Source organism: Janthinobacterium salmonicoloratum, from assembly GCF_051380845.1.
GTDB lineage: Bacteria > Pseudomonadota > Gammaproteobacteria > Burkholderiales > Burkholderiaceae_D > Janthinobacterium > Janthinobacterium lividum_F.
Window position 1 is genome coordinate 55751 of sequence record NZ_JBNYXV010000005.1, and the last position, 227259, is coordinate 283009.

The 227259-nt window shown below is 63.8% G+C and carries 205 protein-coding genes, 2 tRNA genes and 2 pseudogenes (1 of these 209 running past the window's edge); 84 read left to right on the top strand and 125 right to left on the bottom strand.

Translation table 11 applies throughout. The features are described from left to right. On the top strand, positions 1-89 hold the end of the coding sequence (locus ACQ4WY_RS21710) for a class II glutamine amidotransferase (protein ID WP_436505859.1). Its footprint begins 724 nt before the window's first position; 89 of the gene's 813 nt are visible here — the last part of the coding sequence; its start codon lies beyond the left edge, outside the window; its stop codon occupies positions 87-89. A gap of 66 nt (positions 90-155) precedes the next feature. Here the strand turns inward: ACQ4WY_RS21710 and ACQ4WY_RS21715 are convergent, their stop codons facing one another. Next, complete coding sequence (locus tag ACQ4WY_RS21715) at positions 156-686, bottom strand: GNAT family N-acetyltransferase (protein ID WP_436505860.1); 531 nt, start codon at positions 684-686, stop codon at positions 156-158. Between the two features lie 300 nt (positions 687-986). On the opposite strand from ACQ4WY_RS21715, the gene ACQ4WY_RS21720 reads away from it, so the two are divergent. Next, on the top strand, positions 987-2042 hold the full coding sequence (locus tag ACQ4WY_RS21720) for a sulfate ABC transporter substrate-binding protein (RefSeq protein WP_436505861.1): 1056 nt from the start codon (positions 987-989) through the stop codon (positions 2040-2042). Between the two features lie 43 nt (positions 2043-2085). On the opposite strand, the gene ACQ4WY_RS21725 is transcribed toward ACQ4WY_RS21720, so the two are convergent. Next, positions 2086-3231 (bottom strand): helix-turn-helix transcriptional regulator, encoded by a 1146-nt coding sequence (locus ACQ4WY_RS21725; RefSeq protein ID WP_436505862.1) that lies wholly within the window; start codon positions 3229-3231, stop codon positions 2086-2088. A gap of 162 nt (positions 3232-3393) precedes the next feature. Between ACQ4WY_RS21725 and ACQ4WY_RS21730 the strand changes: the two genes are divergently transcribed. Together ACQ4WY_RS21730 and ACQ4WY_RS21735 are read left to right on the top strand one after the other, a co-directional pair. Next, on the top strand, positions 3394-4614 hold the full coding sequence (locus ACQ4WY_RS21730) for a hypothetical protein (RefSeq protein WP_436505863.1): 1221 nt from the start codon (positions 3394-3396) through the stop codon (positions 4612-4614). A 213-nt stretch (positions 4615-4827) separates the two neighbouring features. Then, positions 4828-5046: a TOBE domain-containing protein gene (locus ACQ4WY_RS21735; protein ID WP_034757699.1), complete on the top strand. Its 219-nt coding sequence runs from the start codon at positions 4828-4830 to the stop codon at positions 5044-5046. A gap of 69 nt (positions 5047-5115) precedes the next feature. On the opposite strand, the gene ACQ4WY_RS21740 is transcribed toward ACQ4WY_RS21735, so the two are convergent. Genes ACQ4WY_RS21740 through ACQ4WY_RS21750 form a run of 3 tightly spaced genes read right to left on the bottom strand, consistent with a single transcriptional unit; the run spans position 5116 to position 7593 of the window. After that, positions 5116-5544: a DsrE family protein gene (locus tag ACQ4WY_RS21740; protein WP_436505864.1), complete on the bottom strand. Its 429-nt coding sequence runs from the start codon at positions 5542-5544 to the stop codon at positions 5116-5118. Between the two features lie 43 nt (positions 5545-5587). Then, positions 5588-6337 (bottom strand): LytR/AlgR family response regulator transcription factor, encoded by a 750-nt coding sequence (locus tag ACQ4WY_RS21745; protein ID WP_436505865.1) that lies wholly within the window; start codon positions 6335-6337, stop codon positions 5588-5590. Continuing rightward, positions 6334-7593, bottom strand: coding sequence for a sensor histidine kinase (locus ACQ4WY_RS21750; RefSeq protein ID WP_436505867.1), 1260 nt, complete (start codon positions 7591-7593; stop codon positions 6334-6336). The genes ACQ4WY_RS21745 and ACQ4WY_RS21750 overlap by 4 nt, the downstream gene beginning before the upstream one ends. 415 nt (positions 7594-8008) lie before the next feature. On the opposite strand from ACQ4WY_RS21750, the gene ACQ4WY_RS21755 reads away from it, so the two are divergent. Then, the gene (locus ACQ4WY_RS21755) at positions 8009-8887 is read left to right on the top strand and encodes a serine hydrolase (protein ID WP_035826880.1); all 879 of its coding nucleotides are present in this window, start codon (positions 8009-8011) and stop codon (positions 8885-8887) included. On the opposite strand, the gene ACQ4WY_RS21760 is transcribed toward ACQ4WY_RS21755, so the two are convergent. Next, a complete protein-coding gene (locus ACQ4WY_RS21760) occupies positions 8888-9820 on the bottom strand; it encodes a DMT family transporter (RefSeq protein ID WP_436505868.1) in 933 nt (310 codons plus the stop codon). A gap of 120 nt (positions 9821-9940) precedes the next feature. On the opposite strand from ACQ4WY_RS21760, the gene ACQ4WY_RS21765 reads away from it, so the two are divergent. Beyond that, positions 9941-10840, top strand: a complete 900-nt coding sequence (locus ACQ4WY_RS21765; protein ID WP_436505869.1) for a LysR family transcriptional regulator — start codon at positions 9941-9943, stop codon at positions 10838-10840. 7 nt (positions 10841-10847) lie between these two features. On the opposite strand, the gene ACQ4WY_RS21770 is transcribed toward ACQ4WY_RS21765, so the two are convergent. The 6 genes from ACQ4WY_RS21770 to ACQ4WY_RS21795 form a co-directional block, all read right to left on the bottom strand. Continuing rightward, positions 10848-12788, bottom strand: a complete 1941-nt coding sequence (locus ACQ4WY_RS21770; protein ID WP_436505870.1) for a methyl-accepting chemotaxis protein — start codon at positions 12786-12788, stop codon at positions 10848-10850. 168 nt (positions 12789-12956) lie between these two features. Continuing rightward, the gene (gene recD / locus ACQ4WY_RS21775) at positions 12957-14930 is read right to left on the bottom strand and encodes an exodeoxyribonuclease V subunit alpha (protein WP_436505871.1); all 1974 of its coding nucleotides are present in this window, start codon (positions 14928-14930) and stop codon (positions 12957-12959) included. Then, entirely contained in the window at positions 14920-18591 is a 3672-nt protein-coding gene (gene recB / locus ACQ4WY_RS21780) for an exodeoxyribonuclease V subunit beta (protein ID WP_436505872.1), read from the bottom strand. Before recB ends, recD begins: the two co-directional genes overlap by 11 nt. Beyond that, on the bottom strand, positions 18588-22013 hold the full coding sequence (recC, locus tag ACQ4WY_RS21785) for an exodeoxyribonuclease V subunit gamma (protein ID WP_436505873.1): 3426 nt from the start codon (positions 22011-22013) through the stop codon (positions 18588-18590). The genes recB and recC overlap by 4 nt, the downstream gene beginning before the upstream one ends. A 75-nt stretch (positions 22014-22088) precedes the next feature. After that, on the bottom strand, positions 22089-25127 hold the full coding sequence (locus ACQ4WY_RS21790) for a CHASE domain-containing protein (RefSeq protein WP_436505874.1): 3039 nt from the start codon (positions 25125-25127) through the stop codon (positions 22089-22091). 141 nt (positions 25128-25268) lie between these two features. Then, positions 25269-26159 carry a LysR family transcriptional regulator gene (locus tag ACQ4WY_RS21795; RefSeq protein WP_436505875.1) on the bottom strand — a complete coding sequence of 297 codons (891 nt, stop codon included), beginning with the start codon at positions 26157-26159 and terminating at the stop codon, positions 25269-25271. A gap of 108 nt (positions 26160-26267) precedes the next feature. Between ACQ4WY_RS21795 and ACQ4WY_RS21800 the strand changes: the two genes are divergently transcribed. Continuing rightward, positions 26268-27269 (top strand): cyclase family protein, encoded by a 1002-nt coding sequence (locus ACQ4WY_RS21800; protein WP_436505876.1) that lies wholly within the window; start codon positions 26268-26270, stop codon positions 27267-27269. Between the two features lies 1 nt (position 27270). Here ACQ4WY_RS21800 and cobA read toward each other — a convergent pair whose 3' ends face one another. From cobA to ACQ4WY_RS21855, 11 genes are all read right to left on the bottom strand, one after another. Then, a complete protein-coding gene (cobA, locus tag ACQ4WY_RS21805) occupies positions 27271-28041 on the bottom strand; it encodes a uroporphyrinogen-III C-methyltransferase (RefSeq protein WP_436505877.1) in 771 nt (256 codons plus the stop codon). A 14-nt stretch (positions 28042-28055) separates the two neighbouring features. Then, complete coding sequence (locus tag ACQ4WY_RS21810; RefSeq protein WP_436505878.1) at positions 28056-29246, bottom strand: CmpA/NrtA family ABC transporter substrate-binding protein; 1191 nt, start codon at positions 29244-29246, stop codon at positions 28056-28058. 157 nt (positions 29247-29403) lie between these two features. Next, positions 29404-30042: an ANTAR domain-containing response regulator gene (locus ACQ4WY_RS21815; protein WP_034757677.1), complete on the bottom strand. Its 639-nt coding sequence runs from the start codon at positions 30040-30042 to the stop codon at positions 29404-29406. A gap of 77 nt (positions 30043-30119) precedes the next feature. Continuing rightward, entirely contained in the window at positions 30120-31619 is a 1500-nt protein-coding gene (locus ACQ4WY_RS21820; RefSeq protein ID WP_436505879.1) for a CoA-acylating methylmalonate-semialdehyde dehydrogenase, read from the bottom strand. A 9-nt stretch (positions 31620-31628) separates the two neighbouring features. Next, entirely contained in the window at positions 31629-32426 is a 798-nt protein-coding gene (gene iolB, locus ACQ4WY_RS21825) for a 5-deoxy-glucuronate isomerase (protein WP_436505880.1), read from the bottom strand. Next, entirely contained in the window at positions 32423-33343 is a 921-nt protein-coding gene (gene iolE / locus ACQ4WY_RS21830) for a myo-inosose-2 dehydratase (protein ID WP_436505881.1), read from the bottom strand. The genes iolB and iolE overlap by 4 nt, the downstream gene beginning before the upstream one ends. Further along, positions 33340-35169, bottom strand: coding sequence for a 3D-(3,5/4)-trihydroxycyclohexane-1,2-dione acylhydrolase (decyclizing) (gene iolD, locus ACQ4WY_RS21835; RefSeq protein WP_436505882.1), 1830 nt, complete (start codon positions 35167-35169; stop codon positions 33340-33342). Before iolD ends, iolE begins: the two co-directional genes overlap by 4 nt. After that, positions 35166-37112, bottom strand: coding sequence for a bifunctional 5-dehydro-2-deoxygluconokinase/5-dehydro-2-deoxyphosphogluconate aldolase (locus ACQ4WY_RS21840; protein WP_436505883.1), 1947 nt, complete (start codon positions 37110-37112; stop codon positions 35166-35168). Before ACQ4WY_RS21840 ends, iolD begins: the two co-directional genes overlap by 4 nt. Before the next feature lie 8 nt (positions 37113-37120). Continuing rightward, complete coding sequence (locus ACQ4WY_RS21845; protein WP_436505884.1) at positions 37121-37906, bottom strand: ATP-binding cassette domain-containing protein; 786 nt, start codon at positions 37904-37906, stop codon at positions 37121-37123. A gap of 3 nt (positions 37907-37909) precedes the next feature. After that, entirely contained in the window at positions 37910-39031 is a 1122-nt protein-coding gene (locus tag ACQ4WY_RS21850; RefSeq protein ID WP_436506094.1) for an ABC transporter permease, read from the bottom strand. Between the two features lie 171 nt (positions 39032-39202). Continuing rightward, positions 39203-40207, bottom strand: coding sequence for a sugar ABC transporter substrate-binding protein (locus ACQ4WY_RS21855; protein ID WP_092802645.1), 1005 nt, complete (start codon positions 40205-40207; stop codon positions 39203-39205). A gap of 289 nt (positions 40208-40496) precedes the next feature. Between ACQ4WY_RS21855 and ACQ4WY_RS21860 the strand changes: the two genes are divergently transcribed. From ACQ4WY_RS21860 to ACQ4WY_RS21870, 3 genes are read left to right on the top strand one after another with little or no spacing between them, the layout of a single operon-like run. Continuing rightward, entirely contained in the window at positions 40497-41363 is an 867-nt protein-coding gene (locus ACQ4WY_RS21860; protein WP_353657677.1) for a MurR/RpiR family transcriptional regulator, read from the top strand. Then, positions 41356-42342, top strand: a complete 987-nt coding sequence (gene iolG, locus ACQ4WY_RS21865) for an inositol 2-dehydrogenase (protein WP_436506095.1) — start codon at positions 41356-41358, stop codon at positions 42340-42342. Before ACQ4WY_RS21860 ends, iolG begins: the two co-directional genes overlap by 8 nt. 28 nt (positions 42343-42370) lie before the next feature. Then, positions 42371-43393: a Gfo/Idh/MocA family oxidoreductase gene (locus ACQ4WY_RS21870; protein ID WP_436505885.1), complete on the top strand. Its 1023-nt coding sequence runs from the start codon at positions 42371-42373 to the stop codon at positions 43391-43393. 15 nt (positions 43394-43408) lie between these two features. Here ACQ4WY_RS21870 and ACQ4WY_RS21875 read toward each other — a convergent pair whose 3' ends face one another. Beyond that, complete coding sequence (locus ACQ4WY_RS21875) at positions 43409-43759, bottom strand: helix-turn-helix domain-containing transcriptional regulator (RefSeq protein ID WP_436505886.1); 351 nt, start codon at positions 43757-43759, stop codon at positions 43409-43411. A gap of 201 nt (positions 43760-43960) precedes the next feature. On the opposite strand from ACQ4WY_RS21875, the gene ACQ4WY_RS21880 reads away from it, so the two are divergent. Both ACQ4WY_RS21880 and ACQ4WY_RS21885 read left to right on the top strand, forming a co-directional pair. Next, positions 43961-45178 carry a hypothetical protein gene (locus ACQ4WY_RS21880; RefSeq protein WP_436505887.1) on the top strand — a complete coding sequence of 406 codons (1218 nt, stop codon included), beginning with the start codon at positions 43961-43963 and terminating at the stop codon, positions 45176-45178. Positions 45179-45203: 25 nt separating this feature from the next. Beyond that, on the top strand, positions 45204-46232 hold the full coding sequence (locus ACQ4WY_RS21885; protein ID WP_436505888.1) for a ParB/Srx family N-terminal domain-containing protein: 1029 nt from the start codon (positions 45204-45206) through the stop codon (positions 46230-46232). Positions 46233-46300: 68 nt separating this feature from the next. Here ACQ4WY_RS21885 and ACQ4WY_RS21890 read toward each other — a convergent pair whose 3' ends face one another. From ACQ4WY_RS21890 to ACQ4WY_RS21910, 5 genes are all read right to left on the bottom strand, one after another. After that, positions 46301-47410, bottom strand: a complete 1110-nt coding sequence (locus tag ACQ4WY_RS21890; protein WP_436505889.1) for an ABC transporter ATP-binding protein — start codon at positions 47408-47410, stop codon at positions 46301-46303. Positions 47411-47419: 9 nt separating this feature from the next. After that, a complete protein-coding gene (locus tag ACQ4WY_RS21895) occupies positions 47420-48295 on the bottom strand; it encodes a carbohydrate ABC transporter permease (RefSeq protein WP_034757607.1) in 876 nt (291 codons plus the stop codon). Continuing rightward, the gene (locus tag ACQ4WY_RS21900) at positions 48292-49176 is read right to left on the bottom strand and encodes a carbohydrate ABC transporter permease (protein WP_086140640.1); all 885 of its coding nucleotides are present in this window, start codon (positions 49174-49176) and stop codon (positions 48292-48294) included. Before ACQ4WY_RS21900 ends, ACQ4WY_RS21895 begins: the two co-directional genes overlap by 4 nt. Positions 49177-49289: 113 nt before the next feature. Beyond that, positions 49290-50543: an ABC transporter substrate-binding protein gene (locus tag ACQ4WY_RS21905; protein WP_086143001.1), complete on the bottom strand. Its 1254-nt coding sequence runs from the start codon at positions 50541-50543 to the stop codon at positions 49290-49292. A 245-nt stretch (positions 50544-50788) separates the two neighbouring features. Beyond that, positions 50789-52108 (bottom strand): maltoporin, encoded by a 1320-nt coding sequence (locus ACQ4WY_RS21910; protein ID WP_436505890.1) that lies wholly within the window; start codon positions 52106-52108, stop codon positions 50789-50791. Positions 52109-52454: 346 nt separating this feature from the next. On the opposite strand from ACQ4WY_RS21910, the gene ACQ4WY_RS21915 reads away from it, so the two are divergent. Beyond that, complete coding sequence (locus ACQ4WY_RS21915; protein ID WP_436505891.1) at positions 52455-54368, top strand: glucokinase; 1914 nt, start codon at positions 52455-52457, stop codon at positions 54366-54368. Continuing rightward, complete coding sequence (locus ACQ4WY_RS21920; RefSeq protein ID WP_436505892.1) at positions 54352-55410, top strand: LacI family DNA-binding transcriptional regulator; 1059 nt, start codon at positions 54352-54354, stop codon at positions 55408-55410. Before ACQ4WY_RS21915 ends, ACQ4WY_RS21920 begins: the two co-directional genes overlap by 17 nt. A 54-nt stretch (positions 55411-55464) precedes the next feature. On the opposite strand, the gene ACQ4WY_RS21925 is transcribed toward ACQ4WY_RS21920, so the two are convergent. The 6 genes from ACQ4WY_RS21925 to ACQ4WY_RS21950 all read right to left on the bottom strand — a co-directional run bounded on the left by ACQ4WY_RS21925 (position 55465) and on the right by ACQ4WY_RS21950 (position 60849). Next, positions 55465-55917: a hemerythrin domain-containing protein gene (locus tag ACQ4WY_RS21925; RefSeq protein ID WP_436506096.1), complete on the bottom strand. Its 453-nt coding sequence runs from the start codon at positions 55915-55917 to the stop codon at positions 55465-55467. A 134-nt stretch (positions 55918-56051) separates the two neighbouring features. Further along, positions 56052-56534, bottom strand: a complete 483-nt coding sequence (locus ACQ4WY_RS21930) for a KGG domain-containing protein (RefSeq protein WP_436505893.1) — start codon at positions 56532-56534, stop codon at positions 56052-56054. A 262-nt stretch (positions 56535-56796) separates the two neighbouring features. Beyond that, entirely contained in the window at positions 56797-57729 is a 933-nt protein-coding gene (locus ACQ4WY_RS21935) for a carbohydrate kinase family protein (protein ID WP_436505894.1), read from the bottom strand. Beyond that, positions 57726-58940: an AGE family epimerase/isomerase gene (locus tag ACQ4WY_RS21940; protein WP_436505895.1), complete on the bottom strand. Its 1215-nt coding sequence runs from the start codon at positions 58938-58940 to the stop codon at positions 57726-57728. The genes ACQ4WY_RS21935 and ACQ4WY_RS21940 overlap by 4 nt, the downstream gene beginning before the upstream one ends. Positions 58941-59008: 68 nt before the next feature. Next, entirely contained in the window at positions 59009-60010 is a 1002-nt protein-coding gene (locus ACQ4WY_RS21945; RefSeq protein WP_436505896.1) for a tetratricopeptide repeat protein, read from the bottom strand. Continuing rightward, positions 60007-60849 carry a tetratricopeptide repeat protein gene (locus ACQ4WY_RS21950; RefSeq protein WP_436505897.1) on the bottom strand — a complete coding sequence of 281 codons (843 nt, stop codon included), beginning with the start codon at positions 60847-60849 and terminating at the stop codon, positions 60007-60009. Before ACQ4WY_RS21950 ends, ACQ4WY_RS21945 begins: the two co-directional genes overlap by 4 nt. Before the next feature lie 136 nt (positions 60850-60985). Between ACQ4WY_RS21950 and ACQ4WY_RS21955 the strand changes: the two genes are divergently transcribed. After that, the gene (locus ACQ4WY_RS21955) at positions 60986-61384 is read left to right on the top strand and encodes a DUF1090 family protein (RefSeq protein ID WP_436505899.1); all 399 of its coding nucleotides are present in this window, start codon (positions 60986-60988) and stop codon (positions 61382-61384) included. On the opposite strand, the gene mmsB is transcribed toward ACQ4WY_RS21955, so the two are convergent. The 3 genes from mmsB to ACQ4WY_RS21970 are packed head-to-tail and all read right to left on the bottom strand — an operon-like array spanning position 61381 to position 65034. Continuing rightward, positions 61381-62274, bottom strand: coding sequence for a 3-hydroxyisobutyrate dehydrogenase (gene mmsB, locus ACQ4WY_RS21960; RefSeq protein WP_436505900.1), 894 nt, complete (start codon positions 62272-62274; stop codon positions 61381-61383). The genes ACQ4WY_RS21955 and mmsB overlap by 4 nt on opposite strands. 10 nt (positions 62275-62284) lie before the next feature. Continuing rightward, positions 62285-63799 carry a CoA-acylating methylmalonate-semialdehyde dehydrogenase gene (locus tag ACQ4WY_RS21965; RefSeq protein WP_436505901.1) on the bottom strand — a complete coding sequence of 505 codons (1515 nt, stop codon included), beginning with the start codon at positions 63797-63799 and terminating at the stop codon, positions 62285-62287. A 17-nt stretch (positions 63800-63816) separates the two neighbouring features. Next, on the bottom strand, positions 63817-65034 hold the full coding sequence (locus ACQ4WY_RS21970; RefSeq protein WP_099664452.1) for an ABC transporter substrate-binding protein: 1218 nt from the start codon (positions 65032-65034) through the stop codon (positions 63817-63819). Between the two features lie 121 nt (positions 65035-65155). Here ACQ4WY_RS21970 and ACQ4WY_RS21975 point away from each other — a divergent pair, with 121 nt between their 5' ends. Together ACQ4WY_RS21975 and ACQ4WY_RS21980 are read left to right on the top strand one after the other, a co-directional pair. Then, positions 65156-66073, top strand: a complete 918-nt coding sequence (locus tag ACQ4WY_RS21975; protein ID WP_436505902.1) for a LysR family transcriptional regulator — start codon at positions 65156-65158, stop codon at positions 66071-66073. 41 nt (positions 66074-66114) lie between these two features. Continuing rightward, entirely contained in the window at positions 66115-66645 is a 531-nt protein-coding gene (locus ACQ4WY_RS21980) for an isochorismatase family protein (protein WP_436505903.1), read from the top strand. Between the two features lie 23 nt (positions 66646-66668). On the opposite strand, the gene ACQ4WY_RS21985 is transcribed toward ACQ4WY_RS21980, so the two are convergent. From ACQ4WY_RS21985 to ACQ4WY_RS21995, 3 genes are read right to left on the bottom strand one after another with little or no spacing between them, the layout of a single operon-like run. Next, the gene (locus ACQ4WY_RS21985; protein ID WP_436505904.1) at positions 66669-67832 is read right to left on the bottom strand and encodes an acetyltransferase domain-containing protein; all 1164 of its coding nucleotides are present in this window, start codon (positions 67830-67832) and stop codon (positions 66669-66671) included. Between the two features lie 3 nt (positions 67833-67835). Continuing rightward, the gene (locus ACQ4WY_RS21990) at positions 67836-69938 is read right to left on the bottom strand and encodes a TonB-dependent siderophore receptor (protein WP_436505905.1); all 2103 of its coding nucleotides are present in this window, start codon (positions 69936-69938) and stop codon (positions 67836-67838) included. A gap of 54 nt (positions 69939-69992) precedes the next feature. Beyond that, positions 69993-70904: a LysR family transcriptional regulator gene (locus ACQ4WY_RS21995; protein WP_436505906.1), complete on the bottom strand. Its 912-nt coding sequence runs from the start codon at positions 70902-70904 to the stop codon at positions 69993-69995. 128 nt (positions 70905-71032) lie between these two features. Here ACQ4WY_RS21995 and ACQ4WY_RS22000 point away from each other — a divergent pair, with 128 nt between their 5' ends. Together ACQ4WY_RS22000 and ACQ4WY_RS22005 are read left to right on the top strand one after the other, a co-directional pair. After that, the gene (locus ACQ4WY_RS22000; RefSeq protein WP_436505907.1) at positions 71033-72019 is read left to right on the top strand and encodes a zinc-dependent alcohol dehydrogenase family protein; all 987 of its coding nucleotides are present in this window, start codon (positions 71033-71035) and stop codon (positions 72017-72019) included. A gap of 73 nt (positions 72020-72092) precedes the next feature. Further along, the gene (locus ACQ4WY_RS22005; RefSeq protein ID WP_436505908.1) at positions 72093-72416 is read left to right on the top strand and encodes a tetratricopeptide repeat protein; all 324 of its coding nucleotides are present in this window, start codon (positions 72093-72095) and stop codon (positions 72414-72416) included. A 6-nt stretch (positions 72417-72422) separates the two neighbouring features. Here the strand turns inward: ACQ4WY_RS22005 and bla (ACQ4WY_RS22010) are convergent, their stop codons facing one another. The 12 genes from bla (ACQ4WY_RS22010) to ACQ4WY_RS22065 all read right to left on the bottom strand — a co-directional run bounded on the left by bla (ACQ4WY_RS22010) (position 72423) and on the right by ACQ4WY_RS22065 (position 83675). Then, positions 72423-73385 carry a subclass B3 metallo-beta-lactamase gene (gene bla, locus ACQ4WY_RS22010; RefSeq protein ID WP_436505909.1) on the bottom strand — a complete coding sequence of 321 codons (963 nt, stop codon included), beginning with the start codon at positions 73383-73385 and terminating at the stop codon, positions 72423-72425. 60 nt (positions 73386-73445) lie between these two features. Then, positions 73446-75203 (bottom strand): M56 family metallopeptidase, encoded by a 1758-nt coding sequence (locus tag ACQ4WY_RS22015; RefSeq protein WP_436505910.1) that lies wholly within the window; start codon positions 75201-75203, stop codon positions 73446-73448. Then, positions 75200-75592 carry a BlaI/MecI/CopY family transcriptional regulator gene (locus ACQ4WY_RS22020; RefSeq protein ID WP_436505911.1) on the bottom strand — a complete coding sequence of 131 codons (393 nt, stop codon included), beginning with the start codon at positions 75590-75592 and terminating at the stop codon, positions 75200-75202. Before ACQ4WY_RS22020 ends, ACQ4WY_RS22015 begins: the two co-directional genes overlap by 4 nt. A 64-nt stretch (positions 75593-75656) precedes the next feature. Further along, complete coding sequence (locus ACQ4WY_RS22025) at positions 75657-77177, bottom strand: hypothetical protein (protein WP_436505912.1); 1521 nt, start codon at positions 77175-77177, stop codon at positions 75657-75659. 74 nt (positions 77178-77251) lie between these two features. Continuing rightward, complete coding sequence (locus ACQ4WY_RS22030; RefSeq protein ID WP_436505913.1) at positions 77252-78598, bottom strand: DUF3422 family protein; 1347 nt, start codon at positions 78596-78598, stop codon at positions 77252-77254. 122 nt (positions 78599-78720) lie between these two features. Further along, positions 78721-79929, bottom strand: a complete 1209-nt coding sequence (locus ACQ4WY_RS22035; RefSeq protein ID WP_436505914.1) for a multidrug effflux MFS transporter — start codon at positions 79927-79929, stop codon at positions 78721-78723. Next, the gene (locus tag ACQ4WY_RS22040) at positions 79926-80588 is read right to left on the bottom strand and encodes a CerR family C-terminal domain-containing protein (protein ID WP_436505915.1); all 663 of its coding nucleotides are present in this window, start codon (positions 80586-80588) and stop codon (positions 79926-79928) included. The genes ACQ4WY_RS22035 and ACQ4WY_RS22040 overlap by 4 nt, the downstream gene beginning before the upstream one ends. 123 nt (positions 80589-80711) lie before the next feature. Beyond that, a complete protein-coding gene (locus tag ACQ4WY_RS22045; RefSeq protein ID WP_436505916.1) occupies positions 80712-81182 on the bottom strand; it encodes a copper chaperone PCu(A)C in 471 nt (156 codons plus the stop codon). Between the two features lie 18 nt (positions 81183-81200). Continuing rightward, a complete protein-coding gene (locus ACQ4WY_RS22050; RefSeq protein ID WP_223279117.1) occupies positions 81201-81797 on the bottom strand; it encodes an SCO family protein in 597 nt (198 codons plus the stop codon). Positions 81798-81880: 83 nt separating this feature from the next. Continuing rightward, a complete protein-coding gene (locus ACQ4WY_RS22055; RefSeq protein WP_436505917.1) occupies positions 81881-82267 on the bottom strand; it encodes a DUF2946 domain-containing protein in 387 nt (128 codons plus the stop codon). A 20-nt stretch (positions 82268-82287) separates the two neighbouring features. Further along, positions 82288-82911 (bottom strand): helix-turn-helix transcriptional regulator, encoded by a 624-nt coding sequence (locus ACQ4WY_RS22060; RefSeq protein ID WP_436505918.1) that lies wholly within the window; start codon positions 82909-82911, stop codon positions 82288-82290. 62 nt (positions 82912-82973) lie between these two features. Beyond that, positions 82974-83675 (bottom strand): Crp/Fnr family transcriptional regulator, encoded by a 702-nt coding sequence (locus ACQ4WY_RS22065; RefSeq protein WP_436505919.1) that lies wholly within the window; start codon positions 83673-83675, stop codon positions 82974-82976. 125 nt (positions 83676-83800) lie between these two features. On the opposite strand from ACQ4WY_RS22065, the gene ACQ4WY_RS22070 reads away from it, so the two are divergent. Next, positions 83801-85435, top strand: a complete 1635-nt coding sequence (locus tag ACQ4WY_RS22070; RefSeq protein ID WP_436505920.1) for an acyl-CoA synthetase — start codon at positions 83801-83803, stop codon at positions 85433-85435. A gap of 10 nt (positions 85436-85445) precedes the next feature. On the opposite strand, the gene ACQ4WY_RS22075 is transcribed toward ACQ4WY_RS22070, so the two are convergent. From ACQ4WY_RS22075 to ACQ4WY_RS22110, 8 genes are all read right to left on the bottom strand, one after another. Continuing rightward, entirely contained in the window at positions 85446-86858 is a 1413-nt protein-coding gene (locus ACQ4WY_RS22075) for an MFS transporter (protein WP_436505921.1), read from the bottom strand. Between the two features lie 3 nt (positions 86859-86861). Continuing rightward, positions 86862-87578, bottom strand: coding sequence for a ribonuclease T2 family protein (locus ACQ4WY_RS22080; RefSeq protein WP_436505922.1), 717 nt, complete (start codon positions 87576-87578; stop codon positions 86862-86864). A gap of 69 nt (positions 87579-87647) precedes the next feature. Further along, positions 87648-88748 (bottom strand): branched-chain amino acid aminotransferase, encoded by a 1101-nt coding sequence (locus tag ACQ4WY_RS22085; protein WP_436505923.1) that lies wholly within the window; start codon positions 88746-88748, stop codon positions 87648-87650. 124 nt (positions 88749-88872) lie between these two features. Then, entirely contained in the window at positions 88873-89370 is a 498-nt protein-coding gene (locus tag ACQ4WY_RS22090) for a Fur family transcriptional regulator (RefSeq protein ID WP_436505925.1), read from the bottom strand. 130 nt (positions 89371-89500) lie between these two features. Further along, positions 89501-91849, bottom strand: coding sequence for a TonB-dependent receptor (locus ACQ4WY_RS22095; RefSeq protein ID WP_436505926.1), 2349 nt, complete (start codon positions 91847-91849; stop codon positions 89501-89503). Between the two features lie 103 nt (positions 91850-91952). Beyond that, the gene (locus ACQ4WY_RS22100; RefSeq protein WP_436505927.1) at positions 91953-94370 is read right to left on the bottom strand and encodes a TonB-dependent siderophore receptor; all 2418 of its coding nucleotides are present in this window, start codon (positions 94368-94370) and stop codon (positions 91953-91955) included. Positions 94371-94457: 87 nt separating this feature from the next. Beyond that, on the bottom strand, positions 94458-95474 hold the full coding sequence (locus ACQ4WY_RS22105; protein WP_436505928.1) for a FecR domain-containing protein: 1017 nt from the start codon (positions 95472-95474) through the stop codon (positions 94458-94460). Further along, the gene (locus ACQ4WY_RS22110; protein WP_436505929.1) at positions 95464-96060 is read right to left on the bottom strand and encodes a sigma-70 family RNA polymerase sigma factor; all 597 of its coding nucleotides are present in this window, start codon (positions 96058-96060) and stop codon (positions 95464-95466) included. The genes ACQ4WY_RS22105 and ACQ4WY_RS22110 overlap by 11 nt, the downstream gene beginning before the upstream one ends. Positions 96061-96243: 183 nt before the next feature. Between ACQ4WY_RS22110 and ACQ4WY_RS22115 the strand changes: the two genes are divergently transcribed. The 4 genes from ACQ4WY_RS22115 (at position 96244) to ACQ4WY_RS22130 (ending at position 100119) form a co-directional block, all read left to right on the top strand. After that, a complete protein-coding gene (locus ACQ4WY_RS22115; protein ID WP_436505930.1) occupies positions 96244-98787 on the top strand; it encodes a PepSY domain-containing protein in 2544 nt (847 codons plus the stop codon). Positions 98788-98914: 127 nt separating this feature from the next. Continuing rightward, positions 98915-99100 (top strand): hypothetical protein, encoded by a 186-nt coding sequence (locus tag ACQ4WY_RS22120; RefSeq protein WP_070222074.1) that lies wholly within the window; start codon positions 98915-98917, stop codon positions 99098-99100. A gap of 164 nt (positions 99101-99264) precedes the next feature. Then, complete coding sequence (locus ACQ4WY_RS22125) at positions 99265-99420, top strand: hypothetical protein (RefSeq protein ID WP_353657726.1); 156 nt, start codon at positions 99265-99267, stop codon at positions 99418-99420. Between the two features lie 300 nt (positions 99421-99720). Beyond that, on the top strand, positions 99721-100119 hold the full coding sequence (locus ACQ4WY_RS22130; RefSeq protein WP_353657727.1) for a bacteriohemerythrin: 399 nt from the start codon (positions 99721-99723) through the stop codon (positions 100117-100119). 3 nt (positions 100120-100122) lie between these two features. Here the strand turns inward: ACQ4WY_RS22130 and ACQ4WY_RS22135 are convergent, their stop codons facing one another. Beyond that, complete coding sequence (locus tag ACQ4WY_RS22135) at positions 100123-100992, bottom strand: hypothetical protein (RefSeq protein WP_436505931.1); 870 nt, start codon at positions 100990-100992, stop codon at positions 100123-100125. 324 nt (positions 100993-101316) lie between these two features. Here ACQ4WY_RS22135 and ACQ4WY_RS22140 point away from each other — a divergent pair, with 324 nt between their 5' ends. Then, positions 101317-103551 carry a TonB-dependent siderophore receptor gene (locus tag ACQ4WY_RS22140; RefSeq protein ID WP_436505932.1) on the top strand — a complete coding sequence of 745 codons (2235 nt, stop codon included), beginning with the start codon at positions 101317-101319 and terminating at the stop codon, positions 103549-103551. On the opposite strand, the gene ACQ4WY_RS22145 is transcribed toward ACQ4WY_RS22140, so the two are convergent. Continuing rightward, entirely contained in the window at positions 103548-104297 is a 750-nt protein-coding gene (locus ACQ4WY_RS22145) for a nucleotidyltransferase domain-containing protein (RefSeq protein ID WP_436505933.1), read from the bottom strand. The two genes, ACQ4WY_RS22140 and ACQ4WY_RS22145, sit on opposite strands and share 4 nt — an antisense overlap. A 105-nt stretch (positions 104298-104402) precedes the next feature. Here ACQ4WY_RS22145 and ACQ4WY_RS22150 point away from each other — a divergent pair, with 105 nt between their 5' ends. The 3 genes from ACQ4WY_RS22150 (at position 104403) to ACQ4WY_RS22160 (ending at position 105917) form a co-directional block, all read left to right on the top strand. After that, complete coding sequence (locus tag ACQ4WY_RS22150) at positions 104403-104969, top strand: methylated-DNA--[protein]-cysteine S-methyltransferase (protein ID WP_436505935.1); 567 nt, start codon at positions 104403-104405, stop codon at positions 104967-104969. A 59-nt stretch (positions 104970-105028) separates the two neighbouring features. Next, entirely contained in the window at positions 105029-105403 is a 375-nt protein-coding gene (locus tag ACQ4WY_RS22155; protein WP_332858919.1) for a DUF1294 domain-containing protein, read from the top strand. A 124-nt stretch (positions 105404-105527) separates the two neighbouring features. After that, positions 105528-105917 (top strand): hypothetical protein, encoded by a 390-nt coding sequence (locus ACQ4WY_RS22160; RefSeq protein WP_436505937.1) that lies wholly within the window; start codon positions 105528-105530, stop codon positions 105915-105917. A gap of 90 nt (positions 105918-106007) precedes the next feature. Here ACQ4WY_RS22160 and ACQ4WY_RS22165 read toward each other — a convergent pair whose 3' ends face one another. Continuing rightward, positions 106008-106727, bottom strand: coding sequence for a hypothetical protein (locus ACQ4WY_RS22165; protein ID WP_436505938.1), 720 nt, complete (start codon positions 106725-106727; stop codon positions 106008-106010). A 165-nt stretch (positions 106728-106892) separates the two neighbouring features. Between ACQ4WY_RS22165 and ACQ4WY_RS22170 the strand changes: the two genes are divergently transcribed. Further along, entirely contained in the window at positions 106893-107072 is a 180-nt protein-coding gene (locus ACQ4WY_RS22170; RefSeq protein WP_436505939.1) for a hypothetical protein, read from the top strand. A 179-nt stretch (positions 107073-107251) separates the two neighbouring features. Here the strand turns inward: ACQ4WY_RS22170 and cydX are convergent, their stop codons facing one another. The 5 genes from cydX to cydD form a co-directional block, all read right to left on the bottom strand. After that, a complete protein-coding gene (cydX, locus tag ACQ4WY_RS22175; protein ID WP_076570210.1) occupies positions 107252-107377 on the bottom strand; it encodes a cytochrome bd-I oxidase subunit CydX in 126 nt (41 codons plus the stop codon). Between the two features lie 22 nt (positions 107378-107399). After that, positions 107400-108554 (bottom strand): cytochrome d ubiquinol oxidase subunit II, encoded by a 1155-nt coding sequence (gene cydB, locus ACQ4WY_RS22180; RefSeq protein WP_436505940.1) that lies wholly within the window; start codon positions 108552-108554, stop codon positions 107400-107402. 13 nt (positions 108555-108567) lie between these two features. Then, positions 108568-110145 carry a cytochrome ubiquinol oxidase subunit I gene (locus tag ACQ4WY_RS22185; RefSeq protein WP_436505941.1) on the bottom strand — a complete coding sequence of 526 codons (1578 nt, stop codon included), beginning with the start codon at positions 110143-110145 and terminating at the stop codon, positions 108568-108570. 105 nt (positions 110146-110250) lie between these two features. Then, positions 110251-111933, bottom strand: a complete 1683-nt coding sequence (locus ACQ4WY_RS22190) for an amino acid ABC transporter ATP-binding/permease protein (RefSeq protein WP_436505942.1) — start codon at positions 111931-111933, stop codon at positions 110251-110253. Next, positions 111930-113618, bottom strand: coding sequence for a thiol reductant ABC exporter subunit CydD (gene cydD, locus ACQ4WY_RS22195; protein WP_436505943.1), 1689 nt, complete (start codon positions 113616-113618; stop codon positions 111930-111932). Before cydD ends, ACQ4WY_RS22190 begins: the two co-directional genes overlap by 4 nt. Before the next feature lie 139 nt (positions 113619-113757). On the opposite strand from cydD, the gene ACQ4WY_RS22200 reads away from it, so the two are divergent. The 3 genes from ACQ4WY_RS22200 (at position 113758) to ACQ4WY_RS22210 (ending at position 115793) form a co-directional block, all read left to right on the top strand. Next, on the top strand, positions 113758-114309 hold the full coding sequence (locus tag ACQ4WY_RS22200; RefSeq protein ID WP_287771302.1) for a GbsR/MarR family transcriptional regulator: 552 nt from the start codon (positions 113758-113760) through the stop codon (positions 114307-114309). 156 nt (positions 114310-114465) lie between these two features. After that, on the top strand, positions 114466-115452 hold the full coding sequence (locus tag ACQ4WY_RS22205; RefSeq protein WP_436505944.1) for a hypothetical protein: 987 nt from the start codon (positions 114466-114468) through the stop codon (positions 115450-115452). 161 nt (positions 115453-115613) lie between these two features. Further along, positions 115614-115793, top strand: coding sequence for a hypothetical protein (locus tag ACQ4WY_RS22210; protein ID WP_436505945.1), 180 nt, complete (start codon positions 115614-115616; stop codon positions 115791-115793). 70 nt (positions 115794-115863) lie between these two features. Here ACQ4WY_RS22210 and ACQ4WY_RS22215 read toward each other — a convergent pair. The 6 genes from ACQ4WY_RS22215 to ACQ4WY_RS22240 form a co-directional block, all read right to left on the bottom strand. Then, positions 115864-115938, bottom strand: a tRNA-Arg gene (locus tag ACQ4WY_RS22215). A gap of 94 nt (positions 115939-116032) precedes the next feature. Continuing rightward, positions 116033-116109: transfer RNA gene (locus tag ACQ4WY_RS22220), tRNA-Pro, on the bottom strand. Between the two features lie 80 nt (positions 116110-116189). Beyond that, the gene (gene glmM / locus ACQ4WY_RS22225) at positions 116190-117527 is read right to left on the bottom strand and encodes a phosphoglucosamine mutase (protein WP_436505946.1); all 1338 of its coding nucleotides are present in this window, start codon (positions 117525-117527) and stop codon (positions 116190-116192) included. A gap of 40 nt (positions 117528-117567) precedes the next feature. Next, entirely contained in the window at positions 117568-118401 is an 834-nt protein-coding gene (folP, locus tag ACQ4WY_RS22230; protein ID WP_436505947.1) for a dihydropteroate synthase, read from the bottom strand. Between the two features lie 103 nt (positions 118402-118504). Further along, complete coding sequence (gene ftsH / locus ACQ4WY_RS22235) at positions 118505-120385, bottom strand: ATP-dependent zinc metalloprotease FtsH (protein WP_353657743.1); 1881 nt, start codon at positions 120383-120385, stop codon at positions 118505-118507. A 202-nt stretch (positions 120386-120587) separates the two neighbouring features. After that, positions 120588-121271, bottom strand: coding sequence for an RlmE family RNA methyltransferase (locus tag ACQ4WY_RS22240; RefSeq protein ID WP_034757436.1), 684 nt, complete (start codon positions 121269-121271; stop codon positions 120588-120590). 42 nt (positions 121272-121313) lie between these two features. Here ACQ4WY_RS22240 and ACQ4WY_RS22245 point away from each other — a divergent pair, with 42 nt between their 5' ends. Then, complete coding sequence (locus ACQ4WY_RS22245; RefSeq protein ID WP_010397237.1) at positions 121314-121784, top strand: YhbY family RNA-binding protein; 471 nt, start codon at positions 121314-121316, stop codon at positions 121782-121784. 98 nt (positions 121785-121882) lie between these two features. Here the strand turns inward: ACQ4WY_RS22245 and ACQ4WY_RS22250 are convergent, their stop codons facing one another. From ACQ4WY_RS22250 to ACQ4WY_RS22275, 6 genes are all read right to left on the bottom strand, one after another. Then, a complete protein-coding gene (locus ACQ4WY_RS22250) occupies positions 121883-122326 on the bottom strand; it encodes a DUF4149 domain-containing protein (RefSeq protein WP_436505948.1) in 444 nt (147 codons plus the stop codon). Then, positions 122326-122802: a transcription elongation factor GreA gene (greA, locus tag ACQ4WY_RS22255; RefSeq protein WP_010397233.1), complete on the bottom strand. Its 477-nt coding sequence runs from the start codon at positions 122800-122802 to the stop codon at positions 122326-122328. Before greA ends, ACQ4WY_RS22250 begins: the two co-directional genes overlap by 1 nt. A 163-nt stretch (positions 122803-122965) precedes the next feature. Continuing rightward, a complete protein-coding gene (gene carB / locus ACQ4WY_RS22260) occupies positions 122966-126196 on the bottom strand; it encodes a carbamoyl-phosphate synthase large subunit (protein ID WP_077402818.1) in 3231 nt (1076 codons plus the stop codon). Further along, positions 126189-127367 (bottom strand): glutamine-hydrolyzing carbamoyl-phosphate synthase small subunit, encoded by a 1179-nt coding sequence (gene carA / locus ACQ4WY_RS22265; RefSeq protein ID WP_436505949.1) that lies wholly within the window; start codon positions 127365-127367, stop codon positions 126189-126191. Before carA ends, carB begins: the two co-directional genes overlap by 8 nt. Before the next feature lie 295 nt (positions 127368-127662). Next, a complete protein-coding gene (locus tag ACQ4WY_RS22270) occupies positions 127663-128070 on the bottom strand; it encodes a GlcG/HbpS family heme-binding protein (RefSeq protein ID WP_034786036.1) in 408 nt (135 codons plus the stop codon). 59 nt (positions 128071-128129) lie between these two features. Then, complete coding sequence (locus ACQ4WY_RS22275) at positions 128130-129041, bottom strand: patatin-like phospholipase family protein (RefSeq protein WP_436505950.1); 912 nt, start codon at positions 129039-129041, stop codon at positions 128130-128132. A 170-nt stretch (positions 129042-129211) separates the two neighbouring features. Between ACQ4WY_RS22275 and ACQ4WY_RS22280 the strand changes: the two genes are divergently transcribed. The 4 genes from ACQ4WY_RS22280 to ACQ4WY_RS22295 all read left to right on the top strand — a co-directional run bounded on the left by ACQ4WY_RS22280 (position 129212) and on the right by ACQ4WY_RS22295 (position 133991). Then, the gene (locus tag ACQ4WY_RS22280) at positions 129212-129874 is read left to right on the top strand and encodes a hypothetical protein (protein ID WP_436505951.1); all 663 of its coding nucleotides are present in this window, start codon (positions 129212-129214) and stop codon (positions 129872-129874) included. Continuing rightward, positions 129871-130158 carry a barstar family protein gene (locus ACQ4WY_RS22285; RefSeq protein ID WP_436505952.1) on the top strand — a complete coding sequence of 96 codons (288 nt, stop codon included), beginning with the start codon at positions 129871-129873 and terminating at the stop codon, positions 130156-130158. The genes ACQ4WY_RS22280 and ACQ4WY_RS22285 overlap by 4 nt, the downstream gene beginning before the upstream one ends. A 352-nt stretch (positions 130159-130510) precedes the next feature. Continuing rightward, a complete protein-coding gene (gene leuA, locus ACQ4WY_RS22290; protein ID WP_353657749.1) occupies positions 130511-132217 on the top strand; it encodes a 2-isopropylmalate synthase in 1707 nt (568 codons plus the stop codon). Between the two features lie 169 nt (positions 132218-132386). Beyond that, the gene (locus ACQ4WY_RS22295; RefSeq protein WP_436505953.1) at positions 132387-133991 is read left to right on the top strand and encodes a methyl-accepting chemotaxis protein; all 1605 of its coding nucleotides are present in this window, start codon (positions 132387-132389) and stop codon (positions 133989-133991) included. Position 133992: 1 nt separating this feature from the next. Here ACQ4WY_RS22295 and egtB read toward each other — a convergent pair whose 3' ends face one another. Both egtB and egtD read right to left on the bottom strand, forming a co-directional pair. Further along, the gene (gene egtB / locus ACQ4WY_RS22300; protein WP_436505954.1) at positions 133993-135237 is read right to left on the bottom strand and encodes an ergothioneine biosynthesis protein EgtB; all 1245 of its coding nucleotides are present in this window, start codon (positions 135235-135237) and stop codon (positions 133993-133995) included. Between the two features lie 9 nt (positions 135238-135246). After that, on the bottom strand, positions 135247-136239 hold the full coding sequence (gene egtD, locus ACQ4WY_RS22305) for an L-histidine N(alpha)-methyltransferase (RefSeq protein ID WP_436505955.1): 993 nt from the start codon (positions 136237-136239) through the stop codon (positions 135247-135249). Between the two features lie 322 nt (positions 136240-136561). Between egtD and ACQ4WY_RS22310 the strand changes: the two genes are divergently transcribed. From ACQ4WY_RS22310 to ACQ4WY_RS22320, 3 genes are all read left to right on the top strand, one after another. Then, positions 136562-137254 (top strand): ABC transporter ATP-binding protein, encoded by a 693-nt coding sequence (locus ACQ4WY_RS22310; protein WP_034757401.1) that lies wholly within the window; start codon positions 136562-136564, stop codon positions 137252-137254. Positions 137255-137432: 178 nt separating this feature from the next. After that, entirely contained in the window at positions 137433-137720 is a 288-nt protein-coding gene (locus ACQ4WY_RS22315) for a hypothetical protein (protein ID WP_151094451.1), read from the top strand. A 291-nt stretch (positions 137721-138011) separates the two neighbouring features. After that, positions 138012-143474: a DUF7379 domain-containing protein gene (locus ACQ4WY_RS22320; protein WP_436505956.1), complete on the top strand. Its 5463-nt coding sequence runs from the start codon at positions 138012-138014 to the stop codon at positions 143472-143474. Here ACQ4WY_RS22320 and ACQ4WY_RS22325 read toward each other — a convergent pair. Beyond that, positions 143407-144168: a GNAT family N-acetyltransferase gene (locus ACQ4WY_RS22325; RefSeq protein ID WP_034786047.1), complete on the bottom strand. Its 762-nt coding sequence runs from the start codon at positions 144166-144168 to the stop codon at positions 143407-143409. The genes ACQ4WY_RS22320 and ACQ4WY_RS22325 overlap by 68 nt on opposite strands. A 144-nt stretch (positions 144169-144312) precedes the next feature. Here ACQ4WY_RS22325 and ACQ4WY_RS22330 point away from each other — a divergent pair, with 144 nt between their 5' ends. Beyond that, entirely contained in the window at positions 144313-146616 is a 2304-nt protein-coding gene (locus tag ACQ4WY_RS22330) for an FdhF/YdeP family oxidoreductase (protein WP_436506097.1), read from the top strand. On the opposite strand, the gene fdhD is transcribed toward ACQ4WY_RS22330, so the two are convergent. The 4 genes from fdhD to ACQ4WY_RS22350 all read right to left on the bottom strand — a co-directional run bounded on the left by fdhD (position 146613) and on the right by ACQ4WY_RS22350 (position 150983). Further along, entirely contained in the window at positions 146613-147440 is an 828-nt protein-coding gene (fdhD, locus tag ACQ4WY_RS22335; protein WP_436505957.1) for a formate dehydrogenase accessory sulfurtransferase FdhD, read from the bottom strand. The genes ACQ4WY_RS22330 and fdhD overlap by 4 nt on opposite strands. 67 nt (positions 147441-147507) lie before the next feature. After that, positions 147508-148185: a hypothetical protein gene (locus ACQ4WY_RS22340; RefSeq protein WP_436505958.1), complete on the bottom strand. Its 678-nt coding sequence runs from the start codon at positions 148183-148185 to the stop codon at positions 147508-147510. Positions 148186-148278: 93 nt separating this feature from the next. Next, the gene (locus ACQ4WY_RS22345; RefSeq protein WP_436506098.1) at positions 148279-149736 is read right to left on the bottom strand and encodes a Ppx/GppA phosphatase family protein; all 1458 of its coding nucleotides are present in this window, start codon (positions 149734-149736) and stop codon (positions 148279-148281) included. Positions 149737-149900: 164 nt separating this feature from the next. Beyond that, entirely contained in the window at positions 149901-150983 is a 1083-nt protein-coding gene (locus tag ACQ4WY_RS22350; RefSeq protein WP_353657758.1) for a calcium:cation antiporter, read from the bottom strand. A gap of 283 nt (positions 150984-151266) precedes the next feature. Between ACQ4WY_RS22350 and ACQ4WY_RS22355 the strand changes: the two genes are divergently transcribed. Beyond that, positions 151267-151605: a hypothetical protein gene (locus ACQ4WY_RS22355; RefSeq protein ID WP_353657759.1), complete on the top strand. Its 339-nt coding sequence runs from the start codon at positions 151267-151269 to the stop codon at positions 151603-151605. Between the two features lie 19 nt (positions 151606-151624). Here ACQ4WY_RS22355 and ACQ4WY_RS22360 read toward each other — a convergent pair whose 3' ends face one another. Then, entirely contained in the window at positions 151625-152776 is a 1152-nt protein-coding gene (locus ACQ4WY_RS22360; protein ID WP_436505959.1) for a GGDEF domain-containing protein, read from the bottom strand. Positions 152777-152813: 37 nt separating this feature from the next. Then, a complete protein-coding gene (locus ACQ4WY_RS22365) occupies positions 152814-153089 on the bottom strand; it encodes a hypothetical protein (RefSeq protein WP_353657761.1) in 276 nt (91 codons plus the stop codon). Between the two features lie 153 nt (positions 153090-153242). Between ACQ4WY_RS22365 and ACQ4WY_RS22370 the strand changes: the two genes are divergently transcribed. Both ACQ4WY_RS22370 and ACQ4WY_RS22375 read left to right on the top strand, forming a co-directional pair. Beyond that, positions 153243-154019: a spermine/spermidine synthase domain-containing protein gene (locus ACQ4WY_RS22370; protein WP_436505961.1), complete on the top strand. Its 777-nt coding sequence runs from the start codon at positions 153243-153245 to the stop codon at positions 154017-154019. 154 nt (positions 154020-154173) lie between these two features. Further along, positions 154174-157053 carry a bifunctional diguanylate cyclase/phosphodiesterase gene (locus ACQ4WY_RS22375; protein WP_436505962.1) on the top strand — a complete coding sequence of 960 codons (2880 nt, stop codon included), beginning with the start codon at positions 154174-154176 and terminating at the stop codon, positions 157051-157053. A gap of 75 nt (positions 157054-157128) precedes the next feature. On the opposite strand, the gene ACQ4WY_RS22380 is transcribed toward ACQ4WY_RS22375, so the two are convergent. The 3 genes from ACQ4WY_RS22380 to ACQ4WY_RS22390 all read right to left on the bottom strand — a co-directional run bounded on the left by ACQ4WY_RS22380 (position 157129) and on the right by ACQ4WY_RS22390 (position 160294). Next, on the bottom strand, positions 157129-158010 hold the full coding sequence (locus ACQ4WY_RS22380; protein WP_436505963.1) for a LysR substrate-binding domain-containing protein: 882 nt from the start codon (positions 158008-158010) through the stop codon (positions 157129-157131). Positions 158011-158091: 81 nt separating this feature from the next. After that, positions 158092-158709 carry a PAQR family membrane homeostasis protein TrhA gene (gene trhA, locus ACQ4WY_RS22385; RefSeq protein ID WP_436505964.1) on the bottom strand — a complete coding sequence of 206 codons (618 nt, stop codon included), beginning with the start codon at positions 158707-158709 and terminating at the stop codon, positions 158092-158094. A gap of 85 nt (positions 158710-158794) precedes the next feature. Then, positions 158795-160294, bottom strand: a complete 1500-nt coding sequence (locus ACQ4WY_RS22390; protein WP_436505965.1) for an NYN domain-containing protein — start codon at positions 160292-160294, stop codon at positions 158795-158797. A gap of 308 nt (positions 160295-160602) precedes the next feature. Between ACQ4WY_RS22390 and ACQ4WY_RS22395 the strand changes: the two genes are divergently transcribed. Further along, positions 160603-160974, top strand: coding sequence for a flagellar basal body protein (locus ACQ4WY_RS22395; RefSeq protein WP_034782850.1), 372 nt, complete (start codon positions 160603-160605; stop codon positions 160972-160974). 14 nt (positions 160975-160988) lie between these two features. Here the strand turns inward: ACQ4WY_RS22395 and ACQ4WY_RS22400 are convergent, their stop codons facing one another. Continuing rightward, entirely contained in the window at positions 160989-161585 is a 597-nt protein-coding gene (locus ACQ4WY_RS22400; RefSeq protein WP_436505966.1) for a TetR/AcrR family transcriptional regulator, read from the bottom strand. 139 nt (positions 161586-161724) lie between these two features. On the opposite strand from ACQ4WY_RS22400, the gene ACQ4WY_RS22405 reads away from it, so the two are divergent. From ACQ4WY_RS22405 to ACQ4WY_RS22415, 3 genes are read left to right on the top strand one after another with little or no spacing between them, the layout of a single operon-like run. Beyond that, positions 161725-162786 (top strand): sugar phosphate isomerase/epimerase family protein, encoded by a 1062-nt coding sequence (locus ACQ4WY_RS22405; protein WP_436505967.1) that lies wholly within the window; start codon positions 161725-161727, stop codon positions 162784-162786. Positions 162787-162799: 13 nt separating this feature from the next. Beyond that, complete coding sequence (locus ACQ4WY_RS22410) at positions 162800-163666, top strand: alpha/beta fold hydrolase (protein WP_436505969.1); 867 nt, start codon at positions 162800-162802, stop codon at positions 163664-163666. Continuing rightward, on the top strand, positions 163663-164592 hold the full coding sequence (locus ACQ4WY_RS22415; protein ID WP_436505970.1) for an alpha/beta hydrolase: 930 nt from the start codon (positions 163663-163665) through the stop codon (positions 164590-164592). Before ACQ4WY_RS22410 ends, ACQ4WY_RS22415 begins: the two co-directional genes overlap by 4 nt. Before the next feature lie 52 nt (positions 164593-164644). Here the strand turns inward: ACQ4WY_RS22415 and ACQ4WY_RS22420 are convergent, their stop codons facing one another. Beyond that, positions 164645-165181 (bottom strand): molybdopterin-dependent oxidoreductase, encoded by a 537-nt coding sequence (locus tag ACQ4WY_RS22420; protein ID WP_436505971.1) that lies wholly within the window; start codon positions 165179-165181, stop codon positions 164645-164647. A gap of 27 nt (positions 165182-165208) precedes the next feature. Continuing rightward, positions 165209-167188, bottom strand: coding sequence for a TonB-dependent receptor plug domain-containing protein (locus ACQ4WY_RS22425; RefSeq protein WP_436505972.1), 1980 nt, complete (start codon positions 167186-167188; stop codon positions 165209-165211). 265 nt (positions 167189-167453) lie between these two features. On the opposite strand from ACQ4WY_RS22425, the gene ACQ4WY_RS22430 reads away from it, so the two are divergent. From ACQ4WY_RS22430 to ACQ4WY_RS22465, 8 genes are all read left to right on the top strand, one after another. Further along, positions 167454-168278, top strand: a complete 825-nt coding sequence (locus ACQ4WY_RS22430; protein ID WP_353657775.1) for an IclR family transcriptional regulator — start codon at positions 167454-167456, stop codon at positions 168276-168278. 51 nt (positions 168279-168329) lie between these two features. Continuing rightward, complete coding sequence (locus ACQ4WY_RS22435) at positions 168330-169484, top strand: acyl-CoA dehydrogenase family protein (protein WP_436505973.1); 1155 nt, start codon at positions 168330-168332, stop codon at positions 169482-169484. A gap of 11 nt (positions 169485-169495) precedes the next feature. After that, entirely contained in the window at positions 169496-171031 is a 1536-nt protein-coding gene (locus tag ACQ4WY_RS22440; RefSeq protein ID WP_436505974.1) for a class I adenylate-forming enzyme family protein, read from the top strand. 63 nt (positions 171032-171094) lie between these two features. Further along, positions 171095-172261, top strand: a complete 1167-nt coding sequence (locus ACQ4WY_RS22445; protein ID WP_436505975.1) for an ABC transporter substrate-binding protein — start codon at positions 171095-171097, stop codon at positions 172259-172261. Positions 172262-172357: 96 nt separating this feature from the next. After that, positions 172358-173230, top strand: coding sequence for a branched-chain amino acid ABC transporter permease (locus ACQ4WY_RS22450; protein ID WP_436505976.1), 873 nt, complete (start codon positions 172358-172360; stop codon positions 173228-173230). Then, complete coding sequence (locus ACQ4WY_RS22455; RefSeq protein WP_353657778.1) at positions 173227-174198, top strand: branched-chain amino acid ABC transporter permease; 972 nt, start codon at positions 173227-173229, stop codon at positions 174196-174198. The genes ACQ4WY_RS22450 and ACQ4WY_RS22455 overlap by 4 nt, the downstream gene beginning before the upstream one ends. Then, a complete protein-coding gene (locus ACQ4WY_RS22460; RefSeq protein WP_436505978.1) occupies positions 174191-174904 on the top strand; it encodes an ABC transporter ATP-binding protein in 714 nt (237 codons plus the stop codon). The genes ACQ4WY_RS22455 and ACQ4WY_RS22460 overlap by 8 nt, the downstream gene beginning before the upstream one ends. Next, the gene (locus tag ACQ4WY_RS22465; protein WP_436505979.1) at positions 174897-175598 is read left to right on the top strand and encodes an ABC transporter ATP-binding protein; all 702 of its coding nucleotides are present in this window, start codon (positions 174897-174899) and stop codon (positions 175596-175598) included. Before ACQ4WY_RS22460 ends, ACQ4WY_RS22465 begins: the two co-directional genes overlap by 8 nt. Positions 175599-175624: 26 nt before the next feature. Here ACQ4WY_RS22465 and ACQ4WY_RS22470 read toward each other — a convergent pair whose 3' ends face one another. Continuing rightward, positions 175625-176626, bottom strand: a complete 1002-nt coding sequence (locus tag ACQ4WY_RS22470; protein ID WP_353657781.1) for an HDOD domain-containing protein — start codon at positions 176624-176626, stop codon at positions 175625-175627. A gap of 160 nt (positions 176627-176786) precedes the next feature. On the opposite strand from ACQ4WY_RS22470, the gene ACQ4WY_RS22475 reads away from it, so the two are divergent. Then, the gene (locus ACQ4WY_RS22475; protein ID WP_436505980.1) at positions 176787-177371 is read left to right on the top strand and encodes a DinB family protein; all 585 of its coding nucleotides are present in this window, start codon (positions 176787-176789) and stop codon (positions 177369-177371) included. A 13-nt stretch (positions 177372-177384) separates the two neighbouring features. On the opposite strand, the gene ACQ4WY_RS22480 is transcribed toward ACQ4WY_RS22475, so the two are convergent. Then, on the bottom strand, positions 177385-177777 hold the full coding sequence (locus ACQ4WY_RS22480; RefSeq protein WP_436505981.1) for a VOC family protein: 393 nt from the start codon (positions 177775-177777) through the stop codon (positions 177385-177387). Between the two features lie 257 nt (positions 177778-178034). On the opposite strand from ACQ4WY_RS22480, the gene ACQ4WY_RS22485 reads away from it, so the two are divergent. The 4 genes from ACQ4WY_RS22485 to fghA all read left to right on the top strand — a co-directional run bounded on the left by ACQ4WY_RS22485 (position 178035) and on the right by fghA (position 182277). After that, positions 178035-179609 (top strand): oleate hydratase, encoded by a 1575-nt coding sequence (locus ACQ4WY_RS22485; protein ID WP_436505982.1) that lies wholly within the window; start codon positions 178035-178037, stop codon positions 179607-179609. 158 nt (positions 179610-179767) lie between these two features. Further along, positions 179768-180439: a signal peptidase I gene (gene lepB, locus ACQ4WY_RS22490; RefSeq protein ID WP_436505983.1), complete on the top strand. Its 672-nt coding sequence runs from the start codon at positions 179768-179770 to the stop codon at positions 180437-180439. Between the two features lie 48 nt (positions 180440-180487). After that, positions 180488-181351 (top strand): NAD-dependent protein deacetylase, encoded by an 864-nt coding sequence (locus tag ACQ4WY_RS22495; protein WP_436505984.1) that lies wholly within the window; start codon positions 180488-180490, stop codon positions 181349-181351. A 56-nt stretch (positions 181352-181407) separates the two neighbouring features. Beyond that, positions 181408-182277, top strand: coding sequence for an S-formylglutathione hydrolase (gene fghA / locus ACQ4WY_RS22500; RefSeq protein ID WP_436505985.1), 870 nt, complete (start codon positions 181408-181410; stop codon positions 182275-182277). 18 nt (positions 182278-182295) lie between these two features. On the opposite strand, the gene ACQ4WY_RS22505 is transcribed toward fghA, so the two are convergent. The 5 genes and pseudogenes from ACQ4WY_RS22505 to ACQ4WY_RS22525 form a co-directional block, all read right to left on the bottom strand. Beyond that, positions 182296-182961, bottom strand: coding sequence for a dienelactone hydrolase family protein (locus tag ACQ4WY_RS22505; RefSeq protein ID WP_436505986.1), 666 nt, complete (start codon positions 182959-182961; stop codon positions 182296-182298). Between the two features lie 171 nt (positions 182962-183132). Then, entirely contained in the window at positions 183133-185451 is a 2319-nt protein-coding gene (locus ACQ4WY_RS22510) for a xanthine dehydrogenase family protein molybdopterin-binding subunit (protein WP_436505987.1), read from the bottom strand. After that, positions 185444-185911, bottom strand: a complete 468-nt coding sequence (locus ACQ4WY_RS22515; protein ID WP_436505988.1) for a (2Fe-2S)-binding protein — start codon at positions 185909-185911, stop codon at positions 185444-185446. Before ACQ4WY_RS22515 ends, ACQ4WY_RS22510 begins: the two co-directional genes overlap by 8 nt. A 29-nt stretch (positions 185912-185940) precedes the next feature. Beyond that, positions 185941-186270, bottom strand: coding sequence for a c-type cytochrome (locus ACQ4WY_RS22520; RefSeq protein ID WP_436506099.1), 330 nt, complete (start codon positions 186268-186270; stop codon positions 185941-185943). A 540-nt stretch (positions 186271-186810) separates the two neighbouring features. After that, positions 186811-187188, bottom strand: a pseudogene (locus ACQ4WY_RS22525) (c-type cytochrome); the annotation flags it as partial. Positions 187189-187456: 268 nt separating this feature from the next. Here ACQ4WY_RS22525 and ACQ4WY_RS22530 point away from each other — a divergent pair. From ACQ4WY_RS22530 to ACQ4WY_RS22560, 7 genes are all read left to right on the top strand, one after another. Then, the gene (locus ACQ4WY_RS22530) at positions 187457-189109 is read left to right on the top strand and encodes a Na+/H+ antiporter (protein ID WP_436505989.1); all 1653 of its coding nucleotides are present in this window, start codon (positions 187457-187459) and stop codon (positions 189107-189109) included. A 194-nt stretch (positions 189110-189303) separates the two neighbouring features. Further along, a complete protein-coding gene (gene yfiR, locus ACQ4WY_RS22535) occupies positions 189304-189885 on the top strand; it encodes a regulatory sequestration protein YfiR (protein WP_353657792.1) in 582 nt (193 codons plus the stop codon). After that, positions 189882-191153, top strand: coding sequence for a diguanylate cyclase DgcN/YfiN (dgcN, locus tag ACQ4WY_RS22540; protein ID WP_436505990.1), 1272 nt, complete (start codon positions 189882-189884; stop codon positions 191151-191153). The genes yfiR and dgcN overlap by 4 nt, the downstream gene beginning before the upstream one ends. A gap of 16 nt (positions 191154-191169) precedes the next feature. Continuing rightward, on the top strand, positions 191170-191673 hold the full coding sequence (gene yfiB / locus ACQ4WY_RS22545; RefSeq protein ID WP_436505991.1) for an outer membrane lipoprotein YfiB: 504 nt from the start codon (positions 191170-191172) through the stop codon (positions 191671-191673). Positions 191674-191705: 32 nt separating this feature from the next. Continuing rightward, the gene (locus ACQ4WY_RS22550; RefSeq protein ID WP_436506100.1) at positions 191706-192176 is read left to right on the top strand and encodes a gluconokinase; all 471 of its coding nucleotides are present in this window, start codon (positions 191706-191708) and stop codon (positions 192174-192176) included. A 67-nt stretch (positions 192177-192243) separates the two neighbouring features. Next, the gene (locus tag ACQ4WY_RS22555; protein ID WP_353657795.1) at positions 192244-192561 is read left to right on the top strand and encodes a DUF3144 domain-containing protein; all 318 of its coding nucleotides are present in this window, start codon (positions 192244-192246) and stop codon (positions 192559-192561) included. Next, positions 192561-193502, top strand: coding sequence for an acyl-CoA desaturase (locus tag ACQ4WY_RS22560; RefSeq protein WP_436505992.1), 942 nt, complete (start codon positions 192561-192563; stop codon positions 193500-193502). The genes ACQ4WY_RS22555 and ACQ4WY_RS22560 overlap by 1 nt, the downstream gene beginning before the upstream one ends. Here the strand turns inward: ACQ4WY_RS22560 and ACQ4WY_RS22565 are convergent. From ACQ4WY_RS22565 to ACQ4WY_RS22585, 5 genes and pseudogenes are all read right to left on the bottom strand, one after another. Continuing rightward, the gene (locus ACQ4WY_RS22565; protein ID WP_353657798.1) at positions 193475-194017 is read right to left on the bottom strand and encodes a gamma carbonic anhydrase family protein; all 543 of its coding nucleotides are present in this window, start codon (positions 194015-194017) and stop codon (positions 193475-193477) included. The genes ACQ4WY_RS22560 and ACQ4WY_RS22565 overlap by 28 nt on opposite strands. Before the next feature lie 43 nt (positions 194018-194060). Next, the gene (locus ACQ4WY_RS22570; protein ID WP_436505994.1) at positions 194061-194804 is read right to left on the bottom strand and encodes a CPBP family intramembrane glutamic endopeptidase; all 744 of its coding nucleotides are present in this window, start codon (positions 194802-194804) and stop codon (positions 194061-194063) included. 92 nt (positions 194805-194896) lie between these two features. Then, on the bottom strand, positions 194897-196033 hold the full coding sequence (locus ACQ4WY_RS22575; RefSeq protein WP_436506101.1) for a benzoate/H(+) symporter BenE family transporter: 1137 nt from the start codon (positions 196031-196033) through the stop codon (positions 194897-194899). A gap of 177 nt (positions 196034-196210) precedes the next feature. After that, positions 196211-197683: pseudogene (gene pdxR, locus ACQ4WY_RS22580) on the bottom strand (MocR-like pyridoxine biosynthesis transcription factor PdxR). After that, positions 197680-198648: a hypothetical protein gene (locus tag ACQ4WY_RS22585; RefSeq protein WP_436505995.1), complete on the bottom strand. Its 969-nt coding sequence runs from the start codon at positions 198646-198648 to the stop codon at positions 197680-197682. Before ACQ4WY_RS22585 ends, pdxR (ACQ4WY_RS22580) begins: the two are co-directional and overlap by 4 nt. A 151-nt stretch (positions 198649-198799) precedes the next feature. On the opposite strand from ACQ4WY_RS22585, the gene ACQ4WY_RS22590 reads away from it, so the two are divergent. Both ACQ4WY_RS22590 and ACQ4WY_RS22595 read left to right on the top strand, forming a co-directional pair. Continuing rightward, a complete protein-coding gene (locus ACQ4WY_RS22590) occupies positions 198800-199255 on the top strand; it encodes an META domain-containing protein (protein WP_436505996.1) in 456 nt (151 codons plus the stop codon). Between the two features lie 55 nt (positions 199256-199310). Next, the gene (locus tag ACQ4WY_RS22595; protein ID WP_436505997.1) at positions 199311-200021 is read left to right on the top strand and encodes an HAD-IA family hydrolase; all 711 of its coding nucleotides are present in this window, start codon (positions 199311-199313) and stop codon (positions 200019-200021) included. Here ACQ4WY_RS22595 and ACQ4WY_RS22600 read toward each other — a convergent pair. The 5 genes from ACQ4WY_RS22600 to ssuE are packed head-to-tail and all read right to left on the bottom strand — an operon-like array spanning position 199978 to position 204488. Next, positions 199978-200808, bottom strand: coding sequence for an ATP-binding cassette domain-containing protein (locus tag ACQ4WY_RS22600; RefSeq protein ID WP_436505998.1), 831 nt, complete (start codon positions 200806-200808; stop codon positions 199978-199980). The two genes, ACQ4WY_RS22595 and ACQ4WY_RS22600, sit on opposite strands and share 44 nt — an antisense overlap. A gap of 23 nt (positions 200809-200831) precedes the next feature. Then, positions 200832-201632 (bottom strand): aliphatic sulfonate ABC transporter permease SsuC, encoded by an 801-nt coding sequence (ssuC, locus tag ACQ4WY_RS22605; RefSeq protein ID WP_436505999.1) that lies wholly within the window; start codon positions 201630-201632, stop codon positions 200832-200834. A gap of 1 nt (position 201633) precedes the next feature. Then, entirely contained in the window at positions 201634-202794 is a 1161-nt protein-coding gene (gene ssuD / locus ACQ4WY_RS22610) for an FMNH2-dependent alkanesulfonate monooxygenase (protein WP_436506000.1), read from the bottom strand. Between the two features lie 44 nt (positions 202795-202838). Next, a complete protein-coding gene (locus ACQ4WY_RS22615; RefSeq protein WP_436506001.1) occupies positions 202839-203843 on the bottom strand; it encodes a sulfonate ABC transporter substrate-binding protein in 1005 nt (334 codons plus the stop codon). 24 nt (positions 203844-203867) lie between these two features. Next, a complete protein-coding gene (ssuE, locus tag ACQ4WY_RS22620; RefSeq protein WP_436506002.1) occupies positions 203868-204488 on the bottom strand; it encodes an NADPH-dependent FMN reductase in 621 nt (206 codons plus the stop codon). Positions 204489-204741: 253 nt separating this feature from the next. Between ssuE and ACQ4WY_RS22625 the strand changes: the two genes are divergently transcribed. The 9 genes from ACQ4WY_RS22625 (at position 204742) to ACQ4WY_RS22665 (ending at position 213179) form a co-directional block, all read left to right on the top strand. Then, entirely contained in the window at positions 204742-205956 is a 1215-nt protein-coding gene (locus ACQ4WY_RS22625; protein WP_436506003.1) for an acyl-CoA dehydrogenase family protein, read from the top strand. Positions 205957-205977: 21 nt separating this feature from the next. After that, positions 205978-206805, top strand: a complete 828-nt coding sequence (locus tag ACQ4WY_RS22630; protein WP_436506004.1) for a MetQ/NlpA family ABC transporter substrate-binding protein — start codon at positions 205978-205980, stop codon at positions 206803-206805. A gap of 3 nt (positions 206806-206808) precedes the next feature. After that, complete coding sequence (locus tag ACQ4WY_RS22635) at positions 206809-208200, top strand: LLM class flavin-dependent oxidoreductase (RefSeq protein ID WP_436506005.1); 1392 nt, start codon at positions 206809-206811, stop codon at positions 208198-208200. 40 nt (positions 208201-208240) lie between these two features. After that, entirely contained in the window at positions 208241-209230 is a 990-nt protein-coding gene (locus ACQ4WY_RS22640) for an aliphatic sulfonate ABC transporter substrate-binding protein (RefSeq protein ID WP_436506006.1), read from the top strand. A 6-nt stretch (positions 209231-209236) separates the two neighbouring features. Beyond that, entirely contained in the window at positions 209237-210067 is an 831-nt protein-coding gene (locus tag ACQ4WY_RS22645; protein ID WP_436506007.1) for an ABC transporter permease, read from the top strand. A gap of 15 nt (positions 210068-210082) precedes the next feature. After that, complete coding sequence (locus ACQ4WY_RS22650; RefSeq protein ID WP_436506008.1) at positions 210083-210817, top strand: ABC transporter ATP-binding protein; 735 nt, start codon at positions 210083-210085, stop codon at positions 210815-210817. Between the two features lie 76 nt (positions 210818-210893). Further along, entirely contained in the window at positions 210894-211676 is a 783-nt protein-coding gene (locus tag ACQ4WY_RS22655) for a hypothetical protein (RefSeq protein ID WP_436506009.1), read from the top strand. A gap of 65 nt (positions 211677-211741) precedes the next feature. Continuing rightward, on the top strand, positions 211742-212626 hold the full coding sequence (gene bla / locus ACQ4WY_RS22660) for a subclass B3 metallo-beta-lactamase (RefSeq protein ID WP_436506010.1): 885 nt from the start codon (positions 211742-211744) through the stop codon (positions 212624-212626). A gap of 73 nt (positions 212627-212699) precedes the next feature. Continuing rightward, the gene (locus ACQ4WY_RS22665) at positions 212700-213179 is read left to right on the top strand and encodes an META domain-containing protein (RefSeq protein WP_436506011.1); all 480 of its coding nucleotides are present in this window, start codon (positions 212700-212702) and stop codon (positions 213177-213179) included. Between the two features lie 123 nt (positions 213180-213302). On the opposite strand, the gene epsC is transcribed toward ACQ4WY_RS22665, so the two are convergent. Beyond that, the gene (gene epsC / locus ACQ4WY_RS22670; protein ID WP_436506012.1) at positions 213303-214241 is read right to left on the bottom strand and encodes a serine O-acetyltransferase EpsC; all 939 of its coding nucleotides are present in this window, start codon (positions 214239-214241) and stop codon (positions 213303-213305) included. A 190-nt stretch (positions 214242-214431) separates the two neighbouring features. On the opposite strand from epsC, the gene ACQ4WY_RS22675 reads away from it, so the two are divergent. Further along, complete coding sequence (locus ACQ4WY_RS22675; RefSeq protein WP_436506013.1) at positions 214432-215619, top strand: multidrug effflux MFS transporter; 1188 nt, start codon at positions 214432-214434, stop codon at positions 215617-215619. A gap of 64 nt (positions 215620-215683) precedes the next feature. Here the strand turns inward: ACQ4WY_RS22675 and ACQ4WY_RS22680 are convergent, their stop codons facing one another. Continuing rightward, positions 215684-215992 (bottom strand): hypothetical protein, encoded by a 309-nt coding sequence (locus ACQ4WY_RS22680; RefSeq protein ID WP_436506015.1) that lies wholly within the window; start codon positions 215990-215992, stop codon positions 215684-215686. An 80-nt stretch (positions 215993-216072) separates the two neighbouring features. Further along, the gene (locus ACQ4WY_RS22685; protein ID WP_353657817.1) at positions 216073-216513 is read right to left on the bottom strand and encodes a carboxymuconolactone decarboxylase family protein; all 441 of its coding nucleotides are present in this window, start codon (positions 216511-216513) and stop codon (positions 216073-216075) included. Positions 216514-216616: 103 nt separating this feature from the next. On the opposite strand from ACQ4WY_RS22685, the gene pdxR (ACQ4WY_RS22690) reads away from it, so the two are divergent. Beyond that, entirely contained in the window at positions 216617-218089 is a 1473-nt protein-coding gene (pdxR, locus tag ACQ4WY_RS22690) for a MocR-like pyridoxine biosynthesis transcription factor PdxR (protein ID WP_436506016.1), read from the top strand. Here the strand turns inward: pdxR (ACQ4WY_RS22690) and ACQ4WY_RS22695 are convergent. The 5 genes from ACQ4WY_RS22695 to trxC all read right to left on the bottom strand — a co-directional run bounded on the left by ACQ4WY_RS22695 (position 218058) and on the right by trxC (position 221007). Beyond that, a complete protein-coding gene (locus ACQ4WY_RS22695) occupies positions 218058-218651 on the bottom strand; it encodes a DUF1287 domain-containing protein (RefSeq protein ID WP_436506017.1) in 594 nt (197 codons plus the stop codon). The genes pdxR (ACQ4WY_RS22690) and ACQ4WY_RS22695 overlap by 32 nt on opposite strands. A gap of 189 nt (positions 218652-218840) precedes the next feature. Next, positions 218841-219206, bottom strand: coding sequence for a DUF6616 family protein (locus tag ACQ4WY_RS22700; protein ID WP_436506018.1), 366 nt, complete (start codon positions 219204-219206; stop codon positions 218841-218843). Between the two features lie 25 nt (positions 219207-219231). Beyond that, the gene (locus ACQ4WY_RS22705; RefSeq protein ID WP_436506019.1) at positions 219232-219978 is read right to left on the bottom strand and encodes a HEAT repeat domain-containing protein; all 747 of its coding nucleotides are present in this window, start codon (positions 219976-219978) and stop codon (positions 219232-219234) included. Continuing rightward, positions 219975-220484 (bottom strand): MarR family winged helix-turn-helix transcriptional regulator, encoded by a 510-nt coding sequence (locus ACQ4WY_RS22710; RefSeq protein ID WP_436506102.1) that lies wholly within the window; start codon positions 220482-220484, stop codon positions 219975-219977. Before ACQ4WY_RS22710 ends, ACQ4WY_RS22705 begins: the two co-directional genes overlap by 4 nt. 70 nt (positions 220485-220554) lie before the next feature. Then, on the bottom strand, positions 220555-221007 hold the full coding sequence (gene trxC, locus ACQ4WY_RS22715; protein ID WP_353657823.1) for a thioredoxin TrxC: 453 nt from the start codon (positions 221005-221007) through the stop codon (positions 220555-220557). Between the two features lie 147 nt (positions 221008-221154). Here trxC and ACQ4WY_RS22720 point away from each other — a divergent pair, with 147 nt between their 5' ends. Then, positions 221155-222597: a coniferyl aldehyde dehydrogenase gene (locus tag ACQ4WY_RS22720; protein ID WP_436506020.1), complete on the top strand. Its 1443-nt coding sequence runs from the start codon at positions 221155-221157 to the stop codon at positions 222595-222597. On the opposite strand, the gene ACQ4WY_RS22725 is transcribed toward ACQ4WY_RS22720, so the two are convergent. Beyond that, on the bottom strand, positions 222598-223203 hold the full coding sequence (locus ACQ4WY_RS22725; protein WP_152252473.1) for a LysE/ArgO family amino acid transporter: 606 nt from the start codon (positions 223201-223203) through the stop codon (positions 222598-222600). 204 nt (positions 223204-223407) lie between these two features. Here ACQ4WY_RS22725 and ACQ4WY_RS22730 point away from each other — a divergent pair, with 204 nt between their 5' ends. After that, positions 223408-224298, top strand: a complete 891-nt coding sequence (locus ACQ4WY_RS22730) for a LysR family transcriptional regulator ArgP (protein ID WP_436506021.1) — start codon at positions 223408-223410, stop codon at positions 224296-224298. Positions 224299-224404: 106 nt separating this feature from the next. Then, entirely contained in the window at positions 224405-225403 is a 999-nt protein-coding gene (locus tag ACQ4WY_RS22735) for an alpha/beta hydrolase (RefSeq protein WP_436506022.1), read from the top strand. A 104-nt stretch (positions 225404-225507) separates the two neighbouring features. Here the strand turns inward: ACQ4WY_RS22735 and ACQ4WY_RS22740 are convergent, their stop codons facing one another. The 3 genes from ACQ4WY_RS22740 to ACQ4WY_RS22750 form a co-directional block, all read right to left on the bottom strand. Continuing rightward, the gene (locus tag ACQ4WY_RS22740; RefSeq protein WP_436506023.1) at positions 225508-226146 is read right to left on the bottom strand and encodes a phasin family protein; all 639 of its coding nucleotides are present in this window, start codon (positions 226144-226146) and stop codon (positions 225508-225510) included. 279 nt (positions 226147-226425) lie between these two features. Beyond that, a complete protein-coding gene (locus ACQ4WY_RS22745) occupies positions 226426-226761 on the bottom strand; it encodes a hypothetical protein (protein ID WP_353657829.1) in 336 nt (111 codons plus the stop codon). A 27-nt stretch (positions 226762-226788) separates the two neighbouring features. Next, positions 226789-227160: a VOC family protein gene (locus ACQ4WY_RS22750; RefSeq protein ID WP_436506024.1), complete on the bottom strand. Its 372-nt coding sequence runs from the start codon at positions 227158-227160 to the stop codon at positions 226789-226791. Positions 227161-227259: the final 99 nt, after the last annotated feature.

The window sequence follows — 227259 nt, forward strand, 5'->3', positions numbered from 1 at the left end:
CCGGCGAACTGAAACTGTTCGCCGGCGGCACCTTGCTGCCAGCAAACGATAGCGCGCAACAAGGCGTGTATATCCAGATCAGTTACTGAAGGGAAATATCCAAAGAGGGGGAAAGGCCCGCCGCCGGATGGGCGGGCTGAGGTGCCGGAGGGCCGTCAGGCCGAATTGCAGTTGCAAAAGCGCTTGCGCTTGGGGTCGCCGCTAGCGATACCTGTGGGGTCAATCTGTTTCCAGCAAAAAATCGTTTCCACGCCATACGGAGAACGCACATTGCCCGCCTCGACATACCCCTGCTTGACGAAAAAGGCCTGGCTGCTGGCCGTGCTGTGCAGTTGCAGGGCCTTGATGCCCCACTCGCGCGCCTGCGCTTCCAATTGTTCCACCAGCGCCTTGCCGGCGCCGCGGCCTTGCGCCTCGGGCAGCAGGTAGCACAGGGCCAGCTTGCCGGCGCGCGTCAGCAAGCCGACGCCGACGACGGCGCCCGCCTCGATGGCGACCAGCGAAAAATTAGTCGGCGACGCGAACCAGCACGCCACCATCTGCGGTGTTTTATTGCCCAGCCAGGCTTCCAGGATGGCTGGATCGTCCCGATGATCGAGGCTGCAGCATTCGACGATGGAGCGTCGTAATACGTTGCACGCCTCGAAAGCGTCGGTCGATGTTGCAATACGAATTTCAAGACTCATGTACGCTCACAAAATATTCCAGTTGCCGATGCAGGCGCTTTCGCCCTGTATCGTGCGATTCGACTATACACCAAGCGGCGCAATCGGGTTTTTTGCCGCACGCCACGGCCCGGTTTTTCCTATGGCGCAATGCCTGCAGACTAAGTGCTGATGCGCATCTTGCCCACGAATGTTTCCAGAAATCGATATATGTTTTTTAGCGCAAACGGAAATCAAGTCTAAGCATATTACGAAAAATTCGTTTCTTTTCCGGCCGGAATTTTAGACTATGTCTATCTATTCTCACAATAAGAGTTCAACATGACCCATTCCAACGCCGTATCGACTGCCGCAGCAACGCTCACCCAACGCTCGCGCCGCTGGTTCCTGGCCAGCGCCCTGGCCGCTCCCGCTGCCGCCATGAGCCTGCCGATGGCCGCCAGCGCCGCCGAACCGGTGGTCTTGCTGAACGCGTCCTACGACGTGATGCGCGAACTGTTCAAGGATGTGAATCCTGCATTTATTGCAGATTGGAAAGCCAAAACGGGCGAAACCATTACCATCAAGCAATCGCACGGCGGCTCCAGCAAGCAGGCTCGCTCCGTCGCCGATGGCCTGGAAGCGTCCGTCGTGACCATGAACCAGGCCAATGACATCGATATCCTCGTCGACCGCGGCCTGGTGGTGGCCGACTGGGCCAAGAAGTTCCCGAACAATGCGGCGCCGTTTTACTCGACCATGGTGTATCTGGTGCGCAAAGGCAACCCGAAGCACATCAAGGATTGGGACGACCTGGCCAAGCCCGGCATCAAGGTTATCGTGCCAAACCCGAAAACCTCGGGCAATGGCCGCTACACCTACCTGGCGGCGTGGGGCTATGCCGTGAAAAAGGGCGGCAGCGAAGCGCAGGCGCGCGAGCTGGTGACCAAGCTGTTCAAGAACGTGCCCGTGCTGGACGGCGGCGGCCGCGGCGCCACCACTACGTTTACCCAGCGTGAAATCGGCGATGTGCTGGTGACGTTTGAAAATGAGGTGCAACTGGTGCGCGCCGAATTCGGCGACAACTTCGAAGTGGTGTATCCAAGCATCTCCATCCTGGCCGAGTCGCCGGTAGCCGTCGTCGACAAGGTCGTCGACCGCCGCGGCATCCGCAAGGAAGCCACGGCCTACCTGCAATACCTGTACTCGGAACCAGGCCAGGAACTGGTCGCCAAACACTATCTGCGTCCCCGTTCGGCAGCCGTCGCGAAGAAATACGCAGCCAGCTTCAAGCCGATCACCCTGTTCACCATCGACGATGTGTTTGGCGGCTGGAAACAGGCACAAAAGAAACACTTTGACGATGGTGGTGAATTTGACAAGATTTATCAGAAGTAATCTCCGCCGTATCAGTAAAAAACCGGGACATGTCCCGGTTTTTTTATGGCTGCGCACCAGCTTGCCACTCGAGCGCGCTGAACAGGCTGGCGATCTCGCTGCTGCGGTGCGTGCCTGTCTTGGCCAGGATCGACTGGATCTGGCTGCGCACGGTACTGATGCGCACGCCCTTGCGCTGCGCGTACTCTGCAGCGTCCATGCCGTCGGCCAGGGCCAGCGCCAGCGCCCACTCCGCGCCCGTCAAGCCGCACGGCCGCTCGGCCGTACTGGGCCAATGCCGCCGCCCTGCCCTGAACAGCGGCCGCAAGGCCAGCATGGCCAGGCTGGCGCCATCCCCGCCAGCCTGGCCGATGCGCACGGGCAACGGCAGGATGCCAATTTCCAGTGCCGGGCGGCCGTCCTCATCGCTGGCATACAAGGGAGCGGGACAGTGGCACGCCAGTCCGACGCAGACCTGCCGCACGCGCTGGCCCAGTTGCTGTTGCAGCTGACTCACACGCACAGCTACCTTACCGCCATGCATGGTGATCACGGAGGCGAACGGCGACGTGGCGGCCAGCAGCCGCTGCGCCGCCAGGTTCATGAAAACCAGCCGCAGGCAGGCGTCGACCAGCAAGATGGCGCGCGGCAAGGCATCGAGCGCTTCCCAGGCCAGCGCGCCATGGGCCTGGGCTTGCTGCGCCGTATCGCGCAGGCGGAACACATTCGGCAGATGATCGAGCACGCGCTGCAGCTGCCTGCGCGTGTTCCGATCATAGGCGCCCTGGCCGGCGGCGCGGTGCGCGGACAGAATGGTGAGCGCACCGTTGTCGCGCACGACGCCGCTGCATGAATAGCGCACGCCTGCGCGCAAATAGAAGTCCTGGAAATACTCGCTGCGCGCCACGGCCTGCTCGCTGAAATAATCTTGCATCAGATGCATGCGCCCGGGTGGCGCGCGCGTGAGAACCGCATAACCGGGATCGAGCGTGTGATAGTAGCGGCGGTAACCATGCTCCCACGCTTGTTCGTCCAGGCCCGTGACACAGGCGCGCGATGGCGCCATCCCCGCTTCCGCTTTCAGGAAACAGCAGGCAACGTCGCCGCCGGCAAGCCGCGCGAATGCGCGCAGGGCAGCGTCCCACTGCGCCGGCTCCAGTGCCGCCCGGTAAAAGGCGGCAATGACGGGATCGGCGTCCTCCTTGTCCATCGTTCCCCCTGCCTGAAAAAAAATCGGCAAACCGGTGCCGCGTCCTTCACTTGAAGGATGCGCGGCAGCGGCCCGGCACGCACCATGGCATCGATGGCGCCTGCCATGCGCACCGCCATCGCCCGTGCTTTTCCAACTTCGCCCTCACCAAGGAGTAACATCATGCTTACAATCGATACCGGTCGCCGCATCCTCCCCCTGGTTCGCCCCTTGCGCATGGCAGCCGGCGCCTCCGCCCTGCTGGCGCTGTCCGCATGCGCCAACCTGAACACCATCCACCGCACGACTGACTTGCCGGACGACGGCAAGGCCATCCACCTCGATGCGGCCCAACGCGTGATCCATGTCACGAAAGACGGCAAGGCCTGCGCCGAACCCACGCCGGATGCCCTGCAATCGTACGCTTCCGCATTCGGCGGCACGCTCAGCGCCGGTCCCGATGGCGCCTCCATCTCGAATGCCCTGCGCGCCAATGCCGCCAGCGTGGGACTGCACTCCCAAAGCATTACCCTGATGCGTCAGCAACTGTTCAACATCTGCGAATACGCACAAAACAAATGGCTTAATGACGCGGACGTCATGCTGCTCATGGAGCGTTCGCAAGACCTCACGCTGGGTATCCTGGCCATCGAGCAACTGACCGGCGCCGTGGTAGCGCGCCAGCCTGTGCTGTCGGACCATGCCGACGTGGCCGCAGTGGCGAAACAGCGCCTGCAGGCATCCCAGGACGCCCTGGCAACGCAAGCCAAACTCGATCTCGCGATCAAGAAAGAACAAGCCATGCAAACCAATGCCGATGCGCAAGCCATGTCAGCGACCCCGGCCACAAGCAAGCTGGCTGCACCGGCAAGCCAGGAAGTCCGCATGCTTAAGACAACGCAGGATGGCGCAAGTTCTGCCAGCGCCAGCACGGCGTTGGCGCAGGCACGTGCCGAGCGGGCTGAGCTCGAAGAACTGTTGGCAGACCAGCTGGCGCAAAGCCAGGGCGGCGCAAACGCTGGCAACGGCATGCCGGCGCCGCTGTATGCCAGCACCATCAATGCCAGCACGGCAGCGCACCTGGCCAAGGCCAGCACCGATATCGTCAGCATGATTTTGAAGAAGGGGCACTTGACCGATATGTGCATCACCTTCATCAATCATCCGAAGAAGTCCGTGGAGATGTGGGAGCACTACAAGGAAGTGATGAACCAATGCAAGGCGGTGCTGAAGGCGGACTTACTCCCCGGCACTACTCAGCCATATAGCGTCACCATGCGCATGCCCACGGACGACATGACACCCTTGCCTGATGCGGAAAACTGGACGCCCGTTCTTACTCCAAAGAAACGCAAGCCAGGCGCCGGTACGGCACTGTCCGAAAGCGGCCAGGCGAAAGACTAGGCGCGACTGGCGGCACAAGGCGGACCCGCTTGCCTCGTCGGCAACAGCTTGTACTTCCGGCTGCCACGCATAGGCGAATAATATGCTTGCATCAGCACTTTTGCACACTTTCCGCATATCGATATGCGCATCGATTCGTGGTCAAAATCGCGCGCGCGCCGTACTCTGGCCTTGTCGCGCCGCACGGCGTATTACGGGCACAAAGGAAATATCATGGCTATCTCGGAAGTGAATGTACGCAACCAGTTTCGCGGCAAGATCAAGGAAATCATCTTTGGCCCCGTGGTGTCGGAAGTGGATGTGGAAACGCCGCACGGCATCGTCACGTCGGTGATCACCTCGCGCTCGATCAAGGACCTGGACCTGAAAGTAGGCAGCGAAGTCATCGCACTCGTGAAATCGACGGAAGTATCGATCGCCAAGATCCAGTAAGCTTCCTCTTCCCATGCGCCGCGCCCTTGCCATCCGGCAGCGGCGCGGCGATTGCGTCAGGGCTTGATGTCAGGGCTTAATATATACATACCCTTCCTGCCACTGCAAGCGGCTCAGCTCGGCCACGCCCGAGGGCACGATGATGGCTTCGGGCAGCACCCGCTGGAGGTCGATATTGCGTCCTTGCAAGGTGTTATTACAGACACGAAAGCTCACGCCGCGCTTGGCCAGCTCGCGCACCACCACGTCATACGGTGAACCATTCTTGTCGATGGCGCCGTCGAGCAGGAAGTCGATGCCGAGGCCATGCGCGACGAGCACGATGGTGGCTTGGGGGCTGGCGTCCAGGTGATTGCGGATATTCTTCAGCGCAGCCGCCGCATTGCTGGCGTCATTGACGTGGTACACCACCTTTTCCTCCTTCTGCGCTGCCGCGACGGCGCTGCAAGCGAGCACGGAAAGAAGGATGGTGGTGAACCAGCGGCGCAAGATTGTCATGAGATGTCCATTTCAGTGGTAGATTAAAAACATTGCCATCATATCAATCCCTGAACAAATAGGTAAATGTGCGGCTGACGGGCAGCTTTTCCGTGCTGCCGCGCAGCAGCACCTGCATGCGCTCGGCGTCGATGCGCTCGGCCGCCTCGATGGCTTTCACATTGACCATGGTGCCGCGGTGGATTTGCCAGAACTGTTCCGGATCGAGGCCGCCCAATAAATCCTTCAGCGGCGTGCGCACCAGCGCTTCCGAGCCGGCCAGCACGACGCGCGTGTACTTGGTGTCGGCCTGGAAGAACAGCACGTCGTCGATGTCGATCAGGCGGATCTGCTTGCCCACGCTGGCCTTGATCCATTTCAGTTTTTCGCGCGGCGGCGCCGGCAACGCCGCGCGCAGCGACTGCAGCAGGTGCGCCATGTCCGCCGGCTGCGCGCCCAGCTTGTCGTGCAGGCGGGCCAGCGCCCGCTGCAAGCGTTCGGCCTGCACGGGTTTCAACAGATAATCGACGGCGCCCGCGTCGAACGCATCGACGGCATACTGGTCATACGCGGTGACAAACACCACGTGCGCCCGGGTGCCGATGCGCTCGGCCACTTCCAGGCCCGACAGGCCCGGCATGCGGATGTCGAGAAAGACCACGTCCGGCTCATGCTCGAGGAAACCGTCCCAGGCGTCGTTGCCGTTTTCCGCCACCAGCACGATGCGCGCTTCGGGCCAGGCCAGCGCCAGCATCATTTGCAGGCGCTCGCGCATCAGGGGCTCGTCTTCGGCGATCAGGATGGTGGGGTTCATGCGGCAGGTTCTTTCAAGCTGGTTTCAATTTTGATGGGTAGCAATATTTCAGCGATCACGCCGCCCTCTTCGCCGTCGCGCAGGCTCAGGCTGGCGGACGGATCGGACAGCAACAGCCGGCTGCGCACGTTTTCCAGACCCAGGCCGCCGCCCTGTGCGCTGTCAGCGCCGCCTGACGGCAAACCCATGCCGGTATCCTGCACGCGCAAGCGCAATATGCCGTCCACCCGCAGCGCCGACAGGCTGATCTCGCCACCGCGCAACGATGGTTCAATACCGTGCTTGATGGCATTTTCCACCAAGGTCAGCAAGATCATGCTGGGAATCATCGCGTGCGCAAACTCGGGCGGCAAGTCCAGCGCATAGCGCAGGCGGGAGCCCATGCGCGCCTGCATCACGCGCAAATACGCAGCCGCCATGTCGAACTCGCTTTGCAAGGGCACTTGTTCGCTGCGCATTTCCGCCAGGCTGGCGCGCAAGAAGGCGATCAGGTCAGCCGTCAATGCCGCGGCCTTGCCTGCGCCTTGCGCCCCCTGCTCTGCCAGCTGCTGCACGGCGCCCAGGGTATTGAACAGAAAATGCGGTTCGATCTGCGCACGCAGCAAGCGCAGCTGCGATTCGCTCAGCTCGCGAGCCAGCCGGTCGCGCTCGGCATCCTGATGCAGCTGCCGGGTCAGCGCTTCGTACTGGCGGTTGCGCCAGCTGGTCACGATGGCCAGCGGCACCATGTAAATCACGACGGCCACCTGCAAGGCGATGCCGCCGACGCGCAGCAGGCGCTCGAACGCCATGCCCATGGAACCGGTATCGCTCAGGCCCGCCAGCAGCACGCCTGTCGCCACCCCGGCCGCGCAGGTCGAGATGACCAGCAGCAGTTTCTTGAGCTTGTTACGCACGGAACTGCGGTAATTGAACCAGACGCCAACCACGCCCCAGGCCAGCGCAAAACCGAGGCCGTTGCTGAAGGCCAGGGCCTTGAGCAGGTCGAACTTGACCGGCAACAGCAGGTGCAGCGCGACGCCGATGGCGCTGAACAACAGCATCAGCTTGAAGGCGGCGATATAAAAGCCGGCGCCACGGTACTTGAGCAGGAAATCATGCAATTGCTGGCGCTCGATCGGCGTCAGCTTGACCAGCTTCATGGCGACGTAGCGACGTACCCGTCCCTGGACCTGCGCCGCCATCTCGGGGTGTTTCAATACCAGCAGCGATTCCTCGTCGATGCTGCGGTACCAGTCCGTATATTTTTTTAACACGATGCGTTCTCCGTGGGCTGTGATTCAGGCATGAACGCAGTCTACGGCGCCCTTGTTGCAGGGCATAGCGTGGGGCGACGAAGCACGAAGCGGCAGGCACCAACGACGAAGCGCGCGGCGCCTGCAAGGCCATGGCTGCCAATATTGCTGAAATAATACGAAGTTTCCAAGGCGAAATCAATAATTGCGTAACAATTTTCACTACGGCAAGATTAGCCTCATTTATTTGCTAAATCGGCCGCAAGACCGCCTGTCGCCGGCCTGTACCGTAGACATCGCTTGATCTTTAATGGTATTGTTTAAGCTTGGCAAATATTGCCTCCGAGATACACGCCGCGTCCCCGCGCGGCCCGCTTCCGGATTTGCGCGCAGCGCCCACGATGGCGCCCCAAAACTGCTTTCCCATTACAATCCCATGCTCAAAAAAATGTTCGCCGCGGTGCTGATGACGCTTTCGACAGCGGCCATCGCCGTGCCCTTCGGTTCCCAGTCGATACTGGTGGTTGAAGATGGCACAGGCAAAGTCTTGCTTGAAAAGAATTCCAATGTGGTGGTGCCCATCGCCTCGCTGACCAAACTCATGACGGCCATGGTCGTGCTCGACTCCAAGGCGAACATGCAGGAAGAGATCAGCATCGACCGCGAGGATGTCGACACCTTGAAACACAGCACCTCGCGCGTGCCCGTGGGCGCCACCCTGAGCCGCCACGACGTGCTGCAACTGGCGCTGATGTCATCCGACAACCGCGCCGCCGCCTCGCTGGCGCGCACCTTCCCCGGCGGCCCGACTGCGTTTGCCGTGGCCGTCAACGCCAAGATCAAGGCCCTGGGCATGCGCCAGACCGTGATCGAAGAACCGACGGGCTTGTCGCCGAATAACCAGTCGACGGCAGCGGATCTCGTCAAGATGGCCGTGGCCGCCTCGCGCTACCCGGAAATCAGCCGCATCACCACCGATTCGAAGGACGTGATCCAGATCAAGGGGCGCGATGTGGAATACCACAACACGAACCGCCTGGTGGGCGCCAAGGGCTGGGACATCGGCCTGTCGAAGACGGGCTACACGAATGAAGCGGGCCGTTGCCTGATCATGCGCATCAAGTCGGCCGGCAAGTTCGCCACCATGATTTTGCTCAACGCGCGCGCCAATTCCGTACGTGCCATGGATGCCGTCAACATCCGTCGCATGCTGGCGGCCGAGAACGGCATCGAAGAGCCGAAAGTGATGCGCGCTTCCGTCAGCCGGCACAAGAAGGCGCCGGCCAAGCCCAGCAAGCGCCGCCGCGCAAAATAATTATTTCGCTTGCCGGTTGGTCATCACCACGCCGGCTATCGTCACCGCGCCGCCCACCAGCATCGAGACCAGCACCGGCTCGCCCAAGAGCGCCGCTGCCAGCACGATGCCGAACACGGGCACGAGGTTGTTGAACACGGCCGTGCGCGACGGGCCCAGCGCTTTCACGCCTTCGTAATACCAGACAAAGCCGATCACCGTGCCGAACACGCCCAGGTAGCCGATGGCGGCCCACACTTGCCAGCCAAAGCTGTGCCATGGCACGGTGGGGAATTCCACCACCGCCCCCACCAGCAAAAAGGCCAGGCCCCACATCGATGCATACGTGGTGGCCGCAATCGGGCTCAAGCCCTTCAGCGCGACCCGGCCGATCAGGGTGTAGGCGGCCCAGCTGGAAATGCCGCAGAACATGAACACTTCACCCATGCCGATGCCGCCGCCCGTGCCGTGCAGCACGCCAGCGAGATCGCCGCGCGTGATGACGATGGCCGTGCCGCAAAACGCCAGCATGATGCCCAGCCACTTGAAGGAACCGAGCCGTTCGCGGAACAGCATGGCCGAGGCCAGCGCCGTGACAATGGGATTCAAGGCCACGAACAGGGCCGTGCGCCCCGCCGGCATGCGCGACAGGGCCGCCAGGAAGCACAGGTTATATAAAAAGATGCCCGTCAGGCCGAGCGCCGCCGTCGTCATCAATTGCTTGCGGTCCAGGCGCGGCAAGCCCCCTTCGAGTTTCCAGGCCAGCACGACCAGCAGCAGTACGGCCACGCCGAAGCGTCCGCTGGCAGCCGTCATGGGCGGCATCTGCTGCGCCAGCACGCGCCCCGCGATAAAGGTGCCGCCCCAGAACAGGGCAACGAAAATCAATTTGAGGTAGACGAGCGGCGATTGCACTGAAGGCAAGGCGGCTGAAGGTATGGCGGAAGAAGACATGGAATATCCTGTGTGGCCGCTGGTGCGGCGGGTGGTGTGCATGCGTTACACTTATATATTAATACTAATATCAACTCATGAAATAATGAGTAAATACTCATACATCAAAGAAACCACACTATGACCTTCACGCAACTGGAAATTTTTACCCTGGTGGCCGAACTGCACGGCTTTTCCGCGGCCGCCGCGCAGCTGGGCATCAGCCAGTCGGCCGTCTCGCATGCCTTGAAAGCGCTGGAAAAGGAGATGGGCGTGGACCTCATCGTGCGCCACCAGGCGTCGGCCGAGCTGACGGACGTGGGCCGCCAGCTGCTCGTGCGCGCACGCGAAATTCTCGGCTTGTCGGAAGCCATGCGGCAGGAGGCGGCCGACGTGCTGGGCCAGCGCCAGGGTACCCTGCGCATCGGCTCCTTCGGTCCCACCTCGTCCTTGAATCTGCTGCCGGCCATCACGGCGCAATTTCGCCTGCGCTATCCGGGCATCGACCTGCGCATCGACGAAGGCGCCGACCATGAGGTGGTGCAATGGATACGCGAACGCCGCGTGGATGTCGGCTTCGTCGTGCTGCCCGACGAGCGTTTTGATACGGCGCCACTGGTGGAGGACCAGATGATGGCGCTGGTGCCGCGCAGCCATGCCTTGTCCAGCGAAACCGCCATCACCCTGGCCCAATTGTGCGAAGGGCCGTTCATCATGTCCGAGGCGGGCTGCGCCTGCCTGATCGAACCGCTGTTCGCCAATGCGGGCTTGCAGCCGCAGGTGCCCTACCGCATCAGCCAGGTGATCACCATCCTCGACATGGTCAGCCGTGGCGACGGCCTGTCCATCGTCGCCGAACTGGCCCTGCCGCAGCGCCTGCGCGAGCAGTATCCGGAGCTGGTGGCCCTGCCGTTAAACCCGCCCGTCAGCCGCAAAGTGGGCCTGGCCGTGCGCGACCGGCGCCAGAACACGCCCGCCACCAACGCTTTTTTCGATGTGGCGAAACAGATGGCGCCGACCCTGGCGCCCCGTCGCACGTGAACGCCATCTAGAAAGTTTCCCACTCCTCGCTGCGTTCCGCCGTCTTGTGGCCGGCCGCTTGAGTGACCGGGCGGCTGGCGATGCGCGGTGCGATGGCCGCGCGCACCACAGGCCTGGCCGGCTGATGCTGCTGCTGCGGCGGCGCCTGCCCCTCATCGAGCTTGAACACGCCCACCACCTGCGCCAGGGTGCTGGCCTGGTCTTGCAGGCTTTCCGCCGCAGCGGCAGCCTCCTCCACCAGGGCCGCATTCTGCTGCGTCACCTGGTCCATTTGCGCGATGGCCTGGTTCACCTGTTCGATGCCCGAGCTTTGCTCGACGCTGGCGGCCGTGATCTCGCCCATGATGTCGGTCACGCGGCGCACGCTGTCGACGATTTCCTGCATCGTCGCGCCAGCCTCGTCGACGAGGCGCGCGCCCGAATCGACCTTGCCCACTGAATCATCGATCAGCAGCTTGATTTCCTTGGCCGCCTGGCTTGACCTCTGCGCCAGGCTGCGCACTTCCGTCGCCACCACGGCAAAGCCGCGCCCCTGCTCGCCCGCGCGCGCCGCTTCCACGGCCGCATTCAAGGCCAGGATATTCGTCTGGAAGGCGATGCCGTCGATGACGCTGATGATGTCGACGATCTTCTTCGACGAATCGTTGATCGACGCCATGGTATCGACCACCTGCGCCACCACTTGCCCGCCCTTGCTGGCCACACCGGACGCCGATTGCGCCATCTGGTTGGCCTGGCGTGCATTGTCGGCATTCTGTTTCACCGTGCTGGTCAGCTCTTCCATCGAGGCGGCCGTCTCTTCCAGCGAGCTCGCTTGCTGTTCCGTGCGCGACGACAGGTCCTGGTTGCCGGCGGCGATTTCCATTGAGGAAACCTTGACCGATTCGCTGGCTGTGCGGATTTTCACCAGCACGACGGCGATCTTGTCGATAAAGCGGTTGAAGGCGCCGGCGATCTGCGCCAGTTCATCCACGCCGGATGCGTCGAGGCGGCGCGTCAGGTCGCCTTCGCCCGAGGCGATGTCGTCGAGCGCGTCGCGCACCAGTTCCAAACGCTTGAGCATTTTGAAGACCAGCAGCGACAGGAGCAGCGCCGCCAGCCCGGTCAGCAGCGCGGCCGTGACGGTGGCCGTCGTCAGCATCGTCTGCAAGGCTTGCATGGCTTCCTGCTGGTCCAGCACCACGGCCAGCAGCCAGCTTGTCCCCGCCACGCGCGTGACGTACAGCATGCCGTCTCGGTCATTCAGGCGCACGGCCTCGCTCGTGCGCGTGCTTTCCAGCCGGTTGACCTGCGCGGCCGACAGCGCCGCATCGAGTTTCGCCACCGGCTGCAGGCTCAGGTCCTTGTTGGCATGGGCGATGATGGTGCCGCTCTGGTCGACCAGGAAGGCAAAGCTGTGCGGCGTCGGCTTGATCGCCACCACGTTGGCGATCACCGTATCGAGCAGCACGTCCGCGCCCGCCACGCCCACCGGCGCCTCTTTCGGGCCGACGGGCGCCGTAAACGACACCACCAGCTTGTGGCTGGCCGCGTCCACATACGGCGGCGTGAGCATCGGCACGCCGGCCTTGAAGGTGTCCGTGTACCAGGCGCGCGCGGTAGGATCGAAATCGGCCGGGCGCCCCGGATGGGTAAATACGGAGCGCTTGTCCGAGTAGCCGATGAAGACCTCCGTAAAATCGCCAGCCTTTTCCGCGATCTGAAAAGCGCGCAGCGGATCGGGCGTCTCGGCCGACATCACGACGGATGCCATGACCTTCTTCTTGCCATCGACCCATTGCGCCAGCACGGCCGACTGGCTGTGCAGCAGTTGCTGCATCTGCTGGTCGGCCGACGCCAGCATGCTGCTCCGCGTGGTAACGTAATTGGCGACCGACAAGGCCAGCATGGACAGCACGACGATGGAAACGCAAATGAGCACCAGCCGCGTGCGAAGGGAAGACAACATGATGGACTCCTCGTTTCAATTTTAATGGCGTGAAACAGTGCTTTTGCACTACTTTCTCTACGAAAGCATTTTCACACAAAAATCAGAACAATTTCCATCAATATTCGGAATAAAACACATATATTTCCACGTGGAAACCCATCAAACCCATCAAACCCAGTCCAGCCATCAGCCGATCAGCCCCCTCAAGCCGCTGGCCCGCTGCGTGCGCCGCAAGATCGCGTCGAACAACACGGCTTGCGTGGGCGAGACGAGGGTAAAAAAGTCGCGCGCGCGCGTGATGCCCGTGTAGACCAGTTCGCGCGCCAGCATGGCGCCGCCTTCCTGCGGCAGCACCAGCACCGTATGGCGAAACTCCGAGCCTTGCGATTTATGTACCGTCATGGCGAACGCCGTCTCCACATGGCGCAAACGCGTGGCCAGCACGCTGCGCACGTTCTCGCCTTCCAGGAAATACACACGCAGGGAGCCGGGCCGCGCAGGGTCGCGCAAGGTCAGTCCGATGTCGCCGTTGAACACGCCCGTACCGTAATCGTTGCGCGTGACCATCACGGGGCGTCCCACATACCACTCGCTGCGGCGTATCAGCCCTTCCTTTTCCAGCCGCAGTTCGATGGCCGTGTTCAAGCCCGCCACGCCCCACTCGCCTTCGCGCACGGCGCACAGGATGCGGAACGACTCGAACGCGTGCAGCACGGCGCGCACCCAGTCGTCATGCTGCGCGTAGCCTTCGCCGCCGGCATTCACCAGCGCCAGGTAAGGCTGATAACCGCCCGGCGCATCCGGACGTCCGCGCAAGGCCAGGCGCAGCACGTCCTCCTGCTGCGCCGGCACCGTCCACGCCAGCTGGCCGCCGCTGTCGCTGGCAAAGCAGGCCTTGGCCAGATCGGGCCTGCCGCCATTCACGGCCAGCGCCAGCTCGCCAATCGGACCGCTGAAGCGGTGGCTGTGGCGCAGCATCACCGTCTGCTGCGCCAGCGCACCGGCCGCTCCCGCGAAGGCGGGCGGAATGGTCACGCCGCTGGCCGCCTGCGCATACGCGATGGTAGCCGGCGTGTAAGCGCCCGCCTGCGCATCGTGGCACAAGTCGCCCAGCACGGCGCCCGCCTCCACCGACGCCAACTGGTCCTTGTCACCCAGCAGTATCAAGATCGCCGTCGGCGGCAAGGCGTCGAGCACCGAGGCCATCATTTCCAGGTGCACCATCGATGCTTCATCGATGATCAGCACATCGACATCGAGCGGATTGCCCGCGTGATGGGCAAAGGCGCGCGTATCGGGCCGCGCACCCAGCAAACTATGCAGGGTGCGGGCCGCGCCCATGCGCCGCGCCAGTTCCAGCAGGGGCAGCGCCTCGCCCGCCTTCGCCGCCAGACCCTCCAAGGCCTTGTCGATCGACTGTTTCAGGCGCGCGGCCGCCTTGCCCGTCGGCGCGGCCAGCGCGATGCGCAACTGCTCCGGCTGGGGCGAGACGGCAAACAGCAAGGTCAAAAGGCTCGCCACCGTGTACGTCTTGCCCGTCCCCGGGCCGCCCGTGATGATGGCCACCTTGCCGCGCAGGGCGATGGCGCACGCCACCTTTTGCCAGTCCGGGCCACCATCCTGCGTGGGCTGGTCGAACAGGATGTCGAGCCATTGCCGCACCTGCGCCAGCGGGGGATTAGTCAAACCCTGCGCGCGGACGGCGATTTTCTCGCCCACCAGGCTTTCGTCGCGCCAGTAGCGGCGCAAATACAGACGGTCGCCATCGAGTACCAGCGGCTGGCGCACGTCGGCCGCGCCTACCTGCCACACCTGCGGCGCACCGGCCAGCAGCGCGCGCCAGCCATCGACGCTGTCCGGCAGCGGACCGGAAACGGCCAGCACGGCATGCCACAGCTCCTCGCTCCAGCCCAGCAGTTGCGACGGTTCGCTGGCCAGCTCAAACAGCATCAGACAGCTGTGCCCCCGCCCTTCCAGCTCGGCCAGCACCACGCAGGCCACGGCCACGGCGGGCGCATTCGGCGCCTCCTCGTCCAGGCTGGTGATGAAGCGGGCAAAGGCGGCGCTCAGGCGGCGCAGATGGCCCGCTTCGGCCACGCCGTCAAAGTGAGTAAACAAGGCATCCATCTGCAAGGCATCCATCTGCTCATTATGCTGCATGGTGTTCCGTTTCTTCTAACAGTTGATCGAGGCCGTCCAGCAGTTCCAGCTGCGGCGCCAGCCAGTAGCAGCCATGCGTATCCACATTCGCGATACCGCGCAGGAACAGGAAGATGGCGCCGCCCAGGTGCTCGGCCGGGTCATACGCATCACCGAGGCGACTTTTCAGCAGCCGGTGCAGGGCCAGCATGTAGATGGCGCCCTGGATATCATAGCGGTGCTGCGCCATGCCGGCCGCCAGCGCGGCGGTGTGGTAAGCCGCGTCGTTGGCGCCCAGCGCGTTCGACTTGTAGTCGAGCACCCAGTAGCGGCCATCCTGTTCGATGACCAGGTCAGCAAAGCCTTTCAACATGCCGTGCAGCTGGCGCCGCGGCAGCACGGGGCGTGGCGCGCCATCGAGCAGCAAGCGCGTGCACAGCTGATCGAGCGCTCCCGTGGACAAATGCTCGCTGGGGAACCAGAATTCCATCTCGGACAGCGTGCTATCGAGGTGCGACAACGACGCATCGAGCAGCGGCAACGGCGTGAGGGCGATTTCCCTGAGCCAGGCGATGGCGTCTTCCTGGCGATGGCCCCAGCCCGCCCGTTCGCAGCGCGCGGCCAGACGGGTATTGAAGTGCTCGTCGTGGACGCTGTCAAAACCTTCGCTGCCCATCCACTCGAGCTGCTCGTGCAAGAAATTGCCGGGCACGGAGCCACGCGGGAAGCGGTGCCATGGCGCGTCGCCCATTTGCATCGGCGAGGTCACGGCGACAGCCGTGCCATCTTCCAGCAGGGTTTCCTCCAGCGCCCGCTGCGGCACGTGCGCGGCCGCCACGGCGCCGATCTGGCGCGTCAGCGACGTAAAGCTGCCCACCGACCAGTCGCGCTCGAATTCGCCCACGAACACGGGCGCGGGGCGCAGCTCGGGGCGCCGCTCGACCCGGTCCAGCACCGTGCAGGCATCGGGCTGCGCCAAAGAGCCCACGTAGATGGCGTCGCAACTGCCCGCCACCTGCTGCCAGCGCAGCAGCAGCTGGTCAAACGGCAGCTTGTCGCCGCCCGTCAGCAGGTAACCGAGCGCCGATTCGTGCAAGGTGTTCTCGCCCGCCTTGCGCGCCGCCTGGGCGGCCACGCCCAGCCACAGGAAGTGGCGCGCGCGCGTCAGGGCCACGTACAGCAGGCGCAAGTCTTCCTCGATGCGCGCCTCTTCGACCGCCGCCATGGCCTCGTCGGACAGCGACAGGTCGAGGCGGCGTTCACCATCCTCGCCCGCATACTCGAAGAAGCTGCGGTTGCGTTTATCCACCTTGCGCGCCGTGACGGCAAACGGCAGATACACGAGCGGGTATTCGAGGCCCTTGGATTTGTGCACGGTGATGACCTTGACCAGTTCCGCATCGCTTTCCAGGCGCAGCACGCGCTCGTCGCCGCCCTCGCCTTCGCCGGCGATCTGCTCGGCCAGCCAGCGTATCAGCGCCTGCTCGCCATCGAGCTGGCGGCTGGCCGATTGCAGCAGTTCGGCCAGGTGCAGCAGATTCGTCAGCCGCCGCTCGCCACCCGTCTGCTGCAGCAGCATGGCCGGCAGTTGCAATTCGTGGATGAAGCGGCGTAGCATGGCCAGCACGCCCTGGCGCTGCCAGATCAGGTGCAGGGTCTTCAGTTGCTCGACGCGGCGTTCCCATTCCAGTTCATCGCTCGACAGGCGCGCCAGCTCGCCCAGTGACAGGCCGATGGTGCGCGTGGCAAACGCGGCGCGCGCCAGTCCCCCGTCAAGCGGGTTGGCCAGCGCCGCCAGCCAGCGCAGCACGTCTTGCGCTTCCTCGCTGTCGACGACGGAATCCTTGTCGGACAGGTAGACGCTGGCGACCCGGCGGCGCGCCAGCGCGCGGCGGATGGCCGCCGCTTCCTTGCGGTCGCGCACGAGGATGGCGACATCGGCCGGCTGCAGGCGCACAAATCCGTCAGGTCCAGCGAAACCGGCTTGCGCATCGCCCAGCATGGCGACGACGTGCTCGGCGCAATGCTGCGCGAAATACTCGCGATAGCTGTCGCCGCGCAGTCCTTCATCGCTGGCGCAGGCGGCCAGCAGGGCCGGCAGCGGACCGCCGGCGTTCACAAGATGCTCGGCGCGGCCCTGGGCGTCGACGGCCTCGAACGGCAACGGATTCTCGCCCCCTTTACGGTAGCGGAAGGCGCCCGCTGGCACCTCGTCGCGTTCGGCGTGCAGGAACAGCTGGTTGACAGCCGCCACCAGCGGCGCCGTCGAACGGTAGTTGGTGCCCAGCTGGTAATGGCGTCCCGTTGTCGCGCGCCGCGCCGCCAGATAGCTCTGGATGTCGGCGCCGCGAAAGCCGTAGATCGACTGTTTCGGGTCGCCGATCAAAAACAGGCCCAGCGCCGGGTCGTTGTCGGCAATGCGGTACAGCAGGTTGAATATCTGATACTGGGCGGGCGCCGTATCCTGGAATTCATCGACCATGGCCAGCGGATACTGGTCGATGATGCGCTGGCGCAGGGCCGCGCCATTCTCGCCGGCCAGCGCGTCGTGCAAGCGCTGCAGCATGTCGGCAAAGCCGAACTGGCGCGACTGGCGCTTCAATTGATCCATGCGCCGCGCGATGGCCGCCGCCGCATGCAAGTGCAGCTTGTGCGCCAGCGGCGTGAGGGCCGCCAGGGCGATCCCCAGCGCCTCGGTATGTTCGAAGCACTCGGGCACCTGCGCCGTGAAGCTCTTGGCAAACGCATCCTCGATGCCGAACGGCGTCAAGCGTTCCCATGCCTTGGCCGTGATGGCTGGCTGCAGCAAGAGCGGATCCTGCGCCCAGCGGCGCAAGCCGTCGAACCACTTCGCCAGGTTCTCCGGCTTCATCTTGACGCCGTTAAAACACTTGGGATTGGCGGCGCGGTGATCATTGATCCAGGCGGCCATCCGGTCCACGCGCTCGACCCAGCCCGCCTTCAGGGTGGCCAGCTGCGCGGCCAGCGCCCGCTGTTCGCGCACGATCAGCGCGGACAACGGTTCCTCGTCCGCCATGCGCATGATGTCCGCGCGGCGCGCCAGCTCGCGCGCGCCTTTCTTCAGCGCGTCGACGTCGGGCCAGCATGCCAGCAGCACGTCGAGCGCCTGCGGCGGCAAGGGATAGACTTGCTGGCGCCAGTAATCGTGGGCCGCATCCTCGAACAGGGCTTGCTCGTCGCTGACCAGTTCCTCGTCGAACAGGCTGCCGCTGTCGAAGGCGTGCTCGCGCAGCATGCGCTGGCACCAGGCGTCGATGGTGAAGATGGCCGCTTCATCCATCGTCTCGGCGGCCAGCATCAAGCGGTGCGCGGCCTTTTGCCGCTCGCTCTCGTCCGGATAGGATTCCAGCAAGGCGTCGAGAAAGGGGTCGCTGCCGCAGGATTCAATGCGGAACTCATTGCGAAAATAAGCGGCGGCCTCGATCAGGCGTTCGCGCACGCGGTTCGACAATTCGCGCGTGGCGGCGCGGGTAAACGTCATCACGAGGATATCGGCCGGCAGCAGCGGACGCGCGAAACGGCTGTCGTCGTCGCCATGCCCCAGCACGAGGCGCACGTACAGCGCGGCGATGGTCCAGGTCTTGCCCGTGCCGGCAGACGCTTCGATCAGGCGCGAGCCATGCAGCGGGAACACCAGGGGCTTGAGCAAATGGCTCGTCATTGTTCTTCTCCCGCGCCATCGAAGGGCGCGCTAATCGGGTCGATCGTGATGTGCTGTTGCAGCCAGTCGGCCAGCGGGCCATACAGCTCGCGCGTGCAGTCTTCCCATGCTTCCTCGGCGGCCAACGCGGAAAACTCGGGCCACAGGCGCGCCAGGCAAAGTTCTTCGCGCTCGCCTGACATGTCAAAGCCGCCATCGTAGACGGCGCGCGGGTCGCCCTGCTGCACCAGCGCCAGGCCCGTCTTGCAGGCAGTCGGCAACGGATGGTTCATGCCTTCGCGCCACAGCGCCAGCAAGGTGGCCAGCGCTGCGCGCGAAGTGGCCGGATCGAGCGGCGCCATGCTGACGATGGCGTCGCGCGCCACCAGGTAGCCGGTGACGGGAAAACCGAGGGCGGCGGCGGCCAGCTGGCGCAGCCACATCAGCATCAGCTTGTCGCCGCGCGCCAGGCCGCCCTTGTCCGTCACTTTCGAGGAAATCTGCATCAGCCAGGCCGTCTCCTGCCCATTGCTGCACAATTTGTCGAGCCAGTCGTCGATCTGCACTTCGCCGAAGGGCAAATTGATTGCGCGCTTGTCGGCCGCCAGCGGGAACGAAGCGCGCAAGGACAGCCACGCACTGCGCACGGGCACCAGCGCCTCGACCAGCTGCGCCTGCACCTGCTGGCCGATCAGGCCGATGGGCAGTACGCCTTCGCGCGCCAGCTTCCCTGCGCGCGCTTCCAGGCTGGCGCGCACGTCTTCGAGCGCCTCGACGGCGCCGCCGTCGTCCAGCATGGTGTCTTCCAGCAGATAGCGCTCGAGCGCATTCAGGCCAAACGGTTCTTCATCCTCGCCCAGCATGGCCGCGTCGGCAAAATACACGCTCAAGCGGCGGCGGAAAAAGTATTTGACGGGCTGGCGCAGGAAGCTGGCCAGCTCGCCCAGCTTCAAACGCGTGCCGGGATCGAGCTCGTAGGGACCCAGCGGCAGCACGGCGGCCTGCGCCTCCGCATCGGCATCGGTATGGGCCACGCGCCATTCACGCGCATACGTGAGCAAACCATCGGCCTCGAAATAGCGGCGGCTGAATGGCTGCAGCGCATGCTCGGTGGTGAGCGACGCCAGGTGCCGGTCCAGCGACCAGCCGGTGGCCAGGTAATCGCGCAGCTGCGACACCAGCACGGACGGCGGCTGCTCGGAATTGTCGCGCACATTGCGCCCCACCCAGCTCACATACAGTTTGTCGCGCGCGGCCAGCAAGGCTTCGAGCATCAGGTAGCGGTCATCGTCGCGGCGCGAGCGGTCGCCCGGGCGCGCCATGCCGGGCAGCGCCAGCAAGTCGAAATCGGCCTTCTGCGCGCGGCGCGGAAAATCGCCATCGTTCATGCCCAGCAGGCACACGACGCGGAACGGCACGGCGCGCATCGGCATCAGGGTACAGAAGGTCACGCCACCGGAGACAAACTGGTGGTTCAGGGTCGGCTCGTCCAGCGCGCCCAGCCACGCCACGCGCAGCACGGACAACGGCACCTGCTCGACAAAGCCCGCATGCTCGCAGGTTTCCAGCCAGCCCTGCAAGGCGCCTTCCAGCTGCGCCAGGGTCAGGCGGTCGCCCTCGTCGTCGGCGTCAAAAAAAGCGGACAGCAACGCGCGCGCCTGCACGCCCCACTCGGCTGGCGTGCAGGCGCCGGCCAGTACGGTGCGCCAGTGCAGCAGCGCCTCGACCAGCTGCGCCAGGGATCCCGCCAGCGCCGCATCGAGGCCGCCCACTTCCGCATACGGCTCGATGCCGCCAAAGCTGGCGCCACTGCCGCTGGCATAACCGAGCAGCATGCGCCGCACGCCGAAGATCCACGCATTCTGTTCGCCCGCCGCGCCCAGTCCCAGGCCGGCGCGGTGCGCCTGGTCCAGGCCCCAGCGCACGCCCGCCCCTTCGATCCAGGCGCCCAGGGTGGCCAGGTCGTCCGGCTGCAGGCCAAAGCGGGCCGCCAGCGCCGGTACGTCGAGCAGGTCGCGCACTTCGCTCTGGCGGCAACGCTGCTGCGGCAGTTGCAGCAGCCACTCGAGCGCGACGAGCAGCGGGTTGACGCTGCGGTCCTTCACGTCGCCGATCTCGAACGGAATGAAACGTTCGTCATTGCGCCGGTACTGGCCGAAGACGGCGTGGATGGCGGCCGTAAAGGTGTCGATATCGGGCACCATCACCACCACGTCGCGCGGACGCAAGCCCGTCTCGGCGCTGTGCGCGAACATGGCCAGCAGCTGGTCGTGCAGCACTTCCACTTCGCGCTGCACGCTGTGCGCCACGTGAAATTCGATCGAGCGGTCGCCGGCGTCTGGCGGCACCTGCTCATGCTCGGCCAGCGGGCGCAGTTCGCGGATGGCCACCTGCACCTGCTGCAGCAGGGTCTCGCCCGTTTCCTCGCCAAACAGGTCGATACGCAGGCTGTCGTCGCGCCCTTCGGCTTGCGCGTGTTCGTCGAATTCGTCGAGCATGCGGATGAAATCGCGCCCTTGCCTGCCCCAGCTGGCCAGCAGCGGATGGCTGTGCGCATGCAGCGCTTCGAGCGGAATTTGCGCCAGGTCGGTGCCGTTGCGCTGCCGCTGGCGCTTGTTTTCCGCGCGCAGCAAGTCGCGCCCGTCGATGATATCGCCCCAGTAAAACTGGCATGGATTGGGCACGGCCAGCACCACCTGCGTGTGGCGCGCCAGCGCGGCCAGCGCCTGCAAGGTCTGGTACGGCAAGGCCGACACGCCAAACAGCACCACCCGGCGCGGCAGCTTGCCGGCAGGCGGCTCGCCGGCGGCGATCGCCGCCAGGAAAGCGTCGTGGATGTCGGCGCGGCCCGTGTCGCGCTCGAAAGCCTCGACATCCAGGCCCACGGCGCGCCACAACTGCGCCTGCCAGCGCTGGTCTTCCTTCAAGGCGATGGATACACCGCGCGCCGTGCGCAACTGGTCGCGCCCGGCCGCCCAATCGGCCAGCCAGTCGGCGCGGTAGACCTGGTACTGGTCGAACAAGTCGGCCAGGCGCTCGGCCAGTTGCAGCCGGCGTTCGCAATCGCCATCGGCAAGGAAGTAGCGCAGCGGCGCGAATACCGGGTCGGCCAGCAAAGAGGGTAAAAGACGCATCAGGCGCCAGGTCAGCGGAGATTTATCGAACGGCGACACGCGCGGGACGCGCTCGCGCCCCAGCATGCCCCGGTAGCTTTCCCACAGCAGGCGCGCCGGCAGCGCGATGCGCGTGGCGGCGCACACGCCCATCTCCTCGGCCAGGGCGATCTTCAGCCATTCAGCCACGCCGTTCGACTGCACCAGGAAGATATCCGTTTCCAGGGGTGCCAGCGGATGCTGGCCCAGCCACTGGAAGACGGCGGCGCGCAGCTGTTCCAGCTGGTTGCCATGCAGGATGAGGAGGCCGGGCGTGACGGGAGTATGCATGCTGATCCGATGGGTTGCCGCGTCTCTGGCCGGGTGGCCGGAGACGTCAAAGGCATATTATCGCCGCTGCTTGCGTCAGGGGGCGTCGCTGGCGGAAAATTCCATTGAAATTTGTTCCGCCACCTGCACCAGCGCCGGCCCCAGGGCCGTCAGCAAGGCACGCGCCTGCGCCAGGTCGCCGCCCAGGCGCAAGCCTTCGATCGACGCGCACAGGTCGGCAAAGGCATGGGCGCCCACGGCCAGCGCCGACGATTTGCTGCGGTGTCCCAGGTCGGCCAGGCGCCCCAGGTCTTCCAGCGCCATGGCCTGCTCCATTTCGGCGATGCCGTCGCGCGCAGTGTCGAGAAACAGCTGGGTATATTTGCGCATTTTCAAGGCGTCATTGCTGAACGTGAGCGCCAGGGTGGCCAGGTCGAGGATGGCCGTGTCGCGCAAGTCCCGCGTAGCGCCCGATGGCGGCGCTTTCGGCACCGCCGCCAAGCTGTCGCCCGCGCGCGCATGGCCGATGCTGCCGATACCGCCTCGCAGGCGGAACCATTTCGCCAGCAGGTGAAACAGCAGATTCGGGGCGATCGGCTTGGTCACGAATTCATCCATGCCCGCCGCCAGACAGCGGGCGCGGTCTTCGCTGCCCGCATTGGCCGTCATGGCGATCACCAGCAGGCCGGCAAGCTGAGGGTCGGCGCGGATGCGGCGCGTCGCCTCGAAGCCGTCCATCTCCGGCATCTGCACGTCCATCAGCACGCAGTCATAGCGCTGCCGGGCCAGCAATGCCAGCGCCTCGCGGCCGTTGCCGGCGACGCAGACGGTGGCGCCGGCGTCTTCCAGCAATTCGCAGCCCACCTGCTGGCTGAAGACGTTATCTTCCACCAGCAGGATGGACGCGCCGCGTATCACCCCCAGCACTTCCGGCTCCACTTCGGCGATGCGCTCGTCGCCCGCCTGCGCGCTTTTCTCCAGGCGCGCCGTGAACCAGAAGGTGCTGCCCAGACCCGGCTGGCTGTACACGCCCACCTTGCCGCCCATGAGCTCCACCAGTTGCTTGCTGATCACCAGCCCCAGCCCGCTGCCGCCATACTTGCGCGTGGTCGACGGGTCGGCCTGGTGGAAGGAGCGAAACAGCTGCGCCACCTCTTCCTGCGTCATGCCGATGCCCCGGTCCTGCACTTCGAAGCGCAGCATGCTGTGGCTGCCGCGCTCCTCGGACTGGCGCACGCGCACGAAGATGCTGCCATTGTCGGAAAACTTGATGGCGTTGCTGGTCAGGTTCAGCAAGACCTGCTCCAGGCGCAGCGGGTCGCCACGCCAGCGCTGCGGCAGCTCCGGCGCGATATCGAACTGCAGCGCCAGGCCCTTGACGGCCGCTGCGTCGCCGAGCTGGCTGGCGATGTTGGCCAGCAGGGTGTCGAGCCGGAAGTCCAGCACTTCCAGTTCCAGCTTGCCCGCCTCGATCTTGGAAAAATCGAGGATGTCGTTGATCAGGCCCAGCAAATGCTGGCCCGAATGGAAGATTTTTTGCAGATAGTCACGCTGGCGCGCATCGGCCACCGATTTCAGCGCCAGGTGCGCCATGCCGATGATGCTGTTCATCGGCGTGCGGATTTCATGGCTCATGTTCGACAGGAAGTCGCTCTTGGCCTGACTGGCCGCGTCGGCCTGTTCCTTCAGGCGGTGCAGTTCCGTCACGTCGGTGGACAGGCCGATCAGGCCCGTGACGGGACCGGGCAAGCCCAGCGGCACTTTCACGCTCCACAGGTGATGCACCTGGCCCTGCGCATCGACGAAGCGCTCTTCGCCGACGAACTTGACGCCGCTGTCGAACACCTGGCGCTCCGTGCGCTGCGCGGACGCCGCCTTATCGCCGAGCATCAACTCGCCATCCTGGCGGCCGATCAGCTGCTCCGCCGAACGGCCCAGTATCTTCGCCGTGCGCGCATTCACGTAGCGGTAGCGCAGGTCGGCATCCTTCATGTAGACGTAGGCGTCGACGCTGTCGAGCACCGTATCGAGCAGGGTGCGCTGCGCCACCGCGTTGCGGCGCGAACGGTACAAGGTAAAGATATAGCCATAAATGAGCAGGGTGCCGGCCACGCCGACGGCCAGCGCCAGCCACGGGAAATAGCGGTCGAAGGGGCTGTACAGCTCTGCCTTGCGCACGCGGAAATGGGCTTTCCACAGGCCGCCCTGGTAAGCCACCGGCAGCACCTGGTCGAAATAGTCGGCATCGCTGCCCGGTTGCGGCGGCGCCACCGCCAGGTCGCCATCGTCGTTGAACAGCAGGCGGTCCTGCGGCAGGATGAGCAGAACCCCGTCGGCCGGCAACGGATCGGCCGCGCTGTACAGGGTCAGGTGCAGCGGTTCCAGGGCGCTGCGTTCGAGCGCGCTGTGCACCAGTTGCGCCACGCCAAAACCGATGCCGACGGAACCCTGATAGGCGGCGCGACGCTCGGCCACGCTGCCCTGCGGCATGCCATTGCGGTACACGGGAAGACGCATGCCCAGGCCCACGTGCGCGGGCGGTCCCTTGATCATGATCACCTGGCCCGACGCGCTGACCTCGCCGCTGTCGCGCGCCTGCGCCAGGGACTGCGCCACCAGCGGGTTGGCGCCGATATCGACGCCCATGCGTTCGGCCAGCAGGGAGTCGGGCTCCAGGTAAGTGAGCACCGTGTATTCCGGCCGCTCGCCGGGCGGACGGATGGTGAATGCGGGATAGCCGCGCGGCGCCAGGCTGGTGTCTTTGCGCACGGCCTCGATGAAGGCGGCGCGCTGCGCCGACGGGAAGGCCACCGCGTAGTTGACCGATTCGATGGCGGGGAACTGGCGCGCGATATCGAGGCCGGCCACGTAATCGTGGAACTGGCGGCGCGTCAGATGCTCGCTGGTGCGGAACAGGGCTTCGAGCCCGCGCAGCAGGTCGGAATAGCTTTTCACGCGCGTGACGAGGCTATGCTGGGCACCATGCGTGAGATTGTCGAAACGCTGTTCGGCATCGTCGTTGACCGTGCGCGCCGCGCCCGCGTACAGGGCGCCGCCCACCGCCGATGCCAGCAGCAAGCCACCTGCCCATATCCTGATGCCTGATCCCGCCCCGCCCTTGCTCAAAGTGTGCATTGTCAATCGCTTATTCCGGTTTCCTCGAATGTGCGGCGCAGTCCGCCCAGCAGGTACGAGGATACTATCAAAGCCCCCGCCCGACGCGTCCGTACATGAAAAAAAGCCCGCGCTGTGGTTGCACTGGAAAACACCGCGCGCCTAGGCCGCCTGCAGAGCCCCTGCCAGGAAGTCGCAAAAGGCGCGCACCTTTTCCTGCACATGGCGTCCGTCGGGCGTCAAGGCATACACGCCACGCCTGGCCATGCCGTGCGACGGCAGCACGCGCACCAGGGCGCCGCTGGCAAGCAGCGGTGCGGCGACGAACGACGGCAGCGCGCCCACGCCGATGCCCGCCACCAGCATATCGGCCAGCAGCAGGCTGCTGTCGGCGGAAAAGCGCACGGGCAGGACGATGCTGCTCGCCCCTTCCGGGCCGGCCAGCTGCCAGATGCCGGGGCTGTCGGCCAGCCGATAGGCCAGGCAATCGTGACCGTGCAAGTCCTGCGCCTGCCGGGGTGTACCGCGCCGCGCCAGATAGGCGGGCGATGCGCAAATCATCTGTTCCACATCGCCCAGGCGGCGCGCCACCAGGGTCGAATCGGCCAGCGCGGCGCGGATGCGCAGCGACACGTCATAGCCCTCGCCCACCACGTCGCGCAGGCGGTCGTCCAGGGTCATTTCGATTTTGACTTCCGGATAGCGGGCCATGAAGTCCGGCAGCAGCGGCGAAAGCACTTTCAAGCCAAACGACAGTGGCGCATTCACGCGCAGCCGCCCCGCCACCTTGCCGGCGCAGCCGCGCGTGGCCAGTTCCAGTGCGTCGATTTCATCGAGCAGGCGGCAGCATTCAAGATAATAGGCACGCCCGCCGTCCGACAAACTCATGCGTCGTGTCGTGCGCACCAGCAGCACCGTTGCCAGATGCGCTTCCAACTGGCGCACCTGCTTGCTGATGGCCGCCGCCGACTGGTTCAGGTCCAGCGCCGCCTTGCTGAAGCTGTCGCGCTCGACCACCTTGCGAAACACGCGCATATGCGCCAGGACATCCATGATTCTTTCCATTTGGTTGAATATCTTATTATTTTATCGCTGATTATCATTGAATTGAAAAACAATATGATGGTGGCTTCTTCATTCATCTCACGCAAGGAGCACTCCATGTTCACACCATCTGCCACCCTGACTACCCTGCTGCTGGCGCTGCTGGCTGGAACCACCCAGGCCGCAGCGCCCGCCCCTGCCGCAGCCATGCCGGAAGTGGCTATCAGCCCCTGGGGCCCGAAAGACGAGATCGGCCGCCTGAACCTGATGACGCCAGCCTCGCGCGCCGCCATCCTGGCGCGCATCGACGGCGGCAAGAGCTATGACCTGGCCGTCGATTTCTATGTCGGTATGCCCAGCTGGCAGGCAGCCGGCGATCCGCCCTACCAGATGTGGATGACGCACACGCCGAAGGGCAATGTGGTGGCCGACTCGATGCGAGTGGGCGAACAGATGAACCGCCACGTCAGTTACACGGGCTCGGCCGTCTCCATGTATGCGCACATGGGCACGCATATCGACGCCCTCAACCACTTCGGCTTGAACGGCAAGATCTGGAACGGTTTTACGGAAGAACAGTATCTGGGTGACCGGGGCTGGACTGTGACGGGCGCGGAAAAACTGCCGCCCATCGTCGCGCGCGGCGTGCTGATCGACGTGGCCGTGGCCAAGGGATTGTCGCAACTGCCCGACAATTACCGGGTCACACGGCAAGACTTGCGCACCGCGCTGGCCAAGCAGCACATCACGCTGGAAAAGGGCGACGTGGTGCTGATACGCACGGGCCGCATGCAGCACTATGAGCAGGCGCAAGCCTACATGGCCAATCCCCCCGGCCTGTCGCTCGATGCGGCGAAATTCCTCGTGGAAGATGGCGGCGCGATGGTGGTGGGCGCGGACAACCTCAGTTTCGAGGCGTTTCCGTCCGAAGTGGCGGGCAACTACCTGCCCGTGCACACCTATTTACTGGCGCAACAGGGGACACCCATCCTGGAACTGGTCGACTTGGAAGCGCTGTCGCGCGACAAGGTCTACCAGTTCGCCTTCATCGGCGCCTCCTTGAAGTTCCGGGGCGGCGACGCGGCGCCCATCCGTCCCGTGGCCCTGCCGATCCGCTAAGTCACACGGTCGCGGCCAGCAAAGCGCCGGCGCCATGGTCATCCCAGGCATCGGCGCAGCGCACCACGTCGCCTACGACGATGATGCTGGGACTGCCCAGGCCGCTGGCCTGCAAGTCGCCGGGCAAGCAGTGCAAGGTGCTGAGCAACTGGCGCTGCGTTGCCAGGCTGGCCGATTGCACCACGGCCACGGGCGTGCCGGGCGCCATGCCGCCGGCCAGCAAGCCGACCTGGATGGCCGCCACCCTGGCCACGCCCATATAGATGACCAGGGTCAGGCCGCTTTGCGCCAATGCCGTCCAGTTCGGCTCCGAGGCGCTATCCTTGCCATGGCCCGTGACGAAAATCGCGCCCTGGCTCCAGCTGCGGTGCGTCAGCGGCACGCCGATGCTAGACGGTGCGGCCAGGCCGCTGCTGATGCCAGGGATCACTTCGACGGCCACGCCGTGGCTGCGCAGGTAGGCGCGCTCTTCGCCGCCGCGCCCGAACAGGTAGGGGTCGCCCCCTTTCAGGCGCACCACGTGCAGGCCGGCGCGGGCTTCGGCCAGCATCAGGCGCTCGATGAAGGCTTGCGGCGTGGAAGCGCAGCCGCCCCGCTTGCCCACCTCGACCACGCGCACGCCGGGCGCCGCATGCGCGAGAATGGCCGGGTTGACGAGGTCGTCGATCAGCACCACGTCGGCCCGTGCGATGGCCTTTACTGCCTTGATGGTCAGCAGGTCCGGGTCGCCGGGACCGGCGCCAACCAAGGTCACGCTTCCTTGTTGTGCCATGATGAAATCTCCCATTAAAAAAAGTGAGTGATGGCAAACGATGCCGCGTAGGCTTCCGGCGCGCTGCCATCCCACACGACGCCGTCGCACAGGGTCGAGCGGCGCATCGGTGACGCGGGCAAAGGCGTGGCCGTCATTTCCGCCGCCTGGCGGTACAGGTCGAGGCGATTGACTTGCCTTGCCACCGCCAGGTAATCGGGTTCGTCGCGCAACAAGCCCCAGCGCCGGTGCTGGGTCATGAACCACATGCCGTCGGACAGGTAGGGGAAATTCACGGCGCCATCCCGGTAGAACTTCACACCGTGCGCCTCGTCCCAGGTCTTGCCCAGCCCATCCTGGTAGTGGCCGAGGATGCGCGGCGCCAGCATTTCCTGCGGCGTATTCAAATAAGCAGGCTCGGCCAAGGTGGCCGCCATGGCCAGCCGGTTGGCATCGCTGGCGTCGATCCAGCGCCCCGCCTCGAGCACGGCGGCGATCAGGGCGCGGCAGCTATTCGGATGCGCCTGCGCAAATGCGGCGCTGGTGCCCAGCACCTTGCCCGGATGGTCGGGCCAGATGGCGCCGCTGGTCGTGGCCGTCACGCCCACGCCATCGACGATGGCCTTGTAGCCCCACGGTTCGCCGGCGCAAAAGCCGTCCATCTGGCCCGCGCGCAAGGCGGCCACCATCTGCGACGGCGGAACCGTCATCACGCGCGCATCGCGCAGCGGATCGATGCCCTGCGCGGCCAGCCAGTATTGCAGCAGCATCGCGTGGTTGCCGGTCGGGAAAGTATGTGCAAACGCAAAAGGCCGCATCGCAGCGCGCATGTGCCGCGCCAGGGAGGGACCATCGTGGGCGCCTTCCCGCGCCAGCGCCGCCGACAGGGTGACGGCCTGGCCGCTGTGATTCAGATTCATCAATACGGCCATGTCATGTTGCTGCCCGCCGATGCCCATCTGCACGCCATACACGAGACCGTACAACACGTGGGCAGCGTCGAGTTCGCCGTTATTCAATTTGTCGCGCACGCCGGCCCACGACATCTCGCGGCTCAGTTCGATCTTGATGCCGTATTTTTCATCCAGGCCCAGCTTCGACGCCATCACCAGCGAGGCGCAATCGGTCAGCGGCAAGTAGCCGACGCGTATCGTTGTTTTTTCCGGCTGCAGGGAGCGCATCACCTGGCCGCCATGTCCTGCCTGTTTGCCCGCTTGCTCTGTCATACTATTCCTTGCTGATAAGTACTGTTTTTCCGCGCCACCATGGGCAAGGCTCTCCCCGCCCAGCAGCAAGGACCGTGCCTATGCACGTCCTGCTCAAGGAGCCAGAAAATGCACCGGAATGGTGCGCTGCACCAGCATGTATCAGGAAATGGACGATTCATCCCAGCAAGTCCTCCACGTCGAGGATGCGCTGGGCGATTTCCGCCAGCTTCAATTTCTTGTTCATGGCCATGCTGCGCAAGCGCTGGTAAGCCTGGTCTTCCGTCAAGCCGTGATGCGTCATCAACAAGCCCTTGGCCCGTTCGATCACCTTGCGTTCGAGCAGCTTGTGCCGCGTGTCGAGCAATTCGGCGCGCAATTTTTCTTCCTGGCGAAAGCGCGCCAACGCCACGTTCAGCACGGGCAAGATGCGCTCGGCATGCAAGCCGGCCACGATATAGGCGGACACGCCGGCCGCCATGGCCGCGTCGATGCTGGCTGTGGCGCCGTCTTCCGTAAACAGGACGATGGGACGGCGCTCGTCGCGCGTGGCGATGACGATGTGCTCGAGCACGTCGCGCGCATCCGATTCGGCATCGATGATGATGAGATCGGGCTGCAGCTGCGCGATGCGCTCAGGAAGGTAGAGGTCGGCTGGCAGCGAGGCGACGATGTCAAAGCCTGATTCCAGCAAGCCGATGCGCAAGGCATTGCCGCGCTGCACTTGGGCAGCCAAGGCGGCATTCTCGTGCACGCCGTGCTCGACAATGGTATTGACGACAACGATGCGCAAAGGCTGGGTACGGCTGGACGTCATGGGAGCGATCTGCAATGGCTAAACAATTAGCCATTGCAGTAAGCAAGAAGCGAACCAGACGGTTGAGTGCGTTTATTTTACTTCAGGGTCGGCATGGCAAACTCCGCGCCGGCAGCCGTCGATGCCGGCCAGCGCTGCGTCACGGCCTTCTGCTTGGTGTAGAAGCGCACGGATTCCGGGCCATGCGCATGGTGGTCGCCGAACAGGCTGCGTTTCCAGCCGCCGAAGCTGTGGAAAGCCATCGGCACGGGAATCGGTACGTTGACCCCCACCATCCCCACCTGCACGCGGTGCGTGTATTCGCGCGCGGTATTCCCATCGCGCGTGTAGATGGCCGTGCCGTTGCCGTACTCATGCGCGTTGACGAGGTCCAGCGCCGTGGCGAAATCGGGCACGCGCACGATGCACAGGACGGGGCCGAAGATTTCCTCCTTGTAGATCGTCATCTCGGGCGTGACGTGGTCGAACAGGCTGCCGCCAAGGAAAAATCCTTGCTCGTGACCGGGCAAGACGAAACCGCGCCCGTCGGCCACCAGCTTGGCGCCCTCTTCCACACCCTTGGCGATGTAGCCGGCGATCTTCTCCTTGTGTACTTGCGTGACGACCGGCCCCATCTCGGCCGACAAATCCATACCCTGGGTAATCTTCAAGGCCGCGATACGCGGCACCAGCGCCTCGACCAGCTGGTCCGCGACATTGCCGACCGCCACCACCACGGAAATGGCCATGCAGCGCTCGCCGGCCGAACCGAAGGCGGCACCCATCAGGGCGTCCACCGTCTGGGGAATATCCGCGTCCGGCATGACGACCATGTGGTTTTTCGCGCCGCCCAGCGCTTGCACGCGCTTGCCCTGCGCGCAGCCGGTGGCATAGATGTACTCGGCGATCGGCGTGGAACCGACAAAGCTGACGGCGCGCACATCCGGGTGATGCAGCAAGGCATCGACGGCTTCCTTATCTCCCTGCACCACATTGAAGACGCCGTCAGGCAAGCCCGCGTCCGTCAACAACTGCGCCAGCAACAGGCTGGCCGACGGGTCGCGTTCCGACGGTTTTAATACGAACGTATTGCCGCAGGCAATCGCCATCGGGAACATCCACATCGGCACCATGACAGGGAAGTTGAAGGGCGTGATGCCGACGCAGACACCGAGCGCCTGGCGGATCGACCAGGCATCGATGCCGCCAGCTACCTGTTCCGAATATTCTCCCTTCATCATTTGCGGGATACCGCAGGCAAACTCCACCACTTCGATGCCGCGCGTCACTTCCCCTTTTGCATCCGTAAATACTTTGCCGTGCTCTGCCGTGATCAGGGCGGCCAATTGATCCGAGTGTGCTTCCAGCAATTCCTTGAACTTGAACATCACGCGGGCGCGGCGCAGGGGCGATGTTTGCGACCAGGCGGGAAACGCCGCGTGGGCAGCGGCCACGGCCGCGTTCAGCTCGCTCGGCGTGGCCAGCGACACCTTGGCCGTGACGGCGCCCGTGGCGGGATTGAAGACGTCGCTCGTGCGCTCGGAGCGCGAAGCCATGGGGTTGCCACCGATAAAGTGGCCGATCTGTTGCGTTGTCATTGGAGTTCCTTATTTGGTATTCATCAGCCATTCATGGGCCGGGTCGTTTTTAAAATGCCACACGCGTTGCGGGCCGGCCATCACGTTCAGGTAATAGCTGTCGTAGCCATACGGCACGGTGACGGGGTGGTAGCCCCTGGGCACCATCACCACGTCGTGGTTTTCCACGGCCATGGCCTCGTCAATGGACCGGTCATCCGTGTAGACCCGTTGGAAGGCAAAGCCCTGTTCGGGATTGAGGCGGTGGTAATAGGTTTCCTCGAGCGAACTTTCCAGCGGCACATTGTCGCTGTCGTGCTTGTGCGGCGGATAACTGGACGAATGGCCGGACGGCGTGACCACCTCGACTACCAGCAAGCCATCGGCCTCGGCCGTCTGCGGCAGAATGTCGCACACGTAGCGCGTATTGGCGCCCTTGCCGCGCACGGAGCGCGTCATGGAAGACGGTGCGATCAGGCGCGCCGGGCGATGCGTCGTGGCCGGCGCGCTGCACAGGGCCACTTCCGCAGCGCTCACGGCCGTGATGCTGACCTGTGTTTCCAGTGGAACATACACGGCATACGGCGAACGCTCCTCGAAGACGCTCTGGCGATTACCGATGGCTTCCCAGGCTTGATCGCCCGCCTGGACGGTGACCGTGCCCGTCAGTACGACAATGCACAGCTCGCGCTTGCCCGTCTCCAGATGCAACGGTTCCCCGGCAGCCAGGCGATGCGCAGCAAAGCCCACATGCGTCCAGCCGGCCGACTCGGGCGTCACCTCGACGATGGTGGAACCAGGCCGGGCCTTGACCAGTAGCGGGCTCATGCCGCCTCCCGGCCTAGACGGGGAATGGCCTCGACGAGGTGAGCCAGGTAATCGTGGCCCATCTTCGCGTATTCGTAGCTGGGCGCGACGGCCGGGTCTTGCTCGGCCTCTACGACCAGCCAGCCTTCGTAACCGTGCAGATACAAACGCGTCAGGATGGCCGGAAAGTCGATGCTGCCGTCGCCTGGCACGCTGAAAGCGCCATTGATGACGGCCTGCAAGAAACTCCAGTGGCCATTGCGGGCCAGTTTCACCACGTTAGCGCGCACATCCTTGCAATGCACGTGGCAGATGCGATCGATATGCTTGTTCAAGACGGCTAGCGCGTCGCCGCCGGCAAAGGTGATGTGCCCCGTGTCGAACAACAAGCCCACTTCCGGCCCCGTCAAGGCCATCAATTGATCCACGTCCGCCGGCGTTTCCACGTAGGCGCCCATGTGGTGGTGGTAAGCCAGACGCACGCCGTTGTCGAGCAGGTGCTTGGCAAACGCCGTCAATTTGTCGGCGTAGTCCTGCCATTGCTGTGCGGACTGGAAACGCGGGCGTTTATACAGGGGGCGGGCTTCGCCCTGGATGGCGTCGGCCACCTCGCCGTACACCATGACGCTGGCGCCGCTGTCGGCCAGCAGCCTCAAATGCGGACCGACGGCGGCGATCTCGTCTTCGACCGAGCGGTGCGCCAGGCGGCCCGAATACCAGCCGGAGACACACGCCAGGCCATACTTGCCCAGCACGGCATTCAAGGCTGGGGCGTCCTTGGGAAACTTGTTGCCCAGTTCAAAACCCACATAGCCGATCTCGGCGCCCTCCTTGAGGGCCGTTTCTAAAGGCGTCTCGCCGCCCAGGCTCGGCAAATCGTCGTTCATCCACGAGATCGGGTTGATGCCGATCTTCACATTCCAGGTTGGTGCGTTCATTTTATTTGTCCTTGGCGGTCAAGTTCATAACGGATGCGGGCAGCTTGCACGTCGGCTTGCGTGGAGACCTCAGGCACGGCCACTTCCCACCAGCAACCACCCTCTTCGGTCGTGCGCGTATCGTCCGTATCGATGCAGATCAGATAGGTGCGCGAGGCAGCGCGCGCGCGCAGCATGGATTGCTCCAGCTCGGCGATATTGGCCACGTGTTCGGAGAGCGCCCCCAGCGACTGCGCATGCAGGGCGAAGTCGATCCGTGGGGCGCTATCGGGCAACATATTGTTGAACGAGGCATTGCCGCAGGCCTGCTGCAGGCGGTTGATGCAGCCATAGCCACGGTTGTCGAGCACGACAATAATGAGTTTTTTGTCCAGCATGACGGAGGTGGCGATTTCCGAATTCATCATCAAATAGCTGCCATCGCCCAGCATGACGATCACTTCGCGTTCGGGTTTGGCCATCTTGACACCGAGGCCGCCGGCGATTTCATAGCCCATGCACGAGTAGCCGTATTCCATGTGGTAGCCGCCGGCCGTAGCAGTGCGCCACAGTTTATGCAGTTCGGCCGGCAAAGTCCCTGCCGCGCAGACGACGATATCGTTGCTGGTCGAGTCGCCGGACGAACGCTGCACGGCGCCGATGACTTCGCCGTCGTATGGCAAGCCGGCCACCTCGCGTTTCCCCGTAATGCTTTTGACTGTCTCGCGCCAGGCATTGCCCGCCTGTTGCGCGCGGTCCAGCCACTGGCCCGCGCTGTTCCAGCTGCCCAGCAGCCGCGACAGTCCCTGCAAGCCCAGCGTCGCGTCCGCCTGCAAGCCCAGGCCACGGCGTTTCAGCGCGTCAAAACTGTTGACGTTCATGCTGATCAGTTGCGCCTGCGCAAACAGGGAATTCGAGCCGGTCGTAAAATCCTGCAGGCGCGTGCCGATGGCCAGCACTACGTCCGCTTCCGCCGCCAGCGCGTTGGCGGCGGGCGAGCCCGTCACGCCGATGGCGCCCAGCTGCAAAGGATGGTCCCATGGCACGGCGCTCTTGCCGGCCTGGGTTTCCGCCACGGGAATGCCATGGCGCTCGGCAAACGCCTGCAGGGCGGCGCTGGCCTGGCCGTACAACACGCCGCCACCGGCCACGATCAGCGGCTGTTTCGCGTTTTTCAATAACAGCGCCGCTTCTTCCAGTTCCTGCTCGACGGGCGGCACGGCGCGGAAGCGCACGATGCGCGGTGCAAAGAAATCGGCCGGATAGTCATACGCCATGGTTTGCACGTCTTGCGGCAAGGACAAGGTCACGGGACCGCAGGCGGCCGGGTCCGTCAAGGCGGCAATCGCCCGTGGCAAGGCCGTGAGCAATTGCTCCGGATACACGATGCGGTCAAAGTAGCGCGACAGCGGCTTGAACGCATCGTTGACGGAAACGCTGCCGTCGCTGGCGTCTTCCAGTTGCTGCAACACGGGATCCGGCGCGCGCGAGACGAACACGTCGCCCGGCAAGAGCAAGACCGGCAAGCGGTTGACGTGCGCCAGCGCGGCGGCCGTCAGCAAGTTGGTGGCGCCCGGGCCGATGGAACTGGTGACCGCCATCATGCGCCGGCGCATGTGCGCTTTCGCATAGGCAATGGCCGCATGCGCCATCGCCTGTTCGTTGTGGGCGCGGTAGGTGGGAAAGCTGTCGCGGTACTGGTACAGCGCCTCGCCCAGGCCTGCCACGTTGCCGTGGCCAAAGATGGCGAAGGCGCCGCCGAACAGGGGTTCGTCATCCTCGGTACGCAATACCGACAGATAGCGTACCAGCGCCTGCGCCATGGTCAAGCGGACAGTGGCGCTCATGCTGCACGCTCCAGGCGGTTACGCGTACGCTGCCACAGGACAATGAGCTGCTCGAAGTTGGCGCGCACGGCGGCGATCAGGGCCGCATCGTCAAGTTCTCCGGCCAGCCAGCGGCGGCTCGGTTCCTGGAAGATGGTGCGGCCGACCATGAAGCCGCGGCACGTGGTGCTGGCACTGGCCTGTTCAAAACTGGCGGCCAGGGCGGTAATCGGCGCATTCAAGCCCAGCAGGACGACGCCACGGCAATACGGATCGCGCTCGTGCACGAGGGCATCGATGGCTTGCCATTGCTTGGCCGACATGCTTTCCAGTTTCCACCATTCCGGGTAAATGCCGAGGTTGTAAAGGCGCTTGACGGCGCGCAAGACGGTATCGTCATTTTGCGGCAATGCATCCGACGGTATGACTTCCAGCAACAGTTCGTGACCGCTCACTTGCGCCGCGTCATACAGGGCCTTGATCTGCGCTTCCTGTTCCAGCCGGTTTTCCACGGCGTCGTCCGGATGCAGCTGCACCAGGCACTTGATCACGTGTTCCTTCGGCCAGCTGAGCAGGTGCGAACCGATGGAACGGCCCCAGTCGAATTGCAGCGGGTTCGAGCCCGGCAATTCCACGGGACGGCCGATCCACCAGCCGCGCCCGGTCGCATCGTTGAGCGCATCGACGCCATAACGGCCATCGATCAGCACGCCCGTCCTGCCGGCCAGCTGCAAGGCCGTTTCCGTTTGCGCCACGGCTTGCACCATCAATTGTTTCAGGGCCGCAATGGCAGACTCGGGCGCGCCCGTCTGTTGCGCCAGCTCAAAAAATTGCGTGCGATGGTCGAAGGCGAACACGCACAGCTCATTCCACTCCTTGCGCGCTACAGTCGTGCGGTGCAAGCGGGACAAGGTGGCGTCCTGGTCCGGCTGCGTCAGCTTGGCGGCGTTGGCGAGGAAGTAGTCGAGCTCGATGGGCGACGGCATGGCCGGCGCACAGCCGTGGCGCGACACGACCAGGGCGCCGCAGCCATTCGCATAGCGGCAGCACGCCTCGTAATCCTCGCCGCGCAACCAGCCTTTCAGGAATCCGGAAAGAAACGCGTCGCCCGCGCCCAGCACGTTCAGCACTTCCACGCGCACGCCACGGTAGTTATACGCGTCATCCAGGCTGTGCGGCACCACATTGTCGATGACGGCGCTGCCCAGCGGGCCCCGCTTGACGACCAGGGTGGCCAGGGTGACGGCCCGCACGGCGCGCAAGCTGGCCATGATGTCGGCGCCACCGCCGGCGATCATGAATTCCTCTTCCGTGCCGACGATCAGGTCGAACTGCGGCAGGATCGCCTGCAAGTGGCGGGTCACGCCTTCGCTGGAGACGAAGCGCGTTTCGCCATCTGCCTTGCAGGAGAGTCCCCACAGCACGGGCCGGTAATCGATGTCGAGCACGGTACGCACGTTGTTGGCACGCGCCAGCTTGAGCGCCTGCGTGCTGACGGCGTGCATGGCGGACGTGGAAAAATGCGTGCCGGTGATTAAGAGTGCCTTGCTCGAGGCAATGAAGGCCGCATCCACCGACGCCAGGTCGATGGCCATGTCGGCGCAATTTTCCCTGTAGAAGACCAGGGGGAAGGTGTTTTTATCCTTGATGCCCAGCATCACCAGCGCCGTCAGGCGGTCGCGGTCGATGCCGACATGGCTGACGTCGCAACCTTCCTTCGACAAGGTGTCGGTGAGGAAACGGCCCATGTGGTCGTCGCCCACCTTTGACAACATGGCCGATTTCAAGCCCAACCGGGCCGTGCCGAAGGCGATATTCGCCGACGAGCCGCCCAGGTACTTGGCAAAACTGGTCGCGTCTTCCAGGGTGCTGCCGATCTGCTGCGCGTACAGGTCCACCGCCAGGCGGCCCAGGCAAATGACGTCGAGCGCGCGGCCCTGGGCAAATTGTGTCGGGTTATTCATGGTTATCCTTAAATCGTGACACCGTCGAGTTCAGCCATCAGCGTTTGCATTTCCGCACCGCCCGCCATCATGTCGAGTACTTCGTCCTTGGAAACGGTGTCCTTGGTGTAGGTACCCAGCGACTTGCCGCGGTTCAAGAGCGTGAACGAGTCGCCCACGGGATAGGCATGGTGCACATTGTGGGTAATAAAGATTACGGACAAGCCCCGTTCGCGCGCCTTGTAGATCAGTTTCAGCACATTGAACGACTGCTTCACGCCCAGCGCGGCTGTCGGCTCGTCGAGGATCAGCACTCGCGCGCCGAAGTGGATGGCGCGGGCAATGGCCAGGCATTGCCGCTCGCCGCCCGACATGGTGCCCACGGCCTGATGCGGGTCGCGCACCATGATGCCCATTTCGGCCAGCTTGTCGCGCGCCGTAGTGGCGGCGTACTCCATGTCCATCACGGGCAGCACGCCGAACATTTTCCTGATCGGCTCGCGGCCCATGAAGAAATTGCGCGCCACCGACAGCAAGGGCACCAGCGCCAGGTCCTGGTAGACGGTGGCCACGCCCAGGTCGAGCGCCTCTTTCGGCGAATTGAAGCTGACGGGCTTGCCGTCGACCAGGTAGTCGCCGCTGGTGGGCCGGTGCACGCCGGCCAGGGTCTTGATCAGCGTCGACTTGCCGGCGCCGTTGTCGCCCAGCAGGCAATGCACTTCGCCCGGTTTCAAGCGCAGGGTGACGTTTTGCAGGGCGATGACGGAGCCGAAACGTTTGCTGATGTTTTCCAGCGCAAGGATGTATTCGCTCATGGCTTATCTCGCTTCCGTGACACGGGCACGGACAAAGTTATTGAACAGCACCGCGATCAGCAGCATGACGCCGAGGAAGACGCGGAACCAGTCCGAATTGATATTCGTATAAGTAATGCCGATCTGCACCACGCCGAAGATCAGCGCGCCGAAGCAGGCGCCGACGACGGAACCGTAGCCGCCCGTCAGCAAAGCGCCGCCGATGACGGCCGCGATGATGGCTTCGAACTCCTTTTGCATGCCGCGGTCGGCGGCGGCCGAACCCACGTCAAATACTTGCAGCGTGGCAAACAGGCAGGCGCAAAAGGCCGTGAAGACGAACAACGATACCTTGATGGTTTTCACGGGCACGCCCACGTTCTTGGCCGCGTTGGCGTCACCGCCGACGGCGAAAATCCAGTTGCCGATGCGGGTGCGGGCCAGGACGAAGCCGGACACCAGCGCCAGGCCGCCCCACCAGACGATGACCTTGGGTATGCCCTTGACCAGCGGCGCGCCATTGTCGAGCGCCGTGATCCAGCCCGCCTTGGCCATCCAGGCGAACAGCGAGGTGCCCACTTCGCCATGGAACAGGGTCACGGCCAGCCAGTCTTCGGCGGCCAGCGCGCCGATGCCACTGACGATGGTGCGGTTGGCAAACATGATGGACAGGGCCAGAGTCAGGCCGCGCAGGATGAACAAAAAGGCCAGGGTGACGATAAACGAAGGCAGGCGCGTCTTGATGACCAGGTAGCCGTTGAGCCAGCCCAGCGCCATCGAACCGGCAAAGGCGAACAGGATGGCAGCCCACACGGGCCAGTGGAAGTAGACGGAAGGGATGGCGATCATCATGCCGGCAAAGCCGATCATGGAGCCGATCGACAGGTCGAATTCACCGGCGATCATCAATACGCACGCGCCGATGGCGATGATGCCCAGGTAGGCGGCCACCTGCGCCCAGTTGATCACGCCATCGAGGTTGAACATGCCAGAGTCACCGGCCGTCAGGATAAAGAAGGTGAACACCAGGATGGCGCCCGAGATCGAGGCGAATTCCGGACGGCTGAACAGCCGCTTGAGCCAGCTGACCTGCCCGACGCGCTCATCGGCGCCCTGCTTTTGCGGCGGCGTGCCCGAGGCGGCCATGCCACCCTGTTCCACGCTTAGTTTCACGGTACTCATGCTATGTCTCCCTTGTTTTATAGCAACCTGCCAGCCTCGACAACAATTCCAGGGCGGCAGGACCCGCGCGCCGGCAAGCATGGCCTGCGCGCGGGGACAACGACTAAGGTCTTGATTGAATTGAAAAGCGGGTGCTTAACGGAACTGGCCGGCGTATTTCTCTACCTTGCCGATATTGTCCTTGGTGACATAGCCAGGACCGGAACCGATATGGCGCGGGCCATACGATGGCGCCAGGCCATACTCGGCCAGGCGCGCCTTGAACTTGGCGTTATTGATCAGCTTTTCGCGGACCTTGGCCAGGTCCGTGGTCTTGTCCTGCTTCATGATGGCCAGCACGGCAACGGGGATATAGCCTTGCAGGTAGGGTTGCTGATCGATGGCGAACTGGATGCTGCCATCCTTGATGCCTTTCGATATCTCATCGGACAGGTCGAACGTGGCGAACCACATCTTGCCCTTCAAACCCATTTTCTCCAGGGCCTTCAACGAAGCGTGGGCCGAGGTGGGGCCCAGCGCCAGCACGGCCTGGGTTTTCGGGTTGTTGCGCAGGTAGGCGCTCAGCTTGCTTTCGATGGTGGTCGGATCTTCGCCCGCGTCCAGGGTGGCAGCCTTGAAATCGACGCCGATGGCTTCGGCAAAGCCGCGGCAGCGCTCGAACGACGACGGGTTCGTCGCGTAGTGGTTGACGCAGACGAATGACTTGATGCCGGCCGCCTTGGCTTTTTCGCCGGCGCCCTTGCCTGCTTCATATTCAGGCTGGCCCACGTGCATCACGGCGCCCAGCTGCTCGCTTTGCGCCAGGGTGCCGGAATTGATCGTGACAAACGGAATCTTCTTGGCAGCGACAAGGCCCAGCGGTTTTTGCAGCACGCTGAAGTCAGCGATGCTGACGATCACGCCGTCGTAATTGCGGGCGGCCGATTGCTCGACCAGGCGCGCCATGTCGGCCAGGTCGCCATTCGGCGGATTGCGGTAGTCGACGGTGACATTGAAGTCTTCACCTGCTTGCTTGACGGAATTTTTGATCGTATTCCACCAGGAATCGGAATCAGGCGCATGGCTGATCAGCACGAATTTCTCGCCCGCCGCGTGGCTGGCGCTCATGCCCAGACCCAGTCCCAGGCCGAGGCCCAGCATGGCCAGGCTTTTCAGAAATCCCTTACGCTTATTGCTTTGCATGAATGTCTCCTTGAAGGATTAATTTTTATAGTTGCCAGCTTTTGTCGCGTGTCAGCGGGGAACCGGAAAACCGGCAAGACCCGATGCACTGCGCACAGCTTAGGCCACAAAAAAGACAAATGCAATAAAATTTTCAAAATAAATTTAAATAGAAATTCGTTTCTATTTTCTGGATTCACTCCTATAATTCTCGCCAGAACCTGCCGCAGCAATGACGCGGCCCAGCAAGCACACAGAGGAAAAAACCATGGCAGCCACCGCCCCCATCGAACAGCTGATGCAACATATTGCCGCCGAGTACGACAATCTGTCGCGCCAGTTGAAAGTCATCGCGCAATACATTGAAAAGCACCGGGCCAGCCTGATGCTTGAGCGCATCAGCGACATCGCTGCCGCCTGCGACGTGCAGCCGTCCGCCATCGTGCGCTTCGCGCAGCGCTTCGGCTATACGGGCTTTTCCGAAATGCAGGATGTGTTCCGCCAGGCGTACACGGACCAGGCCGGCGCCACGCCCGACTACCAGCAGCGCATCCGCAAGCTTATTTCCACGCGCGACGCCGCGCTCAGCGCAGGCGATCTGACGCGCGAATTCGTCGGCGCCAGCCGCGCCGGCCTCGACGACCTGGCGGCCGGTCTCGACGACGCGCAGCTGGAAGCGGCCGTCAACCTGCTGTTGAAAGCAGACAATATCTATGTGATCGGCGTGCGCCGGTCCTTTCCGATCGCCTCCTACATCGCCTACGCGCTGGAACACACGGACAAACGCGTGCACCTGATTAGCGGACTGGGCGGCATGCACCGCGAACAGATGCGCAGCGTGCGCGAACGCGATGTGGCGATCGCCATCAGTTTCTCGCCTTACGGCAAGGAAACCCAGCAGTGCATCAAGGCGGCGCAAGACAAGGGCGCCAAGGTTCTGGTGATTACCGACAGCAAGCTGGCGCCGCTCGCGCGAGCCGCCGACGCGCTGCTCACCGTCACCGAGGGCAGCGCCTTCGCCTTCCGCTCGCTGACCAGCACCATCTGCCTGTGCCAGGCGCTGTTCATCGCGCTGGCATACAAATTAGAGCTCGACATCGAAGAAATCCACACCCCAGGAGAACATGATGATTGAAGTAGCGTTGTTCGGCGCCGGACGCATCGGCAAAATCCACGCGGCCAACCTGGCTGCCCAACCCGGCGTGCAGTTCAAGTACGTCGTCGATGTCAACCAGGAAGCGGCCGCCGCGCTGGTCGGCCTGCATGGCGGCAGCAGCGCCTCCGTGGAAGCGGCGCTGGCCGACCCGGCCATCAAGGCCGTCGTCATCGCTTCCAGCACGGACACGCACGCGGACTTGATCCTGCGCTCGGCCGCCGCCGGCAAGGCCATCTTTTGTGAAAAGCCCGTCGACCTGACCCTCGACCGTGCGCGCGCCTGCGCCGCCGCCGTCAAGGAAGCCAAGGTCCTGTGCATGCTGGGTTTCCAGCGCCGCTACGATCCCACCTTCAACGCCGTCAGGACACGCATCGAAGCGGGCGAGATCGGCACGCCGGAGTTGCTCATTGTCACCAGCCGTGACCCGGGCCCGCCACCGGTCAGCTACATCAAGGTGTCGGGCGGTATCTTCAAGGATATGCTGATCCACGATTTCGACATCTTCCGCTGGATACTCGATGATGAAGCCGTCAGCGTGCACGCCACGGGCAGCTGCCTGGTCGACCCGGCCATCGGCGAGGCGGGCGATCTGGACACGGCCGTCGTCACCATCCGCACGGCGAAGGGACGCTTGTGCCAGATCAATGCCTCGCGCCGCGCCGCCTACGGCTACGACCAGCGCTTCGAAGTGCTGGGCAGCGCCGGCATGCTGCAGGCGGGCAACCACAAGCCGACGGAAGTGACGGCCTATGGTGCTGTGAACGTCAGCGTGGACAAGCCGGAAGATTTTTTCCTGGAACGTTATCGCGTCGCCTACGCACAGGAAATGGCGCATTTCTTTGACGCCCTCACCCATGGCACGCCGCTGCGCACCACCGTCCACGATGGCTTGAAGGCACTGGAACTGGCGGAAGCGGCCACGCTGTCGTGGCGCGAACAACGCGTGGTCACTTTATAAACCAATAACAAAAACACCTGGAGACACCATGTCATCCCAAACATTAAAAGTCGGCATCGTCGGCCTGGGCCGGCTGGGCCAGCGCCATGCCATCAACCTGGCGCAGCGCGTGCCGAATGCCGAAGTCGTGGCCGCCTGCAGCCCCGTGCCAGCCGAACTGGACTGGGCCGCCAGCCAGCTGGGCATCACCACCGGCTATGCCGATTACGACGCCCTGCTGGCCCATCCGGGCCTGGACGCCGTTTTCCTCGTCACGCCCACCTCGCTACATGCGGACCAGATCATCGCCGCGCTGCGCGCCGGCAAGCACGTGTTTTGCGAAAAGCCGCTGTCGCTGGACCTGGCCGACTGCCTGAAGGTGGAAGCGGAAGCGGCGCGCCACCCGCAGCTGACCATCATGATCGGCTTCGTGCGCCGTTTCGACGCCAGCTACCATGACGCGCAGCAAAAGATCGCCCAAGGTTGTATCGGCAAACCGTATCTGGTGCGTTCGCAAACCTGCGACCAGAACGACCCCAGCGGCGCCTTCATGCGCTTCGCCCCCACCAGCGGCGGCATCTTCCTCGATTGCAGCGTGCACGATATCGACCTGGCGCGCTGGCTGCTGGGCAACCCCGTCCCCAGGCGCGTGTATGCGAGCGGCACCAATGCCATCCACACGGGCTTGCAGGCATTCGGCGACGTCGACAATGGCCTGGCCACGGTGGAATTCCTCGATGGCAGCATGGCCAGCTTCATGGCGTCGCGCACCATGGCGCATGGCCATGAAACCCTGACGGAAGTGTTCGGCACGGGCGGCCGCCTGGCCGTGGGTAGCAATCCGCGCCTGAACAGGGTGGAAATTTCGGATGCGCATGGCGTGCGCAATGAATGCACGCCGGACTTCTATGCCCGCTTCGCCGACGCCTTTCTGATCGAGGCGCAGGAATTTACGGATGCGGCACTGGGCCGGCGCACCTTGTCCTTGACCTTGCACGACGCGACGGAAGCGACGCGCATCGGCCTGGCCATGACGCAAGCGATGCGCGAGGCGCGGCCCGTGGAATTCTAGGCGTTTGCAAACAGCTCAGGCAGCCGGCGCAGGAAACGGCTGCCTGGGTTCCACGGCCAGCCGCAAGCCCATGGCATCGAGGATGGCCGTCAAGGTGCTCAAGGAAGGATTGCCATCGGGCGACAGGGTGCGGTACAGCTGGGTGGGATTGAGCTTGGCCGCCTGCGCCACGGCAGGCACGCCGCCAAAGGCGCGCGTCAGCTGGCGCAGCACGCTCAAGAGTTCTCCATGGTCACCATCGACGAGGATATTGTTGATCAATTCAAGGGCGAAAGCGGGATCGTCGCGGTACAGTTCGGCCATCGCCTCGTCATGCGAGCGGTCTCTTGCTGGTTTTTGCATGCCCTCTTTCATGTCCTCTTTCATAGCCTCTCTCCTTCCAGTCGCCATCTTGCTACCAAACCCGCACGCGCAGGCTGCGAATGCAGAAGTCACTGATGTACATCAAGATACGTTTTTCTAATTATTATAGGGAAATGATGCCGCCCATCCGTGCCTCACCCCGTGCCTCACATCCGCCTATTACGCTATACAATAAGCGCCTGTCCAAGCTAAAACCAGGCCGCCATGACGAACAACGACAGCAACTCCCCTTCCCTCGCCGGCGTGGCCGAACGGTACGTCAAGTTGGTCCTGGCCATGGGCCAGTACGATGCCTCGTATGTCGACGCGTATTACGGCCCGCCCGCATGGCAGCAAGAAGCGCTGGAACAGCAACAGGGTTTGAGCGATATCAAGGATGGCGCAAACGAGGCGCTGGCCCTGCTGGCCGACGCCGCCTGCCTGCGCGCCCTGAACCTGCGCAAGCAGCTGCAAGCCCTGCTGGCGCGCGCGGAGATGCTGCAAGGCACACGTCTCGATTTCGATACTGAAAGCGAGCGCCTGTACGATGCCGTTTCGCCCCACCACAGCCGCGCATACTATGAAGAACTGGTGACGCAGATCGACGCCCTGCTGCCAGGCGAAGGCACCGTCAGCGAGCGCGTGAACGCCTTGCGCGCGCAACTTGTCATTCCCGCCGACAAGCTACATGCCGTCATGGACGCAGCCATCCGCGCGGGCCGCGAACGCACCTTGCAGTACATCGCCCTGCCCGAAGGCGAAGATTTTGTACTGGAATTCGTCACCGACAAGCCGTGGAGCGGCTACAACTGGTACAAGGGCAACTACCAGAGCGTGATCCAGATCAATACGGACTTGCCCGTGTATATAGACCGCGCCGTCGACCTCGGCTGCCATGAAGCCTATCCGGGCCACCACGTGTACAACGTGCTGCTAGAGCGCGACCTGGTGCGCGGCAAGGGCTGGATGGAGTACTGCATCTATCCGCTGTATTCGCCGCAATCGCTGATCGCCGAAGGCACGGCCAATTACGGCATCGAACTGAGTTTCACGGATGAAGAACGGCTGGCTTTCGAACAGCAGGTGCTCTACCCGCTGGCCGGCCTGGACCCTGCGCTGGCGCCCCGCTATGCGCAACTGAACGCGCTGCTGGCCAAACTCGCCTATGCCGACAACGACATCGCGCGCCAGTACCTCGAAGGCGGCCTGAGCAGCGAAGAAGCGCTGGAATGGCTGGTCAACGTGCGCCTGTATCCGGCCGAGAAATCGGCGCAGCGCCTGCAGTTCTACGATGCCATGGGCGCCTATGTCATCAACTACAACCTGGGCCAGGACATGGCGAAAGTCTATGTCGAGCGCCAGGGTGCCACGCGGGCCGAGCACTGGGCAGCGTTCCGCGACCTGATGTCCTCGCCGCGCGTGCCAAGCGCGCTGCTGGAATGAGGCGCAAACGATAAAGGAGAGTCGCATGCACACCACGCACACTGCCAGCGCCCTGCTGCTGGTCCTGTCCTTCAGCCATGCGGTGTGGGCCAAAGATGCCGCCGTCACAGCGGCACCGGCGCTCAGCGCGCGCCAGCAGGTGCTGATGGCGACAGTTGTCGGCAGTGCCGCCCATCCGCGCATCCTGCAGGTGCGCCTCGATGAACTGCATCCGACCCAGCCAGACATCGGCTACGACCAGGTGTATTACAAGCTGGGACGCTATGCGGCCGAAGAAAAACGCCTCGCCGACATCGCCAAGCCGAAGAAATTCGCCGATCTGTGCGAGGCCAATGGCCAGGTCGACGTCTTGCCCGGCACGGCCAATGTGGCCAGCGCCACCCTGGCCGCGCCACCGGCCAGCTACCGCTGCAAGGCGGCCGTGGGCAGCCGTCCGGACGACATGAAAAGCGTCGTCATCGGCCCGCGCGGCAGCGTGTACCTGACCGATGGCCACCATACGTTTTCCACCTTTTGGGATGCCGATGGCGGGCGCAATCACCAATTGAAGGTCTGGGTCAAGGTCAGCGACAATTTCAGCGCCTTGAGCGTAGCGGCCTTCTGGGCCCGCATGCGCGAAGAAAACAAGGTATGGCTGAAAAATGGCCGGAACCAGGCCATCACGCCGCAGCAACTGCCGTCCGCCATCGGCCTGAAATCGCTGGGTGACGACCCGTACCGCTCGCTCGTCTACTTTACGCGCGAGATTGGCTACGAGCCGCCCGACCAGGCCACGGAATTCCTTGAATTCTACTGGGCCGGCTGGCTGCGCCAGCAGGCCGGCATCGACCTGACAAGGACCGACAGGGGCGATGTCGCCAGCTACCTGGCCACCATCAAGACCGCATCGGCCGCGATGGCGAGCCTGAAAGCCACGGACATTGTCAGCGGCGGCAGGACGGCGCAAGCGCTGGGCTGGACCGGCGTCTTCCGCCAGGGGGCGCTGGACGACCTGGTCACGCCGACGGGCAAGCTCAGTTACGCCATCGCGTACAAGAAAGCACTGGCAAAATAATCACGGCGCAAACAACAACGGCCCGCCTGTCATTCGACAAGCGGGCTGTTTTCTATGGCAAGTGCCGCTTACGCGATGCGTTCGCCATTCTGCGGATCAAACATGGCCGCTTTCGACAGGTTGAACGACAGTTGCATGGTCTGCCCCGGCAGCACCGCTTCGCGCGGATGCGTGCGGCAGGTGACGGCGGCGCCGTTCAGGCGCGTCGTCAGCAGGGTGTCCGGGCCGGTCGGCTCGACCAGGTCGATCAGACAGCCCAGTTCCTGGCCCACGTCGCCGTGCGCACTGCTCATGTCCGTGATCTGCTCCGGGCGCACACCCAGGACCACGTCGCGGCCCGCATAGCTGCGCAGCTTGTCGGCGGCGAACGGCAAGGCCAAACGCAAGCTCTTGCCCGCGTTCTCGATGGCGACAAACACCTCGTTGCCTTCGATGACAGGCTTGACGGTGACGAAGTTCATCGATGGCGAGCCGATGAAGCCGGCGACAAACAGATTCGCCGGATTGTCATAGATTTCCTGCGGCGTGCCCAGTTGCTGCACCACCCCATCTTTCATGACGGCGATCAGGTCGCCCATGGTCATCGCCTCGATCTGATCATGCGTGACGTAGACGATGGTGGCTTTCAGGCGCTGGTGCAGCAGCTTGATTTCGGCGCGCATTTCCACGCGCAGCTTGGCGTCCAGGTTCGACAGCGGTTCGTCGAACAGGAACAGCGACGGCTTGCGCGAGATGGCGCGGCCCATGGCGACCCTCTGGCGCTGGCCGCCCGACAGCTGCGCCGGACGGCGGTCCAGCAAATGCGTGATCTGCAGGGTTTCTGCCACGCGGGCAACGATTTCTTCCTGCTCCGCCTTCGGTACCTTTTTCACGTTCAGGCCAAACGCGATATTCTCGCGTACCGTCATCGACGGGTACAGCGCGTAGGACTGGAACACCATGGCGATGTCGCGGTCCTTCGGCGGCAGGTCGTTGACCACCTTGCCGTCGATGAGGATTTCGCCCGAGGTGACGCTTTCCAGGCCGGCCACCATATTGAGCAAGGTCGATTTGCCGGAGCCGGAGCCGCCGACGAGAATCAGGAACTGGCCATCCTTGATCTCGATGTCGATGCCCTTGAGGACTTCGACGCCATTCGTGTATACCTTGCGGATGCTGCGTATCGATAAACTGGACATATTCTTTCCTTAACCTTTGACTGCGCCTGCGGTCAGACCGCGCACAAAATAACGGCCTGCGACCAGATAGACCAGCAGGGTCGGCAGCGCGGCAATCACCGCGGCAGCCATGTTGACGTTGTATTCCTTCACGCCCGTGGACGTGTTGACCAGGTTGTTCAAGCCCACCGTGATCGGCTGCGAATCGCCGCTGGCGAAGACGATGCCGAACAGGAAGTCGTTCCATATCTGCGTGAATTGCCAGATGATGCAAACGACAAAAATCGGACCCGAAATCGGCAGCACGATCTTGCGGAAGATCAGGAAGAAGCCGGCGCCGTCGATGCGCGCCGCCTTGATCAGTTCTTCCGGCACGCCGATGTAGTAGTTACGGAAGAACAGGGTCGTGAAGGCCGTGCCATACACCACGTGGACAAAGACCAGGCCCGTCGTCGTATTGGCCAGGCCGAATTCGCCCAGCAAACGCGCCATCGGCAGGATCACGACCTGGAACGGAATGAAGCAGCCCACCAGCAAGGCGGCAAACAGGATTTCCGAACCGCGGAAGCGCCAGTGCGCGAACACATAGCCATTGAAGGCGCCCAGGAAGGTCGAGATCAGCACGGCGGGAATCACCATCTTGATCGAGTTCCAGAAGAACGGCTGCATGCCGTCACAGGTAACGCCAGTGCAGGCCGAAGACCAGGCCTTGGACCAGGAATCGAATTGCCACACGTGCGGCAAGGCCAGCAGGTTGCCGCTGCGGATCTCGTCGAGCGACTTGAACGACGTCGACAGGGTCACGTACAGGGGCACGATGTAGTAGACCGCGAACAGAATCAGCAGCAGGTATAGCACCACCCGTCCCAGGGTGAGTTTGTTGTTACGTGTAGGAGTGTGTGTCATCTCATCGCCTTTGCGCTGCGCGTTTCCAGGTACATCAGCGGCACGAGCACGGCCACGATGGTGGCCAGCATCATCATTGCCGATGCCGAGCCCAGGCCCAGCTGGCCGCGGGTGAAGGAAAACTGATACATGAAGATGGCCGGCACGGACGAGGAATTACCAGGTCCGCCAGCCGTCAATGCGATGACCAGGTCGAAGCTCTTGATGGCGATATGCGCGAGGATCAGCAGCACGCTGAAGAACACGGGGCGCATGGCGGGAATCACGATGCGCCAATAGATCGTCGGCAGCGACGCGCCATCGACTTGTGCCGCCTTGATGATTTCATCATCGATGCCGCGCAAGCCGGCCAGGAACAGGGCCATGACAAAGCCCGACGATTGCCATACGCCGGCGATCACCACCGTGTAGATGGCCATGTCGGAATTGACCAGCCAGTCGAAGGTAAACGAAGTCCAACCCCAGTCGTGCATGACCTTTTCCAGGCCAAGGCTGGGATTGAGCATCCATTTCCAGGCCGTGCCGGTGACGATGAAGGACAGCGCCATCGGATACAGGTAGATGGCGCGCAGCGCGCCTTCGGCGCGGATTTTCTGGTCCAGCAGGATGGCCAGGAACAGGCCGATGGCGATGCTGCAACCGATGAACAGGACACCAAAGATGCCGAGGTTCTTGAGCGAGGTCCACCAGCGCTCGTTGTCGAACAGCTCGATATATTGCACCAGGCCGGCGAACTCGTAGTTCGGCATCAGCCGCGATTCGGTCAGCGACAGCCAACCGGTCAAAAAGATAAAACCATAGACGAATACCAGGCTGGCGATGAGCGTGGGGCCCAACACCATCTGCGGTATCCATCGGTCGAATTGCTTGCGTATGGACATAGGAGAGCCGTAGAGAGAACTGCGTGTGGCGCCGGCCTGGTCGAACGCCAGGGCGGGCGCCTGCGATGCATGCGATGCAGCGGGCGCCGGCGGGACTGCCGGCGCCGTCGTGCTTACTTCACTTTTGCCGCTTTGGCCAGGGCGGCAACCGCGTCTTTCGAGCTCATGTTGGTATTCATGAACTTGGCGATGACGTCGGTCACGGCGCCTTGCGTGGCCGATGGCAGCGCCATGCCGTGGGCGAACGATGGCACCAGGCCGCCGTTCTTGTTGGTGGCGTCCATGTCTTCCATCGATTTCAGGGCGCAAGCGTCAAACTTGTCCTTGGAAACGCCGGAACGCACAGGGATGGAACCCTTGTTCAGGTTGAAGATCGACTGGAACTTCGGATTCATGATGGCGTTGGCCAGGGCGATCTGCCCTTTCTTCGCATTCGCATCCTTTTGCGTGAACATGGCAAACGAATCGATGTTGAAGGTGTAGGCCTTGTCCGTGCCAGGAGCCGCCACGCACAGGTAGTCCTTGCCCGGCACCTTGCCGGCAGCCGTGAATTCGCCCTTGGCCCAGTCGCCCATGAACTGGAAGCCGGCCTTGTTGTTGATGACCATGGCGGTGGCCAGATTCCAGTCGCGGCCGGCCGCATCCTTGTCGATGTAGGTCTTCACCTTGCCCAGGGTGTCGAACACCTTGAGCATGGTCGGGCCGGTCAATTCCTTCTGGTCCAGCTTGAGGATGGCCTTCTTGTAGAATTCCGTGCCGCCCACGCCCAGCGCGACGGATTCAAACACGGTGGCGTCCTGCCAAGGCTGGCCGCCGTGGGCGATCGCGATGCCGCCCGATTTCTTGATTTTCTCGGCCGCGTCGAAGAACGCGTCCCAGGTGGTCGGGGTGGTGGCCACGCCGGCTTTTTTCAGCACTTCCGGATTGACCCACATCCAGTTGACGCGGTGGACGTTGACGGGAGCGGCAACGTAGTGGCCCTTGTATTTCATGATGTCGGCGACGACTTTCGGCAGCACGGCATCCCATTTGCCTGGAATGGCGGCATCATCGATATTGGCCAGCACGCCTTCCGCGCCCCACTCCTGGATCGACGGGCCCTTGATCTGGGCGGCCGTTGGCGGGTTGCCGGAAATGACGCGGGTTTTCAGCGCGGTCGCGGCGTTTTCGCCAGCACCGCCAGCCACGGCGAAGTCTTTCCAGCCAAAGCCGCTTTCCTTCACGATTTGCTGCAACTGGCCCACGGACTTCGCTTCGCCGCCGGAGGTCCAGTAGTGCAACACTTCCACGTCGGTCGCAAAGGCGCTGCCAGCGAATGCCAGGGTGGTCAATGCGGCCAGTTGGGTAATCTTGAATTTCAGTTTCATCTCCACATTCCTTTTTTGATCAAGCTTTTAGGGGGCTTCGGCATACGGGGGCCGAAAAAGGTGAAATCTGCGCCTGTACCGGCGCTCTTGTGCTCAGACCCGCTTGCAAACGGGCATCATCTTCAGTGAAAAGACGGCGCCGTGATCCATGACATGCCTACATTGTATTTATATCACGGGACGGCGCCAAAAACGCATCCGCGAAGGATGCGCCAGGTTGATCTAGACTGACAACGCCTGCATACTTAGAACCAAGTTTCCACTTGGAAACCATAGGACGTGCCGCTAGTATTGTTGTTATAGATCGGGCCGCCGTTGTTCGACGCGTTGACCGAGGCGGTAGCCGCATCGTTCCATTTGCCGTACGTCACGAAAGCGCGCAGTTCAGGACGCGACCACAGGCCAGGGCCGGCGGAGATCGTCGGTGCGATGGTCAGCTTGGTCAAACGCTTGGCTGGCTGGCCACCCGCTTGCGTCACGCGGTCCGTACCCAGTTCACCCACCAGCTTGAAGTTGTCGGTGAACGCGTACACAGGACGCACGCCGACCGAGGTCCAGGTCGACGAACCGTTGGCGTTCGACTCGTCTTTTTGCCACAGAGCGACGAATTCCATGCCGAAGTTGGCCATCGGCTGAATCGCCATGTCATTGAAGACGCGCGTGCGTTTGCGGTCCGAACCAAAGCCGGTGTCGCCCGAGGCGCCGAACTGGCCGTTGCCAGCACCACCGACACCAGGACCGACGCCGTACTGCACGCCGAAGGTGTTGCCGCCGCCAAACACTTTACCTTGCCGGTGGAAGGCCGACAGCTGCCAGCCGTTATTGCGCTTGCCCAGGATGGCGTCATCCTTGCCTTCGCCGATGATGTAGGTCGCGGCCAGGTCCAGGGTGCCGTTTTCATTGACGGGAATTTCACCGTAGATGAAGTTCTGGCGCACGGCCGATTTGGTGCCCAGGTAAGCACCCGGTACGCCGCTGCGCGTGCCTTTGTCGTCATCGCGCTCGGCGATGTCGTGGTCCTTGAAGAAGGCATACGAGAATTTACCAGGGCCGGCAGGAATGCGGTCCAGGCCGGCGCCCGTGCCGTTCATGTTGATGTATTGCAGATCCAGCATGTGGATGTCAGGACGGTAGTAGAAGCGTTTACCGACCCAGGCCGTGCCGCCGTTCAGGAAGTCGAGTCCCTGCGCTTCGACATAGGCTTTGACGATGCCCAGCTTGTTGTCGCCGAAATCCGAATTCGGCGCGTAGGCGTTGACCCAGATGGTGGCCAGGTAGTTCACGCCGCCGGACTTGGCAACGGACTTGGTGTAGCCGAATTCCGTGTAGGCGTCGCACTCATTGCCCAGACGGTATTTCATGGTATTGCCACCCAGGCCGAAGCAGCCTTGGGAACCGCCACCACCCGAGGTATTGCTGCCGGCGCCAGCGCGCAGGTAGCCGTGGAAGCCTTCGGCATCACCTGGGTACATGGGGTCGGCGGCAGCGGAACCGCTGGCGATGGCTAAGACGATGGCAGCTGGCAGCGTTTTCAACACGGCCTTCAACATGGTGCGATGCAGCATGGTAAGTCTCCTCAGTAATTTATTTTTTATCTAGTCATTCGTGGCCGAATGTACTGGCCAGAATTCTTTCCAGCAGGGACATAGTAACTATACTACGAACAAATATCAACATATTATGTTGTAATCCTACGACGACTCTGCGACACTTTATTTGCGTACTAAAAGGCGAGTTGACTGCCCTGTTTTTTCAGCTGGCGCCACCTGTTTCTGGCGCTGCGGGCAAGCATTTGCGCGGGTGCCCCGCTTTTTTCGGCACGCGACACGTATACGAATTAAAATCCTTGGTTTTTGCCATAACGACAGTGCGCCGCCATGACAGCGCACGCATACGAGACTAGGCACCGCCATGAAAATTGATGAGAAAATGGAAGTAGCAGGCAGCGATCCGGCGGAGCGTTTCAGTGAAGGGCCACGCCTGCTGGCCGACATCGGTGGCACCAACGCCCGCTTCGTGCTCGAAACGCGCCAGGGTCACCTGGAAGCGGTAGCCGTGCTGCCCTGCGACGACTACGCTTCGCTGCTCGACGCCATCACCGCGTACATGGATAGCAGCGAGGCGCGCGCCGCCGGTTCGGCGCGCGTGCGCCATGCGGCGATCGCCATCGCCAATCCCATCGACGACGACAATATCCGCATGATGAACCACCACTGGTTCTTCTCGATCGAGGCGATGCGCGCCGCGCTGGGCCTAGACACCCTGCTGGTGGTGAATGACTTCACGGCGCTGGCCATGGCCCTGCCCTATCTGCGGCCCGACCAGCGCCTGCAGATCGGTGGCGGCATGGCGCGCGCCGACAGCGTCATCGGCCTGCTCGGCTCGGGCACGGGCCTGGGCGTGTCGGGCATGATACCCGCAGAAGACCGCTGGATCGCGCTGGGCAGCGAAGGAGGCCACGTCAGCTTCGCGCCCTGCGACCAGCGCGAAATGGACGTGCTGTCCTTCGCCTGGCGCGAACTGTCGCACGTCTCGGCCGAACGCCTCGCCTCCGGGCGCGGCCTGGAACTGATCTACCGCGCCTTGTCCGAACGCGCCGGCAAGCCCGACGCGCTGCCGCTGCTGGCGGCCGACATCACCTGCCGCGCCCTGAGCAATGAATGCGAAGTGTGCCTCGAAGCCGTGGACTGCTTCTGCGCCATCCTCGGCTCCATCGCCGGCAACGTGGCCATGACCCTGGGCGCGCTGGGCGGCATCTATATAGGCGGGGGCATCGTGCCGCGCCTGGGCCCCCTGTTCGAACAGTCGCAGTTCCGTGCCCGCTTCGAGCAAAAGGGCCGCCTGAACGAATACCTGGCGCAGATTCCCACCTTTCTGATCACGGCCGAATTGCCCACTTTCCTGGGCATCGCCGCCATCCTGGCGCAAAAACTCAAGCGCGCCCATTCCGGCGCGCCCGTGCTCGAATCCGTGCGCCAGGCGCGCGGGCGCATGAGCCCCTCGGAATGCAAGGTGGCCGACTGGGTGCTCAAGGAACCAAACGCCATGCTGACCCTGCCGATCGCCGAAATCGCTCAGAGGGTCGGCGTCAGCCAGCCGACCGTCATGCGCTTTTGCCGCTCGATCGGCGTGCAGGGCCTGGCCGACTTCAAATTGAAGCTCGCTTCCGGCCTGACGGGCGGCGCCATCACGGTGGCGCACTGCCATGTGGAGATCTCAGATTCCGACGCCGAACTGGCGCGCAAGGTGCTGGGCAATAACGCCTCGGCCGCGCTGGCCCTGCGCGACATGCTCGACGTGAAAGCACTGACGGCCGCCATCGAACTGCTGCGCGGCGCGCAGCGCGTGGAACTGCTGGCCGTGGGCAGCGCCCGCGTGGTGGCCGACGACATGCAGCACAAGCTGCTCAACCTGGGCATCGTCAGCAGCTTCTTTGCCGATCCGCAGGCGCAGGAAATGAGCGCCGCCATGCTGAAACCGGGCGACGTCGCGCTCGTCATTTCCCGCTCGGGCGCCCTGCCCGAGCTACTGCGCACGGTCAAGGTGGCGCAGGGCTGCGGCGCGCGCGTGCTGGCGATTACGGCCAGCGGCTCGCCGCTGGCCAAGCTGGCCGACGTGCTGCTGACCTTGAACCACCCGGAGGGCAACCTTAATTTCGTGCCCATGATCGTGCGCTTGCTGCAGCTGATGATGCTCGATATCCTGTCGGTGGGACTGGCGCGGCGCGACACGGCGCAGCGCACCAGCGCCGCCGAACTGGAAGAAGGTCAATTGCACGGCATGCGCATCAGCGGCAAGCTGAAATTCGGTGGCCACCTCGAATAAGGCGGCGCACGCCGCCCCCGACACAGCCAGCGGCGCCACCGTGCATGACGTGGCGCGCGTGGCCGGCGTATCGGCCATGACGGTGTCGCGCGTGATCAACGGGCGCGCCAGCGTCAGCACGGCCACGCGCGACAAGGTCGAGGCGGCGATCGCCAGCCTGCACTATCAGCCCAACCTGGCGGCCAGGGCGGCCCGCACGGGCACCCTGCGCATCGGCCTGCTGTACAGCAACCCCAGCGCGGCCTTCCTCAGCGAATTCCTCGTCGGCGCCATGGATCAATGCCGCCAGGGCGGCGGCCAGTTGCTGCTCGAACGCTGCGAAGACCTGGAAAGCCAGCGCGCCGGCATCGCCTGCCTGGTGGCGGCCGGCGTGGATGGCATCCTGGTGCCGCCACCGCTGTGCGATTCGCCGGAAGTGCTGGCGCAGCTGAATCAGATGGGCATCCCCGCCATCGCCGTGGCCACGGCCCGCCCCTCGCCCGGCGTCTCGGCCGTGCGCATCGACGACTACGAAGGCGCGCTGGCCATGACGCGCCATCTGCTCGCGCTGGGCCACCGCGACATCGGCTTCATCGAAGGCGATCCGGCGCACACGCCCGCCCTGCTGCGCCGCCAGGCCTTCGAGGACGCCATGCGGGAAGCGGGCTTGCAGGTGCAGCCGCACAGGGTGGCGCAAGGCTACTTTACGTATCGTTCGGGGCTCGACGCGGCGCGCCAGCTGCTGGCGCAAAAACCGCACCCGAGCGCCATCTTCGCCAGCAACGATGACATGGCCGCCGCCACCCTGGCCGTGGCGCACGGCATGGGCTTGCAGGTGCCGGCGGAATTGAGCGTGTGCGGCTTCGACGATACGCCCGTCGCCAGCACCGTCTGGCCCGAGCTGACCACTATCCATCAGCCCATCGCCGACATGGCGCGCGCCGCCGTCAATCTCGTCATCGACGAGATACGCCAGCGCCGCGCGGGAGAAACCGTGCCGGCCACGCATCATTTGATGGAATTTACCCTGGTAGAGCGGGCATCGTCGGGGCTGGCACGCTAAGCTGTGCACCGACGGCAGGGCCAACACCCGCTCTTCCACACTGGTGCAAGTTGCTCAGTCCTGCATCTCGGGCAATGCTATTTCCGCTTTGCGCGCCGCAATCTCGCCACCTAAGGCAAGCAGGTCAAGCTGTGCTTCACGCGCTTTCGGAAACATTTCCTCTTCCTCCTCCTTCACATGATGCTCGATCTGTTCAGACAGTACCTTGACTTTCGCATCATACAAATCTTCGCCGGGAGCCATGGCGACAATTTGCGCGATCAGCTCCTTGGCTGAGGCGTGTTCGACGACTGCCTCGTCGACCAGTTCCTTATTTTCCCGGCTAGCCTGAAGCACGGCCGGATAAAAAATTTCTTCTTCTGCCGTCGCATGCTTGGTCAATTCCAGGCAGATTTTTAGCGCCAGCTTGCGCTTGCTGACGAGCGATCTGTCGCTTAACGCTTCATACTGTTCAAACAGTTCCTTGACGGCTTGATGGTCTTGCGTGAGCATTTCGATCGCGTCCATATCGGGCATGCCTGCGTTTTTTTGGGAAACGGGAGCTGCCTGAGATGATTGGGTGGCCATGGTGGTTTCTCCAGAGAAAAGCAGCGCATGGGGAATGCGCTGCGATAAATCGAACGATGGAATGTCAGCGCGACTTAACGCGAACCCTTACCCGACTGCCCGCCCGAACCGCCCTTGCCGCTCTGCTTGTTGTCGTCATTTTTGTGAGTCTGACGACCACCTTCGGCATCCTGTTCGGGCGTGCCGCCACGCGAACTGCCTGACGAAGCGGATTTGCCGGAACCGCCCTCTTTGTCATCGCTCTGGCGGCTGCCATCGTTTTTGTGGCTTTGCGCACCAGCGGCGCGCGCTTCTTCCGAGGTGAACTCATGCGCATTGCCAGACGCATGGGCCGCACGGCCGCCTTCTGCTGCGATTTCACGCTGCTGTTTCGGGTCCATGGACGCGAAGCCGCGGTTGCCGGTATCGCCACTTTGGCTGTTCGATCCGCTGGAGGATTGTTTGCCTGAACCACCGGAGGAACCGCGTGCCGAATCACTGCCCGAGTCCGACCCACGCTCTTTTCCACCTTGATTCTTACCCTGGTTGCCGTCTTGATTTCCTTGATTGTTAGCCATGGTATATCTCCTGTTGAGTTTAAAGTGACAGTGCCATGATCAACAAAAATCACGGAACCGAGACTCAAATGTTAGGCTAGACAAAAGAACATGCATGTAGGACATTCACCCCTTGCAGGGTAGGAAAATAGAAGGGAATTTTATCGATTGCCACGGAAAATAGTCTCGCCAAGAATGCTCTCTTGCAGCGAGACATAAAAGCTTGAATAAACAGCTTCCGCCCCACCAGCCTTTCACCGGCGGCGGGGGGCAAAGGCCTGGATCAGGCCAGTTCGGTGCGCGCCATCAGCGACTCCACCAGTTCCACCGACGGCGGCGCGCCGCCGGCGGCCAGGCAGGCGCCCGCGCCCGCCGCGACGGCAAAGCGCAAATGCTCGCCGCCGTCGGCATCGGGCCGATACATCAGGCTGTACAGCAAGCCGCCGATGCTGGCGTCGCCCGCCCCTACCGAGTCGACCACCTCGATGACGGGTGGCGCCGCCTGCCATGTTTGCTCACCCCGGTACAGCGCCGCGCCCTGCGCGCCACGCGTATACAAATACGTGGCTTGCGGATTCCAGCTGCGCAGGATGGCAAACGCGCCATCGATGTCGTCATTGCGGAACAGGCCCGCCAGGTCTTCATCCGACACCTTGATCACGTCAGCCAGCTGCGTCATGCGGCGCAGTGTGGCGTCGTAGCGTTCATCCATCATGATGCGGAAGTTGGGGTCGTAGCTGATTTTCACGCCAGCCGCCTTGAGTTCCTGCGCCAGCGCCACCAGCTTGCCCGCCAGCGGTTCGCGCGCCAGGCTGATGCCGCCGAAATGCACCCATTGCGCCCCTTGCATCCAGCCGGCCGGCAAGAGCGACGCGTCGAAATGCAGGTCGGCGCTGTCGTCGCCGATGAAGTAGTAGGTGGGCGGATGCAGTTCGTGCACGATGGCCAGCAGCGGCGACTTCGCATGGCGCTGCAAAAAGCGCATGTCCAGGCCCGCCACGTCGGTCGCTTGCGCGAGAGCGTCGCCGAAGACGTCGAGGCTGACGCCGCCCGCAAAGGCGCTGGGCACGCCCAGGCGCGCCATCACGCGCGCCACGTTCCAGGTCGAGCCGCCCACCTGGCTGCTCCAGGAGTCCGCGCCCGTGCGCAGCATGTCCGTCAGCGCTTCGCCGGCCGACACAAAAGCAGGGAAAGAGGGAAAAGCGGTGGCGCTCATGCTGCACCGCCCATCACGTTCAGCACTTCATAGCAGGCGCCCATGGTGTGGTAATCAACCTTGCCGGCCGGGCTTTTCTCGTTGCTGATCTTGGCGTTCTCCGGCGTCAAAATGCGGTACCAGGCGCCGTGTTCATGGTCGACGAAGTGCGTCCAGCTGTAATCCCATATCTTGTCGTAGCTTTGCCAGTAGGCTTCGTCTCCGGTGCGCGCGGCCAGCACGGCGGCGGCGGCGAAGCTTTCCGCCTGCACCCAGAAGTATTTGTCGTCATCGCAGATCTCGTCCTGCGGGCCGAAGCCGTAGTGGATGCCGCCATGCGCGCCATCCCAGGCCTTGGCCAGCGCCGTGTCGTACAGCGCGCGCGCGCGTGGCAGCAGCCAGTCGGACGGACCGGCCATGAACTTGGCGTGGCGCTCCATGATCAGCAGCAGCTTGGCCCACTCCGTGAAGTGGCCGGGCTGGTAGCCCCACGGACGGAAGATATTGCTCTTGTCGTGCAGGTTGTAGTCCCAGTCGATCGACCAGTCGGGCCTGTAGTGTTCCCAGATCATGCCGTTCGCCAGGCCCGCCTGGCGCACGGTGATGTTGTGCGCCAGGGTTTCGGCGCGGTGCAGGTAGCGCGCTTCGCCCGTCGCTTCAAAAGCGGCCAGCATGGCTTCGCAGGCATGCATGTTGGCGTTCTGGCCCCGGTAGCCATCCAGGGTAGCCCAGTCGGCGCTGGCCACGTCCGCATACAGGCCGTGTTCGGGCAGCCAGAAACGCTGCTCCATCAATTCGAAAGTCTCGTCCAGATACGCGCGTGCTTCCGTCATGCCGGCGTGCAGCGCGTGGGCATAGGCCAGCAGCACGAAGGCCAGGCCGTAGCAGTGGTTGGCGCCGTCTTCCACCGTCTTGACGCCGTCCTTCCACGACAGTTGCCAGGCGTAGCCGCCCGTGGCCGGGTCGCGGTGCACGTCGCGCAAGAAGGCCACGCCGTGGCGCAGGGCCGCCTGGTAATCGTCGTCGCCGAAATGGCGGTAAGCCATGGCGTAATTGAAGATAAAGCGCGTGCTGCTGACCAGATGGCGCGTGCTGGCGTCGTACACCGTGCCGTCATCGAGGAAGAAGTGATAAAAGCCGCCACTCGCATCGATGGCGCGCGGGTGATAAAAGTTCATCGTGTGCAGGATATGCTTTTCGAGCATTTCCCTGGAGCGGAAATCGGGATTCATGGGTCTCTCATGATATTGTTATCGATAACAATGATGATAGCATGCCGTCTCCACTCCGTCATGCCCAGTCAGGGAGTCTTGGCCAGTCTGAGCTTTTCGCGCCACAGTGCGGCTTGCGCCGGGTCGGCTGCCTGTTCCAGCTCGCCCTCATCGTACACCTTGACCAACCGTTCCATGGCTTCCGCGTCGCCCTGCTTCGCCGCCAGCAGGTACAGCGCGAAGGGCTTGGGCGCCGGTCCTTGCCGGGTTGGGCCGCCACGCCCCTGCTCCAGCAGCCGCGCGAAACCCGTCTGCCCCGGCGGGCTTTTCGCGATGGCCGCCATTTCATACCAGCCCAGGGCCGCCTCGTCGCTCTGCGGCACGCCCTGCCCCACTTCATACGAGTACGCGACATTGTTCAAGCCGGGCGGGTCGAGCACCTTGGCCGCCTGCATGTACCAGGTGAACGCTTCCTTGCGCTGCGCCTCGTCCCTGGCAGTCATCATCAGGCGGTAGCCGATTTCATTGTAGGCGTAAATAAAGCCGTTTTCGGCATAGTATTTCAGCCAGTGCAGCGCATGCGCCTGTTCTTCCGGGCTGCTGTGGATATTTTCGAAGTGCATGGCCACCGTGAAGTTGGCCAGTTCCACACCTTGCGCGGCGCCCTTGCGCGACCAGTATTCGCCCAGCTTGCGGTCGATTGCCATGCCCTGGCCCAGCGTGTAGGCCACGCCCAGGAAAGCCTGCGCCGGGCCATAGCCGCCTTCGGCCGATTTTTTCAACCACGCCAGGCCGGCGTCGACGTCGCGCGGCGTGCCTTCGCCGCCGTGCAGCATCTGCGCCAGGTCCAGCTGGGCGACCGTATCGCCCCCTTCGGCAGCCAGGCGCGCCTTCTCGAAGGCGGCGACCTTGTCTGGCGACAGATCGGCCGGGCGTTTGATCACGGCCTGCACCCTTGCGCGCACGTCGTCGAGGCCGGACATATCGAATTCGACCAGGGCCGGATGCTGGCGCGGTTCCTTGGCGGGCGCTGGCTGCGCCAGCACGGGCTGCGCCAGCGCCAGGCTGAATACAAACAGGATGGTTTTCATTTGTTTTCCTTCCCGGCCAGTTTGCCGCGCCACTCAGCCGCGTCTTCGGCGTTCGCCTGTTGTCCCAGTTCGCCTTTGACATACACGTCAAGCATGCGCCGCATGGCCGGCAGGTCGCCGCTCCATCCGGCCCGCTCGTACCAGATCAGGGCCCACTTGTCCGACTGTTTCACGCCCAGGCCCAGCTCATAGGCATGGGCGAGGTTGCGCATACCGGCCGGCTCCTTTTCACGCGCCGATCTTTGATACCAGGCAATGGCCTCGCCACGTTGCTGCTCATCGGTGGCTGCGCGCATCAGGTGCTCGCCCAGCGCGTTATAGGCAGTCACAAAGTGCTGTTCGAGTGCCGCCGCCTTCAACCACGTCAAGGCCAAGGCCTGTTCTTCAGGACTGCTGTCGCCGTTGATGAATTCCAGCGCCAGGATGGTTTGCGCCAGTTCGTCGCCTTGCGCCACGCCCTTGCGCAGCCAATATTCGCCCTGCACGCGGTCGATGGGCACCTTGCCGCCCACGGCATAAGCCAGCCCCAAAGCCGATTGCGCCGGCGCATAGCCGCCTTCGGCCGACTTGCGTATCCAGGCCATCGACTGCGCCGTGTCTTGCGGCGTGCCGACGCCCAACTGCAGCATGCGGGCCAGTTCCAGCTGCGCCTCCACATCGCCCGCTTGCGCGGCACGCTGCGCCTCGGCAAACTCGGCGATGCTTTCCGGGCTATGGCTAGCCACATCAGCCCTGGCCTCGATGGCGATCAGCTGCAGATCGAGCAAGGTGGGCGAGGTTTGCGCCAGGACAGGCAGCGGCAGGAGAAAAGGGATCAGCAATAGTAATTTCTTGGGCATGCGACGGTGTCGGGAAAAAGAAAACACGCATGGTAGCCGATGCTCCGCACGGGAGGCGCGCACTGCACGGGAAGTTTGACAGGGCACGCCAGCGGGCTTACATTGCATCAACTAGACCAACCTGCCCAGGAGCGCCATGAATCACCTATCGAAAACCGCCTTGACCTTGCTCGTCGCTTTCGCCGCCAGCGCCAACACCACTGCCAGCGCCGCCGAGACCCAGCTGGCCGGCTGCGCCGCCAAACGCGAAAGCATCCGCAGCGAATTGCACCAGGCGCAGGAACAGGGCCTGTCCGACAAGGTCGCGGGCCTCACGCGCGCGCTCGACGAAGTCAACGCCCACTGCCGCGACAACGTGCTGGTCGAACGCCATAACAAGAAGGTGCTGAAGGCGCAGGCGAAGGTGAACCAGACGGAGCGTTCGCTGCGCCTGGCCCAGGAAGCCAACAAGGAACCGAAGAAAATCGCCAAGCTGGAAGGAAAACTGGAAAAAGCCAAGGCGGAACTGGCCGCCCTGCAGGCCCAACAGCCTTAAGCTTTATCTCCCAGCATCTGGTAGATGCTGGAAAAATCCAGCGCCCCCGCCCCCGCCTTGCTGTGCAAACTATATAAATTGCGCGACAGGGCGCCCAGCGGCACCGAAGCGCCGCTGGCCAGCGCGCTTTCCACGGCCAGGCCCAGGTCTTTCAGCATCAGGTCGACGCCAAAGCCGCCCGTATAGCCGCGCGACGCGGGCACGTTCTCGGCCACACCCGGGCACGGGTTGTACACCTCCAGGGTCCAGTTGCGGCCCGAGCTTTTCGCCATCACGTCCGACACCACCTTCGGGTCAAGCCCGTTGGCCACGCCAAGGCGTATCGCTTCGCTGGTGCCGATCATGAGTATCCCCAGCAGCATGTTGTTGCAGATCTTGACCGTCTGGCCGCAACCCGAACCGCCTGCGTGGAAGATGGCCTTGCCCATGACGTCCAGGTAAGGCCGCGCCGTCGCCAGCGCGGACTCTTCGCCGCCCACCATGAAGGTCAGGGTGCCATTGGTGGCGCCCGCCGTGCCGCCCGACACAGGCGCATCCAGCATGGGCATGCCCTGCTCCTGCGCCGCGCGGCCCACCTGGCGCGCCGCCTCGGTGGAAATCGTCGAACAGTCGATCAGCAGGGTACCGGGCCGCGCCTGCGCCAGGATGCCCGCTTCGCCAAGGTAGGCGCCGAGAACGTGGCGGCTGGCCGGCAGCATGGTGATGACGATGTCGGCCGCGCCTATCGCCGCAGCCTGGTCATCGGAGACCAGGCCGCCGCCATCGGCAAACTGCCGCACGCTGGCCGGCAGCAAGTCGAAGCCCGTCACGGCATGGCCGGCGCGCACCAGGTTTTGCGCCATGGGCAGCCCCATGTTACCGAGGCCGATGAAAACGATATTGCTGCTCATCGCCTCCTCCTTATTTCATCGAAATGGTGGTATTGACGCCGCTGCCGCCGTCGTCCGGGGCGAACCAGCGCGCCGTGACGGTCTTGGTCTGCGTCCAGAAGTACAAGGCCTGCTTGCCGTTCGGGCCCAGGTCGCCCAGTTTCGAGGCGCGCGATCCCGTGAAGCTGAAATAGGCGACGGGCACGGGAATGGCCACGTTGATGCCCACCTGCCCCACGTCGATCTCGTTCTGGAACTTGCGCCCCGCCCAGCCGGACGAGGTGAAGATCGAGGTGCCGTTGCCATTCGGGTTGGCGTTGATGAAGGCGATGGCCTGGTCCAGGGTATCCGTCTCGACGACGCACATGGCGGGGCCAAAGATTTCCTGCGTGTAGACGGAATTCGACGCGGCCACCTTCGAGAAAATCGTCGGCCCCATGAAGTTGCCGCCCTCGTAGCCCGCCACCTTGTGGCCACGGCCATCAAGCAGCAGCTGCGCGCCTTCGTCCACGCCCGCCTGTATCAGTTTTTCTGCGCGCTGCATGGCCGCTTTCGAGACCATCGGCCCCAGGTCGGCCTCGCGGTCGCTGCCCGGCCCCACTTTCAGCGCTTGCGAGCGGGCGACGATTTCCGGCAGCCAGGAGCGGGCCTCGCCCACCAGCACCACGACGGAATTGGCCATGCAGCGCTGGCCTGCCGCGCCGAAAGCGGCGCCGATCAGGTTATTGATCGCCTGTTCCTTGTTGGCGTCAGCCAGCACCACGCAATGGTTTTTCGCGCCCATCATCGATTGCGCGCGCTTGCCCGATTCACTGGCGCGGCGGTACACATGCGTGCCCACGTGGGTGGAGCCGATGAAGGACACGGCCTTGATATCGGGATGGTCGCACAGCATGTTGACGACGTCGGCGCCGCCATGCACGACGTTCAATACGCCGGCAGGCAAGCCCGCCTGGTACATCAGTTCGACCAGGTACATGGTCGATGACGGATCCTGCTCAGACGGTTTCAGGACAAAGGTATTGCCGCAGGCGATAGCGATGGGGAACATGAAGCACGGCAGCATGACGGGGAAATTGAACGCCGTGATGCCGGCGCCCACGCCCAGCGGCTGGTAAATGTTGTAGACATCGACGCCCGTGGCCGCGTTTTCCGCAATTTCGCCCAGCTGCAGGGTGGCGATCGAGCACGCATGTTCCACCACTTCCAGGCCCCGCATCACCTCCCCTTCCGCGTCGGGCAAGGTCTTGCCGTGTTCGCGCGTGATCAATTCGGCCAATGCGCCGATATTTTCGCGGATCAGGTGCTGGTACTTGAGCATGATGCGCATGCGCGCGGCCAGCGGGGTATTGCGCCAGGTCTTGAAGGCTTCCTTGGCCGTGGCGACAGCCAGATTGACTTCATCGGGCGTGGAAAACGGCACCTTGGCGACGATTTCCTGCGTGGCCGGGTTGACGACATCGCGCCACTCGGTGCTGATTGATGCGTGGTGTTTGCCGCCGATGTGCAGGGGGATGGCGGTGACCGGTGTGAGTGCTTGGTTCATGGTTTGAGACTCCGTGGTTATTTTTTAACGAGGTTGCACGCGGCCGCATCCATCGGCTTGAAGGCCTGGTCGGCGGGGATGGTGGACAGCACTTTCAGGTAGTCCCACGCGCCTTTCGATTCGGCCGGGGTTTTCACCTGCACCAAATACATGTCGTGAATCACGCGGCCGTCGGGACGGATCGAGGCGTTGTTCATGACGGCGTCCTTGATGGGCAGCTCGCGCATCTTCTGGGCGACGATCTTCGAGTCGTCGCTTTTCGCGGCCGCCACCGATTTCAGGTAGTGATACACGCTGGAATACACGCCCGCCTGCACCATGGTCGGCTTGGCGCCCTTGTTGAGCGCTTCGAAGCGTTTCGCGAAGGCGCGGCTGCGGTCATCGTAATCCCAGTAAAAACCATCCGCATAGACCAGGCCCTGCGCCGTTTCCAGTCCCAGCGCGTGCACGTCAGAGAGGAATACCAGCAAGGCGGCCAGTCGCTGGTCCTTGCCGCTGCCGATACGGAATTCGCGCGCCTGCTTGATGGCGGACACCGTGTCGGCGCCGCCGTTGGCCAGGCCGATCACCTGCGCCTTCGAGCCTTGCGCCTGCACCAGGAAGGACGAGAAATCCGAGGCGTTCAGCGGATGGCGCACGGCGCCCAGCACGGTGCCGCCATTGCGCTTGACGACTTCACTGGCATCCTTTTCCAGCGAGTGGCCAAACGCATAATCGACGGTGACAAAGTACCACGATTTCTGTCCCAGTTTCGTCAGCGCCGCCGCCGTGCCGGCTGCCTGCGAATAGGTGTCGAACATCCAGTGGAAGCCATTCGGCGAGCAATCTTCGTTCGTCAATCGTCCCGTGGCCGGGCCGCTGAACATGGCGATGCCGCCCTTCTCTTTCATGAGCTTTTGCACGGACAGCGCCACCGAGGAATTGGTGAGATCGGCGATGGCGTCGACCTTGTCGCGGTCTATCCATTCGCGCGCCTTGGAGGCGGCGATGTCGGCCTTGTTCAAGTGATCGGCCGAGAGAATCTCGATCTTCATGCCCTTGCATTCGGCCTTCAGGCAATCCTCGACGGCCATCTGGCTGGCGACGACGGAGCCGCGCCCGCCCATGGCCGAATATGGGCCGGACATGTCGGTCAGGATGCCGACCTTGACGACGCCGTCGGAAATCTGCGCGTGTGCGCCGGTGAAAGACAGGGAAAGCGCCAGCGCGCCCATGGCCAGAACGGTTTTTTTCATGCGTGTCTCCAGGTGAATGGGTTTTCTTATATGTTTAGATGCATTCTGCATGTGTAAAAATATGCACTCAAGTGAAATTAATGCATAATTCCTTTGCAAAAATGCACAGAGAGGGGTTGCCATGCTCGATTGGGACAATGTACGGGTCTTCCTGGAACTGACGCGCAGCGCCGGCCTCGTCGATGCGGCGAAAAAGCTGGGCATCGACCATTCCACCGTGTCGCGGCGCATGCGCAAGTTCGAGGAGCAGGTGGGCACGCAGCTGTTCGACCGCAACTACGTGGGCTACCAGCTGACGCCCGAAGGCCACCGCCTGATGGAATACGCGGAAACCATGGAAAGCACGGTGTTTGCCGCCACCGAGGAACTGGGCGAACACAACCGGCTGCTGTCGGGCCAGGTGCGCCTGGGCGCTACCGAGGGCTTCGGCGCCATCGTGCTGGCGCCCCACCTGGCGCAGTTTTGCGGGAGATACCCGCACATCAGCGTGGACCTGATCGCCGTACCCCGCTTTGTCAGCCTGTCCAAGCGCGAGGCGGACGTGGCCATTTCCATCGAGCGGCCCCTGTCCGGCCCGTATGTCGTGACGAAGCTGTCCGATTACCGCCTGAAACTGTACGCCACACCAGGCTACCTGGCGCGCCACGCACCGATCACCAGCGTGGCGCAACTGGCGCAGCACCCGATCATCGGCTACGTGGACGACCTGGTCTTCAGCGCCGAGCTGCGCTACATGGACAATGTGGCGCCCGATTCCCTGCGCGCGTTTCGCAGCACCAGCGTGATCGCCCAGTACCACGCGGCGCGCGCGGGCCAGGCGCTGGCGATCCTGCCCTGCTTCGTTGCCCAGCAGTCGAACGAACTGGTGCCCGTGCTCGACGGCGACATCGACCTGCTGCGCGCCTTCTGGATGATCTCGCCCAGCGAGCGGCGCAACATCGCGCGGGTCAGCGCCCTGTGGAATTACCTGCGCACCGCCATCGACCTGAATCATGCCTACCTGATGGGCGAGACGGCCACGCCCAGCTGGCCGGCCTGAGCAAGCTACACTGTCGCCATTACTGATTAAAGGAGAATGCCATGCTGATGGATGCAAGCCAGGCCGTACTGGTCATCGTCGACCTGCAAGGCCGTTTGATGCCGGCCATCCACGATGCCGGCCTGGTGCTGGCACAGAACCTGCGCCTGGCAAAGATCGCCCGCCTGCTCGACGTGCCCGTGCTGGGCACGGAACAGAACCGCCAGGGGCTGGGGCCGAAAGTGGAAGAGATCGCCGCCCTGTGCGAACGGACCTTGCACAAGACGCATTTCGGCGCCTGTGCCGATGGCTTGCAAGCCATCCTGCCCGCAGGGCGCAGGCAGATCGTCGTCACGGGTTGCGAAGCCCATGTGTGCATGCTGCAGACGGCCATCGGCCTGCTGGAGCTGGGGTACGAGGTCATCATCGCCATCGACGCCGTCGGCTCACGCCAGGCCTCCAGCCGCGATGCGGCGCTGGCCCGCCTGGGCAAGCTCGGTGCGCATCTGGTGACGGTGGAGATGCTGGCCTTTGAATGGCTACGCGACTGCAAGCACCCGCGTTTCCGCGAGGTGCTGGCGCTGATCAAATAGCCATTCTCACGCAATAGACCAGCCTAGAAATAACGCACCCACGCCTGCTGCGACGTGCGCTTGTAATTGGCAAACGCGCGGCAGGGAAAGTACAGCATGGGCATCAGGGCCAGCGCGATCAGCCACACTTGCCAGATATGTTCGACGCCATAGCGGGTACCGTGGTTGGCACCCAGCACAGCCGTCAAGGTGATGCCTATCGCCAGCAGCAAGTACAGGTGCAGCAAGTAGTAAAACATGGGCGCGCCGCCAAAGGTGGCGCAAGCCCGTGTGAACCAGTTATCGACGCTTTCCAGCCAGGCCAGACCCAACAGGCCCAGGCCCAGGGTGAACAACAAAAAATCCAGCGACGGCGGATACTTGGTGAAATTCAGCACGCTCATGGCCGTGCGCAGGGCCGTGTCGCCCGCCACCCACGGCAGGGTTTCGCCATACAGATTAAAGCCACGCAGCACGGCCAGCAGCAGCAAGCTGCCCGCGCCCAGCGCCAGCAACAGGCGGCGCCGCCCTTCGGCAGACAACCCGCGCGCATACAGCGGGCCGGCCGCATAGCCGAGCACGATGACGCCTATCCACGGCAGCAGTGGATAGCTGACCTTGATTTTCATGGCGCCATCGGCCACCAGATAACCGCGTTGCAGCAGTACCGTCAGAGCGTAATAGGCAAAGCTGCCCTCTTCCGCGCGCAGGCCAGTGAGTAAATGCTGGCCTGCGATAATCGCCACGCCGAGCAGCGCCAGCACTTTCAATGGCAGCTTGTGCAGCACGGCCAGCGCCATCATGGCCAGGCCGATGACCCAGATCACCTGCAAATACAGCACGGCCGGCGGAAACGCGCCGCTCCAGGCGAAGTTGACGAACACCAGTTCCAGCACGACCAGCAGCAAGCCCCGCTTGAACAGGAAGCCGGCCGCGCTGCGGGGGCCGGCGGCCGGATGTGCGTACAGCCAGGCCGACAAGCCCGTCAGAAAAACGAACATGGGCGCGCACACGTGGGCCGCCAGGCGCGTGAAGAACAGGGCCGGATCGACGTGGGCCGCATCCATCGGGTCGCTGACCTGGTGGTGTAAAAAGACGGTTTCACGCACATGGTCGAACAGCATGATCAGCATGACGAGGCCGCGCAGTACATCGATGACGGCGATGCGCGTGCGCAGGGTGGCGGGAGTAGTCAATGTCATGGTCATCCCTTAAAAACGGTAATGGGCATGCAGGGTCACCGTGCGCTCCGCCCCCGGCGCCACCCACAGCTGGCTGTAGGAACTCGCATAGTAGCTGCGGTTGAACAGGTTTTCCACGTTCAACGCCAGGCGCAGTTTGGCGTTCGGCGAATAGGAAGCAAGCAGCCTGGCCGTCGTGTAGGCCGGCAGGGTAAATTTGCTGCTGACGGCGACGTCGCCCAGGCGCTCGCCCACGTATTGCACCCCGCCGCCCACGCTGGCCGTGCCCGTGGCCAGCGCGAATTGCTGCGTAGCCAGCAGGTTGGCGCTGTGGCGCGGCACGTTGGCGAAGCGGCTGCCCGTGACGATGGTGTTGTCCCCGCGCGTGACGGTGGCGTCGGTGTACGCATAGGCGCCCGAGACACGCAGGCCGCGCGCCATTTCGCCCGACACATCCAGTTCCAGGCCCCGGCTGCCCACCTCGCCCGCCGCGATGGCGAAGTCCGTGTTGGCGGGATTCGTCGTCAGCACATTGCTCTTGCGGATGTCGTATACAGCCACGGTGCCCGTCAGCTTGCCCGTTTCCAGCTTGGCGCCCAGTTCATATGAGCGGCTGCGCTCCGCCGGAAACGCCTGGTTGGCGATGCTGATGCCGCTGTTGGGCCGGAAACCCTTGGCCGCGCTCGCATACAGCGACCACATTTTCGACGGCTGGTAGACGAGGCCCGCGCGGGGGCTGGTGGCCGACAGCGACTGGCGGTTGCTCACGTTCAGGCGCTTGTTCATCACATCCTGCGTGTACGTGTCGTGGCGCACGCCGATCAGCGCCTTCCATTGCGCGCCCAGGTCGACCTGGTCTTGCGCATACAGGCCGCGTGCCTGTTGTCCTTCCTGCGTATCGATGGAGAGGGCCAGCGGAGCGGCCTGGCCGCCGTACACGGGATTGACAATGTCGATGGCATAGGCGTTCGCGGCGGAAGGGTTGCGGCGCAGCTGCACCCGGCGGTCATCGAAGTGATAGGCGTCGACACCGGCCAGCACCTCGTGCGCCAGCGCGCCCGTCCTGAACTTGCCCAGCACCTCGACGCGCGCGGAGACATCGGTGGCGGAGAAATCGCGGTGGCGGCGCTGGCGGTTCAGGGTGCGTCCATCGGCCAGCAGCTTGTTCGCCTCGGTCGAATAGCCTTTCAATTCGCTGTCGCGGTAGGAAGCGCCCGCCTGCACCGTCCAGTCGTCGGACAGCGCATGGTGGATAAATAACTGCTGCCCCAGCGACTTGACCGTCATGGGACCGTCGCCAGGTTCGCCCAGAAAGCGTGACACGGGCACAGCCCCCAGCTTGCCATTCACGGCCACCACGCCCCGGTCGAACGGCGCGCGCTGCTGCACCGCTTCGATTTCGTAGGACACGGTCGTGTGCTCGCCCGCCAGCCAGAGGAAGGAGGGAGAAAACAGGCTGCGCTCGACTTTCAAGGTATCGCGGAAGCTGTGTCCTTCTTCATGGGCCGCGTTCAGGCGGTAGGCGATGGTCTCGCTCAACGGCCCCGTCAAGTCCAGCGCGGCGCGGCGCGTCTGGAAACTGCCCAAAGAAACATCGGCGCTGTATTCGGGCGCGAACTTCGGCTTTTTCGTGGTGATGTTCACCGTGCCGCCCGGCTCGCCCCGGCCGTACAGGGCCGATGCGGGGCCTTTCAGCACTTCCACATTCTGCGTGTTGCCGGCGTCGCGCATGCCGTTGTAACCGCGGCTGGAACTGAAACCGTTGACCATGTAGTCGGAACCGAAATTCGGATCGCCCGTGAAGCCGCGCATGGCGTAACTGTCCCACAGGCCGCCCAGCGGGCTTTGCTTCGCGATGCCGCTGGCCAGGTCCAGCGCGCCAGCCAGGGTCGTCACGCCCGCGTCGCGTAGCAGGTCGCTGGTCAGCACGCGCACGCTTTGCGGCAAATCCATCAGCAAGGCATCCGTCTTGGTGGCGCCCGTGGCGGACAGGCTGCGGTAATGCTGGCGCTCGGCCTTGACGGTGACGACGTCCTGCACATCGGGCTGCTCGGCGGCAGGATCGAAGGCGAGCGCCAGGGGGCTGGCGGCGGCAAGCAAAAGCGCCACGGGGCGGCGGTAAAACACGGACATGGGATTCCTGACAATGGACAATTCAATGCAATAGGCTTGCATTATAATTGATAATCAATTCTCATTAAAGCCCTCGTGAAAAATCTGCACCAGAAAATCCACGAACACTTGCACCTTGGCCGCGCGCAGCTGGCGCGGATGGAACAGCGCCCACAAGTCCGGCCCACGCGTGCGGAACGGTTGCAGCACGGGCACCAGACTGCCTTCACGCAAGGGCTGCAACACGGAAACGGACAGCGCCTGGACGATGCCGCATCCCGCCTGGGCGGCGGCGATCATCGATTCGATATGGTCGAAGGCCAGCGCAGCGGGCGGCGTGTGCGCATAGGCTACGCCGCTAGCCGCGTCCTGAAACAGCCAGGGCCGCACCAGGCGCGATTTCGGGTACAGGAAATGCAGGCAGGAAAATTGTTCCAGTTCCTGCGGGGTCTGCGGCATGCCATGCCGGGCGACAAAGGCGGGCGAGGCGCAGCACAGGTAATCCATGCCCAGCAGGCTGCGCGCCACCAGCGATGAATCCTGCGGTTCGCCGATGCGCAGCATCACGTCGATGCCCTCTTCCACCATGTCGACCAGGCGGTCGCTGACGGTCAGGCGCAGGGAAATGTCGGGATAGGCGGCGATGAAGCGGGGCAAGGCGGGCGCCACCAGATTGCGGCTGATGCTGCTGGGCATATCCACGCGCAAGCTGCCCGATGGCCGCGCGGCCGCCTGCAGCAGACTAGCCTCCAGCGCCGCCATATCGGCCAGCACCTGGCGCGCCTGCGCATGGCACTGCTGGCCCTCAGCCGTGAGCGACATGCTGCGCGTGGTGCGCTGCAAGAGGCGCACGCCGAAATGCTTTTCCAGCGCCGCCACCTGGGTCGTCACGGACGAGGTCGAGATGCCCAGGCGCTGCGCCGCCTTGCTGAAACCGCCCGCCTCGACCACGGCGCAAAACACCTTCATTGCTTCCAGCCTGTCCATGCCTGTTTCCTTGTTGACTACTTGATGCAGGCGATTATCCACGATACTGAAATAGTGCATCGGGCCGCGCCCCGTTTTTCTTTGTGTCGTCACCGCATAAACTGGGGCATCAAACACAGGAGAATCCCATGCAAGCCCTCGTCCTCACCAGCTTTGCCGCCCCCATGACCATGGCAAACCTGCCCTTGCCGCAGCCCGGCCCCGGCCAAGTCCTCGTGCGCATCGCCGCCAGCGGCGTCAATCCGCTGGACACGAAAATCGCCGCCGGCGCCGCCCCGCACGCCCGGCCCCGCCTGCCGGCCATCCTCGGCATCGACGTGGCAGGTACGGTGGCGGCCGTCGGCGAGGGCTTGACGACTTTTCACATCGGCGCAACAGTCTATGGCATGGCGGGCGGCATCGGCGGCATCCAGGGCTCGCTGGCCGAATACGGCGTCTTCGACGCTGCCCTGCTGGCGCCCGTGCCGCCAGCGCTGAGCATGCGCGAAGCGGCCGCCCTGCCCCTCGTCTTCATCACCGCCTGGGAAGGTTTAGTGGATCGCGCCCACGTGAAGGCGGGCGACACCGTGCTCGTGCATGGCGGCGCGGGCGGCGTGGGGCACATGGCCGTGCAGCTTGCAGCAAGCTTGGGCGCGACCGTCTTCGCCACGGGCAGCGCCGCCAGCCGCGCCGCCATCGAGGCGCTGGGCGCGTGCTTCATCGATTACCGCACCAGCACGGTGGATGATTACGTGGCCGAACACACGGGCGGCGCCGGCTTCGACATCGTCTACGATACGGTGGGCGGCGCCATCCTGGACGCCAGCTTCCAGGCGGCAAAGATCTATGGCGGTCATGTCGTCAGCTGCCTGGGCTGGGGCACATTCGCCCTGAGCCCGCTGACGGCGCGCGCGGCCAGCTATTCGGGCGTGTTCACCCTGCTGCCCCTGTTGAGCGGCCAGGACCACGCGCGCCATGGCGCCATCTTGCGCGAAGCCAACAAGCTGATCGAGGCTGGCAAGCTGCACGTACGGCTCGATGCGCGCCGCTTTAGCTTGCGCACGGCACACGACGCGCATGCGGCGCAAATCGATGGCAGCGCGCGCGGCAAGCTGGTGGTGGATGTGGCCGGTTGAACGCCGGCTTGTTACTTGCAGGCGGAAGCGCTAATATGCAAGAATAAACTTGCATATTAGAATGAGGTCGGGCATGCGTGAAAGACTGGAAAAACTGCTGGCGCAGGGACGCGACAGCGCCCTGCTGCGCTTTGGACTGGGAGATGCCTGCCTGAAAGACAATGACGCCGAGCAAGCCGTCCTGCACCTGACGCAGGCGACGCGACAGCAAGCGAGCTATTCCGCCGCCCGGAAACTGCTAGGCAAGGCCTTGCATCAGTTGGGCCGGCTGGACGAAGCGCAGGCCGCCTGGACGACGGGCGTGACTGTGGCCCAGCAGCAAGGCGACCTGCAAGCCGTCAAGGAAATGACGGTGTTCCTGAAACGCCTGCAAAAACAGCAGCAGGCGGCAGAGTAAAACGGCTTAATGCGCGTGCGCGGCGCCTTTGGCTTCGGCTGGTAACGCAACGCCCCGTTCTTTCGCCAGGCGCTTGGCCAGCATGCCACCCGCTTCGGCCGCATAGGCGCGGCAGGCGTTGGCGTCGATCAGGGGATTGTCCGTGCCGCTGCGCTTGGCCGCCTTGCCCAGCACGTCCGCCGTGCCCGGATGCACGGGGATGATGATGTCGCATGGCAAGGCCGCCACCTTGGCGATGCTCGCTTCGAACGAGGCCGAAATATCGGGCGTCTTGCCCTTGCCCGCGCCTTTGCCCGTGTAGGTAAAATCGCCGCTGGCATATGGGTTCAGGCTATCCGCGTACACGACGTCCAGGCAGCGCTGGCCTTCGCATGAGGTCCACGTCCACGTCGTGCCGCCGGGTGTGTGGCCCGGTGTCATGTGGGCCGTCAAGGTCACAGGGCCCACCTTGACGGTATCACCCTCGCCCACCACCTTGACCTTGGCGACTTTCGCGACATGCACGACGGGGTCGGCCTGGTACTGCGGATCGTCCTTGCCATTGGTGCCGCTTTGCAGCCCCAGGGCGCCCGAGGCGCTGGCCATCACGGTGGCGCCGCTGGCCCGCTGCAGCGCGGCGATGCCGCCCGCATGGTCCCAATGCGCATGGGAATTGAGGATGTATTTCACATCCTCGATGCGAAAGCCCAGCGCCTTGATGCTGGCGATGATCAGGGGCGCCGATTGCGGCAGCGCGCCATCGAGCAGGATATGGCCCTGCGGACTCGTCACCAGCACGGCGGACAGGCCCGCCGTGCCCACATACCAGGTATTGCCATACACATTGAACGGCTTGACGGGCGCATTCCATTCCTTGCAACTGTCGCAATCGACAGGTTTATCCTGCATCGGTGCCGGCGTTTTTGCCTGCACCGTGCCTGCCGCCATGGTCGCAACCGTAGCCAGCATCAACTTCGCCAATAGTGTCATCTTCATCTCCAGAGTGTAAAAAGAAGGGCGCCCGCACTGGCGCGCCCGGGGGGGGGGGTATCAATGCATGCGGCCTGGGCTCCCGGCCAGGGTGTCGCGGATGTGTCCGGCGTCGAGCGAGCGCCGCTGCGCGCCATCGGCGTCCAGCAGCACCACGGTGACGTGCTTGCCGCCGCTGCGCATGCGCATGGTCAGACAGCTGCCCGCCTCGTTGCTGCTGCCCGTCTTGGACAGCAGAATGTCCCAGCCCTTGCCGCCCACCAGCGGGTTGGTGTTGTGCAAGGTGCGCGTCTTGCCATTGACGGCCACGCTGGCCTGCGGGTGGCTGGTGATGCGGGCAATGTCCGGATAGCGCGCGGCCGCCGCGACGATCTTCGCCACCTCGTTTGCCGTGGACGTATTCGCCGGCGAACTGCCGACGGGCTCCGTCAGGGTGGTGCGCACCAGGCCTAGCTGACGGATCTTCGCCTGCAGCGCTTGCGCAAAGGCCGCGTTGCCGCCAGGATAGGTGCGCGCCAGCGCGGCGGCGGCGCGGTTTTCGGACGGCAGCAGCGCCAGTTGCAACAGCGCGCTTCGCGACACGGCCACGCCATCGGCCAGCAGGCTGTGGCGCTGCAGCGACGAATCGCCATCGGCGCGCTCAATGCGCAGCTGTTCATCGGGGGCTAGCCCTGCGTCCAGCACCACCATCGCCGTCATCAGCTTGGTGATCGAGGCGATCGGCACGACGGCGTCGGCATCCTTCGCCATCAGCACCTGGCCCGTGCTGTCGTCAAATACCAGCATGTGTTTCGCGCTGACGGGCAAGGCCAGCATGCCGGCAGCGGCCTCGGCCAGGGTCGTCCCGTTGACCACAGGCTTGCCCTGCGTCTGCAGCAACAGGGTGGCGCAGGCCAGCAGCAAGGCGGGCACGGCCAGTTTCCAGCCGGCCGTATCAAGGCCAGGCGCCATCAGGCGTTCTATGCGTGTCAGCAACGCCCCGCCCCGTGCCGACATCAGCAAGCCGGAATGTTGCGGCGCGGCCGTGTGCAGGGACAGCGCATGCAGCGCCGTAGCCAGCTGCTGCGGATCGTGCAGCGCCTGTGCAGCCAGGGCATCGGCCACCTGTTCGCGCTCGGCCCGCATGCGCGCCGACAGCCACCAGACGACGGGATGGAAGAACAGCAGCGCCTCGGCCACGCTTTGCAGCAGATTGACCAGGTAATCCCAGCGCCGCACGTGCGCCAGTTCATGCGCCAGCAGCGCTTCGAGCAGGGCGACCGGCATGCCACTGAGCAAGGCAGCCGGCAACAGGATGACGGGGCGCCAGAAGCCCACGGTGACGGGGCTGGCCAGTCCCGCATGCAGCTTCAGCGGCGGCTGCCGGCGCATGCCCATGCGCAGCGCCAGCGCATCGAGGCGCGCCTGCCAGATGGCCGGCGCGGCCACGGCCTGGCGGCGCAGCTTGCCGACCCAGGCCAGGCCCAGGCACAGGCGCAAGCTCATCAAGCCAACGCCCGCGCTCCAGGCCAGCACCAGAGCCGGCATCCACGCTTGCAGCGCGGCGCGCCAGGCGGGCGGCGCGGCCATCGGCAGCTGGGCCGGCGATATGCCCGACAGAAGAGAAAGCAGGTGGAGCGAGGGAATACACAGGCACAGCAGCAGTGCCAGCGCGCAAACGGCATAGCGCCAGCGCGCGCTGGCGTGGCGCAGCAGCCACAGCAGGACAGCGGAGACGGCGCCGACGATCAAGCCCTGCCAGACAAAATACAGCAGGACCCAGCCCAGCGCCGGGACAACGTTGCCCAACTCTATGCCCAAGCGCATGTCCAGGTTCATGGTGCGTTGCCGTCCTTGCTGCGCAGGATTTTTTCAATTTCCAGGCGTTCCGCATCGCTCACGTGCTCGCGCAACGCCGTCAGCACCAGCGCCTTGCCGGAACCGGAAAACACCTTGCCGATCAAGTCCTTGAGCAAACTTGTTTGCAGCTTTTCCTGCGCTTCAACGGCGGCATACAATTGCGGCCGCTGGCTTTCATCGCGGCTCAGCAAACCCTTGCCATGCATCAGTTGCAACTGGCGCAGCACGGTCGCGTAGCTGGCGTCGGCACGCTCTGCGGCCAGGGCATCATACACGGCGCGGGCGTCGGACGGACCGCGCTGCCACAGGATGCGCAGCAGGTCCAGTTCGGCGGCCGTGGGATGGGGAGTGGAGGTATTTTTTAACATGCCGCTAGAATACCCATTCTAGAACCCCATGTCTAGAACTTTTTTTCTAGATTGCCAGGCAAGACTAGAATTCGCGCAAGCGGTCGAACAAGTCCAGCAAGGCCACCTCATCAACGAGCGCGGCGCCTTGCCCGTCCAGCTGCCCACGCAACTGTGTCAGCAGGTCCGCCAGCACCGTGTAGATTTCCTCGCGCTCGACCGTCTCGATGATGCTCGCACGCCGCTCGATCTTGTTGAATTCATCCACATAGGCGGTGACCATCGCCTCCAGCGTGGCGGCGGCCGCCGTCGCCACGCTGGAGGCATCGATGCTGCGCGTCACGGCCAGCATCTTCTTGTAGGCCAGCGCCGCCTTTTTCGCATACGCGGGGGAAATATGCTCGCGGCCGTCCCAGTCGCGGAACGGGTTGAGCAGGTTTTCAGCCAGCCATTCCGGCTTGCGCGCCTTGGTTACCGACAAGTCCAGTCCCTGCGCCGCCGCTTTCTTGTAGCCGGCCTTGATGGCCTTGGCGGCATCGGCGGGCAAGCTGGTCAGCCACAAGGCCGACAGCTTCGGCAATTGCGTGGCCGATGGAAACTCCTCCGCCGTGAAACCGAACAGATCATAGGCGCTGAACATCCGCAGCTGGCTCAGCTGCGCAAGGCGGGCCATATGCGACGCCAGCCCCGGCTTGCCCCAGATGCGCAAGGCCGTCAGGTGGGGAAAGCGCCCGGCCACTTGCGCCAGATCGACTTCTTTCATGCTGACCAGCGACAGGCTGCCCAGCCGGTCGAGACCGTCTAACGGCGGCAGCGTGTGCGTACACTGGAGTGTCAGATGGCAGCCGTCCGCGCCATCCTCGATACGCAGCGCCGGCGATGGCGCGCTGCGCAGCGCGAGAAGGCTCAAGCCTTCGTTCAAGACCAGGCTGCTGACGCCATCGGGCTGCAGGATCAGGCGGCTCAGGCCGCTGCCGCTGAAATCGAGCGCATGCACGGTCGATGACTGCCAGTGCAGCTCATTGATGAAGGGATTGCCCTGAATAAACTCCATCAATCCCTGCGTGCCGTGGCTGGTCTCGATGGACATCAAACAAGGCAGTTGCTCCAGCTCGGACAGATCACCCAGCGCCTGCAAGACGCTGTCATTGATTTTCGTCGCATCCTGCTGGAATACCTGGCCGCCGAGCGTCACTTCACGCTCGTCCGACGCGGCCTTGAACTGCTGGCGCCGCACCGGATCGATGCGCTCCCAGTTCCGCTGGCGCAGCACGCTATCGCCCACGTTCCAGCCGCTGCGGTAGCTGTTGACTTCCACATCCACCAGCGGCGCGATATTGCCAACCAGGGTATGTCCAGGTGGCACATTTGCCGTGGCATAGCAGTGATCGTGGCGCATGTTCCAGAAGAAATAATCGCACAGCAGCGGCCGCATTGCTTGCACGGCCGCCGCATCGGGCAAGGCGTCACCGGTCCAGTCCAGCTCCAGCACGGCAGCTACCGGCCTGGACGATGGAACATCCTTGATGCGGGTGATCTGGCAAGCTACATACTGCTGCAGCTCGGACGAAAACACGCTGTAAACATCGCCAACATTCGGTAGCACGCAACTTCCTTTTCAGAACACCTGACGGTCGAATGTTGAAAGATAGCAAAAATGACAGCGCAGTGTCGTCCTGTTCAGTCCACGTGCAGCTTGTGATGCATGCGGCGCAGGCCCAGCCAGACGCCGGCCGCCACGAAGGGCACCAGCGCGCCGACGAGAATTTCCGGATTCACGGGCAGCCCCATCACCTTGGCCGCCTTGCCCGTGTAGCTGAACAGGCCGATCACGTAATACGAGATGGCCGCCACCGACAAGCCCTCCACCGCTTGCTGCAGCCGCAGCTGCTGCGCCGCGCGGGCGTTCATCGATTGCAGGATTTGCCGGTTCTGCAATTCCTGCACGATGCCCACGCGCGTGCGCAGCAAGTCATTCGTGTTGGCGATGCGCTGCGCCATCGCTTCCTGGCGGCTGGCCATCGCTTCGCACGTGTTCATGGCGGGCGTCAAACGGCGATCCATGAATTCCTCGACCGTGGGTATGCCTTCGATGCGCACTTCGCGCAACTCGTCGATGCGCGCCTTGACCAGGCCCATGTAGGCTTTCGAGGCGGAAAAACGGTAGCTATTGTCGAGTGACAGCTTTTCAATGCGGGCCGCCAGGCGCGTGATGCGGTCGAGCAAGGCTTGCTCGGCAACGCCCTCGTCGGCCTTGGCCAGGCCCGGCGCGTCGTCCGTGTCGACCATGGCGGCGGCCAGGGTCGCCAGTTCGTTCTCGATGGCATTCAAGGATGGCGCCGCCTGCATGGCGTAGGGCAAGCCCAACAACGCCATCATGCGGTAAGTTTCGATTTCCAGCACGCGCTGCACCAGGCGGCCCGACTGCTGCGAGCGCATGCCCGCATCGCGGATGACGAAACGGCTGAAGCCGTCCGACTGGATCGTGAAATCCGTCCACAATTCGCCGCCCTGCAACACCTTGCTGCCGGCCAAAGTATTGCCCTCGAACACGCGCGACAAGCCCTGCATGAAGATCTCGGCTGGCTCAGTCGCCTGTTCCAGCACCACGTGCGCGGCCACCATCAGCTTGCCCTTCAAGCCCACCAGCCATTGCTGCGGCAACTGCTCCAGGGGCATGCGCTCGAACGCCTGTTCCAGGGGCAAGGCCTGGCCCGGATGTTCGGCGAAGGTAAACGTGGCAAATTCCGTGTGGCATTCCCATTTCAGGCGGAAGCGGCCGAAGTCGTAATAAAAATACTTGGCTTCGGCAGCGGGCGGCGTAACGCCGAAATGCGTGCACAGGGCCGCCAAAGTGGCGTGCTGGGCTGCCATATTCGACGCGCCCGGCGCCGCGCTGTCATCTTTATACACGGCCAGATGGGTGATCAGCTCGGGGGCGTCGAGTTGCAAAAACGGCCGCGAGTGGATTTCCGCAGCCAGCGGCACGCGCAAGGCGTGGTTCAAACTGGAGTTAATCAAGTGCATGATAGCCAAAGGTAAAGTTGCAAAACTGCTTAGACCCCCGTGCGTGCTGCTGTGCCCGCAGCGGGGGTCTGATTGTCACAGTGTAACAAAGCAGGAAGCATGCCACTCTTTTCCAAGGCCCATCATATTGTTTTGATAATTGCAGATGCGCCCTGCCCAGCCACCTGGCGGCCGCCCAACCACCAGAACACGGCGGCCAGCGCCACGGCCGAAGCCTGTCCCAGCGCCAGCTTGAAAGCGCTGTCGAACAACAACGGTGCGACAAAACCGGACACCAGCGCAAACACCAGCATTTGCACGAAGTTTTGCAAGGAGGCGGCCAGACCCCGCATCTGCGGGAAAATGTCGAGCGTGGACATGGTCATGCCCGGCAAGGCCAGCGACATGCCAAACGCATACAACATCACGGGCACAACGGCGAACGGGATGCTGGCAGCGAACCAGTGGTTGTAGGCAATGTTGAGCGCGCCCGTGGCCGCCATGGCCAGCAAGCCCCAGCGCACCAGCACGGTGCTTTTCACCGCATGGGCCAGCTTGCCCGACAGCGCCGAGCCCAGCACCAGACCGGCCACCATGGGGATGAACATCCAGCCGAAGGCCGTTTCCGGCAGACGCAGCAATTCCAAAATGAAATGCGGGGCCGACGCGATGTACAGGGCAAAGCCGCCAAAGGCAAAGGCCACGGCCAGCGAACGCAAGAGGAAAGCCCGGTGGCGCAGCGCCAGCCAGTAATTGCGCGCGATGCTGGCCGGGTGGAAAGGCTGGCGTTGCTCGACGGCTAAACTTTCCGGCAAGCCTTTCAGGCAGGCCAGCAACAGCAGCACGGTGACGGAAAACGTGAACACGAACGTCGATTGCCAGCCGTAGGCCACATGCAGCCAGCCGCCGATGATGGGGGCGATGGCGGGCGCGATGCCGAACACCATCATGATATTGGCCAGCATCTTTTGCGCGGCCGCGCCCGACAAGCTGTCGCGCACGATGGCCTGGCCGATCACCCTGCCCGCTCCCGCCGAGGCGCCCTGCATGCCACGGAAGAACAGCAGCCAGCCAAAGCTGGGCGCAAACGCGGCGCCGATGGAGCCGACGGCGAAGATCAGCAGCGAGGCGAGAATCACGGGGCGGCGGCCGAAGGAGTCCGACAAGGTGCCGTAGAACAAGGTCATGAAGGCGTAGGCGGCCAGGTAGACGCTCAGGGTCTGCTGCACCAGCACGCTGCTGACGTCGAAATGCGTGCCGATCGCGAGAAACGATGGCAAAAAGGTATCCGTGGCGAACGGGCCCAGCATGGCCAGCCCGGCCAGCACCAAGGTCAGGTTGCGCGCTTTCATGCACTCACCTGCGCGGCATATTGGCGGCGCAAGCCATCGAGGGCCGCCAGCGAGAACGCGGCGACATGCTGCGCAATGCTGGCGGTACCCGCCTCGTCATAGGTGATTTCCGGCGCCACCATTTCATGCACGATGCGCGAACGGGCATAGAACACGGCCTGGCCGATCACGCTGAACACGCATTTCTGCACCACCTCGTCCGGCATGGCCGCACCTACCACGCCACGGATCAAGCCCGTAAATAGCGCATGGTGGGCGCGCACATCGCGTTCGGCCAGCAGGTGGATGGCGGCCGTCGGTTCGATCAATTCGCGCGCCACCAGGCGGCTGAACAGGGAAGACGGCCCCGGGCGCAACATGTCGAATACCATCGCTTGTATCGCCAGGCGCAACTGTTCCACGGGCGCCACGGCCGCCACAGGGCCGGCATCTGGCGCGGCGGCGGCCGAGGCACGCGCCAGCGCGCGCGCATGGTCGAAGGCGGCCAGGTACAGCTCTTCCTTGCCATGAAAATAATAATTGACCATCGCCACGTTGACGTGGGCCGCCTCGCATATCCTGCGCACGGACGCGAGCTTGTAGCCCTCGTCGGCAAACAGCTGGACCGCCGCCTGCAGGATGCGCACGCGCGCCGGTTCGTTTTCTTTCTCTTCGGTCATACCATTCCCGTCATTTAAACAGCCGTTTAATATTCTTCAGCATTGTATCAAACAGCTGTTTAACTTTCAAATAAATACAAAAAAGCCCGGCGAACCGGGCTTTTCACGGGTGTAACGGCAGGCTTAGTGCTTCATCGCCGGCATCGGGACCGAGGCGGCGCCCAGCGGACGGGCCACGGCATTGACTTCGATCGTTTCGCGGCGCTTGTCCTCGCCTTCGACGACGAGGGTCAGCGGAATCTTGTCGCCCGCCTTCACCTGCCCTTTGAGTTCCAGTAGCATCACGTGGTAGCCGCCCGGCTTCAGTTCGACAGCTTTGCCGGCTGGCAAGGCGATTTCCTTGACCTGGCGCATGCGCATCATATTGTCCGTCATGCTCATTTCATGGATTTCCGCCACGCCGGCCACGGGCGAGCGCACTTCCAGCAGGCGCATGGCTTTTGGCGCCGTGATCTGCATGAAGGCGCCCGTGGCTTTTTGCTGCGGCACGGTGGCGCGCACCCACGGGTCGGTAATTTGCACGGAAGTCTGGGCAACAGCGGAGAAGGACAGCACGGTCAGGGCAGTGGCCAGCAGGGTTTTCAGATGGGTCATGATCATTCCTCGGTATGGTTATAAGGTGTATTTCGATTTCATCAGGGTCTTGATGTCCTGCACGCACTCGTCGCCCGTCAACTGGTGTTTCAAGCCCAGGCGCATGCGTCCCTCGGTATCGAGCACATAGCTGATGGCCGTGTGATCCATCGTATAGGAACTGCCGCTCGGCACGCGGCGGTAAAAGACCTTGTAATTGAAGGCCGTCTGCGCCGTCGCCTGCGGATCCGTGCGCAAGCCCAGGAAGCTGGGGTCGAAGGCGCGCATGTACTCGCCCAGCAACTCGGGTGTATCGCGCTCGGGGTCGATGCTGATGAAGATCACTTGCAGTTTATCGGCGTCAGGCCCCAGTTTCTGGCGGATTTCCAGCGCGCGCGACAGGGCTGTCGGGCACACGTCCGGGCATTGTGTGAAGCCAAAGAAGACCATCACATACTTGCCCTTGAAGTCGGCCAGGGTATACACCTTGCCGTCGGGGCCGCTCAATTTGAAGTCGGGCTTGTAATCGCCCCCCGTTAAGTCGAGACCGTTGTAATGGGGTTTCGGTGCTTGTTCGCAAGCGGCAAGCGTAAGCAATCCCGCCGTGCCGGCGAGAAGGAAAAGACGACGTTTCATGGTAATTCCGGCCCAAAGGGCGTAGTGGAGACAAGTTAGGACGTAGATGCCCTGCCGCAGTACGGCAGGCAGAACAGAGGTGCTCAGGCCGACGCAGGCGGACCGCGCGGGCTGGCGCCCAGCCACGCGAACGGCGCGCGCGGCGCCTGGTAAAACAATGGCGGATAGTGGTCGTGGCCCGTGATGACGGCCAGCGGCGAGGATGATGAAGGCGGCAAGCCCACGCTGCCCGCATGGCTCATGCAAAACGGGCAATGCTCGATGTGGTGCAGCACGGAATCGGTGGTGGATTTGACGGCCGGCGCCAGATCCGCTTGCGTGTAGACGGCGCCGCTGGCCGAGCAAATGTCGACGGCGGCATTGTTCGCGTTCGCGTGCAGCGAGGCAAATGCATAGGATAGTGACGGCGACAGCGCATTGAGCAGTATCGCCAGGCAGGCGAACCACAGATGCCACTGTTTGCGCTTCAATAAATATCCCATGCCGGCGATTATAGCGGAGTATGGCTATCGCGTTGCACAGCCGCACCCGCCTGCCCGCGCAGGAACAGGCTGGGGCGCACGCCGGCCACATCCACGCAGGCGTCGCAAAACGCGGGGATCGAGGCAAAGCCGGAGCCGGCCGCCACTTGCGCCAGGTCGCGCTCGCCGTGCACGCCGTCGGCGTCCGCTTGCGCCGCCGTGTGCAGCGCGTGCGCCAGACGCTGCTCGCGCACCAGGCTGAGCAATGCCTCGCCCTCGGAAAACAGGCGCGCCCTGGCCTTGTGCGGCGTCACTTGCCACAGGGCCGCCAGGCGCGCCGCCGTCCATTTGCCTTGCGGCGTATCAAAGATGTGCTGCGCCAGCGCCTGGCTCCAACGCTTGCCGCCGCCGTGACCAGCATCCGTTTCCTCGCCTTCCAGCGCCAGCGTGAACACGGCCGGCTTGCCCCGCCCCGGCATCACGTCGCAGGCGAAGCGTAAAAAGGCGGGCACGACGAAACTGTCGCCGCTGGCCAGCTTCTTGGTCGCGATTTCATTATGCAAAGTCACAAAACCCTGGCGCACGGTGACACGCAGCCTGAGCGGAAAGCGCAAGCCCAGCAGGTGCAAGGGATGATCGGAAACGAGGGCCATGCGTCAGGTCAATGTGGTGAACGAGCCGCCAGCATGCCACACATCGCGCAAGCAGTCTGTCATCACAGCGACGCCACGCCATAGCGGAGCAAGCCATCGAGGTCAACCACGCGGATGGACTGGTAGGCAATGCTGATCAGCTGTAGTTCGGCCAGATGGCCCAGCGCCTGGTTCACCCGCTGGCGCGAAATGCCGGTCAGCAAGCCGATTTCTTCCTGCGACAGCTCAAGCACGCTGGAGGTGCGCGGATATAACATGGGGTGGAATAGCTGCGCGATGGCTTGCGCCACTTGCGCGTCGACGGCCAGCAGGCGCTGGTTCTGGATGGTGGCGATGAATTGCCCCATGCGCTCATTCAACTGGCGGATGACGAAGGCGTTAAAGGAAAGGCTCTCGGCCAGCAGCAGATGAAACAAGTCCGCCGGCACCAGGATGATGCTTGATGCGCGCACGGCCACCACGTCGTAGCGGCGCAGTTCGCGCTTGAGCACGCTGCCCTCGCCGCACCAGCCGCCCGCCGGCACGCCGGAAAACGTGGCGCCGCGCCCATCGACGTTGTAGATGGCCAGCTTGATCAAACCCGTGTGCACGCCGATCCAGTGCGCCGACGGTTCGCCGCGCCGCGTGATGAAGGCGCCCGCCTCGTAATGCCGGAGCACGCTGCCAGCGCGCAACAAGCTCTGATGCCGGCTATCGAGGGCCGTGAACCAGTCGTGGCTATCGAGTTCGGGCACGGCACGGTCTACACTATCGTTGCTATCCATTCCATCCTTCAGTTGTCACTAAGATGACAGTGATTTTCCAGCACCGGTGCTATGCTAAACCCTATCAATCCCGAAACAGGGAGCTACAGAATTCCAGTACCAATATTATTTACCAGGAGACAAGCATGACAGCTGATTTCAACACCGGCCTCGGCAAAAACAGCGCCAACTACGCCGCCCTCACTCCGCTCGACTATATCGCCAGGGCTGCCGCAGTATATGGCAATCGCCTGGCAATTGCACATGGCGCCGTGCGCCAGACCTGGGGCGTAACGTATGCGCGCACGCGCCGCCTGGCTTCCGGCCTCATCAAACTGGGCGTGGGCACGGGCGACACGGTGGCCGTGATGTTGCCCAACACGCCCGCCATGGTGGAAGCGAGCTTTGGCGTCCCCATGGCCGGCGCCGTCCTCAATGCGCTGAATATCCGCCTCGACCTGGCCTCGCTGACCTTCATGCTGCGTCATGGCCAGGCGAAAGTCTTGCTGGCCGACACGGAATTTGCCGAGCTGGCGCGCCAAATGGCGGCGCAGATTCCCGGCCTGCGCGTGATCCAGGTCAATGACGTGCTGGGCCCGGAAGTGGACGCTTTTTCCGACCTCGACTATGAAAGCTTGCTGGCCAGCGGCGACCCCGATTATGACTGGCAGCCGCCGGCCGACGAATGGGATGCCATCGCCCTCAACTACACATCCGGCACCACGGGCGACCCGAAAGGCGTCGTCTACCACCACCGGGGCGCGGCCCTCAACGCCCTGTCGAACATCCTGGAATGGGACATGCCCAAGCATGCCGTCTACCTGTGGACCTTGCCGATGTTCCACTGCAATGGCTGGTGCTTCCCGTGGAGCATCGCCGCGCGTGCCGGCGTCAACGTGTGCCTGCGCAAATTCGAGCCCAAGCTCGTGTTCGACCTGATGCGCGAATTGCGCATCACCCACTATTGCGCAGCCCCCATCGTGCACGCGGCCCTGGCCAACGCGCCCGCCAACTGGCGCGACGGCATCGACTGGACCGTGCGCGGCATGGTGGCTGGCGCACCGCCGCCTGCCGCCATGGTGGCGAAAATCGAAGCCATGGGTTTCGATCTGATCCACTCATATGGCTTGACGGAAGTGTACGGCCCGGCCGCCATCTGCGCCGAGCAGGATGAGTGGGCGGCCTTGAGTCAGGAAGAGCGGGCCGTGTTGAAATCGCGCCAGGGCGTGCGCTACCACCTGCAAAGCGCCGTCGCCGTGCTGGACCCGGAAACTATGCAGCCGGTAGCGGCCGACGGCGAACAGATCGGTGAGATCATGTTCCGTGGCAACATCTGCATGAAGGGCTATTTGAAGAATGAAAGGGCGACGCAGGAAGCGTTTGCCGGTGGCTGGTTCCACACGGGCGACCTCGGCGTCATGTATCCGGACGGCTACATCAAGTTGAAGGACCGCAGCAAGGACATCATCATTTCCGGTGGCGAGAACATTTCCAGCGTAGAAGTCGAGGACGCCTTGTACCACCACCCGCAAGTGCTGGCCGCCGCCGTCATTGCCCAGCCGGACGAGAAATGGGGCGAGACGCCATGCGCCTTCGTCGAACTGCGCGAAGGCGGCACGGTGACGGAAGCGGAATTGATCGCCTTCTGCAAGAACAACCTGGCCGGATTCAAGGTGCCGAAAGCCATTTATTTCGGCCCCCTGCCCCGCACGTCGACGGGCAAGATCCAGAAGTTCGAATTGCGCAAGCGCATGCAGTCGGACAAGGCTATCGACGTCTGACCAGAACCTGTCAGTCGCGCTTGCCTTGCAGCCACGCCGGCTGCGCCACCACCAGGCGCGAAAAGCTGGCGATGCTGGCCACGGCGGCAAATCCTGCCGCCAGGCACAGCGCATACGTCGTGCCCCGGCTGGCCGAAACCGTGAAGCAATACGCGACCAGCGCCGCGCCCGTCGCTTGTCCGATCAGGCGCGAGGTGGCCACCACGCCGCTGGCGCCGCCGGCCCGCTCGGGCGGTGCGCTGCCCATGATGGCTTTCAAATTGGGCGCCTGGAAAAAGCCGAAACCGATGCCGCACACAGCCATGCGCCAGCCGATATCAAACACGCTGGGGTGGGCCGGTATCCACACCAAGGTCAGCAAGCCACCGGCCAGCGCCGCCAGGCCGATGCCGCCCAGCACGCCCGGTGAATAACGGTCGCTCAGGCGTCCGGCCACAGGCGCCATCACGGCCACCAGCACGGCCCACGGCGTCATCAAAAAACCCGTTTCCACGGGAGAGCGGCCCAGGGTGACTTCAAAATAGAATGGCAGCGAGACGAACGCCAGCCCCTGCGCGGCAAACGTGCAGATGGCCGTCAGCGACGACAGCAAAAAAAGGGGGCGGCGGAACAGGTCGGTCGGCAGCATCGGTGCAGCATGGCCCGCCTGGCGGCGCAGCAGCAAGACAAAGAACACGGCCACGGCCACCAGTTCCGGCAGCAAGGTCGACAGGGCCGCGTGATGGGCCGCGTCGCCGAACAGCAAAATGAGCAAGCCGAAGGCGCCCACGTTGTACAGCGCCGTGCGCGCATCGAGCGTGTGCCCGGACAGTTTTGTCGCCGGCAGCATGCGGCTGGCCAGGAAAAAGCCGGCCACGCCCAGCGGCACATTGATGGCGAACAGCCACGGCCACGAGGCCGTCGCCAGGATCAGCGACGCGGCCGTGGGCCCAATGGCGAACGCGACAGCCACCACCAGCGCATTGTTGCCAAACGCGCGTCCCAGCAAATGCTTGGGATACAGGGCGCGCAGCAGCGCCGTGTTGACGCTCATCATGGCGCTGGCGCCGACGCCTTGAAACAGCCTTGCCACCACCAGCGAGGGCAAGGACCAGGCCAGTGCGCAGGCGAGCGAGGCCAAAGTAAACAGGAACATGCCGGAGATAAACACGCGCCGGTAGCCGGCGATTTCGCCGAGGGCGGAAAACGGCAGCAAGGTCGCCACCATGGCCAGCTGATAGACGTTGACGATCCAGACGGAAGCAGCCGGCGTCGTGTGCAGCTCGCTGGCGATGGCCGGCAAGGCCGTGTTGGCAATCGCCGTATCGAGCGAGGCCATGCCCACGCCGATGGCCAGCGCCAGCATGGCCCATAAACGGGCGCCGGGCGGCAAACCGTCCTCGCCCACGAGGAAGGGCTGCGCCCTATTCTTCTGCTTCATCATCCATCACTTCTGGCAGTCGATGACCTTGAAATCTTTCGAATAACAGATGCGCAACTCGCCCGTATGCTTTTCATAGCCGAGCCAGCGGCCCTTCAGTTGCGGGTTGTGCTGCTTCATCCACTGGAACAGTGCGTTTTTCGGCATGGTGTTGTCCGGCAATTTCAAGGCCTGGAACAGTTCGCGCTCTTTCTCGAAATACTGCTTGGCCGTATCGAAATCGCAAGCGCCATGCTTTTCCCATTCACCCTGCAACAAGACTTCGCCCGGCTGCATGCACATATAGGGCAGGATCTCGGACGGCGCCAGCTTCGGCAAATTGCCTTTGCAGTAGCGTGGGTGCATCTCCGTCTTGCGCGGTGGCGTCACGGAAATGTCTTCGCACGTGGCGGGATTGTTCGACTGCGCCCACAGGCCGTGCACGATCCAGCCGAAGTGATTGCTCTCGGCGCATTGGAAGGCAGCCTTTTTCGACACTGCGCCACGGCGCTGCTGGCTGTCGCAAAAGCCTGGCGACCACGACAGCGCCAGCATGAAGTAATCGGTGGGCACGTTGGTGCTTTGCTTGTAGCACGTGTTTTTCTCGTCCGACGGCTTGACGTCGTAATCGTAGTAACTGACGTTGCGGGGAATGGCGCAGCTGGCGTCGGCCGCATGCGCGGCGCCAGCGGACAGGCTGAAGAAAACGGCGGCCAGCGCCGGCAAGACAGTTCTCAATTGCATCGGGTTTCCCTTTCAGAATATAAAACGCCGGCAACTGAGTGCCGGCGCGGTATCAATCAAACATGTGCATCAGCAAACTGTATGCATCCAGCCATGCGTATCCGGCGCCGTGCCATGCTGCAAGCCCAGCAGCGCTTCGCGCAGGGCCAGGGTGACGGCGCCGTTTTCATTATTGTTGATGGTCATTTCAAAGCCATTGGCCTTGGCCACACCCACCGGCGTGATGACGGCGGCCGTGCCGCAGGCGAACACTTCGGTCATGCGGCCCGAGGCGATATCGTCGCGCCATTGCTGGACGGACAATTTACGCTCTTCCGTCGCATAGCCGAGGTCTTTCGCCATTTCCAGCAGGCTGCGACGCGTGATGCCTGGCAGCAAGGTGCCCGTCAATTCCGGCGTCACCACGGTGACTTTCTCGCCATCCTTGTAGACGAAGAACAAGTTCATGCCGCCCATTTCCTCGATGAATTCTCGGTGCACGGCGTCCAGCCAGACGACCTGGTCGCAGCCCTTCTCTTGCGCTTGCGACTGGGCCATCAGGCTGGCCGCGTAGTTGCCCGCGCATTTGGCTTCGCCCGTGCCGCCCGGCGCAGCGCGCACGAAGTCTTCGCTGATCCATACGGTGACGGGTTTCACGCCTTTCGGGAAATAGGCGCCCGCCGGCGAGGCGAACAGCACGAACAGGTATTCTTCCGAAGGACGCACGCCCAGGTAGGGGTCGGTGGCGATCATCAGCGGACGCATGTACAGGCTTTCGCCCGTGTTCTTCGGCACCCAGTTGCGGTCTTGCGAGATGAGCGCGTCGCCCGCTTCCAGGAACAGCTCGACGGGAATGGCCGGCATGGCCAGGCGCGCGGCGCTGCGGTTGAAGCGCGCGGCATTTTGTTCTGGACGGAAAGTCTTGATGCTGCCATCGGGCTGGGCAAACGCTTTATAACCTTCGAAGATGGCCTGGCCGTAGTGCAGCGACGATGCGGACGGGTCCAGCATCAGCGGGCCGTAAGCCTTCAATTCGCCCTGCTGCCACTTGCCGTCGCGGTAAGGAATCACCACCATGTGGTCGGTGAAGATGCGGCCAAAGGCGGGATTGACCATGCGCGCGGCGCGCTCGGCGTCGGACAAGGGGTGGGCGGATGGGGTGACGACGAGATTCGATGTGGAAGTGGTCATGGCAGCAGAAGACGAGTAAGAGAGAATAAAGAGATTCCCTATTGTAGCGCCTAATGCGCGCGGCGAGGAGCAGGATGGGCGAGCCGCCCTTGTTGCGCCGCATCAATCAAACGGCTATCCGGTGTCAGCAGGCCCGCGCCGGCCTGCCCAGCCCTGCCTGCGTTTCCCCGGCGCACTGGCTGCAGCGCATTTGCACGGACAGCACGTTGGCGCCGATTTCCATGCCGTGCAGGGCTGCCGCCTGGCGTAATTGCTCCAGCAGCGGCGCATCCTGCACCAGCACGCTGCGTTCGCAGACGCGGCACACCAGGTAGCAGCTGTCCGCCGCCACCCGCTCTGGTTTGATCAGGTAGCGCGCCTTGTTGCCGCTGGCACTCGCTTCGCGCTCGCGCAGCAGCAAGCCCGCCTGCTGCATTTCCTTGAGCACGCGGTAAATCGTGCCCAGGCTGACGGCAATGCCGATGTGCAGCAGTTGCTGATAAATGCCTTCCGCATTCATGGCTTGCCGCTGGGTAGCCGCCAGCACTTGCAGGATGCAGATGCGTGCGCTGGTCGGGCGCAGGCGAACGGCGCGCAGGCTATCGAACACGCGGCCATCGCCCTGGATGTGAATGTCTTGCATGGAATTCTCCGCTTCTGCGTTCAGCTCTTCCTACCTTGCCAAGCGAGAACACAAAAAGGGAACCAGCAATGAAAAAAGCGCCGTTCCAGCATCTGGAACGGCGCCTTGCGCTACATCAAACGGGAGAACATCAGAACTTCATGTTGGCCGTCAGGGTTGCCGAGCGGCCCGGGGCCACGCCGGCGTAGTGCGGCGACGAAACCTTGTCGAAGTACAGCTTGTTCGTCAGGTTCTGGATGTTCAGCTGCAGGGTCACGTTGCGGCTGACGACATAGCTGGCCATGGCGTCGAAGCGCGTGTAGGCCGGGGCAACCTTGTTGTTGGCCACGTTCGCGTAGACTTTATCGACGTAGTTCACGCCGCCGCCCACGGTAATGGCGGGCGTGACCAGGTACGAGGTCCACAGCGAAGCGCTGTTTTTCGGCGTCGTCGGGAACTGGTTGCCATTGTATGGCGACGGCGCGTATTGCGTCACACCATTGATGACGCCATTCGCCACGTAGCCATTGTTTTCCACGATGGCGTTCAAATGCGTGTAGCCGCCGAAGACCGACCATTCCTTCGTGATATTGCCGCTCACGCCCAGTTCGATACCCTTGACTTGCTTGTCGCCCACGTTTTGCGTGCTGCCGTCCGGCGCCGTCACGCGCGCATTGCTCATGTCGCTCTGGAAGTAGGCGCCGCTCAGGGACAAACGACCGCCAGGCAGCACTTCCCATTTCGTGCCCAGTTCGAAGCTCTTGCTCTCTTGCGGCTTCAGGTTCTGGATCGCCGCCGACAGGCCATCGATGCCGTCGCCGCCATCATTGCCCGGTGGCGTGGACGAGGTGCCGTAGGAAACATACACGCTGCTGTTGGTCGAAGGCTTGTACACCAGGCCTGCCTGGTAGCTGGCGAACGTGGCGTGCACTTTGGCGCTGCTGGCGGCAGTGGTCTTGCCATCGAGCGTGTATTGCGGCACGTTCAGCGAACTCTTGTAGTCATCCCAGCGGATGCCCACGTTCAGCAGCCATTGCGGCGTGAACTCGATGGTGTCGAAACCGTACACGGAACGCGTGTTGGTGACGATGTTCGTGCGGGCCGGCGACACCGAGCGCGTGTAGACCCACGGGTCGTTGGCGTTCGGGTTGAGCAACGGTGCACAGTTGTAGCCGGTGGCGACGCCCGAGGTCTTGCACACCGTGCTGTTGTCGATCAGGTTATTCGTGCCCGGTTTGAAGATGTACGAGCTGCGGTCCGTTTCTTCACGGCTGATTTCCAGGCCTAGCGTGTACGTGTGCTTCACGCTGCCGGCCAGGAATTCACCGCCCAGGCTGGTCGCATTGGCCAGCGCATCCGTATCGGTCGTGCGCGTGTTGGCGCGGCGCCAGACAGTACCGTACAGCATGGTGTTGCCCTTGGAATCGTCGGGCTGGGTCCAGACATAGTCGTTGCTGGTCTTGCCGTAACGGGTGACGTTGCGCAAAATCAACTTGTTGCCGAAGTCATGGCGCACGTCGATGGTGCCGATATCGCTCTGCGTGTCGCGGAAATCGCGGTTGACCAGGCCGTAAAAGGTATCGCGCGGCACGTTGACGGGCGTGCCGTTGCCGTTTTTCGCCACGTTGGCGCCCGACGAGAACGGGTTGTTGAACGGCAAGCCTGTATCCGGCAATTCGCTTGACTGCATGTGGTAGTAGCTGAGGGTCGCCTGCGTGGCTGATTTCAGGCCGAACGTGACGGAGGGCGCGATGCCCCAGCGGTCGCCGTTGATGTAGTCGCGGCCGGCAACGTGGGCGTCATGCGCCATCACATTCAGACGCACGGCCACGTCGTCGCTGATGACGCGGTTGACGTCCGCCGTGGCGCGGCGGTACTTGGCGCTGCCCAGGCCCACGGTGGCGTTGGTAAAGTTGTCGACTTTCGGCGTCTTGCTGATCAGGTTGACGCCGCCGCCTGCGGACGAGCGACCACCATAGGCCGAGTTCGGGCCCTTGACGACTTCGATTTGTTCCAGCGCAAAGATTTCCCGCGATTGCGAACCCGTGTCGCGGATGCCGTCAATATACGTATCCGTTTGCGCGTTGTAGCCGCGGATGAACAGATTGTCGCCCACGGGGTTGCCGCCCTCGCCCGCGCCGATGGTGATGCCCGGAACGGTGCGCAGCGCATCCGTCAACGAGACGGCGCCCGTTTGCGAAATGATTTCGGCGGGAATCACCGTCACGGATTTTGGCGTGTCCAGCAGCGGCGCCGTCAGCTTGTCGTTGGCCGATTTGACCGGTGCCTGGATCAGGCGGTCCGCCGTGCCCACGACCTTGACTTCCTGCAACTGCTGTGGCTTCTCCACCGTTTGCGCATGCAGCGCCAGCGGCATGGCCAGGGTGGCGAACGCGGCCAGGGCCGTGCCATGCATGCGTGGCGCGGCGGCGGTGTGGTGCTTGCGGCTGCGGATGATGGCGGCCGGCTTGGCGGCGCCCGCTGTGTCTTTCAATGTCATTGCTATCTTTCAATCTATCGGATGGAATCAATCTGGCTGGCTACTACGCTGTGGCGCCTGGCTGGCTCGGTGCTTACTTGGGAACTACGTGGGGACGACAACACTAGAATCGCCACAGCGCCGTCATGCGCAGCGCCCGGGGCGAACCGGGCGCGATGTTGTCGTTGCTATGGGCGGAGGCGTAATATTTCTTGTTCAACAGGTTTTCCACATTCAGCTGCCATTGAAAATGGGGTTGCGGCTTGAAATACAGGGCCCCATCGACACGGGTAAAACCGGGCAGCGCCACCGTGTTCGACACGGAGGCAAATACGGCGCTGCGGGCAATGATGCCCAGCGCGGCCCCCCAGACTGGCGTGAAATCGTAGCGGTTCCACAGCGACAGGCTATGCCGGGGTACATGCGCCACGCGCGCTCCTTCCAGGGCCGTGGCCGATTGCGTGGCCGTCAGCACGGCGCGCTGCCAGGCATAGCCGCCAGCGATGCGCCAGCCGGCTTGGACCTTGCCATTGACTTCCAGCTCCAGTCCCTCGCTGCGCTGGCCATCGACCAGCATGGCGCGCGTCGTGTCGTTCGGGTCAGTGACGGCGACATTGCTGCGCTCAAGCCGGTACAGGGCTGCACTGGCCGACAGGTCCGGCGTCACGTCCCACTTGGCGCCCAGCTCCACATTGCGAAAGCGCTCCGGCTCGAACACGGCGTTGCTGGGCGTCAATGACGCCAGCTGTTCGCCCGCGCGCGGCAGGAACGATTGGCTGACGCTGGCATACAGCGACAGCACGGGTAGCGGTTGATAAATGAGGGCCGCACGCGGCGACCACGGCGCATCCGTACGGGCAATGCGCACGCCATTGCGGCGATTCAGAAAATTGACGGCGAAGCGCTCGTAGCGCAAGCCGGCAATCGCCTGCCAATGCGGGCTGAAGCGGACCTGGTCCTGCAGATACAGGGCGGCGGTCTCGGCCACGCCATGGTTGTCGGCATCCGTGGCGCTGGGACGGAAAGTGACAGGCAAGTCCGTCACGGGGTGCGATGTAGGCAGGCTGATGTGCGTGACGTTGTCGCCCAGGGTGGTGAAATAGCCCGTGTTGCGCAGATTGTCCGTCGTCTGGCGGCCCAGCTCCCCGCCCGCCGTCAAGCGATGCTGCACGGTGCCAGCCATCACCACCCACTCCACGTCCGTCTGGTTGAACAGGTTGCGCCGCGTGGTGGCGCTGTTATAGGCCAGCACCGTCACGCTGGCCCCGTCCGCGCTGACGGGGCCGGGAAAGGCATTCTGGTACAGCTTGTCATAATCGGCCAGGCGCGTGCGGTTGCGCATGGTCGCGCCGCCGCTGAGCTCGTGTTCGACCGTCAGGCCCAGCGCGTCGATGTAGGCCCACGACGGGCTGCTGCCGGCGATGCCGAAGAACGTGGACGGGTCCGTCTCGATGGGCCGCCCCCGGTACGATGGCAAGCCCCGGTCCGTCACCCTGTCATCGCGGAAATGTTCATAGCTGGCCACGACGCTGGTGCGCGGACCCAGGCGCCAGGCGGCGACGGGATTGACGGCGCTGCGGCGCACGTTGACGCCCTGGCGAAAGGAATCGCTGTTTTCCGCCATGGCATTGATCCGCACGGCCACATCCGCGCCAAGGACTTGTTGCAGATCAAGTGCGGTGCGCCGGTTGCGCCAGGCGCCCAGGCTCAGCGTTGCTTCCTTGTCGTTCGTCCACTGTGGCTGCTTGCTTGCCCGGTTGATCACGCCACCGCCGCCGCCATGGCCGAAGACCAGGGCATTCGGTCCCTTGATGGCTTCGACCCGCTCGATATTGTAGAAATCGCGGTAGTACTGCACGTCGTCGCGCATACCGTCCAGGTAGAAATCCGACGTGGAACTATTGCCGCGCATCACCGCCGTATCGCGGTTGCCCTCGCCCGCAGCCGTGCCCACGCCGGGCATGTAGCGCATGGCGTCGGCCATGGTGCGCATGTCCTGGTCGCGTATCAATTTACTGCTCACCACGCTGACGGCTTGCGGCGTGTCCCGCAAGGCCGTCTCGCTGCGGCTGGCGGCGGAAGAACTGGCGCGGCGGTAGCCGTCGTCGTCGCCAGCCAGCACGGTCACGGGCGCCAGCACCTGCAAGCCCGCGCCCTCCCCGTCCAGGTCGGCGCGCAGGGGCGCTGGCGCCAGGCGCACAACGTAGGTGCCAACAGCGCTACCATCCGGCAATTGCACGGCCACCAGGCCCGTGCCCGCCAGCAATTGCTGCAAGCCCTGGGAAATGGGCAAGCTGGCATGCAAGCCGGCGCTGCGTTTGCCCTGCGTCAAACTGCCCTCGGCCGACAGCAAGATTCCCGCCTGGCCCGCGAACTGGCGCAAGGCTTGGCCCAGGGGCGCGGCAGCGATGCGGAAGCTGCGCGGCGCGTCCTCGGCCGCCGCTGCCATGGCATACATGGCAGGCGCAGCCAGCAGCGCTGCAGCCAGGGACAATGGCAGCAGGCGGCGGGCGAACGGCAAGCAAGGCGGGAACAGCGGCACGGATTTCCTTTATGGTGTTGAGCAAGTACTTCTACCTTGCCAAACAACTTTTCAAAAAGGGAACCCGTTCTTGAGAAATATTCTTATTTACTGTTTTGACTGCGGCAGCTGAGCTTCCACCGTGACCCACCAGTCATACAGCCGATGTATTTTCACGGGCAAGGTCGCTTCCAGCGCCGCCAGGATGCGGTCCGTATCGGCCAGCGGGTAGCTGCCCACCAGGCGCAAGTGGGCCACTTCGGGCGCGCAGCCCAGGTGGCCGCGCCGGTAACGCGACAATTGCACGAGGAAATCGTCGAGCCGCATCTGCTCGGGCTGCAAGCGGTACTCGATCCAGGCGGCCCCGTTCGGGTCGGCGGGAAACGGTTCGCCGATGAAACCATCGCCAAAGCGCACTTGCTGGCCAGCCGGCACGATGCGCGCCATGCCGCCATCGCGCGGCGCCACTTCCACGCTGCCCTCGTAGACGGCCAGCAAGGTGGCGTCGCCCTGCGGCTGCACACTGAAACGCGTGCCCAGCGCGCGCAGGCGGCCGTGCACGGTGTCGACCACCAGCGGCCGCGCCGGCTGCTGGCTGTCACGGGCCGAGGCGATGTAAATTTCACCGCCATGCAGGGCGATGCGGCGCAGGCCGGGGCTGAAATCGATGTCGAGGGCGGTGGCCGTGTTCAGCCACAGCTGCGAGCCGTCGGCCAGCGCCAGTTGGCGGATGGCGCCGACCGCTGTTTTTTCGCCCGCATTCAGGCTGGCGACCCAGCTGCGCGTATCGCGGCGCAACAGCGTAGCGCCACCCAGTCCGCTCGCCAGGCACAGCGCCAGCAAGCCCTTGACCATGCTGCGGCGCGTGGCATCGCTCTGGCGTGGGCCCGCAGCGTCGAGTGCCTGACGCGCAGCTTCTCCGGGCACGGCATGAAATTCGGCGCTGACGGCTTCCACCCTGCGCCAGGCGGCGCGGTGGCCGGCAGACAAGTCATGCCAGCGCTCCCAGGCTTGCTGGTCGGCAGGATCGGCATCGTCTGCGCGCAAGACGGCGAACCATTCGGCCGCTTCCTGCAGGATGGCATAGTCGGCTGGCGGCATGGCGGGACCCGGCTTAGGCGGCATCGTCCATGCACAGCATGCATTGCAGCATGGCTTGCGCCATGTATTTTTTTACCATGCGTTCAGACACCTCCAGCTGACCGGCGATCTGCGCATACGTCAGGCCGTCGAGCTGCGCCAGCAGGAAGGCCTGGCGCGCACGCGGCGACAGCGTATCGAGCATGGCATCGATGCGGTACAGCGCTTCGACCACGAGGGCCCGCTCCTCGGGCGACGGCGCCGTCAGCTCGGGCCGGCTGGCCAGGGCGGCAAGAAAAGTGCGTTCCAGGGTCAAACGGCGCCAGTGGTTGACCAGCAAGCCGTTGGCCACCGTGCTCAGGTAGGCGCGTGGTTCACGCAAGCTGTCCGCCGATTGCGTGGCCAGCATGCGCACGAAGGTGTCATGCGCCAGGTCAGCCGCACCATCGCGGCAGCCCAGCTTGCGCCACAACCAGTTATACAGCCAGCCATGGTGGCTGGTGTAGAGGTCGCTAAAGATATCGTGAGAGGGAGAAATGGTGGACACGGGCAAACAAACAAAGAGGCTGCCAAACTTGCCGGTCAAGTGGGTCAGCACTGCATCATGATCACGAATGAGAATGATTTTCATTTTCACACAATTTCACGACGATGTAAATTATCAAAGCCATCATCTCAGCCTGGTGTGGAGATTTTTCACAACAATGCCCTCGCGCCATCATTTGCGAATGATTCTCGTTTGCGTTAATATGTCAGCCTCTCTTCTTCCCTGCCATGCCTGACACCCTGCATGGCAGCGCTATTGAAAGCCGCCATGACGACCTCCTCCCTTCCACACCCCCTGCCGCGCGCCAGCGCCGACGAGGCGCCGAAGACCAGCCAGCAGCGCCAGCTTGCCGCCATCCCGCAAGCGCGACGCTGGCACTGGAACTGGAAGCAGGTGTGGTTTCAACTGCACTGGTTTATCGGCATCACGGCCGGCACGGTATTGGTGATCATCGGCCTGAGCGGCGCCACCCTGGCCTTCAAGGAGGAATTGCTAGATGTCATGAACCCCGGCGTGCGCCACGTTCCCGTGGAAACGCGCGCGCCGCTCGCACCAGGGCAGCTGAGCAACATCGCCGCAACGGAACACGGCCAGCGCGTCGCCTCGGTCACCATGTATGCAGAAGCGGGCGCGGCGCCCCGTTTATTCTTCGCGCCGAAGAACGGCCAGCGGCGCGGCGAGTCCATTTATGTCCATCCGTACACGGGTGCGACCCAGCCCGCGTTGATGGGCGCGGGCTTTTTCGAGTGGACGGAGTCATTGCACCGCTGGCTGCTGCTGCCCCGCGATCCGGGCCGGCAAGTGGCGGGCGCACTGGCCCTGTGCCTGCTGGGCCTGGCATTCTCGGGCCTGTATCTGCGCTGGCCCCGCCGTCCGCTGGACTGGCGCACCTGGCTGACCTTCGACCCGGCCCTGAAGGGCCGCTCCTTCCTGTGGAATTTGCATGCCGTGGCAGGCACCTGGTGCCTGGTGGTCTATGTGGCGCTGACCCTGACGGGCCTTTACTGGAGCTATGACGTGGTGCGCGACAATATCGACGCCTGGGCCGGCAAGCCGCCACGCACGGCGCAAGCGCCCGCGAAAAAGGGCGCAAGCAAGGAGAAGAAGGAGGCGCCCGCCGTCGACATCAGCCTGGCCTGGAGCAGCTTCCAGCAGCACGCCCCCGGCTGGACCCTGGCCAGCGTGCGCCTGCCCGTGCGCCCCGGCGATGCCGTACAATTCACGTGGCTGGCCAGCGATGCGCCGCACGAGCGGGCGCGCAGCCGCATGAGCATTCTGCCCGCCGATGGCACGGTCACGGAAAACGAACCGTATAGCCAGCAAGCACTGGGGGCGCGCCTCGTCAACATCATTTATCCGCTGCACATGGGCACATATTTTGGCTTGCCCGGCCGCATCATCGTCACCGTGGCCAGCCTGGGCCTGCCCCTGTTCGCCATCACGGGCTGGATGCTGTACCTGGGCCGCCGCAAGGCGAAACGGGCTGTGCAGGCGCAGCGGGCCCTGCTGGGCGCCGGCGCACCGGGCAAGACGAACACGGGCTTGCCGACCCTGCTAGCCTACGCCAGCCAGTCAGGCCAGGCCGAGCGCCTGGCCCTGGAAAGTGCGCACGCCCTGCAGCAGGCAGGTGTGGCCGTCGACGTGCAGTCGCTGGACCGCTTTGATCCCGCGCAATTGCGCCAGTATGAACGGGCCCTGATCGTCGCCAGCACCTTTGGCGAAGGCGAGGCGCCGGATGGCACGCGCCGCTTTGCGCGCCTGTTACAGGCAAGCTCGGGCATGCCGCTGGCGAGCCTGGAATTCGGCATGCTGGCCCTGGGCGACCGCCATTACAGCGCCTTCTGCGGCTTTGGCCATGTGCTGGCGCAACAATTACAAACACTGGGCGCCACGCCTTTGTTCCCGCTAATCGAAGTGGACAAGCACGACCCCGCCGCCCTGGCCGACTGGTCCAAAGCGCTGGCCCGCTGCAGCGGCAGCGCCATCGACGCCATCGGCGTGCAGGAAGAAGCGTCGTATGCCGAGTGGCGCCTGGCGCGCCGCGTGCTGCTCAATCCGGGCAGCCTGGGCGGCGAACTGCATGAAATCACCTTGACGGGCCCGGCCGGCGCCACCTGGGAAGCGGGCGCGCTGGCCGAAATCATCGGGCGCAACGCGGATGGCAGCGATGGCGACGCGCATCATGCGCAGCACGCGCCGCGCAGCTATTCGCTCGCTTCGCTGCCGTCCGATGGCGAACTGCAATTGCTGGTGCGCCAGGAACGCCATGCAGGCGACGAGAACCAGGGCCATGGCATCTGTTCCGGCTGGCTCACGCGCTTCGCCCCGCTGGGCGCCAGCATCCGTTTGCGCCTGCAAGCCAATCCCGCCTTCGCGCCCGCCCTGGTGGACGTGCCCTGCATTTATATCGGCAACGGTTCCGGCCTGGCCGGCCTGCGTGCGCACCTGCGCGCGCGCCAGCGGGCGGGACTGGCCCGCAACTGGCTGCTGTTCGGCGAGCGCCAGCAAGCTTTTGACAGCGTCTGCGGTGAAGAGTTGCAAGGCTGGCTCGATGCTGGCCACCTGGCGCGCCTGGACCGCGTCTTTTCGCGCGATGGTGACGAGGTCGGCAAACGGCAGTACGTGCAAGACCGCCTGCGCGCCAGCGCCGGCGAGCTGCGCGACTGGCTGGCGCAAGGCGCCATCGTCTACGTGTGCGGCAGCCTGCAAGGCATGGCGGCAGGAATCGATGCTGTACTGCAAGAAGTGCTGGGCCAGGAGGATCTCGACGCCCTGCTGGCGGCCGGACGCTACCGCCGCGACGTGTATTGAAACACATCAAGCGGCCCCCGGCACCACCCGGCTATGTGGGCAAGCGCACAGTCAGCGCCAGCCATCGGATTAGAGTGGGGACATCGCGGCACAAGCGCCGCCCCACTCACTGTCTGCGAGGCTAACCATGAAAAACCCCTGGATGAGCATGTACCTGAGCGCCGCCAACCGCATCGCCAACACGGCGCGCGGCCACGCCACGGCCGCCGTCAAGCGCGAAGCGGCAAAGAATACGCGGCAATTGACGCAAGTGTGGTTCGATTCTTTCCTGCCCGCGGCAGGCAAGCCACGGCGCAGCCGCAAGGCGAAATAAGAGCAGTCACGAGCGGTAACTGGTGCGGTGCATCACAGCAATAAGTTGAAGTTAGCACCAGGTGAGCTAAACTGCAAGCATGGTAGTAAAGATATGCGTACGCGATTGAAGTGACCGGCAGGCGCCGCATCCCCGCGCCGCCACCGGCTCATCAGGAGACGACCATGTTGACGCTTAAAGTGCTGGCCTGCCTTGCCTTGTCGGCCCTGATGCTCATCCCACTCGTGTTGAGGGATACGATGCAGTTGTCGGCCGGGCAGCAATTGCAGGTGCCGAATGTCGATGCGCAGGGTATGTGGGCCCACTGGCCTAAGCAATAAGACGCGCGGCTGAGAAAACGCCGCTGGCTGCGTTGCTTTGACTTGCCGTACTAGCTTACTGTCTGCGTCAAAGACGCCTTGCCAGCGACGTTTTTCAGCGGCGCTCGGTAACAAAACGCGGCGTTAAAAACCTCTTTCTGGCGGTAGGAGAATTTGTTCCTCCATCGATTCATTTTCTCCTTATTTCCTTTGCCCTCTCTTCACCATACTTTTGATCCAGGTCATGGATTTGAAGTGTCGCTGCGTCCACACTGGAACAGTCCGCTTCGCACCGTGACGGACTTAACCTGGAGCATCAACATGGGTAAATCGCATTGGAAGGATGAAATGGCGCTGGGCGTTCCCGTCATCGACGAGGCGCATGAGGCGCTGTTTCAGGAGCTGGCGCGGCTGGGACAGTTGAGCGACCAGCATTTTAGTGTGGCGTTTCGCGAGCTGATTGCGGCCGTCGAACGCGATTTCCGCGAGGAAGAGGATTTGATGGAACAAATCGCCTTTCCCTCGCTGGCCAACCATCGCGAACAGCATGCGCGCGTACTCAGCGGCTTGCACCATGCCTGGGCCGCCGTCGATGAAGGCGACCTGGAACAGGGGCGCCATGCACTGTCGCTCTTGCCGCAATGGCTGATCTTCCACCAGGCCACCATGGACCTGGCCCTGGCGGCGGCGCTGGAGCTGGTGCAGCGCCAACCCAGCTAATCGCTACAGCAGCAGCACCGTGGCCTGCTCGGGCAAGACGACGCGATAGTGTCCCGGGTATTTGTCTTCGCCGTCGAAAATCTTGCAAAACACGGGCTGGTTGATATCGTTGACGGCCGACTCGTGCATGGGCAAGGTGGCGATCAGCTGCTCGCCATCCATCAACTGCAAGGCGCTGCCCCGCTCGGCCGCGCAAAACGCCAGCGACTGCACATCGTTGGCGAACGGCCGCTTGTACCACGGCGTGATGGCCCGCACGGCGCGCCGCGCGTCGCGCAGGACTTGCCCCACGCGCGTGACGTTCCAGGCATCGCGCGCCACGGACGGCTGGAGGACGATATTCGCCGTCAGCTCGCCCCTGCCCTTGTTCACCAGGAAAGTGCCATCCTGCGCGGCGATGTCCTCGTTGAGCGGCACGACAAACACGCCGCCGTCGGATACCTTGATCGGCACAGGAGCGCCATTGCCTTGCAAGGCCACGCGCACGTCATCGATCGTGGCGCTCAACTTGGCCGGAATCAGGCGCAAGGCCATGACCACGCTGCCGCTCGACACTTGCCACACTTTCCTGGCCGTCAGATAACTTTCGCGGTAGGCCGTGAAGCGCACGCGCGGCGCCTTGGCGTCGCTGCTGGCGGTGACCGTCACCGTTTGCGATGGCAAGGCGTCCTCTGCGCTCGCCGGTGCCACTGGTGCCGCGGGGGTGGCCGGCGCAAGCGGCGGCGGCACAAGGGGGGGCGGCACGATGGCGGCGGCGGGCGGCACGCTAGCGCTCTGCAGCGGCGCGGGAACAGCCGACGGCGGCGCGTGCTCCTGGGCCTGGCCCAGCGACACGACACACAACCATCCGGCACAAGCGATCCATGTACGCATGCATTTCTTTCAATGAGGAAAATATTTTATCAGCGCCTGCATTATCGCAGAAGGCCAGCCCATGCGCCGCCTTGACCTGCCCGCACTCTTTTGGTGCGCATGCTTGATTATTTGGCAAATACCGTCTATATTGATAATGATTCTTATTCACGAAAGTGAGGAAGAATCGCGCGCCCTTCTTTTCCACTGCCCGACCGCGCCGGGCCTTGCGGTGGAACTGCTATCCAAGCCAGACCACGGGCCAGCGTCATGCCATCCCCCAGCTACTGCGCACCTCGCCAGACGAGATAGGAAAAAACACGACTAAAATATTCCAGGAAAATGATGCAATCGACTACCGTCTTCTCTTCTTCGCGCCAGCCCGCCTTGCGCCCCCTCCCCCGTTTATTACACGTCAGCCTGCTCAGTCTTGCCGCCGGCGTGGTCTTGCCTGCTCAGGCGGCCGACGCCGCTGCTGCCGACGTCACCATGCCGGCCGTGACCGTGCTGGGCCAGTCGATGGCCACCACGGAAGGCACGCAGTCGTACACGGCAGGCGAAACGCGCAGCGCCACGCGCATGGACCTGTCCCTGCGCGAAACGCCGCAATCGGTCAGCGTGATCACGCGCCAGTTGCTCGACGACTTGGGCGCCGTGCGCCTGGACCAGGCGCTGGCGCAGACGACGGGCATCCAGGTGAACCAGAACGACACGGAGCGCACGACGTTTAGTGCGCGCGGCTTCGGCATCAACAATATCCAGATCGACGGCATGGCGCGCGGCGGCAATGCGCCATTGCAAGACACCATCCTGTACGACCGCATCGAGGTCGTGCGCGGCGCCACCGGCCTGATGGGCGGCAAGGGCGACCCGTCGGCCACCATCAACATGATACGCAAGCGTCCTACGAAAACCTTCCAGGCCAGCGCCGGCCTCATCATGGGCCGCTGGGACGACCAGCGCTTCGAGGCCGACCTTTCCACGCCGCTGAACGCGGAGGGCAGCGTGCGCGCACGCACGGCCCTGGCGTGGCAAAAACGCGATTCCTACCTGGACATGTATCACGAACGCAAGACGGTAGGCATGCTCATCGTCGAGGCGGACTTGCGCCCCGGCACCCTGCTGACGGCCGGCGTCGACTTCCAGGACAACCAGCCCACGGGCGCCACCTGGGGCGCCGTGCCCTACTGGAATGCGGATGGCAGCCTGGCCAACTTGCCGCGCAACACCAGCTGGACGACGCCATGGAGCACCTGGGCCAACAAGCAGCACACGGTATTCACATCGCTCGACCAGCGCCTGCCCGGCAACTGGAATATGCACCTCGGCTATGCGCGCACGGAAAGCACGAACCGCACCACTGCTCTCTATGCGGGCAAAGGTTATCCCGATCCCGCCACGGGCACAGGCATGGAACTGTGGACGGGCGCCTGGGGCGCGGGCAAAAAATATAGCGACAATTTCGACGTCTACGCCAGCGGGCCATTTACCTTGCTGGGACGCAAGCACACGGCCATCATCGGCTGGAATGGCAATAACGCCCAGGACAATTCGATAGGCGGCAAGGCAAAAATCAATTACTCGAAATTCCTCCCCGACTACCGCAGCTGGACGGGCAACATCCCCCGCCCCGTGTTCACTCCGGACGGCTCGCACACGGAAACCGTCACGCGCCTGGCGGGCGGCTATGTCGCCACGCGTTTGAGCCTGGCCGACCCGCTGCACGTGATCATCGGCGCGCGCAGCAGCACTTACCGCACGGATACGCGCAACTACAACACGCAAGGTGTGTACACGGGCAGCGGCGACTTCGTGGAAACGCGCAATGAAGTCACGCCGTACGTGGGCGCCGTGTTCGACATCAACAAGCAATATTCGGCCTACGCCAGCTTCACCCAGTTGTTCAACCCGCAAACGAGCAAGGACCGCAACAACCAGTTCCTGGCGCCGGAAACGGGCGACAATACGGAACTGGGCATCAAGGGCGAATTCTATGAAGGCAAGCTGAACGCCTCGGCCGCCCTGTTCCACACGAAGAAAAAGAACCTGGCGGAACTCGACCGCACCGTGCCGCCCGGCTTTTTGCTGCCCGACGGCGGCCAGGCTATGGTGGCCAACGGCGCCGGCGTGACGGCCAAGGGCGTGGAATTCGACGTTTCCGGCCAGTTATCGCCCGCCTGGGAAGCGAGCGGCGGCTACACCTATCTGCACGCGGCCGAGGCTGATGGCCGCCGCGCCGCCACCACGCAGCCGCGCCATTTGCTGCGCCTGGCCACCAGCTACCGTTTCGACGGCAGGCTGGCTGGCTTGAAAGCGGGCGCCAGCATGACGGCGCAAAGCGCCACCTACAGCGAATCGTGGTACGGCCGTCCGCCGTCAAGCGAGATGACGAACATCCCGCAAGCCGGTTATGCACTGGTCAACGCCATGGCCAGCTATGCCATCAACCGCCATGCCAGCGTGCAGCTGAACGTGAATAACTTGCTCGACAAAAAGTACTACCGCAACGTGGGCTTCTTCGACGGCGTGTTCTGGGGCGAACCGCGCAACATCAGCCTGGCCGTGCGCACGGCGTTTTAAGCGCGCCAGTGCGCGGGCGCAAGCAGGGTAAAACCATCGAGCAAGGGACCGCCCACAGGCGCCAGCACGGCGGCGGCGACCTGCTCGAACGCCTGCTGGCCGGCCGGCAAGTCGCCGGCGGCCAGGCGCAGCGCGCCGTCCAGCTGCGCGGCGATGGCGGCATCGAACGCCTGCAGGCGGCGGAACAGATGCTTGCCGCCACCGCTCCACTGGCCCGCCGCGCGCAAATGCAGGTCGGCCAGCGCTGGATATAGCTGGCAAGCCACGGCCAGCGCCTCGCCCGGGTGGCGGCTGTCGACCAGGTCTTCCAGCGCGGTGGTGATGGCATAGCGGCGCCGCTGCAAGTTGTCCGTGTCGAGCACGGGTGGCCCGGCTGCGGCGATGGCTTGCGCCAGCGCAAGCAATTGCGCGTAATGTTCGCCGGAGGCGGCGATATTTTCCCCTTCCAGCACAATCCTCGCCAGCGGCACCGTGCCGCCTGGCGCATCGATTTCCTTGCAAAAATACGTGAACGTGGCCACGTCGTGCGCGAACAGTTCCACCGTGCGCCCTTCGGCCACGATGGTCGAGCGCCAGGCGCAATCGACGTGGTCGAACAGCAGCAGCAAGTCGATATCGGAACTGGGCGTCTGCCGGCCCGTGGCGAACGAACCGCCGATGATGGCCGCCACGGCCGTGGGGTAGCGTTCGCGCACCAGCCGCACGGCAATGGCGCGGATATCGTCGTAGGTGGAAATGTTTGTCACAGCCAGCGCTCCATGCAGAAAAACACTATCCTACACGGGATCCTGCACCCGACATGCACGCTGCCGCCATCCTGCTAAACTGCGCTATCTGATCAAGGACCAAACATGGAATACGATTGCATCGTGGTGCCCTCGCCCGTGGGCGAGCTGACCCTGGTGGCGCGCGGCGCGGCCCTGGCCGCCATCCTGTGGGAAAACGACAAGCCCAACCGCGTGCGCCTGGGCGCGATGCGCGTCGATGACGGTTGCGCCGTGCTGCAGGAAACGGCGCGCCAGCTAGGGGAATATTTCGCCGGCACGCGCCAGCAATTCAACGTGCCGCTCGATTTTGCCGGCACGCCATTCCAGCAGGAAGTGTGGCGCGCGCTGCTGACGATACCGTATGGCCAGACGCGCAGCTATGGCGAGATCGCGCGCCAAATCGGCCGTCCCGCCGCCGTGCGTGCCGTGGGCGCCGCCAACGGCAAGAATCCCATCTCCATCATCGCCCCCTGCCACCGCGTCATCGGCGCCACGGGCGAGTTGACAGGCTTTGCGGGCGGCCTGCATGCAAAGGAAACCCTACTGGCCCTGGAAGGCATCGCCCTGTCCAGCGACCGCGAAGCGCTGAAGACGGGCCACGCCCGCCGCCGCGCCGTGCACATCGATACGGCGCAAGGCTGTTTGTTTTAGGCTGCGGCATCGCTCTCCTTGTGGGATACTCACGCCCTCCGCTCAAGCCCACACATCATATGCCCTACCTTGTCATCCTGTTCTTTGTCGTTCTCTATTTACTGGCCACGTTCTTTTTCCATATCCCCGCCCTGGTCGCCCTCGTGTATGGCGTGCTGAGCCTGAGCTGCTTCGTGGCCTATGCGATCGACAAGTCCGCCGCAAAACAGGGCCGCTGGCGCACGTCGGAACGCACCTTGTTGCTGTTGGGGTTGCTGTGCGGCTGGCCTGGCGCCGTGCTGGCCCAGCAATGGCTGCGCCACAAGTCCAGCAAGCGCTCGTTCCGCATCCTGTTCTGGATCACGGTCGCCCTCAATATCGGCGCTTTCGTGTATTTCAGCATGCATTACGCGGCACCCGATATCGGCACTGAGGTGGCGCCGATCGAACTGTAAAACTGCCTCCCGCCAAGATGTAACAATTATTGCAGCGCGTTGTTCTTGAAATGATCGCCTGTCAGAATATCAATATTTACGATATTCAAGCCAATTCATCTACACGGGAAAGCCCTTTTCGACCATGCGTACCTTGCAACTCCACAATTCCTTCTTGTTCCGCCTTGCCGCTGCGATTTGTTTCGCAATCACGTTGGCGGGCTGTACAAGCTATCGCTTTATTCCCCCGGACTCCGATGCGGGGCGTCAATGCGTGACGAGCTGCGGGACCAATCAACAAATATGCATTGCCGGCAAGGAGCAGGTTGCTGCAGCCCAAGCCCAAGCTTGTGAGATGCGCAACGTCAGTACCGTTTCCATCTGCCTGGCAGTGGCGAAAACAGATGCGGACCGGGAACTGTGTTCGAAGAAACGCCAATATTGTTCCTCCAGCGCATCTGGAACGTGGCAATGCGAGGCAGATTACAGAGCCTGCTATACGCAATGCGGCGGCAGGATCGAGGAAAGCGAATAATCGATCGCAAGGCTGATGCCGTCGAACAAGATGCCGGCGCGACTGGCGCAAAGCGCGACGTGCGACGCGCGGCAGGCTTGATTGATCTTGTTACTCGCCCAGCAGGCGCAGCGATTCCAGCCAGTCCGCCTTCCAATCGCGCAGCAAGGGCTGCGTGGCGAACGCCTTCTTCAGGTGCGCCATCGGCACGCGGTGCACATCGTGCAAGCCGAACGCCAAAGTCACCGGATGCCACAAATGGCTGTTCTTGCCGCCCCGCGAATTCTTGCGCACGCGGGCGCCATCATCGCCAAAGATGCCCACGCCACTGGCCATGCCTTGGTCCAGGTCGACCTTGCCCACGCCGGCAAAGGCAATCAAAATCTGCTCGCGCCCCAGGCCCTTCAGGGCGCTGGGCAAGACCACCGGCGCCTTGTCCGACGTCTCCTCGTCCGGCTGCGGATGCTGCAACTCCTTGAGCAAACGCAACAGATCGCGCTCCTGGAAGTGCAAGCCATCGACCGGCACGCGCAATCCCGGCGCCTTCAGTTCGATGGCGATGTTGCCCGAGTCGCGCGTAAAACGCAGCCACACGTCGCCCGCGCCGGAGGCCAGGTGCTCCTTGTCGCCGATGAACACGACGGGCGCCGCATAGCGCGTCACGCCGTCATGGAACAGCTCGGCCCATTCTTCGCTGTAATCAACCCAGACGTACGGCAAGCCGCCCTGCTCCAGCAAACGCGCCAGGGTCCATGGCGTGCCCGTCTGTTGCGCCAGCCAGGCACAGGCTTCAAAGGCGGTGGCACGGTATGGCAGGGAAATGGTCGTCATGGCGGTTCCGTCGATAAAAGTGGAGCGCAGTGTAGCAGACACCGCCATCATCCCCGTCCGCAGTCGCAGCGGGCGCGCCATTCCTGCGCGATGTGCTAGGCTGGAAGCATCAGTACGCGCCATAGCCATTCCGGCCGCCTGGCGCACCACCGCGAGGGGATCATCATGCATTCCAGCACCAACGCCGCCACCGCACCCGCACCGCCACCAGAGCGCGACTCGCCCACGCCGGCCAGCGAAAGCCATGCCGAGGAAGCGCTCGATGAAGCGCTGAAGGAAAGCTTTCCGGCCAGCGACCCGATTGCCATTGCCACCCCCAAACCGGTCAGCAAGGCGCCCGCCTGAGGGCGCATCCCACCAGCCATCCTTGCGGTGGCTTTTTTATTTTGCCAACGCTGAATCCAGGCGCCCCGCCCGCGCGGCATGAAGCTGCGCAACTGCGGCGAATTCATTTTGCTTTGATCAAAGTAAAAGCCCCGCCCGATGCATGCGCACGGGGCGGGGCCAGTCAAGCCGACACGCGCTTACTTGGGCGTGTCGCGGTACTGCTCGGGCGTCGTGTCGCCATCGGCAACTTCATACCACATCGCGTTGAGCACGGCGAAGGTCGCCGCCAGCGGAAGACCCAGTATCCAGGCGAAATACCACATAATTATTTCCTTTCCTTAATTCTTAGTAAGCGTGACCGCTGTCGTCTTCGATGGCTTTTCCATCTACCTTACCCCACAGCACTTTATACACCCACGTCGTGTACGCCACGATGAGGGGGATGAAGACGGCCGTGACGACCAGCATGATGAACAAGGTCATGTGGCTGGACGAGGAATCCCACACCGTCAGGCTGGCGCGCGGGTCGATCGACGAAGGCAGGATGAACGGGAACATGGCCGCGCCCACGCCGAGGATGATGCCGGCGACGCCAGCCGCGCTGGCCAGCAAGGCCGGCACTTCACGGCGCGCGCGCTGGAAGGCGAACGCCAGCAGAGGGCAAAGCAGACCCAGCGCTGGAGCGATCCAGGTCCAGGGATGGGCGGCAAAGTTGAGGAACCAGGCGCCCACGTGCACTTCCGCCGTTTTCAGCATCGGATTCGACGGGCCATCGACCACCACCGTGCTGCTGATGCGGTAGCCATCGACCCACAGCCACAGGGCCACGCCGGCCAGTGCGTACAGCACGACTGTCGCAATCGCCGCCACGCTGCCGTAGCGGCGCGCCCGTTCGGCCACGGCACCGTCCGTTTTCAGTTGCAGCCAGGTGGCGCCGTGCATCATCAGCATGGCCACCGAGACCAGGCCGCACAGCAGCGCGAACGGGTTGAGCAGCGCGAAGAAGCTGCCGTCATAGAAAATGTGCATGTCTGAGGAGAAACGGAACGGCACGCCTTGCAGCACGTTGCCGATCGCCACGCCGCAGATCAGGGCCGGCACGAAGCCGCCCACGAACAGGGCCGCGTCCCAGCGCGCGCGCCAGCGCGGGTCTTCGCGCTTGCTGCGGAATTTGAAGGCCACGGGACGCACGATCAGCGCCACGAGGATGACGAACATGGCCAGGTAAAAGCCCGAGAACGAGACGGCGTACAGTTGCGGCCAGGCGGCAAAGATGGCGCCGCCGCCGAGGATCAGCCACACCTGGTTGCCTTCCCACACGGGACCGATACTGTTGATGACGATGCGGCGTTCCAGGTCCGTCTTGCCGACGAAGGGCAGCAGGATGCCCGTGCCCAGGTCGAAGCCGTCGGTGATGGCAAAGCCCACCAGCAAGATGCCGATCAGCAGCCACCAGATCAGGCGCAGTGTTTCGTAAGAAATCATTTCATGCAAAATCATGGTCTGGCCCTCCTTAGGCGCGTTGAGTTTGAATGGCTGCGGCCGCTGGCACGGGGGCCGGCGCCTTCTCTTCCGGCCCCTTGCGGATGGCCTTGAGCATGAGCTTCATTTCAATAATCAACAGCACGGTGTAGATGGCGGCAAAGCCGGCAATCGTGATCAAGAGGGTCGAAGCGCCCAGGTTAGAGACGGCCACGGCCGTTGGCAGCACGCCTTCGATCACCCACGGCTGGCGGCCCACTTCGGCCACGATCCAGCCCGCTTCAATCGCCACCCACGGCAGCGGGATGGCGAACACGGCCAGCTTCAGCAGCCAGCGGTGTTTATCCAGCGTGCGGCGCGTCGACAAGATGAAGAACGTGCCGGTGAGCAAGATAAAGAACATGCCCAGGCCCACCATCACGCGGAAGGACCAGAACAATGGTGCCACGGGCGGCACGGTGTCGAGCGCCGCCTTGCGGATCTGTTCGGGCGTGGCCTGGCGCGGATCGTCGACATAGCGCTTCAGCAGCAAGGCGTAACCCATGGACTGGCCTTTCGACTCGAAGATGTCCTTCGCGTCCTGCGGCACTGGGCTGCCTGGCGCCACGCTGCGGATGGTTTGCAGCGCGTCATAGGCCTTGATGCCATCCTGTATCAGCAGCTCGCCGCGGTCGACCAGTTGCTCGATGCCGGGGATTTCCGTCGTCAGCGAACGCGTGCCGATCAAGCCCATCACCATCGGGATGTGCACGGCGTAATGCGTCTCGCGCGCCTTCGCGTCAGGAAAGCCGAAGGCCGTGAAGGCGGCCGGGGCCGGCTCCGTCGTCCACATGGCTTCGATGGCGGCCAGCTTCATCTTCTGGTGTTCGGACGACAGGTAACCGCTTTCGTCACCGAGCACCACCACCGACAGCGAGGCGGCCAGGCCGAACGAGGCAGCCACCGTCATCGAGCGCTTGGCCAGCTGCACATGGCGGCCCTTCAGCAGATACCAGGCAGAAATACCCAGCACGAAGATGGCAGCCGCCGTATAGCCGGCCGACACCGTGTGCACGAATTTCGCCTGTGCCACGGGATTCGTCAGCACGGCGCCGAAATCCGTCACTTCCATGCGCATGGTTTGCGGATTGAAGGCCGCGCCGACGGGATTTTGCATCCAGCCGTTGGCGATCAGGATCCACAAGGCCGAGAAGTTCGAGCCGATGGCCACCAGCCAGGTCGTGACCAGGTGGCCCCGCTTGGACAGCTTGTCCCAGCCGAAGAAGAACAGGCCGACGAAGGTCGCTTCCAGGAAGAAAGCCATCAAGCCTTCGATGGCCAGAGGCGCACCGAAAATGTCGCCCACATAATGGCTGTAATAGCTCCAGTTCATGCCGAACTGGAATTCCATGACGATGCCCGTTGCCACACCCATGGCGAAGTTGATGCCGAACAAGACACCCCAGAACTTGGTCATGTCGCGCCAGATGGGGCGGTTCGTCATCACGTAAACCGTCTCCATGATGGCGAGGATCACTGACAGACCTATCGTCAGCGGAACGAATATAAAGTGGTACAGAGCTGTCAGCGCGAACTGCAGTCTGGATAAAGCGACAATATCGAAGTCCATATGATTTCCTTGGTGTTTCCCTAAAGTAATTGTAAACCTGATATCTACATGCGGCTGTTCGATAGCTTCTGCTGCTGTAAGCTATCGGGCTGTGCCGCCCGCCCATCAATCTCCGCGCAAGCCGGCCAGCGCCGCCTCGAAGGCGGGTGTGCCACGGCGCGCGTCGCCCACGATGCGGCCATCGCGCAGACTGAGCAGCCGGTCCGCCAGCGCCGCTTCGCGCCGCAAGTGGGTGGCGATCAGCAAAGTGCGTCCTTCGCTGCGCGCGCGCAGGCGCTGCAGGACATCGATTGCCGTCTGTGCATTCAGCGCCTCGGTGGCTTCGTCCAGCAGCCACAGGGTCGATTCGTGCAGGAACAGCCGCGCCAGCGCCAATCGCCGCGCCTGCCCGCCCGACAAGCCCAGGCCGCCCTCGCCCAGCAGCGTATCGAGGCCGCCCGCGAAGGCACGCACCTCGTCATCCAGGCCGGCCGCCTGCAGCGCCGCCCACAGCTGCGCATCACTGGCGGACGGGTCGGCCAGGCGCAGGTTGTCGCGCAAGCTGTCCTGGAACAATTCCGTCTTCTGGGTGAACAAACAGGCGCGCGGCGCGCTCACCTTGCCCGACAGCGGTGCCAGCTCGCGCGCGGCAAGGGCCAGCAAGGTTGACTTGCCCGCGCCGCTGGGGCCGATCAAGGCCACGCGCTCGCCATCCGCAAGATGCAGCGATACGTCATGCAAGATGGCCACACGGCTGCCCGCATGCGCGGCGCTGACGTGCTCCAGGCGCAAGCCCTGCGCGGCATCCGCGGACGGCGCCACGACGTCTGGTCCATCGAAGCGCGGCGCCAGCCGGCGCATGGCCAGCAGCATGCGGCCCGCCTCCAGCGCGCCACGGCGCAATCCCGCAAACGGCTCCACGGCCGTCAGCGCAATCAACAAAGCCAGGGCCGCCAGCGGCACGTTCAGCGTTTGCTGCTGCACCAGCGCGGCCACGGCCAGCAGCACGCCGGCCAAGGTCGCGCTGCCGGCCACGCCATACGCGGCGCCGGCCGCCGTCTCCAGGCGCAGCAGGGCAAAATCGGCTTGCGCCAGCGAGCGGTCGATCTGTCCCAGCGCGGCGCATTGGGCGTCGATGCGGCCCGCCATCACCAGGTCCGTCTGGCCGGCCACCAGGTCGATGGTGCCGGAGCGCAATTTTTCGATGGCGCGCGAGCGCACGATGGCCGGACGGCGGGCACGGTGCGCCACGACCCAGCTGATGCCACCGCCGGTGGACAGCAGCCACGCGGCCAGGCCCAGGCCCAGCTGCCACTGCATCACGCCCAGCGCCACACCAGCCAGCAAGGCCGCGCACAGGGCCGTGAAGGCAGGCACCAGCAGGCGCAAATACAGTGATTCGAGCGCGTCGATATCGGCCGTCAGGCGGAACAGCAGCTTGGCGGGCTGGCGCAGCAGGCGGCTGGCCGCTTCCGGGCGCGACCAGCCGCGAAACAGTCGCACGCGGATGCTTGCCAGCGCCGCAAACGTGGCATCGTGCGTGACGAGGCGCTCCGCATAGCGCGATCCCGTGCGGCCGATGGCCAGCAGGCGGATGCCGGCCGACGGGCCGAACACATCGAACAGGATCGCGGTGGACGCATGCAGGCCGGCAATCGACGTGGCGGTAATAAACCAGCCGGACAAGCCCAGCAAGGCCATGCCAGCCACCGCCGTCAGGGCCGCCAGCATGGCGCCCCCGATCAGCTTGCCTGGCTGGGCCAGCAGCAATTGCCGCAGGACGGGGTGCAATCTAAGCGAATTTTTCATGCGCGCAGTTCCTGTACTTGCGCCTGCGCATCGACCTGCACCATGCGCTGCAGCCGGCCAGCCAGCACGGGATCGTGCGTGGCGACAATCATCGTCTTGCCTTTCGCCAGTTCCAGCAAGGCGTCCGTCACGCGCGCCGCCGTTTCGCTGTCCAGGTGGGCCGTCGGTTCATCGACCAGCAACAGATCCGCGTGCGGATGCAGGGCCACGCGGGCCAGGGCCAGGCGCACGGCTTCGCCGCCGGACAAGCCTTGCCCGCCATCGCTGAGCATGACGGCCGGCTGCGCCTGCGCCACAGCGGCCAGGTCGGCCAGGTGCAGCGCCTGCGTCACTTGCGCGGCATGCGCGCCCACGCGGCCCAGGGTCACATTCTGGCTGACGGAGGCGGCAAACACGTGCGGGCGCTGGCCCATCCAGGCCATGCGCTGGCGCAAGGTATTTACCGTGCTGTCATTCAGGCGCACACCGCCGATGCGGATATCTCCGCCGCTGGCGGGCAGCAGGCCGGCCAGCAGGGACAGCAAGGTGGTCTTGCCGGCGCCGCTGGCACCCAGCAGGGCCACGTGTTCACCGGCACGCACCTTCAGGTCGAAGCGGTTGAACACGGGCGCCTCGCCGCGATGGGCAAAGCTTAATTGCTGTAGTTCCACGGTGGGCGGCGCTGCCACCGCCATGGCGGCGGCAGAAACGGCAGCCACTTCCACGCCGGCACCTGGCAGGGGCACGCCCTCCCCCGCCATGTCATGCAAACCGGCCAGGCCCGCTTCGCCAGCCGCCTTGTCGTGCCAGACGGCGGCCAGTTCGCGCAAGGGTTCGAAAAACGCGGGTGCCAGCAGCAGGATGAACAAGCCCTGCCCCAGGCTCAGTTCCCGGCCCCAGGTGCCGAAACTGATGCTGCCCAGCAAGGAGAAACCGATAAACGCCGCCACCATGGCCACCCCCAGCGCGGAAAACAGTTCCAGCACGGCGGACGACAAAAAGGCGATGCGCAGCACCAGCATCGTGCGCCGGCGCACGGATTGCGACGAGGCGTCCAGCCGTTCAGCCGTGGCGTCGACGGCGTCGAGCGCGCGCAGGGTGGCCAGGCCGCGCAGGCGATCCAATAGAAAGGCGTTCATGCTGCCCATTTCCACCATCTGCGCCCGGCTGGCCGCTTGCGCGCCCATGCCCACCAGGGCCATGAAGACGGGAATCAGGGGCGCGGCGATGAGCAGTATCAATGCGGCGATCCACGACAGCGGCGTCACCACGGCGAGGATCACGAGGGGTACGGTGAGCACCTTCCAGCGCGCGGGCTTGTAACGCACCAGATACGGCACGATGGCTTCGGCCTGCTCGGCGATGACGCTGGCCGCCTGGCCCGACTGGGCGCGCTGGCGGTCCAGCGGCGAACGGTGCGCCAGCGCTTGCGCCACCTGGGCGCGCAAGGTGGACAGGTGCTCGCGCGCCGCCGCATACATGCGCCGCGCGCCCCACGCTTCGCAGCCGGCGCGCAGCACGCCCAGCAGCAGCACGCCAGCGGCTGGCAGCAAGGCCGCGCGCCAGGGCGCACCGTCGAGCATGGCTTGCACGGCCCAGGCCAGCAAGGCCGCTTGCGGCAGCCACAGCAAGGCGGCGCCGCCTTGCGCCAGGCTGGCGGCACGGGGGAGAATAAAGCGGGGCAAGGACAAGGGCGTGGTCGGCATCTTCTATATTTCTTGAGTTTTCAGAATTTTCTGTAAATTCGATTTTTTGTATAATACTGCGAAACATGACATATATCAATTGACCCTGCGGGTGTGGCGTGAAAAAATTCAGATAATTATGAAAACTCAACATATCCAAATGACGCCGCTGATCCTGACCTTTGTCAGCCATTTCGGCGAGATGGGCAGCCGCTGGGGCTTTAACCGCACGGTGGGGCAAGTGTACGCCTTGTTGTTTGTCGCGGAGCATCCTTTACACGCGGATGAAATCGCGGAACACCTGAGTTTTTCGCGCTCGAACGTGAGCATCGGCTTGAAGGAGTTGCAGGGCTGGGGCTTGATACGCCAGTCGCGCATCCCCGGCGACCGGCGCGAGTATTTTTCCTCGCTGGGCGATGTGTGGCAAATCTTCCGCGTGGTGGCCGCCGAGCGCCGCCGCCGCGAAGTGGCGCCCACCCTGACGGTGCTGCGCGAATCGCTGCTGGCGCCGGCCACGGAACCCGTGGACCAGTATGCGCAGGAGCGCATGCGCGAAATGTATGAACTGGTCGACCTGGCCAACACCTGGTTCGACGACTTGCAGCGCCTGTCGCCCGAATCGATGGCGCAACTGATGAAAATGGGCGCCAAGGTGCAAAAGCTGCTCAATGCCAAGGATCGCCTGTTTGGCAAGAGTCCCGAGGAAAACTAGGCCCAGCCTCGCCTGCCACCGGCACGTCCGTGCAGCGAGCGCCCCCCCTTCCGGCCGGCCTTGCCCTTGTGAGATTTAGTGAGATTTCCACAAATTAATTTTCATATAATGCGGCCGCGAATCGACACGTCTCTGTCGCCCTCACTTGCCAAATTCATGAAAAAATCTCTCGCAGTTAGCAGTATCGTCTTGCTCCTCAACGGTTGCGGAGGCGGCGGAAGCGGCGGCAACGATGCCCCTATCGGCCCGCCAACGGGACCGGTGACACCGGTGACACCTGTCCTCGCCAGCATCAACGCGGCCGATGCATTCAGCAAGTTCATCAACACCAATCAAAACGGCGTGGACCTGCCCTCGAATGACGGTTTCCTGGGCACGGCAAACCTGATCATCCGCACGGAAGAGTCCTACCCCTTCGTCACCGACGGCGTGGCGCAGGAAACCAAGACGTCGCAAGTGATCCAGTTCCAGCGCCGCGGCGCCGATGGCCGCCTGCAACGGCAAAACATCTGGAAAATTCATTTTGATGCACAGATGAAACCCATCGGCATCGCCGTCGGCAAGGAATACGGCACCTATACCGATTGCCTGGCAGTGAAAAGCAGCACGGCTTTGCCTACCTCGACGAATGGTTCCGGTGCGCTCCTGTCGGGTCTGCAGTCGAGCACCTACGTGGAAGGGTTCAAGAGTGGAAAATATGCCCACTATTGCAGCCCGAGCACGCAAACGAGCGGCAGCGTGGAATGGTCCGTCGTTGAAGGCGCGCCCAATCCCTATTTCTGCCTGACCATGCCTGAAGGCATGACTGCCGCGAAAACCCGCATCTGCACGCCCGTGGACAAGTCCGGCACGTTAAACCAGTCAGCCTGGGTACGCGTCTACAATAGCGATGGCACATCGCAAGTGGACTACAAGAATACGAGCCTGAACAAACCGGTGGAAACCTTCAGCACCATCATCAATGCCAAGGATTACTGGTACGGCGTCGTATGGCGTCCGCAGGATGGCTATGTGTACAAGACTTACCCGGACAGCCGCTACTCCTCGGAACTGGCCTGCCGCGAACAGACCAACATCAACTGGAAAGAAAACTGGAGCGCAAACAATATCGGCTGGGCCTGCATCCACACCATCTCGAACTAAATCCCCCCCTCCCCCTGCGGCCCGCGCCGCAGGCGAGGCAGTAAGCGGCCGTCAGCCCGCATTTTTAGGCGGCGTTGACGGCCAGTCCCCACCTTTTTACACCGTCTTTATGCCCCTCTCGCTATGCTGGCTGGCACCACCATCCTTGCGAAGGAGCTTCCATGCATGAATCCCCATTCCAGCCACGCACGCGCAGCATGCTGCGCCAGCACTTGCCCGTGCGCGAACGGCTGCGCCTGGCGCGCTTGGCGAGCAAGAAAGTGCTGTCGGTATTGTCTGCGCTGCTGTGCGCGGCGCCACTGCTGTATTTGCTGAGTGTGGTGCTGTTTGCGCAGCCTTAGGGCCGCGTGCTGATAGACAGGAAAGAGAGAAGAAGCGGCTGCATGGCGCAAGCCGTGACCAGTATGAAACTGGTCCGCCCAGAGGGAATCGAACCCCCATTCACGGTTTAGAAGACCGTTGTCCTATCCGTTGAACGATGGGCGGAGAGGTGCAGTATTTTAATCCATGCGCGCTAGCAATGAAATGCCTGCGCGGAATAGAAAACGGGCTGTCATTTCTGACAGCCCGCTTATGACTTTGGTCGGAGTACAAGGATTCGAACCTTGGACCCCCTGGTCCCAAACCAGGTGCGCTACCGGGCTGCGCCACACTCCGAAGACAAGATAATAACGCCCCCACCCAATTTCGTCAATTGCCATAGACGAATTAGATGGAAATAACTATCGATCCCTGCCTTAAACAGCGACCTTGTCGGCGATGCGGCGCGCCATCGACTCGGCCTTGTCCTTGTCCTTGGCTTCCACCATCACGCGTATCAGCGGTTCGGTGCCCGACGCGCGGATCAGCACGCGGCCCGTGTCGCCTAGCTCGGCCTCGACCAGTTCTTTCTCGGCCACCATGGCGGCATTTTTCTGCCAGTCAAAACCAGGCGCCACGCGCAGGTTGATCAGGGTTTGCGGGAATAGCACCAGTTCGGCCAGGCATTGCTGCAGGCTCTGGCCGCTACGCTTGAGCGCGGACAATACTTGCAGTGCGGAGACGATGCCGTCGCCGGTCGTGTGCTTGTCCAGGCACAGCAAATGGCCCGAGCCCTCGCCGCCCAGTATCCAGCCCTTTTCCTTCATCACTTCCAGCACATAGCGGTCGCCCACCTTGGCGCGCGCAAAGCCGATGCCCTGCTGCTTGAACAGCACTTCCAGCGCCATATTGGTCATCAGAGTACCCACGGCGCCAGCTACGGAGCCCGTCGCAAGGCGGTCCTTGACCATGACGTACAACAACTCGTCGCCGTTATACATGCGGCCGGTGGCGTCGCACATGATCAGGCGGTCGGCGTCGCCATCGAGGGCGATACCGAGATCGGCGCCGTGCTCGACGACGGCTTCGGCCATGGCCTTGGTCGCAGTGGCGCCGTAGCCCGCATTGATGTTGAAACCGTCGGGCTTGTTGCCGATGGCGATGACTTCCGCGCCCAGCTCATGAAACACGTGTGGGGCGATATGGTAGGCGGCGCCGTGCGCGCAATCGACGACGATCTTCAGGCCGCGCAAGTCCAGTTCGTTCGGGAAAGTGCCCTTGCAAAATTCGATGTAGCGGCCCTGGGCATCGTCCAGGCGCTTGGCGCGGCCCAGCTTGTCCGAGGGCACGCAGGCCATGGGCTCGTCGAGCGCCGCTTCGATTTCCAGTTCCACGCTGTCAGGCAGCTTGGTGCCCTGGCCGGAAAAGAACTTGATGCCATTGTCATGATAGGGATTGTGCGAAGCGGAAATGACGACGCCGGCCGACAGGCGCAGCGCCCGCGTCAGGTAAGCGATTGCCGGGGTCGGCATGGGGCCGGCCAGCATCACGTCCACGCCCGCGGCCGACAGGCCCGCTTCCAGCGCCGCTTCCAGCATATAGCCGGAAATGCGCGTGTCCTTGCCGATCAGCACCGTCGGGCGCACCTTGCCGCCTTGCGACTTGGCCAGCACCTTGCCGGCAGCATAACCGAGGCGCATGACAAAATCGGGGGTGATCGGAGCCGTGCCCACCAGGCCGCGGATGCCATCGGTGCCAAAATATTTACGCGTCATAGTATTTCTCTTTTTGTTGTTTATGATAAATCTTACAGGCTCAGTGCGCCATGCGCCAGACCTTCAGTGCATCGACGGTTTCTGCTACATCATGCACACGGATAATTTCCGCACCTTGCGCTACCGCAGCAAGCGCACCGGCAACGCTGCCGGCCAGGCGCTGCTCGACGGGACGTCCCGTGACGGCGCCGATCATCGACTTGCGCGACAGGCCGACCAGCACAGGCAGGTCCAGCTCGCTGCGCAACTGGCGCGTGGCGCGCAGCAAGGCATAGTTCTGCTCCACCGTCTTGCCAAAACCAAAGCCGGGATCGACGCACAGGCGCTCGCGGGCAATGCCGGCCGCCGTCATCGTCGCTATGCGCTCGCGCAGGAAGTCGATGACTTCGCGCACCACGTCCTCGTACTGCGGCTGGTCCTGCATGGTTTGCGGCACGCTTTGCATGTGCATGATGCACAGCGCGCAATCGCTGTCCCGCACGGCATCGATGGCACCCGGCGCGCGGAAACCGTTGATATCGTTGATCATGTCTGCGCCCGCCAGGATGGCTTCGCGCATCACTTCGGGTTTGTACGTATCGACGGACAGGGGCTTGCCGCAGTCGCGCAAGGCGTACAGTACGGGCATGACGCGCTGCAATTCATCTTGCAGCGGCAACGGCGGCGCGCCGGGGCGGCTCGATTCGCCGCCGATGTCGATGATGTCGACGCCATCAAGCATCATCTGCTCGGCGCGCGAAATGGCAAATTCCAGGTGTTGATACTGGCCCGCATCGGAAAACGAGTCAGGCGTGATGTTCAGGATACCCATCACCAGCGCCTGCGTGCCCTGCAGGTTGAAGCCGAAACGGCCGAATTGCAAATAGTGTCGCATGTGAATCTTTGTAGTCGTCAGGGAAATCTGGCGCGCCAACGAAAAAGGGCAAGGATCGCTCCTTACCCTTTTGATTGCGCGCCGCCGGTCAGGGCGGCCGCTATCAGGCTGGTGCCGTCACGTTTGGCGAGATGCCGCCCGTGCCGCTGTCGCCCGCATTGCGGCGTGGCGGGATGACTTTCGGTGGACGCGGCTCCAGGCCGGCCATGATGTCGTTGATTTGCTCTGCATCAATGGTTTCCCATTCCAGCAAGGCTTTGGTCATCATTTCAACCTTGTCGCGGTTGCCTTCCAGCAAGGTGCGCGCCAAAGCGTATTGCTTGTCGAGAATGTTGCGGATTTCAGCATCGACCTTTTGCTGGGTCGCTTCCGAGATCGTCTTGGTGGCGCCACCGAAGAAACCTTCGTTTTCGCTGTCTTCGTAGACCATCACGCCCATGCTGTCGGACATGCCGAAGCGGGTCACCATGGAACGGGCCAGCTTGGTAGCACGCGAGAAGTCGTTCGACGCGCCGGTGGACATTTGTCCCACGAAAATCTCTTCGGCGATACGGCCACCGAACAGGATGGAAATTTCTTCCAGCATCTTGTCTTTGTAGGCGGACAGATTGTCGTGTTCCGGCAACTGCCAGGTCAGGCCCAAGGCCCAGCCCCGCGGCATGATCGTCACTTTATGTACGGGATCAGCCTTCGGCAGCAACTTGGCGACGACTGCGTGACCGGACTCATGGTAAGCCGTATTGCGACGCTCTTCCTCGCGGATGATCATCGATTTACGCTCAGGACCCATGTAGATCTTGTCTTTCGCATCTTCGAAGTCGGCCATTTCCACCAGGCGCTTGCTGCGGCGGGCGGCGAACAGGGCTGCCTCGTTGACCAAGTTGGCCAAGTCCGCGCCCGAGAAACCAGGGGTGCCGCGGGCCAGGATATCGGCTTTCACGTCGGTACTGATAGGTACTTTACGCATGTGCACGTTCAAGATCTGCTCGCGGCCGCGGATATCGGGCAAGCCGACGGACACCTGGCGGTCGAAACGGCCTGGACGCAGCAAGGCTTTGTCGAGCACGTCGGCGCGGTTGGTGGCGGCCACGACGATCACGCCGGAGTTCGCTTCAAAACCGTCCATCTCGACCAGCAACTGGTTCAAGGTCTGTTCGCGCTCGTCATTGCCGCCGCCCATGCCGGCGCCACGGTGACGGCCGACAGCGTCGATCTCATCGATGAAGATGATGCACGGCGAATGCTTTTTCGCGTTTTCGAACATGTCGCGGACACGACTAGCACCCACGCCGACGAACATTTCCACAAAGTCGGAACCGGAAATCGAGAAGAACGGCACCTTGGCTTCGCCGGCAATGGCGCGCGCCAGCAGGGTTTTACCCGTGCCCGGAGGACCGACCATCAGCACGCCGCGGGGAATGCGGCCGCCCAGTTTCTGGAATTTGCTCGGATCCTTGAGGAAGTCGACCACTTCGTTGACTTCTTCTTTCGCTTCGTCGCAACCGGCGACATCGGCGAAGGTGACGGTGTTGCTGGCTTCATCCATCATGCGTGCCTTCGACTTGCCGAACGAGAATGCCCCGCCCTTGCCGCCGCCTTGCATCTGACGCATGAAGAATACCCAGACGCCGATCAACAGCAGCATGGGGAACCAGGAAACAAAAATAGTTTGCAGGAAAGACGCTTCCTCAGGCGGACGCACATCGAAATGCACGCCATTGTCGCGCAGGTCGCCGATCAGGCCCTTGTCGAGGCTGGTGGCGGTGGTACGCACCTTGGTGTCGTCCATCAGCTTGGCGGTGATCGACGAACCTTCGATCACGACATCCTTGACGCGCTTGGCTTTGACTTCATCCAGCAAATCGGAATAAGCGATGGCCTTGCTGCCGCCTGTGGCGCCATGACTGTCGAATTGCTTGAACAGCATAAACAACAGCAGCAATACGACTACCCAGATGGCAGATTTGGAAAACATGTTATTCACGAAGACTCCTTGGATGCAGTGCGCATCTCTTTACCTATAGCTAGAAACACGATTTTACTCGCAATAAGCGGGCCGTGCCAAAGCCCGCCGATCCGTGCGCGCGAAAAAATCGCGTTCACGCAAAAAAATGCAGTATAAACAATTTAGGCTTTTATACCATCAGACGCTACTGCACTTCTCGTTCCCATGTGCGGATTCCCGCTTAAATATCAAGGGCGGAATCGTCTTCTTCCACGGCATTTTTCAGCGGATTCTTGATTCCACGGCCCATCAGGAAGATTTCCGACGATTTATCGCGGCTGGCCTTGGGCTTTTTCTGCACCACGACCTTGAATTCAGCGCGGAATTTCTCCACGATCTGGCTAAACCCCATATCTTTAAAGCATTTCACCAGCAGTACGCCAGACGGCTTCAGGTGCAATTGCGAGAATTCGATGGCCAGGTCGATCAAATGTTCCATGCGCGCGGCGTCCGCCGTGGCGATGCCCGACAGGTTGGGCGCCATGTCCGACAGGACCAGGTCGACCTTGCGGCCCTGCAACACCACTTCCAGCTGGCGCAGCACGCGCGCTTCGCGGAAGTCGCCCTGGATGAAATGGAAATCGGCGATCGGCTCCATTTCCAGCATATCCAGGCCAATCAGGGTACCATTGACCCCGCCGCCGTCCTTGCCGGCCAGCTTGCGCCGCGTGTACTGGGCCCAGCTGCCAGGAGTGCAACCAAGGTCGACAATCACCTGGCCAGGTTTGATCAGTTTCTCGTCTTCATCGATTTCTTTGAGCTTGTATGCTGCCCGGGCGCGGTAGCCCTCTTTTTGCGCCAACTTCACATAAGGATCATTTATGTGGTCGTGCAACCAGTTTTTGTTTAATTTCTTCTTTGCCATTCGCGTAGAATACTGCTTTTAAGGGAATTACTAAATATTATTATGCTAAAACTTACACCCGTAGAGCGCAGCGCACTGCGCGCCGAAGCACACGCGCTGAAGCCTATCGTCATCATTGGCGAAGCGGGCTTGACACCTGCTGTACTCAAAGAGATCGACCTTGGCCTGGATTCGCACGGTCTGATTAAAGTCCGCGTGTTCGGCGACGACCGCGAAGCCCGCGTCGGAATGTACGATACGATTTGCGGCAATCTCGGCGCCGCCCCGGTACAACATATTGGCAAACTGCTGGTAATCTACCGTCCGAAAAAAGAAGTGGTTAAGGAGAAGGTCAGCGCCGGCAAAGGCATGCGCGAAGTGACCATCGTCAAGGCCAGCGCCAGCGGCACCAAGCGCCCGAGCGTGACGAAAGTCATGATCAAGGGCAATGAGCGCGTTACCGAAGGCGGTTCCATCAAGCGTGCCAAGCCACGTCAGAAAAGCGCCAAGAAAAGCGCACTGGGCAGCAAGTAAGCCTGTTCACCCGGCAACCGCAAGGCAGCCGGGCTTGAAACAAGAAGCGGAGCACGGGATATTCCCTGCTCCGCTTTTTTATTGCTGCTAATTCAAGATTACTGCTGTTTCCAGATCAGCACGCCCGCCAGCAAGCTTTGCACGGCAAAGATCACGGTCGACACGCCATGCAGCATGCCAAAGCGGCTACGCATGGCTTCGTCCATGATGCCCGACGGGGCTTGCGCCTTGAGTTCAGCCATCAGGGGCGAAATGCCGAAATGGCTGAGCAGCGCGCACACCAGCATTGATAGCACCAGCGCTGCCAGCAGGCGGCGGCGCTTGAGCTCCAGCGCGCCGGGGCTCCACTGCAGCAAGGCCAGCAGTATCAAGGCACAGACGATGGACAGCCAGGCCTCGGCGCGGAACATGCTGCCGGCGATATTACCTGCCAGCACGCGGTCGCTCAGGGTGCCAAACAAGGTCGGCGCCACGATGAAACCGATGGTCCACAGGCTGCCAGCCCACAGGGTGGCAACGAGGAGGCGCACGCGGCTCAACATCAGATGTACAGTACTTCCAGGATTTCGTATTCGCGCGGGCCGGACGGCGCCTGCACTTCCACCACGTCGCCGGCGTACTTGCCGATCAGCGCGCGGGCGATCGGGGACGTTACGGACACTTTGTTCTTTTTCAGGTCGGCTTCATCGAGGCCCACGATCTGGTAGGTGACTTTCTGGCCCGATTCCAGGTCTTCCAGGTTCACGGTCGAGGCAAAGACCACGCGGCCTTCCGCGTCGAGCGCGGTCGGGTCGATGATTTGCGCTGCGCCCAGCTTGCCTTCGAGTTCGGCGATGCGGCCTTCGACGAACGCTTGGCGTTCCTTGGCGGCATCGTACTCGGCGTTTTCCGACAGGTCGCCGTGCGAACGCGCTTCGGCGATCGCATCGATGACGATGCGGCGTTCCTTGGTCTTCAAATGATGCAGCTCTTCTTTCAAGAGTTCTGCGCCGTATTTGGTCAATGGGACTGAGGTCATGTTATCTCTACTATCTGCTAGTTATCGGCGCCGTCGTCCGTGTTTTGTCACGGTTAACGGACTTACCAAGTGAAAACCACAGAGGCCGCGCGCTGCTCTGCACGGAACTCTGTGGTTGATAAGCATGCAGTGTACCGCCTAACGGCGGCCACTGCAAACGCACTTAGTTCAAGGTCTTGTGCAGACCTTGCAAATCGTACACACGCAACTCATCCAGATGGCGGATGCCTTCGACAGCCGCTTCCGCGCCCGCGATGGTGGTGTAGGTCGTCACGCGCGACGCCAGAGCCGAGGTGCGGATGGCCCGCGAATCGACGATGGCGCTGCGCTTTTCTTCCACGGTGTTGATCACCAGCACGATTTCATGGTTCTTGATCATGTCGACCACGTGCGGACGGCCTTCGATCACCTTGTTCACTGGCGTGACGGCGATGCCGGCAGCAGCGATCACGGCGGCGGTGCCCTTGGTGGCGACCACGGTGAAACCGGACTCGACCAGGTCACGCGCCACTTGCACGGCGCGGGGCTTGTCCGACGCTTTCACGCTGATGAAGACCTTGCCCGATTTTGGCAGATTCACGCCCGCGCCCAGTTGCGATTTCACAAACGCTTCGCCGAAGGTCAGGCCGACGCCCATGACTTCGCCCGTCGATTTCATTTCAGGGCCCAGGATGGTGTCCACGCCAGGGAACTTGACGAACGGGAACACGGCTTCCTTGACGCTGAAGTATGGCGGCACGACTTCCTGCGTGATGCCTTGCGAGGCCAGCGACTGGCCGACCATGCAGCGCGCGGCGATCTTCGCCAGTTGCAAACCGGTGGCTTTCGAGACGAAAGGCACGGTGCGCGAAGCGCGTGGATTGACTTCCAGCACGAAGACGACGTCTTTCATTTCGCCGTCGATTTCCTGCTTCTGGATGGCGAACTGCACGTTCATCAGACCGACCACGTTCAAGCCCTTGGCCATCAGCGCCGTCTGGCGTTTCAGTTCTTCAATGGTTTCCGGCGCCAGCGAATATGGTGGCAAGGAGCAAGCCGAGTCGCCCGAATGCACGCCAGCCTGTTCGATGTGTTCCATCACGCCGCCGATAAACGTCGTTTCGCCGTCGGAGATGCAATCGACGTCGCACTCGATGGCGTCGTTCAGGAAGCGGTCCAGCAATACTGGCGAATCGTGCGAGACCTTGACGGCTTCGCGCATGTAGCGCTCGAGGTCGCGTTGCTCGTGAACGATTTCCATGGCGCGCCCGCCCAGCACGTACGATGGACGCACGACCAGCGGGTAACCGATTTCCTGCGCCAGCGCCAAAGCGTCGGCTTCCGTGCGCGCGGTGCGGTTAGGCGGCTGGCGCAGTTCCAGCTTGTGCAGCATTTGCTGGAAACGCTCGCGGTCTTCGGCCGCATCGATCATGTCCGGCGAGGTGCCGATGATCGGTACGCCATTGGCTTCCAGGTCCAGCGCCAGTTTCAGCGGAGTCTGGCCGCCGTACTGCACGATCACGCCCACCGGTTTTTCGATGGCGACGATTTCCAGCACGTCTTCCAGCGTCAGGGACTCAAAGTACAGGCGGTCCGAGGTATCGTAGTCGGTCGAAACCGTTTCTGGGTTGCAATTGACCATGATGGTTTCGTAGCCGTCTTCGCGCATGGCGAGGGCCGCGTGGACGCAGCAATAGTCAAACTCGATACCCTGGCCGATACGGTTCGGGCCACCGCCCAAAACCATGATCTTTTTCTTGTCGGTCGGATTCGATTCGCACTCTTCGTCGTAGGTGGAATACATGTACGCCGTGTCGGTCGAAAATTCGGCCGCGCAGGTATCGACGCGCTTGTAGACGGGACGGATGTTCAGCGCATGGCGCTGCTGGCGCACGGCCGTGTCGGTCGTCTGCAGCAAAAAGCCCAGGCGGCGGTCCGAGAAGCCCTTCTGTTTCAACTTGTACAGGGTGTTCTTGTCCAGGTTTTCCAGCTTCTGCGTATCGAGCCACAGTTCCAGGTCGACGATTTCCTTGATCTGTATCAGGAACCATGGGTCGATCTTGGTCAGATTGTGCACTTCTTCCAGGGTGAAACCCTGGGCAAACGCATCGCCCACGTACCAGATGCGCTCAGGACCAGGCTCGCCCAGTTCTTCTTCGATCTTTTCGCGGTCCTTGGTCTTTTCGTTCATGCCGTCCACGCCCACTTCCAGGCCGCGCAAGGCTTTCTGGAACGATTCCTGGAAGGTACGGCCGATCGCCATCACTTCGCCGACGGATTTCATCTGCGTCGTCAGGTGGTGGTCGGCGGTCGGGAATTTCTCGAACGTGAAACGGGGGATCTTCGTGACGACGTAATCGATCGACGGTTCGAACGATGCCGGCGTGGCGCCGCCCGTGATTTCATTGCGCAGCTCGTCCAAGGTGAAACCGACGGCCAGCTTGGCGGCGATTTTCGCGATCGGGAAACCCGTCGCTTTCGATGCCAGGGCCGACGAACGCGATACGCGCGGGTTCATCTCGATGACGATCATGCGGCCATCGACAGGGTTGATCGAGAATTGCACGTTCGAGCCACCGGTGTCGACGCCGATCTCGCGCAGCACTGCCAGCGAGGCGTTGCGCATGATCTGGTATTCCTTGTCCGTCAAGGTTTGCGCCGGCGCCACCGTGATGGAGTCGCCCGTGTGCACGCCCATCGGGTCAAGGTTTTCGATCGAGCAAATGATGATGCAGTTGTCCGCCTTGTCGCGCACCACTTCCATCTCGTACTCTTTCCAGCCCAGCAACGATTCTTCGATCAGCAGTTCTTTCGTCGGCGATGCTTCCAGGCCGCGCTTGCAGATGGTTTCGAATTCTTCTTCGTTGTAGGCGATGCCGCCGCCGGAACCGCCCATGGTGAACGATGGACGGATGATGGTCGGGAAGCCCAGGGTGCGCTGCACGGCCCACGATTCTTCCATCGAGTGCGCCACGCCGGAACGTGCCGAACCGAGGCCAATCTTGGTCATCGCGTCCTTGAACTTGGAACGGTCTTCCGCCTTGTCGATGGCTTCCGGCGACGCGCCAATCAGCTCGACGTTGTATTTTGCCAGCACGCCATTGTTGAACAGGTCCAGCGCGCAGTTCAGCGCCGTCTGGCCGCCCATCGTCGGCAGGATCGCGTCAGGACGCTCCTTGGCGATGATGCGCTCAACGACCGACCAGGTGATCGGTTCGATGTAGGTCACGTCGGCCATTTCCGGATCCGTCATGATGGTCGCAGGATTGCTGTTGACCAGGATGACTTTGTAGCCCTCTTCGCGCAGGGCCTTGCACGCTTGCGCGCCGGAATAATCGAATTCGCAGGCCTGGCCGATCACGATCGGGCCAGCGCCAATAATCAGAATACTTTTAATATCTAAACGTTTAGGCATTTTTCTTTTTCTCCTCCGCAGCCATCAAATTGATGAAGCGGTCAAACAGGTAAGCAACATCCATCGGGCCCGGCGACGCTTCAGGGTGGCCCTGGAAGCAGAAGGCCGGCTTGTCCGTGCGGGCAAAGCCCTGCAGGGAGCCGTCGAACAGCGATTCATGGGTCACGCGGCAGTTTGCGGGCAAGGTTGCCGCGTCGACTGCGAAACCGTGGTTTTGCGAGGTAATCAAGACTTGCTTGGTTTCCAGGTCTTGTACCGGGTGGTTGGCGCCGTGGTGGCCGAACTTCATCTTCAGCGTTTTTGCGCCGGAAGCCAAAGCCATGATCTGGTGGCCGAGGCAGATGCCGAAGGTCGGGATGCCCTTCTCGATCAGCTCCTTGGTCGCCGCGATGGCGTAGTCGCATGGTTCCGGATCGCCAGGGCCGTTCGACAGGAAGATGCCGTCCGGATTCAGCGCCAGGGCGTCGGCAGCGGTGGCTTGCGCGGGCAGCACGGTGACCTTGCAGCCGCGTGCCGTCAGCATGCGCAGGATGTTGCGCTTGACGCCGTAGTCGAAGGCAACCACGTGGTATTTCGCGTCGGCGTCCGCCAGTTGGCCGTAACCTTCGCCCAAGGTCCATTCCGTTTCGCGGTATTCATAGGCGGCCGGGGCCGACACTACCTTGGCCAGGTCCATGCCTGCCAAGCCGGGGAAGGAGCGGGCCAGTTCCAGCGCTTGCGCGGCGGATGGCTCATTGCCTTGCGTACCGACGAGGATGGCGCCGCCCTGCGCACCTTTTTCACGCAGGATGCGCGTGAGCTTGCGTGTATCGATGCCGGCGATGGCGACGATATTTTCAGCTTTCAGGTAATCGGACAGGGAAAGGGTGGAACGGAAATTAGATGCCAGCAATGGCAGATCGCGGATGATGAGGCCAGCGGCGTGTACCTTGGAAGATTCGACGTCTTCCGGATTGACGCCCGTATTGCCGATATGCGGATAGGTCAGGGTGACCATCTGGCGGCAATAGCTTGGGTCGGTAAGGATTTCCTGATACCCGGTCATCGAGGTGTTGAAAACAACCTCACCCGTGGTATGACCGGCGGCACCGATCGAAAAACCTTTAAAGATCGTTCCATCAGCAAGCGCTAATATGGCTGGAACGGCAGGGCCAGAAAAAAATGGCGGCAAGGGCAACTCCTGATAAAGTTACCGTAGCTGCGCCACGTCAGACTGACCGCCTAGATACCCGAGCCAGATGCACTCAGGGTGTTTCAACGGTCATTTTGAATGAGGGGATGGGTAGTCGCTACGGTATATGTGTGATTGGCTAAACCTTTGAATTATAACCAAAAGGAAGCTTTTCCACAAGGAAGAAAATTCAGAAAACCCGGCATTTTTTTGCGCAGCAGCATAAAGCCTGTGCCCCATGAAAAAAGCCGCCCGGCTTGCGCGGGGCGGCTAGTTCTCCAACTGCGGCTACTACTTAGGCCGTCAAAGCTGCAATACCAGCTTTCGCGATTTGCGCATCTTCCGCCGATTTCACACCCGAGACGCCGACGGCGCCCACGTAGTGACCGTCGAACACGATAGGCACGCCGCCTTCGAGCAAGCCGTCGATTTCTGGCGCGCTCAGGAACGACACGCGGCCGCCATTGATCATCTCTTCATAGATGCGCGATTCGCGGCGGCCCAGCGCTGCCGTCTTGGCTTTCGATGGAGCGATGTGCGACGAGATCGGCGCCACGCCATCCATGCGCTGCAGCCACAGCAGGTGGCCGCCGTCGTCGACGATGGCGATCGTGACCGCCCAGTTATTCTTGACCGCTTCCGCTTCGGCGGCGGCAGCGATTTTCTTTACGTCGTCCAGGGTCAAAATCGGTTTCGATTGCATGGTGCATCCTTGTTATGTTGAATCAAAATTGTATACGAAATGCGTAGCGGCGCGATCGCTTACTGCTCGCGCTTGGCTTTCAGTTTTTGCTTGAGCTGCGCCATGACGGCAAAGGTCGCCTGCTCGCCCGCCAGGATGGCCTGGTTGCGGCTGTTGAAATCGTTGCCCTTCATGGTGCCCAGGCTGGGCTGGATCACCACATCCGCATCCTTCAATTCGAACTGATTGATGCGCTGCCCCATGATGGCGAAGGTCTGCATCAGCACTTCCATCGAGCTGATGGCCTTCTGCGTATCCGTTTGCGACGAAATATTCACGGCGATGATGAAATCGGCGCCCATGTCGCGCGCAAAGCGCACGGGCACAGGAGCGACAAGGCCGCCATCGACATAGGTGTGGCCGGCAATGGTCACGGGCTGGAACACGCCGGGCACGGCCGACGAGGCGCGCACGGCCATGCCGGTGTTACCGCGCTGGAACAGGATCGGCTGGCCATTTTTCAAATCGGTCGCTACTACGCCAAACGGTATCTTGAGTTTTTCCAGCGGCACGCCGCCGACAGCCTTGTTGACATAGCTTTGCAGCGCTTCGCCCTTGAGCACGCCGGACGACTTGCCGAACAGGGGCAAGGCCCAGTCCGAAATGGCCGCCTCGTCCATGTCGAACGCCATCTTTTGCAGGGCAAAGCCGGAGTTGCCCGCCGCATACAAGGCCCCCACCACGCTGCCGGCGCTGGTGCCGGTGACGATGTCAGCCTGGATGCCTTGCGATTCGAGCGCCTTGATCACGCCGATATGCGCGAAACCGCGCGCCGCGCCGCCTCCCAGCGCCAAGCCGATCCTGATCTTGCGCGGCGTGACGACGATGGGCTCGGGTGGCGTCAATACTTGGACGGGTTTCGGGGCGGTGGTATCGCAGCCGGCCAGCACAAAGGCGGCCAGGGCAAGCAGGGTCAGGCGTTTAGGGAACATAGTGGCAGAAGAGAACCGCGCGCGGCAGTGGCAACAAAGGAGAGCCGATTGTAGCGCAAGCGGGGCCGCCCGCACTGAAGGCTGTCTTAAATGTTTATGGTGACAAGATTCAGAATCGTGCGCGCCACTCCGGCTGCTAGACTGACGCCTGGTCTTTACTCTCAATCAACATGTCCGAAGAATTGCAATTTTCCGACAGCCGTGCCCTGCACGCACCGTTTGCGCAACAGTTATCGCAGCTATCGCCCGACGGCGCCCTCGCCTGGCTGACCGCCATCCTCGCCACGCAGGCGCCCGCGCTGCGCTCGTCGAACGCCATCCTGTTGGCCTACACGGGCACCCCTGCCGCCCTCGACTGGATCGATGCCAATGTTGGCTCGCCCGTGGCGGGGCAATGGGGCGTGGCGGCAGCGCTGCTGGACACACCGTGGCCACGCATCCTGGACTGGCTGCAGCGCGGCGGCCCGCACCGGCTGATGGCGCTCGATGCCCTGCATGCCTACCGCAAGCCGGCCGCCAACATGTCACCGCTGGAACAGATCGCCGCGCCCGTGCTGCCGCAAGCGCCCTCGCGCGCCGCCCTCGATGCGGCGCTAGCCACCTGCCTGGCCGCGTCCGCGACGCCGCGCATCCACGCGGCCGTCAACTCGATCAACAGGCATGTGGACGACATCCTGCGCGGCGGCCCCCGTGGCGTGCCCGTGGCCGACTTACCGCGCCTGTACCTCGACCCGGCACCGTTCCAGGATGCCTCCTCCATCCTCGATCGGCACGAGACGGTGGTGGACGGCATGCGGCAGAACCTGCAGAACCTGCTCAAGGGCATACTGTGAACCGGCCAGCCCATATCAGCATCGACTTGAGCGATATCAATACCGCGCGCCAGCTGCATGCCGCCCTGGCAGCCGCGCTGGCCTTTCCTGCCATCTACGGCATGAACTGGGATGCGTTCTGGGATGCCATCACGGGCCTGGTGGAAATGCCGCAACAGTTACAATTCACAGGGTGGCAGGCGCTGGAAGAACGGCTGCCGCGCGATGCGGCCATCCTGCAGCGCATACTGGCGCGCATGGCGCAAGATGCGCCGGACGGGGCGACACACGTGCATTACATGTAGAACGGAAACGCTTGACAGCCCCGCCCAACTTCCCGTACATTAAGTGCATGTCCTCCTTCAAACATTCCTCCCCTTCCCTGCTGTCGCTATCGCGACTACATCTAGCACGCGCATAAGTTTGCCGCATTGCTTCGCTTGGCCACACGCCGGCGTGTTTCAAAAACCCTGGAAGGTTTGATGATGTTTGCACCATCCCCATTCGTACACGTAATTCCCACTGCGACCGCCCCTGCTGGCATCGCTGTCGCACTGCTACCGCTACCGATCGCTTGCCTGGCCTAGTGTTGCGTGGCCGCCCGGCAAGCTTGCGCCACAACCATTGATTTCCCCCTATCTTCAGGAGTACCCGATCATGATGTTGCAAAACCCAGCTTCCAAATACCGCGCCTTTCCTCCCGTCAAATTGACCGACCGTCAATGGCCGAACCAGATCATCAGCAAACCACCTATCTGGATGAGCACCGACTTGCGCGACGGCAACCAGTCGCTGATCGAGCCGATGAGCGCGGAAAAGAAGCTGCGGTTCTTCGAGATGCTGATCGCCATCGGCCTGAAGGAAATCGAAGTGGGCTTCCCATCGGCATCGCAGACGGACTTCGATTTCGTCCGCAAGCTCGTCGATGAAGGCCGCATCCCGGACGACGTCACCATCATCGTGCTGACCCAGTCGCGCGAAGAATTGATACGCCGCACGGTGGAGTCCGTCGTCGGCGCCAAGCGCGCCATCGTCCACCTGTACAACTCCGTGGCGCCCGTGTTCCGCAAGGTCGTGTTCGGCATGTCGCGTGAAGAAATCACGAATATCGCCACCACCGGCACCACCCTCGTGAAACAGCTGGTGGCACAGCATCCGGAAACGGAATGGGGCTTTGAATACACGCCGGAATCGTTTTCCACCACCGAGCTCGATTTCTCCAAGCATATCTGCGACGCCGTCAGCGCCATCTGGAAGCCGACGCCGGCCAACAAGATGATCATCAACTTGCCATCGACCGTGGAATGCAGCACGCCCAACGTGTATGCGGACCAGATCGAATGGATGTCGCGCAAGCTGGCGCGCCGCGATTCCATCATCATCAGCGTGCACCCGCATAACGACCGCGGCACGGCCGTCGCGTCGGCCGAGCTGGCCGTAATGGCGGGCGCCGACCGCGTCGAAGGCTGTTTGTTCGGCAATGGCGAGCGCACCGGCAACGTCGACCTGGTGACCCTGGCGATGAATTTGTACACGCAGGGCGTGCACCCGGGCCTGGATTTCTCCGACATCGATACCGTGCGCAAGTGCGTGGAAGAGTGCAACCAGTTGCCCGTCCACCCGCGCCACCCGTATGCGGGCGACCTCGTGTTTACGGCATTCTCCGGCTCACACCAGGATGCGATCAAGAAAGGGTTCGCCAAGCAACAACCGGACAGCATCTGGGAAGTACCGTACTTGCCGATCGATCCGGCCGACCTGGGCCGCAGCTACGACGCCGTGATCCGCGTCAACAGCCAGTCCGGCAAGGGCGGCATGGCGTACTTGCTGGAACAGGAATACGGCCTGGTGTTGCCGCGCCGCCTGCAGATCGAATTCTCGCGCGCCGTCCAAGCCGTGGCCGACGCCACGGGCCGCGAAATCGCCGCGCAGGATATCCATGAAATCTTCCAGAAGGAATACCTGGAGCAGACAGCGCCGTACGCCTACTCCTCGCACCGCATGGTGGAAGACACGAGCAGCGACGAGTCCGTGCAAATCGACATCAGCCTGTCGCACCGCCAGACGCCTTTGGCCCTGCAAGGCGGCGGCAACGGTCCCATCGATGCCTTCGTCAATGCGCTGGGCCTGGACATCAAACTGATGGATTACCATGAGCACTCGATCGGCTCCGGCGCCAACGCGCAAGCGGCTTGCTATGTGGAATTGCGCCTCGATAACGGCCCGACCCTGTTCGGCGCCGCCATCGACAGTAATATCGTTACCGCTTCGTTCAAGGCCGTGCTGTCGGCCGTGAACCGCCGCATCGGGCAAACGGAAGCGGAAAAAACAACAGCAGCCGACGTGGCGGCCAACGCCGCCTGAGCACGACTCTGGCATCCCTCATAGGGAGAAAAAGCGGTACGGCTTGATCGCCGTGCCGCTTTTTCATTTCTGTTAGGCAATTAGTAGTGCAAATCAGGTATCGCCGACCGTATAATCGTTTCATAACAAGACCACCGGAGACAGATCATTAGCTACCGAGGGAATCAGTATGAAATTGACGGATATGAAGATAGGCGCGCGCCTGGGCGCCGGTTTTGGCGTGGTGCTGCTGTTGATGGCAGTGCTGGTTGGCACGGGCCTTTTCCGGCTGGACAAGATCGGCGCGCTCAGCGAAGCCATCATCGAGAAAGACTGGGCCAAGGCCGACGCCATCGCCACCATCCGCAGCACCACCCGTTCGAACGCGGCACTGGTGCTGGAGCTGTTCATCCATGAAGATCCGGCCCGCGCCAACGCCATCCACGGCGAAATCGATGCCAACAAGGCCACCATCAGCGATGCGCTGGCCATCCTCGACCGCCTGATCGTGCTGCCTGAAGGCAAGGAACTGCTGGCCACCCTGAAACAGCAGCGCAAGGCCTATGTGGTCTCGTTCAGCCAGGCCGACAAGCTGCTGGTGGCGGGACAGCGCGCCGAAGCGGCCGTACATGTGCGCGACGATACCTTGCCTGCCCTGAATCAGTTGCAAAAAACGGTGAACCACCTGAACGAAATCCAGCGCGCAGTTGTCGTGCACGGCGGCCAGCAAATCCAGCAGAATATTTCCGCGGCGAATGTGCTGATGGCCAGCCTGGGCACGGCCGCGCTGCTGCTGGGGGTGCTCTTTGCCTGGCGGGTCACGCGCTCGATCACCACGCCCATCGCCTATGCCTTGCGCGTGGCGCAAGCCGTGGCCGCAGGCGACCTGAGTAGTAAAATCGTGGCCGATGGCAAGGATGAAACGGGCCAGCTGCTGCAAGCGCTGCGCGACATGAACACCAACCTGGCCACCCTGGTGGGCCAGGTGCGCGGCGGCACGGGCACGATTGCCGTGGCGTCGAGCCAGATCGCCAGCGGCAATGCCGACCTGTCGGCCCGCACGGAAGCGCAAGCCAGCGCGCTGGAAGAGACGGCCTCGTCGATGATCGAATTGACTGGCACCGTGCGCAGCAACAGCGACAATGCGCGTCAAGCCGACAGCCTGGCCCGCTCGGCATCAAACATCGCGCAGCGCGGCGGCACAGCCATGGCGGAAGTGATCGGCACCATGGATGCCATCAATGCCTCTTCGCGCAAGATCGTCGACATCATCGCCGTCATCGACGGCATCGCCTTCCAGACAAATATCCTGGCCCTGAACGCGGCCGTGGAAGCGGCACGTGCCGGCGAGCAAGGCCGCGGCTTTGCCGTGGTGGCGTCCGAAGTGCGCAACCTGGCGCAACGCTCGGCTGCGGCCGCCAAGGAAATCAAGGAACTCATTGCCGACTCCGTCAACCGCGTGGGACAAGGTGCGCAGCTGGTCAGCCAGGCGGGCGCCACGATGGATGAAGTGGTGGCCAGCGTGGGCCGGGTCAGCGCCATCGTCGGTGAAATCAGCGTCGCCAACCACGAGCAGAGCGAAGGCATCGAGCAGATCAATGCAGCCATCATGCAGATGGACCAGACGACGCAGCAAAACGCGGCTCTGGTCGAGGAAGCGGCCGCGGCTGCGGCAGCCATGCATGAACAGGCGGGCGAACTGGAAACCCTCGTCAGCCAGTTCAAGCTGGAAAAGAACACTGTCGCCAAGGCGCCGCCCCGCCCTGACGCACCCGCCGTCCCGCGCCTACACTAAGTTATTCCACCTGGCGCGCCAGGCGGATGCCGGAAAATTGCCAACGCGCGCCGGCCGGGAAGAAATTGCGGTAGCTGGCGCGCGCATGGCCGGCCGGCGTGGCGCACGACGAGCCGCGCAGCACATACTGGTTCAGCATGAACTTGCCGTTGTATTCGCCGAGCGCCCCGGGCGCCGTGCGGTAGCCGGGATACGGCGCGTAGCTGCTGCTGGTCCACTGCCAGCAGTGGCCGAACATTTGCCGCAGTCCCGTTCCCGGCGCGCTGGCCGCCGGATGCAGCTGACCAAGCTCCACTGCGACGCCTTGCGCCGCCACTTCCCATTCCGCTTCCGTCGGCAGGCGCGCGCCAGCCCAGTGCGCATAGGCGTCCGCCTCGAACAGCGACAAATGCGTGGCCGGCGCCTGCAAGTCGAGTGGATGCAAGCCAAACAAGGTGAATTCCTGCCAGCGCCCCGCCTCGTCGCGCTGCCAGTACAGCGGACATTCCAGCTGCTGGCTGCGCACCCAGTCCCAGCCTTCGGCCAGCCACAAATGCGCCGTGCGGTAGCCGCCCGCCTCGATGAAGGCGAGATAGTCGCCATTCGTCACCAGCGCGCTGGCCAGTTCGAACGGCGCCACGTATTGCGGATGGCGCGGCAATTCATTGTCGAAGCAAAAGCCATCGCCCGCATGGCCGATCTGCGCCAGGCCGCCGTTGAAGGCGAGCCAGGCCGTGGACTGCGCGGCTTGCTGCGCTGGCGGCGCCGCGCTGTCCCGCGCACTGTCCATGTAAGCGGGAAACAGGGCGCTCTGCGCCAGCAGGTGCTTGACGTCCGTCAACAGCAATTCCTGGTGCTGCTGTTCGTGTTCTAGGCCCAGCGCCAGCAGCATGGTCAGCCGTTCGCGCTCGTCGCGCGCCAGTTCACTCGCCAGCAGGCGGCCGATGCGCGCATCGACATCCATCCGGTAGGCGCGCACGACAGCCATGCCGGGGCGCGTCAGCAAGCCCCGCTGGGCGCGCGGATGCTTCTCGCCCACGCCGTTGTAATAGGAATTGAACAGCACGCGGAAGGCCGGGTGAAACGGCGCGAACGCCGCCTCCATGCTTTCCAGGATAAACGTTTCGAAAAACCAGGTGGTATGCGCGAGATGCCATTTCACGGGACTGGCGTCCGGCATCGATTGCGCACCGCAATCCTCGTCCGACAGGGGTTCGGCCAGCAGCAGCGAATGCTGGCGCACTTTATTGTAATGATCGATCAGCATCGTCGCCTTTTAGTCTCTGATAGCGCGCGCATAGATAACGGCGAACCACTGCTGCGGGTCCGTCCAGACTTGCACGGTGGAAAAGCCTGCCTGCTCCAGCAAGCCGACGAAGCTTGCGCGCGTGTATTTATAGCTGTCTTCCGTATGGATGCGCTCGCCTTTCGCGAAGCGCCGCTGGCCGCCTTTCCAATGGACAACTTGCTCGCTGCGCGCTTCCAGGTGCATCTCGACGCGGCGCTCATCGGCATTGAAAAAGCCGTGGTGCTGCCACGCGCGCACGTCGAAGTCGGCGCCGATCAGCCCATTCACGTGGCGCAACATGTTCAGGTTAAAGGCAGCCGTGACGCCCAGCGCGTCGTCATAGGCGGCGTCGAGGATGGCGTCATCCTTGATCAGGTCGACACCGATCAGCAGGCCGCCATCGCCATCCGCATTCGCGCGCAGACGGCGCAGGAAGGCGATGGCTTGCTCGGGCGCAAAATTGCCGATCGACGAGCCAGGATAGAAGAACAGGCGCCGCGCCTCGCGCACGCTGTCGGGCAAGTCCAGGCGGCTGGAGAAATCCAGGCCCAGGCCCGTCATTTCGATGTGCGGAAAGCGCTGCTGCAGCCGGTTCAGCGATTCACTGAGGAAATCATAGGAAATATCCACGGCCACATACTGGGCCGGGTGCAGCAAGGGAAACAGGCTGGCGGCCTTGGCGCAATTGCCCGCGCCCAGGTCGATCAGGGTGCTGCCCGGTCCCACGGCGTGCGCGATTTCGGCGCCGTGGCGGGCGAAGATCGCCGCTTCCGTGCGCGTCGGATAGTACTCGGGCAAGGCGCAGATGGCCTCGAACAGTGTAGAACCCAGCGCGTCGTACAGGTACTTGGGCGAAGTCCAGGCATCGCGCGCCAGCAGGCCGCTGCTGATCTCGGCTATCGTGGCAGGAGTGGCGCTGGCCCCGCTGGCGTGGCTGGCGGGGCGGAAATCGGACTGCTGTTGCGCAAGTGGCATGGTCATGGGCTGGCGTCGTCGATATTGGGTTCACGAAGGGCTTGCACGGTCAGCCACCGGGCGCGCCGCCCCTGCCGTAGCGGTTTGCGGGTGCCTTGCGATGACTTTTTTCCATCATAGCGGAATCCGCGCAAGCCAGCCGTGCGGCAGGTAACTTAAGGTCGATGCACGCCGCTCGACGCAGGAACCACACAAAAGTGGTATTACCAAGCAAAAAGCATAAGCCTGTCGTATACTACACATTGCCGGCCAAACAATCCGCGCCCCTTTGCAGTTCCCAGGCCCCCCTCTCCCCCGCGTGCCTCCCTTTACGATAGCCGTTAACACCATGCTCGAATTGCGCCATCTGTCGAAGTCCTATGCCAATGCCCGTCCCGTGCTGGCCAACATTTCCTGCCGTTTCAAGGCCGGCGAATTCATCGCCATCATGGGCGACTCGGGCGTGGGCAAGTCGACCTTGCTGAACCTGATCGCCGGCCTCGATACGCCCGATGCGGGTGCCGAAGCGCACCCTATCCTGGTGGACGGCATAGCCATGTCCAGCCTCGATGACGCCGCCGCCACCCGGCTGCGTCGCGCCCGCATGGGCTTTATTTTCCAGGCCTTCCACGTCTTGCCGCACCTGACCCTGCTGCAAAACGTGGCCCTGCCGCTGCTGCTCAACGGACTGCCCCAGGAGCGTGCTGCCAGCATGCTCGAGGCGGTCGGCCTGGGCGGACGCGGCGGCGACTTTCCGCAGCAATTGTCCGGCGGCGAAATGCAGCGCGTGGCCATTGCCCGCGCGCTCGTGCACAAGCCGGCGCTGGTGCTGGCCGATGAGCCTACCGGCAACCTCGACCCGGATACGGCGCACAGCATCCTGCAATTGCTGCGCGCCGAAATCAAGGCCAACGGCAGTTGCGCGATCATGGTGACGCATTCGCTGGCCGCCGCCGAAATGGCGGACAGAACCATGATCCTGACGAAAAGCGGCTTACAAAATACAACAATCGTCAATCAAATTGATCAAACAATCAGTTAATTTAACTGACCATCTGTCACAAGTTTTGTTATCGTAGTATTATTGAAAACACTTGCTTGGTTATCAATGTTGCAACTCGAATGTTGTCACGTCACCCAGACAGCCGTACTGCGATGACGAACTATAGCCGGGACCGCTTATGTGGTCTCGTCCCTTGCATAACCTGAAGGAGGAGTAAATGAACGTTCGGCAAAAGAAGCTGGAAATGATTGAAGCGATGAACCGGGCGCGTGCGCTCGAACCATCGAGTTTTGTGCCCAACAAGCTGCTCGATACCCTGATCGAGAAGATGAACCTGAAAAATGATGCGGAACTGTGCCGTGTGCTGGAAGTCCAGCCCCCCATCATCAGCAAGATTCGTCACGGCAAACTGGCGGTCGGTGCAACGATTTTATTGCGCATGCATGAAAAATCGGATATCACCATCCGCGAACTGAAGGAACTGTCCACCACGCCAGTCCATTGACTTACCCGCTGTTGTAATGCCATGCCAGGTACCCAGGTTCCCGGCGCCATGAACTTTTGCCCTACAATTCGCGTAGTTCGCTCACCGCACAACATCCGAGCACGATAGCGAAGAGACCCAGCCCAAACCATGCTGACCGTTTCTCTGCCCTCCCGCTCCAGCGCTACCGCCTCCCTGCTTTCACTCCGCATTGCTCCCGCCAGCCAGCATTTCCACTCAAACTTGATCTGACACAACACGCACAGTCGGCGCAGGCATCAAGGTCAGCTTTTAACCTGTGATCTCAACCGCATGTCCAGCGATCCTCTTGCGCCGCCCGTGCTGCGCCTGACGCTCACGCGCGATCCCCTCGCCAGCGCCGGCGACTACCCCACCGCGTCCGGCTGGCATGGCCAGACCCATGTGCTGTCCAGCGCGCGCGGCATCGGCAGCTGCCGCATCGCCCTCGATATCGGCCCGGCCGATGTGGTGCAACTGCTGCTGTGCGACGGCAGTTCGCTGCTGGCAGGCAGCTTGGACCTGCCACGCTACCTGGGTCCGGCCACGATGGCACGCGACGGCGCGCCCACCAGCATCGACGTGGGAATGGCCTTGCGCCCGCAGGCGGCGCGCCAGCCGCCCGGCGCCAGCCGCGACGGCCTGGGCGCCTGGATGCTGCGGGCCGTGCGCGTGTACCGCTGCGGCGCCGCCGCCATGACGGCACTGGCGGCGGCGGGCGTCTTCCAGGACCGCCAGCTGGAACAGCGCCTGGGCCTGTATCGCTGCGGCATCGAAGCGGGCAGCATGACGGCCGTCGCCAGCCTGCCCGCCGGGCCGGAACCGGTGCTGCTGCTGTTGCACGGCACGGCCTCGTCGACCCAGCGCAGCTTTGCCGGCCTGTGGCGCAATGGCCTGGCGCCGCAACTGGTGGCGCAGTACGGCAACCGCATCTACGGCTATGAGCACCGCAGCCTCAGCGACAGCCCCATCGAGAACGCGCTGGCCCTCGTGCGCCAGCTGCCGCACGGCGCCGTGCTGCACCTGCTAACCCATTCGCGCGGCGGCCTGGTGGGCGAATTGCTGGCGCGGGCGCAGCGCATCGACAGCCGCGGCGCCGTCGACCTGGCCGGCGACGGCCTGGAGCGATTGAGCGAAAACACCGTGGGCGGCGAAGCGTTCAACAGCCACGATATCGAGCACTACACGGCGCAGGCGCGGCTGGGCGGACGCGGCGGCTACGACGAGGATGCGGCGCGCCTGCGCGAACTGGGCGTGGAGCTGAAGACGCGCGCCATCCGCATCGCCCGCTTTGTGCGCGTGGCCTGTCCGGCGCGCGGCACCACCTTGATGTCGGGCCGGCTCGACCGCTGGGCCAGCGTGATGTTCAACCTGCTGCTCCACGGCGGCGTTTCCGATGGCGCCATGGCCTTCCTGCTGGCCGTGGTGCAGCAGCGCTGCGACGCGCGCATCCTGCCGGGCCTGGAAGCGATGATGCCCGACTCGCCCCTGGTGGCGCTGCTCAACGCGCCCGACGTGCGCGTGGCCAGCCCGCTGCATGTGCTGGCCGGCGCGTGCAGCGGCGATAGCCTGCTGGGCTGGCTGGGCGACTGCCTGGGCGACCAGCTCTATGGCGGGCAGAACGACCTGGTGGTCAATTGCGCCTCGATGGCCGGCGGCGCCACGCGCAGCATGCCGGTGCGGCAACTGCTGCTGCGCGGGCCGCACACGCACCACCTGAACTACTTCGAGCGCGCGCCGTCCAGCCTGGCCGCCGTGCAGGCGCTCACCGGCAACGAAACCGCCTACCAGCCACTGCCCGGCATCGAGCACGGCCCGCTGGCGCGCGGCGGCGAAGTGCCGAAACGGCGCGCGCGCGCGCCCATCGTGCTGCTGCTGCCCGACATCATGGGCAGCCACCTGCAAGTGGGCAGCAACCGCATCTGGTTCGATCCCGTCAACCTGGTCGAAGGACGCATCGAACGCCTGGCCGTCGGCCAGCCGCACATCGTCAGCGCCGGCTGGATCGAATCCTGCTATGAACCGTTTGCCCGCTTTCTCGCGCAAAACCAGGAAGTGCGCCCCTTTACCTATGACTGGCGCCTCTCGCTGCAGCACTCCAGCAACGCCTTCCTGCCCGTGCTCGACGACGCCATGCGCGACGCCGAACAGCGCGGACTCCCCTTGCGCATCGTTGCCCACGGCATGGGCGGACTGGTGGCGCGCCTGGCCCTGAAAGACCGCTGGCAACGCTTCGGCGCCCTGCCCGGCAGCCGCCTGCTGCAGGTGGGCACGGCCAACCGTGGCACGCAGGCGATGGTACAAGTGCTGCTGGGACGCGACCGGCTGGTGCAGATGCTGGCTTGCTGGATAGGCTGGAAGCACACGCGGCGCCAGTTTCTCGGCTTCGTGCGCGCCTTTCCCGGCGTGCTGGACATGCTGCCATGGCCGCAGGCGGGCCGCATCGATTATTTCGACGCCGACGCCTGGGCGCAGCTGGCCGCCGGTGACGGGCAAGCTGGCCTGCCCGGCGGCTGGCAGGCGCCAGAGACCCAGGCGCTGGCGGCGGCGCGCGCCACCGTGGCCTTGCTGGAAGCGGCCCCGCTCGACGCGCGCCATTGCAGCTACCTGGCCGGCTGTGCCGACACGCCGGTGGCGCTGCGCCTGCGCGACGGCGGCATCGAGACAGCCTGGTCGCCGGACGGCGATGGCCGCACGGCCTGGCAAGGCGCGGTGCCGGACGGCGTGGCGGCCTGCTACCTGCCGGTGGCGCATGGCGACCTGCTGCTGCAAAAGGAAACCTACCCGGCCATCGCGCAGCTGCTCGACAACGGCCAGGGCGCCAACCTGCCGCAGCACCCGCCGCACGCGCCTGGCGGCGCCCCGCCACGCTTCCATCCGTGCGCCCCCGACGCCATGCCGCTGTACCCGCAGCCGCAGGAATTGCTCGACGCGGCCATCGGCGCCGCCGGCCCCGCCAGCACGCCGGACAGCCGCGCGCCGCAGCTGAGCCTATCCGTCATCCACGGCAGCATGGCTTCGGCCGACGCGCCCGTCATGAGCGGCTGCTACGCGTCCGAATCGCTGCGCGGCAGTATGAGCTTCCTGGACCGCCTGCTGGCCGGCAAGCTGCAGGAAATCCACGCGCTGGGACGCTTTCCGCAGCGCCCCGACTCTGCCCTCGTGGTGCTGCAGCCCGATGCGGCGCGCCGGCCCGGCGGCGCCATCGTCATCGGCCTGGGCGCGCTGGGCGAACTGACGCCGGGCGAACTGGCGCGCGCCTTTGCCGGCGGCCTGCTCGAATACGCGTGCGTGTGCCTGCAGGTACACGCCGCCGGCCATGTGGCCGCGCCGCCGATGGGCGAACACGGTTTGCGCGTGGCCAGCCTGCTGTCCGGTTCCGGCTACGGCGGCTTGAGCATCGCCCTGTGCGTGCGGGCCCTGATCGACGGCGCACGCAGCGCCAACCGGCGCCTGGAAGACGCGGGCATGGCTTGCCGCATCGGCCATATCGCCATATACGAACAGTCGGAGGCGCGCGCCATCGCCGCCGCCGTGGCCATCGAACAGATCATGGCCGAGGCGCGCTACCAGGGCACTTTCACGTTCGAGCGGCGCATCCGCCACAGCCCGGGCGGCTACCGGCGCATCCTGCCCAACCTGAGCGGCGACAATGGCTGGCGCCGCGTGCAGATCGTCGCCGCCGATCTCTCCGGCGCCCTGCGCTTCACCGTGCTGACGGACCGCGCCCACAACAGCGTCGACGAGGAGCCGAACCAGCGGCAAGCCGTCGATGGCCTGATCATGGACGCCACCGACAACACCACCGACCAGCCAGGCCTGTCGCGCGCCCTGTACGAACTGATGCTGCCCAATGGCCTGAAGGCGGCCATCCCCGAGATGCGCGGCCTGATCCTGGCCGTCGACCAGAGCGCCGCCATTTATCCGTGGGAGCTGATGCGCGACGAGGCGGGCAGCGAGGAAAGCCCGCTGTCGACGCGCATCGGCATGGTGCGCCAGCTGGCCAGCCTGCGCGAGCAGCCATCCGCCGTCAGCCCGCCCAACAACAGCGTGCTGGTGATCGGCGACACCGATTCCGGCCTGCCCGAACTGCCCGCCGCGCAGGCCGAGGCGCAGGACGTGGCGCGCATGTTCGGCGCGTACGGCTACCAGGTGCGCGAGCTGCTGCGCCCGCAGGCGCAGCGCGTGCTGGTGCACCTGTTCGACGAGCGCTACTTCGCCATCCATCTGGCCGGCCACGGTGAAGTGGCCGGCCCCGGCATCGCCCATACGGGCCTGGTGCTGGGACCGAAGACGCGGCTGACGGCGGCGCAGGTGGGCAAGCTCAAACGCGTGCCGCAATTCGTCTTCATCAATTGCTGCCACCTGGGCGACATGCGTCCGGACGCCATCGCGCCGTGGTCGAAACTGGCCGCCAGCCTGGCCACGGCCTTCGTTGAAATGGGTTCGCAGGCGGTGATCGCGGCCGGCTGGCGCATCGACGACCAGGCGGCCAGCATCTTCGCGCACAGCTTTTATCACGCCATGCTGAGCGGCGAATACTTCGGCGACGCCGTGCGCCTGGCGCGCGAAGCGGCGTATCTGCAGTTCCCGGCCTCGAATACCTGGGGCGCCTACCAGGCGTATGGCGACGACCGCTACCGCTTTCCGAACACCCAGAGCCGGCCCTGGCAAGCGCCCGACTACCACTACCACGGCCACCTGCAGGCCGACCTGGAAACCCTGCATGCACGCCTGGCGGGCGCCGATCCTGCGCGCCGCGCGGCCATCGAGGAAAAGCTGGGCAGCATCGAGGAAGCCGTCCGCGCGCGCTTCTTCGGCTGCGCCGACATCCGCGAAAACATGGCCGCCACGCGGGCCGGCCTCGGTGGCCTGGAGAACACCCTGCGCGCCATCGAACACTACCGGGCGGCGCACAGCGCGGCCGACGGCAAGGTGGGCTTGCGCGCGCTGGCGCACTGGGCGGAACTGGAAATACGCCAGGGCGCGGCCCTGTGCGGCCTCGATGCGGGCGCCGGCATCGAGGTGCCTGCCGTGCCGGATAGGGCGCAGGGACGGCAGTTGCTGCAGGACGGAAAACAGCATATCGACCTGCTGGTGGCGCTGGCGCCCACGGCGCAGCGCCTGGCCCTGCTGGGACGCTACTGGGCCTTGCAGGCGCGCCTGGCTTGCGGCGAAGGACATTCCGGCGCGCCGGCCCTGCGCGCCATGACGGACGCCTGCCTGGCCGCGCTGGAAGAAGCGCGGCGGCGCAGCGGCGTGGCCGACTGCGACCTGATTTTCCAGGTGCTGGCGGGCGCCCTGCTATTGAAAGCCCATGGCGACAGCGGCGCCTGGCGCGCGCTCGATCCGCAGCTGGGCGACTTGCTGCACGACGCCATCGCCTATGCGCGCCAGCGCCACGCGGACGAACACCGCGCCATCGACGCCGGCGCCCCCGTGCGCGCCGCCCTGCTGGCGGCCCTGTGGCAGGTGCCGGACGGCCAGCCCTTCGACGCGCCCGCGCGCACCGCTTTCCTGGCCCTGTACCACGACGCCGTGCGGCGCCACGGCAGCATCGGCGAACCCGAGGCGATCACGGCACCGCTGCGCTTCCTGCTCGAACTGCTGCCGCCCGACAGCGCGGACACCGGCTTGCGCAGCGCCGTGCAGGCGCTGGCCAGCCAGCTGCAGTCCTCACTTCCCGCTATCAGCCAGGCACCACCCCGTAATGGCGCGCATAACGCTCGTCCAGATTCGCCAGCGGCATCATCATGAACATGTCGGCGCTTTCGAAATCAGGATCCCACGCCGGTTCGCCGCAAATCCACGCGCCCGAACGCAGGTAGCCCTTGATCAGCGGCGGCACCTGCGGCTTGTGCGCCGCTTCCACCTGGTGAATGGGGAAAGGCAGGTGCGGCGTGACGCGGTACTCGCTTGGGGCCATGTGCTTTTCGGCCAGCGCCTGGTACACGGCGACGGCGTTATGGCCGCCATCGGCCAGGCTGATGCTGGCGCAGCCGACCAGGTAGTCGCAGCGCTCGCGGCGCATGTACTCGGCCAGGCCGGACCACAGCAGCATGATCACGCTGCCGCCCCGGTATTTCGGATGGATGCAGGCGCGGCCCGCTTCGACCATGCGGCCGCGCAGGTTCTTCAGGCGGCTCAGGTCGAATTCGTTTTCCGAATACAGCCGGCCGATCTTGGCCGCCTTGGCCGCGCTCAGCACGCGGTAGGTGCCCACCACTTTCAGGGTATCGGCGTCGCGCACGATCAGGTGATCGCAGTGCGCGTCGAATTCATCGCTGTCGAGGCCATCGGCGTTGGCCAGCGACGTCAGGCCCATGGTTTCGATAAACACCTTGTAGCGCAAACGCTGGACTTCACGCACTTCCGCCGCGGTAGTGGCCTGGCTCAGCACCAGTTGAACCGGCCGGGCCTTGGCTTCGTTTGATGCGATTATGTTCTGCATGGTTTCATCCCTGTGATCAAGACGACTCCAGCGTACTTGCCTAATATGTCAGGAAAATGACAGCCGAATGTCATTTCCATGACGCAAGTCAATGCCATGCGGGGATCGTGCATAATTACCACACTCGCCCCGCCGAAAGACATGATGAAAGACCAGGACGCAACGCACATCACGCCCTACACCAAGCCGGCCGCCGGCTGGGATGCCCTGAAACACGTGGCCATCAGCCTGCGCCAGGAGCGGGTCGCGCCCGGCAATCTGAAAGCGCTGCTGGCGCAAAATCAGCCGGACGGTTTCGATTGCCCCGGCTGCGCCTGGCCCGACCGCAACCACGCTTCCACGTTTGCCTTTTGCGAAAACGGCGCCAAGGCCGTCGCCGCCGAAGCGACCAGCCGCCGCGCCGGCCCGGAACTGTTTGCCAGCCATACCGTCACACAGTTGCTGGAACAATCGGACTACGCGCTGGAACAGCACGGCCGCCTGACCGAACCGATGGTGTACGACGCTGCCAGCGACCGCTATGTGCCGATCTCCTGGGACGACGCCTGCGCCCTCGTGGGCCGCCACCTGCGCGCCCTGCCGGATCCGAACCAGGCCGCGTTTTACACGTCGGGACGGGCCAGCAACGAGGCCGCCTTTTTGTACCAGCTGATGGCGCGCCTGTACGGCACCAACAACTTCCCCGACTGCTCGAACATGTGCCACGAGGCGACCAGCCGCGGCTTGCCGGCCACCGTGGGCATCGGCAAGGGCACGGTGACCTTGGCCGACTTCGAACTGGCCGACACCATCCTCATCTTCGGCCAGAATCCCGCCACCAACCACCCGCGCATGCTGGGCGAACTGCGCGACTGCGCGCGCCGCGGCGGCAGCATCGTTTCCATCAATCCCCTGCGCGAACGGGGCCTGCAGCGCTTCATGGACCCGCAAAGCGCGCTGGAAATGGCGACCCTGGGCAGCACGCGCCTGGCCGGCCTGTTCGTCCAGCCCACCCTGGGCGGCGACTTCGCCCTGATCAAGGCCGTCGCCAAGCGCGTCGTCGAACATGACGATGCGGCGCAGGCGGCCGGCGCCCCGGCCGTCATCGACCATGCTTTCATCGTTGAACACTGCAGCGGCTTCGACACCTTCCGCGACGACCTGCGCGGGGAAAGCTGGGAGCTGCTGGTACGGGAGTCGGGCGTGGCGCGCGCGCAGATCGAGGCGCTGACGGACATCTTCGTCAAGGGCCAGCGCATCATCGCCACCTGGGGCATGGGCCTGACGCAGCACAAGCACAGCGTGGCGGCCATCCGCATGCTGTCGAACCTGATGCTGCTGCGCGGCCAGATCGGCAAGCCGGGCGCCGGCTTGTGTCCCGTGCGCGGCCACTCGAACGTGCAGGGCGACCGCACGGTGGGCATCGAGGAAAAGCCCACCAACGCCTTCCTCGACCGCCTGGGCCAGGTGTATGGATTTGCGCCGCCGCGCGCGCACGGCCACGACGTGGTGGCCACCATCGAAGCCATGCAGCGCGGCGACGTCAAGGTCTTCATTGCGCTGGGCGGCAATTTCGCCGCCGCCACGCCCGACACGCCGCTGACCTTTGCCGCGTTGCGCCAGTGCGCGCTGACGGTGCAGGTGGCCACCAAGCTCAATCGCAGCCACCTGGTCATCGGCAAGGAAGCCTTGCTGCTGCCCACCCTGGGACGCACGGAGATCGACCTGCAGCACGGCGTGGCGCAGGGCGTGACGGTGGAAGACTCGATGAGCATGGTACATATCTCGTACGGACGCAATGCGCCCGCTTCGCCGCAGTTGCGCTCGGAAGTGGCCATCGTGGCCGGCATGGCCGAAGCGACGGTCGGCAGCAGCCTGGTGGACTGGCGCGCGTATGCAGCCGACTATGCGCGCATCCGCGACGACATCGAGAAGGTGTTTGACGACTTTCATGACTACAACGCCAGGGTGGCGCAGCCGGGCGGCTTTCATCTGACGGTGGCCTCGCGCGAACGCGTGTGGAAGACGGCCAGCGGCAAGGCCTGCTTCCTCGTCGCCGCGCTGGACCTCGACACGCCGTTGCACCGCGCCCGCGCGCGCCACGGCGAGCGCCTGATGGTCCTGATGAGCACGCGCTCGCACGACCAGTACAACACCACCATCTATGGCATGGATGACCGCTACCGCGGCGTGTACGGCACGCGCAAGGTGGTCTTCGCCAACAAGGAAGATATCGCCATGCTGGGTTTTGCCGATGGCGAGCTGGTAGATATGATTAGTGCCTGGGACGATGGCGTGGCGCGCCGTGCCGATGGTTTCCGGCTGGTGGCCTACGATATCCCGCGCGGCTGCCTGGGCGCGTATTACCCGGAGACGAACGCGCTGGTGCCGCTGGCCAGCACGGCGGACGGCGCCGGCACGCCGACGTCGAAATCCGTGCCCGTGCTGCTGCAGCGCAGTGCAGCTTAAATACTGATCCCGGGCGTGTAATCGACGTACGCATCCTGGCGGCAAAAGCCCACCAGCTTCATGCCCGCCTGCGTGGCGATGGAAATGGCCAGCGAACTGGGGGCGGAAATCGTCGCCAGCAGCGGAACCTGCATGCGCGCCGCCTTGCGCGCCAGCTCGTAGCTGCCGCGACTGGACAGGAAGACGAAGCCGCGCCGCATATCGATATCGTGCAGCGCGAGGTGGCCGATCAGTTTGTCCAGGCCATTGTGCCGGCCGACATCCTCGAATACGTGCACGATATCGCCGTCGGGCGTGCACCACGCGGCTGCGTGGACGCCACCCGTTTCCCGCATCAACGCCTGGTGTTCGCGCAAGCCGGCGGAGGCGCGCGCCAGCGCAGCCGGCAGGTCGACGTGGATCAGTGCCGGCGGCAGCGCTGCCGGCCGCAAGTCGAGCATGTCGATGCTGTCGATACCGCACACGCCGCAACCCGTGCGACCCGTCAGCTGGCGGCGCCGGTCCTTCAGGCGCACGAAGTCTTCCTGGGCGATGCTCAAAGCCACTTCGGCGGCATCCGGACGCAGGAACACTTCGCAATCGAAGATGGCGCCGGCGGAAGCGACCACGCCTTCCGTCAACGCGAAGCCATAGGCAAACGCTTCCAGGTCGCGCGGGGTGGCCATCATGACGACGTGGGAAATGCCATTGAAGACCAGCGCGACGGGGATTTCCTCGGCAACGTGGTCGATGGCATCGGTGGACTGGCCCGCCTGGTGGCGGACGATGGCGCGCTCGACGAAGCCGGCGCGTTCAATATCTGTATCTTCTGACATGGCAACCATGGGGGAACTATCACAGGCCCCATGGTAAACCAGAATGGACAGGCAGGGGCGGCCCCTGCCCGCGCCATCAATCCTTCTTAGGACGGCCCGTTTTCAGCTGCGGCAAGCCGGCCAGCACGTTTTGCAGGGTGGCCAGGTCGATCTGGCTGATCAGCGCCACGCCTATGCGCAGCAATTCGCTTTTCTTGATCTCGAAACCGGCCTTCAGGCAGGCTTTTTTCACCTGGCCCAGGACTTCGTATTCCGCTTCCGGCATGGTGAAGCTGTCGCGCACCAGTTTCGGCTTGCGGGCTTTTTCCTTGACGGCGGCGGCCTTGGCGACCGGCGCTTTTTTCGCTGGCGCCGGCTTGGCTACCGGTTTGACGGCGGTTTTCGCTGCCGGCTTGGCTGCGGCCTTGGCGGCAGGCTTCGCAGCAACCTTGGACGCAGGCTTGGCAACGGCTTTGACCTCCGCCTTGGCGACCGGCTTGGCGGCAGGCTTGGCAGCGGCCTTGGCGACAGGTTTGGCCACGACGGCCTTGGCCGCAGGCTTGGCGGCGACAGGTTTAGCAACGGCAGGCTTGGCCGCGGCAGGTTTCGCTGCGACGGGCTTGGCGGCCACTGGCTTGACGGCGGCTTTGGCCACCGGCTTGGCTGCCGGCTTCGCGGCTGGTTTGGCGGCCGCTGCCGCGTTGATCGAGGCGCTGGTGGGGAACATCGATACGGGCGCGCTGTCGGCTTTTTTCGCTGGGACGATTTTGGTCATGGATTTTCCAATCTAATAAATAATATAAACAATATATACTGTTTTTTAAAATCTTGCTTGCTGCACATCAAGTCATGCGCACAGCATGACCTCCTAGGCGCTGGCGCGGATGGTGAAATCGACCCCGACCTCGTCCCAGAATTCCTGCTCCTTCTCGATCCAGAACGACACGGTGGGATGGTGCGCCACCCAGCCGCGCTTGATATCGAGCTCGATGCGGCTCTTCATGCGCAGGCGCAGCTCGCTGAAATCGGCCTCGATGCGCGCATGCATGAGCAAAATCGACAGGCGCAACGCCAGCACGGCCTTGGCGAAATCGGGATCCGACAGCACTTCGCCGATCTTGCGCAAGTTCCCCTTCTGCGCCAGGATCAGCCGGCTCATGGTCTTCTGTTCGCGCGTGGTAAAGCCGGGCAAGTCCGCGTTTTCCACGATGTAGGAGGCGTGCTTGTGGTAGCCCGTCTGCGACACGGCCAGGCCCACTTCGTGCAGCATGCTGCTCCAGCGCAGGCATTTCACCAGGGCGTCGGACGTGGGCTTGAGCTGCGCATACATGGCCAGTGCCTGCTCGGCCACCCGGCCGGCGCGCTGCTGGTCGATATGGAATTTCTCCATGCACCCCTGCACCGACTGCTCGCGGCGGTCGCGCTTGGTCGAACGCAGGTACAAATCCCACATCACACCCATGCGCAAGCCCGCCTCGATCGGCGTCATGACGGGAATGGCCAGTTCGCGGAACAAGCCGATCAAGATGGCCAGGCCGCCGACGATGGTGCTGGCGCGGTCGGGGCGCAAGCCGGGCATGTCGATGCGGCTGGTGTGACCGAGTTCAATGAAGCGGCGCGCCAGCGCATCGAGGCTGGCGCTCGTGAGCAAGCCGTCGCCCAGCTTGTTGCGGGTGATGATGTCGGCGATCGTGCGGATGGTGCCGGAAGAGCCGTAGGCCGTCTTCCAGTGCTGCGGGCGGTACGGTGGCGCGGCATCCTCGAAATGGCTGCGCGCCGACAGGATGGCCGCTTCGAACGACGGCGCGTCGATGCGCCCGCCGATGAAGAACGACAGGCTTTGCTTGACGGTGCCCAGGCTGAAGGACTCGACCCTTTCGATATCGTTGCCGCGCCCCAGTATCAGTTCGGTCGAACCGCCGCCGATATCCATCACCAGCCGGCGTTCGCCGGGAATGGCCAGCGCATTGGCCACGCCCATGTAGATCAAACGCCCCTCTTCCTCGCCCGAGATGATCTCGATCGGATGGCCGATGGCTTGCTCGGCCAGCGGCAGGAAGACGGCGCCGTTGCGCGCCACGCGCATGGCCGACGTGGCCACCACGCGCACGGCATCGAGTTCAAAGCCGGCGAGGATAGCGCGAAAGCGCTGCAAGCAGGCCAGCGCCGCCTGCATGGCCGCCTCGGTCAGGTCGCCATTGGCGTCCAGGCCGGCGGCCAGACGTATCGGGTCGCGCACGCTCTTGACCACGCGGATCGTGTCGCCATCATGCTTGCCGACGTGTAAACGAAAACTGTTGGACCCCAGGTCCACCGCTGCATACATACTGGCCTCTTGTCTTGTCATTACTGTGCCAACTGAAAAAGTTGGCAAACACAGTTGCTAAACTATATAAATCATTTAAACGATTTAAAAATCCTACCACACTACCCCCATCGTATGACAGCGGCGTGACAGGATTGTGACAAGAAGTCGCGCGGCGGCGACGTTTAAGGCACGATGGTGGTAAACAAATAGACCGCAAAAATCACCAGGTGCACCGTGCCCTGCATGACCGTGGTGCGGCCCGTGCCCAGCGACAGGGTAGCCACCATCAGCGACAGCAGCAACAGCACTGTCGACTTGATATCGAGTCCCAGTGTGATCGTCAGGCCCGTGGCCAGCGACACCACCACCACGGCGGGAATCGTCAGGCCGATGCTGGCCAGCGCGGAGCCGAGCGCCAGGTTCAGACTCGTTTGCAAACGGTTGGCGCGCGCGGCGCGCACGGCGGCCAGGCCTTCGGGCAGCAGCACGATGGCGGCGATGACGATGCCGACCAGGGTTTTCGGCGCGCCCATGGCGGCAATCGCCGTCTCCAGCGCGGGCGCCAGCGACTTGGCCAGCAACACCACGGCGCCCAGGCATACCAGCAGCGCGCCGGCGCTGACCCAGGCGACGGTGGGCGTCGGTGGCGCCGCATGCACTTCTTCATCGCCGACGGCTTCCTTGGGCAGGAAGTAATCGCGGTGGCGCACCGTCTGTACCAGTACAAAGGTGCCGTACAGGACCAGCGAGATCACAGCAATGAAGATCAGCTGGCTGGAATTGTAGAAGGGGCCGGCGGCGCTCGAAGTGTAGTTCGGCAGCACCAGGGTCAGAACGGCGATGGCCGCCAGGGTGGCCAGCGAAGCGCTCACGCCCAGCAGGCCGAAGGTCTGCTCGCGGTGGCGCCCGGCGCCCAGCAGCAGGCAAATGCCGACGATGCCGTTCAAAATGATCATGATGGCGGCAAACACGGTGTCGCGCGCCAGGCCCGTCGTTTCCGGACCGCCGGCCAGCATCAGCGAGACGATCAATGCCACCTCGATCAGGGTCACGGCCAATGCCAGCACCAGGGTGCCATACGGTTCGCCGATGCGGTGCGCCACCACTTCTGCGTGGTACACGGCGGCCAGCACGCTGCCGATCAGGCCAGCCACCAGCAATATCTGGTAGGCGCCGCCGACATTAAAGGTGGAACCGAAGAGGAACAACCAGCCGGCAAGCGGGGCGGCAAGCGGCCATACAGGCAGGGATTTGAGCATTTTCATTATGGGCCTGGCAAGAGTAAAAAAGAGGGGTGCGGTGCGGACAGCAAAGGCGAGCCTGGCGTGCGCTCCATAGCATAACTTGCTTAGCTTAAATGAAAGTTAGGGAATGCACACGTTCGGGTGCCGGCGCCTCGCGCCTCATCACCTTGCTAGAATGCACCTGCTTGCTACCAGTAACTATAGTCCCTTTGGTAACATGCCGTTGCAATTTCCTTGTTTTTTTTGCTTCCGGCTGCCGTCATAATGCAGGGTCCGCCCTCCCGGCACCGATCAAGGACAGACCATGATTTCAGTAAACAGTACCGCCATGCGTACGTTCATCTTCGCGGGCAGCTTGCTGTGCGCCGCCGCACATGCGGACACGCCGCCAGCGCCCGAAGCGCAGGTTGACGCAAACTGGGCCACCCCGCCTGCGCCTGCCGCAGAGTCAAGGTGGCAAGACAGCCTGCCACCGGCGCCGCCCGTGGAACCACGCGAAGAAAAGATACTTCCCCGTAGCGAATGGTTCACCGCCGAACCGATGAAAACGCCTGACCGGCGCTGCGATCCCGGCCTGGACGCCCTGTTCTTGCCCAAGGAATGCGGCAAGGAGCCCAGCTGGCTCGGTTCGCGCAAGAAGTAAGCTGAAGAAGTAAGCCGATTTAAATATCCAAGGTGCTGGCGCCCTGCGCTTCCACCACTCTGTTGCGGCCGGCCTGCTTGGCCGCCTGCAGCGCCTCGTCGGCCCGCTTGAACAGGCTGACGGTGCTGTCTTCGGCGCGGATGGTGGTCACGCCAAGGCTGGCCGTCAGCTGCAGCACGGCGCGCTCCGTCTTCACGGGCAGCACTTCGACTGCGGCGCGGATGCGCTCGGCCACCATCAGCGCATCGGCCAGCGTCGTGCGCGGCAACTGGATGGCGAATTCGGCGCCGCCCAGGCGACCCATCAGGTCACTGTCGCGCAGTTGCTGGCGGCAGGTGTCGACGATGGTTTTCAGCACCGCATCGCCCACCGGATGGCCATAGCTGTCGTTGACTCTTTTAAAGTGATCGATATTGAGCACCACCAGCGCCGTCGGCAAGCCGGGCCGCCGCGCCAATGCCATCCATGGCGCCAGCGCCTGATAAAAGCCGCGCCGGTTCGGCACGCCCGTGGCCGCGTCGAGCACTTCCAGGCGCGCCAGCTCGCCGCCCAGCTTTTCACGCGACAGCAGCAGATAGCCGAAGGCGTTCGTCAGCATCATCAGGTAGAGGGCGCCGAAGCCGGCCAGCTGCAGCAGCTCCGCGTCAAAAGCGGGGACGGCGGCGGCGAGCACGCCGCGCGCGGCGATCAGCAGCGACAACAGGCCCATGCTGACGACGAGGAAGCGGCGCAGCATGCTCGCCTCACGCCACTTCAGGCACAGCGCAGCCACGCCGGCGAGGAAGAAGCCGGCCACGATCAGCGAACCGCCGGCGCTGCGCAACAGCGGCGCCACGTCGAATAGATAGCAGGCCGCAAACAGCGCCACAGCCAGCCCCAGCGCCGGCAATACATAGCGGCGCCAGCCGCCGCGCCCGGCCGCCTGCCACAGCGCGCCCGCATCGAGCGCCATGCCGGCAAACAGCAGGCTGTTACCCAGCAAGATGGAGAGGAAATCGGGCAGCACGCCGCGGAAATACAGCAAGCACCAGGCCACGGCCTGGCATTGCTTGGCGACCGCCCAAGTGGACATGCTGAGCGACTTCTTGCGCTCGTACTCGAAGAAGAACAGGGCCGCACACAGGCTCAGGTTGCCGAGCGCCAGGGCCAGTACCAGGGTCTTGATATCCATGGGCTACGCTATCGATGCGCAGGCGCGGCGCGCCAGGTCAGATTTCGTGTTCGACATTGGTGCTGCCGTCGCCGATCTTGCTGGCCCAGGCCTGCACGAAATACTGCTTTTCCACTTCGCTGGGCGCCTCGTGCCAGAACACGATGAGGGTGCCCTTGTGATCGTGGATTTGCGCCACTTTTTCAATGAAGCCGACATTGTCGGCCTGGTCGGCCAGCGCCGCCGAGTAGCCATACACGCGCGTCAGGCGCTCGATGCGGTCAGGCTCCGTAAAACTGTTCGTCGCCGTAATAATGGGGTGATCCAAAAACATGCTTGTCTCCATGGGGCCCGACTGCGCGGCCGTGCCGCCGCGCGCCACTATACGCATGCTCGGCGCGGATTAATCGGGTATGCTCACGGGAGCTTATCAGATTTCTCTGAATGCAACAAAGCATCTCCCCAGTCCACTCAGCGAAGTCGTCCCATGCCGGAAAACAGAAGCACCGTCCCACTTGCCCCACAGGTGCATACCTGTGGCGACCGGCGCCGCCTGGAATTCCAGCCCGGCATGATCCAGAGCGAAATGCTGCTGTCGCGCCCCGACCATCTGCTGTTGCGCTATGCGCGCGCCATGATGTGCTTTACCCTGTTCGTGCCGCGTCCGCGGCACGTCCTGATGGTGGGCCTGGGCGGTGGCTCACTGCTGAAATTCTGCCACCGCCACTTGCCCGAGACGCGCATCACGGTGCTGGAATTGCGCGCCGACGTGATCGCCCTGCGCGAGCAGTTCATGCTGCCGCCCGACGACGCGCGCCTGCGCATCATCGAAACGGACGCTGTCAGCTATATCCGCCATCATCCGGGCTGCGCCGACGTGCTGCTGCTCGACGGCTACGACGAAACGGGCTTGCCGCCCGCCCTGGGCAGCGCGCGCTTTTACGCCGATTGCCTGCGCGCCCTGCTGCCCGGCGGCGTGCTGGTAGCCAACCTGTTCAGTTATGACGAGCACTACCCTGCCATGCTGGCGCGCCTGATGCTCACCTTCCGCGGCGCCGTGTGCCACTTCGACGGCATCGCCGGCAATAACCGCATCGTCTTCGCCGCCAAGCCGGAGCAAGGCCAAGGCGCCGGCGGCCGCGCCGTGCGCGTGGTGCGCCTGGTGCGCTGGCGGCGGATGGCCGGCCTGGCTTTCCTGAACCGTTGGCTGCCGGCATGGCAGTTGTGGCGTTTGCGCCGCCAGTCAGGCGCGGGCAGCGACTGAAAGTCGTCTTCCCCGGCCATAGATTTTGTTGCTTATTAGCAGTGATTTGGTGCAAAATTCGCATGATGGATGTGGTTTATGACAAACTACGGCCTGCGTGGGGCCGGCAGGCGCCGCCGAACCCAAGTGTCCATGAAGTGAGATAGGAAAAACCATGCTGCGTGGCCGCCTGCCATTGTCGATTTCTGCTGCGGCCGCGCTGACCTTTGCCTGCGGCGTCAGCGTGACGGCCGTGCTGTTTGCCGCCATCAGCCAGCTCGAATACGACAAGATGAGCCTGAGCCTGCAACAGCGCGCCGGCGCCAGAGTGGCCGCCATCGAGCAGGGACTCGACGATGCGGTCGAGGTGCTGACCACGACGAACCAGCTGTTTGCCGCCGTCGTGCCCGTCACGCGCCAACAGTTCCACGACTTCACCACGCCGCTGCTGCAGCGCCACCCGTTCATCCAGGCCTTCAATTTCCACCGCATCGTGCCGCATGCGCAGCGCGCGGCATTCGAGGCCGAGCTGCGGCGCATCGTGCCCGATTACGCCATGACGGAGATGCGCGATGGCGTCGTCGTGCCCGCCACGACGCGCGCCAGCTACCTGGTGGTGGACTACCTCGTCCCCTTGCAGGGCAACCGCCCCGCCTTCGGCCTGAACGTCAGCCCGAACGGCGTGCTGGCGCGCGCGCTGGAACAGGCGATCATCAGCGGCCAGACCACCGCCACCGGCCTGCTGGCCCTGGCGCAGGGACCGCAGCAGGGCTTCGTCATCGTGCGTCCCGTGTACCGCCACGGCATGCCCCTGCAGACGATACAGCAGCGGCGCGCGGCGCTGATCGGCGATACGGCGGTCATCGTGCGCGCGGGGGAACTGGTGCAGAAAATCCTCGCCGGCGCCGACCTGCTGGGCGACTCGCAGCTCGAACTCAGCGTCTACGCCGACGCCGGCGCCGACCCGCGCCAACTGATCTTCCGGCATGGCCAGGCGCCTGCCGACGAAGCGGGCGACGCCTGGGAATCGCTGCCCCGCTGGCTGCACTTTGCCTACCACAGCCACTATGACCGGGCCTTTGCTTCCGCCGGCCGGCCCTGGCATGTGCGCGTGGTGGCCCATCCGCGCCCCTTCCTGGCCGACCATCTGGGTTCCCTGTTTACCCTGATCACGGGTTTGCTGTTCAGCGTATTGACGGCCGCCTTCGTGCAGTCGCTGACGCAGCGCTCGCGCCGCGTGCAACTGCTGGTGGAGCAGCGCACGGCCGACCTCAAGCGCAGCAATGAACTGCTCAGCGCCGACGTGCGGGCGCGCCAGCGCACGGAGCGCGCCTTGCAGGAAAGCGAGAAGCGCTTCCGCCGCCTGCTGGCCCTGTCTTCGGACTGGTACTGGGAACAGGACGCCAACTTCTGCTTCACCCACATCACCAGCGGTTTTACGGACAAGTCGAACATGCCGCTGGAACGCTTCATCGGCATGACGCGCTGGGACAACAACCCGGAGATGCGCAATTCGCGCTGGGGCAAGCAGCATATCGCTAACCTGGAAGCGCACCTGCCCTTTTCCAACCTCGAATATGCGATGCAGGACCGCGATGGCCAGCTGCGCTGGTTCAGCATCAATGGTGAACCGCTGTTCAACGACCTGGGCGAATTTCGCGGCTACCGGGGCACAGGTTCCGAAATCACGGAACGCAAGCTGGCCGAGCAGCAAATCCAGCACATCGCCCACCACGACGTGCTGACGGGCTTGCCCAACCGCGCCCTGCTGCGCGACCGCCTGGCCCAGGCGATGGCCCTGTCGCGCCGCAAGAACCGCGCATTGTGGGTGCTGTTGATCGACCTCGACCGTTTCAAGTTCGTCAATGACAGCCTGGGCCACAAGGCCGGCGACCTGCTGCTGAAAACCATCGCCACGCGATTGCAGGCCAGCCTGCGGGAAAGCGATACGGTGGCGCGCCTTTCCGGCGATGAATTCGTCGCCATCCTGTGCGAACAGGCGGACGAAGTGCTCAGCGGCGCCATCGTGCAGCGCGTGATGGATGCCGTGGCGCAGCCGGTACTACTCGACGGCAAGGAATTTTTCGTCACCTGCAGCATCGGCGTGGCCGTCTACGACATGTCGCGCTACGACGCCCCCGGCGACGTGACCTTGAATGGCGAGACGCAGAACCTGATCGAGCAGGCCGACATCGCCATGTACTGCGCAAAAAAACAGGGCCGCAACAACATCAAGTTCTACACGACGGCCATGAACCAGGCCACCCTGGAGCGCCTGCGCATCGAGACGGCGCTGCGCAACGCGCTCGAACGCGAGCAGTTCGTGCTGCATTACCAGCCGCAGGTGGACCTGGCCAGCGGGCGCATCGTCGGCGTGGAAGCGCTGCTGCGCTGGCAGCACCCGGACCTGGGCATGGTGGCGCCGCAGCGCTTCATCGCGCTGGCCGAAGATACGGGCCTGATCGTGCCGATCGGCGCCTGGGTCATGCGCGAAGCGTGCGCGCAGGTGAAACGCTGGCATGCGGCGGGACTGGACACGCTGCGCCTGGCCGTGAACCTGTCGGCGCGCCAGTTCAACGAGCCGAACCTGGTGACGTCGATCGCCGAAGTGCTGCTTGAGACGGGCTTGCCGCCCGCCTGCCTGGAACTGGAACTGACGGAAAGCCTGTTCATGCACGACGTGGCGCTGGCCGTCAGCCAGTTGCACGACATGAAGGCGCTGGGGGTAAAGCTGTCGATCGACGACTTCGGCACCGGCTATTCCAGCTTCGCCTACCTGCGCACCTTCCCCATCGACGTGCTGAAGATCGACCGCAGTTTCGTCGGCGACGTGGCGCGCGACGCGGACGACGCGGCCATCGTCGTTTCCATCATCGCCCTGGCGCACAATTTAAAGCTGCGCGTGGTGGCCGAAGGCGTGGAAACGGCCGAGCAGCTCGATTACCTGCGCCGCCATGGCTGCGACGAAGCACAAGGCTATTACTTCAGCCACCCGCTGCCCGCGCACGAGGTGGAGGCGCTGCTGCGGGCGGAAGAAACGCACGTCATGCTGTAGACACCGGCGGCACCCTGGCGCCCCGTTGCAGCGCTTGCCAATCGGGTTCGAGACCCGCTTGCGCCAGGAACGCCACTATAGCTTGTGCTGCAGGAATTCGAGGAAGCAGCTGATGCGCTGCGCCAGCTGCGTGTTGCGGTAGTAGACGGCGTGGATCTGCTGGCGGTAGCCCGTATAGAACGGCTGCAGAACTTTCACCAGGCGGCCGGCGGCGATGTCGTCCTTCGTCATGAAGTCGGACAGGCAGACGATGCCCTGGTCGTGCAGGGCCAGCTGGCGCAGGGTTTCGCCACTGGATGCGGCCAGCGCGGGCACGATCTGCAGGCTGTTGCCGGCTTCGTGGCGCAGCGGCCAGTTGTTGCCCAGTTCATATTGCGCAAAGCCCAGCAGCGCATGGCCGGACAGCGCTTCCGGCGTGGCGGGTTCACCATGACGCGCCAGATAGGCGGGCGTGGCCAGCACGTGCAGCGGGCTGGCACTGAGCGGGCGCGCATGCAGGGTCGAATCGACCAGGGCGCCGATGCGGATGGCGATATCGGTGCGGTGCTCGAGCAGGTCGGCGATCTGGTCGTTGCTGGTCAGCTCCAGGCGGATGTCCGGGTACATGGCGCGGAACTCTGCCACGTGCGGCACCACGCAATGCAGCATGAAGGGCGAGGCGGCATCGACGGACAATCGCCCGGCCGGCTTCTGGCGGCGGATGCGGATCGACTCCTCCACGTCTTCCATCGACGCAAGAATGGCGCGCGCCTTGTCGAGGAATAGCTGCCCCTCTTCCGTCAGTTCCATGCGGCGCGTGGTGCGCGTCAGCAGCGACGTGGCCAGCTTGTCTTCCAGGCGCGACAGGGCGCGGCTGACGCCCGAAGTGGTTTGCCCCAGGTGTACGGCGGCCGCGCTCAGGGTGCCGCTGTCGATGACGGTGACGAAGATTTTCAGGTCGTCCGAGTTAATGTCCATTCTTGCCCTTGTTTCACAGATCAGGGCATTATAATGGATTACAGGCAATAGTCAGGGAGGCTGGCCAGGCTGCGCGCTACGTCAGGCAACGTAGAACAAAATGGCGACAAAATGGCAGCTACTGCCGGCCAGCACGAACAGATGCCAGATGCCGTGACCATGGCGCAGCTTGTGGTCGGTGGCGTAAAAAGCGATGCCGCCCGTGTAGCACAACCCGCCCGCCACCAGCCACAGGAAACCGTTCCACTCGAGCGCCGCCAGCAGCGGCTTGATGCCGATGACGATGAGCCAGCCCATGGCCACGTAAATCACCAGCGACAGGATGCGCGCGCCTTTCGCGTACACATATTCCTGCACGATGCCAAGCAGGGCCAGGCCCCACACGACGCCGAACAGCGACCAGCCCCACGGGCCGCGCAGGGTCACCAGCATGAAGGGCGTGTAGGTCCCCGCGATAAGCAGGTAGATGGCGCAGTGGTCGAGCCGCTGCAGCACGGCCTTGGCCTTGCCGCGCACGCTATGATACAGGGTGGAAGTGAGGTACAAGGTCAGCAGCATGGCCGCATACACGCTGCAGCTGACGATTTTCCAGGCATCGCCCGTGCGGGCCGCCACGACGATCAGGATGACGCCGCCGATGGCCGCCAGCGCGGCGCCCACCACGTGGGAAATGCTGTTGAAGCGTTCACCGTGATACATGCTTAAGCCGAGCGTATCGAGACGCAGCAAAAATCCGGGGTCAGACCCGTCCGGTCTGACCCCGGCTTCCCACTGTGGATTTCAATCAAGCTTCTTCCGCCTTCTTGCGCGCGGGACGGCGCGCCGGCGTCTTGCGTGGCGCCTTGGCTGGCTTGTCTTCGGCCACGACAGCCACTGCCACCGGCACCGTTTCAACGACAGGCGCCGCTTCCACCGCGACGTCGACCGCCTTCTTGGCCGGCTTCTTCGCCGCTGCGGCCTTGCGGGCCGGCGTGCGAGGCTTGGCCTTAGCCTTCGCTTCGGCGACGGCTTCCACAGGCACTTCGGCTACAGGTTCAGGCACTGGCGCAGGCATGACTTCCACCGGCGCCACCTCGACGACTTCGGCGCGCGCTTCGCGGCCGCCATCGCCATTCTTGCGGCCACCGCGGCCATTGCGGCGCGAACCGCGCTTGGCGTTGCCTTCTTCGGCCACCACCTCGGCCACCGCTTCGGCTACCTCATGCTGCACTTCCGGCTGCGGCGCCGGCGCATACTGCTCGACGACGACTGCTTCGGCGTCGGCCACCGGCACGAAGGCCTGTGGCGCTTCGCCGCGGCGTTGCTCGTTCTGCTTGCGGCCGCCACGGCTATTGCGGCGCGAATCGCGGCGGCTGCCGCCTTCGCGGTTGTTGCCCTCTTCCGCCGTCACGCCGGTCTCGCCGCTGACGCTTGCCTCGCCGGCTGCATCCGCGTTCACGACGGCCGGCACGGCCACCAGGCCGCTGCTGCGGTAGACATAGGCGCCCGATTTTTCATCGCGGCCAAATTCCAGCAAGCCGCGCGCCTGCGCTTCTTCCAGCAGGTTGCCGAAGGTACGGAAACCGTAGTAGGACTCACTGAAGTCCGGCTTGCGGCGCTTGATCGCTTCTTTCAGCATCGAGGCCCAGATCTTGCCGCTGTCGCCGCGCTCCGAGACCAGCGCGTCGAAAGTTTCGACGGCCATCTCGATCGCTTCCGTCTTGCGCGACTCGTATTTTTCCTTGCGGCGCACTTCTTCGTCGGGCGAGCGCTTGGCGCCCGCAGCCGGGCTTTCGCGCGCGTCGCGCTTGGCGGCAGTGCGGCGGCTTTCGCGCACCAGGTCATCGTAGAAAATGAATTCGTCGCAGTTGGCCACCAGCAGGTCGGAGGTCGACTGCTTGACGCCCACGCCGATTACCTGCTTGGCGTTTTCGCGCAGTTTCGACACCAGCGGCGAAAAATCGGAATCGCCACTGATGATGACGAAGGTGTTGACGTGGGCCTTGGTGTAGCACAGGTCCAGCGCATCGACCACCAGGCGGATGTCGGCCGAATTCTTGCCGGACTGGCGCACGTGGGGAATTTCGATCAGCTCGAAGTTCGCCTCGTGCATGGTGCCCTTGAAACTTTTATAACGATCCCAGTCGCAATATGCCTTCTTGACAACGATGCTGCCCTTGAGCAGCAAGCGTTCGAGGATGGGCTTGATATCGAATTTTTCGTAATTTGCATCTCGCACGCCGAGCGCGACGTTCTCGAAGTCGCAAAACACGGCCATGCTGAGGTTTTCTGGGGATGACGCCATAAGGATGAATTCTCGCTGGATGATAAGGGCGGACGGGAAGCGCAACGCCTCCCTTTTCGCCTAGTATATTCGCCCATCCCCAGTTTCGGCGACAACTATCGTGCGCGGCAGCCTATTGCGCGCCGCCGGCGGCGCACGCACTGGCGCCGGCAACCGGCCAAACGACGCTTTCATCGATTTAAAACAATATTAAGAACTACGTGACGCACCTATTTTTGTGGCCGTCAGCTGCGAAAAAATTATTGCCTTACGCCACCACATTTTTCCCACTGACAGGAGTAAACTACGTGCATTCCGAAGGAGTTTCCATGTCCATATCCGCTCTCACCACCGGTACCTCGGGGCTGACCGCCAACCAGCGCGCGCTGGATGTGGCCGCCAACAATATCGCCAATGCGAATACGCCGGGCTTCCAGCCGCAGCAAGCCGAGTTCCAGGAAGCCAGTCCGGCCGGCACGGGCGTCACCCTCTCCGTCGAAGGACGCAAGCTGGCCGCCAGCGAAAGCGTCAGCGGCGCGAATGCGAATGCGGCCAAGGCGGCCGAAAGCCGGCCGAACGGCGTGGGCCTGGCCTCCGAACTGACGGATAACCTCGTCTACAAAGCCGGTTTTAATTTATCGGCGAATGTCGTCAAGGCAGCCGACCAGGCTTTGGGCAGCCTGATCGACGTCAAGACTTGAAGCCCTGAGACTATCTACACCGTAGCCAGCGCCAGCGGCGCCATGGCCGGCGTGATCAGCGCCAGCAGCCGTTCGGCCGGAATGCCGTCGCGCGCCTGCACCGACAAGCCATGCAGCAAGGCCGCATAGTAGTCGCCCAGCGCCTGCACGTCCGCCCCCTCTGTTAACTCTCCCGCCACCTGCGCCGCGCGCAAGCGCTCGATGACGGCTTGCGTGCGTGCGCGGCGGTGCTGCGCCAGCCAGTCGGCGATGCCCGCGTTTTCCGCGCTCGTGTTCGTGGCGGCCGTGACCACCATGCAGCCTTGCGGCTGGCCGCTGCGCGTGTACAGCAGCACGGCTTCTTCCAGCATGCGCGCCACCGCGTCGCGCACATTCAGGCTGGCGGCCAGCGCATGCACGGCAAAGGCGCCCTCGCCCGTTTCATACAATTCCACAGCTTCGCGGAACAGCTGCTCCTTCGAGCCGAACGCCGCATAGATGCGCGCCGAGGCGATGCCCAGCGCCGCCACCAGGTCGGCCATCGACACGCCTTCGTAACCACGCGTCCAGAATGCGTCGCGCGCTTTTTCCAGCGCCAGCGCGCGGTCAAATTCCCTCGGTCTTCCTGCCATTTTGATCCTCTTCTTGCAAACTGGCGGCCAGTATAACGCCTGGCATGCCACTGTATTTGCGATTTATTTTGCAGTTGCACCTTGACCGCGCAAAAAATTTCGCCTATTCTTTGTCGATCGACAAACAATAGGAGCCGATATGAAAACCATTCAAGGACCAAGCCTGCACCTGGCACAATTCGCCGCCGACACGGCGCCCTTCAACACCCTGCCCTCCATCGCCGAGTGGGCGGCCGGCATGGGCTTCAAGGCCCTGCAGATTCCCGCCTGGGATGCGCGCCTGTTCGACGTGGCGCAGGCCGCGCACAGCCAGCAATATTGCGACGAGCTCGTCGCCATGCTGGCCAGCCATGGCCTCGTCATCAGCGAACTGACGACACACATCCTCGGCCAGCTGGTGGCAGTGCACCCGGCCTACGACGCGCTGTGCGACAGCTTCGCACCAGCCCACCTGCACGGCCAGCCGGCGGCGCGCACCGAGTGGGCCATCGAACAGGTCAAGCTGGCGGCCATGGCCTCGAAACGCCTGGGCCTGACCGACATGGGAACGTTTTCCGGCTCGTTCGCCTGGCCATATCTGTTCCCGTTCCCGCAGCGCCCGCCCGGCCTGATCGAGGCGGCCTTCGACGAACTGGCGCGCCGCTGGCTGCCCATCCTCGACGTGTGCGAGGAACAGGGCATCAACCTGTGCTACGAAATCCACCCGAGCGAAGACCTGCATGACGGCATCAGCTTCGAGATGTTTTATGAACGCGTGGGCCGCCATCCGCGCTGCAAGATGCTGTTCGACCCCAGCCACTTCGTGCTGCAGCAGCTGAACTACCTGGAATTCATCGATATCTACAAGGACCATATCCGCATGTTCCATGTGAAGGATGCGGAATTCAATCCGACGGGGCGGCAAGGCATTTATGGCGGCTACCAGTCGTGGGAAAACCGCGCCGGGCGTTTCCGTTCGCTGGGCGACGGCCAGGTCGACTTCAAGGCGATTTTCTCGAAGATGGCGCAAAACGATTACGCGGGCTGGGCCACCCTGGAATGGGAATGCTGCCTGAAGGACCAGGAAGTGGGCGCGCGCGAAGGCGTGGCCTTCATCAACGCCCACATCATTCCCGTGACCAGCAAGATCTTCGACGACTTCGCCGGCGCTCCCGTCAGCGCGCAACAGATCAATACCCTGCTTGGCATCGAGCACAACTAAACAAGGAAACCCCATGAACGATTTTACTCACGAATTTACACATGACTACGTCCGCATCGACGGCCAGCGCCTGCATTGCGTCATCGCCGGCGAAGGAAAACCCGTGCTGCTGATTCCCGGCTGGCCGCAAACCTGGTACGCCTGGCGCCACGTGATGGCGGCCCTGGCCGCCAACGGTTACCAGGCCATCGCCATCGATCCGCCCGGCAGCGGCCACTCAAGCCGTCCTGCGGATGGCTACGACACGGGCGCCGTGGCCACCACCCTGCACCGCACCATGCTGGCCCTCGGCCATGCACAGTACGACGTCGTCGGCCACGACATCGGCATGTGGGTCGGCTATGCGCTGGCCAGCGATTTCCCGCAGGCCGTGACGAAACTGGCGCTGACGGAAGCCGTGATCCCCGGCCTGGCGCCGGCGCCGCCCATCTTCGTGGCGCCGTCTGACAACATCTTCCTGTGGCACTTCATGTTCAATCAGGTGCTCGATTTGCCGGAAATGCTCACGGCGGGCAAGGAGCGCGAATATATCCGTTTCATTCTTGACCGCTGGTCGTACCGCCGCGACAAGGTGGCCGTCGATGTGTATGCGGATGCCTACGCCACGCCGGGCGCCCTGCGCGCCGGTTTCGCCTACTACCGCGCCATACCCGAAACCATCCGGCAAAACCTGGAGCGGGCGAAAAAGAGCCTGGCCATGCCCGTGCTGGCCATCGGCGCCGACCACGCGACGAATGACGCGCCCCTGCTGACCATGCAGGGCAAGGCCGACATTTTGCAAGGCGCCATCGTCGCCGAATGCGGGCACTTCATCATGGAAGAACAGCCGGAAGCGTTCATCGCCCACCTGCTGCCCTTCCTCGCGGGAGAGCCGGCATGAGCCTGGACCCGCAAGTAGCGGCTTTCCTGGCACAGGCAAACGATGCGCCGCCGCCCGCCTCGCTGGCTGACTTGCGCGCCGCTACGGAAACGGGCTTGCGCCAGCTGCACGGACCATTGGAAGACGTCGCGTCGATCAGGGATTACGTGCTGCCCGGTGAACATGCATTGACCGTACGCGCCTATGTGCCGGCCGGCGCGGATACTGGCAAGCCTCTGCCCGCCATCGTCTTTGCGCATGGGGGAGGATGGTGTCTGTGCTCGCTGGACCTGTACGACAATCCTTGCCGTGCGCTGGCCAACGCCACCGGCTGCGTGATCTTTTCCGTCGATTACCGGCTGGCGCCCGAGCACAAGTTCCCCGTGCCGCTTGACGACTTTTACCGGGCGTTGTGCTGGGTCGCCGAACATGCCACGGCGCTGGGCATCGATGCACGACGCCTGGCCGTGGGCGGCGACAGCGCGGGTGGCAACCTGGCGGCGGCAGCGGCCTTGATGGCGCGCGACCAGGCCGGTCCGGCGCTGGCGCATCAGTTGCTGCTGTACCCGGCGCTCGATTTTTCCTTCGACACGCCGTCCTACCAGCGCTATGCGGAGGGCCATTCGCTGACCCGGGAAGCCATGCGTTTTTGCTGGTCGGCGTACCTGAACGAGCCGGCTGACGGCATGCAGCCTTACGCGGCGCCCCTGCGGGCAGCTACGCTCAAGGACTTGCCGACGGCGACCGTGCTGGTATGCGAGTACGACCCGCTGCATGACGAAGGCGCGGCGTATGCGCAGCGCTTGCGTGAGGACGGCGCGGCGGCCGAGTGCGTACAGCTCGACGGCATGATCCATGCGTCGATGCACATGCTGGGCTTGACGCCAGCTGCGCGGGGATTGTTTGACGTGGCGGGCCAGGCGATGCGAAAAGCGCTGGCGGCATGAAAAAACGCGCCGGGGATGGCTCCACGGCGCGTTTTTTTTCACCGGCTTCGCGTCACTCCACCAGCTTGCGCACCTCGATGGCGTTGAGCCACTTCACATGGCGCGGACCCGTACGAATGTCTTTCGCCGAGATGAGGGCGATCTCGCCATCGTTGTCGTCGAGCGCCTTGCCGTTTTTTTCGTAGTAGACGATCACGCCCTCGCCGGCCGGCGCGTTATACAGCTCACCCCAGGAAAACACCACGGTATAGCCATCCGTGGCCGTGGCGATGATGGCGAGCTTCTTGACGTCGTTGTGGCCGGGCGCATCCAGCGCCGCCTTGTCGAGGATATCGCGCAGGCGCACGCCCTTGTAACTGGTGATGGTCTCGGCCTTGTCGCCGTTATGGCGCGTGACGGCGATGTCCCCGCCATTCGCCGGCGGCAGCTGGCGCAGGTCGGCCACCTTCAGGATCAATGGCGTTGCCACCTTGCCCGTCACGGCAAGCGCGTGGCTCATATTCTCGCGTGCCGGCGCCGGGTCGGCCCACGCGGGCGCCGCCGCCAGCAGTGCGGCCGAAACGAGGCTAGTCAGTATTGTCTTCAACATGCTGTGTCCTTTCATGACAGTGATAAATCAGAACTGGTATTGCGCATTGGCCAGCCAGGTGCGGCCCGCGCTGGGGAAACCGTCAGCCAACGCGTAATTGCTGTCAGCCACGTTGCTCACGCCCGCTTCCAGGCTCAAGGCCGGCAAGGGGCGGTACACGGCCTTCAGGTTCACGGTGGCAAAGCCGCCGAGTTCCAGGGTGTTCGAGACCCAGCGTCCGCTGTTCGTTTCCGCGATCGCCACCACGTCAACCTGGCGCGCTGCGTGCAGCACGGCGTGCACCGTCAGCTTGTGGCGCGGCACGTCCGTCAGGCGCGTGGCGCGGTCGCTGACGTTCTTCATCTCCGTATAGGTGTAATTGCCGCCCCAATCGAGCCAGGCGCCGGCGCTGCCGCGCAAGCCCAGCTCCACGCCGCTGATATGCGCCCTGCCCGCGTTGCGCATCTGCGCGCGCACGCCCGACACATTCGCCACGCTCTGGATCTTGTCCTTCACGTCGCTGTAGAAAAGCGCCGCGTCCAGCGCCAGTCCTTGCGCCTTGCCCTGATAGCCCAGTTCATAATTCATCGCCTCTTCCGCGCGCAAGGCCGGGTTCTCGATATACGTGCCCAGGCGCTGCGAATAGCGGTCCTTCAGGGTCGGCAGGCGCGACTTGCGCGCCACCGTGGCATACACCCTCGCCTCGGGACTGGTCTTGTAGAACAGGCCCGCCTGCAGGTCCGTGGCCGATTGATTACCCGGCAAGGTATACGCATTGCCGGCGCTGTAGACGGTGTCCGGGCGCAGCGCATTGCGCGAGGCGCCCAGCGACAGTTCGGTCGCCGCATTGAGGGCGATGCTGTCTTCCGCGCCCAGGGTCCACAGGGCATCCTTGTACCAGGTGGTGCGCACGCCCTTGGCGTCCAGTTCCTGGTGTTCGTCGGCCTTGTAGCTGGCAACGACGCGCAGGCTGTGCGCGGCCAGGCGGAACGATTCAAGCTCCAACGCGCCGCCGTTCGTGCGGTCGTTATAGATGCTGCGCCCGCCGCTGACGCTGCCCTGGCCGCTGGTCTTCAGGGTCGTATAGCGGCCATTCGTGAACGAAGTGATTTCATTGTCGTAGCTGTCGTGGTACAGGCGCAGTTTCAGGCGCTCGGCCTCGCCGAGGCGCGTCTGCGAGACGAAATACACGCTTTCCTTGTTCCAGTATGGCCATTGCCAGTAGCGCGCGCCGACGGGATTGGTCGATGGCGGCTGGCCCTTTTCGCCATGTTGCTTGTAGTAGCTGAGTGCATACTCGTCGCCGCCCACAGGCGTGTAGCCCACCTTGAACGACAGTTTATGGTCCTTGCGGTAGGCATTGTTGCGCGTGCCGCCGTCTTCCGTGGCCGTGGGGCGGAAGTCGGACGACAGGGGGAAGCCGTCACTGTCGATGTACGACACGCCCGCCTGCAGATACCACAGGCCCTGATTCGTGCCTACGTTGGCCGATACCTGGCGCTCGCTGGCCGAGCCGAAACCGATGGAAGTATCGCCTTCCATCAGCGCTGACGGCTTGCGCGATACCAGGTTGATGGCGCCGCCCAGGGTATTGGCGCCATAGGCCACGGAACTGTAGCCCTTGGCCACCTGGATGGCGGCCAGGTCGGCCGTCGTGAAGCGGTTGAAATCGACATAGCCGTCATACGGCACGTAGACGGGAATGCCGTCGATGTACAGCGGCACCTGGCGCGCATCGAAGCCGCGGATGGCGACGGTTTTTTCATTGCGCGCATTGGTCGACAGCGACACGCCGGACAGCAGATTCAAGGCATCGCCCACATTGTCGCGGTTAAAGCGGCGCATCTCGGCGCGGCTCACTTGCGCGCCCACCTGTTGTTCCAGCTGGCCTGCCTGCTCGCGCTGGCCGATCACCGTCACCGTGCCCAGCACGAACGGCGCCGCCGCATCCGCGTCTTCCTTGCCAGCGGCCTGCTGCGCCAGCACCAGCATCACAGCGCCCGCCATTACCTGTTTCACCATCGTCATATTGTTCTCTTTCGTTATATATCGCTTTATATAGCGATATGCGGCGGCCACTGCTACGGCTGGTCGTCATCCAGCAGCGCAATATACAGATGTATATAGCGATGCTCAAGCAACAAGGCCAGAAACAGCTGCACAAGTCAATTTTCCTTGAAAAATTCCCGCATTGCAGCATTTCGCTGTGCGAACGAATGTTTCACAAAACGATTGACACGTCCCATTTGACTAGGCAAACTGATTTCCAGGGAGCCTGAAAATGAATGCAAATATGACAAATATTCAGACCGCAGCAGATCCGGAACTCATCGCCTTCAGCGATGACGAGGAAAGCAAGGACCGCCAGTTCGTCAACGCGCTGGCGCGCGGGCTGGAAGTGCTGCGATGCTTTCGCCCCGGCGAAGTCTATCTGTCGAACGCGGACATGGCCAAGCGCACGGGCATCCCGAAACCGACGATTTCGCGCCTTACCTACACCCTCACCAAACTCGGCTACCTCAATTATTCGGACAGCCTGGGCAAGTACCAGCTGGGCGCTGGCGTGCTGGCCCTCGGCTACCGCATGCTGTCGAACCTCGATGTGCGCAAGATGGCGCGCCCGCTGATGGAGGAGCTGGCCGAACATGCGCAGGCCTCCGTGTCGCTGGGCACGCGTGACCGCCTCAGCATGGTCTACGTGGAAACCTGCCGCAGCAGCGCCAACGTCACGCTGCGCCTCGATGTCGGATCGCGCATTCCCTTGATGACGACGGCCATGGGCAAGGCACTGTTGTGCATCCTGCCGCAGGCCGAACGCGACTACCTGATGGACCACGCCAGGGTGCATGAGACGGAACGCTGGCCGCGCATCAAGGCCGGCATCGAACAAGGCTTCAAGGATTACCAGGACCGGGGCTTTTGCATCTCGGCCGGCGAGTGGCAGAACGACGTGCATGCGGTGGGCGTGCCCATGCTGGGAGCCGACGGCGAACAGGTGATGGCCTTCAATTGCGGCGGCCCCGCCTTTTTGCTGTCGCGCGAAAAACTCGAATCCGACCTGGGACCACGCCTGGTCGCCCTGGTCAAGACAGTGGAAAAAAACCTGGGACGCGGTTAGACTGCGCGCCCCCTCTCAACGACAGATCAAATCAAAGCGCCGAGGACCCCGATGATACGCGACGAAGAAACCCTGAACATCCTGCTCGACAGCATCGCCCGTTTCGTGCGCGAAGTGCTGGTGCCGAACGAGGCGCTGGTGGCCGAAACGGACACGATACCGCCCGCCATCGTGGCGCAGATGCGCGAACTGGGCCTGTTCGGCCTGTCCATCCCGGAAGCCTATGGCGGCCTGGAACTGAGCATGGAAGAGGAAGTCAGGGTCGCGTTTGAAATCGCCCGCACCTCGCCCGCCTTCCGTTCGCTGATCGGCACGAACAACGGCATCGGCTCGCAAGGCATCGTTATCGACGGCACGGAAGCGCAAAAACAGCATTACCTGCCGAAACTGGCGGCCGGCGAGATCATCGGCTCGTTCGCCCTGACGGAGGCGGGATCAGGCTCCGACGCGGCATCGCTGCGCACGAGCGCCGTGCGCGACGGCGATTTTTATATCCTCAACGGCAGCAAGCGCTACATCACCAACGCGCCCGAAGCCAGCATTTTTACCGTCATGGCGCGCACGGACCCCGTCAAACGTGGCGCTTCGGCCATTTCCGCCTTCATCGTGGAAAAGGATACGCCGGGCCTCTCGCTGGGGAAAATCGACAAGAAGATGGGCCAGCAAGGCGCGCATACCTGCGACGTCATCTTTGAAAACTGCCGCGTCCCGGCCGCGAACATCATCGGCGGCAAGGAAGGCGTGGGTTTCAAGACAGCCATGAAAGTGCTCGACAAGGGCCGTTTGCACATCGCCGCCGTCTGCGTGGGCGCGGCCGAACGCATGCTGGCCGACGCCCTGGCCTACGCCATGGAGCGCCAGCAGTTCGGCCAGCCCATCGCCGAATTCCAGCTGATCCAGGCCATGCTGGCCGACAGCAAGGCCGAGATTTACGCGGCGCGCAGCATGGTGCTCGACGCCGCGCGCCGGCGCGACAACAAGGAAGACATCTCGACGGAAGCGTCGTGCTGCAAGCTGTTCGCCTCCGAAATGTGCGGCAGAGTCGCTGACCGCTCCGTGCAGATTCACGGCGGCGCCGGCTACATCAGCGAATACGCGGCCGAGCGCTTCTACCGCGACGTGCGCCTGTTCCGCATTTATGAGGGCACGACGCAGATCCAGCAGATCGTCATCGCCCGCAACATGATCAAGGCAGCGCAAAAGTGAAGGAGGCCGCGATGGATATTCCCGCCTTGCTGGCCGGTTTGCCGGCGCGCCTGTCGGCCATTCCCGCCCACTGGGCCGCGCGCGCGCCGGACGCGCCGGCGCTGCATGAAGCTGGCCGCAGCTGGACCTACGCCCAGCTGCAGCACAGTATAGAAAATGCAATACAGTTGTTGCGCCAGCTCGACGTGCGCGCCGGCGACCGCCTGATGGTGGTGGGCGAGAATGGCGCGCTGCAGGTGGCGCTGATCTTCGCGGCGGCCAGCATCGACGCGTGGATCGTCAACGTCAATGCGCGGCTGTCGGCACGCGAGATCGACACCATTGCCACGCACAGCTCCGCGCGGCGGGTGCTGTTCCTGGCCGGCGCGTCGCCGGAAGCGGCTGCACATGCGGCGCGGCGCGGCGCCAGCGCCACCACCGTCGACGGCATGGGAGAGCTGCTGGCGGGCGACTTGAACGAGGCGGCCATCGCGGAAGCCTGCGTGCCCGGCAACGAACAGGTGGCCGCGCTGATCTACACGACGGGCACGACGGGGCAGTCGAAGGGCGTGATGCTCACGCACCGCAACCTGCTGTTCATCGCCGCCGTGTCCAGCACCTTGCGGGGCCTGACGCGCAGCGACCGCGCCTACGGCGTGCTGCCGATTTCGCACGTGTACGGCCTGGCCTCCGTTGCCCTGGGCACCCTGTATGCGGGCGCCGCGCTGTACCTGGTGCCGCGCTTTTCCGTCGATGGACTGCTCTCGGCCTTGAAGGACGACGGCTTGACCATCGTCCAGGGCGTGCCCGCCATGTACGCCAAGCTGCTGCAAACCCTGGGCGGCGCCGATACGCCGCTGCCCACGCGGCTGCGCTTTGCCTATGCGGGCGGCTCGCCGCTGGCGCCGTCGCTCAAGCGCGACGTGGAAAAGCTGCTGGGCACCGCGCTGCACAATGGCTACGGCATGACGGAAAGTGCGCCCACCATCAGCCAGACGCGCCTGGAAGCGCCCCGCCGCGACGATTCGGTGGGCATGCCCATCCCCGGCGTGGAAGTGCGCGTGGTGGACGTGGCCGGCACGGACGTGGCGCCGGGCGAGCCGGGAGAATTGTGGATACGCGGACCGAACATCATGGCCGGCTATTACCGCGAACCGGCCATGACGGCGGCCACCATGCGCGACGGCGGCTGGCTCAACACGGGCGACATGGCGCGCCAGGATCCCGACGGCGCGCTGTTCATCGTGGGTCGCACCAAGGAATTGATCATCCGCTCCGGCTTCAATGTGTATCCGCTGGAAGTGGAAACGGCGCTCAACGCCCACCCTTCCGTGGTGCAATCGGCCGTGGTGGGACGCACCCTGGACGATGGCAACGAGGACGTCATCGCCTATGTGGAGCTGGACCCGCGCCAGCCCGCCAGCGTGGCACAATTGCAGGCCTGGCTGGCGCAAACCCTGTCACCGTACAAGTGCCCGTCCGCCATCATCGTGATGGAAGCGCTGCCGGCGGCCGCCACGGGCAAGATTTTAAAGGGGCAGCTGCGGCAAATGGCGCAGAATGCCTGATAAGTTGACCATGTTGTACCAGACACGACAATAAAACCAAGCCACATCACCGGAGGAGACACGATGAAACGCACCTACACACGCATTGCCATGGCAGCGCTGGTTGCCAGCGCCTGGATGACGCAGGCCAGCGCCGACGAATTCCTGGTCGGCGCGGAAATCCCGCTGACGGGCAACCTGGCCAGGGTCGGCGCCGGCATGCAGGAAGGCATCATGGTCGCGGCCGAAGTCTTCAACAAGACCAACGGCAAGCACACCATCAAGATCGTCACCGTCGACGACGAATCGGCGCCCGCCAAGGCCATCGCCGCCGTGGAAAAGCTGGCCAGCCAGGGCGTGGTGGCCATCACGGGCGGCTATGGCTCGAACAATATCTCGCCCGCCTCGGACACGGCAAATAAACTGGGCCTCGTCTACATCACCTCGGGCGGCGTGGACGACAGCCTGGTGGCCAGCGGACGCAAGAATTTTTTCCGCATCAATAACACGGCCGGCTACGAAAAAGCCATGCTGGGATTGCTGCAGGACGTGGGCGCCAAGTCCGTCTCCATCGTGTATTCGACCAAGGACGCCACCACGGGCCTGGCGAAAGACGTGGAAAAAGCCCTGACGGCCAAGGGCGTGAAAGTGACAACGCACTCGTTCGACCCGGCGATTACGGACTTCAAGCCCATCATCAACAAGATCAAGCTGCAGGACAAGTCGGAAGTGGTGGCCATGGTCGGCTACGAAAACGATTACGTGGGCATCATCCGCGCCGCCCGCGTGCTCAAACCGAAAATCAAGGCCATGGTGGGCGTCTGGTCGCTGGCCACGCCGAAAATGGCGGCCGACTTCCCCGATCTGATGCCGAACGTGTTCGGCACGGCCCTGCTGCCCTTCCCCACCGAATTCAAGACAGCCGACGGCAAGGCCTTCAGCGACGCCTACAAGCAGCTGTACAAGAAAGAGCCGGACTACCTGGGCCAGTTCGGCTATGTGCAGTCTATGCTGCTGTTCGAAGCCATCGCGCGCGCGGCCGACAAGGGCACGCTCAAGAAAGGCGGCGTGGCCGAGGAAATGCGCAAGACGGACCGTGAAACCCTGATCGGCCGCGTGCAGTTCGCCGCCAATGGCGACAACCAGAACTTCGTGCACCGCATGGCGCAGCACCAGGACAAAAAAGTGGTGATCGTCTGGCCGAAGGAACACGCGACGGGCAAGCTGGCCTATCCGGCCCTGCCCTGGTAGCAGCCGCCGCCCCCTGCACACGCGCGTGTCCGCCAGGGCGCGCACCGATGAACGGCAGTTCTGGCCCGCGCCAGGGCTGCCTGACGGGATGACGACATGACAGAATTAATCTTGCAAGCCTTGTATTCGGGCCTGCTGCAGGGCGGCTCCTACGCCCTGATCGCACTGGGACTGGCGCTGGTCTTCGGCACCATGAAAGTGATCAACCTGGCGCACGGCGAACTGGTGCTGCTGGCCGCCTACATCGCCTACAGCGTGGAATCCGGCCTGGGCCTGGGGCCCATGTTCGCCATTCCCCTCGCGCTGGTGATCGTCAGCCTGACGTCCGTGGGCGTCTACCTGATCGTCAGCCGCATCAAGAAAGACCGCGAAATCAATTCGCTGATCCTCACCTACGGCATCGGCGTGATCCTCACCAATTTCATCCTGCTCGTATGGAAGGCCGATATCCGCTCCACCTCGTCGAGCTGGCTGCAGGAAGGCATCGAGATCGGCCCGTTTTTCAGCATGCGCAGCGAAGTGATTTTCTTTGCCGTCAGCCTGGTGCTGATGGCGGCCCTGTGGCGCTGGCTGGCCACCAGCTGGTATGGCCGCGCCGTGCGCGCCGTTTCCAGCAACCGCGACGCGGCCAAGCTGATGGGCATCGACCCGGGCCGCACGGAACTGGTGTCGTTTCTGGTCGCCGGCATCCTGGCCGCCTTCGCCGGTGTCGCCCTGTTCAGCTATGGCGTGATCCAGCCCGCCTACGGCGGCGCACTGACGGTGAAAGCCTTCATCATCACGGTATTGGCCGGCATCGGTTCCATCCCCGGCGTGCTGATCGCCGCCGTGCTGCTGGGCGTGGCCGAAGCGCTGACCGTCACCCTGGCCAGCTCCGCGCTGCAGGAATTGTCCGGCATGGTGCTGTTCCTGCTGGTGCTGTTCATCATGCCGAACGGCTTGTTCGGCGCACAACGGAGGCGCGGATGAAGCGCTCAACACTGATTTCAACGGCCGGTTTGCTGCTGGCCGCGTATATCGCCGTGCCGCTGGCCCTGGGCGGCAACCAGTATGTGATGAGCATGGTGGTGGCGGCCCTGATCATCGGCGGCGTGGCCATGTCCTGGGCCCTGCTCGGCAACTTGGGCGGCATGGTCAGCTTCGGCCATGCGGCCTTCTTCGGCGTAGGCGCGTATGTCTCCGCCCTCACTACCGTGAAACTGGGCTTGCCCGTGTTTGCCGCCATGCTGCTGGGCGGCGCGGGCGCTGCCATCGCCGCCGTCATCATGCTGCCCGTGCTGCGCCTGCGCGGGCCGTACTTTGCGCTGGCCATCCTCGCCTACGCCCACATCTTCCGCATCCTGGCCACGGAATGGAGCTCCGTCACGGGCGGCGCCGGCGGCATCAACAATATACCGACCTTGCCCACCGTCTTCGGCTTCGATTTGGCCAGCAAGACGGGCGCCTACCTAGTGGTGCTGACCCTGGTGGTGGCATGTGCGTTTGCCTACAGCCGTATCCGCGCCAGCCACTACGGCATCGCCCTGCGCGCCATGCACGACAGCGAAGACGCCACGCGCGTCGTCGGCGTCAACAGCACCTTGCTGAAAGGCGCCATGCTGCTGGTGTCGGCCTTCATGGCGGGCCTGTTCGGCGCCTTCAACGCCCACTATATCAACTTCCTGGAACCGGACTACGCCTTCAACAGCCTGTGGGTGACGTTGCCGATCGTGGCGGCCATCTTCGGCGGCTACCGCACGATACTCGGTCCCGTGCTGGGCGCCGTGGCGGTCTACCTGGTCGACCAGCTGATTTTCAAGTCGCTGATCCCCACGGGCCACCAGCTGGTGCTGGGGGTGCTGCTGGTGGCGATGATCGTCTTCAGTCCGAACGGCCTGCTGCCGCTGCTGCAAAAATGGCTGAAAAAAGCGCTGGTCAAGGAGAACGCACATGCTTGAACTCGATAATGTATCCGTGCGCTTCGGCGGCCTCACTGCCGTCGATGCCGTCACCCTGAACGTGGGCAGCCACGACGTGATCGGCCTGGTGGGCGCGAATGGCGCCGGCAAGACCACCCTGTTCAATGCGATCTCCGGCCTGGTGCGCCCCACCAGCGGCAGCATCCGCTTCGAGGGGCGCGATATCATGGCTACGCCCATGTACCAGCGCGCACGTCTGGGGCTGGGCCGCACCTTCCAGATTCCACAGCCCATGCATGAATTGACGGTGCGCGAAAACCTGATCGTGGCGCAGCGCTTCGGCACCGGCAAGGTGGACATGCGCAAGATCGACGAAATTCTCGATTTCACGAGCTTGGCGGACAAGGCCGGGCGCGACGCGGCCAGCGAACTGGCGCTGACAGAACTGAAAGCGCTGGAAGTGGCCAAGGCCCTGGCCACCAACCCGAAACTGCTGCTGCTCGATGAAGTGCTGGCCGGCCTGGAAACGAACGGCAAGCGCCGTTTCATGGGCATGCTCAAGGACTTGCACGCGGCCTTTGGCGTGGGCATCGTCATGATCGAGCACGACATCGAAACTATCAGCAATCTGTGCCAGCGCGTGGCCGTGCTCAATTTTGGCCAGCTGATCGCCGACGGCACGCCCGATGCCGTGTTCCGCGATCCGGCCGTCATCGAAAGCTATACGGGAGCCGCCCATGCTTGAGATAAGTAAGCTTCGCGCCGGCTATGGCGCCATCAATGTGCTGTGGGATGTGTCGCTCTCGATCCAGAAGGGCAAGCTGACCACCATCATCGGCCCGAACGGGGCCGGCAAGACTACCCTGCTGCGCGCCATCATGGGTTTGCTGCCCGTGGGCGCGGGCAGCATCGCGCTCGATGGCGTGGCCATCAACGGCACGCCCACCTGGAAGATGAGCGACGCGAGGGTCACGATGATACCCGAGGGGCGCATGACCTTCCGCGACATGAGCGTGGAAGAAAACCTGATCATGGGCGCCTTCCCGAAAGAGCACCGCAGCCACATGCCGGCGCGCCTGGCCGAAGCCTATGCCATGTTCCCGCGCCTGCAGGAGCGGCGCAAGCAGCTGGCCGGATCACTCTCCGGCGGCGAGGCGCAGATGCTGGCGATGGCGCGGGGCTTGATGTCGGACCCGTCGCTGCTGATCATCGACGAACCGTCGCTGGGCCTGGCGCCGCTGGTGGTCAACGAGCTGTTCGAGATCCTCGCGCGCCTGAACGACGGCCGGCGCACCATCATCCTGGTGGAGCAGAACACGGCGCGCGCCGTGGGCGTGGCCGATCACGTCTACCTGATGCAAAGCGGCAAAGTGGCGCTGTCGCAGGCAGCTTCCGAGGTCGACCTCGATCACCTGCACGCACTCTATTTTGCGCGCTGAGTGATATCCGCTGCATGCAGCTGGCATCACTCCTCGTCGTCCTCGTCGTCGGCCAGCTTGTCGAACACCAGCAGCTCACTCTTGCCCAGTCCGGCCATCACGAACGGATCGTCGGCAGGAAAGCGGCCAGTATCGACCAGCATGCGCAGCTTGCTCAAGCGATCGCCCAGCGCCAGTGCTTGCGCCTGCGGATCGGCATCGGCATGGGCATCGACGCCGGCATGCTCGATCGCATTGGTCACGGACTCGGGAAACTCCCATAATTCGGCGATCCGTACCGACAGGATGCGCGCTTGCGCAAACACCTGGGCAATGAAGGCGTCCGATTGCGGGAAGGCATCGGGCGCATGCATCTGGTCGATCAGGCGGAACGCCACCACCAGGCCGACATTGGCCATCAATCCCGCCAGATAGGCGTCGAAGGCGTTGGCCTGCATGGCCGGCGCGACCAGGTTGGCCGCCAGCGCACATTTCTCGGACTGGCGCCAGATCAGGGGCGCCGTGCGTATGGTCAACCCGCCGCTTTGCATGCTGACGATGGGGCGGAAGGCGACGCGGGCGAGCAGCATGCGCATGCCATTTTGCCCGAGCAGCATGATGGCGCCTTCCATGTTGTTGATCGACGGGCTGGCGTTGTAGCGCGAATGGTAGCGGGGCCGGTTCGCTTCGCGGTAGACCTCGGCGACCAGCAGCACGTCCTGGGCCAGCTGGCGCGACAGCTCGGCCGCGCTCATATTTTCATTTTGCAAGGTCCGCATCAACTGCGGAATGATGGCAGGAATGCGCGGCACCAGCGCGGCACCGGCGATCGGCTCACGGGCCAGGCGCGTCAATTCGTCCAGAATCTGCTGTTCCGCCTGAGCGGAAGCCTGCGCCGAACCGGCGGCCGCCAGCCAGCGGTAGTAAATGGCATCGATTTCGGTGATGGTGGCTGGCTGCCGTGCCATCTCGGGCGCCGCCGCTGCCGTGACCGCCGCAGCCTTGTTTTTTTCGTCGCCGCCGTTCAGTAATTTTCCTATCCAACCCATTTTGCTATCCAAACCTTTATGCATCACTATCGCGACATCCGCTGCACGATTTTACTTGATGACAGCCGTGCCGGTGCGGCGAGCGTGACCGGCTTTGTCCACTTACAACAAAGTGCTACAGTGGCGCTCTCGCAGCTTCCCCTGTCTTGCAAGGTACATCATGAACAATCTGCTGGCCCGTTACGTCACCGGCCAGGCGTACAACAACGCCTGGGCCAACCACCGCTTGCTGAAGGCTTGCGGGCAGCTGAGCCAGGCCGAGTTCCAGGCCACGCGCGTCAGCTTTTTCCCCACCATCCAGTTCACCCTGAACCACATCCTCACCTGCGACTGGTTTTATCTCGACGCGCTCGAGCGCGAACTGCGCGGCGAAGCGCCCCATCCAGATTGCTATGTTTTTTTTGAACAGGACGAACCGTACACCGATTGCGCGGCCCTGCACGCGGCGCAGCGCGCATCGGACCTGCGCCTGATCGCCCATTGCCGCAGCCTGTGCGATGCGGACCTGGCGCGGCCGGTGACGATCCTGCGCGACACGCCGCAAATCGACACGCGCCAGCGCATGCTGGCGCATTTGTTCCAGCACCAGATCCACCACCGGGGGCAAGTGCACGCCATGCTGGCTGGCACGCGCATCGCGCCGCCCCAGCTCGACGAGTTCTATTGCGCCGGCGAAGCTGGCGAACGGGCGCAGGATTTCCTCGAACTGGGCTGGACGGAAGATGACGTCTGGGGACCGCGCTAAGTCATTCTCCGAGTCATTCCTCGGCGTGGCAGCAGACGCACAGTTTGTTGCCGTCGAGGTCGCGGAAGTAGGCGCCATAGTAATCGGCGTGGTAATGGGGGCGCAAGCCGGGCGGTCCTTCGCACACGGCGCCCAGCGCCAGCACGGCCTGGTAACTGCCGTCCACCTGGGCGCGGCTGGCCGCCAGCAAGGCCGTCATCTGCCCATTGCCGGGAGTCGCCGGCAAGCCGTCATGCGGCGCCGTCAGCACGAACAGGGGGCGCGGTGCATCCTTCGCCATCCAGCCCGCCCAGGGGTGGGCCGGATCATGAAATTTCTCGATCAGATCGAGTTCTCCCATCAGGGCCGTATAGAAAGCGTAGGCGCGGGGAAAGTCGTTGGTGCCGAGGCAAATATGGGACAGCATGCTGCTCCTTCCTGAATTCAAGCATGGGCGGCGAAATGCGCCCGCTGATTATAATGGCGCACCGCTTTCCGACACGATCCCCAGCCAGGCCTCGACCGCCTCGGTCGCGGTCTCGCAGCCGACAAAAACCAAGCGATCGCTCTATTTCTCAGCTGCCCCTCCCCTGGCATTGTAAAATAGGCAAATATGGCGCGGCATCGGCCGTGTCGCTTGCCGGCCTTTCGCGCACGCGTATGCACTCACACTCAGGAAAAAACATGCGCAATACAGACAAAAAGGCCTACCTCGTCGGCGGCGGCATCGGCTCGCTGGCAGCCGCCGCCTTCATGATACGCGACGGCGGCATGCAAGGCAGCAACATCACCATCTTCGAAGCGTCGCCCGTGACCGGGGGCAGCCTCGATGGCGGCGGCAATGCCGAAGATGGCTATACCCTGCGCGGCGGGCGCATGCTGACCACGGACAATTACGAGTGCACCTGGGACTTGTTCAAGAGCATCCCCTCACTCGAGCATGCGGGCCAGAGCGTCTACGACGAAACCATCGCCTTCAATGAACTGCACATTCCCCACTCGCGCGCGCGACTGGTCGACCGCAATCGTTTCAAGGTCGATGTCAGCAGCATGGGCTTTTCCATGCAGGACAGGCTGGAATTGCTGAAGCTGACGGAAGCCGACGAAGACACCTTGGGCAGCAGCGCCATCACGGACTGGCTCTCGCCCGAATTCTTCGACACCAAGTTCTGGTACATGTGGGCCACCACGTTCGCCTTCCAGCCCTGGCATAGCGCCGTCGAGTTCAAGCGCTATCTGCACCGCTTCATGATGGAGTTTTCGCGCATCGAAACCCTGGCCGGCGTCAAGCGCACCGTCTACAACCAGTACGATTCGCTGGTGCGTCCCCTGGTCGCGTGGCTGCAGGCGCAAGGCGTCAACCTCATCATGGATTGCACGGTGACCGATATCGAGGTGCAGGAATCCGGCGGCCGCCTGAGCGCCACCGCCATTGCCTGCCAGCGTCGCGGCCTGAGCGATATGATCCCCGTCGCCACGGGCGACCTGGTCTTTTTCCAGAATGCCTCGATGACGGATGCCTCCAGCTATGGCAGCATGCACCGCGCGCCGGCCAGGCGCACGAAGAACGACAGCCATGGCTGGCGCCTGTGGGAAAAGCTGGCCGAGGGCCGGCCGGAACTGGGACGCCCCGCCGCCTTCAACAGCAGCATCCCCGAATCGTACTGGGCGTCGTACACGGTCACCTTGAAGGACAGCGCCTTCTTTGACAGGATGGAGCAATTCACGGGCAACAGCGCGGGCACGGGCGGCCTTGTCACCTTCAAGGACAGCAACTGGTTCATGTCCATCGTGCTGGCGCACCAGCCCCATTTCGCCGGCCAGCCCGCAGGCGTGCAAGTATTCTGGGGCTATGCGCTGCACCCTGACCGCATCGGCAACTTCGTCGCCAAGCCCATGTCCGACTGCAGCGGCGAAGACATCCTGCGCGAACTGTGTGGCCATCTGAACTTCGACCTCGACATCATGGCCACGGCCAACTGCATACCCTGCCGCATGCCGTACATCACCAGCATGTTCATGCCCCGCGCGAAGAGCGACCGCCCGTTGCCCGTGCCGGCCAACTCCGTCAACCTGGCCTTCGTCAGCCAGTTCGTGGAAATCGCCGACGATGTCGTCTTCACCGTCGAATACTCGGTGCGTGCGGCGCAGACGGCCGTCTACCAGCTGCTCGGCGTACAGCGCGAAGTGCCGGCCATCCACGCGCACGACAAATCGCTGAAGGTCAAGCTGGACGCCGTCATCAAGGCCTTCAAATAGCTCGTTGCTGACGCTTGCGCGCAACATAGACCGCGCTGCCGGTCGTGCATGTACTTGATTTAAGACTGGCTTCAGCCTCGCCGTGCATCGTGACAGGGCGCCAGCAGCAATGGCGCCTCCCTACACCATCACGGGCACAGCCCAGCGAAAGAGCCGACATGAGCACATGGATGCGCGCCAACAAAGGTTTTTTGATGTTCCTCCTGCTCTTCGGCGTGTTCCGCACCGCCGTGGCGGACTGGAATCCGATACCGTCGGCGTCGATGCGCCCCAACCTGCTCGAAGGCGATGTGGTCTTCGTCAACCGCCTCGCCTTCAACCTGAAAGTGCCGCTCACCGATATCGTGCTGCAGCGCCTGGGCGAACCGCAGCGGGGCGACATCGTCACCTTTTCTTCGCCGAAAGACGGCACACGCCTGATCAAGCGCATCATCGCCCTGCCCGGCGACACGGTGGAAATGCGCAATGAAGAGCTGGTCATCAATGGCCAGCCCGCGCAGTACACGGCGCTCGACACGGCGCCAGAAACCATCGCCCACGTGGGCCAGCTGACGGCGCAGCGCATCAAGGAACGCAACCAGACCGAGCAGCACCGCATCCAGGTCTTGCCGCAAATCGCAGGCGCGCGGCGCAGCTTTGCCCCCGTGACGGTGCCGGCCGACCACTTTATGATGTTGGGGGATAACCGCGACAACAGCGCCGACTCGCGTTACTTCGGCTTCGTGCCGCGCGCATTGCTGATCGGCAAGGCCGAGCGCATCCTCGTCTCGGCCAATATCGGCGAGCATTGGCAGCCGCGGCTGCAGCGTTTCGGCATGAAGCTGGAGTAAACACTGCCCTTGCAACGGCGCCGCGCTTTTCGGTTAGCATGGCGCATCATGCAAAACTTTCCCTCAGCCAGCCTGCAAGCCGCCAGCGACGATCCTGCCTTCGATCAACTGGCGCAGTTCCTGCAGCGCCATCCCGACGTGCTGCTGCTGACGGGCGCCGGCATCAGCACTGCGTCCGGCATTCCCGCTTACCGCGACACGGAAGGCGTGCGGCGCGGCAACGCGCCCGTGCAAGGCCCTGATTTTCGCCGCCAGGAAGCCGTGCGCCGCCGCTACTGGGCGCGCAGCATGGTGGGCTGGCCGACCCTGGCGCGCGCCGCGCCGAATCCCGGTCACCTGGCCATCGCGCAACTGGCCCAGCGTCGGAGAATAGGCGGCCTGGTCACGCAAAACGTGGATGGCCTGCATCAACAGGCCGGCAGCCCAGCCGTCACGGAGTTGCACGGCAGCATACATGGCGTGGTGTGCCTCGATTGCCATACGCGCCATACGCGTCGCCTGATCCAGGATCAGCTCGAACACGACAATCCGCAGCTGCTGGGCGCCACTGCCACACCGGCGCCCGATGGCGACGCCTTGCTGGAGCCGTCGCAACTGGCCACTTTCCACGTGCCAGTGTGTCCCCGCTGCGGAGGCACCCTGCAGCCGGACGTGGTGTTTTTCGGCGATGGCGTGCCCTCGTCCTGCGCGGCCGAAGCCGAGCGCAAGATGATGGAAGCTGGCGCCCTGCTGGTGGTAGGCTCATCGGTCATGGTGTATTCGAGCTTTCGCCTGTGCCGCATGGCGGCCGAAACGGGCAAGCCCGTGGCCGCCATCAATCTGGGCAAGACGCGCGCCGACCATTTGCTGGCCTTCAAGACCGAAGCCCCGGCACAGGACATCTTGCCAGCGATAGCGGCCATGCTGGGCTGATCCCGTGTCAGCGGTGCGCCACTCTGGCTATACTGTGAGATTAACGAGGAGAATTCATGCTGGAACTGTTGAGTGAACACGCCTGTTTTGGCGGCGTACAACGCTTTTATCGCCACGACGCGCAAGCCATCGGCTTGCCCATGCGTTTCTCGGCCTTCATTCCCGACACGGCGCCAGGCAGCGTGGTCACCACCAAACGCCCCGCCCTGTTTTACCTGGCGGGCCTGACCTGCACGGAAGAAACCTTCATGATCAAGGGCGGCGCGCAGCGCGTGGCGGCCGACGAAGGCTTGATCCTGATCGCGCCCGACACCAGCCCCCGTGGCGCGAACATCGCGGGCGAAAGCGCATCCTGGGATTTCGGCGTGGGCGCCGGCTTTTACGTGGACGCCACCGAGGCGCCGTGGAGCAGCCACTACCGCATGTACAGCTACCTGCTGGAATTGCGCGCCCTGCTGGAACAGGAACTGGCGATCGATGTACAACGCACGGGTATTTTCGGCCATTCGATGGGCGGCCATGGCGCGCTGGTGCTGGCCTTGCGCAACCCGGACCTGTTCCGCTCCGTCTCCGCCTTTGCCCCCATCGCCGCACCGAGCCAATGTCCGTGGGGCAAGAAAGCGTTTTCGGGCTACCTGGGCAGCGACGAAACCAGCTGGCAGCAATATGACGCCAGCGCGCTGATGCGCGGCCGGCAGGGCCAGGGGCCACTGTTCCCCGAAGGCATCTTGATCGACCAGGGTCTGGCCGACAAGTTCTTGCCCGAGCAACTGTTCCCCGACGTCTTCGAAGCGGCGTGCCGCGACGCCGGTCAGCCATTGCAGCTGCGCCGCCATGCCGGCTATGACCACGGCTATTACTTCATCGCCAGCTTCATGGAAGAGCATGTACGCTTCCATGCGAAGAACTTGCGCGCCGTGGCCTGACGCCCTTGCCTGATTGAGCTATTGCGCCATGCTGGTATGCCCGTTGAAATGGCGCGTGTACCAGTCCGTGGCCAGCAAGGCGGCCTGGTGGCGCGTGTCGGGCCCGCCGGGGGCGGCGATCTGTTCCAGTTGTTTGTCGCAGCGCAAGGTGGCGAAAGCCATGCGGTTCAGGCCAGCCACGTCGGGATCGCGCCCGCCCACGATCAGCAAGGATGGCACGCGCACGTTTTCCAGCGCCGCCTTGCCCGCCATTTCCACCTGGCCATCGCAAACAGCCAGCGCGGCGATTTCCGCACTGCGCCAGGCCGCCAGCTGCATCACCACGGCCGCGCTGGTGCCATAACCATACAGGCCGCAGGGCAAGCGCCGAGTGGAAGCGTCCATTTGCAGCCAGCCCAGGGCCTTTTCCAGCTGGCGCGCCAGCAGCACGATATCGCTGCGCACGAAATAAGCGTGGCCATTGCTGCCGCCGCCGGGTCCGACACCGCCCTGGTCGAAGCGCAGGGTGGCGATACCCGCCCGCAGAAAATCCTGGGAGGTGGCGTGGCTGGAGGCGCCCAGGTAGTCGCTGTCGGCGCCTGCGCCGTGGGCAAACAGGACGATGCCCACCGGTCGCTCGGGCATTTCAAGCACGCCGTCCATTTGAAGTTCATCGGCCGTGATGCTGACAAATTGTTCTTGCATGGCTGCCTCCGCTATCGAGCTGGGATCAAGCTAACATCGCGCTGAAATCACGCTGCTATTGCGCTGATTTTGCCGGAACGGGCGCCGCCTGCGCGCCCTGAGCGGCAATCCCCAGTGTACCAGCCTGCGTCCGTTCACGCGCGGCGCACGTCAAATTTGCCACGCGCCGCCTCAGACGGCGCCGTGCCGGTCCAGTCCCTTCAGTACCGCCTCCGGGCGGATCGGCAAATGCCGCACGCGCGAGGCCACGGCTGCAAAGATGGCGTTGCCAATGGCCGGCGCCACGGCCGTCGTGGGCGGTTCGCCCATGCCCGTCGAAGTTGCCGTGCTAGCAACGAATTCAATGTCGAGCTCGGGCACGTCGGCCATGCGCAGGGGCGTGTAGGTGTTCAGGTTGGTATCCTTCACTTCGCCATTCAGGAAAGCCGTGCCTTCATGCAAGGCCATGCTCACGCCCCACAACGCGCCCCCTTCCGCCTGCGCCAGCGCGCCGTCGGGGTCGACGATGCTGCCCGCGTCGATCACCATGAACAGTTTTTCGACTTTTACCATGCATGTGCTGCGGTCCACCTTGACCCGCGCCACGCAGGCCGTCCAGGTGGGCATGTCGCGTTCCTGGCCGAACGTGGCGGCAATGCCCAGGCCCGTGTCGGGCGGCATGGCCGTGCCCCAGCCGGCCTTGTCCGCCACCCGCCGCAGCACGTGGGCCAGGCGCGCGGCGCCGCCGACGGCGTTCGGCGCGCTGCCCGCGTTGCGTCCCGTGCCCCGCAGCAGCGACAAACGAAAAGTCAGCGGATCGACCTTGGCCGCCTGCGCCGCCTCGTCCATGAAACTTTCCACAGCCCAATTCGTCCAGCCGGGGCCCACGGAGCGCAGCCAGCCGGGGCGGAAACTGCTGTTAGCCAGGTCGTTCGACACGGCCCGCACGCGCTGCGCGCCTACCGTGTACCAGTGGTCGGCGCCGGCGATGGCGAACGGGTCATACGGATGGCCCTGCTTATCCTTGGCCAGGAAGGCGGGAATCATCGCTTGCGTAGGCCAGCCCGCACTGGCCTCGTGCACCATCGCCGACACCTTGCCGGCGTCGTCGAACGCCATGCGCACGTGCTGCACGGACGGCGAACGGGGCGAATCAAAACGGGCATCATCGGCCCGCGTGCAAATCATCTTGACGGGCCGCCCCACGGCTTGCGCCGCCAGCGCGGCCGGCACGCAATAATCGCCATTCAGGCGCCGCCCGAAGCCGCCGCCCAGCAGATAGGTATGCAGCATCACCTTGCTCTCCGGCACTTTCAACGCCTGCGCCAGCACGGGCAGGATCAGGGACTGCCATTGGTTGCCCGCATGAATGTGCCAGACGCCGTCGATTTCCTGCGCCAGGGCATTCACCGGTTCCAACTGGAAATGCAGCACGGTGCTCGTCGTGTAGTGGCGTTCCAGTTGCAGGCTGGCATCCTTGAAAGCTTGCTCCACGCCATCATCATCGACTACGCGGGCACCCAGGCTGGCGTCGGCCAGCTGCTTGGTGGCGTAGTTGAGGATATCTTGCTCCGACACGTGGGCGGCCGCGCCAGCCCGCCATTTCACCTGCACCAGATCGGCCGCGCGCATGGCGGCCGCATAGGTGTCCGCCACCACCATGACCCAGCCGGGCACCGTGCCGCTGGGATCCTGCAAGGCGAACGAGCGCAGATAGCCCTTCACCTTTTTCGCGGCCGTATCGTCGATGGACACCACTTTTGAGCCATAGCGCGTGGGCGGGATCTTCGGACGCGCATACAGCATGCCCTCGACCTGCGCATCGATGCCGTACACGGCCGTACCATTGATTTTCGCGGGGATGTCCAGCGCCTGCACATGCTGGCCGATGAGGCTGCGCTGCTGCGGCGTCTTGAGCACGATGGCCTTCAATTGTTCGGGCGTGTACTGGCGCGCCAGCTTGCCACGGCGCACGATTTCGCCATAGCTGATCGAGCGTCCCCGGCCATGCACGACGCCCAGTCTGGCGTGGCAGGCGGACACGGGCACGCGCAGCAGGCGCGCGCCCTCTTCGACCAGCGCGAGGCGCCCGGCCGCGCCGGCGCGGCTGAGGGGGTCGAAATTCTGCCAGACGGACCAGCTGCCGCCCGTCACCATCAAACCCCATTTCGGGTCCGTGTCCACGTAGTGCAGGCGCACCTTGTCCCAGTCCGCTTCCAGTTCCTCGGCCACGATGCGCGCCAGGGCCGTGCCGATGTGCTGGCCCATTTCCGCCTTGGCGATGTTGACGGTGACGATGCCGTCACGGTCGATCTGGAACCAGATGCCGGGATCGAACACGGGTGCGGCGCCGTGTTTTGGCGGCGCGGGCGCCACCTTGCCGGCAGCCAATGAGCTGTCGGCGCGCAAGAAGGCCAGGGTAAAACCCGTGCCGGCGGCGGCGATCAGGAAACCGCGCCGCCCCAGCGCAGGGGGACGGGCACTGGCATTTTCTTTCGGCAGCTTATACACCGGGCGCCTCCTGCATGCCGGCCGCCAGCTTGATCGCCTTGCGGATGCGCACATACGCCATGCAGCGGCACAGATTGCCGCTCATGACGGCATCGATATTCGCATCCGTCGGCTGCGGGTAATCGCGCAGCAAGGTGGCCGCCTGCATGATCTGGCCCGACTGGCAATAGCCGCATTGGGGCGCCTGCGTGGCAAGCCACGCCCGCTGCAAAGGATGCGTGCCGTCCGGCGAGAGGCCTTCGATGGTGGTGATGGCGCAGCCGGCCACGGCGGCAATCGGCGTGATGCACGAGCGCATGGCGCGGCCATCGACGTGCACGGTGCAGGCGCCGCACATGCCGATGCCGCAGCCAAACTTCGTGCCTTTTAAGTTGACTTCATCGCGCAGTACCCACAGCAGCGGCGTTTCGGCGTCGGCCTCGGTGCCGAAGGGCTGGCCATTCACAATAATGTTATACATAAGTGTTGCACATAAGAAACTTTCAAGAATTACTTGCCGGCACGCGCGCGCGCCACGGCCGCTTCCAGGTTCGTCCAGGCCGGCTGGGGGCTGCGGCTGCGGCGCAAATAGGCGGCCAGCTGGGCCACGTCGTTGTTCGTCAGCGAGGCGGCAAAGCCGGGCATCAGCACGCCGGGCATCGCCTCATCCTTGCTGATGCCGTGCAATATCACCTGGATCAGGTTGGCGGGATCGGGCGCGCTGACGGCGCTGTTCAGGCTCAGTTCCGGACGCAGGGCCACGGGCCGGCCATCGCTATTCGAGTGGCACGACGCGCAGGCGGCCACGTACAGGCTGGCGCCACGGTCGTTGTCGACCAGGCTGACGCGTTGCGAACGGGCAATGCCGGCTTTCACCACGGTATCGGTATCGACCTGGCGCTGCTCGACGCCGGCCACGCCGGCAAAATAGACGGACAGGGCGCGGATATCGCTATCGGGCGAAGCGCCCATGCCTTCGTGCACGACGGCCGACATGGGCCCTGCCGCCACGCCGTGCAGGGCCGTCGCCCCCGTGCGCAAGAAGGCGTACAGCTCGTCCTGCGTCCACGGCAAGGGCGCCGTGTTGGCGCTGGTCAAGGCCGGCGCATACCAGTGATCGATGGACGCGCCCAGATAGGACGAACCGGCAAGCTCGGCGCCCAGCGCATTGCGCGGCGTGTGGCAGGCGGCGCAATGGGCCAGGCCTTCGGCCAGGTAGCGGCCACGGTTCCAGTCCAGCCCTTGCGCGGGGTCGAGCTGAAAGCTGGCTGGCTTGAAAAACAGCAGTTTCCAGCCCGCCTGCAAGGGGCGCAGGTTCAGGGGAAAAGGCACGCTGTTGGCAGGCGCCACCGCATATACGGGCGGACGCGTCATGAAATACGCGTACAGGGCCGTCAAGTCCGCATCCGATACAAGGTTGAAATGGGTGTACGGAAAGACGGGATACAAATGCGCGCCATCGCGGCCCACGCCTTCGCGCATGGCCCGCTGGAAGGCGGCCAGCGACCAGCGGCCTATGCCCGTTTGCCTGTCGGGCGTGATATTCGTCGCGTAAATCGTGCCGAACGGCGTGGCCAGGCCGTGGCCGCCTGCGTATTCGGCGCCGCCCTTGGCCGTATGGCAGGCGGCGCAGTTGCCCATGCCAGCCAGGATACGGCCCCGCTCCACCACTTGCGGCGAAAATGCCGTGGCGGCAGGCGGATCGATGGGCGCCAGCGCGGGGCGCCAGTAATACAGATACGCGGCCAGGGCCGCCACGATGAGCAATGCCAGCGACAGCAGCAGGCCGGTGAAGATTTTCTTGAGCAAAACAGGAACCAATGAAAAGTAAAAGCCAGGGTGAAAGCAAGGAAATAAAGCAAAGAAATAAAGCAAGGTGGCCAGCCGCCGACTGACGGCGGCGACAGGGCCACAATGATAATCTTACCGCGATTGTGACTTGTTGTATGTACGCAATGACACGCAGGCAATGCCTGCAGGCGGGCAGCGCCTTATAATCAGCGTTTCAGCACGCCGCCGCGCCTTCATGCATACCGTTACCATCATCCTCATCCTCGTTTTGACCGTCGTCCTGTGCGGCTTTCTCGCCCGCTCGCGCTGGGTCAAGCTGCCGCTGCCCCTGATCCAGATCGCCGGCGGCACGGGATTGGCCGTGTTTGGCGTGCAAGTGCCGCTCGATCCCGACATTTTCTTCCTGCTCTTCATCCCGCCGCTGCTGTTTCTCGATGGCTGGCGCATCCCCAAGGGCGCCTTCTTTTCCGACGCGCGCTCGATCCTGATGCTGGCCATCGGCCTGGTGCTGTTTACCGTGCTGGGCATGGGTTTCTTCATCGACTGGCTGATCCCCAGCGTGCCGCTGGCCGTCGCCTTCGCGCTGGGCGCCATCCTGTCGCCGACCGACCCCGTGGCCGTGTCGGCGATCGCCGCCGGCAATCCCATCCCGCCGCGCCTGATGCACATCCTCGAAGGCGAATCCCTGCTGAACGACGCTTCTGGCCTCGTCTGCTTCACGTTTGCTGTGGGCGCCATGATGACGGGCGGCTTTTCCATCGGCGCCGCCTCGCTGAGTTTCCTGCAGGAAGCGGGCGGCGGCATCATCATCGGCCTGGCCATCTCGTGGGGCGTGGGCCTGGCAAATAAATGGCTGGTGAGCAAGGTCGGCGAAGAGCCGGGCCTGCAAATCCTGATCAGCATCCTGATCCCGTTTGCCGCCTACCTGGGCGCCGAGCAAATCCACGGCTCCGGCATCCTGGCCGCCGCCACAGCCGGCGTCTCCATGCATTACGCCGACCTGATCGGCCGGCCGCTGGCCGCCACGCGCACCCAGCGCAAGGCCGTGTGGGATACCGTACAACTGGTCTTGAATGGCGTGATCTTCGTCATGCTGGGCGCGCAGTTGCCCACCACCGTTGCCGGCTTGCCAGCCGCCTCCGCCGAAATCGGCGCCGGCAGCGCCTGGAAACTGCCGCTGTTCGTCATCGCCATCACGGTGGGGCTGACCTTCATGCGCTTCCTCTGGGTCTTCATTTCCATGAAACTGACCCTGTTCAAGCACCACAAGAAAATGGCCGGCGAACCGAAGGATGCGGCGCTGCTGGCCCGCCCAAGCCTGCGCTTGCTGCTGGTAGCGTCGTTTGCGGGCGTGCGCGGCGCGCTGACCCTTGCCGGCATTTTGACCCTGCCCTTGTTCTTGCCAGACGGTAATCGTTTCCCGGCGCGCGACCTCGTCATCTTCCTGGCCATGGGCGTGATTTTGCTGTCGCTGCTGCTGGCCAGCGTCACGCTGCCCCTGCTGACCAAGGGCCTGGTGTTCGCACCACCCGCGCGCCGCTCGACGGAAGAGCGCAATGCCCGCGCCGCTGCCGCCGAAGCGGCCATCGCGCGGCTGGAAAAGGTGTGCGAAGGCATCGACAAAAATGACAAGCAGCAAGTCGTCACCGAGGCGGCCAACCGTCTGATCGAAGCTTACCGGCGCCGCCTGGCGTATGGCGAAAGCAGCAATGACGAGGCGATGCGGCTGCAGGAACTGGCCAAGGCCGAGCGCGCGCTGCGGCTGGAAGCGCTGAATGCGGAGCGGGACGAACTGTTCCGCCGCCGCATCTCGGGCGAGCTGGACGACACCATCCATTTGCGCCTGCTGCGCGAAATCGACTTGCTGGAAGCGACACTGGAAGAATAGCAACACTCTGGCGCGCCACGACAGTGTTGATAAGTAATTTTCATGGTAAAGAATGAAAGTTTTAGTATTCGTGTTTATAATGCAATGTTTATGGCAAAGCGCCGTGTTTTACTTTCAACAGGGACTTCCGTACAGTCTGTGTTGCTGAGTAAGAATTTGAATAGCCACCCGACCTGCATAAAGACACCGACGCCGTGCCCTCCTCCCCTCGCCACCGGCAGCGCTGCGCGCTGCCCACCCTGTTCGCCATCGTGCTGCTGGCCTCGCTGCTCGCCTGCAGCGCGCTGGCGCCGTGCGCGGCGTGGGCGCAAACGGGCGCGGTCGCCGACGCCAGGCGTCCCGCCGAGGTGGCCCAGGTCCTGTTTGGCATCATCAGTTATGTGCGCTGGCCCGTGGCGCGCCAGGAAGTGCGCGTCTGCATGCTCGGTGCGCCACGCTACGGCGCGGCCATTGTCGACACGCCCGCTTCCAGCCTGGGACAGCGCATCCGCGTGAAAATCCCGGCGGCAGCCGCCACTGTCAACGAATGCGACGTCGTCTACCTGGGCAGCCTGCCGGATGGCGAACGCGAGCACTTGCTGGCGCAGATCATCGGCAAGCCGATTTTATCGGTCGCCGAACCCGGCACGTCCTGCACCGTGGGTACCATGTTCTGCCTGCGCCTGAACGAGGCGCAGATCGGTTTTGATGTCAACCTCGACGCCATCGCCCGCAGCGGCCTGCGCGTGCATCCGAACGCCTTGCAAATTGCACGTCGCAAGGGACCTCAGCCATGAGCACCCGGATGAGCAACAAGCTTTCCCGCAAGCTCCGCCCCACGCTCGACAGCGTGCTGCGGCGCGCCCACCTGAGCGTGTCGCTGATCGCCGTGATGGCGGCCGGCCTGACTCTGACAGCCGTGGCGCTGCTGGCTCTGCGCGTGTATTCGGACCAGAACCTGCGCCTGGTGGCCCGCTCGATGAGCTACACGGTGGAGGGGGCAGTCGTCTTTGGGGATTCCTTGGCAGCCAAGGAAGCGCTGGCCCTGATCGGCGTCAATGAAGATATCGACCAGGCACAGGTGAGCGACAAGGCCGGCAAGGTGCTGGCCCGCTGGGAACGGGGCGAACATGGCACGCGCTACTACATCGAACGCGCGCTGACAGGCTGGATGCTGCCCGATTCCCTGACCTTCCCCATCATGCGCAATGAACAGGCCATCGGCAACATCACGCTGGTGCCGCACAGTCGCAGCCTGCTGCCTTTCCTGCTGAGCGGCCTCTCCTGCCTGCTGGCTTGCCTGGTGCTGAGCCTGGCAGTCGCCGTGCGCCTGTCGCGCCGCATGGAAACGGAGATCACTTCGCCCCTGCGCCACCTGGCGGAAACGGCGCACCGCGTGCGGTGCGACCGTTCCTTCGAACTGCGCGTGCCACCGGCCAACATCGCCGAACTGAACCAGATTAATGACGACTTCAACGCCCTGCTCGACGAACTGGAAGCGTGGCAAAGCCATCTGCAAAAGGAACACGCCTCGCTGTCGCACCGCGCCAACCACGACAGCCTGACGGGCCTGTCGAACCGCTCCTTCATGGAAGCGGAGCTGGAACGCGCCATCCTCGAAGCACGCGTCAGCAATGGCAAGGTGGCCGTGCTGTTCCTCGACAGCGACCGTTTCAAATACATCAACGACACCTTCGGCCATGCCTCGGGCGACCGCGTGCTGGTGACTATCGCCGCGCGCATCAAGCAGCAATTGCGCGAGGGTGACCTGGTGGCGCGCCTGGGCGGCGACGAATTCGCCATCCTGCTCAAGCCGCTGCGCAACAGCAGTGACGCCATGCACATCGCCGACAACATCATCGCCGCCATGGCGCAAGCCATTGAACTACCCACTGGCAACAGCATCGTCAGCTCGCTGACCATCGGCGTGGCCGTCTTCCCCGATCACGCCATCGACGCCGTTTCGCTGGTCGGCGCGGCGGACGAAGCCATGTACCGCGCCAAGCAGGCGCAGCGCGGCACGCGCCAGGTGGCGCGCCTGCCGCAACCCCATACTCATCCCTGAACCAAGGAGCAACACCATGCAATTCATCTACAAGCAATTACGCCGCGGCTTCCTCGGCCTGCTCATGCTGGGCCTGCTGGCCGCCTGCCAGAGCACGCCAGAGAAAAAACCGCTGTTCAACGCCGAACAAGTCGCCACCTTGAAGGAACAAGGCTTCAACCAGACGGACGAAGGCTGGGAACTGAGCTTTACCGACAAGCTGCTGTTCGAATTCGACGCCGCCAAGCTGATCCCGCCCAGCCGCAACGCCATCCAGAAAATCAGCGCTGCCCTGCTGAAAGTGGGCATCACCCACATGCGCGTGGAAGGCCATACGGATAACGAAGGCACGGAAGCGTACAACAACAATCTGTCGCTGGCGCGCGCCAACGTGGTGGCCGACGCCATGAGCGCATCGGGCATTCCACGTAAAAACATCGCCATCAAGGGCCTGGGCATGAGCAAACCTGTGGCCTCGAACGCCAGCAAGACGGGCAAGGCGGAAAACCGTCGCGTCACCGTCATCGTTTCGGCGCCTTGAGCGTGGGCGTGCCCGCCGTGCGCTGGGTCGTCATGGGCGTGTCCGGCTGCGGCAAGAGCGCCGTCGGCAGCCTGCTGGCCGATGCGCTGAGCGTGCCCTACGTGGAAGGCGACGACGTGCATTCCCCGGAAAACGTGGCCAAGATGGCGGCCGGCATTGCGCTCGACGACGCCGACCGGGCCGGCTGGCTGGCTGCCCTGCGCGAGCGCATCGCCACGGCCCGCGTGCAAGGCGGCGGCCTCGTCGTTTCCTGCTCGGCCCTGAAGCGCGCCTACCGCGACGTGCTGCGCGAGGGCGACCCTGCTCTACGCTTTGTTCACCTGGACGGCCCGCGCGCCGTACTGGAAAGCCGCTTGCAGCGCCCCGGCCATTTCATGCCGCCCAGCCTGCTCGACAGCCAGCTGGCCACCCTGCAGCCCCTGCAAGCGGACGAGGCCGGCATCGTGCTCGACATCCGCCACCCGCTGGCCGTGCTGGTCAAACAGATCCTGCAAGCGCCGTGACAGGCGCGCGGCTGGACAGCCCGCGGCCCCCTGTGTAGACTGGCGCGCACTTTCATGAAGGATTTTTATGACCACACCAACGACAAAACCAGCACCGGGCCCGGAATTCTGGGAACGCGCCGACCAGGTCATCGCCCTGGCCAACGAACAATGCATGCACAGCGGCGGCAATGAAGTGGCCACCTCGCTGCTGTACGCGGCCGCCCGCTTCAACGCCTTCCTCGTCGCCAGCAAGAGCAACGACGTGGTCAAGATGCAGGAAGAGAAGGAAGGCGCCGTGGCGTTCTTCACGGAACAGTACAAGCGCATGCTGACCGACAACTTCAACGACTACATCACCAACTTCGACAAGTACACGCAACCGTCGTCGGCCCCCAAGGGTTGATGTCCACAGCCAGCCTGGACAGCCACCGCGCCCGCGCCACCCATGCCGACAGCGTGCTGGAGGGCACGGTGCGCTATGCGCCGCTGACCTCGCTGTGGCTGACGGCCATGCTGGCCGGCGCCGTGACTGGCGCCCTGTTCTTCTTCAGCTGGACCGGCCTGCTGCTGTTTGTGAGCGGCACGGCCATCGTCCTGCTGTTCGGCCATTCGCTGGGCAGTCACCGCAAACTGATCCACGACAGCTTTCATTGCCCGAAATGGCTGGAATACCTGCTCGTGTACCTGGGCGTGCTGGTTGGCCTCAGCGGCCCGCTGGGCCTGCTGCGTCAGCACGAATTGCGCGACTATGCCCAGCGCCTGCCTGACTGTCATCCCTACCTGCGCCACGGCGCCGGTTTCTGGCGCGACGCCTGGTGGCAATTACATTGCCGTCTGGACCTCGACCACCCGCCGCACATCGCCATCGAGCCGCGCATTGCGCACGACCGCTTTTACCGTTTTCTGGAAGCCACCTGGATGCTGCAGCAACTGCCGTGGGCTCTGCTGTTCTTCGCCTGGGGCGGCTGGGGCCTGGTTTGCTGGGGCGTCTGCGCGCGTGTCAGCGCCGGCGTGCTCGGCCATTGGCTGATCGGCTACTTCGCCCACAACCATGGGCAGATGCACTTTGAGATCCAAGGCGCCGCCGTACAAGGCCGGAATATCCGCCTGACGTCGCTGCTGACCATGGGCGAATGCTGGCACAACAACCATCACGCCTATCCGGGCTCAGCCAGGCTGGGCCTGCTGCCGGGCGAGTGGGACCCGGGCTGGTGGGTACTGCTGCTCTTGCGGCGCCTGGGCCTCGTGTCCAGCCTGCGCCTGCCGCAAGACCTGGCGCCGCGGCCGGAACTGCGCCGCCTGGGCGGCGCTGCAGCTCAGGCGTCGTCCCCACCGGCCAGGTAATTGTTTTTTACACGCACGTAGTGTTCGGCCGAATAGCGCAGGTAGGCGATCTCCGCTTCGGTTAAGGGGCGCACCTTGGCGGCGGGCCGGCCCACGTACAGGTGGCCGCTTTCCAGCACCTTGCCCGGCGATACCAGGCTGCCCGCGCCCAGCATCACGTGCTTTTCCACCACCACGTCATCCATGACGATGCTACCCATGCCGATCAGGCATTCGTCGCCTATCGTGCAGCCGTGCAAGATCACGGAATGGCCGATGGTCACGTATTTGCCGATGGTCAAGGGTGAACCGTCGGGCTTGGCCGCATTCTTGTGCGACACATGGCCCATGGAAAAGTCCTGGATATTGCTGCCCTCGCCGATGACGATACGGTTCACGTCACCGCGCAGCACGCTGTTGCACCAGATCGAACAGTCGTCGCCGATCTGCACATCGCCGATCACTTGCGCCGTGTCATGCAGGTAGACGCGCTCGCCCACGACGGGACGGGTATTCAGGTAGGAACTGACAGGCATCGCTTTCTCGCTTTTCATTAATAGTGATAGTAAACAACAAGATTCACACCCAGCCGGCGGCCAGTGCAAAAATGGCCAGGCCATGCGCCAGGGAGGCGCCCAGCAAGCCGGCACGGCAATATACCAGTCCCGCCACCACGCCTTCGATCACGGTGAACACGAGGATGGGGGCGCCCACCTGCGTGACGGTAGTGGCAAGGAAGGCGTGGCACAGGCCAAACAGCAAGCCCGACACCAGCGCCGCGCGCCAAGCCGGCAGCCAGGCGCGCAATTGCTGCTGCAGTATGCCGCGGAACAGCAATTCTTCATAACAGTTGGCCGCCAGCGCAAAGCCTAGCAGCAAGGGTAGCGCGGATGGGGAAACGGGCGCCAGCGACGGCAAGCCGAACAGGGCTTTCAAGCCCGTCGCCAGTGCAACGATCAGGATGGCGCCCGCCACGCCCAGCAGCACGGACAGGGCCGGCCGCATGCCGAGCCAGCGGATCTGGCGGCGCGCTTCGCTTTCCAGCCAGCACGTGGAGGCCACCAGCCCCAGCGACATGGCGCCCAGCGCCAGCATGACCAGCGGTGGCGCCGTGAAGCGCAAGCCGCCCGCCGCCACTTGCCAGTAGCCGTGCGCCGTCATCGCATCGCGCGCCAGCACGAAAAACAGGATGTGCACGAGCACGCGCAGCAGCGGCACGGTACGTGGCGCAGTACTTGGCAACACCAGCAACAAGGCGACGCAGACGAGGAAGGCGGGCGTGATCGCCAGCAGATACTGGGCCAGGGAAGTGATCTCGGGCATCGCTCATAGCGTTCGGTAGTGCCAACGGGCACGGGCGCAGCAATTGTATGCGGCGGCTGGCAAAACGGGCAAGCTATCTAGCGATGCCGCTGTCAAGCCGCCTTGCGCCCGCCATGCATCAGCCCATGCGCCGCCAGTCCCGCCGCCAATCCCCACAGGGCGCCGCCCACGCCCAGCAGGGTCACGTTCGCGGCCGTCGCCAGGAAAGTGATCAGCGCCGTTTCCCGCATGCGCACGTCCGCCATCGCCTGCGCCAGGCTGTTGCCGATGGCGCCCAGCAGGGCCAGACCCGCCAGCGCCGTGATGAAACTGCGCGGCAAGACCATGAACAGGCTGGCCAGGGTGACGCCGAAAATACCCACCAGGATGTACAGCATGCCGCAAGCCAGCCCTGCAACGTAGCGCTTAGCCGGGTCCGCATGCGCATCCTTGCCCGTGCAGATGGCTGCCGTGATGGCGGCCACATTGAAGGCGTGCGCGCCGAACGGCGCCATGAGCAGCGAACCGAGTCCCGTCACCGTCAGGATGGGATTGGCGCTGACGCCGTAACCGTCATTGCGCAGCACCAGCATGCCGGGCATGTATTGCCCCGTCAAGGTGATCAGGAACAGGGGCAGCGCCACGCCCAGCAGGGACGCCGCGGAAAAGCGCGGCATCTCGAACACGGGCGCGGCCAGGGCCAGTTCGATGCCTTGCGCATCGATGCGTCCCTGCGCCAGCAGCAGGCCCAGGCCGATCAGCATGATGCCCACCACGGCAAAGCGCGCCGTGAAACGGCGCAGCACGGCGTACGACAGCAACAGCACCGCTACCAGCAGCGGATCGGCGCTGGCGCCGCCGAACGCATTCACGCCAAACTGCAGCAAGATGCCGGCCAGCAAGCCGGCGGCGATGCCACCGGGGATCAGGCGCACGAGGCGCTCAAAAGCGCCGGACATGCCCAGCAGAATGAAGGCGATGGCGGACACGATGTAGGCGCCGATCACCTCGGCATATGGCGTGTGCGGCATGACGGTGGCCAGAAAGGCCACGCCGGGCGTGGACCAGGCCGTGATGATGGGCGCGCGGTAGCGGTAGCTGAGCCAGATGCCCGTCACGCCCACGCCGATGCTCAGCGACCAGACCCAGGACGCCGTCTGCGCAGCGCTGAGCTGGGCCAGCTGGGCCGCCTGGAACACCAGCACGAAGGTGCCGCCATAGTTGACGAGGACGGAAATGAAGGCCGCCATGGTGGGGGACGCCAGGTCGCGCCAGCGCGCTTGGCGCCTGTTGTCGATTGCCGCCGAGGATGTGGAACTAGTCTGCATGCGTGTGCCCTTGCCTGAGGTTCAAAAAGGGCATCTTAGCGCTCACATGGACTGCTCAGGCAGGCCAATTCCCACACATTCAACAGACCACTTGAGCGCTTACCCCAGCGCGCGGGCCAGGCGGACGATGCCGCTGTCGATCTCGTGCGGCGTGAGCGCCGCAAAGCCCAGCAGCCAGCCGCCCCGCGCAGGCGGTGTCGCATTCAGCCGGCTCAGGCCAGGCAGCACGATGCCCGCCTGCGCCGCCAGCCGTATCGTGCCCAGCTCGTCCCTGCCCTCGTGCAGCAGACACGGCATCTGCAAGCCGCCCGGAGGCAGCTGCGCCGTGACCACGTGCGGCAAGTGCCGCTGCACGGCCTGCGCCATCGCATCGCGGCGCACGGCGTAGACCTTGCGCATAGCGCGCACGTGGGCGGCGAAATGGCCATCGGCGATGAAACGGGCCAGTGTCAGCTGATCCAGTTGCGGCGTATGCCCGTCGAGAATGCTGCGCGCATACGTCATCGGTTTCACCAGCGCGGGCGGCAGCACCATGTAGCCGATGCGCAGGCCCGGATACAGCGACTTGGCGAAGGTGCCCAGGTAAATCGTGCGCTGCTGCGTGTCGAGCCCCTGCACGCAAGCCGTCGGCAAGCCTGCGTAGTGAAACTGGCTGTCGTAATCGTCCTCGATGATCCAGCCCTGGCGCTCCGCAGCCCAGGCAGTCAGGGCCAGGCGGCGCTCGAGCGCCAGGGTGGCGCCCGTCGGGTACTGATGCGACGGCGTGACGTAAATCGTGTTGGCCCCGCTGCGGTCGGCGCGCAGGCTGTTCATGCACAAGCCATCTGCATCGACGGGCACGGGCACGACCTGCAATTGCGCCATCTCGAACGCCTTGCGCGCGCCGAAATAACCGGGGTCTTCCATCAGGATGGGGCCATGTGCGTCGGCCAGCACTTGCGCGCACAGGTACAGGGCCTGGCGCGTGCTGCTCAGCACCAGTACTTGGCCGGCCGTGGCCCGCGCGCCCCGCTCCAGGTTCACATAGTCGGCGATGGCCTGGCGCAGCGGCTCTGCGCCTTGCGGGTCGCCATGAAGCAGCACATGGTGTTCGCTACTGGCCGCCTGGCGCCGCAAGCGCTCCCACACGTCGAGCGGAAAGGCCCGCGTTTCCGGCAAGCCCGTGGCGAAGGCCTTCACGCTCTGCTGGTCGGTCACGCCACCGCTGGCGAGGATGTGCGCGCCGCGGGCGCTGAGGGCCGCCGGCTGCGCGGACAAGGGCAACAGCGCAGTCGCAGGCTTGCCCAGCAGGCTCGCGCCTATCGTCGGCGAGACAAAACTTCCCGATCCCGCCTGGCGTCGCAGATAGCCGTCGAGACGCAGCTGCGCGTAGGCCATTTCCACCGTATCGCGCGACACGCCCAGCGATTGCGCCAGCGCGTGCGTGGCAGGCAGGCGCAGGCCGGGCGCCAGCACGCCATCGAGTATCAGCTAGCGCAGCGCGCGCTGCACCCGCACGCGCAAGTCGAGCGCCGCCAGTTCAGGGGCGGCGATGCGGATCTTCAGGGTGTCGAGTTCGAACTGTGGCGTCATGGCGCTTTCGGCGCGGCGCGAACGGCATCCACGGCAGCGACGCTGCTGGCCAGCGAAAAGCCATGCTGCTGCAGCACCGCCACCAGCTGTTCGCCGGCGCAGCCGAGGCGCAGATTTTCCGCCACCCAGTCCCGCCACTCGCGGCTGATGTCCGGCATGGGTTCCGGCGCCAAAGTGATACCGAGTATGCATGCGGCCAGCAAGCCGTTGATGCGCTGCGTGTCGATCAGGTGCTGCACCACCGCGTGGCCCGAGTGGGGATACGGATGCAGGGTGCAGCGGCCGAACGCGGCCAGGCGCTGCGCGTGCATGGCGTCGAGGTTGACCGATTCGCTGGCGCTCGCACTGGCACTGCCGCCCGCGCTGGCCACGTCCGGCCGGGCCGCGTCCGGCCGCGTGCCGAACACCAGGTGCATCCGCGTATGCTCCGTCGCCCTGGCGCGGCACAGGGCCGCCAGGTCGTAATAGCCCGAGGGCGGCGGGTCTTGCGCCAGCGACTCCATCACGGGCAGCCAGCGCAGCTCGTGGTACAAGTGCGCCTGCTGCACGTCGAGGAAGGACAGCGAGCCGAAGGCGACGATCTGCTGCGCGTCCAGCAGCAAGCCATACATGACGGCCGCATACGCGCCCATGGACTGGCCGAGGGTGGTGACTTGACTCGGTGCGATGCGGCGCACCAGTTCGCGCAAGGCTTGCGCCGTTTCATCCACATGGCTGCCAAGGCCCGCGATGCGGCGGTGGTACCAGGCATTGCCCGAATCGCGTACGAGAATTTTGTTCAGAGGCTGCCCGCTGGCCTGCTCCAGCTTTCTCAGGCGTCCGTAAAAATCGAAGGCGGGGCGCGTGGTCCATGAGACGAAGCCGAAGGCGATCACCAGCGGCGCGCCGGGCACGATGCGGTCGACCAGCACGTCGTCGGCACTGGTGGCGACCAGTCGATTATCCAGCGCTTGCGCTTGCAGCATCGGCCCGGCTCCCGATAAATGTTGAAAACGGCACAAAACATGAGTGTAATGCCAAGGCTGGCAAAATGGAAAGCAATCGCCGCTACAGTACGCTGGCCGGCACGAAAAACCTGCTAGTCTGCAGGCATTACACCCTTCACAGGAGCGCCCCATGCTGCATCGCCTGAAATACCTGTCCCTCGCCGCCGCCATCGCCATGGCCGGTGGCTGCGCCACCACGTCCGACAGCGCCAAGCCGGACACCGGCCTGACGCCCAGCTACAGCCTGACGAATACCTACTGGAAGCTGACGGAACTCGATGGCGCCCCGGTGACGATGGCGCCGGGGCAGGAGCGCGAAGTGCGCATCACCCTCACCGACGATGGCAAGGTCCATGGTTTTACGGGCTGCAACCGCGTGATGGGCGGCTACACGCTGGCCGGCACGGCCCTGCGCTTCACGCAGCTGGCCGGCACGCGCATGGCATGCCCGCCGCCCCTGATGCAGCTGGAAAGCGCCGTATTGGCCAACTTGAACAGCGTGACGGGCTACCGCTTCGATGGCGAATTCCTGATCCTGCTCAAGGATGGCGCGCCCGTGGCCAGGTTTGAATCGGTCTACCTGTGAAATAAAAATCGACTGCCGTTACAATGGCTTCCAGCCCATCATCTGGAAGGAAGCCATGTCCGCACTGCCCTCGCCGTCTTCATCCCCGACACCATCGGTCGCCGGCCGCTACCGGGCTTTTCTTTTTGACATGGACGGCACCGTCATCAATTCCATCGCCGCCGCAGAACGCATCTGGGGCACCTGGGCGCAGCGCCAGGGCCTCGACGTGACGGCCTTTTTGCCCACCATCCACGGTGCGCGTTCGGTCGACACCATCGCCAAACTGCGCCTGCCCGGCGTCGACGCGCAGCGCGAATCGCAGGGCATCACGGATGCGGAAATCATCGATGTGGAAGGGATTATTGAAATTGCGGGCGCGCTGCGTTTTTTACAGTCGCTGCCGCCCGCGCAATGGGCGATTGTCACCTCGGCGCCGCGCGCGCTGGCCACGGCCCGCCTGAAGGCAGCCGGCATGCCCATTCCCGCCATCATGGTGACGGCGGAAGACGTCAAGGCAGGAAAACCCAAACCCGATTGCTACCTGCTGGCGGCGGAAAAACTGGGCGTGGCGCCTGCCGATTGCCTGGTCTTCGAAGACGCGTCCGTCGGCATCGAGGCGGGCGAGGCGGCCGGCGCGAAAGTCATCGTCGTCACCGCCACGCACGCGCACCCGCTGGCCACGCGCCACCCCGCCATCGACAGCTACGATAGCATCGTGGCGACGGTCGATGGGGACGGTTTCATCGTGCTGGCGGAGTCGGTAGCAACACGCGCGACAAGATAGCCTGCTCCAGCGCGGCGAAAGCCGCATGGCCGCGCTGTCGCGGGCGCGGCAAGTCCACCTGCACATCCATGGTGATCTGCCCTTCCTCGATCAGCAGCACGCGGTCGGCCAGGGCCACGGCTTCGGCCACGTCATGCGTCACCAGCACGGCCGTGAAGCCGCGCGCCAGCCACAGCGACTCGATCAGCTGCTGCATCTCGATGCGCGTCAGGGCGTCGAGCGCGCCCAAAGGCTCGTCGAGCAGCAGCAGTTGCGGTTCGTGCACGAGGGCGCGCGCCAGCGCCACCCGCTGTTTCTGCCCGCCCGACAGGGAAGCCGGCCAGTCGTCAGCCCGCTCGGCCAGGCCCACCGTCCACAGCGAGGCGGCCGCCGCGCCGACGGAACGGGGCAGGCCAAGGGCCACGTTGTCGAGCACCGTCTTCCACGGCAGCAAACGCGACTCCTGAAACATGATGCGGATGTCGGGCGCACCCACGCCGCTGCCGATGGCGACCTTGCCCTCGTCGACGCTTTCCAGTCCCGCGATCGAGCGCAGCAAGGTGCTCTTGCCGCAGCCACTGCGCCCCACGATGGCGACGAATTCGCCCGCTTCCAGCTGCAGGTCGACGTTTTTCAGCACGGGACGTTCGCCATAGGCCTTGCTCAATTGCGTCAATGCCAGCGGCACGCCACGGCGCGCCAAAGGGGCTTGCGGGGCAACCTTCGCCTGCGGCGGTGCGCCGGCCGGGTCGTACTGCACGAAGTGCGACAAAAAATCCGTTTCGATCTGGATGGGGGCGAGCAGCATGGTGTTCTTTCCTTATTTCGTCACTATCGGTAGGCGGGATTCCAGCGCAGGCAATGGCGTTCCAGGCGGCGCGAGAACAGATCGGCCAGTTTGCCCAGCAAGGCGTACAGCAATATCCCCACCAGCACCACGTCCGTTTGCAGGAATTCGCGGGCATTCATGGTCATGTAGCCGATGCCGGCCTGCGCCGAGATGGTTTCGGCGACGATCAGCAGCACCCACACGAGTCCCAGCGAAAAGCGCACGCCCACCAGAATCGAAGGCATGGCGGCCGGCAGGATCACGTCGCGGTACAGGGGCCAGCCGGACAAGCCATAGCTCTTCGCCATTTCGATCAAGCCCTGGTCGGCGGAGCGGATGCCGTGGAAGGTGTTCAGGTAGACGGGAAAGAACACGCCGACGGCCAGCAGAAACAGCTTGGCTGTCTCGTCGATGCCAAACCACAGGATCACCAGCGGGATCAAGGCCAGCGCGGGGATGTTGCGCACCATTTGCAGGGTGGTGTCGAGCAGGGTTTCCGCATGGCGGAAGCTGCCCGTCAATAAGCCCAGCAGCAAGCCCAGTCCCGCGCCGATGACGAAACCGACCGTCGCGCGCCACAAGCTCGTTTTCAGGTGCAGCCACAGTTCGCCCGATGCGGCCAGGTGCCAAAAGGCTTTCGCCACGGCCCACGGTTCGGGCAGGATGCGGCTCGACAGCCAGCCCCACTGCGCCGCCAGTTGCCAGGCCAGCAGCAGCGCCACGGGCAGGGCCCACGGCGCCAGCGCATGACGCCAGAGCGTACCGGGCGGACGCTTGGTGGTGAAAGCGGGGCCGGCACCCATCTCAGGCCGCCTTTTTCTGCGGCGCGGCCGGCACGATGTTGCTGGCCATGACTTCGCCGAAGGGTCCTGTCAGTGACTGCTCACCCAGGGCCTTGCCCTTGCCCAGCAGCGGGAACACCAGTTCGGCAAAGCGGTACGACTCTTCCAGGTGCGGATAGCCGGAGAAAATGAAGGTGTCGATGCCCAGGTCCGCGTATTCCTGCATGCGCGCCACCACCGTCGGGCCGTCGCCCACGAGGGCTGTGCCCGCGCCGCCGCGCACCAGGCCCACCCCGGCCCAGAGATTCGGCGACACTTCGAGCTTGTCGCGCCGCCCGCCGTGCAGGGCCGCCATGCGCTGCTGGCCCACGGAATCCATCTTGCTGAAGGCCGCCTGCGCCTTGGCGATGATGTCGTCGTCCAGGTGGCTGATCAATTCATCGGCCGCGCGCCAGGCCGCCTCGTTCGTTTCGCGCACGATCACGTGCAGGCGGATGCCGAAGCGCACCGTGCGGCCACGCTTGGCGGCGCGCGCGCGGATATCGGCGATCTTTTCCGCCACGGCGGCGGGTGGTTCGCCCCACGTCAGGTACACGTCCATCTGCTCGGCCGCCAGTTCATGCGCGGGCTCCGACGAGCCACCGAAATACAGCGGCGGATACGGTTTCTGCACGGGCGGATACAGGGTTTTCGCCCGCTTCACCTGGATATGCTTGCCCTCGAAATCATAGCCGGCCGCGCCGCCCTCGCCCGCCAGCGTGGCGCGCCACACCTTGATGAATTCATCGGAGATTTCATAGCGCTTGGCGTGGTCGGCAAAAAGGCCGTCCGCTTCCAGCTCGCCCTGGTCGCCGCCCGTGACGACATTGATCAGCAGGCGCCCGTTCGACAGGCGGTCGAACGTGGACGCCATGCGCACGGCCAGGCCGGGCGTGGACAGGCCGGGCCGCACGGCCACTAAAAATTTGAGTTTTTGCGTCACGCTGATCAGCGACGAGGCCACCACCCACGCGTCTTCGCAGGAGCGGCCCGTCGGCAGCAGCACGCCGTCGTAGCCGAGCGTGTCGGCGGCCACGGCCACCTGGCGCAAATAATCGGCATCGACGGGGCGCGCGCCCTGCGAGGTGCCCAGGTAGCGGCTGTCGCCGTGGGTAGGGATGAACCAGAAGACATTCAATGACATGGTGCGCTTTCCTTTGCTTGTTTCTTAGTTTTTTCTTTGTTTGTTTATTTTGTGCTGGTAGCCAGCTGGCGCGCAGGCAGCAGCGCATCCTTGACAATGATCGGTTTCGGAATCAGCTTCAGGCTGGAAAAGGCGTCCGCCACCCTTTGCTGCGAAGCGATGACGTCAACCGACACGGGTTTAACGCCATACGCATAGCGCGAGGCGGCCAGCGCCACCACATCCTTGCTCAACCCTGTCTGTGCGGCGAGGATCGTCGCCACTTCCTCCGGATTGTTGCGGCCCCAGTCGTCGACCTTGGCCACTTCATCGAGCACGATGCGCAGGATTTCGGGATTTTTTTCCGCATAGGTGCGCGAGGCCAGGTAGAACTGGTAGTTCGCCACCAGGCCCTTGCCATCGGCCAGCAAGCGGGCGCCCAGCTGCTTTTCGGCGGCCGCCAGGAACGGATCCCAGATGGCCCAGGCATCCACGCTGCCCCGCTCGAAGGCGGCGCGCGCATCGGCCGGCGGCAGGAACACGGGCTGGATATCGGCGTACGCGACACCGGCCTTTTCCAGCGCCTTCAATAACAGGTAATGCACGTTCGAGCCCTTGTTCAGGGCGACCTTCTTGCCCTTCAAGTCGGCCAGGGTGCGCAGGCCGGAACCCTTGGGCACGACGATGGCCTCACTGGCCGGCGACGCCGGCTCATTGCCGACATACACCAGGTTGGCGCCGGCCGCCTGGGCAAAAATAGGCGGCGCCTCGCCCACCGTGCCGAAATCGATGCTGCCCACATTCAAGCCTTCGAGCAGCACGGGGCCGGCCGGGAACTCCGTCCATTTCACGCCCACACCCTGCTCGGCCAGGCGTTTTTCCAGCGTGCCGCGTCCTTTGAGCAGGGTCAAGGTGCCGTATTTCTGGTAGCCGATACGCAACTGTACCTCTCCCTTGGCCTGCGCCTGCGCCACGGCCGGCATGCCGGCCGCCATCACGCCGGCGGCAGCGGCAAACAGCAAGCCCAAAGTGGTACGGCGCGAGAGTCGTTGTGCGTGGCGGTGTGTCATGGCGGTTCCTTGGTCGGTGAATAATCAGGCGGCTTGATAGTGGGGCGCGTACGGCTGGTCTTGCAGCGAACGCACGGGTACGGAGATATCGCTGGGCGCGGACGGGCGCCGGCCCTGCAGCACGAACAGGCCGCTGGAGAGTTCCTCGATGCCGGCCTGCACGCGTTCGGCAATCGGCGCGTCCAGGCTCAGGCCCCGCTCTTCGTGCCAGTCCAGCTGCTGCGCATTGGCATAAATGCTGGTGAAGACTTGCTTGGCGCCCAGCGCATGCAGCACGGGACGCAGCGCATAGTCGAGCGCCAGGGTGTGGGCATGGCCGCCGCCCGTGGCCAGCGGCAGCACCAGCTTGCCGGCCAGGCCATCTTGCGGCAGCAAGTCGAGGAAGGCTTTCAGCAACCCTGTATACGAAGCCTTGTAGATGGGCGTGGCGATCACGATGGCGTCGGCGTCGGCCACGGCGCGCACGGCCCGGGCAATCGCCGCGTCGTCGTAGTCGGCCAGCAGCAAGGCGCGCGCCGGCAAGTCGCGCACATGCAGCTTGGCGTAGCTATGGCCCTGCAGCGCCAGCTGGTCGCCGATATGCAGCAGCAGACGGCTGGAACTCGATGGGAGTTGCGGGCTACCGCCCAATAACAAGATGCTCATGTGATGCCCGTCCCTGTACGTTGTCGGATTGGAGTTGCTCGGATGCTTGCAGCCTATCGCCATCAGCAGCCGTGTAAAACGAATGCTTTCGCGCTTCGATATGCGTTTTTTGACTATCCGGGCCTGACGCCCCGCAAGCGAAGGCGCCGGTCCACGCGCGGCTTTTTCCGCATATCCTTGCGCGGTTTTCTTCGTGTACGGCGCACGCCTGGCGGTGCAATATCGGTCTCATCGTCTTTCTGGAATCTGTCCCATGTCTAGTGCTTTTCTCCACGCAGCCCGCCCCGTCGCTCCCGCAGCCGAACCCCTGCAGGACGCCATCAGCATCGCAACAAAGCTGGCCGCGCGCCTGGCCGAAACGGCCAATGCCCGCGACCAGGCCGGCGGCCATGCGGCGCAGGAGCGTGAATGGCTGCGCGAATCAGGCTTGCTCACCTTGTCGATCCCCGTGGAATTCGGCGGCCAGGGTGCATCCTGGCCCCTCGTGTACCAGGTGATACGCATCCTGGCACGGGCCGACAGCGCGCTGGCGCATGTCTTCGGCTTCCACCATTTGCAGCTGGCCGGCTTGCAGCTGTATGGCAGCGCGCAGCAGCAGCGCCGCCTGCTCACCTTGACCGTCGACGAGCGCCTGTTCTGGGGCAATGCCTTGAATCCCCTCGACAAAAGAGTCACGGCCACCGACAGCGACGACGGCTACCTCCTCGACGGCATCAAGAGCTTTTCTTCCGGCTCCGTCGGTTCCGACTGGCTGACGATCTCTGCCTGGCACGCGCCCACGCAGACGGCGCTGATTGCCGCCCTGCCCACGCGCCAGGATGGCGTGACCGTGCAGGCGGACTGGGACGCCTTCGGCCAGCGCCAGACGGACAGCGGCAATGTGCATTTTCAAGGAGTCGCCTTGCCGCGGGAACTGGTGCTGCAGGCGCCCTCGCAGGCCGCCACGCCGCAAGCCACCGTGCGCTCGCAGATTGCGCAGCTGATCATGAGCAACCTGTATCTGGGCATCGCCGAAGGCGCGTTCGAGGCGGCGCGCCGCTACACGGACGAACAGGCGAAAGCCTGGTTTGCCTCGGGCGTGGCCAAGGCAACGGACGACCCTTTGATCCAGCACCGCTACGGCCAGCTGTGGCTCTTGCTGCGTCCCGCGCAAGTGCTGGCCGACGCGGCGGCGCAGGAACTGGAAAAAGTGTTCCGCAAGGGCGCGCTGGTGACGGCGCGCGAACGGGGCTTGCTGGCCGTGGCCGTGGCCGAAGCCAAGTGCCTGGCGCACAAGGCGGGACTGGAAATCAGCAGCCAGATGTTCGAACTGACGGGCGCCCGCTCCACCTCGGTCCAATACGGCTTCGACCGCTACTGGCGCAACGTGCGCGTGCATACCCTGCACGATCCCATCGACTACAAGCTGCGCGACCTGGGACGCTTTGCCTTGAATGGCACGCTGCCCGAGCCGACGGCTTACTCGTAATTCAACCACCAAGGAGCCACCATGACCATCGCCCGCCGCACCGTATTGCTTACCGCCTTGAGCCTCGCCCTGGCCAGCAGCTTTGTCCATGCCAAGGACCCGAAAGACATCACCATCGGCACCAGCGCCGGGCCGTACGCGGACCAGATCAAGCTGGGCATCAAGCCTATCATGGAAAAACAGGGCTACAAGGTCAAGCTGGTGGAATTCAATGACTACATCCAGCCGAACTTCGCGCTGGCCGAGGGTTCGCTGGACGCCAATGTGTTCCAGCACATCGTCTACCTGAAGAAATTCGCGCTGGAACACAAGCTGGCCCTGACGGACTTGATCACGATTCCCACGGCGCCGATTGCCATCTACAGCAAGAAGCACAAGACGCTCGATGACGTGAAGGAAGGCACGACGGTGGGCTTGCCGAACGATCCGACCAACCAGGCGCGCGCGCTGGTGCTGCTCGACCAGCTGGGCTGGATCAAGCTGCGCGCCAGCTTCGACCCCGTGCGCGCGTCGGAAAAGGATATCGCCGTCAACACGAAGAAAATCAAGCTGCTGCCGCTGGAAGCGGCGCAACTGCCACGTTCGCTGGGCGACACCGACTACTCCTTCATCAACGGCAATTACGCACTGGCGTCGGGGCTGAAGCTGACGGATGCGCTGGTGGCCGAGAAAATCTCGCCCAACTACATCAACCTGGTGGCCGTGCGCACGGCGGACAAGGACAAGCAGTTCGCGAAAGACCTGGCGGCCGCCTACCGTTCGCGCGAATTCCTCGACATCACCAATAAACACTTTGCCGGCTATTCGAAACCCGATTACCAGCAAGCCTTGCAGACGGCCGCAAAGTAAGCCATGGCAAAGACGATACGCTTCAACGCCTTCCAGATGAATACCGTGGGCCACCAGTCGCCGGGACTGTGGACGCATGCGCGCGACCGCAGCCATCGCTATACCGATCCGCAACACTGGACGGAACTGGCGCGGCTGCTGGAAGCGGGCCTGTTCGACGCGGTGTTCCTGGCCGACGTGCTGGGCGTGTATGACGTGTACCGGGGCAGCCTCGATGCGGCCCTGGAACACGGCGTGCAGGTGCCGCTGAACGACCCGCTGGCGCTCGTGCCCATCATGGCGCAGGCCACCGCGCACCTGGGTTTCGGTGTCACCTGCGCCCTCACCTACGAACACCCGTACACGTTCGCGCGGCGCATCTCCACCCTGGACCACCTGACGGGTGGGCGCATCGGCTGGAATATCGTCACCGGCTACCTCGATAGCGCGGCGCGCAACCTGGGCTTGCAACAGCAACTTGGCCACGACGAGCGCTACGACCTGGCCGACGAATACCTGGACGTCGTCTATAAGCTGTGGGAAAAGAGCTGGGATGACGACGCCGTCGTCAACGACAAGGTGCGCGGCATCTACGCCGATCCGGCCCGCGTGCATCCGATCAACCATGCCGGGCGCCACTACCAGGTGCCCGGCATCCATTTGTGCGAGCCGTCGCCGCAGCGCACGCCGCTGCTGTACCAGGCGGGCACATCGCCACGCGGCACGCGCTTTGCGGCGCGCCACGCGGAAGCCACCTTTGTCAGTGGTCCCAGCAAGACAGTCGTCAAGCGATATGCCGATGATTTGCGCGCCGCAGTGCGGCAAAGCGGGCGCGATGGCGACGCATTGCTGATCTACGCGCAGGCGCTGGTCATCACGGGCGCCACGGAAGAAGAGGCGCGGGCCAAGCACGCCGACTATCTGCGCCACGGCAACATCGAGGCGGCGCTGGTGCTGCTGTCCGGCTGGACGGGCGTCGATTTCAGCCGCTATCCGCTCGACGCCACCATCGACTATATCGATTCCCCGGCCGGCCGTTCGGCGCTGGCCTCCTTCAGCCAAGCCGACCCGGACCGCACGTGGACGGTGCGCGAGGCTGCCGAATACATAGGCCTGGGCGGACGCGGCCCCGTGCTGGTGGGCGATGCGCGCCAGGTGGCCGACCAGCTGGAAAGCTGGCTGGACGAGACAGGCATCGACGGTTTCAATCTGGCCTTCGCCGTGGCCCACGACAGCATGGCCGACGTGGTGGCCCACATCGTGCCGGAACTGCAGCGGCGCGGCCGCTATCGCACCCACTACGAGGAAGGCAGCTTGCGCCACAAGGTCTTCGGCCAGGGTCCGCACCTGCCCGCCGGTCATGCGGGCCGCCAGGTCAGCATCGCACCCGCCGACGCAGCCCTGGCAGCGGCCTGACACATCAGCTGACGTATCAGACTCACCATTCAAGGACACCATGAAACGCAGAACCATCTTGCAACTGGCCGCCAGCGGCGCCACCCTCGCCGCCTTGCCCAGCCTCACCCGCGCAGTCACGCAAGCGCCGCTGAAGGAGCTGCGCCTCGACTACGCTTATTATTCGCCCACCAGCCTGGTGCTGCGCCGCTTCGGCTGGCTGGAAGAAGCATTCAAGTCGGATGGCACCAGCATCAAGTGGGTGCTCAGCGCGGGCAGCAACCGCGCGCTCGAATACCTGAACGCCAACAGCATCGACATCGGTTCGAGCGCAGGCCTGGCCGCGCTGCTGGCGCGCGCCAACGGCAATCCCATCCGCGCGCCGTATATTTTTTCGCGCCCCGAGTGGACGGCGCTGGTGGTACGCAAGGATAGCCCCATCCGCTGCATCGCCGACTTGAAGGGCAAGAAGGTCGCTGCCACCAAGGGCACCGACCCATATCTGTTTCTGCTGCGCTCATTGAAGACGGCGGGCCTGAAACGCGGCGACATCGAACACGTCAGCCTGCAGCATGCCGACGGCCGCGCGGCGCTGGAGCAGGGCAAAGTCGACGCCTGGGCCGGACTCGATCCGCACATGGCCGCCAGCGAACTGGAAGCTGGTTCGCGCCTGATCTACCGCAACGTGGCCTTCAATACCTACGGTTTCCTGAACGTGCGCGAAGACTTCCTGGCCAGCCGCCCGGCCGAAGTGGGCAAGGTGATACAGGCCTACGAACGGGCGCGCGCCTGGATACGCACCTATCCGGCAGAAGCGGCAAAAATCCTGTCGGAGGAGGCCAAGGTCAGCCTGCCGGTGGCGCTGCTGCAGGTAAAACTGCGCAGTGACTTCAGCAATCCGCAGCCGTCGAGCGAACATGTGAAGGCCCTGCTGGTGGCCGCGCCCATCCTCGTCGACGAAGCGCTGGTCAAGCCGGGCGCCGACTTGAACCGCGCCATCGCGGATCTGGTCGACACGCGCTTTGCCGCGCCCTTCATCAGCAAGGCGTAAGCGATCATGTCCAGAGACACGCTCGCCGCGCCAGCATCGGCCCACGACACCGGTGTGCGGCACAGGCTCTTTCGCCAGCCTTTGCCACGCGCGGCACTGGGCATGCTGCTACCCGCCCTGGCGCTGCTGGCGGCGGAACTGGGCGTGCGCACGGGCGCCATTCCCGCCAACCTGCTGCCGGCGCCCAGCGACATCGGCGCCACCATTGCCGAGCTGGCGCGCCAGGGACTGGCCGGCCACGTGCTGGCGAGTACCGTGCGCGTGGCCATCGGCTTTGCGGGCGGCGCGCTGCTGGCCGTCGTGCTCGGAGCGGCCGTGGGCTTGAACCGCACGATAGAGGCGCTGCTCGACCCCACGTTCCAGGCCCTGCGCGCGATTCCCTCGCTGGCCTGGGTGCCCTTGCTGCTGCTATGGCTGGGCATCGATGAAGCACCCAAGCTGGTCCTGATCGGCATCGGCGCCTTCTTCCCCGTCTACATGGGCGTGGCGTCGGGCATCCGCGACGTGGACCGCAAGCTGATCGACGCGGCACGCCTGTACCGCCTGAGCCGCCCCGCGCTGGCGCGGCGCGTGCTGCTGCCGGCCGCGCTGCCCGCCATCTTCACGGGCTTGCGCAACGGTTTGAGCCTGGCCTGGATGTTCATGGTGGCGGCCGAACTGATCGCCGCCAGCCAGGGCCTCGGTTATCTGCTCAGCGACGGACGCGAAACGAGCCGCGCCGACATCGTACTGACCGCCATCGTGCTGCTGGCCGTGCTGGGCAAGGCTAGCGACAGCCTGATGCAGCGCCTGGAAACCCGCTTGCTTGCCTGGCGCGACAGCTATGCCACTCCCTGACGAAAGCGGCCCCGCATGACTGCCCTGCTTGACATTGCCATCCATGACAAATCCTATGGCGCGCGGCGCGTGCTGCACAATCTGCAATTGCAGCTGCGCCAGGGCGAGATCGTCAGCCTGATCGGCGCCAGCGGCTGCGGCAAGAGCAGCCTGCTATCCATCGTGGCCGGTCTCGATACGGACTTTCGCGGCACCCTGCGCCTCGACGGCAAGCTGCTGGCGGGAGTGCACGCTGACATTGGCCTGATCTTCCAGGAGCCGCGCCTGTTTCCCTGGCTGACGGTAGCGCAAAACATCGCCTTCGGCCTCGGTGCTGGTGGCGAACACGATCCCAGGGTCGCGCAATTGCTGGAGGAAGTGGGTTTGCAAGGCCACGCGGACAACCTGCCCAAGCAGCTGTCTGGCGGCCAGGCGCAGCGCGCGGCCATCGCCCGCGGCCTGTTTGGCCAGCCCCGCATCCTGCTGCTGGACGAACCGTTTTCCGCCGTTGACGCATTTACCCGCATGAAACTGCAAGATTTGCTGGCCGCCGTCGCCGCGCGCCATGGCTTGAGCGTGCTGCTGGTCACGCATGATATCGACGAAGCGCTGTACCTGAGCGACCGCATCGTCATGCTCGACACGCGCGCCGGACCGCAGCGCGCCCATTACCAAGTGACAGCATCCCGGCCCCGTCTGCGCACGCCGACGGCGCAAGCCGCGTTGAAGGAGACCATCCTCGGCGAACTGCACGCCGCGCATGCGTTCTGAGGCTGCTGCATGGCCGCCAGTGACAGGCCTGGGCATTCATGTTAGTTTGCCATCTTGAAAACAAACAGGCGGCTACGTGCATCTTCCTTTCCTTCCCGTTCTCGCCATCCTTGCCCTCAGCCACATCGCGGCGCACGCGGATACGCAGGCTGACACACCTGCCGACGCAGCGGTCGACACCAGCCAGTCCATCCACGTCAGCAGCATCCGCAACCCGGAACTCAAGTCCTACCGCGTGATGACCGCGGGCCTCGATGCCTTTGACGACCACCATGCACTGGCGCCCAGGGCACGCGAAGTGCGCTTCCAGCTGATTCCCGGCCCCGGCGCACCGGACAACGCCATGCAGGATCTGAGCTTGCGTATCGCCGGCAATGAAACCTCAATCGTCCTGTCCCTGGCCGCCGACGGCAGTTTTACGCTGCCGCGCAGCGCGCAAGCCGAGCGCGAAGACGCGGACCTGGTCACCAACAGGAAGAAGGACGCGTACCGCTGGCAAGCCAGCGTCCGCAGCGACGATGTACCGCCCGGCATGCGCCGCCTGGGCGACCTGCGCCTGCAATGCCAGGTCGGCATCGCCATTGCAAAGAAAGAGACGCCCTTCTTGCTACGCACCCTGGTCGCCACCAAGCTGCGCACCACCGACTGGTGCTCCGCCGTTGAACTCAAGATGAGCACGTACAGCGATCCGGCCATCGCCAGCGCCACCCTGCTCGATGGCGGGCGCCGCGTCGCGCTGCAGGTGAAAAATAGCGGCACGTCCTTCCTGGCCCCCTTGGGCGACACCCGCTATGCGGACGATACCTTGATCGAACTGGTCTACAAGGACACTGGCGCCGCGCCGCCTGCCTCCCTGTAAACGTTTGCGTCGCGCCCCGTTCCGTGTCAGCATACGCCACCTTGGCAACACGGATAAGGACTGCAATGCCCCTCACTCTGACACGCGCGCTGGCCCTGGCGCTGCTGGTGGCCAGCACCGCCGCCCAGGCGCAGACACCAGGCTGCGACGTCTGCGCCACCTGGAACGCCGACCAGGCGCCGTTCCGCATCTTCGGCAATACCTATTATGTAGGCGTGAAAGGCCTCAGTTCCGTGCTCGTGACGTCGCCGCAGGGCCACGTGCTGATCGATGGCGGCTTGCCGGAATCGGCGCCAAAGATCATCGCCAATATCGGCGCACTGGGTTTTCGCATCGAGGACGTGAAACTGATCCTCAATTCACATGGCCATATCGACCATGCGGGCGGCCTGGCCGAGCTGCAGAAGCGCAGCAATGCGCTGGTGGCCGCCAGTCCGTCGGCCGCGCTGGACCTTGCGTCGGGCGAAGTGGGCCCCGATGACCCGCAATACCACGCGCTACCCAAGTACCCGCCCGTCAAGGACATGCGCCTGGCGCGCGACGGCGGCCAGTTCAATGTCGGCCCCATCAACCTGACGGCGCATGCCACGCCGGGGCACACGCCCGGAGGCCTGAGCTGGACGTGGCAATCGTGCGACGGCCCCCGCTGCCTGAACATGGTGTACGCGGACAGCATCAACGCCGTCTCGCGTCCCGGCTTCAAGTTCAGCGCCAGCAGCGAGTATCCGAACGCGGTGGCGGACTTGCGCCACAGCTTCGAGACCCTGGAAAAGCTGACTTGCGACGTGCTCATTTCGGCGCACCCGGAAGCGTCGCAATTATGGGAGCGGCTGGAGGCGAGCGTTACGGGCGGCAGCGATGCCTTTGTCGATCCGCAGGCCTGTCGCGCCTACGTGGCGGCGGCGCGCAACTTGCTTGATGCGCGCCTGGAACAGGAAAAACAACCATGAACTTGTCAACCGTGCACGCTGGCTTGACGCCAATCTGCTACGCTGGCGCCATTCATTTGAAGAAGGAAATGCCATGTTCAAACTCGCCAGACTGATTCCCCTCGCCGCCATCGTCGCCATCACCGCCGGCTGCGCGCAAACGCCCGTGCGCAGCGACGCTGCCGCCGCCACGCCAGGCGCCACCTCGCCCGCCAAGCCGGCGCCCAAGCTGACACAGACGCAATGGAAGCTGAAGGAATTGAAGGGCAAGCAAGTGGTGCGCAAGGCGCCTGAACAGCGCGAAGTGACCCTGCTGCTGGCCGAAGGCCGCGCCAGTGGCCACAGCGGCTGCAACCAGATGATGGGCGGCTACACCAGCGATGGCGTCAGCACCCTGGCCTTCTCGCAGCTGGCCGGCACCATGATGATGTGCCAGCCGCAGGACATGGACCTGGAGCGCCTGCTCTTGACCACCCTGGGCGAAGTCAATGGCTACCGCTACGCCGACCAGGAATTGCTGCTGCTGAAGGATGGCGTGCCCGTGGCGCGGTATGAAGCGCTGACGGTGAAATAAAACCCGCACTCCCGCATTTGAAGAGTACCTGAAAAACGTTCAGGGCCAGGCGCGGCGCCGCAGGCAGTACGCTAGTACGCCAAGGCGCTGCAACGCCGCCAAGGACCTTTTCTCGGGCACTCTTCAATCGTTGCGCATCTGCGCCTGCGATACATTGCTTTCTGGCGGCACGCTCTGCGTCAGCCACACATTCCCCCCGATGGTCGACCCCGCGCCGATGGTGATGCGCCCCAGCACGGTCGCGCCCGCGTAAATCACCACGTCGTCCTCGACGATGGGGTGGCGCGGCGTGCCCTTGATCAGCGCGCCGGAAGCGTCGGCCGGAAAACGCTTGGCGCCCAGGGTGACGGCCTGGTACAGGCGCACGCGCTGGCCGATGATCGCCGTCTCGCCGATCACCACGCCCGTGCCATGGTCGATGAAGAAGGACGCGCCGATGTGCGCGCCCGGGTGGATGTCGATGCCCGTCAGGGTATGCGCGATATCGGCGATCAGGCGCGCCAGGAACGGCGCACCCAGCGCATGCAGGCGGTGCGCCAGGCGGTGGTACAAAATGGCGATGGTGCCCGGGTAGCACAGCATGATCTCGGCTACCGAAGTGGCGGCCGGGTCGCCCGCGTAGGCGGCCTGCACGTCCGACACCAGCAGCGCGCGGATGTCGGGCAGGCTGGCGGCGAAGGCGCGCGTGATGTCGCGCGCCTGCTGCGCCAAGGTCGCATCGTCGCTGGCTGCGTCCCCCTCTTCACCGGCAGGTACGGAAAATAGCAGGCCGCGCCGCACCTGTTCGCTGAGGCGGTTCAGGGTGGTGTTGAGGGTGTCGCCGACAAAATAATCGATGCTTTCATCGGTGAGATTCGGCCGCCCGTAATGGGTGGGGAACAGGGCCGCCGACAAGCCGTTGACGATGGTGGTGAGAGCTTCGCGCGACGGCAGTTCGCGCACCCTGCCGTTATGACGGATCTTGTGCTTGTCTTCGCGCGAGCTGCGCAAGGCCTGGATCACGGGCCCCAGGTTCCACTGGGCCGTGTCGTCGGCGGGCGCCGCGGGATAAATGCTGTGCATGGCGTATCACTTCCAAAAAAATGGCAAACAGGCCGGGTCGCCCCAGCTTAGCGGCCAGGCACCGCGATTCAAACGAAGAATTTCAAGATTTCATATGCGAAAAACGCATATGAATGACAAACAGCGTCGGCGCCAAACCCGATTGTTGCCACTAGCGTAAAATGACGGGCTAACAAAAACACTCTTCAACATGACTAAATTATTAACATGGATTTTGGCGGGCCTGGCGATGGTCGGACCGCTTGCAATTGACACCTATCTGCCGTCGTTCCCCGCCATCGTGCACGATTTCAATGCCAGCCCCCTGCTGGTGCAGCAAACCCTGAGCTTTTTCCTGTTCACGTTCGCGTTCATGATGCTGTTTTACGGCACCCTGTCCGATTCTTTCGGCCGCCGTCCCGTGATTCTCGTCTCGCTGGTGCTGTATGTGATCGCCTCCGTGGGCGCCGCGCTGGCGCCGTCGCTGGGCTGGCTGCTGGCCTGGCGCGTGCTGCAGGGCCTCTCGGCCGGCGCCGGTTCCGTGATCGGCCGCGCCATCGTACAAGACCGCTATTCGGGCGCCGCCGCGCAGAAAATCCTCTCGCACATCATGATGGTGTTCGCGCTGGCGCCGGCCATCGCCCCCGTGCTGGGCGGCTGGCTGCAGGTGGGCATGGGCTGGCGCTGGATTTTCTGGTTCCTCACGGCGTTTGGCGTGCTGATGTTCATTGTCGTCTGGCGCGCGCTGCCGGAAAGCCTGCCGAAGGAACAGCGCCATGCCTTCCACCTGGGCGACATCGCCGTCAATTACTGGAAAGTGCTGTGCCACCGCCAGTTCCTGCTGCTGTCGACGGCCATCGGCGCCGCCTTTGGCGGCTTCGCCCTGTATATCGGCTCGGCCGCCTACTTCATCATCAACATCCTGCACCTGCCGGAGACGGCGTTCGCCTGGCTGTTCATACCCCTGATCAGCGGCATGGTGTTCGGTTCGGCCCTGTCGGCGAAAATCGCCCACCGCTATAGCCAGCGCCAGATGATCTGGGCCGGCTTCATATTGATGCTCGTCGCGGCGCTGGCCAACATCGGCTACAACTATGTCTTTGCCGCCGAAGTGCCGTGGGCCGTGCTGCCCCTGTTCTTCTACTCGTTCGCCCTGTCGATCGCCATGCCGCCGATGACCCTGATGGCGCTGAACCACTTTCCCAACAACAGCGGCCTGGCATCGTCGATGCAATCGTTCATCCAGATGCTGCTGTTCGCGCTGGTTTCGGGCTTGGTGGCGCCGCTGCTGTTCGACAGCGCGCTGAACCTGGCGTATGGCGTGATGGCGGGACTGCTGGTGAGTTTATTGTGCTGGGTGTTTGCGCAGGGTGGTTCGGCGGAAGTCGCAGCGAAGTAAAATCACGCATACCAAGCCGGTAAAAACCGGGGTCAGACCCCGCGTGTCTGACCCCAGCAGTTAATCAAGGCCACGGCGCTGGCGTCACATCCTGGTATTGCACCCCGCCCTGCTCCGGCTCAGCCGCATCGCGCGTAGTTGGCTGGTGCAAGGAACCGGCCGGCGAACGCAAACTCAAGATTTCCTTGCGCGCCTCGACGAAGTCGGCGGAACTCAAGGGGTGGTGCTGGTCCGGCCAGTGGCTGACGGCCCATTCCTGCAAGGTTTCAAAGCGCCGCCACAGTTCGGCGATGAATTCGCGGCGCGCCTGTTCCTGTGCTTCTTCCTCCTGCTGCGGCGTCTTCCCGGCACCTTCCCCGATAGGTACTTGCATGGCTGCTCCCTGGCTGATCAATCATCATGCCAGACTACGCAGGGACCAGCCAGGCGTCTGTTCGCGAACGAACACAGGATTTATTCGGGCATCTTGCGGAAGCCCACGGCCAGGCGGTTCCAGGTATTAATGGAGCCGATGGCCAGGGTCACGTTGACCATTTCCGCCGGCGTCAATTGTTCCGCCAGCGCCGCATAGTCTTCGTCCGAAGCGTGATTCTGTGGCAACAGGGTCAGCGCTTCCGTCCAGGCCAGCACGGCACGCTCGCGCGGCGTGAAGAACGGCGTTTCGCGCCAGACGGACACGGCATACAGGCGGCGTTCCGTTTCGCCCGCTTTGCGCGCGTCACTCGTGTGCATGTCCACGCAAAAAGCGCAGCCATTGATTTGCGAGGCGCGCAAGCGGATCAGTTCAAGCAGCGAGTGTTCCACGCCCAGTTTGGCAATCGCCGCTTCCAGCGCATACATGGCCTTGACGGCGTCCGGCGAAGCTTGTGTAAAATCGAATCGTTGCTGTGTCATGATGCATTCCTTGATGAGTAGAGATGCACCATTGTAAAAGCGCGACAACAGCGCGCGGCAGGCCAATCCTGCCGAAAAACGGCAGACCACCAACAGATACTCCATGGAATTACATATCCTGATCGACGGCACGCGCGACCTGGGCGGCCAGTTGTACCGCCAGCTCAGCGAGGCGATCCGCTCGGGCCGCCTGGCGGATGGCCAGCAATTGCCACCCTCGCGCCTGCTGGCCAGCCAGCTGGGCCTGTCGCGCAAGACGGTGTCCGACGTGTATGACAAGCTCGCGTATGAAAAGCTGCTGGTAGGAAAGGTCGGCGTGGGCAGCTTCGTGCAGACGCCGCACGCCTCGCCGCAGCGCCGCCACGCCAGCACCCCGCTGGCCAGCGCGCAGCGCATCGCGCGTTGGGAAGCGACGCCCACGCCCTTGCGCCAGGCCAGCCAGGAAACGCCGGCGCGCTACGCCTTCATCGGCGGGCGCGCCACGCCCGCGCACTTCCCGCAGGATGAATGGCGCGCCTGCATGCTGCACGCGCTGCGCCAGGGTGGCCAGGCGCGCGGCCGCTATGGCCCTGTCGCTGGCTTGCCGTCCCTGCGCGCGGCGATCGCCGGCCACGCCGCCTTCAGCCGCGGCATCCATTGCACCGAGGAACAAGTGCTCGTCACCAGCGGCGCACAGCAGGCTTTGCATCTGCTGGCGCAAACCCTGCTGGAGCCGGGCGACACGGTTGCCGTGGAAGAACCCGGCTACCCGGTGGCGCGCGCCGTGTTCGCCAGCCAGGGCGCGCACGTGGTGGGCGTCGAAGTGGATGAGGATGGCCTTGTCGTCACGCAAATCCCGGACGGTACGCGGCTGATTTATGTCACGCCCGCACATCAATTTCCGCTCGGTATGCCGATGAGCATGGCGCGCCGCCATGCCTTGCTGGAGCGGGCGCAGCAACTGGGCGCCATCATCATCGAGGACGATTACGACAGCGCCTTCCGCTACGAAGGCCGGCCCGAGGATTCCCTGCAAAGCATGGACCGCTACGGCGTCGTCGCGCACGTGGGCAGCTTTTCCAAGATCATGCTGCCGGAATTGCGGCTCGGCTATGCGGTGCTGCCGCAAGCCCTCGTGGCCGCCGTGGAAACGGTGAAATACCTGACGGATTGCCATACGGCCAGCCTGGGCCAGCATGCGCTGGCCAAGTTCATCGACGATGGCCATTTGCTGCGCCATATCCGCCGCTGCCACGACATTTATGCGGGGCGCCGCGAACGGTTGCAGCACTGGTTCAACGGCCCGTTGTCGCCGTGGTTCCGCCTGGTGCCTGCCAGCGCCGGCTTCCACGTGGCGGCCCTGGCGCAGGCGCCGCTCGATGTCGCGGAATTGCTGCGCCGCGCGCGCCTGGCCGACGTCAGCCTGTATGCGCTATCTGGCTTTTACCACGGACCCGCCCGCCATGAAGGCCTGTTCCTCGGCTATGGCGCCATCGACAAACTCGATATCGACACGGCACTGGCCAAGGTACTGGCGATACTGCAGGAAATAGCGCCCCTGGCCGTCAACGTGGTTGCCAACGATAATGTCCCGTGATGGGATAGCTGAATAAAATATTTTCCTCGCGCGCGCCCTCGCCGATATTGTGGATGATGAGCGGCACGCCGCTCCACGACTGCTTGTCGCTGACGATGCCGATATGCGTGAGGTTGCGCGGCAAGCGCCAGGTGACGATGTCGCCCGCGCGGTAAGCGTTCGCGTCCTTGCTTGGTGGCAAGCTGGTGCCGTGGCGGGCAAAGTACGTGCCCAGGTTCGGCACGCGGCGGTGGTCGATATTGCGGTCCGGCCCTTTCATCTGCCAGCGTCCCTGCTGCTGGTACACCTGCCACGCCTTACGCATGTCTTCGTGCACCAGCACCTGCAAGTCCTGCCCCAGCTGGCGGTAGGCGCGCACCACCACGTCCGTGCACACGCCCCGCTCGAGCGGCACGTCGCCGCCCGGATAGGCCAGCCGTTCATAGCGCGGATCGTACTGCAGGGTCACGCCCACCTGCTTGCGGGCGGCGACGACGAGGGCTTGCGGGCTGGCGGCAGGGGCTGCCGACGCCAGCATGGGCGCCAGGGCAAGAATCAGGGTGGAGAGCAGTTTGATTGGCATCAACGTCGGTGGTCGGATGGAAATGCCAACTTTACCGCAGTGGCAAGGAAAACGTCGGACGCTAAGTACCCCCCAATAAATTATTGTGACTTCTGACTTCCATAACCGGCGCTCTGCGGCGTTGCCCGCTGCTAGCAGTGCTCGCACTGCGTCGCAGCGGGCGCCTTGCATAGCATCCGGTTCTGTTCGTCATAATTTCACAATAATTTCCTGAGGGTTACTTACGCCCGCCAGCTGCGCCAGGTGCGCGGGGAAATCCACGGCCGGTCCCGCCGCATTGATGGTCTCAAAGTAATCATGCCAGCCGGTGGCGGCGATGCCGGCCAGCAAGGCGTCCAGTGCCGCCTCGCCCGGGAAGCGCCAGACGGCATAGAATTGCTGGGCAGCCGCATGCAGCTTGCCTCCGTCGATGGCGCCCATGGCCAGCGCTTCGGCGCCGCTGCCCGACAAGGCGGCCATGCCGGCGCCCACCGTGTCGAAATACGCCTGGCGCGCGGCGCCGTCGAGGGCCAGCCAGGCGGGTTTCGGGCTGTACAGTTCTAGCAGGTAATGCATGTTTACTCCTTGGAGTGAGGTATCGTCAGGCCAGCGAGCGCTGGGCGCGCTTGCAGATGCGTCGCGTCGCGGCATTGTCACTTTCCTGCAGCCATTGCGCGCACAAGCTGCGCACCCAGTCCGGCTGGCTCTTGGCCGCATCGTTGAGCCAGTTGGCCACGGAATCCTGCACGTAGACGGCCGGGTCGGCGCGCAGGGGCAGCAACAGGGGTAAGGCCAGCTGCGGCTCTTCTTTTAGCTGTGCAATATGCGCGCACCACACGCCGCGCGGGCGCAGCGCTTCGCAGGAGAAGCGGCGCAGGCGTTCCGAAGAGTCCGCCGTCCATGGCGCCAGCAGCGCGATGGCGTCCTCGATCTCGGCGGCGAGGCGGGGCCGCAGCGCCAGCCAGGCCCATTCGCGCACGCCGAAGTGCCCATCGTCGGCCAGCGGCCGCATGGCCGTAAGCTGTTGCGGCAAGGTTGATCCCGTCTGGGCAGCGATGGCAAAGCAGGCCCAGCCCCGCACCGTGTCGGATGGGTGCGCTTGCAGCAAAGCCAGTTCGGCGTCGGCCTCCAGCAGCAGCTGCGCCGCCAGCGCCATGCGCCTGGTGATGCCGGCTGCGGCCTGCGCGCGCATCCGGTCCAGCCTGGCGGCGCCGATATCGGGCAAGGCCGCGGCCAGCAGTACGGCGAAATCGATGGCCAGCCCTTCCGTCAGGGTGGCGCTGGCCACACTCCCCGCGTTCAGCAGGGCCAGGCGCGCGGGAGTCACGTCAGCGACGCCACGGCTCATGCAGCACCTCGGTCCGTCTTGCGCCAGGCTTTTTCCAGCAACGCACTGCATACCTGCATTTCTTCCGGCGTGAAATCGGCGAACAGGCTGGCGATCCATTGCGCGTGTTCATCGACCAGGGTCGCGGCGGCCATGTTCCCCTTGGGACTCAGGCGCACCAACAGCTTGCGCCGGTCGAACTGGTCCGCGTGGCGCGCCAGGAAACCATCGCGCTCCAGGCCGTCGAGCAAGCCCGTGATGGTGCCGCGCGTCACGCCGGCCCGTTCGGCCAGTGCGTGGGGCGAGAGTCCCTCGGGCACATCGCGCAGCAGCGACAGCAAGACAAACTTGCCTTCCGACAAGCCATGCCGGCCCAGGCGCGTGGCGCAATCGCCATCGATGGCCGATGCCAGGCCCAGCACTTCAAAGCACAGGCGCAACCGCGCCGTGGACTGCATCATGTCGAGACCGCTGGCGCGGCGCTGCACGTCGCCCAGCAAGGCCGTGTATTTCTGTTCGAGTTTTATCATATGGCGCAATATAATATGTCGCCATACTAAATGTCAAATAGAAAACATTGATGGTTTTCCTGTCGGCTCAAAGGCGGGCGTTATCCCTCGCCCAGGCGATGATGGACTGCGTATCGATGGCGCCCGGCTGGCGCGCCACTTCCACGCCCTTGCGAAACAGGGCCAGGGTGGGAATGCTGCGGATATTGAAACGGCTGCCCAGGTCCGGCGACGCTTCCGTATTCACCTTGACGACGCGAAACGCCGGCTCCAGTGTCTTGGCGGCCTGGACATAGAATGGCGCCATGCTGCGGCACGGGCCGCACCAGGGCGCCCAGAAATCCACCAGCACGGGAATGTCGCTGCGCTCGATATGCTTGAGAAAACGGGCGCTGGCCAGATCCACGGGCTGTCCCGTAAACAAATCCTTCTGGCACTTGCCGCAAGTGGGCTGCTCAATCAAGCGCGCTGCCGGCAAGCGGTTGACGGCGTCGCAATGGGGGCACACGATGTGCAGGGAATCTGGGTTGGTCGAGGTCATAGCAGTCCTGGAAAGGGTGGCGTACAGTTGCCGGACATTTTACGGCGTATCGTACAGCGCCGTCGGCACGCTGGCGGCACATTTGCGAATAGTCCACTATAGTGCGCTGGAACGGCACGCACATTGCCGAGCCGGCCAAGGAAAACAATGCCTGATGTCGCAGAAAACATGGAGTTGAACACCAAGCCGGCCCACGCGGAACTCGCTGCCGCCCTGGCCTTGCAGCGTGCCGCCTACCTGGCCCACCCCGTGCCGACCCTGGCCGAGCGCAGGCGCGACCTGCAAACCTTGCAGCGCTTCATTCGCGAGCACAAGCAAGCGCTGTGCGTGGCAATCAGCGCCGATTATGGCAACCGTTCCCACCACGAAACCCTGCTGGCGGAGATCTTTCCCGCCATCGATGGGATAGCCCATGTCTTGAAACAGTTGAAAAAATGGATGCGGCCGCAGCGCCGTGGCGTGGACTGGCGCACTTTCCCCGGTGCCAGCAACCGCGTGATGCCGCAGCCGCTGGGCGTGGTGGGCGTTCTCGTGCCGTGGAATTTCCCCGTGAACCTGAGCCTGGTGCCCTTGACCTACATCTTCGCCGCCGGCAACCGCGCCATGGTCAAGATGAGCGAAAACTCGCGCCACCTGGCGCGGCTGCTGATCGACACCATACCCGCCTACTTTCCGCCAGAGAAGTTGCAGTTTTTTGACGAGACAGGCGGCGTGGGGATAGCGTTTTCACAGTTGCCGTTCGACCATCTGCTGTTTACGGGTTCCGGCCAGACGGGCCGCGCGGTCATGGCGGCGGCCGCACGCAATCTGTGTGCCGTCACCCTGGAGCTGGGCGGCAAGGCGCCGGCCATCGTCTGCGCCGATTTTGATGTGCGCACGGCAGCCGAGCGCATCCTGTTCGTCAAGTACCTGAATGCGGGGCAAATCTGCACCAGCGTCGACCACGCCTGGCTGCCCGAGGCCAGCATCGCCGCCTTCGTCGCGCATGCGCGCCAGATCGTGCCAGCCCGTTATGCCGGGCTCGATACGCCCGACTACACCTCCATTATCGACGAGGCTGCCTTTGAGCGCCTGCTGCAGGCGCTCGACGAGGCGCGGGACCGGGGAGCGCAAGTGATTTCGCTGTTGCCGGGCCCGGGCCACGACCGGGCCACGCGCAAGATCGCGCCGCACATCGTGCTCGACGCGCCCGCAGACAGCCTGCTGCTGACACGGGAAATCTTCGGCCCCATCCTGCCGCTGCGCGGCTATGCGGACCTTGAAACCGTGATCGACAGCATCAACGCGGGACCGCGACCGCTGGCCATCTATCCATTCAGCAATCATGCAGGCACCGTGCAGCTGCTGATCGACCGGGTGATGTCGGGCGGCGTGTCCGTCAACGACGCCCTGTTCCATGTGGGCCAGCACGATTTGCCCTTCGGCGGCGTGGGCGAGTCCGGCATGGGCCACTACCACGGCGTCGAAGGTTTTCACACGTTCAGCAAGCTGCGGCCCGTGTTTTACCAGGCCCGTTACAGCGCGCTAAAACTGCTGTGGCCGCCATATGGCAAGCTGGCCAGCCGCGTGCTGGCCTTCCTGACCCGCTGATTACAGGAACAGCGAGGCAGCGATGGCCCACATGACGAGGGCGATAATGCCGTCGAGCACGCGCCAAGCCATGGGCTTGGCAAACACGGGCGCCAGGTAGCGGGCGCCAAAGCCCAGCAGGAAGAACCACAGGGCCGAAGCCATGATGGCGCCGCCGGCAAAGTAGAAGCGTCCCACGCCTTCATGCTGGCCGCCGATCGAACCGAGCAAGATGACCGTGTCGAGGAAGGCGTGCGGGTTCAGCAGGCTGAACGCCAGTGCCGCGCCGATCACGGCCCAGTAACCTTCGGGCGCCTTGGCGGCCGACACCGTCAGGGCCGTTGGACGCCAGGCCGACTTGGCGGCACGCAAGCCGTACGCGATCAGGAAGGTAGCGCCGCCGGCCTTGGCCCACAGCAGGAAATCAGGATTGTCGGCAATGAACGTGCCCATGCCAGCCACGCCGGCCGTGATCAGGATGGCATCGCACAGCAAGCACACCAGGATGCAGGTGAGCACGTAATGGCGCTTCAAGCCCTGCTTGAGCAAGAATGCGTTTTGCGTGCCGATGGCCACGATCAGGCTCGCTCCGAGCCCCATGCCTTTCAAGAAAATTGCGCTGTCCATATTCCATCCTTTCTATTGCTTTCCATCACGCGCACGGCCGCCCACGCTCTGCCGGCAACGGCAAAGTCATCAGAGGTAGGTGGAGGGTGTAGCGGAACCAGGAGGACCGCGCGGCAGAGTGGAGTTGTTACCCTATTTCAACAGTGTAAAGAAAAAGTAAATATAAGTATAATGAATGATTCTAACTATATATAAGAGAAACTTATGCGCGTCGTCGATTACCGTGGACTGGCCGCCCTCGACGCCGTGATCGGCCTGGGCAGCTTTGAAAAGGCCGCACAGGCGCTGGCGATCAGCCAGCCGGCCGTGTCGCAGCGCATCCGCACTCTGGAAAACCTGGAAGGCACCTTGCTGATTATCCGCAGCCATCCGCCCCTGCCCACGGAAGCGGGCCAGCGCCTGATCGCCCACTACCGGCAAGTCAAGCTGCTCGAAGCGGCGCTCGACGCCCAGCCGGGACCCACCACGCAATTGCCGGCGCTGGCCATTGCCGTCAATGCCGACAGCGCCGCCACCTGGATCCCGGAAGCGCTGGGGCCGCTGCTGTCGCCGCCGTCGTGCCTGCTCGATATCCGCCTCGACGACCAGGACCACACCCTGAGCCAGCTGCGCGAAGGGCGCGTGTTTGCTTGCGTCACCAGCGCCAACGACCTGGTGGCCGGCACCACGGCTACGCCGCTGGGCGGCATGCGCTACCTGTGCGTGGCCTCGCCCACGTTTGCGCAGCAATGGTTTCCCCATGGTTTTACGGTGGAAGCCGTCAGCCAGGCGCCCGCCATCACCTTTGGCAGCAAGGATGCGCTGCACGAGCGCTATCTGCAGCATCGGCTCGGCTACACGGGCCGTTATCCGCACCATGTGCTCGGTTCAGCGCGCGACTTCGTGCGCTTCATTGAAGCGGGCTATGCTTATGGAATGGTGCCCCTGCTGCAGGCGGAAATGGCGCTGGCCGCAGGCCGGCTCGTCGACGTAGCGGCAGGTCAGGCGCTCGACGTACCCCTGACCTGGCATGCCTGGGATATCCAGACGCCCCTCACGCGCACCTTGTCGGATGCCGTCATTGCCACGGCGCGCAAATGGCTGTTGCAGGGTTAAAATAAAACATGAAACAGTTACCTACGCCAGCTTGCAAATTCCCCATGTGCGCCTTGCCCTGCCTGGCTTACACTGCAAGCATCGTCGTTCAAAATCAGGAGCCAGCATGACGATTCTGCGTACCACCATGCTCGGTTTGCTGGCTGCCATCCCGCTGGCTGCCGGCCTGGCTGCCTGCTCGCCCTTGATGGCCATCAATGCCCTGTCGTCAGGCAGTGCCTCGCAAGTAACGCGCGGCCTGGCCTACGGCCCCCTGCCACGGCAGAAACTCGATGTCTACGCTCCCAAGACCCGCTCAGGGCCCGTGCCCGTGGTGGTGTTCTTTTATGGCGGCAACTGGACAACGGGCGAGCGCGCCGACTATGCCTTCGTTGGCCACGCGCTCGCTGCGCGCGGCTACCTGGCCGTGATCGCCGACTACCGGCTGTATCCGGACGTGCACTACCCCGAGATCTTGCAGGATACGGCCCGCGCCGTGGCCTGGGCCGCGATGGAGTCCAGCCGCCATGGCGGCGACCCCGCACGTTTGTTCGTCCTGGGCCATAGCGCCGGAGCCTACAATGCGGCGATGGTGGCGCTCGACGCCAGCTTGCTGGCGCGCCACGGCATGCGCCCGCACGACTTGCGGGGCTGGATAGGCTTGGCCGGCCCCTACGATTTCTTGCCCATCGAAAACACCACCACCCGGCCCGTTTTCTTTTACCCGGACACGCCCGCCTCTTCACAGCCCATCCATCACGTGACGGCCGAAGCCCCGCCCGCCCTGCTGATCGCCCCTCTGCCCGGACAGGACAAGCTGGTCAATCCGCAACGCAACACGGGTGGCCTGGCCAAGGCCTTGCGCGCGCTGCACCGGCCAGTAACGGAAATCTATTTCGACCACGTGGGCCACGCCACCCTGGTCGCCACGCTGGCCGCGCCCCTGCACAAGCTGGCACCCACCTTGGACGCCATCAGCGCTTTCATCGATGCCAACAGCGGAACGGCTGATGCGATCTTGTCCGAGACAGCCTTGCCGGCAAGCATAGCCTTGCCAACTCGCTCACCTGGCGCGGCCACGCCGGCCCCTGAGCTGCACGCAGACGACAAAACACCCGCCCCCTGAAGGGCGGGCGCTCTGCCCGGACGAATACACGATGCTGTGTGCCGGCTAGCCGCATCTCAAGGCTCGGCCCTCGCGATGCGGCTCAGCCGCAAGCAGCCTCGTGCTTACTCTTTACGGCTGGCGCTGCTGCTTTTGCTTTGTGCGGAGCCCGCTTGGGATCCGCTGCCGCTGGCCGAGCTTTCGCTGCCGGCCGACTGCTGGCTGCCCTGGTGGCTGGCGCTTTGCACGCTTTGGCCCTCACGGCTTTGCGCGCCGCGCTGCTGGTCGCGGTTGCTGCCGTTTTGATGGTTAGCCTGGAATGGTTCGGCGATGCGCTGCATGGCTTCCTGCTGCTTGCGCACGTTTTTCTGCGTTTCTTCCGAAGCCGTGCGGGCCACTTCTTCAGCCAGAGCCTTGGCAGTACGGCTCGTTTCATTCACATGCTGCTCTGCCACATTGGCCAGTTCGACTTGCACATCGGCTGCCAGGCGCGACACCTGTTGCTGGTACTTGCGCAATTGCTCGGCGGCTGGCTGGCCCGAGGCAGCAGCCACCTGGAACACATCTTCAGCGCGCTCGAGCGTCAGCAGGTTCTGGCTGGTAATCGTGCTTTCTTCAAGCAAGCCTTGCGCCAGCTGCATGTTCAGGTCACTAAATTGCTGCACCGACTGGAACAGCGACTTCGACAGACCATTAAAAAAAGCCAGTTGCGCTTCCAGGTGGTTTTTGACGGCGGGGGTAACACTACGGGAATATGGATACATGGAGTTCCTCACTAAATAGCGGTTGGTGGACACAAACAGATGGCGACACCACCGGCTGTCGAAAGCTTAGGCAGACAAGCGGCTTACGCCATGAAACGCGAAAAAACATATCCAATTGGTGGAGAGATGCTTTGCAACGCGAGTCTTAAGGCTACGTGAGCACCACAAGTGAGGGATGATCTGGATCAAAGGTACGCTAGGCCGCGCAGAAAGTTTTTACTGGACGGCTTGCCCTTGGCAAACGTCAGTGAGGGGTAGGAAAATCGGTGCCAGGCACGCTCAACAAGCGGCGCCCGTGCAAGGTACGACGGGCTTGTAGCCATGGCTGCGCAGCGAGGCTTCCAGCCAACGGTTGCCATACCAGCCACGCGCCAGCAGGTAACTGAGTTCCGCAGCGCCCATCAGCAGCATCATCGGGCCGATGCGCAGTTCGGAGGCCAGGTGGCTGCCGAACCACAAGCATGCGTCCATTGCCAGCATGAGCAGCAACAGCCACCAGCGGCGCTTGGCGACGGCCCAGAACGAGCCCAGAAACAGGGCTGGCCAGGAGAAACCCGCTTTGACGTAGGCATAGCGGCCGGCATCGTCGGCAAACAAGGTGGCGCTGTGCTTCATGCTGCTCTCTTCAGGAAATGCCCGGCGTCAAGGCTCGGGATGGTGGCAGACGGCTTCGACATTGTGACCATCCGGCCCCAGCACGAAAGCGCCATAGTAATTCGGGTGGTACAGGGCGCGGATGCCTGGCGCACCATTATCCTTGCCGCCTGCTCCCAGCGCGGCCTTGTAAAACGCATCCACCTGGGCACGGTTATCCGCCGCGAAGGCGAGATGCATGCCGGCATGCGGCGCGCCGCCCACGCCGAACCAGAAATCGGGCTTGCCATCCTTGCCCAGACCGACCCAGCCCTGCTCTTCCATCACCACCGATACACCAAGGGGCGCCAGGGCGGCCGAAAAGAAGGCCTTGCTGGCCTGTGCATCGCTGACATTCAAACCGATGTGATCAAGAATCATGATGGCGCTCCCTGGAGATAGTGGAATGGAAGTACAGTATGCTCCAACATTGCCTTTTAAGCAACCGCAACTACGAATCCGGCTGCTCCAGGGAGATCG

Bases quoted from the DNA above. Each gene is read 5' to 3' on its own strand.
- ACQ4WY_RS21870 (WP_436505885.1), top strand. From the start codon at position 42,371: ATGTCATCCCAAACATTAAAAGTCGGCATCGTCGGCCTGGGCCGGCTG.
- ACQ4WY_RS22345 (WP_436506098.1), bottom strand. From the start codon at position 149,736: ATGTATGCAGCGGTGGACCTGGGGTCCAACAGTTTTCGTTTACACGTC.
- ACQ4WY_RS22160 (WP_436505937.1), top strand. From the start codon at position 105,528: ATGCGTACCTTGCAACTCCACAATTCCTTCTTGTTCCGCCTTGCCGCT.
- ACQ4WY_RS21860 (WP_353657677.1), top strand. From the start codon at position 40,497: ATGGCAGCCACCGCCCCCATCGAACAGCTGATGCAACATATTGCCGCC.
- ACQ4WY_RS22040 (WP_436505915.1), bottom strand. From the start codon at position 80,588: ATGACCGAAGAGAAAGAAAACGAACCGGCGCGCGTGCGCATCCTGCAG.
- ACQ4WY_RS22310 (WP_034757401.1), top strand. From the start codon at position 136,562: ATGCTCGAATTGCGCCATCTGTCGAAGTCCTATGCCAATGCCCGTCCC.
- ACQ4WY_RS22440 (WP_436505974.1), top strand. From the start codon at position 169,496: ATGGATATTCCCGCCTTGCTGGCCGGTTTGCCGGCGCGCCTGTCGGCC.
- ACQ4WY_RS22140 (WP_436505932.1), top strand. From the start codon at position 101,317: ATGCAATCGACTACCGTCTTCTCTTCTTCGCGCCAGCCCGCCTTGCGC.
- ACQ4WY_RS21720 (WP_436505861.1), top strand. From the start codon at position 987: ATGACCCATTCCAACGCCGTATCGACTGCCGCAGCAACGCTCACCCAA.
- ACQ4WY_RS22320 (WP_436505956.1), top strand. From the start codon at position 138,012: ATGTCCAGCGATCCTCTTGCGCCGCCCGTGCTGCGCCTGACGCTCACG.
- ACQ4WY_RS22340 (WP_436505958.1), bottom strand. From the start codon at position 148,185: ATGACCAAAATCGTCCCAGCGAAAAAAGCCGACAGCGCGCCCGTATCG.
- ACQ4WY_RS22700 (WP_436506018.1), bottom strand. From the start codon at position 219,206: ATGCATTACCTGCTAGAACTGTACAGCCCGAAACCCGCCTGGCTGGCC.
- ACQ4WY_RS21990 (WP_436505905.1), bottom strand. From the start codon at position 69,938: ATGTCCGTGTTTTACCGCCGCCCCGTGGCGCTTTTGCTTGCCGCCGCC.
- cydX (WP_076570210.1), bottom strand. From the start codon at position 107,377: ATGTGGTATTTCGCCTGGATACTGGGTCTTCCGCTGGCGGCGACCTTC.
- ACQ4WY_RS22395 (WP_034782850.1), top strand. From the start codon at position 160,603: ATGTCCATATCCGCTCTCACCACCGGTACCTCGGGGCTGACCGCCAAC.
- ACQ4WY_RS22120 (WP_070222074.1), top strand. From the start codon at position 98,915: ATGAAAAACCCCTGGATGAGCATGTACCTGAGCGCCGCCAACCGCATC.
- iolB (WP_436505880.1), bottom strand. From the start codon at position 32,426: ATGAGCCCGCTACTGGTCAAGGCCCGGCCTGGTTCCACCATCGTCGAG.
- ACQ4WY_RS22170 (WP_436505939.1), top strand. From the start codon at position 106,893: ATGCATTCCAGCACCAACGCCGCCACCGCACCCGCACCGCCACCAGAG.
- trxC (WP_353657823.1), bottom strand. From the start codon at position 221,007: ATGACCTCGACCAACCCAGATTCCCTGCACATCGTGTGCCCCCATTGC.
- ACQ4WY_RS22720 (WP_436506020.1), top strand. From the start codon at position 221,155: ATGCCTGATGTCGCAGAAAACATGGAGTTGAACACCAAGCCGGCCCAC.
- ACQ4WY_RS21745 (WP_436505865.1), bottom strand. From the start codon at position 6,337: ATGAACCCCACCATCCTGATCGCCGAAGACGAGCCCCTGATGCGCGAG.
- ACQ4WY_RS21760 (WP_436505868.1), bottom strand. From the start codon at position 9,820: ATGTCTTCTTCCGCCATACCTTCAGCCGCCTTGCCTTCAGTGCAATCG.
- greA (WP_010397233.1), bottom strand. From the start codon at position 122,802: ATGACCTCAGTCCCATTGACCAAATACGGCGCAGAACTCTTGAAAGAA.
- bla (WP_436505909.1), bottom strand. From the start codon at position 73,385: ATGACACTATTGGCGAAGTTGATGCTGGCTACGGTTGCGACCATGGCG.
- ACQ4WY_RS22480 (WP_436505981.1), bottom strand. From the start codon at position 177,777: ATGCTGTCCCATATTTGCCTCGGCACCAACGACTTTCCCCGCGCCTAC.
- ACQ4WY_RS21930 (WP_436505893.1), bottom strand. From the start codon at position 56,534: ATGGCTAACAATCAAGGAAATCAAGACGGCAACCAGGGTAAGAATCAA.
- ACQ4WY_RS22360 (WP_436505959.1), bottom strand. From the start codon at position 152,776: ATGGATATCAAGACCCTGGTACTGGCCCTGGCGCTCGGCAACCTGAGC.
- ACQ4WY_RS21940 (WP_436505895.1), bottom strand. From the start codon at position 58,940: ATGAATCCCGATTTCCGCTCCAGGGAAATGCTCGAAAAGCATATCCTG.
- ACQ4WY_RS22685 (WP_353657817.1), bottom strand. From the start codon at position 216,513: ATGACACAGCAACGATTCGATTTTACACAAGCTTCGCCGGACGCCGTC.
- ACQ4WY_RS21770 (WP_436505870.1), bottom strand. From the start codon at position 12,788: ATGTTGTCTTCCCTTCGCACGCGGCTGGTGCTCATTTGCGTTTCCATC.
- ACQ4WY_RS22740 (WP_436506023.1), bottom strand. From the start codon at position 226,146: ATGTATCCATATTCCCGTAGTGTTACCCCCGCCGTCAAAAACCACCTG.
- ACQ4WY_RS22275 (WP_436505950.1), bottom strand. From the start codon at position 129,041: ATGTTCCCTAAACGCCTGACCCTGCTTGCCCTGGCCGCCTTTGTGCTG.
- iolD (WP_436505882.1), bottom strand. From the start codon at position 35,169: ATGAGCGCCACTGTCCGCTTGACCATGGCGCAGGCGCTGGTACGCTAT.
- ACQ4WY_RS22355 (WP_353657759.1), top strand. From the start codon at position 151,267: ATGATTTCAGTAAACAGTACCGCCATGCGTACGTTCATCTTCGCGGGC.
- iolG (WP_436506095.1), top strand. From the start codon at position 41,356: ATGATTGAAGTAGCGTTGTTCGGCGCCGGACGCATCGGCAAAATCCAC.
- ACQ4WY_RS21895 (WP_034757607.1), bottom strand. From the start codon at position 48,295: ATGACACACACTCCTACACGTAACAACAAACTCACCCTGGGACGGGTG.
- ACQ4WY_RS22470 (WP_353657781.1), bottom strand. From the start codon at position 176,626: ATGGGTTGGATAGGAAAATTACTGAACGGCGGCGACGAAAAAAACAAG.
- ACQ4WY_RS22105 (WP_436505928.1), bottom strand. From the start codon at position 95,474: ATGCCGCCTAAGCCGGGTCCCGCCATGCCGCCAGCCGACTATGCCATC.
- ACQ4WY_RS21995 (WP_436505906.1), bottom strand. From the start codon at position 70,904: ATGGACAGGCTGGAAGCAATGAAGGTGTTTTGCGCCGTGGTCGAGGCG.
- ACQ4WY_RS22405 (WP_436505967.1), top strand. From the start codon at position 161,725: ATGAAAACCATTCAAGGACCAAGCCTGCACCTGGCACAATTCGCCGCC.
- ACQ4WY_RS22695 (WP_436506017.1), bottom strand. From the start codon at position 218,651: ATGCCAATCAAACTGCTCTCCACCCTGATTCTTGCCCTGGCGCCCATG.
- ACQ4WY_RS21815 (WP_034757677.1), bottom strand. From the start codon at position 30,042: ATGACGTCCAGCCGTACCCAGCCTTTGCGCATCGTTGTCGTCAATACC.
- ACQ4WY_RS22380 (WP_436505963.1), bottom strand. From the start codon at position 158,010: ATGGACATTAACTCGGACGACCTGAAAATCTTCGTCACCGTCATCGAC.
- ACQ4WY_RS22325 (WP_034786047.1), bottom strand. From the start codon at position 144,168: ATGCAGAACATAATCGCATCAAACGAAGCCAAGGCCCGGCCGGTTCAA.
- ACQ4WY_RS22165 (WP_436505938.1), bottom strand. From the start codon at position 106,727: ATGACGACCATTTCCCTGCCATACCGTGCCACCGCCTTTGAAGCCTGT.
- ACQ4WY_RS22015 (WP_436505910.1), bottom strand. From the start codon at position 75,203: ATGAACCTGGACATGCGCTTGGGCATAGAGTTGGGCAACGTTGTCCCG.
- egtB (WP_436505954.1), bottom strand. From the start codon at position 135,237: ATGCTGATCGATCATTACAATAAAGTGCGCCAGCATTCGCTGCTGCTG.
- ACQ4WY_RS21950 (WP_436505897.1), bottom strand. From the start codon at position 60,849: ATGCCCAAGAAATTACTATTGCTGATCCCTTTTCTCCTGCCGCTGCCT.
- ACQ4WY_RS22475 (WP_436505980.1), top strand. From the start codon at position 176,787: ATGAACAATCTGCTGGCCCGTTACGTCACCGGCCAGGCGTACAACAAC.
- ACQ4WY_RS22005 (WP_436505908.1), top strand. From the start codon at position 72,093: ATGCGTGAAAGACTGGAAAAACTGCTGGCGCAGGGACGCGACAGCGCC.
- fghA (WP_436505985.1), top strand. From the start codon at position 181,408: ATGCTGGAACTGTTGAGTGAACACGCCTGTTTTGGCGGCGTACAACGC.
- ACQ4WY_RS21975 (WP_436505902.1), top strand. From the start codon at position 65,156: ATGCTCGATTGGGACAATGTACGGGTCTTCCTGGAACTGACGCGCAGC.
- ACQ4WY_RS21885 (WP_436505888.1), top strand. From the start codon at position 45,204: ATGCACACCACGCACACTGCCAGCGCCCTGCTGCTGGTCCTGTCCTTC.
- fdhD (WP_436505957.1), bottom strand. From the start codon at position 147,440: ATGGTTGCCATGTCAGAAGATACAGATATTGAACGCGCCGGCTTCGTC.
- recC (WP_436505873.1), bottom strand. From the start codon at position 22,013: ATGCATACTCCCGTCACGCCCGGCCTCCTCATCCTGCATGGCAACCAG.
- ACQ4WY_RS22460 (WP_436505978.1), top strand. From the start codon at position 174,191: ATGCTTGAACTCGATAATGTATCCGTGCGCTTCGGCGGCCTCACTGCC.
- ACQ4WY_RS22030 (WP_436505913.1), bottom strand. From the start codon at position 78,598: ATGCACTTGATTAACTCCAGTTTGAACCACGCCTTGCGCGTGCCGCTG.
- ACQ4WY_RS22455 (WP_353657778.1), top strand. From the start codon at position 173,227: ATGAAGCGCTCAACACTGATTTCAACGGCCGGTTTGCTGCTGGCCGCG.
- ACQ4WY_RS22095 (WP_436505926.1), bottom strand. From the start codon at position 91,849: ATGACATTGAAAGACACAGCGGGCGCCGCCAAGCCGGCCGCCATCATC.
- ACQ4WY_RS22280 (WP_436505951.1), top strand. From the start codon at position 129,212: ATGTCCGAAGAATTGCAATTTTCCGACAGCCGTGCCCTGCACGCACCG.
- ACQ4WY_RS22270 (WP_034786036.1), bottom strand. From the start codon at position 128,070: ATGCAATCGAAACCGATTTTGACCCTGGACGACGTAAAGAAAATCGCT.
- ACQ4WY_RS22240 (WP_034757436.1), bottom strand. From the start codon at position 121,271: ATGGCAAAGAAGAAATTAAACAAAAACTGGTTGCACGACCACATAAAT.
- ACQ4WY_RS22135 (WP_436505931.1), bottom strand. From the start codon at position 100,992: ATGCGTACATGGATCGCTTGTGCCGGATGGTTGTGTGTCGTGTCGCTG.
- ACQ4WY_RS22115 (WP_436505930.1), top strand. From the start codon at position 96,244: ATGACGACCTCCTCCCTTCCACACCCCCTGCCGCGCGCCAGCGCCGAC.
- ACQ4WY_RS22515 (WP_436505988.1), bottom strand. From the start codon at position 185,911: ATGTATAACATTATTGTGAATGGCCAGCCCTTCGGCACCGAGGCCGAC.
- ACQ4WY_RS22550 (WP_436506100.1), top strand. From the start codon at position 191,706: ATGGGCGTGTCCGGCTGCGGCAAGAGCGCCGTCGGCAGCCTGCTGGCC.
- ACQ4WY_RS22625 (WP_436506003.1), top strand. From the start codon at position 204,742: ATGTCTAGTGCTTTTCTCCACGCAGCCCGCCCCGTCGCTCCCGCAGCC.
- ACQ4WY_RS21855 (WP_092802645.1), bottom strand. From the start codon at position 40,207: ATGCTGGGCCTCGGCCTGGGACTGGGTCTGGGCATGAGCGCCAGCCAC.
- ACQ4WY_RS22450 (WP_436505976.1), top strand. From the start codon at position 172,358: ATGACAGAATTAATCTTGCAAGCCTTGTATTCGGGCCTGCTGCAGGGC.
- ACQ4WY_RS22420 (WP_436505971.1), bottom strand. From the start codon at position 165,181: ATGTTGAAGACAATACTGACTAGCCTCGTTTCGGCCGCACTGCTGGCG.
- ssuE (WP_436506002.1), bottom strand. From the start codon at position 204,488: ATGAGCATCTTGTTATTGGGCGGTAGCCCGCAACTCCCATCGAGTTCC.
- cydD (WP_436505943.1), bottom strand. From the start codon at position 113,618: ATGCCGACCACGCCCTTGTCCTTGCCCCGCTTTATTCTCCCCCGTGCC.
- ACQ4WY_RS21980 (WP_436505903.1), top strand. From the start codon at position 66,115: ATGCTGATGGATGCAAGCCAGGCCGTACTGGTCATCGTCGACCTGCAA.
- cobA (WP_436505877.1), bottom strand. From the start codon at position 28,041: ATGGCACAACAAGGAAGCGTGACCTTGGTTGGCGCCGGTCCCGGCGAC.
- ACQ4WY_RS21765 (WP_436505869.1), top strand. From the start codon at position 9,941: ATGACCTTCACGCAACTGGAAATTTTTACCCTGGTGGCCGAACTGCAC.
- ACQ4WY_RS21795 (WP_436505875.1), bottom strand. From the start codon at position 26,159: ATGGATGTCCTGGCGCATATGCGCGTGTTTCGCAAGGTGGTCGAGCGC.
- ACQ4WY_RS22245 (WP_010397237.1), top strand. From the start codon at position 121,314: ATGCTAAAACTTACACCCGTAGAGCGCAGCGCACTGCGCGCCGAAGCA.
- ACQ4WY_RS22075 (WP_436505921.1), bottom strand. From the start codon at position 86,858: ATGATGAAGCAGAAGAATAGGGCGCAGCCCTTCCTCGTGGGCGAGGAC.
- ACQ4WY_RS22465 (WP_436505979.1), top strand. From the start codon at position 174,897: ATGCTTGAGATAAGTAAGCTTCGCGCCGGCTATGGCGCCATCAATGTG.
- ACQ4WY_RS21845 (WP_436505884.1), bottom strand. From the start codon at position 37,906: ATGAGCGAATACATCCTTGCGCTGGAAAACATCAGCAAACGTTTCGGC.
- ACQ4WY_RS22560 (WP_436505992.1), top strand. From the start codon at position 192,561: ATGTCCACAGCCAGCCTGGACAGCCACCGCGCCCGCGCCACCCATGCC.
- ACQ4WY_RS22185 (WP_436505941.1), bottom strand. From the start codon at position 110,145: ATGGACTTCGATATTGTCGCTTTATCCAGACTGCAGTTCGCGCTGACA.
- ACQ4WY_RS22595 (WP_436505997.1), top strand. From the start codon at position 199,311: ATGTCCGCACTGCCCTCGCCGTCTTCATCCCCGACACCATCGGTCGCC.
- ACQ4WY_RS21875 (WP_436505886.1), bottom strand. From the start codon at position 43,759: ATGAAAGAGGACATGAAAGAGGGCATGCAAAAACCAGCAAGAGACCGC.
- ACQ4WY_RS22050 (WP_223279117.1), bottom strand. From the start codon at position 81,797: ATGAAACGTCGTCTTTTCCTTCTCGCCGGCACGGCGGGATTGCTTACG.
- ACQ4WY_RS22190 (WP_436505942.1), bottom strand. From the start codon at position 111,933: ATGAAAAATTCGCTTAGATTGCACCCCGTCCTGCGGCAATTGCTGCTG.
- ACQ4WY_RS22445 (WP_436505975.1), top strand. From the start codon at position 171,095: ATGAAACGCACCTACACACGCATTGCCATGGCAGCGCTGGTTGCCAGC.
- ACQ4WY_RS21790 (WP_436505874.1), bottom strand. From the start codon at position 25,127: ATGCACACTTTGAGCAAGGGCGGGGCGGGATCAGGCATCAGGATATGG.
- ACQ4WY_RS21900 (WP_086140640.1), bottom strand. From the start codon at position 49,176: ATGTCCATACGCAAGCAATTCGACCGATGGATACCGCAGATGGTGTTG.
- yfiB (WP_436505991.1), top strand. From the start codon at position 191,170: ATGCAATTCATCTACAAGCAATTACGCCGCGGCTTCCTCGGCCTGCTC.
- ACQ4WY_RS22680 (WP_436506015.1), bottom strand. From the start codon at position 215,992: ATGCAAGTACCTATCGGGGAAGGTGCCGGGAAGACGCCGCAGCAGGAG.
- ACQ4WY_RS22565 (WP_353657798.1), bottom strand. From the start codon at position 194,017: ATGCCTGTCAGTTCCTACCTGAATACCCGTCCCGTCGTGGGCGAGCGC.
- pdxR (WP_436506016.1), top strand. From the start codon at position 216,617: ATGGAATTACATATCCTGATCGACGGCACGCGCGACCTGGGCGGCCAG.
- leuA (WP_353657749.1), top strand. From the start codon at position 130,511: ATGATGTTGCAAAACCCAGCTTCCAAATACCGCGCCTTTCCTCCCGTC.
- ACQ4WY_RS22350 (WP_353657758.1), bottom strand. From the start codon at position 150,983: ATGAAAATGCTCAAATCCCTGCCTGTATGGCCGCTTGCCGCCCCGCTT.
- ACQ4WY_RS22600 (WP_436505998.1), bottom strand. From the start codon at position 200,808: ATGCTGCTCGCCCCCATCCAGATCGAAACGGATTTTTTGTCGCACTTC.
- ACQ4WY_RS22210 (WP_436505945.1), top strand. From the start codon at position 115,614: ATGCATGAATCCCCATTCCAGCCACGCACGCGCAGCATGCTGCGCCAG.
- ACQ4WY_RS22080 (WP_436505922.1), bottom strand. From the start codon at position 87,578: ATGCAATTGAGAACTGTCTTGCCGGCGCTGGCCGCCGTTTTCTTCAGC.
- ACQ4WY_RS21925 (WP_436506096.1), bottom strand. From the start codon at position 55,917: ATGGACGCGATCGAAATGCTCACGCAAGACCATCAAGCCGTCAAGGAA.
- recB (WP_436505872.1), bottom strand. From the start codon at position 18,591: ATGACGAGCCATTTGCTCAAGCCCCTGGTGTTCCCGCTGCATGGCTCG.
- ACQ4WY_RS22400 (WP_436505966.1), bottom strand. From the start codon at position 161,585: ATGGCAGGAAGACCGAGGGAATTTGACCGCGCGCTGGCGCTGGAAAAA.
- ACQ4WY_RS21955 (WP_436505899.1), top strand. From the start codon at position 60,986: ATGAATCACCTATCGAAAACCGCCTTGACCTTGCTCGTCGCTTTCGCC.
- ACQ4WY_RS22530 (WP_436505989.1), top strand. From the start codon at position 187,457: ATGCATACCGTTACCATCATCCTCATCCTCGTTTTGACCGTCGTCCTG.
- ACQ4WY_RS22425 (WP_436505972.1), bottom strand. From the start codon at position 167,188: ATGACGATGGTGAAACAGGTAATGGCGGGCGCTGTGATGCTGGTGCTG.
- cydB (WP_436505940.1), bottom strand. From the start codon at position 108,554: ATGATTTTGCATGAAATGATTTCTTACGAAACACTGCGCCTGATCTGG.
- ACQ4WY_RS22045 (WP_436505916.1), bottom strand. From the start codon at position 81,182: ATGACCCATCTGAAAACCCTGCTGGCCACTGCCCTGACCGTGCTGTCC.
- ACQ4WY_RS22435 (WP_436505973.1), top strand. From the start codon at position 168,330: ATGATACGCGACGAAGAAACCCTGAACATCCTGCTCGACAGCATCGCC.
- ACQ4WY_RS22675 (WP_436506013.1), top strand. From the start codon at position 214,432: ATGACTAAATTATTAACATGGATTTTGGCGGGCCTGGCGATGGTCGGA.
- ACQ4WY_RS22635 (WP_436506005.1), top strand. From the start codon at position 206,809: ATGGCAAAGACGATACGCTTCAACGCCTTCCAGATGAATACCGTGGGC.
- ACQ4WY_RS22110 (WP_436505929.1), bottom strand. From the start codon at position 96,060: ATGAAAATCATTCTCATTCGTGATCATGATGCAGTGCTGACCCACTTG.
- ACQ4WY_RS21880 (WP_436505887.1), top strand. From the start codon at position 43,961: ATGACGAACAACGACAGCAACTCCCCTTCCCTCGCCGGCGTGGCCGAA.
- ACQ4WY_RS22415 (WP_436505970.1), top strand. From the start codon at position 163,663: ATGAGCCTGGACCCGCAAGTAGCGGCTTTCCTGGCACAGGCAAACGAT.
- bla (WP_436506010.1), top strand. From the start codon at position 211,742: ATGCCCCTCACTCTGACACGCGCGCTGGCCCTGGCGCTGCTGGTGGCC.
- ACQ4WY_RS22650 (WP_436506008.1), top strand. From the start codon at position 210,083: ATGACTGCCCTGCTTGACATTGCCATCCATGACAAATCCTATGGCGCG.
- ssuC (WP_436505999.1), bottom strand. From the start codon at position 201,632: ATGGGTGCCGGCCCCGCTTTCACCACCAAGCGTCCGCCCGGTACGCTC.
- ACQ4WY_RS22375 (WP_436505962.1), top strand. From the start codon at position 154,174: ATGCTGCGTGGCCGCCTGCCATTGTCGATTTCTGCTGCGGCCGCGCTG.
- ACQ4WY_RS22205 (WP_436505944.1), top strand. From the start codon at position 114,466: ATGAAAAAATCTCTCGCAGTTAGCAGTATCGTCTTGCTCCTCAACGGT.
- ACQ4WY_RS21810 (WP_436505878.1), bottom strand. From the start codon at position 29,246: ATGACAGAGCAAGCGGGCAAACAGGCAGGACATGGCGGCCAGGTGATG.
- ACQ4WY_RS22150 (WP_436505935.1), top strand. From the start codon at position 104,403: ATGGAATACGATTGCATCGTGGTGCCCTCGCCCGTGGGCGAGCTGACC.
- ACQ4WY_RS22390 (WP_436505965.1), bottom strand. From the start codon at position 160,294: ATGGCGTCATCCCCAGAAAACCTCAGCATGGCCGTGTTTTGCGACTTC.
- ACQ4WY_RS22645 (WP_436506007.1), top strand. From the start codon at position 209,237: ATGTCCAGAGACACGCTCGCCGCGCCAGCATCGGCCCACGACACCGGT.
- ACQ4WY_RS21840 (WP_436505883.1), bottom strand. From the start codon at position 37,112: ATGAATAACCCGACACAATTTGCCCAGGGCCGCGCGCTCGACGTCATT.
- ACQ4WY_RS22085 (WP_436505923.1), bottom strand. From the start codon at position 88,748: ATGACCACTTCCACATCGAATCTCGTCGTCACCCCATCCGCCCACCCC.
- ACQ4WY_RS22070 (WP_436505920.1), top strand. From the start codon at position 83,801: ATGACAGCTGATTTCAACACCGGCCTCGGCAAAAACAGCGCCAACTAC.
- ACQ4WY_RS22575 (WP_436506101.1), bottom strand. From the start codon at position 196,033: ATGGCGGCCTTCATTTCCGTCCTCGTCAACTATGGCGGCACCTTCGTG.
- ACQ4WY_RS21945 (WP_436505896.1), bottom strand. From the start codon at position 60,010: ATGAAAACCATCCTGTTTGTATTCAGCCTGGCGCTGGCGCAGCCCGTG.
- ACQ4WY_RS22505 (WP_436505986.1), bottom strand. From the start codon at position 182,961: ATGCAAGAACAATTTGTCAGCATCACGGCCGATGAACTTCAAATGGAC.
- recD (WP_436505871.1), bottom strand. From the start codon at position 14,930: ATGCAGCATAATGAGCAGATGGATGCCTTGCAGATGGATGCCTTGTTT.
- ACQ4WY_RS22570 (WP_436505994.1), bottom strand. From the start codon at position 194,804: ATGCCCGAGATCACTTCCCTGGCCCAGTATCTGCTGGCGATCACGCCC.
- trhA (WP_436505964.1), bottom strand. From the start codon at position 158,709: ATGTATCACGGTGAACGCTTCAACAGCATTTCCCACGTGGTGGGCGCC.
- epsC (WP_436506012.1), bottom strand. From the start codon at position 214,241: ATGCACAGCATTTATCCCGCGGCGCCCGCCGACGACACGGCCCAGTGG.
- ACQ4WY_RS22630 (WP_436506004.1), top strand. From the start codon at position 205,978: ATGACCATCGCCCGCCGCACCGTATTGCTTACCGCCTTGAGCCTCGCC.
- ACQ4WY_RS22250 (WP_436505948.1), bottom strand. From the start codon at position 122,326: ATGTTGAGCCGCGTGCGCCTCCTCGTTGCCACCCTGTGGGCTGGCAGC.
- ACQ4WY_RS21715 (WP_436505860.1), bottom strand. From the start codon at position 686: ATGAGTCTTGAAATTCGTATTGCAACATCGACCGACGCTTTCGAGGCG.
- ACQ4WY_RS22495 (WP_436505984.1), top strand. From the start codon at position 180,488: ATGCAAAACTTTCCCTCAGCCAGCCTGCAAGCCGCCAGCGACGATCCT.
- ACQ4WY_RS21800 (WP_436505876.1), top strand. From the start codon at position 26,268: ATGTTCACACCATCTGCCACCCTGACTACCCTGCTGCTGGCGCTGCTG.
- ACQ4WY_RS22485 (WP_436505982.1), top strand. From the start codon at position 178,035: ATGCGCAATACAGACAAAAAGGCCTACCTCGTCGGCGGCGGCATCGGC.
- lepB (WP_436505983.1), top strand. From the start codon at position 179,768: ATGAGCACATGGATGCGCGCCAACAAAGGTTTTTTGATGTTCCTCCTG.
- ACQ4WY_RS21730 (WP_436505863.1), top strand. From the start codon at position 3,394: ATGCTTACAATCGATACCGGTCGCCGCATCCTCCCCCTGGTTCGCCCC.
- ACQ4WY_RS21970 (WP_099664452.1), bottom strand. From the start codon at position 65,034: ATGAAAAAAACCGTTCTGGCCATGGGCGCGCTGGCGCTTTCCCTGTCT.
- ACQ4WY_RS22090 (WP_436505925.1), bottom strand. From the start codon at position 89,370: ATGCAAGACATTCACATCCAGGGCGATGGCCGCGTGTTCGATAGCCTG.
- ACQ4WY_RS21985 (WP_436505904.1), bottom strand. From the start codon at position 67,832: ATGACCATGACATTGACTACTCCCGCCACCCTGCGCACGCGCATCGCC.
- ACQ4WY_RS22745 (WP_353657829.1), bottom strand. From the start codon at position 226,761: ATGAAGCACAGCGCCACCTTGTTTGCCGACGATGCCGGCCGCTATGCC.
- ACQ4WY_RS22430 (WP_353657775.1), top strand. From the start codon at position 167,454: ATGACAAATATTCAGACCGCAGCAGATCCGGAACTCATCGCCTTCAGC.
- ACQ4WY_RS22365 (WP_353657761.1), bottom strand. From the start codon at position 153,089: ATGTTTTTGGATCACCCCATTATTACGGCGACGAACAGTTTTACGGAG.
- glmM (WP_436505946.1), bottom strand. From the start codon at position 117,527: ATGACGCGTAAATATTTTGGCACCGATGGCATCCGCGGCCTGGTGGGC.
- ACQ4WY_RS22555 (WP_353657795.1), top strand. From the start codon at position 192,244: ATGACCACACCAACGACAAAACCAGCACCGGGCCCGGAATTCTGGGAA.
- ACQ4WY_RS22640 (WP_436506006.1), top strand. From the start codon at position 208,241: ATGAAACGCAGAACCATCTTGCAACTGGCCGCCAGCGGCGCCACCCTC.
- dgcN (WP_436505990.1), top strand. From the start codon at position 189,882: ATGAGCACCCGGATGAGCAACAAGCTTTCCCGCAAGCTCCGCCCCACG.
- folP (WP_436505947.1), bottom strand. From the start codon at position 118,401: ATGCGACACTATTTGCAATTCGGCCGTTTCGGCTTCAACCTGCAGGGC.
- ACQ4WY_RS21735 (WP_034757699.1), top strand. From the start codon at position 4,828: ATGGCTATCTCGGAAGTGAATGTACGCAACCAGTTTCGCGGCAAGATC.
- iolE (WP_436505881.1), bottom strand. From the start codon at position 33,343: ATGAACGCACCAACCTGGAATGTGAAGATCGGCATCAACCCGATCTCG.
- ACQ4WY_RS21965 (WP_436505901.1), bottom strand. From the start codon at position 63,799: ATGAACCAAGCACTCACACCGGTCACCGCCATCCCCCTGCACATCGGC.
- ACQ4WY_RS22155 (WP_332858919.1), top strand. From the start codon at position 105,029: ATGCCCTACCTTGTCATCCTGTTCTTTGTCGTTCTCTATTTACTGGCC.
- ACQ4WY_RS22200 (WP_287771302.1), top strand. From the start codon at position 113,758: ATGACGCCGCTGATCCTGACCTTTGTCAGCCATTTCGGCGAGATGGGC.
- egtD (WP_436505955.1), bottom strand. From the start codon at position 136,239: ATGACCATGCCACTTGCGCAACAGCAGTCCGATTTCCGCCCCGCCAGC.
- ACQ4WY_RS22665 (WP_436506011.1), top strand. From the start codon at position 212,700: ATGTTCAAACTCGCCAGACTGATTCCCCTCGCCGCCATCGTCGCCATC.
- ACQ4WY_RS22410 (WP_436505969.1), top strand. From the start codon at position 162,800: ATGAACGATTTTACTCACGAATTTACACATGACTACGTCCGCATCGAC.
- ACQ4WY_RS22735 (WP_436506022.1), top strand. From the start codon at position 224,405: ATGACGATTCTGCGTACCACCATGCTCGGTTTGCTGGCTGCCATCCCG.
- ACQ4WY_RS22750 (WP_436506024.1), bottom strand. From the start codon at position 227,160: ATGATTCTTGATCACATCGGTTTGAATGTCAGCGATGCACAGGCCAGC.
- ACQ4WY_RS22330 (WP_436506097.1), top strand. From the start codon at position 144,313: ATGAAAGACCAGGACGCAACGCACATCACGCCCTACACCAAGCCGGCC.
- ssuD (WP_436506000.1), bottom strand. From the start codon at position 202,794: ATGTCATTGAATGTCTTCTGGTTCATCCCTACCCACGGCGACAGCCGC.
- ACQ4WY_RS21755 (WP_035826880.1), top strand. From the start codon at position 8,009: ATGCTCAAAAAAATGTTCGCCGCGGTGCTGATGACGCTTTCGACAGCG.
- ACQ4WY_RS21725 (WP_436505862.1), bottom strand. From the start codon at position 3,231: ATGGACAAGGAGGACGCCGATCCCGTCATTGCCGCCTTTTACCGGGCG.
- ACQ4WY_RS21910 (WP_436505890.1), bottom strand. From the start codon at position 52,108: ATGCTGCATCGCACCATGTTGAAGGCCGTGTTGAAAACGCTGCCAGCT.
- ACQ4WY_RS22370 (WP_436505961.1), top strand. From the start codon at position 153,243: ATGCCGGAAAACAGAAGCACCGTCCCACTTGCCCCACAGGTGCATACC.
- ACQ4WY_RS21740 (WP_436505864.1), bottom strand. From the start codon at position 5,544: ATGACAATCTTGCGCCGCTGGTTCACCACCATCCTTCTTTCCGTGCTC.
- ACQ4WY_RS22585 (WP_436505995.1), bottom strand. From the start codon at position 198,648: ATGCTGCAAGCGCAAGCGCTGGATAATCGACTGGTCGCCACCAGTGCC.
- ACQ4WY_RS22060 (WP_436505918.1), bottom strand. From the start codon at position 82,911: ATGGCCCTCGTTTCCGATCATCCCTTGCACCTGCTGGGCTTGCGCTTT.
- mmsB (WP_436505900.1), bottom strand. From the start codon at position 62,274: ATGAGCAGCAATATCGTTTTCATCGGCCTCGGTAACATGGGGCTGCCC.
- ACQ4WY_RS22730 (WP_436506021.1), top strand. From the start codon at position 223,408: ATGCGCGTCGTCGATTACCGTGGACTGGCCGCCCTCGACGCCGTGATC.
- ACQ4WY_RS21915 (WP_436505891.1), top strand. From the start codon at position 52,455: ATGAAAATTGATGAGAAAATGGAAGTAGCAGGCAGCGATCCGGCGGAG.
- carB (WP_077402818.1), bottom strand. From the start codon at position 126,196: ATGCCTAAACGTTTAGATATTAAAAGTATTCTGATTATTGGCGCTGGC.
- ACQ4WY_RS22130 (WP_353657727.1), top strand. From the start codon at position 99,721: ATGGGTAAATCGCATTGGAAGGATGAAATGGCGCTGGGCGTTCCCGTC.
- ACQ4WY_RS21935 (WP_436505894.1), bottom strand. From the start codon at position 57,729: ATGAGCGCCACCGCTTTTCCCTCTTTCCCTGCTTTTGTGTCGGCCGGC.
- ACQ4WY_RS22705 (WP_436506019.1), bottom strand. From the start codon at position 219,978: ATGAGCCGTGGCGTCGCTGACGTGACTCCCGCGCGCCTGGCCCTGCTG.
- ACQ4WY_RS21905 (WP_086143001.1), bottom strand. From the start codon at position 50,543: ATGAAACTGAAATTCAAGATTACCCAACTGGCCGCATTGACCACCCTG.
- ACQ4WY_RS22315 (WP_151094451.1), top strand. From the start codon at position 137,433: ATGAACGTTCGGCAAAAGAAGCTGGAAATGATTGAAGCGATGAACCGG.
- ACQ4WY_RS21890 (WP_436505889.1), bottom strand. From the start codon at position 47,410: ATGTCCAGTTTATCGATACGCAGCATCCGCAAGGTATACACGAATGGC.
- ACQ4WY_RS22725 (WP_152252473.1), bottom strand. From the start codon at position 223,203: ATGGACAGCGCAATTTTCTTGAAAGGCATGGGGCTCGGAGCGAGCCTG.
- ACQ4WY_RS22125 (WP_353657726.1), top strand. From the start codon at position 99,265: ATGTTGACGCTTAAAGTGCTGGCCTGCCTTGCCTTGTCGGCCCTGATG.
- ACQ4WY_RS22065 (WP_436505919.1), bottom strand. From the start codon at position 83,675: ATGGATAGCAACGATAGTGTAGACCGTGCCGTGCCCGAACTCGATAGC.
- ACQ4WY_RS22000 (WP_436505907.1), top strand. From the start codon at position 71,033: ATGCAAGCCCTCGTCCTCACCAGCTTTGCCGCCCCCATGACCATGGCA.
- ACQ4WY_RS21850 (WP_436506094.1), bottom strand. From the start codon at position 39,031: ATGGCCGCCTCGGGCACGCCGCCGCAAAAGCAGGGCGCCGATGAGCGC.
- ACQ4WY_RS22035 (WP_436505914.1), bottom strand. From the start codon at position 79,929: ATGAAAGCGCGCAACCTGACCTTGGTGCTGGCCGGGCTGGCCATGCTG.
- ACQ4WY_RS22615 (WP_436506001.1), bottom strand. From the start codon at position 203,843: ATGACACACCGCCACGCACAACGACTCTCGCGCCGTACCACTTTGGGC.
- ACQ4WY_RS22295 (WP_436505953.1), top strand. From the start codon at position 132,387: ATGAAATTGACGGATATGAAGATAGGCGCGCGCCTGGGCGCCGGTTTT.
- ACQ4WY_RS22020 (WP_436505911.1), bottom strand. From the start codon at position 75,592: ATGTTAAAAAATACCTCCACTCCCCATCCCACGGCCGCCGAACTGGAC.
- ACQ4WY_RS21820 (WP_436505879.1), bottom strand. From the start codon at position 31,619: ATGACAACGCAACAGATCGGCCACTTTATCGGTGGCAACCCCATGGCT.
- ACQ4WY_RS22590 (WP_436505996.1), top strand. From the start codon at position 198,800: ATGCTGCATCGCCTGAAATACCTGTCCCTCGCCGCCGCCATCGCCATG.